A 230,686-nucleotide genomic window follows, 5' to 3' on the forward strand; every position below is an offset into this window, starting at 1 on the left:
GAAAATTTCAATGAAGATTCGAAAGCGCAAATCATAAAAGAAATCGAAGAAGATTTCAAAATCGCTTATCAAGGAATCGTCAAACTCCCAATGGAAGCAAAATTTGGCGTTTACACTGCTTATGTTTATTATAAAAAATTACTGAAAAAACTGAAAAATACGCCTTCACATGAAATTAGAAACTCTCGAATTCGGGTTTCTAATTATGCAAAAGCAGGGCTTTTAGCGCAGTCTTTTGTGACTTATAAATTGAAGTTGGTTTAATTTCTTTCAGCTTTATCGTTACAATTAAGCCAACAGTTTGTCATTTCGACTAAGGAGACTCGAGCGATAGCGAACAGGCGAAGCAAATCTTCGCAAGTAGCTCCGTAATCTAAAGTGACAATCTTTGTCGAGTTTCTAGCTAAGATTTCTCCTTCGTCGAAATGACAAGATTGAGAGAAGTGCGGACTTTAAAACAAAAAATATTCTTTAGAGTCAATCTTTTATAATTTAAAGCTAAACTCAAAAAAAATAAATTGATAATTTTAAAACATCAACATTTATAAAATGATTTCTTTTTTAATCTTTTTAAGCGTTTTTCTATGCATGGAATGTGTTACTTGGCTCACGCACAAATATGTAATGCACGGGTTTATGTGGTATTTTCACGCTGATCATCATCAGCCAAAATACGAGCACACTTTTGAGCGCAATGACATTTTCTTTGTGATTTTTGCGATTCCGAGTATTGCCTTGTTTTACTTTGGTGTTCAAGGCGGATTCAATTATCTGTTTTTTGTAGCCTGTGGCATCACGCTTTATGGAGCCTGTTATTTTTTGATTCACGATGTTTTGATTCATCAGCGTTTTAAATGGTTCAAAAACACCAAAAATAAATATTTAATCGGACTCAGAAAGGCACATAAAATACATCATAAACACCTTAATAAGGAAAAAGGAGAATGTTTCGGGATGTTGTTTGTACCATTTAAATATTATAAAATGTAAAATATTTTGGGCGTTCTCCGCCGTGCGGATCGGTTTTTTCGTTCCCGCTTCCCGATGAAAAATCGGGAGAGCTCCACTGCAACCCCTAACGCTCGCGTTTTTTAAGAACAATTGATTCAACGAGAAAATGAAATTATACAAAATAGAAACCGTTCAGTATGTAAATTCAAGCGTTGAGGACTGCTGGGATTTTTTCTCCAGTCCAAAAAACCTGCAAACCATAACGCTTGATAATATGAGTTTTGAAATCCAAGATTTCGATGACAAACGAATGTATCACGGACAAATCATAACCTATACATTAAAACCGCTATTCGGAATCAAAATTTCGTGGGTTACTGAAATTACGGCCTGTAAGGAAAACGAATATTTCATCGACATTCAGCGCTTCGGTCCATATAAATTATGGCATCACAAACATTTTTTTGAACGCACAGAAGATGGCCGAACAAAAATGACCGACATCGTTCATTATGCACTCCCGCTAGGAATTCTAGGCCGATTTATGAATACACTAATTGTAAAAAACAAACTAAAAAACATTTTCGATTATAGACACAACAAAATCGAAGAATTGTTTAATTCGAAACCACAGCCACAAATTGTACAACTTAATGGCAAACAAAAAAGTTTTTAAGATATAAAGCAAAATGTTTTTTTTTATCTCGCAAAGACGCTAAGTCACAAAGCATTTTCTGTCAAGCTTTTCAATAAAACTTTGCGTCTTTGCGTCTTTGCGAGCAATTTTCGGCATGAGAAGAAAAATAACTTAAAAATTCAATTAGCAAAAACAATGACAAAACAAAAAGTTACTCTTTTCTGGTTCAGACGCGATTTACGTTTAGAAGACAATACAGGATTATTTCACGCTTTACAATCAAATTTTCCTGTTGTGCCTCTTTTTATTTTTGATGATGATATTTTAGACCATCTTCCTAAAAACGACGCAAGAGTAACTTTTATATACGATTCGCTTGAAAAAACAAACTCCGAATTAAGTAAATTCAGTGCTTCAATTCTGATCAAAAAAGGAAAAACTAAAAATATTTGGAAATCTCTTATTGAAGAATTTGATGTCCAAAACGCCTTCTTTAACAAAGATTACGAACCATTTGCCATCAAACGCGACAACGCGATTACGGCTTTATTAAAAGAAAACAATATTGAAGTTTTTTCTTTTAAAGATCACGTTATCTTCGAAGAAAAAGAAATCACAAAAGCTGATGAAAGTCCTTATACCGTTTACACACCTTATAAAAACAAATGGCTTGAAAAATATCATTTTTCTGGTTCAGCTCCCGAATATGATTCCATTACATTGTGTTCAAATTTTGCAAAAAGCAATTTCAAATTTCCTGAATTATCCGAAATTGGTTTTGAAAGAAGTGCTATAAAAGTACAACCACATAATTTATCCCAGATTTCAAATTACAAAGAAACTCGAGATTTTCCTGCTTTAGACAGCACCTCGTATCTTTCGCCTCATTTGCGTTTTGGAACTGTGAGCATTCGTAAATTAGTGAATTGGGCAGACCGAAAAAATCAAACTTTTTTAAGCGAATTGATTTGGAGAGAATTCTTCATTCAAATTCTATTTAGTTTCCCAAATTGTGTCAATCATAATTTCAAATCCAATTACGACGGAATCCAGTGGAGAAATAACGAAGAAGATTTCAAACGCTGGTGCTCTGGAACAACTGGCTACCCGATGGTCGATGCAGGAATGCGTCAGCTTAATGAAACGGGTTATATGCACAATCGCGTGCGCATGGTTGTGGCGAGTTTTTTGTGCAAACATTTGCTCATCAACTGGCAATGGGGTGAAGCGTATTTTGCAGAAAAACTTTTGGATTTTGAATTGGCTTCAAATGTAGGAAACTGGCAATGGGCGGCAGGAACGGGTTGCGACGCAGCGCCTTATTTCAGAGTCTTTAATCCTGAAATTCAACAACAAAAATTCGACGGAAAAGGCGAATACATAAGAAAATGGATTCCTGAATTTGATTTTGGTTACAACGAACCTATGATTGATCATGCGTTTGCACGAGATCGCGCGATTGCGACTTATAAGGCTGGAATAATTAAATAAAATTCCAAATATTTAAATTCCAAATTCCAATTATTACCTAAATACCTAAATAAAATTCCAATCTTTTAAATTTCAAATTCCAATTATGGGCAATCTTGTTATCCTGAGGAATGACAAACAAGACGAAAAAAACCTTTGCCAAAATTTTAAACTTTGACAAAGGTTCAAAGTATAATATTGGAATTTGGAATTTAAAAGATTGGAATTTTACCCTCCTAGTATTTCAAATAATTCTCAACAACAATTTTAGCTTTCAAATCGAACATTAAATTGTATAAACCGAAGAACGTGCGATTCATATAAATAAAGTGTTTAGAACCTCTATTTCCATTCATTTTTTTCAAGTTTGTATCTTCTGAAAAACGTTTTCCTAATTCGGCTATGGCGTTAAAGAATGTTTCATCAGCAAAATCGAAAGTTTCGTTTTGAAAAGGTCTTGTGAAAAGCGACAATAAATCATGAAACATTTCCGTAAAATATTCAATTTCTGCTGGCGAATCATCTTCACGAAGAATTTCTAATTCGAATAGTTTTTTATTAAAAAGCTTTTCATCTGTAATCACATTTTTATTGATCAGCTCAAAATATGGTGTGTAAAAATCATCTGGAATTTGTTTCATACAACCAAAATCCAAAGCGATCAACTGGTTTTGATCGTCAACCAAAAAATTTCCAGGATGTGGATCTGCGTGCACTTTTCGCAAAACATGAATTTGGTACATATAAAAATCCCAAAGCGCCTGCCCTATTTTGTCGCCAACTTCTTGATCTGTATTTTTTGCTGTAAACTCAGAAAGATGAATTCCCGTCATCCAATCCATCGTAATAATTTTCTCAGATGAAAACTCTGGGTAATAATTCGGAAAAATGATATTTTCTATTTTATTGCATGCATCTACAACTTCTTGGCTTTGTTTTAATTCCAGCAAATAATTAGTTTCTTCAATCAGTTTGTCTTCGACTTCTTTGAAATATTTATCCGAATCTTTTCCTTGAAGATTAAACATTCTGATGGCAATTGGTTTAACCAAAGCCAAATCTGAAGAAATACTGTTGGCAACGCCAGGATACTGAATTTTAACCGCTAGTTTTTTATCCTTTTTCTTAGCCAAATGTACTTGGCCAATACTCGCTGCATTTACCGAATTTGGATTGAATTCATCAAAAATTTCATAAGGTGTTTTTCCGAAATTGCTTTTAAACGTTTTTAAAACCAAAGGAGCAGAAAGTGGCGGAACAGAAAACTGGGAAAGCGAAAATTTCTCCACATAGGCCTGAGGCAGGAAATTCTTGTCCATGCTAAGCATTTGTGCCACTTTTAACGCGCTTCCCTTTAAACTTTTTAATCCGTCGTAAATATCTTCGGCGTTATTCTCATTTAATTTATCACGGGTCAAATCTGGATTCACTATTTTTTCGGCATAATGTTTTACATAGTTTACTCCAATTTTAGCGCCGGTTTGAACCAGTTTTCCTGCTCTTTCAATTTTTGAGGTTGGAATATAATCGATTGTTTTCATTGTTTGCTGTAGATTTTTTCTTTGAACAGAAATTTCCCGAGATCTATCAAGTGATTCATTGGTGCAACATTCATTAATTCAAATGATGCATTAACTGATTTTTCGATAAAAATATCGGTTTTCTCAAAAGCGGCAGATTCATCATCCATCCAGAATTTAATGGTCAGCATTAATTGCAACCAAGCCGATTCTTGAATGGCGCTTTCTTGAAATTTTTGAAGTTTTTCTTGTTCAAGTCTGTAATCATCGGTCAGAATTTCAGAAACGTAATCTTTAAAACTATTTCTGAGCGAAGTTAATTGTACTAAATTTTTAAGCGGATTTCTGTCTATTTTAAGCGATTGGAGGACATAACTTCTGTTGGCTGTCAAAATCTCGAAGAAAGTATAATAGAAACTCAGCATTTTATTCTTCATATCATATTGCTGATATTCTTCATTTTTGTGCAACAGATTTATAGTGTTTTCAAAAAACAGTCGAAATATTTCTTTTTCTAAACCTTCCAATGTTCCAAAAAAAGCATAAAACTCAGCTTCTGTAAAATCATTTTCTTTTGCAAAATGATAAACTGATTTTGGTTTTTGGCCTTTTTCTAAAACTTCATCCATATATTTTGAAACGATATCATCTTTGGTAATTACCTTTTTTTTAGTCGCCATTTTATTAAAATTTAGAATTTGCTATAAAGGTAAACATTGTTTAAGTACCTTTACTAATCCTTAAACAATAAGTACTGTTAAATATATTATAAACTCTTATGTCTCAAAATATTTTACTTACCGGCGGAAGCGGATTTGTGGGTAAACATCTGACTGATGTTCTTATCGACAACGGCTTTTCGGTGTCTGTTTTGAGCCGAGAAGAACGAAAAGATACGCCATCAATAACGTATTACAAATGGGATTTGAAAAAGAATTTCATTGAAAAAGAAGCCATTTTAAAAGCCGATTATATCGTGCATCTCGCCGGCGAAGGAATTGTGGAGAAAAGATGGACCAAAAAGCGCAAAAAAGCAATTTTAGAAAGCCGGACAAAACCTATTGAGCTTATTTTTTCTATTTTAGAAGAAAATAACAAAACCTTAAATGGCTTTATTTCGGCATCGGCAGTTGGGATTTATGGTGCGATTACGAGCCATAAAATTTGTATTGAAGAAACACCTCCTGCAAACGATTTTTTGGGCAGAACTTGCCAAGAATGGGAAAGCCGGGTGGACAAAATAAATACATTAGGCATTCGGACGGTAAAAGTGAGAACCGGAATTGTATTTGGGAAAGAGGAAGGTTTTCTGAAAAAAGTTGCCCCGAGTTTTAAAGCAGGTTTTGGGGCCGTTTTAGGAACAGGAAAACAATATTTGCCTTGGATTCATATCGATGATTTATCTGAAATTTATCTCAAAGCAATTACAGACGAACACATGCACGGCGCGTACAATGCCTGCATTACAGACAATACAACAAATTCTGGATTTTCAAAAACATTTGCTACGATTTTAGGCTATTCGATCTGGTTGCCAAAAATACCTGCTTTTTTCTTAAAGTTAACGCTCGGAGAAATGAGCAAAGCGGTTTTGAAGGGACAACGCGTTTCGTCTCAAAAAATCCAAAAAGCAGGATTTGAGTTCCAGTTTACTGATTTAGAAAAAACACTTTTAAGTTGTTTGCATTAAAAACGACTCAGATTTTGTATATTCTTGAGGCTAATATGCTGCTACCCATTTATTTTAAAGCCTTACGAATTTGTGAAATCTGAGTCATTTTTTATTTCATGATTCCCGCTAAATCGGTATTGACTGTTTTTGATATTTTGTTGGCCACAACATAAGGGATTTCAATATTAAAATCTTCTACTGAAATTGGAAAACTTGAAACAATCTGAATTCCTTCGGGAACTCTTTTCATGAGCGCTTTTACTGCGATCATTTTTGATTTCCCGTGCAGATATAATTTCCCCTTAATATCATATTCTTTTTCGGTTTCGTCGATATTTTTCAAATCAAATTTTTCGATTTTGCCTTTAAAAACGGCTTTAGGATAGCGATGGCTTTCGATATAATTATCATTAAAATGCTCTTGCATCAAGTCCATTTTAAATCGAAAATCTTTGATAACAACAGTACAAATGAGCGTACTGCTTTCAGGTTCAAGAACAAGCGTTCCGAGCTTATTTACTGCTTTCACTTCTTCAAAAAAAGGAACCGAAGCTTCGAAATTTACAACCGCTGTATTGGTTTTAAATTTTTCTTGAGCAAACAAAGAAAATGCAGTAAAAAGTAAAATTAATAAAGTAGTTCTTTTCATAATCGTCAGCATTAAACAATTATGTCATTCGATTTTTTTATTTTAAGAAGATAAAAATCAGAACTTAAGATAATAGCTTAAAAAATAGAATGGCAGTACTCCGTGAATATTTCATAACCGAATAAATATATATTTAAAGTTACGAAATTCCTCTGTACAAAATTATTGAACTACTGCTAAAAATTTGTGAATATTTTGGGCCTAAAATTGGGTTTTGAATTGTGAATTGTGAAGTCCCTACGGGACAAAACAATTGTGTTTTATTATATTTCTACCAATATATAATCTCTACGAGATATTCCGCTAGGAATCAAATATTGGTAGAAAATAAAATTATCCAACAGAAGAAGTGTCCCGTAGGGACTACACTTTGCATATTCAAAAAATCTAACTAATTTCTAAAAGCACATTATATTTCTCAAGACTTGCTAAATCTTCAATCGAACTTATATTAGCGATTTTCTCGTGTTCTTCGATTTCTTTTTTGATTTCGATGTGCTTGATGGCTTTTCTAAAACGGCGCACCTCTTCAAGATTCGACAAAATAAGTCCGGGAACTTGAACGCTTTTCCCATCTTTATCTTTGGCAACCATTGTAAAATACGATGAATTACAATGTTTTATCACTCCAGTTTGAATATGTTCTGCCTCAACGCGTATGCCAACAACCATCGAGCTTCTTCCCACATAATTTACAGAAGCTTTCATAGTAACCAATTCACCAACTTCAATAGGTTTCAAAAAGTTCACTGTATCTACCGAAGCGGTTACACAATAATTTCCGCAAAATTTTGATGCCGACGCAAAAGCAATCTGATCCAGTAATTGCAAAATATATCCTCCATGAATTTTGCCACTAAAGTTGGTATGCGACGGCAGCATTAATTCTGATATGCTAATTTTTGAGGAAGAAACGGGTTTAAAATTTGTAGTCATGCTTTTTTGTTTTTTGGAATGGTTAGTTTTTTTTAACATATAGAAACACAGCTCATTGGGAACGTAAAAAAAGGCGTTTCACTTCCAAAAATTCACATAGCAAACTATGTGTTAGAAACTAATTTCTTTCTTTATTCTCTTAAAGACAAAGTAAGTCTATGTCCTCTATATGTTTAAATATTTTTAGTTTAATAATTCATTTTCGTCTGAATTTAAAGCCCTTGAAATAATATTCTCGGGAAGTGATTTCTTGGCTTTTGCTCCCATTTTTTTCAGTCTTTCTACGCTAGAAATCAGATTTCCTTTTCCGTCAACTAATTTGTTCATTGCGCTTTCATATTCGGTTTTGGTGTCTTTTATTTTATTCCCAATTCGAACCAAATCGGTCACAAAACCTTCAAATTTATCATAAAGCGCTCCAGCTTGTCTGGCAATTTCAAAAGCGTTTTCCTGTTGTTTTTGGTTGGTCCACATACTGTCGATCGTGCGCAAAGTCGCTAATAAAGTACTTGGCGTAACTATGACAATATTTTTGTCGAAAGCTCTATTATATAAAGTCGAATCTTCGTTTAAAGCAATGGCAAAGGCAGGTTCAATCGGAATAAAAAGCAACACAAAATCTGGGCTTTCCATTTGATACAAATCGTGATAATTTTTATTTCCGAGCTGTTCTACGTGTCTTTTTATAGAACTTACGTGTTCTTTCAGAAAATCGATTTTCAATATTTCAGATTCTTCATTGACCCATTTTTCATAGGCCACAAGCGAAACTTTAGAATCGACAATCATCTTTTTCCCATCCGGAAGATTGATGACAACATCTGGCAAAACTCGAGTTCCTTCGGTATTGGTAAAACTTTGCTGCACTTCATATTCTCGTCCTTTTTCCAAACCCGATTTTTCTAAAACACGTTCTAAAACTAGCTCACCCCAATTTCCTTGCATTTTGGTGTCGCCTTTTAAAGCTTTGGTCAAATTCAGCGTTTCCTTGCTCATTTGCGCATTCATTTCGCTTAAACCTATAATCTGCTGGCGCAAAGCGGCATGATAATCGATACTTTCTTTATGTGTTTGTTCGACCTTTTTCTCAAATCCTTGAATTTTATCTTGGAGCGGCAACAAAATGCTTTTCATGTTTTCGCTATTCTGTTCCGTAAATTTTGCCGATTTTTCTTCGAGAATTTTATTGGCTAGGTTTTCAAATTCTTTAGTGAATTTTTCTTGAAGTTCGGTTATTTCGACTTTTTGCTCTTTATGGCGTTCCCATAAATTTTCAAAATCAACTTCTTTTTTTGAAAGCTGAATTGCCAGACTATCTTTCTCAGTTCTGATACTTTCTTTTTCAGCATTAATTGATAACAACTGTTTTTGAAAATTGCTCCTTTCACTTTCAAATTGTTCCTTTTGCAACTGCAGCTGATTTGCGTTTGCATTTAATTTTTCCTCCAAACTTACTTTTTCAGTTTGCGATTTGGCCGTCATCAACTGTTTTCCTAAGTAAATACCTAAAAACAATGCGATAATAAAAGCCAGTAGAATTGGGAGAAAGTCAAACATAACTAAGTTTTTTTTAAGTAAAAGTACGCAATAATACGTAGTTCTGATTTTTTAAAATTAAAATTTCACTAATTCGTGCGCATTCTAAATTAAACAAACATTTCAAAAAAATTGAAGAAAAAAATATTTTCGACGCAACCATTTTAAACCTCAACCATCTACAATAATATAACCTATTAAAATAATATAATGAAAAAATTAATGTTGAGCTTGTTTATAGCTTTTGGATTGAGCGGATGTTCGCTTGGAAATGATGATATAAATATGGATTGTGGCACAAATACAGACGTACCGTTTGCAGGTTATCCGCTTTTATGCAACTACGCAGTTAAAACATTGCCTAATAATCCTGTTGCTGCTGTGGTGACAAGCGAGGAACAAATGACAACTCTTTTTACAAAACACGAAAATACTTGTCCAGTAGCTACAGATCCTACTATTGATTTCAGTAAAAACATGTTAATTGGTATTTTTGCAGGTGTCAAAGCAACAAGTGGCTATTCTATAAAAATGACATCGGTAGTTCAAAACAACTGCGAAATTGTAATCAATTATTTTGAAAGTGGCCCTCAATCAGGCGAAACAACATCTTCAACTCCAACCTATCCTTCGGATTTTATTTTGATTCCGAAATCATCTAAAACAATCATTTTCAATAAAACTAATGAAAGTCCAGACAATATTATTATTGGAAGTTATTATGGCGAATGTACAGGATCTGACTGTCAAAACTTCTTTCAATTAAATGATTTCAACATTTTGAAATTAGTTAGCACTGCTCCAGGAAATTTCAATTTTGAGCAGTCTGCTTATTTTGCGAAAACAAAAAGAAATGAATATACCACTTTCGGAAAATTAATCCCAGCAGAAATTTATGCCTTAAAAGGACAAACTAAAACGTACGGCTCTCCAGACGCTGCAGATCAAGGTGGTATTTTCTTCCAATTAAAACAAGGCGCTTCAACAACTAAAATCTTTATCGACAACAACGATACGCCAGATCAAAGCGAAGATATTAAGACTTTCAAAAAAGCGATTAAAGATAAAATCACAAGTTTAAAATAATCTGATCATGAAGAAACATTTTTTATTTCTTATTGTCTTTGGACTTTTTTCCAATGCGTATTCGATTGATGCTTCAAAAATAAATTCGGAATCAATTGTAAATACTTGGATTTGGGAAAAATCTGTCGGAGGCGCGAGCAATCCATATACCGCGACACCAAAAACAGCTGGTTTTACCAAAAAAGTAATCTTTACCTCAAACGGAAGAGTTATTACTTATAAAAATGATATAGAAATCAGAAACAGCAGTTATGAAATAGGAAAAGGAATTGGTTTTTCTGATCATCTAGAACATGACCTAATTACCTTTGAAGGTAAAACCTACGTCATAGAAAACCTTGACAATCAAAACCTAACCATTGTAAGCAACAATCAAGATGCGGCGCGAAGCATCTTTAAAAGATAGTTTTTTAAGTTTTTTAAAACTATTTTTGCCAAACCAAACAATACCAATTTTTTGAAAGACGATTTAGAAAAATACATCAAGCAGTGCATGCAGAATAACCGAGAAGGACAGCTGAAAATTTATCAGCTGTTTTCTCCGGTTTTATATGGTATTTGCTTAAAGTATATGAAAAATGAAGATGACGCAAAAGATGTTTTCCAGGAAGCATTTGTGATCGTTTTTCAGAAAATAAGCCAATATAAATTTGAAGGAAGTTTTGAAGGATGGATGAAGCGAATTTTCATCAACAAGCTTATCGAAACTTTAAACAAGAAGAAAAAGGAAAGTTTCTTTTTAGATGTTTTTGATCCTGATACTGATTTTATTGAAGAAGAAGAATTAGAAACGATTCCGATAGAGAAAGAAAAATTATTAGAATACATACGGGATTTGCCCGATCAATACCGGACGGTTTTCAACTTATATGTTTTTGAACACATGAAACATAAAGAAATAGCCGAATTATTGAAGATTTCAGAAGGAACATCAAAATCAAATTTAAATCGAGCCAAGGGCATTTTGCAAAAGAGGATTTTGAGCATAAAAAATTTTAAGATAGCATGAAAAAGCAGAAAATAGAAGATATTTTTTCATCAATGGAAGACTTTTCGAGTGTTCCGCCACCAGAACTTTGGGCTGGTATTGAGGAAAAACTAGATAAACCTAAAAAGAAAAAGCGAGCGATTCTTTGGTGGTCAGCGGCAGCATGCTTGTTATTATGCTTATCGCTTCCTATGGTTTTGTCTAATTCTGGTAATAAAATTGATACCGGCAACGCGGTAGAAAAAAACAATGTAGTTCTTGACGAAAATAAAAATAACAAAAACCATAAAAACGCAACTTCAAAAGAAAATCAAAATTCTGAAACAAATACAAACAGAATCATAAATCCAGATTCTGAAAACATTTCAAATTCTGCTTCTAATTCAGATGCAAATTCTGTTGAAAAAAATGCGGTTGCAAATGTTGATTCTAAAACAGAAAACAGTTCAAAATCAGGAGTTTCAAAATCAAACGTAATAAATAATTCAACCCAAATTGTTGCAGAAGAAACTGCAAAAAATGAAAAGAAAAATCAATTTTCTGTTTCTGGAAATCAAAAACAAAGTCAGGCAGTTGCCGTTAAAAATTATGATTCTGGAACACAGAATGCTTTTAATCCATCTGATAAAAATCAATTCTCTGCTTCTGGAAATCAAAAATCAAATCAAGCTGTTGCCGTTAAAAATTATGATTCTGGAAAACAGAATTCTTTTAATTCATCAAATAAAAATCAGTTTTCTGCTTCTGGAAATCAAAATCTGAATGCCGAAAAGAAAAATTCAAACCAAGCTTTAGCCGAAAAAAATTATTCGGCACAAAAACAGAATGCTTTCAATACTGCAAACAAGAATCAATTTTCTGAAAATGAAAAAAGAAATCTTGACAAAGTCTTGGCAGAAAAAACATTTACAGGCAAAAACGCGAATTCATTTACTACAAATTCAAAAAATCAGCTTCCAAATTCTGTCTTTGAAAACAATGTGAATTCAAACAAAAACAATGTTGCTTTTAATTCGGTAAAAACAACTGAAAGTAATAAACAAAATAGTGTTTCGGCAAATAAAACTGAAACGATTATCAAGGATCAAAAATCAGAAAAAGCAATTGCTACCAATACACAAAAAAGCAATTCAAAATTCAATGATGCTTTAAGCAAAAAAGATTCTGTACAATTGGCAGAACTTCAAAATCTAGAAAAAGGAATTATAACGCCTGAAGTAAAAAACGAAAAAAAGAAAGATCCAAAAACGACAAATGCAGAAAAATGGGCACTTGAAGTTTTTGCAGGAGTTGCGAATTCAGAAAATTATAAAAACGACAAAACACTAGGCAATGTCAACGATTCAAAACAAAGCAATAGTTTTGGGGTAAAAACAAAATATAAGCTCAACAAAAAATGGGCTGTGGGTTCAGGGTTTAAAATAAATGAATTAGGACAAAGTGTTGCAAATGTTTCTTATATTAGCACGAAAAATAATGCATTTTTAGGAACCAGTGATTATTTTATACAAAACGCTACAGTTCCTCAGATTGCAACAAACGATAGTTATGTACTGGTTTCTAATACCACAAAAAATGCAGTGAATAGTAATAATATTCAGAGTGGTAAGTTAGATCAGAGCTTGAAATATATCGAAATGCCGTTAGAGGTTTCGTATGCCGTTTTTTCTAAAAACAAAGCAAGCATCAGTTTAAATACTGGAGGTTTTGTTGGAAAATTAATTGCAAACAACATTGCTCTTGACGGAAATTCAATTGGTGAAAACGTAAACGCAAATGATTTTGTTTACGGTTCCACTTTAAGCAGTACAGTACAATATCGCGTTTATAAAAAAACAAATGTTTTTGTAGAACCAGCAATGAATTATTACATTAATCCTTTGAGCAGTCAGTCTTTCAATCAATTCCAATGGGGATTGAATTTTGGATTGAATGTTTCATTTTAAATAAATTATTAACCATTTAAACCCCAAACCACGTAACCCCCTAAACCTACATAATTTTGAAAACAAGCCTAAAAGCAAGTCTTCTCAAAATGATCGTAAAAAACCATTGGTCTAACCACAAATCTTTCCCCCAGGATTTAATTTTAGCCAAGGAACTGGTTTATGATTGCTTTGATTTTGACTGCACGCAGCCTCAACAGGAAAGCGAAAGCATTGATTATAGTGCGTACCGTTTCCTGATGAATGAAAAACATATTTGTTATCGCGAGGCCAAAATTACCCCAGCAAAAACTGGACAGTTTGTTACTTTGTGGAAACGAAGCAGACTGGGAGTTATTGAACCTTTTGATCATAGTGATGCTATCGATTTTGTGATCGTAAGCGTTCGTAAAGATGATCTTTTGGGACAATTTATCTTTCCAAAAAATGTTTTGCTGGAAAAAGCTGTTTTTTCTTCTAAAACTGAAGAAGGAAAAAGAGCCATCAGAGTTTATCCTCCTTGGGATAAAACTGAAAGCAAACAAGCAAAAAAATCACAACAATGGCAACTAGAATATTTTTATCCGATAGTTCCAGAACCTGATTTTGACGCTTTTAAAAAATTGATTTCCTATTAATACAAAAAAAGGCTCTCTATTTCTTAGAAAGCCTTTTTTCTTTTTATATCTAAAACTTTAAATTGCAGTATAACCGCCATCTGCAATAATATAACTTCCTGTTGTAAACGACGATTTTTCAGAACTTAGAAACACAACCAAATCGGCGACTTCTTGAGCAGTTCCTAATCGATTCATTGGCGCCTTTGCTGCAACGGCATCCATTAAATCCTGAGTCAGGTTGTCTTTTAACAAAGCAGTTTCAATGTAACCCGGCCCAACTGCATTACAGCGAATGTTTTTCAAAGCATATTCGGCCGCGATATTTTTAGTCAAACCAACCACGCCATGTTTTGATGCTGTGTAAGCAGGACTATTTGGCGCCGCCACTTGACCGTGAATCGAAGCGATATTGACTATGCTTCCGCCACCATTTTTTTCCATTTGCTCTAATTGATATCTACAGGCATAAAAAACACCGCTTAAATTAAGCGCAATTACACGATCCCACGCTTCTGGATCATATTCGCCAGTTGGCTTTGCTGGCCCGCCCATTCCGGCATTGTTACAGGCGATATCAAGACGTCCGTATTTTGAAACCACAACCTCAACCATATGTTTGTTGTCAATTGCACTCGACGAATCGCCTTTCACAAAAAAAGCTTCACCTCCGCTGTCTTTAATCATTTTTACGGTTTCTTCACCATGTTCAACATTAATATCTGAAAGGACCACTTTTGCCCCTTCTCGAGCATAGGCTTCTGCAACTGCACGTCCAATTCCGGAACCACCACCAGATACAAAAGCTACTTTGTTTTCTAAAAGTGCCATATTGTAAAATTTTAAATTGCTCCTACAATTTACGAAGATATTACTGGTTTGAAGCCTTAAAAAATGAGTTTAGCATAACATTAACCTGATATGCTAATCAAATGTTATTTGATGATAAATTGATGATTATCTGCAAGAAAATCCGTATTTATTGTTCTTCATCTAATTTCATGTTTCCACGATCTTCATGACTTTCCGGATTTGAATTTGGATACCGATTGGGCGTTATATCAGAATTTCGATCTTTATTTTCTATGGTTTTGCTGGCTTCTTCATCTGTCTCCACGCCACGATTTGCATTTGGATTATCGGGATTTACGCTGTCGGCGACTTTGTCAATTTCTTCGTTTACGTTTCGGGCACGATCCACAATTTCTTTTGCGCCTTTTTCATCCGTTACAATTTCCGGTTCCAGATTTGCTTTATCATATTTCGTATCGTGCGACACGTTTTTACCTTTTGTTTCATCTATATTTTTCTGGACTCCGTTTATTTTTTTTGTCCCTAAATTACTCGTTTCCATACTATTTTCATTTAATATTCTTAGTATAATATTACAAATTCTAGAGTCGAAAAATTTATCGCTTTAAATTGCCTTTTTTCATAATTACCACGTGATAGAATTTTCTTACCTTTATTAAAAATAATTCAATAAACATTATTATTATGAATTTCTTCAAAATCAAAACCAGCTGGTCAAATGCCGAATTTATTCTGATCAAATTATGTATGGCTTCCATTTATATTTTGATTGGAAGCTATTTTCACGAGTTTTTTCAAAACTATTATCCTGTTTTAATTGTCATTTTTGCAATTACTGTAGTCTGGTTTGTGTACCAATGGCTGAAAAAAATTAAAGCATAAAAACTTTGCAAGTTAATTTTGCCAAAGAAACTATCTTTGCAAAAAATTAAAACATGCACCGACATTTCATTCTTTTTAAACCTTATGGCTACTTAAGCCAATTTATTTATGAATTAAAAAGAAAGAAAAAGCTTTTGGGCGAATTGCATAATTTTCCCGAAGGAACAATGGCAATCGGAAGACTCGATGAAGATTCTGAAGGGTTACTGTTGCTGACAACCGACGGAAACATGAGCGAACTCGTTAGAAGCAAAAAGGTTGACAAAGAATATTATGTTCAAGTTGATGGATTAATTACTCCCGAAGCCATAGAGCAATTGCAAAAAGGTGTCGAAATTGGACTTGATGGTGGCAAATACAAAACCAAACCATGTAAAGCTTTTATCGTTACTGAAATTCCTGATTTTGGGCCAAGAGCAAAAAAAATCAGAGACGAACGCCACGGACCAACTTCGTGGGCGTCAATCACGATTCGAGAAGGAAAATTTCGTCAAGTTCGAAAAATGACTGCAGCAGTAGGATTTCCAACATTGAGATTAGTGCGTGTACGAATTGGAAATGTATATTTGCAAAACTTAAAAGCCGGAGAAGTTCTTGAAGTTCACGATTTTCAATTAGATAATTAGAAAATGTGACAATTAGATAATTGTTAAAACTCATAATTTATAACTCAAAAAAATGCTAAACGTTGTTCTTGTTGAACCTGAAATACCTAATAATACTGGAAATATTGGAAGATTGTGCGTTGGTACAGAAAGCCGACTTCATTTAATTCATCCTTTTGGATTCGTAATTAATGACAAAAACCTAAAACGTTCGGGATTGGATTATTGGGTGCATCTTGATGTAACCGAATATCAAAATGTCGAAGAATGGATTGCGCAGATTCCAGATCATTCACGCGTATTTTTGATGAGTTCACATTCTGAAAAATCATATTTAGAAAATGAATTTCAAGATGGCGATTGGTTGGTTTTCGGGAAAGAAAGCGTTGGTTTGAGCAAAGAATTTATGGCTCGATTCGAAAATCATTTAACGATTCCGATGTCTCCGCTGATTCGCAGTTTTAATATTGCAAATTCTGTGGCTTTTGTGGTTGGTGAAGCTAAAAGGCAAATTGGACTAAAAAAATAACTGAAGTGTTACTGCAAGGTTTTCAAAACCTTGCAGGAAATGCATTACGTCACAATAAACTTCCCTTTTTCAGCATCAAAAATTATATGTTCATCTTTGAACAAATTTCCAAAACTTCCGTTTGAAATTAAATTGCATGGTTCATCTTGCACTATGTTTTCGGGCGTCATCATGATCATTTCGTCACTTAACTGAATTGCCAAATCAATATCATGCGTTGAAAACAAAATGCATTTTTCTGTTTCCTGAGTCAGTTTTTTTAATAGTTTGAATAATGAAACTTTATGAAGCAAATCAAGATGTGTAGTAGGTTCATCCAAAATAATCAAAGGCGTATCTTGAGCGAGTGCTCGTGCAATTAAGACTTTCTGCAATTGTCCGTCGCTTATTTCAAAATGTTTTTTATTTGCCAAATGGGTGATTTGAGTCAAGGCTAAAGCTTCATTGACTTTTACAATATCTTCGGGAGTCAAAGTTCCAACCCAATTGGTATAAGGTTGGCGTCCAAGTGCTACCAATTCAAAAACTGAAAGATTGCTTGGTGGCAGTTTTTCTGTTAAAACCAAACTTAAATTTTGGGCTAATTCTAAAGGTTTGTAGTCCGAAATATTTTTTTCATTCAAATAAACATTTCCTGATAAAGGTTTTTGAATTCCGGTGATTGTTCGCAATAACGTAGATTTTCCTATTCCGTTTGCACCAATCAAAGTAATGAGTTTTCCTGATGCTAAGTTTAGATTTAGATGCTCAGCAATGGTTGTAACTCCTTTCTTGGATTTGTATCCAATATTTAAATTTGAAGTTGATAGAATTGTTTTCATTTTTAAGATGCTAAGATTCTAAGTTACTGAGACACTAAGTTTTTTTTAAAACGGTGAAAATCTGTTTAATCCGATTAATCTGTGGCCAAATAAATTATTTAAAATTTCTTTTTCTAACTAAAAGCCAAATTACCACTGGCGCGCCAATTATCGATGTTATGGCATTGATTGGAAGTGTAACATCAAATCCTGGCATTTGTGAAACAATATCACAAAAAAGCATTATTATAGATCCAAAAAACAATGTACTCCAAAACAATATGGTGTGATTGCTTGTTTGAAAAACCAGTTTTGCAATATGTGGCACTGCAAGCCCAATAAAAGCAATTGGCCCGGCAAAAGCCGTAATACTTCCTGATAAAATACTCGTCGCGAATATGATAATCAATCTTGCTTTTTTAAAGTTCAGCCCCATGCTTTTTGCGTAATTTTCGCCCAAAAGCAATGCATTTAACGGTTTTATACTACTTGCACTTAAAATCAAACCAATTCCGACGCAAACTGTCAGAATTACGATAGTTCCCCAAGAAAGATTTCCGAGACTTCCCATTGACCAAAACGTGAATTTTTGAAGTTGTTCTGCAGTACTGAAATAGGTTAAAACACTGACAATTGCAGTTGTAAAACTCCCAAACATCAATCCTACAATCAAAATTGCCATTGTATCGCGCAATCTTTGTGAAACTACTAAAACCAAAAGCAAAACTAGAGTACTTCCAAAAGTAGATGCAATCACAATTCCGTAGGATGACAGCGCAATTACCTGTAAAAAAGAAGGCAAAAATCCTGCTCCCAAAATCACAAAAGCAACGCCTAAACTTGCTCCAGAACTTAATCCTAAAACATACGGCCCAGCCAACGGGTTCCGAAATAATGTCTGCATTAAAAGTCCGCTGATCGAAAGTCCAGTTCCTACTAAAACCGCCGTAATTGCTTTTGGCAAACGATAATTTATTATGATGTATTCCCAAGTCGATTTTGTAGCCTGTCCTCCAGTTAAACTCGAAAAAACTTCTTTCAGCGGAATTGTAACCGAACCCAGACTAATGCTTGCAAAAAACATCAGCCAAAGTCCAAGAGACAAAACGACAAATAAAATGGTATTTCTTTTTTTGTTTGCCAATTTAATTCAGTTTTGATGCAAATGTAAATTCGTAACCTTCCAATAAATCCGGATGGAAAATTTTGATATAATCTTTTAAAACCAAATCCGGACGGCTTGGCGATAATTCATAAAAAATTGTTCCGCCGGTTGCGCCAAATTTACTTTCTAATGAGTAAACCGTCTTATTTTTAAAAGCATCAAATTCAGCATAATGAGGATTTGCTTTTTGTAAATCTTCTAACGTTTTAAAAGAACCAGAAACCACCCAAACATTTGCAGTTTTTGCTTTGTCCAAAACTTTTTCAAAAGACAAGCCCTCGCTTCCAGTTCCTTTCAAATTGCTCCATAAATAATCGGCTTTGGCATCTTTCATAAATTGTGCAACCCAGCTATTTCCTTTTGCCACATACCAAGCATCTTCGTACATTGAACCGTATAAAACTTTTGTTGTTGCTGGTTTATTTTCTACCAATTTTTTAGCTTGATTGTAGCTTTCCACAATTTTATCAAACAATTCTTTGGCTTTGTCTTCTTTTCCAAATAAAGCGCCGTAAAGCTTAATCCATTCGGCTTTTCCAAGTGGAGATTGTTCCATCCAATCACCTTGAATCAAGACATTCAAACCGCTTTTTTTCAAATTATCCAACATCGGATTATTGTTGTCAACTCCAAAAGTCACAATCAAATCAGGAGACAATTCGATAAGTTGTTCTATGTTTAATTTTTCGTTTTGTCCAACATTTTTTACTGAACCTTTATCAATCAATGCTCTTGTTTTTTCAGAAGAAATATAATCGGTATGTGGAAAACCAACCAATTTATCTTCGACTTCCAACATTTCTAAAAACGGAATATTTGTTGTCGAAGTAACCACTACTGATTCTAATGGCACTTTTATTGTTGTATAAGTTTGAAGACTGTCTGGAACCTTAGCATCTTTTTCCTTCAACACATATTTAAAATCCTTATTTGCATTAGGCCAAGGATTTGAGATTGTAACGACAGAATATCCTTCTTGTTTTACGATAGAAAGTCCTGAAGCGAATTCGATGCTGTTTTTTGCAGTTTCTGATTTTATGGTTTCAATATTCTCACTTTTTTTACAACTTGTAAGAATAAAAAAAGAAAGAAAAAATACTAACTTAGGTAAATAAAATTTCATATTTAACGTTTTGGATAGGGACAAAGGTAAATCATTTTCTGCTTTTTTTTGTTTACTTTTATTCTTACAAAATTCAACAAATTGTATCTTTACATTATGAATACCACAAAAACAAAAATTTGCTCAAGCTGTGAAACTTCTTTCAGCTGTGGAGATATTTCAGTTGAAAACAAATGCTGGTGCAATGAATATCCACCTATTTTTAATCTTTCAGAAGGAGGAGACTGTTTGTGTCCGGTTTGTTTCAAAGAAGCCTGCGAAGATAAAATTGATGCCTATATAGAAACCATAACTCCTGAAAAAGCTTTAAAAAACAAAGCTGCATTGTTGCCCAAAACAGAAAAACTTATCGAAGGAATTGATTACTACATGGAAAATGGTAATATGGTTTTTAAAACTTGGTACCACCTCAAAAGAGGTAAATGTTGTGGAAACGGATGCAGGCATTGCCCTTACTAAATTATTAATTATAAATTGTTAGTTGTTAATTATGAAAAACAATGTGGTTAAAAATAAAAGCTTTGATTTTGCAATTCGTATTATCAAATTAAATCAACATCTAAACAACAACAAAAAAGAGTTTACACTTTCTAAACAACTTTTAAGATCTGGAACAAGTATTGGCGCCATGATTCGGGAAGCTGAGCATGCAGAAAGTAAAAGCGATTTATTCATAAATTTGCAATAGCGCAAAAAGAAGCTAATGAAACTGTTTATTGGTTGGAGTTATTAAAAGCGACAGATTATCTTAGCGAAAAAGAATTTGACAACATTCATCACGATGCGATTACAATTTTAAAATTAATAACAAGCATCTTGAAGACTTCAAAAAATCAATTAGTTGGTAAACAAACCTCAGCAAAAAATTAACCATTAACAATTAATAATTAACCATTATTACATGATCTACTTAATTACCGGCGGCGAGCGTTCTGGAAAAAGCCATTATGCCCAAAACTTAGCGTTGCAACTTTCTGATTTACCCCTTTATATTGCAACAGCCAGAAAATGGGACTCTGATTTTCAGAACCGAATCGATCGTCATCAGCAAGAACGCGATGGACGCTGGACCAATATTGAAAAAGAAAAACATTTAAGCGAAATTGATTTTTCGGGAAAAGTAGCCTTAATTGATTGCGTCACTTTATGGCTGACTAATTTTTTTGTTGATACTAAAAACGATGTTGCCGCATCTTTAGAAGAAGCCAAAAAAGAATTTCTTGCAATCGCAAATCAAGAAAATGCAACTTTAATAATTGTTACCAACGAAATTGGAATGGGCGTTCACGCAGATACGCATATTGGCAGAAAGTTTACCGAATTACAAGGCTGGATGAATCAATTTTTAGCTTCAAATGCTGATGAAGTTGTTTTAATGGTTTCAGGAATTCCAGTCAAAATCAAAGGTAAAAATTCCAAATTTTAAATTCCAAATTCCAATAAATTAGAAGCAAATTATAAATTCAAATTCCAAAGCTATGCTTTACCTTTACAGGAATTTTTCTTTTTCAGATTTAGAATTTGAAATTTAAATATTGGAATTTATGACTAGTTTAGATGATATTTTAAAATCACGCCGTGATACTCGACATTTTACCACCGATGAAGTTCCTGATGAAGTGATTCAAAAAGCTTTGCGGGCCGGACATTGGGCACCTTCTGTCGGGCTTACAGATGCTACGCGATATTATCTCATAAAAACTCCTCAAGTCAAAACGGCTATTAAAAATCTGTTTTTAGACTATAATAGAAAAGCCGAAGAACTTACTGATAATCCGCAACAAAAAGAACTTTACAGATCATTAAAATTAGAAGCAATTGAAGAAGCTCCAATTGGTCTTATAATTGCTTATGACCGATCTGTGCTAAATCAATTTACAATTGGAACTGTTGGAAGCAATGAAGCCGTAAAATTCAGTTCGGTTTGTGCGGCACAGAATATCTGGCTTTCACTTACAGAGCAAGGCTACGGAATGGGCTGGGTTTCGATTTTAAATTATTATCAGTTTAAAAAGATTCTCGATTTACCCGAAAATATTGAGCCGCTCGGCTATTTTTGTATTGGAAAACCGGCAACAAATTATAACAATCAGCCAATGTTGCAACAATTGCATTGGAAACAAAAATCAGAAGCACCAATTTGTACCGAAATTCAAAATGTAAACGAAAGTTCTATTTCCGAAATCACAACTAACTTCACATCACAAAATAAAACTGCAACCGATTTTGAGAAACTTTTGCAGGAAAAAATAGATTCGAAAACAAAACCAATTGGCGCTTTAGGAACTTTAGAAACACTCGCTTTTCAAATCGCGACGGTTTTTGAAACTTTAACTCCGAAACTCACAAATCCAAATATGATTGTTTTTGCCGCTGATCACGGAATTGCAAATCATGGCGTCAGTGCTTATCCGCAAGATGTAACACGTCAAATGGTGACTAATTTTCTAGACGGAGGCGCTGCGATAAATGTTTTTTGCAGGCAAAACAATATTCAATTGTCAATTGTCGATGCTGGCGTCAATTATGATTTTCCAACAAATGCAAAACTAATTGATGCTAAAGTCGCTAAAGGAACACAATCTTTTTTGCACGTGCCAGCTATGAGCGAAACCGAACTTCAATTGTGCTTTGAAAAAGGAAAGTCAATCGTTGAGAACATTGCTCAAACAGGCTCAAACTGCATTGGTTTTGGTGAAATGGGAATTGGAAACACTTCAACAGCTTCGGTTTTAATGAGTCTATTGACAGATTTTCCGATTGAAGAATGTGTCGGAAAAGGCACAGGAGTTGACGATGAAAAACTGAATAAAAAGCAAAATCTCTTAAAAAAAGCAATCGAAAATTATTCCGGTCAAGCCGAATTAATGTCACAACTGGCTTATTTTGGAGGTTTTGAAATTCTGCAAATGGCTGGTGGAATGCTAGCTGCCTTTGAAAATAAAATGCTGATTCTAGTTGACGGGTTTATTTGCAGTACTGCATTTTTAATTGCAACCAAAATTAACCCTGAAATTATAAAAAATGCCGTTTTTTGTCATTGCTCTGCTGAAAATGCACATCAAAAGCTGCTTCAATATTTGAATGCAAAACCTATTTTGAATTTGGATTTGCGCTTGGGCGAAGGAACGGGTTGCGCAATTGCTTTCCCAATTTTAAAATCGGCGGAAGCTTTTTTGAATGAAATGGCAAGTTTTGAAAGCGCTGGAATTAGCAAGAAATAACTTTCTTTTTTATTTTAAAGTTTATAATTTTGAATACGAATCGAAATTATTAAACTCTTATACATGCCATTTACCAAAGTCTATATTCATTGCGTTTGGAGTACAAAAAACAGGTTTCCATTTTTAAATTCTTTTGATTTACGCCAAAAACTTTGGCATCATATCAAAGAAAATGCCTTAAAAAAGGAAATATTTATTGAATTTGTTAGTGGATATTCTGATCATTGTCATTGCCTGATTTCGCTCGGAAACGACCAAACTATCCAGAAAACAATGCAATTATTAAAAGGAGAATCTTCGTATTGGATTAACAAAAATCAATTAACTGAACAGAAATTTGAATGGCAAGATGAATATTTTGCCGTGTCAGTTTCAGAATCTATTGTTGATAAGGTAAGAGACTATATTAAAAATCAAGAAGAACATCATAAAAAGAAAACTTTTCAAGAAGAGTATGATGAGTTTATGATTAAATTTAAGTTCAAGCACTCATAAAAAATTTGGCTAAAGCCTTTCTTAGTAACTATAAACAAACCAACATCTAAAGATGTTGGCAATTCATTTAAACCAATTATTAAAATTTTGTTTTTGAATTGCCTCCAGATAAATCTGGAGGTTATAAATTTGCTCCTAAAAAGGCTTTAGCCAAATAACCATAATATAAATGAAAAAAGAACTCCACATTTTCTTCACCTGTTTAATGTTTTACACCCGAATCCCATGTCCAAAAAACATTACACATCATCCTGATTATTTAAACAAAGCAACACGCTATTTTCCTTTTATTGGTTGGATTGTTGGAAGTATTTCTTTTTTGGCTTTTTATATTTTCTCATCTTTTCTTTCAGTAGAAACGGCTGTTGTTTTGGCAATAATTGCTTCGATTTTAACAACAGGCGCCTTTCATGAAGATGGTTTTGCAGATGTTTGCGATGGTTTTGGCGGAGGCTGGACCAAAGAGAAAATCCTCTTGATTATGAAAGACAGTGCCATTGGTGCTTACGGTGCAATCGGATTGGTTTTATTGTTTTTAGCCAAATTCAAACTGCTTTCAGAATCTGTTCTGATTTTTAAAAATGATGACAATTACTTTTTAATATACCTGTTTTTCATTTCAGCTCACTCTTTAAGCCGACTTAGCGCAATCAGCATTATTTTCACACATGAATATTCCAGAGATGATGCAACAAGCAAAAGCAAACCCATCGCAAAACAGCACACTTGGAAAGAAATTTTCGGATCTTTTTTCTTCGGATTACTTCCGTTATTGGCACTCTCCTATTTCTCTTTTGAGATCAAAACAATTTTGATTCTGATTCCAGTTTTTTTGACCAGATATTTTTTAGCAAGATATTTCCAAAAATGGATTGACGGTTATACGGGCGATTGTCTTGGCGCCACACAACAAGTCTGCGAAGTTATTTTTTACCTAAGTCTTCTTTTTATATGGAAATTTATCTAGTTCGCCACACCGAAACAGTTTGCGAAAAAGGAATTTGCTATGGCCAATCTGATGTTGATATTGCTGTTCCTTTTGATCGTATCTTTGATGAAATTGTTTCGCAATTGCCTTCTGAAGCAATCATCTTCTCAAGTCCGTTGAAGCGTTGTGTGACTTTGGCAAAACACATTCAAAACAATCTTGAAACCGTTTCTTATTACGAAGATGAACGTCTAAAAGAAATGAATTTTGGCGATTGGGAACTCAAAATCTGGAATGAAATTTCGCCAGAACAACTCAATCCATGGATGGAAGATTTTGTGAACATTCAGGCTACAAATGGAGAATCTTTTGTAGAGTTACATGATCGTGTTGGTAATTTTTTGTTTAACACTATTTCTAAAAATATACAACATCCTATTATTATTGTAGCGCATGCCGGAATCATCAGAAGTATCTTATGTCATCAAACCGCATTGCCTTTAAAAGAGGCTTTTCAAAATAAAGTTGATTTTGGCCAAGTCATTAAAATTGAGCTCTGACAAAGCTTTTGTTCAGAATTTATCCGAAAAAGTAAAACAAATTTGAAAATTCAATAATTTTAACTTTATCTTTGCGCAAAATTAAGGTTGTGTTTTAATAAAAACACATTAAAAGGGAATCAAGCAAAATCTTGAGCTGTACCCGCAACTGTAAGCTTAGTTCTGAAAAGAATGCTTGTTGTTATCTACAAACCACTGTCACGCCTTGCGTGATGGGAAGGCAAACAACAAGACGCAAGCCAGGAGACCTGCCTTTGAAACAAAGATCGAACTCTCGGGAAAAAGAGTGTAGAAATTATGACTTTAAAAAAATATTTCGCTTTTAGTTTAGTATTGTTGTGCCAATTGATTTGGGCGCAGAAAGATTCTATTACCAGTTTAAAAGAAGTTTTGGTTTCTGATTCCAATCTTAAAAAATACTCTACTTCACAATCGGTTTTAAAACTTAACGATTCAGTGATCAATAAAAATGAAGCTTTGTTGACCGATTTATTGAATTTCAATTCTACCATTTATTTTAAAGAATACGGTCGTGGCATGCTTTCGACGGTTGCATTTCGAGGAACAACTTCTTCTCAGACAGCAGTTATTTGGAACGGAATCAATATAAACTCTCAAATGAACGGAAGCACCGATTTCAACACCATTTCGGGAGCAGATTACAATTCGATCAGCGTAAAAGCTGGAGGAGGAAGTATTATTTACGGAAGCGGTGCTGTGGGCGGAACGGTGCATTTAAACAACGATTTGGCATTTTACAATCGTTTTGAGAATAATTTAAAACTTGATTACGGAAGTTTCAATACCATTGGAATCAACTATAAAACTAATATTTCAAATCAAAAATGGAGTGCGCAAATTGGTTTTTCAAAAAACAGTTCTACAAACGATTATAAATATTTGAACCGATATACTTGGAAAGGTGAACAACGCTGGAACCAAAACGGGCAATATGACGTCATTACCATGAGCGCAAATTTGGGCTATAAATTTAATGCGAAGAACAGTTTAAAATTATACACGCAAACTTCAAATACAGACCGAAATACTTCTTTAATAACGGAAACTGAAACTCCAAGCAAATATGTAAACGGTTTCAATAGAAATTTACTGGAATATGATGGGGATTTTGGCAAGTTTAAAGCCAATTTCAAAACGGCATACATCTTTGAAAATTACCAATATTACTCTAATAATTCTCTAAATCAATACACTTTTGGGAAAACAGAAAGTTTAATTACTAAGGCTGATTTAGGATATACCATTTTCAAATCGACGCAGATAAACGGGATTTTAGATTACAATCGAACAAAAGGCTTCGGAAGCGGTTTTGGAGATAATACGCGAGAAATCAGTTCTGCTGCATTGTTAGTGAAACAAGATTTTTCAAAAGATTGGAAAAATGAATTTGGCATTCGAAAAGAATTTACAGACAATTATAAATCACCTGTTTTATTCAATTTTGGTTCGTCCTATCAATTTGGAAAACTATATAATTTGAAAGTGAATTTGTCCCGAAACTTCAGAATTCCAACATTCAATGATTTGTATTGGGAAGAAGGCGGAAATCCTAATTTAAAACCAGAAAGTTCGTATCAGGCGGAAATTGGAAATGTTTTTACTTTTGAAAACATTTCGCTTACACAAACATTTTACTACATCAAAATTACCGATTTATTACGATGGGTTCCAGGAAGCGGGGGCATCTGGAGACCCGAAAATACAGACAAGGTAAACAGTTATGGCGCTGAAACTTTAATTAGCTGGAAAAAACAATATGGCAAAAATTATTTTGGAGCCAATGCCACTTACGCATACACGGTATCAGAAAACACAGAAACCAACAAACAGTTGTTTTTTGTTCCGTTTAATAAAGTAACAGCTGCCGTTTCGTATTCAAGAAGCCGAATTTCAGCTTATTATCAATTCCTGTATAATGGCTTTGTTTACACACAGGCTGATAATGATCCGAATGAAATTGTTGATGCTTATATGGTTTCAAATATTGGAATAGATTATGATTTTAAATTTCTCAGTTCGTTCAAAATTGGATTTCAAGTATTAAATCTTTGGAACGAAAATTACGAAAGTCTTGAAAACAGACCAATGCCTGGAAGAAATTTTAATATGTACTTAAACCTTAAATTTTAAATATAATGAAATTAACTAGATTATTTTTATTAGCAATCAGCGTTTCGCTTTTTGTTTCTTGTTCTAACGATGACGATAATGACCCGAAAGGAGCTTATGATAAAGGATTTTTCATCTTAAACGAAGGAAATTCTGGCGGTGGATCAGTTTCTTTTGCTAGTGATGATTTGTCAAATTTTACTGCTGATGTTTACAAAACTGCAAATGCTGGAGATTTTGCGGGAGTATATCTTCAAAACATTTTTTTTGACGGAGATAAAGCGTATATCATTGCTGGCGGATCAAACGTAATAAATGTTGTGAACAGATATTCTTTCAAATTAGTTGCAAAAATTGACAGCGGATTAGCAAATCCAAGATACGGTGTTGTAAAAGACGGAAAAGCATATGTAACTAACGCAAATACGTATTCGTACAGCAATCCAGCAACTGGAGACACTGATGACTACATTGCTGTAATTGATTTGGCAAGCAACAAAGTAGAATCTAAAATTCAATTGAATGCTACTGCAAACCGAATTTTATTGGAAAATGGCAAACTATATATTACAGAGCCTTATTCAAGTGATAAATTATTAGTTGTAAATCCAGCGACAAAAGCATTGGAGACACCTCTAACTATTGGATACAATGCTGACACTATGGAAGCAAAAGATGGCATTCTGTACATTCTAAGAGGTCTTTCAGGAACTAACAGCGAAATTGTAAAAGTAAAACTTTCTGACAAAACCGCTTCAAAAATTACAATTCCACAAGCGCAAGGACGTGCAGGATATTTGGATATTTACAATGATAAGATTTATTACACTGCAGGCAAAGCTGTATACGCTATTAACACAACAGCAACTGACGCTACAACTGCTCCAATCTTTACAGCAAGGCTTTCAACTGGCGGTTCTATCTACGGTTTTGCTGTAGAAAACAATAAAATTTATATTGCTGATGCAGGAGATTATGCTTCAAACAGCAAAGCTTACATCTATAATTTAAGCGGTGTATCACAAAAAGAATTAACGGTTGGAATTGGACCAAATGGTTTTTACTTCAACAATTAATACCTTTATTTTTAAATTAGTTTTTGGATTTTTTTTAAAAAAAAGGCTTTCATTTCTGAAAGCCTTTTTTTTATTTTAATGATCTCGTAAACCCTTTTGGAGCATTCTCTAAGTACATTTCATTTCGTAATCCGTTGATTTTTTTAGAATCGTCTATATAAGGTAAAACCGAAGATTTGTCGGTTTGGATTTTTTTAGCTGTAGCTCCCGTAATTTTAGAAATTGCCAAATTCAACAATGGCTCAGCTGGATCTCCCAAAACACCATAATTATTGATATATTCTAACTGAACATACGTAGGAGTTAATCCAGAGGTATAATCTCCAAAATCTTGCGCATTCGTGATTTTGAAAACTAATGGCTGCATCGCATATTTATGATTTGGATTTACTTTCTCTTTTGTAAAAGTCGGCGAATCATAAACCGTAAAAGATCCTACATTTTTGCCAATTGTTGTTTCACCGATTTGAATAACATTGATATATGGTTTTAATCCATTTATCACCAATTCACTTGCTGAAGCAGTATTCGAAGTTGTCAAAATATAAACTGTTGACAAATTCAAACTGTTCAAAGCCGTACCATCGATATTATTTACAAATCTCTGATTCAAAGTTTCCAGATCGGCAGTATTTAATGAAGCCATCAATTTTAGATTGTATTGCTGTTTCGAAAATACTTTTCCGTCAAACTGTCCCGTAATCATACTTGCCAAACGAGTTGATGAACGTACGGAACCTCCTCCATTGTATCTTAAATCTAAAACTAAGTCTGTCACTCCTTGAGCTTTTAACTCTCCAAAAGCTTGATTCAGCTTCGAATCATAATCAGAATAAAATCCGTTATACATCAAATAACCGATTTTATGACCTCCAGATCCAATTACTTTATTGATCAAAATAGGATTTTCTTCTAAAACCGTTTTGGTCAAAGTAACCGATTTTCCGTTCAAAACAAATGCTGATCCGTTATAATCTGCAAAATCCAAAGTATAAGTATCTGGAGCAATCAACAAAGATTGATAATTTGAAACCGTAAGTTTTGTACCATTTACAGACGTAAATAAGTCTCCTCTTTTTATAGCCTTGCCTGAAGCATCAGAATTTGGGATAATATAACGTACATAACCTACCACATCATTAGATCCAGATGAAACTCGGGTCAATTTAAAATCGACACCATTATTTTTTGTGATTCCGTTAAGTTCTTGTTCCAAAACTGTATAATCATCAACAATCCAGCTAAAACGGTCAATTGCTGTTGCAGGATACTTACTGATAGGCTTATTTAACAAATCCTGAAATAATTCTTCAGGTTTTGAATATCCAGATAAATAAGAGTTTAATTCTGCTTGACTGCTAAATCTATCATCTGCTAAATTTGGCACATCAGCCTGCCACAAATAAACGGTATTTAATCCTTTCCAGATGAAATCATTTACTTGCAAAGTCGCTGGAGCCTCCACATCATCCTGGTCTTCACAGGATTGCAAAGCAAACGCCAACAAAAAAATCAGCAATAAACTCCTTAAAATTGTTTTCATAATTAAGCTTTTGGTAATCTATTAACGTAAAAATACTACCTTTAGTTTTAACAGGAGCAAGTTTATTTCATTTTTTCTGTAATTTTTTTTCAAAGTTGATGTAACAAAAATAATCGTGCCTCGTCTTGACTATATAAGCTAACGAATAACCAACCAATTTTATGAATCAGAATGTGTTTATAGAATTAATTAATCCTTTTAAAGACAAAGTTTTTCGTCTGGCAAAAAGATTGCTCACAAGCACCGAAGAGGCTGAAGATGCCACTCAGGAAGTGATGGTGAAATTATGGAACAAAAAAGATAATTTGGATTCCTATAACAACATCGAAGCTGTAGCCATGACCATGACCAAAAATTATTGTCTGGATCAATTAAAATCTAAAAGAGCCGGAAACTTAAAAATTGTACACAATAATTTTACAGACCGCGAACCTCAATTAGACAGAAAACTGGAAGATTCTGACAGCTTGGAATGGGTAGAAAAAATTATAAATCAGCTGCCTGAGCAGCTCCAAATATTAATTCAGCTTCGCGATGTTGAACAATATGAATTTGATGAAATTGCGAAAATTGTCAACATGAATGAAACGGCTATAAGAGTAGCGCTTTCAAGAGCGAGAAAAAAAATTAGAGAATCAATGGTTAACACACACAGTTATGGAATTAGATAGAATAGAAAATATATTAGAAAAATACTTTCAGGGAGAAACCACGATTGCTGAAGAAAAAGAACTTAAAGAGTACTTTTCGTCTCCAAATGTTGCGCAGCATTTAGAGCAATATCAGCCAATGTTTGGTTATTTCTCTCAAGCAAAACAACAAAAAACGACGCAAGAGATTCCACTACAAACTAAGAAACGAAATGTGGCGTGGCTATCGATTGCAGCTTCAGCAGTTGTTTTGTTGGGGATTGGTACTTATTTCCTTGTAAATGAAAAAACTACAACTCAGGCTGTAGCGCAATCAGAATTAGGAACCTACGACAATCCTGAAGAAGCGTTGAAAGCTACGCAAAAAGCTTTGGCATTATTATCAACACATGTTAATGTAGGCATTGAAAGTGTGCAATACATTAACGAATATGAACAATCAAAAAACAAAATCTTTAAACAGTAATTAAATTCAATCAAAAATGAAAAATCTTATTATAACCTTAGTTTTCGCCTTTTTCACACATTCTTTCTACGCACAAGGCGCTTTTGACAAATTTGACGGTCAAGACGACGTAACATCGGTAATTGTAAACAAAAAAATGTTCGATTTAATGAGCAAAGTAAAAGTTGATGCTTCTGACAAAGAAACACAACAATACATCAATCTGATTAAAAAATTAGATTACCTAAAAGTGTTTACAACTAAAAACCCTAAAATTGAAGCCGATATGAAAGCTTCTGCTGACAAGTATATCAAAACTGCTGGTCTTGAAGAATTAATGCGAGTAAACGACAGTGGAAAAAATGTTCGAATAATGGTAAAATCAGGCGCTAGCGATTCTCAAATCAAAGAATTGCTGATGTTTGTTGACGGAGCAAAAACAGATGAAACGGTTTTATTATCCTTGACTGGTAATTTTGACTTGAACGAAATTTCAGTATTGACAGACAAAATGCAACTTCCTGGCGGAAGCGACTTAAAAAAGGCCTCTAAAGGCAAAAAATAATCATGAAAGTTCGTGTTTTCACCTCAGTCCTAATTGTATTGCTGACTTTAGTAAGCTGCAATTCTGAACCATCGTTGCAAAAATATTTTGTTGAACACAACGAAAAGAAAGATTTTATCGCAATTGATGTTTCGTCTAACATTTTGAATTTAGACAAAACAAATTTAACCGCCGAGCAAAACGAAGCTATCAAATCATTTGACAAGATGAATATTTTAGCTTTTAAAGCGACAGATAAAAATCAAGCCGAATTTGAAACAGAACGCACAAAAGTAAATGCCATTTTAAAAAATCCGAAATATCAGCAATTGATGAAAGTGGGTTCTGGCAAAGACGGCGCTTCAGTAAGTTATGTTGGAACTGATGAAAATATCGAAGAATTCGTGATTTTTGCCAACAGAAAAGAAAATGGTTTTGCTGTGGTTCGGGTACTTGGAAAAAACATGAATCCGAATAACATTATGACATTGATGTCGGTTTTACAAAAATCAAATATCAATATGGATCAGCTGAAACCTTTACAGCAATTGATAAAATAATCATCAATCTTACTTTATAAATCAGAAGAAGCTTCAAAATTATTTGAAGCTTTTTTTATGTCTATTACGTTTTACCGTAAAATAGATTACAATCACTCATATATTTTTGGACTTTAATCCAAAATCAACCCTATGAAAACACCAAAAATCCTATTTCTTGCTCTAATTCTTGCTTTAAACAGCTGTTCAAGCGATAGCGAAACTCCAGACGAAACTACACCAACATCAAAATTTGCAATGACCGCAAAAGTCGATGGAACTTTATGGGAAATGCAAAATCCATTTTCTTCAGATTATTCAACCAAACCTTTATTTGATTATTATCCTCAAACAGAGTTTATCCAATTACAAGGAAGAAAAACTTTAATTGACGAAATTAGGATCTACATTAAAAGAAGCAATCTTAAAGTTGGGACATATCCTATTACAGCGGCTTCTTACGACGCTTCAAAAACTCAAATAGAAATGTCATATAACAGTAAAGGCACCAACATTCAATATCCAATTGAAGGGAGTATAATCATAACAGCTGTTGATACAAATGCAAAAACTGTAAAAGGAACATTCTCTTTTAATTGTGTTGAAAATTCTTCAAAACCTATCAGCGCATCTAACCCTATCACAACAAAAGTTACTGATGGCACTTTTAGTTATAGATATGATGTTTCAAACTAAGAAACTTCTGCCATAATACAAAAAAGCTCCAATTTTCATTGGAGCTTTTCTTTTATAATAGAATCTGAGATTATTTACTCAAATACATTTTTCTTCTAGAGTACAATTCATAGAATTGATCGTCTTTCAAGTCATCAATAAACAAGATACTTTCTCCTGTTGATTTCATTTCTGGTCCTAACGCTTTGTTTACATTCGGGAATTTACTGAAAGAGAAAACTGGTTGTTTGATTGCAAAACCGTTTAATTGCGGGTTGAAATCAAAATCTGTTACTTTATTGTGGCCTAACATTACTTTTGTAGCGTAATTTACATATGGTTCTCCGTAAGCTTTTGCAATGAACGGAACCGTTCTAGAAGCTCTTGGATTTGCCTCGATAATATAAACTGTATCATCTTTAATTGCAAACTGGATGTTGATCAATCCAACTGTTTTTAAAGCTCTAGCAATTTTATGCGTGTGATCTTTAATCTGCTGCATTACAAATTCTCCTAAGTTGAAAGGAGGCAATGTTGCATTACTATCTCCAGAGTGAACTCCGCAAGGCTCGATGTGCTCCATAATTCCGATGATGTAAACATTTCCATCAGCATCACAAATTGCATCAGCTTCAGCTTCGATTGCTCCGGCTAAGTAGTGATCTAGTAATAATTTGTTTCCTGGAATTGCTTTCAACAAATCGATAACGTGTTCTTCAAGCTCTTTTTTGTTGATTACAATTTTCATTCCTTGACCTCCTAATACATAAGAAGGACGAATTAAAAGTGGGAAATCTAAAGTATCTGCTAATTTTGAAGCTTCATCAGCCGTTTCAGCGATTCCAAATCTTGGGAAAGGAATGTTTAACTCTGTTAATAAGTCAGAGAAACGTCCTCTGTCTTCTGCTAAGTCAAGTGCGTCGAAACTAGTTCCGATAATTTTTACACCGTATTTAGATAATTTGTCTGCTAATTTAAGCGCTGTCTGACCTCCCAACTGAACGATTACACCTTCTGGTTTTTCATGCTGAATGATATCATAAATATGCTCCCAGAAAACTGGTTCGAAGTATAATTTATCAGCCGTATCAAAGTCTGTAGAAACTGTTTCAGGATTACAGTTAATCATGATCGTTTCATAACCACATTCTTTAGCTGCCAAAACTCCGTGTACACAAGAGTAATCAAACTCGATTCCTTGTCCAATTCGGTTTGGTCCAGAACCTAAAACAATGACTTTCTTTCTATCTGTTACGATACTTTCGTTATCTACAAAACGCTCGCCATTTGCTTTTTCGATTTCTGCCTCAAATGTTGAGTAGTAATAAGGTGTCTTAGCTTTAAACTCAGCCGCACAAGTATCTACCAATTTGAACACACGGTTGATGTTCATGTCCATACGCAAAGCGTGAACTTCACTTTCTAAACAACTCATCATGTGCGCTAATTGTCTATCTGCAAAACCTTTTTGTTTCGCCTCAAGCAATAATTCTTTCGGAAGATTTGAAACTTTGTAGTTTGAAATTTCTTTTTCTAAAATATAAAGCTCTTCGTATTGTTTCAAGAACCACATATCGATTCTTGTAATTTCGTGAATCGTGCTCAACGGAATTCCCATTGCGATTGCATCATAAATTACAAAAACACGATCCCAGCTTGCATAAGTTAGTTTCTCGATAATTTGCTCGTAATTTTTATATCCTTTTCCGTCTGCTCCTAAACCATTTCTTTTAATCTCTAAAGATTGGGTTGCTTTGTGAAGCGCTTCTTGGAATGAGCGTCCAATTCCCATAACCTCACCTACAGATTTCATCTGAAGACCTAAAGTTCTGTCTGAACCTTCAAATTTATCGAAGTTCCAACGTGGTATTTTTACGATTACATAATCTAAAGTTGGTTCAAAAAGAGCCGAAGTAGATTTTGTAATTTGGTTTTGCAATTCATCTAAGTTGTATCCTAAAGCCAGTTTAGAAGCGATTTTTGCAATTGGATATCCAGTTGCTTTTGATGCCAAAGCAGAAGAACGAGACACACGAGGGTTAATCTCGATTGCCACGATATCTTCTTTTTCGTCTGGAGAAACTGCGAATTGTACGTTACATCCTCCGGCAAAATTTCCGATACTTCTCATCATTAAGATAGCGTAGTCACGTAATTTTTGGAAAGTGGTATCCGATAATGTCATCGCTGGTGCTACTGTAATCGAATCTCCAGTATGGATTCCCATTGGATCCATATTTTCGATAGAACAGATAATTACAACGTTGTCATTTTTATCTCTTAAAAGCTCCAACTCGTATTCTTTCCATCCCATCAAAGCTTTGTCGATCAAAACTTCATGAATTGGAGAAGCTTCAAGCCCGCGAGTTAAAAGCTCATCAAAATCTTCTTTTTTATAAACCACAGCTGCTCCAGTCCCTCCAAGTGTAAACGAAGGACGAATTACAAGTGGGAAACCAAATTCCTGAGCAATTTCTTTACCTTCTAAGTAAGAAGTAGCTGTTTTTGCCGGTGCAGTTGGCACCTTAATTTTTTCTAAAAGCTGTTTAAACTGCTCTCTGTCTTCGGTAATATTGATTGCGTTAACATCAACTCCAATTAATCTTACTCCGAAATCCTGCCAGATTCCTTTTTCTTCAGCTTCCAAACACAAGTTAAGAGCTGTTTGTCCTCCCATTGTTGGCAAAACAGCGTCAATTTGTGGATGTTCCTTCAGAATTTCAATAATCGATTTTGTAGTTAAAGGTTTCAAATAAATATGATCGGCCATAGATGGGTCGGTCATAATTGTTGCTGGGTTCGAGTTAATCAAGATAACCTCAATTCCTTCTTCACGAATCGAACGCGCAGATTGAGATCCCGCATAATCGAATTCGCAAGCTTGACCAATAACAATAGGTCCTGAACCTATTATTAAAACTGATTTTATTGATGTGTCTTTAGGCATTTTGTATGTATTGTGTAGTTATTTACGATTTTAAAAAACATTTCTAGTGCACTATAAACTAGAAAGTTGAGAAAATTTTACCGACAAGGTATAAAAAAAGGCGATACTAAAAAAGTAATCGCCTTATGTATGTTTATACAAACATTATTTTTTGTGTCTAGGCTCGCTAGAAACAGTTAATTTATGTCTTCCTTTTGCTCTTCTACGCGCTAGAACTTTTCTTCCATTCGCAGAAGCCATTCTGTCCATAAATCCGTGCTTATTTCTTCTTTTTCTTTTCGATGGTTGAAATGTTCTTTTGCTCATTGCTTTGTATCTTTAAAAATGGTATCTATTAACTCGTTTATTTGGTTTTGGATATCGTTGTTCAAAAACCGAGTGCAAATATACAAAGACTTTTTTTTCTGGCAAGTACTTTTATAAAAATATTTTTAATTCCTTTTACTATATTTGCAATCACAAATTTACATTAATTATGTTTCACAAAAATATTAAACTTATTTTGGCCGCACTTCTAGTGGTGGCGGGCATTTGGCAATTTTCAGAAAGTAACATCGGAAATGGTATATTCTTGATTTTAGTGACTGCAATTCCAATTTTTCTTTATTTCAAAAACGAATTCATCCTTTTAGCTTTCCTTAAATTAAGAAAACAAGACTTTCCTGGCGCTCAAAAATGGCTTGCATACATCAAAAATCCTGAAGCGGCTTTGGTAAGAAAACAACAAGGATACTTTAACTATCTTCACGGAATCATGCTTTCTCAAACCAATATCAATCAAGCTGAGAAACATTTCAAAAAAGCAATTGAGCTTGGATTATCAATGGATATGGATTTGGCTGTAGCCAAATTAAATCTTGCCGGAGTTGCAATGTCACGCCGTAGAAAGCTTGAAGCAACTAATTTATTGAACGAAGCTAAGAAATTAGACAAACAAGGAATGCTGAAAGAGCAAATCTCGATGATGAAAGAACAAATGAAGAAAATCTAAATTCTTCGAATTAATTTCAAAATATTATAAATCCCAAATTCCAAAAAGGAGTTTGGGATTTTTTATTTTAGATTTTCTTTATAACGCAAGATCAACACTTAGTTTGTCATTTCTGACAAGATTACTGAGAAACAGCATCGTTTTATAAAAAAGAGACCCGACAGGTTTTAAAAACCTGTCGGGTCTCTTTTTTATAACGGATTTACTAACGCATCCTTCGACTTCGCTCAGGAGGACAAGCTTTATGATTACTTTGCATAAATCTTTCTCAAAGCCCTAAACTTTGACAAAGGTTTGGAAATTGGAATTTAATCCCGATAGCTATCGGGATGGAATTTTACTCAAGGATTATAGAAGGCAGATTCTCATTCAGCCATTTATACTTATTGAGAATCATAATATGAGTTCCCCCTTTCACTAAAATGCATTTATCTATATACTTAATCGGAAAAACATCATCCTTATCACCGTGAATGTGAATTACGTTTTCATCAACTGTTTTTCTATCCCATAAAATCACTGACTCTACCGCCCATTGCAGATAATTCAAATCTCGGACTGCTAAAAACTTTTCATATAGTTTTATTCTTTTTTTCACTTTTTCTCCGAACGAATATTTCGCCAGATTTTCAATATTCAAAATCAGCTTCATCGGAATGAGTTTATATGCTTTTGTCTTTTTCCCAATTTTCATTCTTCTTGGGAACTCAGCATTACTTCTTACACTAGAAATAATGATTACTTTACGAGCTTTTATATGTTTCGAAATTTCTTGCACCAAAATTCCTCCAAAAGAAACCCCAATTAAAACCGGATTATCATGTTTGATTTTTTGAGCAATACGAAATGCATAATCAGACAAAGATTCTTTTTGTTTTGGAATTTCCCATTCAAGCAAATGAGTTTCAAAAACAGATTCATCTAATTTAATTCTTTCAAAAATAGCCGGACTAGCCGCAAGGCCAGGCATAAAATACACTGGAATTTTACTCATTTGTCTAAAAAACGTATTTTGATTACAAATCTAATTTCAAGATAAATTTACTTTTTTAAACAATATGCACAGCAAATCTTACACCATAATTATATTAAAACAAATTAAATTACAAAATATGCAAAAAACCAAGTCTGCAAAAAATAATTTTATATTGAAAATCAAATGATTAACTTTGCAGTCCAAATCGTTCACGTTTAACATTCTTACTTAAGTGTTTAAACTGAGCACTGCCTAAATCGTTTTATATTTTAACCTACTAAAAAAATGACAAATTATGGAATCAACTGAAATTACTGCCCCAGTCAAAGACAATGCTTTTGCAAGACAATTTGAAACTATCGCGCCAGAAGGCATGCTTTCTGTCGAATATTCATTTCAGGAAAAGAAAATCTTTCTAACCAAAATCAACACACCAGAAGGTTTTGACAATCAAGCTGCAATTGACAACATGCTGAAAAGCATCATGGAACTCAATACCGAAAAGAAATTCAGAGTTGTACCGATTCACCCAAAAATTGTAACTTTTTTCAAAAAAAATCCGAAATACAAGGAATTGCTTCCTCCAGGAATCAGAATTTAAAAATCACCTATTAATCGGAGCCACAAACCTCCTATTACCATATAGATAAAAAGCATAACTAATCCAGTTATCAAGCCTTTGACCCACCAGCTTTTTAGGTCGACATAACCGCTTCCGAAGAAAACTGGTGCTGGTCCATGTCCGTAATGCGTTAAAGTTCCGTACAGCGAACCAACGAAACCAAGCATAAAAGCCAAAAGCAAACCCGGAATTCCAAGTGAAACTCCCACACCTAACAAAGCCGCATACATGGCGGCCACGTGTGCCGTTGCACTTGCAAAAAGATAATGGCTAAAAAAGTAAACCAATATAATTATAGGAAAAGCCATTTGCCAACTTAGTCCGCCTATTTCAGCTTTGATTAAATCGCTGAACCATGCAATAAAACCAAGTTCATTTAGCGAACTCGCCATCATTACTAAAACTGAAAACCAAACAATGGTGTCCCAAGCACCTTTTTCGGCTTTTACGTCGTCCCAAGTTAAAACTGAAGTCAAAAGCAGAATAACCAAACCGATAAACGCCGTTGTTGTTGCATCTATAGAAAACAAATCGCCGGTCATCCATAAAAACAACAAAATAAAGAATGTTAGCAACATCATCCATTCGTTTCGGGTAATTGGCCCCATTTCTTTTAACTTTTGAGCGGCAAGCTGTGGCGCATCTCCCGTTTTTTTCAATTCTGGCGGATATATTTTATACAACACAAACGGAATTACAAAAAAAGCGACAAGTCCCGGAACAATTCCCGCAATAGCCCAAGAAATCCAGCTTATTTTTATTCCTAAGTTAGCCGCAAACTTTTGACACATTGGGTTACTTGCTGTACCCGTCAAAAACATTGATGAAGCGATCAAATTTGCATTATAACTACTCAATGTAAGATAGGCTCCTAATTTTCGATGTGTTTCTGGCTGATCTGGCATTGAGCCAAAGCTCATCGACATTGATTTCATGATAGGATAAACGATCCCACCTCCCCTAGCTGTATTACTTGGCACCGCTGGAGCTAAAACCAAATCAGCAAATCCTAAACCATACGCAAGCCCGAGGGAGCTTTTTCCAAAAATTCGGATAAACAAAAAGGCAATTCGGTTTCCTAAACCCGTTTTAATAAATCCTCGCGCAATAAAAAATGAAATTCCGATAAGCCAAATTACCTTATCTCCAAAACCTTTCAAAGCCAATGTTATAGATTTTCCGGCATCACCAGGCGCTAAAACCTGCGAAAAAGCAGTTAATGCAATAGCAATCATACACATGGTTCCCATTGGCGCCGCTTTCAGAATAATTCCTAAAATGGTCGCGACAAAAATGGCAAACAAGTGCCATGCTTCAGCAACAACACCTTCTGGAGCTGGAATTAACCAAATTGCAATTCCCACAGCAAGTGTGATTATGGTTTGTGGTATTTGTACTTCTTTCATAAAAACAAGATTTAAATTAATTAAAGTCTAAGCTGGAGCTGTATTAAAAACAAATCATTATCATATGTCGTTGAATCAGGAATATTATGATCAAATCTATCAATTTGAAATCCTGCTTCAATTCGGCCTCTATATGCTTTTCCAAATTCGAGACTTACCATCGGAGTATAAGTCTGTCTAAGATTAGAGTCAATTTTATAACTTGGATCAAATCTTTCATAACGGCAAGAAATCTCTAAAGCTGTCAATTTATTATAATCTACCACATATCTTAAATTAGGCAAAAAATAAATTCCTCGCATTTGATAATCAGAAACATCTGGAGTTCTTGATGTTGCTGGCAAAGAAAAATATAAATTATGATTTGTTCCTTGTTTGTATTCGATCTGTAAATCAAAACTAAATTTATCGGTAATTTTAAAATCACTTGTAATATCGGCACCGATTGCAAAAACATCTTCTTTGAAAACTTTTCCAAAACCACCGTTTAAACCCAGATTTATACCATGCTTTTTCGATAACTCCAAAACCCATCTTGTCGAAAATTGCTTTCCGTTATCTTTATCCATTTCGGCATTTTTTCCGTTTCCATTCAAAACAGAAAAAGCATAATTTACAGGTATTTTTCCAACATCAAAAGCACCAGTTGCTGAAGCTCCAATTTGAAAACTTGTCCAGCCATTTTTTCCGAATTCATAATACTGATTTGAAAAATCAAAAGACTTTATAATATCTACAGGAACCAATTCTTCGATACCGAATGCGGGGCGAAACTGCCCTCCAATTAAAGCGATATATTTATTAAAAGTATATTTTCCGTAAGCGTTTTCAAGCACTTTCCCTTTTGTATCCGACTTAAAATCGGCCAAGTTTACTAAAATTACAACTTCAGTTTCTTTACTAAGCTTTGTATTAAGCCCTACACGCATTCTTTTAATATCAAATGAACTTTGAGTAACATTTCCTGCTGAATGATGAGCTCCTAAAACATCAACGTTATCTTCAAAACTTTCTAAATATCTAGCTTGCAAAAGCCCTTTAAACTGATAGGTTGGATATTTTATCGCGTCATCAGAATCAGTCGTTGGCTGAGTTTGGGTAGTTTGCGCATTCGAAAACAATGGCATCAAAAATAAAATAAGAATAATTTGAAGAAGTAAAGTCTTTTTCATAGGCATATAAATTAAACTTTTATAAAAGGTTCAGAATTCTTTTTTCATATTTGGGGCATATAAAAAAACACAAACACTTATGAATCAACACTAAAGGAATTATAAATATAATAAAAAAACAGCAACTTGTAAAAATAGTTGCATTAAAATATAGTTACCAATTTTAACAGAACAAAAAAGGCGCAAGAATCAACTTGCGCCTTTTTACTGTTTTAGAATATTTTTATTTTTCGATTTCTCTCATTGAGTCCATTTTTTTGTGTGCCAAGAAACCAGCAACATCTTCAAAATGCTCTTTTACTCTTTTGTTTCCAAATTCAAAAACCTTTGTTGCCAAACCATCAAGGAAATCACGATCGTGAGAAACCAAGATCAAAGTTCCGTCGAAATCTCTCAACGCATCTTTAATAATATCCTTTGTTTTCATATCCAAGTGATTTGAAGGCTCATCCAGAATCAGCAAGTTAACAGGCTCCAACAATAATTTAATCATTGCCAAACGCGTTTTTTCTCCTCCAGAAAGCACTTTTACTTTTTTAGTAATATCATCACCTTGGAACATGAAAGCTCCTAAGATATTTTTGATTTGTGTTCTGATATCTCCAACTGCAATACTGTCGATTGTTTCAAAAATCGTTGCATTTTCATCCAACAAAGCGGCTTGATTTTGAGCAAAATATCCAATTTGAGCATTATGACCAATTTCAACACTTCCAGAATCAACACCAATTTCTTTCATAATCGCCTTGATCATGGTTGATTTTCCTTCACCATTTTTTCCAACAAAAGCCACTTTCTGTCCGCGCTCGATTACAATATTTGCATCTTTAAAAACAACATGATCTCCGTAAGCTTTAGACATTTCTTTTACAATAACAGGATATTGCCCAGAACGCGCTGCAGGTGGGAATTTCAATCGCAATGCAGAAGTATCGACTTCATCGACCTGAACAATTTCTAATTTTTCAAGCATTTTTACACGTGACTGCACAGCATCAGTTTTAGAGAATGTTCCTTTGAAACGCTCAATAAAAGCACGATTTTCAGCAATCATCTTTTGTTGCTCGTCGTATGCTTTTTGTTGGTGAATTCTACGATCTTTTCTTAATTCTAAGTAATGTGTATATTTTGCTTTGTAATCGTAGATTCTTCCCATTGTAACTTCGATAGTTCTGTTTGTAATATTATCTACAAACGCTCTATCGTGGGAAATTACCACAACCGCTTTAGCTTGATTCAACAAGAACTCTTCTAACCACTGAATACTTTCAATATCCATGTGATTCGTTGGCTCATCTAGCAAAATCAAATCTGGTTTTCTCAATAAAATTTTAGCCAATTCGATACGCATTCTCCATCCTCCCGAAAATTCAGAAGTCTGGCGAGCGAAATCTTCACGTTCAAAACCTAAACCAACTAGAATTTTCTCAACTTCAGCTTCGTAATTTACCTCTTCGATTGCATAAAATTTCTCGCTTAAGTCAGAAACCCTTTCGATCAATTTCATGTATTCGTCACTTTCATAATCGGTACGAACAGTTAATTGTTCATTGATATCGTCGATTTCAGCTTTCATTGTAAAAATCTCGCTGAAAGCTTTTGATGCTTCTTCCATTACCGTAGCACCATCTTCTGTCAATAAATGCTGAGGAAGATACGCAATCACAGCTTCTTTTGGAGCTGAAATATTTCCTGTAGAAGGTTTATTCACCCCTGCAATTATTTTTAAAAGTGTCGATTTTCCTGCACCATTTTTACCCATAAGGGCAATTTTATCATTTTCATTAATAGCAAAAGAAACATCGCTAAAAAGTGTAGTTCCGCCAAACTGAACCGAAATATCGTTAACTGTAATCATTTGTTCTTGTTAATTTGTTTAATCGGTGAATCGTTTATTTGACTACCCATTTTTTTCGTGCTGCAAAGATAGATTTAATTAGATAATGTGCCAATTTGAAAATTAGATAATTTTGAAAATGTGTCAATTAGGCAATCTCTAAATCTCAACACATTTTTTTTTACATTCTATTCCTAAACTGGACTGAAGTCCAGCCCTACAATATAATAGGTTCCTGCGGAACAATAAGAAAGCCTTTGGCTTGGTAGCTATATTCTAGAGCTAGATTTCAGTATACGAAACCTTAATTGTCTTTTTTCTATTTCAAATTTTTAATCTTACCTTGTATAAGAATTTAAAAATCAGCGAAATATAAAAACGAAATTAAAACTGACTGTTTATCTAATTGCAGGATTACTATTTGGTTTTTCTGCAATTGCACAAAAAACTGTAATTAAAAAAGAAGCTTTGCCAGCAAACGCACAAACATTTTTAAAGACCCATTTTGGTTCTAAAAAACCGAGTTATATTTTACAAGACAAAGAAATCCTTTCTACAGAATACAAAGTTCAATATGACAACCTGATTGAAATTGAATTTGACAAGAAAGGAAATTGGAAAGAAGTTGACGGAAAAAATGATAAAATTCCAAAATCTATTATTCCTAAAAAGATTGCTTCTTACTTAAAAGCAAATTTTCCAAAAGAAAAAGTAACCAAAATAGAAATTGGCAGTTCAGGTTATGAAACAAAATTAAGCAACGGATTAGAATTAAAATTCAATTTAAAAGAAGACTTCGTCAAGATTGAGAAATAAATTAAAATTGAAAATATACCATTTGATAATTAGATAATTTCGAAAATGCGCCAATTAAATAATACCTAAATCTCAAAACATTTTTTTTCATTCTATTCCTAAACTGGACTGAAGTCCAGCCCTACAATATGGTTCGAGCCTTTGGCTCTCATTCAAAGTTCCGCAGGAACGATTTATATTGTAGAGCTGGACTTCAGTCCAGTTTAAAGACATATAAAAAACAAAACCCGACAGGTGTTAAAAACCTGTCGGGTTTGAAAAATTATCTAATTGACTAATTATCTAATTTAGTCTTTTCTCCATTTTTTAGTTTCTTCAAAAATGTGCTCCATAATTGCCGCTTCGGTTGCATCAAATTCAATATTTCTTCTGCTCATTACCAACCTTGCTGTTTCAAAAGCTTTTTTGGTTACATAGGTTGTAAATCCTGCAGCACCGCCCCAAGAAAAACTCGGAACAAAATTTCTCGGAAAACCAGATCCGAAAATATTAGCGCTTACGCCAACTACAGTTCCGGTGTTAAACATTGTATTGATACCGCATTTACTATGATCTCCCATCATTAACCCACAAAACTGAAGCCCGGTTTTTGCAAAACCCTCCGTTTCATAGCTCCATAATTTCACTTCTTCATAATTATTTTTTAGGTTTGAATTATTTGAATCGGCACCAATGTTGCACCATTCGCCCAAAACAGAATCACCTAAAAACCCTTCGTGACCTTTATTTGAATTGGCAAAAAGAACTGAATTTTTAACCTCACCACCTATTCTGGATCCAGGTCCAACAGTAGTTGCGCCATAAACTTTAGCCGACATTTTCACCATTGCATTTTCACATAAAGCAAATGGCCCACGAATCACGGTTCCTTCCATAATTTCGGTGTTCTTTCCTATATATATTGGACCGTTTGAAGCATTCAAAGTTACAAACTCCAATTTTGCGCCTTCTTCAATAAAAATATTCTCAGGCGCAATAACATTTACGCTTTTCGGAATTGGCTGTGATTTTCTGTCTTCAGTCAAAAAAGCAAAATCGGCACGGATTGCAGCATCGTTTTTAGAAAAAATATCCCAAGTATGCTCAACAGTCAAACAATCGTCGTTATACTGAATAATTTCGTAAGAGTCAAAATCAACTTCTTCTTGATTTTCAGATGCAAAAAAAGCAATCACATCATCACCTTTAAAAATCGCCTGATTTGCAGTTAATTCAGAAACCATATCGGCAAGCTTGTCATTTGGCAAATAAGCTGCGTTGATCATTACGTTTTCCTCCATTTCCACCATCGGAAATTTTTCAGACAAATATTCCTCAGTAATTGTTGTTATTGTTGAACCCAGGCGCATTTCCCATTTTTGGCGAATGGTCATAATTCCGATTAAGATATCGGCCACGGGCCTCGTAAAAGTAAAAGGTAATAAAGCATTCCGAACGGGACCGTCAAAAAGAATATAATTCATAATTAGTTTTTGTACTTGTTAAAATCTTGATTTGGTTATCGAGGTCAAAGTTACAAATATTTATGTTTTCACTAAACTTGTTTTAGTAGTTCAAAATGATTTCACTAATAATTCTATTTCTCTTAGTTATAATAGAAAAAAAACATAGCTCGGCAATATTTTAAAATCCAGCTTTTGTTCTTTTATTAATCTTAGAGTAAAATAATTCTTGAATTTGTGGCTAATAAATTATCGCATAAAAAAAAAGCCTTCCAAATTGGAAGGCTTTTGTATAATTTAAAACAGCTATTATTTTTTAGCGTGTTTAGCATATTTAGTTTTGAATTTATCAATACGTCCTGCAGTATCGATAAGTTTAGATTTACCAGTATAAAAAGGGTGAGATGTTCTAGAAATCTCCATTTTTACAACTGGATACTCAACTCCGTCAACTTCAATTGTTTCTTTTGTATCTGCAGTAGATTTAGTGATAAAAACTTCGTCATTTGACATGTCTTTAAATGCAACTAATCTGTAATTTTCTGGGTGAATTCCTTTTTTCATCTTTTCTTTTATTTATTGTTTAGAGCATTTTTATTTTGAAGCTTTTTCTCGATTAGAAAAAGGTATAAACAAACAATACTCTTTTTTGTTTAAAAATTTAATTATTTTTGAGTGTGCAAATTTACAATTCTTTTTTAATAAACAAATACTTAGCGCACTTTTTTTTCCTTAAATTCAAAAAGCTTTTTTTATCTGCGATTATAGTGGGAATTGCTATATTTGTGGATTAATTTTAAAACATATAGAAATATGATTAATGAAGTTATTAAAAAGAACGGTATTACTTACGGAATCGTCTTAGGAGTTGTTCTAGCATTAATTACAGCTACTATCTATTCAATAGATCTTAAATTATTTGTTTCTGGATGGATTGGCGCATTAAGTTTTGTTATTTATTTGGTAATTGGAATCCTTTTACTAACAAAGACCAAAAAAGAAATCAATGGTTTATTCACTTTCAAAGATGCATTTACAACCTATTTTATTACCACGCTTATTGCTCTATTAATTTCAACATTTTTCAGTATTTTATTATTTAACGTTATTGATCCGGCTGCAAAAGAAACCATAGGAGAATATCTTATAAAATATATGGCAGAAACGTTGCAAAAATTCGGAACACCTGCTTCTGCTATAAATGAAGCATTAGATAAAATGAGAAAAAGTAGCCCATTTTCAACTCTAGAACAACTTAAAGGATTAGCTTTCAGCCTTGCTCTTTACTCTATTTTAGGATTAATTTTGGCTGCATTTTTCAAAAGCAAAACTACTCAAGAATAAAAATATAAATGAATTTATCTATACTTATACCGCTTCTAAACGAAGAGGAATCACTTAAAGAACTCTATGCATGGATCATTAAAGTGATGCAATCTAACAATTACTCTTATGAAATCATTTTTGTAGATGATGGTAGTACAGATGATTCTTGGAATATTATAGAAAGTTTTTCTAACGAAAATCCTAATGTAAAAGGAATTCGTTTTATGAAAAACTTTGGAAAATCTCAGGCTTTGCATGCTGGTTTTGCAAAAGCAAAAGGTGACGTTATTATAACAATGGATGCCGATTTGCAAGACAGCCCTGACGAAATTCCAGGTTTATACGAAATGATCACCGCTCAGAAATACGATTTGGTTTCTGGCTGGAAAAAGAAACGCTACGACTCGGTTGTAGCAAAAAATCTGCCTTCAAAATTATTCAATTGGGCCGCTAGAAAAACTTCTGGTGTTGAACTGAATGATTTTAACTGCGGATTAAAAGCATACAAAAATACCGTTGTAAAAAACATTGAAGTATCTGGCGAAATGCACCGATATATTCCTGTTTTGGCAAAAAATGCAGGTTTCAACAAAATTGGCGAAAAAGTGGTAATCCACCAAGCTCGAAAATATGGGGAAACAAAATTTGGAATGGAACGTTTCATAAACGGATTTCTTGATTTGATCACGATTTGGTTTCTATCCAGATTCGGAAAAAGGCCAATGCACTTATTTGGCGCAATTGGTTCTTTGATGTTTATCATCGGATTTTTATCTGCAGGTTATATTGGTATTTCTAAGTTGTATCATATGTACATGGGGATGAAATATACGCTTGTTACAAACAATCCGTGGTTTTATATTGCTTTAACAACTATGGTTTTAGGAACTCAATTGTTTCTGGCAGGATTTCTTGGTGAAATCATTTTAAGAACCAAAAGCAATGAGGCAAGATACAAAGTAGCCCGAGAGGTTAATTTTTAACGTAAAGCCCTAGCCCTGATGGGAATATAGTGAACAGCAGTCCCGAAGCCTCGGGATAGCTCCTGAAAATTAGTATTACTTTAATTAAACACAAAATATACGAATGATGAATATAGCACCTAATATTTTGAATGCTGTAAACGAATGGTTAACACCAACATTTGACAAAGAAACACAAGCTGCCGTTAAAGAATTAATGACAACTTCGCCAAAAGAACTTGAGGAAAGCTTTTATAAAAACCTTGAATTTGGAACAGGTGGAATGCGTGGCGTTATGGGTATTGGAAACAACAGAATCAATAAATATACGCTTGGAAAAAACACTCAAGGCTTATCAGATTATTTACATGAAGTTTTTCCAAATGAACCTTTGAAAGTAGTTATTGCTTATGACTGTCGTCATAACAGCAACACTTTGGCAAAAGTGGTTGCCGATGTTTTCTCTGCAAACGGAATTCAGGTTTATTTGTTTTCAGATTTGAGGCCAACTCCAGAATTGTCTTTTGCACTTAAATATTTAGGATGCCAATGCGGAATCGTTTTAACGGCTTCTCACAATCCGCCAGAATACAATGGCTACAAAGTTTATTGGCAAGATGGTGGTCAAATCGTTCCTCCACAAGACAAAGCGATTATCAATGTAATTGAAAATTTAGGTTACGACAAAATCAAATTTGATGCAAATGAAAGCTTAATCAAATATATCGACACTGATATCGACAAGGCTTTTGTGAAATCATCTATTGAAAATGCTAGTTTCAATACTCCGGCCGAAGCCAAAGACAACTTACATGTTGTTTTCACTTCATTGCACGGGACTTCTATAAAATCTATTCCAGATACTTTATCACAGGCAGGTTACAAAAATGTGCATATTGTTCCTGAACAAGCTATTCCTGACGGAGATTTCCCAACTGTAAAATCTCCAAATCCAGAAGAGCCAGAAGCTCTGACTATGGCATTGGCGTTGGCAGACAAAACAAACTCTGATATTGTTGTAGGTACAGATCCTGATTGCGACCGTTTAGGCGTTGCCGTTCGTAATAATGATGGCAAAATGATTTTACTAAACGGAAATCAAACCATGATCTTGATGACTTCTTTCTTGCTGAAGCAATGGCAGAAAGCTGGAAAACTAAACGGAAAACAATTTGTAGGATCAACAATTGTTTCGACTCCAATGATGATGGAATTAGCATCGAGCTACGGAGTTGAATGCAAAGTTGGATTGACTGGATTCAAATGGATTGCAAAAATGATCAAAGATTTTCCTGAACTTCAATTTATTGGAGGTGGAGAAGAAAGCTTTGGTTTTATGGTTGGCGATGCTGTGAGAGACAAGGATGCCGTTGCTGCTACTTTATTAATCTGCGAAGTCGCTGCACAAGCAAAAGCGGCTGGAAGTTCTGTTTACAAAGAGCTTCTACAACTTTATGTTGAAAACGGTTTCTACAAAGAATACTTAGTTTCTTTAACTAAAAAAGGAATGGAAGGTTTAGAAGAAATCAACCAAATGATGATCAACTTGCGTCAAAATCCTTTGAAAGAAATCAACGGACAAAGAGTGGTTATGGTAGAGGATTACGATTCTTCAATCGCTTTAAATTTATTGACTGGAGAAGAATCTACAATGGATATTCCAAAATCTAACGTATTGATTTATTATACAGAAGACGGTTCTAAAATTTGCGCAAGACCAAGTGGAACTGAACCAAAAATCAAATTCTATATCAGTGTAAATGCTGCAATCGAATCGGTTTCAGAATTTGATGAAGCAGAAAAATTCTTAGACCAAAAAATACAGAATATTATTGCTGATATGCAATTGAAATAATTAAAATACAAATACATTTTTTTAAAAACCCGATAACTTTTAAGCTATCGGGTTTTAATGGTAAAAAACACCTAAATGAGTACTTTCAAAAAAATAGTTCCTTTTATATATCCGTATAAAAAATACGCATTCTTAAATATCTTTTTCAATATTTTGTATGCGCTTTTTAGTACACTTTCATTCATGGGTTTAATTCCTATGTTACAGGTTTTATTCGGTGAAACCAAACAACTTACTGTCAAGCCTACTTTTGAAGGAATTGAACACATTAGAGTTTATGGAGAAAATTATGTGAATTATTATATCACAAAAAATAACGACCCAAATAATCCGGGTTTTATTCTTTCTGTAATGGTTGGCGTAATAATCTCTATTTTCCTCTTGAAAAATTTAGCTGATTATCTAGCAATGTTTTTTATTAACTTTTTGCGAAATGGTGTTTTAAGAGATATGCGAAATGCATTGTACAAAAAAACATTAGAATTGCCTTTGGCTTTTTATTCTGAAAAAAGGAAAGGTGATGTAATTTCTCGAATTTCAGCTGATGTAAATGAGGTTCAGACTTCATTTTTAGCCATTTTAGAGCTTATTGTAAAAGAACCTTTAACAATTCTTTTCACAATAATTGCAATGTTAATAATTAGCACCAAATTGACACTCTTTGTCTTCATTTTCATTCCCGTTTCAGGATATCTGATTTCATTAATTGGAAAACAATTAAAAAAACAATCATCAAAAGCACAACAAGAACAAGGGACTTTTTTATCTACGATTGAAGAAACCATTGGCGGACTAAAAGTTGTCAAAGGATACAATTCTGAAAACTATTTTAATACTGTTTTTCAAAATTCTACTGAACGTTTCTTTACATTATCAAACAGCATTGGAAACCGTCAAAACTTAGCTTCTCCTGCAAGTGAGTTTATGGGAATTACTGTAATTGCCATTTTATTATGGTATGGAGGTCAAATGGTTTTGATCGAGAAAACCTTAAGTGGCGCTTCATTTATTGCTTACATGGGATTAGCATACAACATCTTAACTCCTGCAAAAGCAATTTCTAAAGCTTCGTATGGTGTAAAAAGAGGAAATGCAGCAGCAGAACGCGTCCTTGAAATTTTAGAACAAGAAAACCCAATTACATCTAAAGAAAATGCAATCGAAAAAACTACTTTCGACAACAACATCAACATACAACATGTTAATTTTAAATACGAAGAAGAAACAGTTTTAAAAGACTTTTCTCTTCAAATTAAAAAAGGTCAAACTGTCGCTCTTGTTGGTCAGTCTGGAAGCGGAAAAAGTACCATTGCAAATCTATTAACCCGTTTTTATGATGTTAACGACGGAACAATTTCAATTGACAATATTAACATCAAAGACATGAACTTGCAATCGCTTCGCAGTTTAATGGGATTAGTTACTCAAGACAGTATTTTATTCAACGATACAATTAAAGCTAATATTTCGTTAGGAAAACTTGACGCGACAGATGATGAAATTCTCGAAGCTTTAAAAATCGCTAATGCTTATGAATTTGTAAAAGATCTTCCTCAAGGAATCTACACTAACATTGGCGACAGCGGAAACAAACTTTCAGGCGGACAAAAACAACGTTTGTCAATTGCACGTGCCGTATTGAAAAATCCTCCGATTATGATTCTAGATGAAGCTACATCGGCTTTGGATACTGAAAGTGAAAAATTTGTTCAAGTTGCACTTGAAAACATGATGCAAAACAGAACTTCAATCGTAATTGCGCATCGTCTTTCGACGATTCAAAAAGCAGATGTTATTGTTGTAATGCAAAAAGGACAAATTGTAGAGCAAGGAACTCATGAAGAATTAATTGCCTTAAACGGAACTTACAATAAACTGGTTACCATGCAGTCTTTCGAATCTTAAAAATTCGCAAAAAAGAAATAAATCACAGATTAAGGAAATATTAAAACATCATTTAATATTCTTTAATCTGTTTTTATTTTTATAACTTTAGGTATCTATTGATAATTATTCAAAAAATGTACATCAATAACCCGAATATAAAATTGCCCGAAGATCCAGATACCATCGTTTGGAAGTATCTTGACTTATCTAAATTTCTTGATTTATTGCTTTCGAAAAAATTATTTATGTCACGTTCCGACAAATTTGAAGATCAATACGAAGGCACTTTCAGCGAACCGACTTATGAAGAAATCAAAAAACTGGCCGTCGATAATCCTGACTTTTTAAATTATTACAAAACGCATCGGGAAAAAGTTGCAATAAGCAGTTGGCATATCAACGAATATGAATCCTTTGCCATGTGGCAGATTTTTACACAAAATAGTGAAGGACTCGCCATTCAATCCACAATTGGAAGATTGCAAAAGGCGCTAAAACCAGAAAATAATTTTGACCAATACATCGGCGAAGTAAATTACATCGACTACAAAAAAGAATATATTCCGTTTGATGATTTGTTTTTCCCTTTTTTGTTTAAACGAAAAAGTTTCCAATACGAGCGCGAAGTTCGTATTATTACCGACACTTCTAAAAGCACTTTAAAGCTAAATGATGGATTAAAAATCAATGTTGACATCAATCAACTGATTGAAAAGATTTACATTCATCCAAAATCTGAAAACTGGTATAAAAAACTAGTAATCGAATTGGTAGAACGATTGGATTTTGGCTTTGAAATAGAAAAATCTGATTTGGAAAGTGATATATTGATTTAAAAGTTGCTAAGATGCTAAGATACTGAGATGTTATATTTTCTTTTAGCCACAGATTGCACAGATTAAAAGGATTCTTATTCTAAAAACAATAAAGCCGTTTAAAAATATTTTTAAACGGCTTTTAAAATCTTAGCACCTTAGAGTCTTAGTATCTTAGAACCTTAAATCGGCTTATAGGACTTAACTTCCCATTTTTTAGAAGCCAAATCTATGTAGTTGTAATGCAAAACATCATTTTTGTCAAACTGGCCGTTTTGGTTGGTATCTTCAATTGTTCTAAAATACAAACGGTTTTTAGATTCGATTAAACTCCAATCTACTAATTCCTGAAGATCTGGCGAAATCTTAGTAAAATTTTCACCACTGATATTACTCAAATATAAAGTTTTGATATCTCCCGTATCAATTTTGCCGTCTTTGTTAGTGTCAGAATCTGTCAGTGTATAAACCATTACTTTATTTTGTGTTTTATCTGCAACTGTTTTCAAATATGTTGCGGTTAAAATCAAAACAGGTTTATCTGATAATGGATGAATAGAATCTGAATCGACTTTTTGAAATTTCAAATTCTGCAAATAGCCCGTAATTTCATATTCTCCTAAATTCGAAATCGTAAAACTCACATCATTTACACTAGACGAACCATAACGTGCTTTTGAACCTTTTTCATACACTCTCAAATCGCCCACTGGATGAATCAAATAATTTGTTCCTTCCATTTGAATAGGCAAATCTGCAATCTCAATTTGGGTCGAATCGGTTTTAGCCACAACACTAGCTTTGTTTGAAGCATCATAAATCACTTTCGGCTTCTGCACTTCGTCCTTACAACTTATTGCAGTTCCGATAATTACTAAGGCGATATATTTTATATAGTTTTTCATTTGTGGCAATTATATTAGAATATCAAATATACTATTTTTGATTGTATTTTTTGATATTATTGCGTTTTACCAAAATCCCAATTTTACAACCTCGCATTCAATTTCACATTAAAAACTCTGGAAGTCATGTAATTTGGAATCGCATATTCATTTTTAGAATACACATCACGAACCCAAGTATTGGTAATTGCATTTTGATTATTGAAAAGATTAAAAATTTCCAATCCAACTGATAATTCTTTAAAATCCTTCAGCCATTTTGCTTTAGCCACTTTTGTACTGCCATCCACAAAAACTTTTGCAAAACCAACATCAGCCCTTCTATAGTCATTCAATCTGTTTTGGTACAAATACGGATCAGAATAAGCCGGCGCTCCGCCTGGCAAACCTGTATTGTAAACTAAATTCAGATACAATTTTACACTCGGAATATTTGGCATATAATCCTGAAACAGCATCGCAAATTTCAAACGTTGATCTGTTGGTCTGGCAATATATCCTTTGTTTTCATAATTTTCTTCGGTCTTCAAATATCCAAAACTCACCCAAGATTCTGTTCCTGGAACAAATTCTCCATTCAATCTAAAATCAAGACCTTGCGCGTAAGCTTTTGCATTATTATTGGCAATATATCGAATTCGCACATTATCTATTGAATATACATTTACGTCTGAAAGCGATTTATAATATACTTCGGTCACCCATTTAAAAGGGCGATCCCACATTTTAAAATTGTAATCATTCCCTAAAACAATGTGAACTGATTCCTGCGCTTTTACATTTGGATGAACAGCGCCATCTAAATCACGAAGTTCCCTATAAAACGGCGGCTGATGATACAATCCTCCCGAAACTCTAAAAACCATATCCATATCCCAATCAGGTTTTATGGCAAATTGCGCACGCGGACTTAAAACAAACTGGTTTTTACCTTCTTCTAAAGCGCCCGAGACATTCCAACTCTGAAAACGCGCACCAACATGATACCAAACCTGACTAGAGCCAATTGCCGTTTTTTTATTGAACTGCATATAACCGGAAAGTCTATTTATGGTATTAAAATTTGTCGCTCTAACATCTTGGTAAGGCAACAACGGCCCTGTATAAGGCTGATACGGCTGATTGTTTTTAGGCAAAATTACCAATGGTGGATTAATTGAAAATCCAGCCGAATCGATTACCTCCCACTCGACCACCCGATCACGAATAGATTCGCGCGTATATTTTAAGCCAAATTCCAATTCGCTGTCATTCATCCATTCTTTAAAACCTTTTATTTCGGCATTAGCAATCAAAGCATCTAGATCATTTCGGGCATGATTTAATTGAGAACCTATTCCGCGCGTAAAATCAATATTTTCAATATTTCCATTCTCATCAACATTTCCTAAACGATATTGTGCCAAAATATCAAAATGTTCCTGCTCTGTAGTGTGAAAAAGAGAACCAATCAATTTTAAAGTAAAACTTGGAGAAGCTTTGTACGTCGTTTTTAAAGCTCCAAAATAGGTTTCATATTTATCTTTTTCCTGACCGTCATAATAAACCGTCAAAGCCATTGGCTGATCAATTGTTCCAAAATTCGTCTGACGAGATAATGGCTGATAAGAATATTTATTCTGAGAAATATTTCCTAAAAAGCTCATTTGCCATTTTTGCGAAATATCATAATTAACATTCGTTTGAATATCCACAAAAACCGGAGTGTAATTTGTCTCGGTGTCTTGGCTGTTTACCAAAAGGCTATTATTTCGATAACGGATGCCTGTTACCGCCGACCATTTTTTATTTTTAGAAACCAAATCGACCGCGGCGCTCGCACCCAAGAAACTAGCTTCAAAAGCAGCGCCAAACTGAGTTGGTTTTCGATACGTAATATCTAAAACAGAAGATAATTTGTCTCCAAATTTAGCCTGAAATCCTCCAGCTGAAAAATCGATATTTTGAACCAAATCAGTATTGGTAAAACTCAACCCTTCTTGCTGACCCGAGCGAATCAAAAAAGGGCGATAAACCTCGACCTCATTTACATACACTAAATTTTCATCGTAATTTCCACCGCGGACGGCATATTGCGTACTCAATTCATTATTTGAGTTTACTCCTGGCAAAGTTTTTAAAATATTTTCTATTCCTGCATTTGCGCCTGGAATTTTCTTGATTGTTTCGGGCTCTACGGTTACAATGCCTTGAACACGTTTCTTATTTTTAGAAGAAACAAAAACTTCGCCCATTTGCTCAGCAGAATTGCTCATTACGGGATTGAAAAGAAAAACCTCATTCGGTTTCAAACTTACCGCAAGGCTCATCATTTTTAAAGAAACATGGGTAAAAATCAAAGACACTTTTTTATTTGCCGGCACTTCAATGTCAAAAACTCCGTTTTGATCTGATTGAACAACATTTCCTAAATACGAAATATTAACATCGGCAACTGGATGATTTTCTGTATCTAAAATAACACCTTTAACATGAGCATTTTGAGCAAATGCAATAGGTCCGATGCATAAAAAAAAGAAAACAAGTATTAGCTTAAAATTATTCAAACGTTTAGGTTTTATTTTTGTTGACTCCTAAAAAAATTAGTTTCAAAGAAACCGACATTTCCAACATTATCGGTCACTTCAATTTTTAAATTATTTTCACCTTCAAGCAATAATGCATCCTCAAAAGTATGTGTAATTTTTCTAGTTTTATTATCATATTCAAATAAAATCCAATTTCCGTTTAAGTAACCATTATACGATTTAATACCTGACCCCGCATCACTTATTGTAAATTGTATTTTCTTCACCTCGCTAATCCATTTGCCTTGAATTGGTTTTGCAATTGAAATTTTAGGTGCAATAGTGTCCAAAACCAATCCAAATTGGCCTAAAGTTTTTGATTTTGCTGTAAAAACATCTCCTTTTCGGGAAGTTGCATTATAACTGCCACTTCTTCCTATAAAGAGTTTATCTCTTAAAGCTTCATCATAAGTATCATCTTTAATTGTAATTGTAAAATTTGAATGCACTGGAATAACATCGTCATGAATGTATATTTTGTTGTTTTTCACATCAAAATTCAAATTAAAATCTTCGTAAAAAGTACCTGCAGGAAAAAATACAGACATATTATCTTTTTCAAAATTGGCGTCTTTATTATATCGCACAAAATATTTTGACGTAATTGGCTCTGCTGGAATAAGCGGTGTTTCGGCATCGTATTCAACTGGAACAGTGATTGAATTCATATTGCCGCTATAATCTGAAACTTCAATTCTGTATGTCGAAGCTAAATTTGGTTGCGCCGAAATTATCCCTCTAACCGAATCCGTTTTAATAATACTCAACGCATAAGGCGTTTTCATGAAAAGTTTCTGAACGCGTTGGCTAGTCTTTTTATATCTCGGATAATCAATAAAGGCATTGATGAATCTCATTTCATCAAATGAATACGTATTAAACTGATAATTGTAATTCTGATTTCCGTTTAAAAAAGTCGAAACATTAAAAACGCCATTTTTATTAAAAGAAACATCATCAGTATCGACAGCATTAATTCCGAAACCAATTTTTCCATTTGTTTTAACCTTTCCTGCCAGATAAGTTCCATCTTTTTGCAAAGCCAAATTTAGCATTACAGGCTGTTTTGACTGATTGACAACAGAATTATATAACGGATAAACATACAAACTAGACAAAGTAGGCTTTTTAGTGTCTTTTATATTTTGGTCAAAGCCAAAAAACATTGGGTTAATCACGAATTCTGACTTTGTATCACGAATCTCAAAATGCAAATGCGGCCCTTCAGACGATCCCGTATTTCCAGAAAGTGCAATCAATTGGCCTTTGGTCACAGGCAATTCATTAGGTTTTGGAAACATTTCGATTTCAAAAGCCTTTTCTTTATAGTGTGTTTTTTGAATATAATCCTGAACAGCCCCAACTGCAATTTGCAAATGTCCATAAACAGAAGTATAACCATTTGGGTGCGTAATATAAATGCATTTTCCATTGCCAAAAGTCGAAATCTTGATTCTTGAAATATATCCATCGGCCACAGCATAGACATTCAAACCTTCTCTTTGATTTGTTTTTAAATCAAAACCAGCGTGAAAATGATTTGGTCTCAATTCTCCAAAATTCCCAGAAAGTTGCATTGGAATATCAAGTGGAGCGCGAAAATAATCTTTAGGATACTGGCTTTGAGCAAAAATAAAATGACTAAATAGTAAGGTGAATAGCGTAAATTTCATAAACAACATTTTTGCTAAGATAAAAAATAATGAGGCTAAAACCGAGTATTTAGCTACAAAAATACAATTCACTGAATTTCATTCATTTGACTATTTTAACTACAAAAAAATCGATAAAAAATTGCATTAATAAAAAGGAATACTAACTTTGTATGATTAAGTAATGAATAGGATTTATAATGAGTGTAATTGCCGAAATAATTGATACTCTTGAATATAAAGTCGAGAAGCTTTTTGAAAAGTCAAAAGGTTTGGAGAAAAACAATCAGGATTTACAATTAGAATTAGCCAAAGCTGTGCAAATTATCCAGAAACAATCTGAAGAAATTGAAGCTTTGAAAAAGCAATATGAAACACTTAAAATAGCCAATTCGTTGCTCGGCAGCGACAATAACAAGAGAGAGACAAAGCTTAAAATAAATTCATTAATTCGCGAAATTGATTACTGTATAGCGCAACTATCAGATTAGTAAAAACATGGACGGAAAGCTTAGAATCAAAATATCAATTGCAGACCGCGTTTACCCATTAACGGTTGAACCAGCTCAAGAAGAAGGACTTAGAAGTGCTTCTAAAAAAATTGATACGATGATCAAGCAATTCGAAGAAAATTACGCAGTTCGTGACAAACAAGATGTATTAGCTATGTGTGCATTACAATTTGCATCACAAGTTGAACAAAAACAAATTGATAACGCAATCGATGGAGAAGAAACCATTGAACGAATTAAAAAATTAAATTCGCTATTAGATCAATATCTCGAAAAATAAACGTTCTTTACAGAAACTAAGATACTGCCTACATTAGTTCACAATTGGTAAACTCAACACTAACAATTTAGAATGAGCAAATCGTCGCTACTATAGTATGCCCTCCTTTTGGCTGGGAAACTTGAACAGTGAGTTAGCTCAAAACTTGTCTTTACGAGTTTATACAAGCAATTAATGTAGGCTTTTTTTATATATAAACCCTAACAAACATGAACATCATAACGATCATTATTGGTATTGTAGGAATTGCAGCTGGTTTTGCAATTGCTAAAATCATCGAGAAAAGCAATATTTCTAATCTAATCAAAAACGCTAAAAAAGAAGCTGCTTCCATTTTGAAAGACGCTAATTTAGAAGCTGAAAATATTAAAAAAGATAAAATTCTTCAAGCAAAAGAACGTTTTATCGAATTAAAATCAGAACACGAACAAGTTATTTTAGCACGCGATAAAAAAGTTGCTGAAGTAGAGAAACGTGTACGCGATAAAGAATCTCAAGTTTCGAATGAACTTTCGAAAGCTAAAAAAGTAAATGATGATTTTGAGGCTAAAACTGCTGAATATCAAAACAAAATTGAGCTTTTGGACAAAAAACAAGCTGAAGTTGACAAACTTCACAAAAGCCAATTACAACAACTTGAGGTAATTTCTGGACTTTCTGCAGAAGAAGCAAAAGAGCAATTAGTTGAAGGCTTAAAAGCCGAAGCTAAAAGCAAAGCAATGTCACACATTCAAGAAACTATTGAGGAAGCTAAACTTACTGCACAGCAGGAGGCAAAAAAAATCATCATCAACACCATTCAAAGAGTTGGAACTGAAGAAGCAGTTGAAAATTGCGTTTCTGTATTCAATATCGAATCTGATGATGTAAAAGGTAGAATTATTGGACGTGAAGGACGAAACATTAGAGCTTTAGAATCGGCTACAGGTGTAGAAATTATTGTTGACGATACTCCAGAGGCTATCATCTTATCTTGTTTTGATCCAGTTAGAAGAGAAATTGCTCGCTTGTCATTGCATAAATTAGTAACTGACGGACGTATTCACCCGGCAAGAATTGAGGAAGTTGTTGCTAAAACAGCAAAACAAATCGATGACGAAATTATTGAAGTTGGAAAACGTACTGTAATCGACTTAGGAATTCACGGATTACATCCTGAATTGATTAAAGTGGTGGGTAGAATGAAATACCGCTCATCTTACGGACAAAACTTATTACAGCACTCAAGAGAAGTTTCTAAGCTTTGTGGTATCATGGCAGCTGAATTAGGATTGAATGTAAAACTGGCAAAAAGAGCTGGTTTATTACACGATATCGGAAAAGTGCCAGATACAGAAAGTGATTTGCCACACGCACTTTTAGGGATGCAATGGGCTGAAAAATATGGTGAGAAAGAAGAAGTATGTAATGCAATTGGAGCGCACCACGACGAGATTGAGATGAAATCATTATTATCACCAATTATCCAGGTTTGTGATGCGATTTCTGGAGCTCGTCCGGGAGCAAGACGCCAAGTTCTTGATTCATACATTCAGCGTTTGAAAGATCTTGAAGATGTTGCTTACGGATTCAGTGGCGTGAAAAATGCTTATGCAATTCAAGCTGGTAGAGAACTTCGTGTAATTGTAGAAAGCGAAAAAGTTTCTGATGACAATGCTGCAAACTTGTCATTTGAAATTTCTCAAAAAATTCAAACTGAAATGACTTATCCAGGTCAAGTAAAAGTAACTGTAATTAGAGAAACAAGAGCAGTAAACATTGCAAAGTAATTTTCTTTTTAAATAAACAACAAAGGCTATCTTTACAGATAGCCTTTGTTGTTTTATAATTATTTCAAAAAACGAAATTATTGATCGCCAAATATAATCTTAAAACTCGTTCCCACTCCTACCTCGCTTTCAACATTAATACTTCCTTTCATTGCTTCGATTTGATTTCGCGTGATATACAAGCCTATTCCGCGCGCATCTTCGTGTTTATGAAACGTTTTATACATTCCGAACAAAAGATCGCCATGAACCGCCAAATCAATTCCTAGGCCGTTATCTGTAATTTTTAATGATTTATAACCTTCGGGCTCAATTGCAAAATCAAAAACAATCAAAGGATCACGATCAGGATGTGCATATTTTATTGCATTTGTGGTGAAATTCAGCAAAACACTTTCCAAATAAGCCGGATTAAAATTGATCGTCAAATAATTCGGAACATTATTGATGATCGTAACATTTTTTCGTTTATCATAACCTTTAATTGCCGCAATTGTTTTTTCAATATATTCACAAAGCTTCAAAGGAACAACCGCAATATTGATGTTGCTCTGCGTTTTTACAATTTGGGTTAAATTCGAAATCGTATCGTTCAAATCATTCGAAACGGTGCGCAAATGTATCAGCATTTCGCTGACAGTTTGTTTATCGACATCGGCATCAATAAAATCCAAAATCGACTTTATATTGCCCGCCTGCGTATTCAAATTATGCGAAACGATATGTGAAAAATTCAACAATCGGCTGTTTTGGTCGCTGTACAATTTCATTGTTTTTAGCAACTCAAGCTCTTTTTCTTTTTGCTGAGATATATCAGTATGAGTTCCTATAACACGCAAAGGCTTGCCATTTTCGTCCCGCTTTATAACTTTTCCACGATCAAGAATCCATTTATAATTACCGCTTGATGTCATTACACGATGGTAATTTTCATAATACGGAATCTTGTTGTCAAAATGCTCGTGAATATCTGAATAATATTTAGGAAGATCATCTGGATGCACAATTTTGTCCCAACGTTCTGGATCATCAAAAATATCTGTTGATTCTAATTCGAGAATTTTAAGTGAAAGCGAGGAATAAAAAACCTGATTGGTCACCATGTCCCAATCCCAAATTCCAACGGTAGAAGCGTCTAAAGCAAATTGAAATCTTTCTTCAGAAATACGAAGCCTTTCTTCTTTATCTTTTAAATCGGTAATATCAGAAACGTGGCCAAAAAAACTCACACTACCATTTGATGACAATTCGGTTTTAGAAGACACTTTAAACCAACGAAGTCCTTTTTTTGGCAAAACAGCCCGAAACTCAACTTTCCATGGCTTGATTTCTTTTCGGGCTTTAACTAATGATTGAAAGAACAAATCTCTGTCCTGCGGAAAAATCCTATCGTAAACAATCAACTTGATGTCATTCGTAAATTCTTTTGCCGAAATTTCAAAAATATCATCAGCCGATTTACTGACCAGAGGGAAGGAATAATTGTTATTGTTATCGATTACAAATTGAAAAAGCAAATCGGGCATTTCAGCCAATAATTTTTTGTAAAAATTATTTACTTCCAAGCAATCTTCATTTCCATATAAATCAAAAATCATATAACAACTTTTACACAAATTAGGTTTTTATTTCCTTTAAAATCTAAAAACGTGCAGTTCGTCGATTTTATTTGCTTTTAACAGAAACTATCGTACAATATATTAATTTTTGAAATAAAAATTAACTTTTAGAATGAAAAAATTACTTTCGCGGATGGAACGTATGCATAACTTCTTTCAAAAAACTGCGATCTAAATGAACATAAATTTCGGTTGTAGTAATCGATTCATGCCCCAACATTAATTGAATAGATCTTAGGTCGGCGCCATTTTCTAAAAGATGCGTTGCAAAAGAATGACGCAAAGTATGCGGACTGATATTTTTATGCAAACCAACTTTTATTGCCAAGTCTTTTATGATTGTAAAAATCATCGCACGCGTAAGCTGATTTCCTCTTCGGTTTAAAAATAATGTATCTTCGTGACCTTTTTTAATATTCAAATCAGGACGCACTTCATCTTTATAAATCTCGATATATTTTTTGGTGAGTTTCCCAATCGGGACAAAACGTTCTTTATTTCCTTTTCCTGTAATTTTTATAAACCCTTCATCAAAATACAGATCCGATATTTTAAGCGTTACCAATTCTGAAACCCGAAGCCCACATCCGTATAAAGTCTCCAAAATTGCTCTGTTGCGTTCTCCTTCATTAGAACTCAAATCAATTGCCGCAATTAAAGCGTCAATTTCTTCAACAGCTAAAGTATCTGGCAATTTTCTTCCCGTTTTGGGACTTTCGATTAATTCTAAAGGATTATCATTTCTATAATCTTCGAAAATCAAATAATTAAAAAAACTTTTTAGTCCAGAAATGATTCTAGCCTGTGAACGCGGATTTACTTCTTTTGCGACCGAATAAATAAACTGTTGCAATGTTTCATCTGAAATTTTCACCGGCGAAACCTCAATTTTATTTTGTTCCAAAAAAAGGCACAATCGTTCTATGTCAAAGCCATAATTTTCGATTGTATTTTTAGACAAGCCTCTCTCAATTCGCAAATACGATTGATAATCTTTGATATATCGGTTCCAATTCATAATTACAAAGTAAATACTTTTTGGATATAAAAAAACCTTCCAGTTTGGAAGGTTTTAAGCATTATAGCTTTTTTGATAAATTTAAAATTTATAGTTGAATCCTAAGTTTAGTGAAGAAAAAGTTCCGTCATTAGAAATCCCTTTATATGCTGCATATAATTCTATTTTTTCGTTTTGGTAGCCAAATTTTGGCTGATACAAAAACCCTCCATCTACTCCGTCACCACTACCAACATAAATAGCATATCCTAAATCTCCACCAACAAATAAATTATCTGTAATTGAATATTGTGCTGTACCGGCAACTGGTATAAAGCCAGCATCGTCTGCTTTTAATTTAACTTCTCCCATGCCAAAATTATAAGTCTGACTTTTAGCCAAATACCTTGTATAACCAGTTGTTACACCAGCAGTAAACTTATCGGCTATGTTCCAAAGGTAAGCCACATCAACACCCAAATTCACAGAAGCGGCATCCTTAATATCGCCCAATGGCAAACCAACATGCGCTCCAACTTTAAAGTGACCATCTTGAGCATTAGCAAATCCAAATGCCATAACGGCAAATACAGATAAAATAATTTTTTTTGTTTGATTAAATTAATTAGTCAAATATAGGAGCGCTACATTGAAAAAACTTACGGAAAAACGTAATTACGAGATTACTTTATGAAATTTTTAAAAACTCGATTAAAATTCAAACCTCCTTTTACTATAAATTTAACTTCTTAAAGATTCAAAAATTCAAATGTTACAACTGCAAAATCAGAAAAAAATAATACTAATACAAAAAAAGCCTCCCTATATTAGGAGGCTTAAAACACATTCTTTTATATATTATTTATTGAATTTATATGCTAAAGTCAATGCAAAAACACTGTTTTTTGGGCTATCGTAATAGTCATCAATATTATCAACATTATAATCAGCAATATTTGATAAACCAACAGTATAACGAATTCCGACTGAGAAATTATCCGTAAAATTATATCCAGCTCCAAAGTTAAAACCAGTATCAACAGATTTGAAATCATTTTTCGCGTCATGTCCATCATTCTTGGCTGACACTAAAAAACCTAATTGAGGACCTCCTTCAACGGTAAATTGCTTTGTAATATAGAATTTAGCTAAAACAGGAACATTAATATAATCCAATTTACTGTCAAAATGCAAATTATCAAGTCTTGCTCCTTGAGTAGAAAACAGAACCTCTGGTTGAATAGATAATCTATCAATAATCTTAATTTCAGCAAAGCCTCCTAATTGAAAACCTACTAAAGAACTGGTATCCCAATAACCTCCACCAGTGAAACTTGTAATGTTTAAACCTCCTTTTATTCCAAATCTTGTATCCTGAGCATTACTAAATGCAAAAGCCATTATTGCAATAGCTGATAAAATTATTTTTTTCATTCTAATTTGTTTTGGGTTAAAATTTTAATTAATCAAATATAAAATTATCCTTACTAAAAACAAATTAGGATTTTAACAAATATATTAGTACTGAAACAAAAAAAGCCTTCCATAAAATTTAGGAAGGCTTTAAAAATTTAAATACAAAAATTAGAATTTATAATTGAACCCCAAATTCAATGAAGAAAAAGTTCCAACGCTTTCAATTCCTTTATACCCGGCATACAATTCAATTTTTTCATTTTGATAACCAAATTTTGGCTGATACAAGAACCCTCCATCAGTATGACCGCTTCCTGCATAAATAGCATAACCTAAGTCAAGGCCCACAAAAAAGTTATCAGTCAGAGAATATTGCCCAGTTGCCGCAATCGGAATAAACCCTGCGTTTTCTGTCTTAATAGTACCTGAAACACCCAATATTTCATATTTTTTATCTTTTCCAAGATAAGTACTATATCCTGTTGTAGCACCAGCACTAAACTTATCTGTTATTTTTAAAAGATAAGCCACATCTACACCAAGATTTACAGAATAAAAATCTTTAATATCTCCCATCGGCAAACCCACGTGCACACCAACTTTAAAATGTCCGTCTTGTGCATTTGCAAAACCAAATGTGAAAACCGCAATAGCAACCAAAATAACTTTTTTCATAATATTTTTTTTTATTGACTAAACAAAAGTAAAAATTTACCTACTAAAAAGAATCCCCAATAAGTTCAAAAAACAACAATGAAAGACAGAATTTGATCATAAAAGTCAAGTAGATAGCCAAACTTAAAAAAGAACATTATTGAAAAGTGATAATTTTAATAATTTTTTAAAATAAGATGTAAAAGCAATAAAACATAAATAATGTAGTTTTGAATGGTAGATAATATATAAATACCAATTTTTAAAGACATTTTTATGAAGAAATTATTTTTAGCAGCCGTAATGTTCATGATGGCATCGACTGCAGTACACGCACAATTATTAAAAATCGGGGTAAAAGCTGGGGTAAACTTTGCAAGTCAGCCTGGCGATGCGACATTAAATGGTGTAGCATTTGATAAAGATGGAATTACTAGTTTCCATGCCGGTTTAGTTGCCGAAGTGAAATTATTAGAAAAATTCGCTATTCAGCCAGAGCTTTTATATTCTACACAAGGCGCAACTTATAAATTTGCCGATGCACAAGAAGACTTCAAAAATGAATTAGCTTATTTATCAATACCGGTAATGGCAAAAATCTATATGACAAAATCCTTAAGCTTAGAAGTGGGACCACAAGCGTCATTTTTATTAAGTCAAAAAAATGATGTAAGATTTGACGATGCTAACACATTTGATTTTGCTATTAATGCAGGTTTAGGATTAAAACTTACCGAAAGTATTTTTCTTCAAGGTCGTTATAGTCTAGGACTAACAGATGCTTCACCAAATGCAGATATCAGAAACTCTGTTGTACAGCTTTCTGCAGGATTCATGTTTTAAAAATAATATCACATACTTTTATAAAAACCGCTCTATTAATTAGTGCGGTTTTTTTATTTTTACAAAGTACAATGACAATTGCAAAAATCAATTGCAATTTTAAAATCTCAATTCAAACAACATTCTATAAATATGAAAATCTGCATTATCAACGGACCCAATTTAAATCTTTTAGGAAAGAGAGAACCCGAAGTTTATGGAAGCCAAACTTTTGAAGATTATTTTGAAACGTTGAAATCAAAATTCCCAAATATTGAACTTTCTTATTATCAAAGCAATATTGAAGGAGAATTGATTGGCAAAATTCAGGAAGTTGGGTTTTCATTTGATGGAATTATCTTAAACGCCGGTGCGTACACGCATACTTCTATAGGTTTGGGTGATGCAATGAAAGCAGTTACAACTCCTGTAATCGAAGTTCATATTTCGAATACTTATGCTAGAGAAAGTTTCAGACATCAGTCCTATTTATCTGGAAATGCAAAAGGCGTTATTTTAGGTTTTGGATTAAAAAGCTACGAATTGGCTATTCAGTCTTTTCTTTAATATACGGTCAGCCTGAGCGTAGTCATCTGCACAAAATAGGCTTCGACTTCGCTCAGCCTGACAAACGAATTAATTTGTTTTTTACAGTTTAGAATTTAACATATTATTAATATCCTCAGATTCAAGTTATTCTATTTTTGTAAGATAAACCACTTACATGAAAAACTTTATTTTATCTGCCCTTTTATTTTTTTCACTTTCGGCTTTTGCCCAAATCAAAGGAACCATAACCGATGAAAAAGGAAATCCATTGCCATTTGTATCCGTTTTTGAAGAAAACACGTATTCCGGAACCACTTCGAACGAACAGGGAAAATATCAGTTAAATGTAAAAGAGCCCGGTAAAAACAAAATCATTTTTCAATATTTGGGTTTTAAAACGCAAAAACTTGCAGTTGCCTCAGACTCAAAAACAATCATTCTTGATGTCAAAATGTTTGAGGAAAGTTTTGCATTAAATGAAGTTGTCATTGATCCTAAAAGCAATCCCGCAGACGCCATCATAAAAAATGCGATTGCAAACAAAAAGGATAATTCAGATAAAACAGGACGCTATACAGCCGATTTTTATTCGAAAGGAATGTTCAAAATCAAAGATTTGCCAAAAAAAATCTTAGGACAAAAAGTGGATCTTGGCGATGATATGGCTTCTAATTTAGATTCAACAGGAACAGGAATTTTATATTTATCTGAAACCGTTTCGAAAATCTCTTTTGAGAAGCCTAATAAATTAAAAGAAAATATTATCGCTTCAAAAATCTCAGGAAACAATAGAGGTTACAGCTACAACACAGCTGAATTATCAACTTATGATTTTTATGAAAATACTTTGGATTTTGACATCAAGCTCATCTCTCCCATTGCTGATAACGCTTTCAGTTATTACAAATACAAACTTGAAGGAAGCTTTTTTGACGACAATAAACATCAAATCTTTAAAATCAAAGTCATCCCAAAACGAGACAAAGAACCTGTTTTTGAAGGTTATATCTATATTATTGATGACAGTTTTGCCATTTATGCGATTGATCTGAATATTAAAGGTTATCGCATGAAGAATGAATTTACCGAAATAATGAACTTAAAACAAAGCTTCAGTTATAATTCGGCTAATAAAATATGGACAAAAAATGCGCAATCGCTTTCTTTTAACGCAGGCGTTTTCAAAATCAAATTTTCAGGAACATTCAATTATGTCTATTCAAATTATGAATTCCCAGCTTCTTTCGCAAAGAAAACGTTCGGAAATGAAATTGTTGCATTTGAACCAAACGCAAATAAAAAAGATGACGCTTTCTGGAATTCGATTCGCCCAATTCCTTTAACCCTTGAAGAAAGCAACGATTATACTAAAAAAGATAGTCTATTAACTATAAGAAAATCTCAAAAATATACCGATTCCATCGACGCAAAAAACAACAAATTCAAGGTTTTGGATATTTTAATGGGCTATGATTATAAGAATACATTTAAAAGTTATTCTTTTAATTACAAAGGATTATTAAACATCAGTTCTTTAAGTTTCAATACGGTTCAAGGCTTCAATTTAGATTCTGGTTTTTCATTTAAAAAATGGAATGAAGAAAAAGGAAAAAGCACTTCTATAAGCAGCACTTTAAATTACGGTTTTTCAGACGATCGTTTGCGCGTAATAGGCGAATTTAGTCACCAATTCAACACTATAAATTATGCTTCGATTTATGTTTCGGGAGGAACAAAAACGGCACAATTTAATAGCGCAGAACCTATTACAAAATTTGTCAATTCGATAAGTTCTTTATTTTTCAAAGACAATTATATGAAGCTGTATAATTTGGAATTTGCTCAAATAAACTATGCTCAAGATGTGGTAAACGGAATAAACCTCAACGCCAAAATTGCCTACGAACAACGAAAACCGCTGTTTAATACAACTGATTATTCTTTCTTTAAGCAGGATGATATTTATTCGTCTAATAATCCGCTGGCACCAAATGATTACACAACACCAGCTTTTGATCAACATCATCTATTCAAAACTGCTTTGAGTGCGAGAATTAATTTTGGAAACAAATACATTTCGAGACCCAACGAAAGATTTAATGTCAAAAACGAAAAATATCCAACCATATATTTAATTTTTGAAAAAGCCTTTGCTGCCAGCGAGAAAAAATATGAATTTGAGCGAATTGGCGCTTCTGTTCAATATGATTTGTCGTTAGGAAACAAAGGAATATTGGGAACAAATTTCAGAGCTGGAAAATTCTATAATGCCGAAAATATTGCTTTTATGGATTACAGACATTTTAACGGAAACCAGACACATATTGGCACAACAGACCGTTATTTGAATGTTTTCAATTTGATGCCGTATTATACAAATTCAACAAATGACAGCTATTTCGAAATGCATTTGGAGCACAACGATATGGGATTTGTAACCAATAAAATTCCTCTGATCAATCTTTTAAAATCAACAATGAATATTGGATTTCACGCCTTGGCAATTCCAGACCGAAAACCATATTCTGAATTCACCGTTGGTTTAGATAATCTGGGATTTGGTAAATTCAAATTATTCCGGATTGATTATGTACATTCTTATCAAGGCGGCGTACAACAGAATGGTGTTGTATTTGGATTGAAGATTTTGAATGTGTTGGATTAAAAAAAGATTCTAAGATACTAAGATTCTAAGTTTTTATCCATTATTGCTTTGGTAAAAAGCTAAAGAAATAGGTTTACAAATAAAAATCCGCTTAAATCTTTATGTCTGGTTTCGCACAGATTTTAGAGATTTAAGCGGATTTTTTTTTTATTCTCTTTGCGTAGGCTTCGACTTCGCTCGGCCCGACAGATGAATAAACTTAGAAGCTCAGCATCTTTAACTATAATCATCTGGTTCAACATGTATTAAGACATGTCCCAATTCCGGAATTTCTTTTCTCAAAGTGTCTTTTAATAAGTGTGCCAAATCGTGCCCTTCTTTTACTGAAATTTTTGCCGAAACAATAGCATGAAGATCTACATGATATTTCATTCCTGCTTTACGAATAAAACATTTTTCTGTTCCAAGAATTCCTGGAACCAATAAAGCTTTTACGCGAATTTCTTCAACTAAATCTTCGTGAAGGTTTTCATCCATGATTTCACCGAGCGCAGGTCTGAAAATTTTATAGCTATTGTACAAAATAAAAAAGGCGGCAAAAAGTGCAGCCCAATCATCGGCAGATTCGTAGCCTTTACCCATAATTAAGGCAATTGTAATTCCGATAAAAGCAGCAACCGAAGTTATTGCATCGCTACGATGGTGCCAAGCATCTGCGGCAAGAGAGGTACTATTGGTTTGTTTGCTTCGTTTCATTACCAAACGAAAAGAATATTCTTTCCAAATAATAATTGCCCCGAGCACAGATAATGTCCAAGACTTAGGCAAATCGTGCGAAGTTCCAATATTGGAAATGCTTTCATAGCCAATAATAGTTGCTGAAGTAATTAAAAATCCAACAACCAAAAAAGTGATCAAAGGCTCTGCGCGCCCATGCCCATAAGGATGGTTTTCATCGGCTGGCTTATTCGAATATTTGATTCCGAATAAAACCAAAAATGACGCAAATATATCCGTCGTTGATTCAATTGCATCTGCAATTAAGGCATAAGAATTGCCAAAAAAACCTGCAAAACCTTTTATAAGGGCCAAGCAGGTATTTCCTATTATACTAAAAATAGTAGCCTTTACAGCTTTTTGTTCGTTTGTCATTTAGACTTATTTTTTCGCCACGAATTACACAAATTACACGAAGATTAGCTTTGTGTTTTATTTCACTAATTTTTTAAAATTAAATTCGTGTAATTGAATTTCAAAAAACAAAAATTAGTGCAATTTGTGTAATTCGTGGCTAACTTTTTTTTTAAGCTCTTACGATTTTTGCGCCGATTGCTCTCAAACGCTCATCGATACGCTCATATCCACGGTCGATTTGTTCGATATTCTGAATTGTACTTGTTCCTTTTGCAGAAAGTGCCGCAATCAATAATGAGATTCCTGCACGAATATCAGGAGAAGACATTGTTGTTGCTTTCAATTGAGATTCGAAATTATGTCCCATAACCACAGCTCTGTGCGGATCGCATAACATAATTTTTGCTCCCATATCGATTAATTTATCCACGAAAAACAAACGGCTTTCAAACATTTTTTGGTGAATCAAAACATCTCCTTTTGCTTGTGTTGCTACAACTAAAACAATACTTAACAAGTCAGGTGTAAATCCAGGCCAAGGTGCATCGGCAATAGTTAGAATAGAACCATCGATGTCTGTTTTTACTTCATATCCATCTTTGTGAGCAGGAATGTAAATATCATCATTACGTTTCTCAACTGTAATTCCAAGTTTTCTAAACGTATTCGGAATCAAACCTAAGTTTTCCCAGCTTACATTTTTGATCGTGATTTCGCTTTTTGTCATAGCCGCAAGACCAATCCAAGAACCAATTTCAATCATATCAGGAAGAATTCTGTGCTCGCAACCACCAAGGCTTTCAACACCTTCGATAGTCAATAAGTTAGATCCAACTCCAGTGATTTTAGCTCCCATAGAGTTAAGCATTTTGCACAATTGTTGTAAGTAAGGCTCACAAGCAGCGTTGTAAACTGTAGTGGTTCCTTTTGCTAAAACAGCAGCCATTACAATGTTTGCAGTTCCAGTTACAGAAGCTTCGTCAAGAAGCATATCTGTTCCTTTAAGACCTTCTTCAGGTGTTTCTACTCCATAAAAGTGATCTTCTCTGTTGTATCTAAATTTTGCTCCAAGGTTAATAAAACCTTCAAAGTGTGTGTCTAATCTACGGCGACCGATTTTATCTCCACCTGGTTTTGGAATATATCCTTTTCCGAAACGAGCCAAAAGCGGTCCAACAATCATAATAGAACCACGAAGCGCTCCACCTTCTTTCTTGAAAGCTTCAGTTTCTAAATATCCAACATTAACTTCATCAGCTTGAAAAGTAATCGAACCTGGCTCGTTACGTTGAATTTTCACCCCTAAATTCCCCAACAAAGCGATTAATTTATTGATGTCTATAATATCAGGAATATTATTAATTTTTACTTTCTCTCCTGTTAGAAGCACGGCACATAAAATTTGTAATGCCTCATTTTTTGCTCCTTGCGGAGTGATTTCTCCTTTTAAAGGAGTTCCTCCTTCGATTTTAAAAATTCCCATAGATTCTTTTTAGGTTCTTCAAAGTTTCTAAGTTTCTGAGATTCTAAGATTCTAAGTAAAAAAACTTAGTGTCTTAGTAGCTTAGCATCTTAGTAGCTTTTCTATTTTTGTTTTTGTTTATTTTAAAGTTTCTGAGTCGCTGAAACACTAAGATTCTAAGTAAAACTTAGCAACTTAGTCTCTTAGAAGCTTAGTATCTTATTTCTGATTATTGTTTTTTTGAAAGTTTTTCTGTTTGCTTCCTTTATTGTTTTTATTGTTTTGTGTTTTTGCCTGTCCACCAGAAGCTGTTTTGTTTGACACACGTTTGTTGGTACGCATCAAATCTGTTGTATTCAAAAGTTCTTCCGTGCTGTGCAACAAATTTATTTTTCCACCTGATAGCTCGTACAAATGTTCAAAAATTACATCGTCTTTTACAGTGTCCTTATTCCAACTCAAGAAAGATTTTTTCATATGGTTTGCAATAACCATCACAAGCGCGTTTTTCATTTCGCCTTCCTCCCATTTATTGGCAACATCAATCATGTATTTGATATTGTTTCCATAGAATCTGTATTTTGGAAAATTCTGTGGATACTGCAAAGCATCTGGTTTTAATTCCAAAACTTCTCTTGACGGAATAGGATATGGCGACTCAACATTCAGTTTAAAATCAGACATGATAAAAAGCTGATCCCACAATTTATGTTGAAAATCTGGCACATCTCGCAAGTGCGGGTTTAAGCTTCCCATAACTTGAATGATATATTTCGCCGCTTTATTGCGCGTTTCATCATCTTCAATAGCAGTAGCCTGATCAATCAGTTTTTGCAAATGACGACCATATTCGGGAATTATTAATCGCTGTCTTTCAGAATTGTATTCTAAATTATAGACAACATCGCTTGCGGCTTCTCTTTTATATTTTTCGATCATAAGTTTATAATGAAACTATACCTTCTATTGTAGAAACTTCCTTGTATTTGCTGATGACATCATCTGAGCTGTGCATAGTAACATCTACAGAAACGCTGGTAAACTTACCTGTTTTTGATTTTGTTGTTTTAATAACCGCTCCCATTCTGTCAAAAGCTTTTTCGACACGCTCCACATTATCTGCAACAGAAGGCACAATGAATTTGTACAAATATTCTGCTGGCCAAGTATTTGCGTTGTCAAGCTCCAATTTTAATCTTTCATAAAATTCGGCTGTATTTTTTTCGTTATCGTTCTCCATTCCTAATTAAAAATAAACGCAAATATACGTTTTTGATTTTAGACTTTTGAGTTTAGATTTTAGATTTTTTTTGGGCTTAAAACTTTGTTTTAAAGGGACAAAGTTACAAAGACCCAAAGGTGCAGAGAAAAAAGCAATCGAAGATTATTTCTTTGTAAAATTTACTGTTATATTTGAGAAAAACAATACTTAAAATATTTCTCGAAAGTTTCCCAGAAGGAAGCATACAACGTACTGTTTGTCATTTCGACGAAGGAGACTCGAGCGATAGCGAATAGGCGAAGCAAATCTCCACGAGAAGCTCGACAAAGATTGGCGAAATTCTGTGAGGAGTTACTTGCGAAGATTTCTCCTTCGTCGAAATGACAATATTGCGAAAAAACTTTGCGACTTCGCGTCTTTGCGAGATTAAAACACAATGCAATGAAAAAAATACTTTTACTTTTTATCGCTCTTACGCTAAATTCAATTCAAGCACAAGAAATCAAAACCTTAACTTATTTTCAAAACGACACTTTAAAATTGGATTTGGACTTATACCTGCCAAAGAAAAAATCGAACGAAAAAATTCCGTTGATTATGTTTGCTTTTGGCGGCGGATTTTCTGGAGGAGAACGTACCAGCGAAAAAGAATTCGCTATGTTCATGGCACAAAACGGTTATGCGGTTGCAAGCATTTCGTATAGTTTGTATATGAAAGGAAAAGATTTTGGTTGCAAAGGAACTTTGACCGAAAAAATAAAGGCAATTCAGATTGGCGTAAACGATATGTGGCAAGCGACTGGTTTTTTAATTGAAAATGCCGACAAATACAATCTTGATACTTCAAAAATCTTTATTTCAGGAATTAGCGCTGGTGCCGAAATTAGTTACCATGCTACTTTTTGGGATTATAAATTGATGAATTTATACAAAAGCAATCTTCCGGAAAACTTCAAATATAAAGGTCTAATTGGAGGTTCGGGAGCGATTCAGGATATTAATTTGATTACGAAAGAAAAAGCGATTCCGATGTTATTGGCACATGGAAATAGTGACGAAACAGTTCCATACAGTGCAGGTTCACATCGTTCTTGCCCGACAAATGCTTCGGGTTGGTTGATTCTTTTTGGATCTTATGCCGTTTACAATCAAATGAATGATTTGCATAAAGATGTTGAACTGATTACTTTTTGTGGAGGCGGGCATGAATTTTCCGGCTATCTTTTCCATCAAGGACAACAATATGTTTTGGATTTTGTGAATGATGTTTTGAAAGGAAAAAGATTTCAATCGCATTTGATTATTCCTTCTAATAAAAAAGGGAAGGATTCTGGGAAGTATTTGTTTTGTGAGTAATTAATTTTCAGAAAAAAAATGCTTACTTCAAATGAAATTAAAGAATTCAACAAAAGAAAAAGATTAGAACAAGTAATATCTTTATCGAAAGAACACCATGAAATCGAAAATGGAGATTGTATTTTCTATTTAAAAACATTGAAAGAAACGAGAAAAAAACATGTTTTATCATATCTAAAATCAATTATCGATTCGCAAAAAAATATAGCTTTAGCCTTAAAAAGAAATCAAGAACCATATGATTTTTCCAGACTTGATTCAGAAAAAATCATCAAAACCTGCTACATCTTTTATGATCTCTATTTGATAATTGACAAGAAAAACAGATTCTATTATTTAATTATTCAGGAAAACACCTTTTTTGAAAATGGAAAAAACTGTGAGATCGCATATTTTAAAGAAGTAAAACCATTTATGCATAAAATCCTATTTTTCAATAATTTGAAACTACTTTAAAAAACTAAACAATTCAAAACTTCAAACACGCATCTCTGAACTGGACTGAAGTCCAGCCCTACAATATTCGCCGAGCCTTTGGCTCTTTTTTGCAATTTAATTTCGCAGGAATGAACCATATTGTAGAGCTGGACTTCAGTCCAGTTGAACTTAATATTTTTCAACCCCGCAAAAAAAGTTTTTTTCTAAAAATACCAAATTTCTCGCTTCTGATAAATATTCTTTTTAATTATGAATAAGTTTAGGTAAATTTGCCCTTTATTTTTAGAATAGTGCAAAAAGAAATCATAGTTCTCCTTGGCGGTCCTGGTACAGGAAAATCTACGCTGATAAACGAATTAGTAGCTCGTGGCTACTGTTGTTACCCTGAAATTTCTAGAGAAGTTACTCTCGAAGCCCAAAAAAGAGGCATCGAGCAATTGTTTTTGGAACAACCTTTATTGTTTAGCGAAATGTTATTGGAAGGTCGTATTCAGCAGTTTAAAAATGCCAAAGAAGAACCAGACAATGTAGTTTTTATTGATCGCGGAATTCCTGATGTGGTTGCTTATATGGATTATATTGGCGACGAATATCCTGAGAGTTTTGTAAAAGCATGCGAAGATTTCAAATATTCTAAAACTTTTATTTTACCGCCTTGGGAAGAAATTTATCAGAGCGATACAGAACGTTATGAAAATTTTGAGCAGGCAGTGGAAATTCAAAATCACCTTATTGAAACCTATAAAAAATACGGTTACAATTTGATTGAAGTTCCAAAAGATACGGTTGAAAACAGAATTCTTTATATCTTAGATAAAATTTAGTGGCGGGTTTTAAAGTTGCAAAACTAGAAACTGATTTCTAAATTTTTAACTTTAACACATTGGCCATGCAGGAAGCACAAGAAATTCTTTTAAAATACTGGAAACATCAAAGTTTCCGACCTTTGCAGAAAGAAATTATCGATTCGGTTTTAGAGGGTCAAGATACTTTTGCGCTTTTGCCAACAGGCGGTGGAAAATCAATTTGTTTTCAGGTTCCGGCCATGATGCGCGAAGGAATCTGCCTAGTAATTTCGCCTTTGATCGCTTTGATGAAAGATCAAGTGGCGAATTTGCAAAAAAGAGACATCAAAGCCATTGCGCTTACTGGAGGAATTCATACCGAAGAAATTATTGACCTTTTAGATAATTGCCAATTCGGGAATTATAAATTCTTATACCTTTCGCCAGAGCGTTTACAATCAGATTGGATTTTAGAACGCATCAAAAATCTTCCTATCAATTTAATTGCTATTGACGAAGCGCATTGTGTTTCGCAGTGGGGACACGATTTTAGGCCAGCTTATTTAAAAATCTCCGAACTAAAAAAATTCTTTCCTAAAATTCCGTTTCTGGCTTTAACGGCAACTGCAACTCCAAGAGTGGTAGAAGATATCAAAACCGAATTGGGATTAAAAGATACACGGCTTTTTCAAAAATCTTTTGAAAGAAAAAACATCGCCTACATGGTTTTTGAAGTCGAAGACAAATTGTATCGCGTCGAGCAGATTTTGAAGAAAAATCCGCAACCTTCTATTATATATGTACGCAATAGAAAATCGTGCTTGAATATTTCGACACAATTGCAATCTTTAGGTTTTCGTGCAACGTATTATCACGGCGGACTTTCGGCTCAGGAAAAAGACAAAAACATGCAATTGTGGATGTCTGAACAGGCGCAGGTTATTGTGGCTACAAATGCATTTGGAATGGGAATCGACAAAGACAATGTAAAAACGGTTATTCATACGCAATTGCCGGAAAATCTAGAAAACTATTATCAAGAATCTGGAAGAGCGGGACGAAATGGTGAAAAAGCATTTTCGGTTTTACTTTATAATAATTCGGACGCGACACAAACTGAGCAACAATTTATCAGCATTTTACCCGATAAGAAATTCTTGAAAACCATGTACATCAAATTGTGCAATTATTTTCAGATTGCTTATGGTGAAGGTTTAGATGATTCGTATTCTTTTAAAATGAACCATTTTTGCAACAAATACGACTTCCCTACTTTAAAAACGTATAATGCTTTGCAGTTTTTGAATCAGCAGGGAATTATTACGATGTCTCAGGAATTTTCAGAAAAAGTAACCATGCAGTTTTTGATTGAATCAAAAGAAGTCATTCGATATATTAGTCTAAATCCGAATGACGAGGAAATCATTCTGGCAATTTTAAGGACCTATCCAGGAATTCATGAAATGAAAACGCCACTGAATCTTTCGCTAATTGCAAAAAAATCAAATCATACCGAAGAGCAGGTTACAGCACTTTTAGAGAAACTAAAAGAAAAGGAAATCATCGAATATAAATCAAAAAATAACGATGCGACAATTCTATTTAATGAAGTCAGAGAAGATGATTTAACGATAAACCGAGTTTCAAAATATCTTGAAAAGCAAAACAAACTGAAACGCGATCAGCTTTCATCTGTACTCTATTATATTAAGGAAGACAAAACATGCAAAAACAGATTGGTTTTGGATTATTTTGGAGAAGAAACAAACGAAAATTGCGGAGTTTGTTCGTATTGCATTACTCAAAAAGGAAAAATCACAGAAGCCGATTCGATTGCTGATAAAATTCTTCACTTATTAAAAGCAACTGCCTTAACTTCGCGCGAAATTCAAAATCAGATTAAGCTAGATGCAAATGATGTTATAGAAGTCATTCAAGAACTTTTAGAAAACAACCACATCGTTATTTTGGCAAACAATAAATACACTTTAAAAACATAATGGAAAAATTACGAATTATATTTATGGGAACTCCAGAGTTTGCCGTTGGCATTTTGGACACCATTATCAAAAACAATTATGAAGTGGTTGGTGTCATTACCGCGGCAGATAAACCAGCGGGACGCGGACAAAAAATAAAATATTCTGCTGTAAAAGAATATGCATTAGAGAACAATCTAACCTTATTACAGCCAACTAATTTAAAAGATGAAAATTTCTTATCCGAATTAAAAGCTTTAAATGCAAATCTTCAAATTGTAGTTGCTTTTAGAATGTTGCCAAAAGTAGTTTGGGAAATGCCAAGTTTAGGAACTTTTAATCTTCATGCTTCTTTATTGCCAAATTATCGCGGTGCAGCGCCAATTAACTGGGCGATTATTAATGGAGAAACCAAAACCGGCGTTACAACATTTTTTATCGATGATAAAATCGATACGGGCGCGATGATTTTAAATTCGGAAATCGCAATTGAACCGACAGAAAATGCGGGACAGCTTCACGACCGATTAATGCATCTTGGAAGTACAACTGTAATTGACACTTTAAAAGTCATTGAAAACGGAAATGTAACTACTACAATTCAGGAAGATAACGACGACATCAAAACAGCTTACAAACTAAATAAAGAAAATTGCAAAATCGATTGGACAAAATCAGGCCAAGAAATCAATGATTTGATTCGCGGTCTAAGTCCTTATCCTTCAGCTTGGTGTTTTCTGAAAGACAAAAATGAAGAATTAAACATTAAAATATACGAAGCGAAACTTATAGCAGAAGCGCATTCGTACGAGTCTGGAAAACTGGTTAGCAGCAAAAAAGAAATAAAAATTGCAGTCAAAGATGGCTTTATTCAACTTTTAAGTTTGCAATTTCCAGGAAAAAAGAGAATGCAAGCAGTAGAAATCTTAAACGGCATCACTTTTTCTGATGATGCAAAGATGTATTAAACTCAGTAAAACAGGGGTTTCTACCTGATTTTGGTCGATGAACAACCTGCTTTATGAACAAAAAAAGCAAGTTATTAACAATTATTGCTAAAATTAAAGAAAACACTTGCACGCAACGGATTTCCTACTAAATTTGTGTATTAACAATTTTTTTTAACCAACAATTAATAACTAATTATTATGAACAAATCAGAATTAATCGATGCTATCGCTGCTGATGCAGGAATTACAAAAGCTGCGGCAAAATTAGCTTTAGAGTCATTTTTAGGAAATGTAGGTGCTACTTTGAAAAAAGGTGGAAGAATTTCTTTAGTAGGTTTCGGATCTTGGTCAGTATCATCTAGAGCTGCTAGAGATGGTAGAAATCCTCAAACAGGAAAAACTATCAAAATTGCTGCTAAAAATGTAGTAAAATTCAAAGCTGGTGCTGAATTAGAAGGTGCAGTGAACTAAGTAAGAAAGTTCTCTAAACTTATAATATAATCAAAACCCTCCCCATGGAGGGTTTTTTTGTGCGGTTTAACGATTTTATTTGGGATTTTAATTTTTTTATGATTAAATTTAATAAAAATTGTAGCCGTATGATTTCAGAAAAATTAAAAAAAGGACACCTGCTTATTGCCGAGCCTTCAATAATTGGAGATTTATCTTTTAACAGATCGGTAATTTTATTAGCAGACCATAACAAAGAAGGATCAATAGGATTCATCATTAATAAGCCTTTGAAATATACTATTAATGATCTGATACCTGAAATTGATGCCAACTTTAAAATATACAATGGAGGCCCTGTAGAACAGGACAATCTATATTTCATTCACAATATTCCTGAACTGATCCCGAATAGTGTCGAGATTTCTAATGGAATTTATTGGGGAGGTGATTTTGAATCCACAAAAGACTTGATAAACGACGGATCTATTAGCAAAAATAACATCCGCTTTTTCTTAGGTTATACCGGCTGGGATGAAAATCAGCTTGAAAATGAAATGCAGGGAAACTCCTGGATCATCGCCGATAATAATTACAAAAACAAAATTATCGGGAAATCCACCACTCATTTTTGGAAAGAACAAATAATTGAGCTGGGAGGTGATTATCTTATTTGGTCAAATGCACCTGAAAATCCGTATCTGAATTAATTTTCAGATATGGATTCATTTAGCTTCTGCACTAATAAATGAGCTAGACTGCTTGTAAACTCTTTTTTTCGATACTTAGTAATCGGCTGTATTCCTGTGATTACATTTGTCAAGAATAATTCATCTGCTTTTTGAAGATCAAACGGTGAAATTATTTCTTCAGACACTTCTATGCCTTCAACTTTTTTGGCTAAAGCCAAAACCTGTTTACGCATTATACCATTCAAACAACCTTCAGAAACAGGAGGCGTTACTAATTTCTTGCCCGTAAGCATAAATAAATTGCCTTGTAAGCCTTCAATCACATTTTTAGTGTCATTTATCAGCAAACAGTTAGCAAGGCCATTTTCGTGCGCAAAAATGCTTCCAGTAACATTTATCATCTTATTGGTCGTTTTAATCGACGATAATAATTGTTTGGCCACATAGAAGTCTTTATACAAATCAACCTCGTATTCATTCGTGTTTAAAACGTAAGAGCTGCTTTCAAGTGGTGTCGCATTAATTAAGTACGAAACATTGTTCGTTTGAGGCAAATATAATCCGCCATCGTTTCTAAAAACTGTAATTCTCGCTCTCGCTGATGCTGAAATATTTTTTTGTTGCGCTAATTTCAAAACTTGCTCTTCAAAATATTCCATTGTAAAATTCATAGGAATTTCCATTCTGACCACACGCATTGAAGCCATTAATCTAAAATAATGATCTTCCAGAAATAAAATTTTATTGTTTAAGATTTTTACTGTTTCAAAAACACCATCTCCATATAAAAAGGCACGGTTTTGAGTTAGTATATTTTCTTCCTGCGCTATGTTTCCGTTAAAATTGATCATAAAAAAACCCTGAATTTTGTTCAGGGCAAATATAAGGGATAAAATAATTTTATACTAAACAGATCCTATAAGATGTTTTAGATCTGAGATTTGATTCTCCCACAGTTGTTTAGCTTCGCCTACTTCTTCTTTATCAGCAAAATCAACAACCATTAACGACACATCTTTAGTCAATTCATCAACTAAAATATGCAGCTCAAAAAAGTATTCAGTGTCTTTACTGCTTTCGTCAACCCACTTAAATTTCACTTTTTCTCCTGTTTTTTTAGATGCCAAACGCGCTTTTTCCTGTGAGTCGTTCCATATGAAAGTAAAAAATTCGCCTCTTGAATTTACATTGTCTGCAAACCACTCTGACAAACCTGACGGCGTTGATATATATTGATACAATAATTGCGGCGAAGAATTGATCGGGAACTCGATTTCGTAACGTATTTTTGAATCCATGTGCTGCGTTTAATTTTTTCGAAATATAAGAATATATGTCCAAAAACAATGCGTTTTTAAAAATATTTTTTTTTCTTCATTTTATGCTTGTATGCTTTAATATTATTTCTATCTTTGCACCCGCAATCAGGAATTACTCCTAATAGCAGTCCAGGCGAGGTAGCTCAGTTGGTTAGAGCGCAGGATTCATAACCCTGAGGTCACGGGTTCAACTCCCGTCCTCGCTACAGGTAAAAACACCACTTTTAGTGGTGTTTTTTTTTGCACTTAATCATCATTCTCATTTTCTGTTGTTTACATACTCTATTCTAAAAAATCAATGAGAATTATATCGAATTCATAAGAAAAACAACAGACACATTACAATTCCTTCTTTGTTATAAAAGGCAAAGCCCTTATACCAAAATACATGATCAATACCACACACATCCCCCTTAAAAAAGAGAGATAAATACTATTTTTTATGTATTTTTAAAAAAACATTCACTTCACACGCAACCAAAAAACATAATAACCATCTTATTAACAATAACCATTTTGTTAAAGAAAAGAACTATGAACAAATATTCTATTATTTTTTTGATAATTTCATTTTTCACATTTACAAGTTGTGATAATAGCTCGGAAAATAATGAAATTAAGAATACTACAATTCTAAAGAATTGGGAGATCACTAAAACACCGCTTGGTTTTGATATAAATCCTCGTGATTTGTTTTTTATAAATCCTCAAATTGGATTTGTAGTTGGTTTCAATGGCACTATTTACAAAACCAACAATTCAGGCGTAACTTGGGAAAAACAAGACTCAGGAACAGACTTGCATTTATATTCGGTACATTTTATAAATTCAAACGAAGGATTTATTTCTGGGCAAGCAATGACTAATTGTCTTGGCAAAGATTGCGATAAAGGAAGTGTATTCTTAAAAACTACCGATGGTGGCAAGACTTGGACAAAAAAACTTTTTGCAGATTATATTGGGATAAAATCGTTACTTTTTTTCAATGAAAACAAAGGTTTAGCCTTGATATATACTCCTGATCTTCCTAATTCTAGAAATTATCATATTGCTAAAACTGAAAACGGTGGTGATAGTTGGGAATTTATAGATCTAGCGATCAAGCCAGTATATGATAAATTTTACTGCATTGACAATGTCGTATTTATAGGTGGTGAAAATCAGAAAATTTACAAAAGCATAGATTATGGCAAGACTTGGCAAACAATAAATACACCTGTATCAGCTTCTAATTTTATACGAAATTTATACTTCTACAATAAAACAGTTGGATTTATGGATGGTGTAACAGAAATATATAAAACGACTGATGGTGGGTTAAATTGGCAAATTGTAAAGTTTCCTTTTTCATCATTTGGCACCTTGCATTTCAATAGTGAGTCGGAGGGTTTTAATATCGAAACCGTTTCAGCTTATAAAGGTGGAGATTTCCCAACCTTCCAAGGAAGTCAAAGCTTCCAAACTTTTAATAGCGGAGATTCTTGGACAAAATCAGAATTAAATAATTCAATCTATTTGGGATTAACTTCTTTCCCTGAGAGTGATTTGGGGTATGGAATAAACAATTCTGAATTTTATACAATAAAGAAGAAATAACTAAACCCTAAATTGTCTTTTTTTTTAAGCTTTTCCGCTAAGATTAAAGTTTAATTTTTAATGCGATTTCGCTTTTTCAAATAAAATAAAAAAAAGACAGCTCACTTTGAACTGTCTTTTTTATTTTTATTACTGTCTTGTCCTGAAATAGCGATACACAAAAAGTATCATTATGGAAAAAGATCAAGAATTACGCTATGTAAAGCGCACCCAAAAAGATTACAGCATGTCTTTTAAGCTTCAAATTGTTCAGGAAATAGAACAAGGAAGAATTTCAATTTCCCAGGTTAAAAAAGATTATGCCATTCAGTCCCGTTCTACAATCGTTCAATGGCTTCGAAAATTTGGTAACTTTGATTGGGACAATCAAACACCTTCTGCTATGCCAAAATCTCCTGAACAAAAAATAATGGAACTTGAAGCCAAAGTGAAATTATTAGAAAAACAAAAATCATTTTTAGAACAGCAGGCTTACGTTGCCGATAAAAAAGCTATTATTTTCGATATGATGATTGATATAGCAGAAAAAGAATATCAAATTGACATTCGAAAAAACTCACCACCCGAACAATCGAACATTTTAAAGAAGAACATCAACAAACAATAATGTTTGCCTGTACTTTGTTCGGGATAGACAGACAGGTTTATTATCGAAGAATAAAAAGAACCAGTTCCAGAAAGCTTATTGCCTCAGAAGTTATTAGTCTGGTTTTGAAAATTAGAAATACAATGCCCCGAATAGGGGCAAAAAAACTGTATTATCTTTTAAAAATCCAATTGAATCAACTCAAAATCGGCAGGGATAAATTTATAGATATACTTAGAGCTAATCATTTATTAATAACACCTAGGCGTTCTTATCATATAACAACAAACTCTCATCATAGATTTAGAAAGCATGAGAATCTAATATTGGATTTAAAAATCTGCAGACCAGAACAAGTCTGGGTATCAGACATAACTTATGTCGGAAAAAGAGAGAATCCATGTTATTTAAGTCTTATAACAGATGCTTACTCTAAAAAAATAATGGGTTTTTATGTGGCAGATAATATGAATACTAAAAGCAGTTTAACAGCTTTAAAAAATGCAATAAAACAGCGCCGAGACAAAGGAAAAACATTAATCCACCATTCAGATAGAGGACTTCAGTATTGTTCTGATCAATATCAAAAACTATTATATAAAAACAATATAAGATGCAGTATGACACAAAACTCTGATCCTTATGAAAATGCAGTGGCGGAGAGAATAAATGGAATTTTAAAACAAGAATTTAATATTGATAAATTTAATCAGCAACTTGCTGTGATGAAGATTTTAATAAAAGATGCAATTGAGGTTTATAATAATGAAAGACCCCATTATTCTAATTATATGCTAACACCCAATCAAATGCACAAACAAAACATAGTAGAAATGAGAACTTATAAAACAAAAACACCTGCAAAAAAAGTTCTTACAGGTGTTTAATTAAATATATTTGTCTAATAATCTGTATCGATTATTTAGGACTAGTCATACTCTTTAAAATAATTTGCTCCCCAAATAGTATAACGTTTTTTCATGGTTTCAATTTTCGTTTGAAATTGAGTCCAATCTTTATTTTCTTTTGGAGACCATAATACTTCGCTTAAAGCGCTCAAACGCGGAAATATCATATATTCGACTTTAGCTGGATTTGCCATATATTCTGTCCAAACATTCCCTTGAGCACCTAAAACGTATTTTGCTTGTTGCTCATTCAATTCTTTTGGAATTGGCTCATAGCTGTAAACTTTTTCTAATGGCAAAAATCCCCCAATAGTTACTTCTTTATCGTTTTTAGTTTGAGAATGATCCAGATAAACGTGGCTTCCCGGCGTCATAATGACTTGGTGACTTTCTTTTGCTGCCGCAATTCCGCCTTCTTCGCCTCTCCAGCTCATAACAACTGCGTTTGGCGCAAGACCTCCTTCTAAAATTTCATCCCAACCAATAAGCGTTTTTCCTTTCTTATTGATGTACTTTTCCATGCGCTGAATGAAATAACTTTGCAAACCATGCTCGTCTTTTAGATTTTTTTCTTTGATCAATTGCTGGCAAAACTCGCTTTTTTTCCACGCATCTTTAGGCGCTTCGTCACCTCCAATGTGAATATATTTTGACGGAAATAAAGCCACAACCTCATCGATAACATCTTCTAAAAATTTAAACGTGTTTTCACTCGGAACAAAAATATCGGCATGAACTCCCCATGTTTCCTGAACAATTTTATTTCTGCCGTTTGCCATTTCTTTTTTGCTTTGGTCAGAAATCATATTATCAGGAAGATTTGTTTTCTCGTTTGGAAAACAGCTTAATTCTGGATAAGCGGCAATTGCTGCACTTCCATGTCCTGGCATTTCAATTTCTGGAATAACTGTTATAAATCGGTCTGAAGCATATTTCACAATTTCCTTAACTTCTTCCTGCGTATAAAATCCTTGTTCTACAGTATTGTCACTTCCTTTGCCAGGATATCTCCCAATGATGCTTCCGTTTCTTTTTGAACCGATTTCTGTAAGTTTTGGATATTTTTTGATTTCGATTCTCCAACCTTGATCTTCAGTCAAGTGCCAATGAAAATAATTCAGTTTATGCAAAGCCAAATAATCAATGTACTTTTTCACAAATGAAACCGGAAAAAAATGACGCCCAACATCCAACATTGCTCCTCTGTAAACAAAACGAGGTTCATCATTAACCTCAACAGCTGCAATGGCAAGACTGTTGCTTTTTTCCGTCGGCAACAACTGTATAAGTGTTTGCATTCCGTAAAAAGTACCTTTAGCCGAATTTCCTGTTATTACTACACCATTTTTATCTGATTTCAAAGCATAACCTTCGGCTTTAAGTCCGTCGATATTTTTTTTACTAACCAGCTTAATTGAATTTTTGCTGGCTTTTTTTGTTATCGGCAAAGCAAAACCATAATAATCGGTCAAATATTTATTAAAGAAAGTTGCAGTCGCTTTATCTTCTGAATTAGCAACAACCAAATTGGTTTGTGAATTAATGACAAAACTTCCTGTATTTTTAACCACTTTTACCGGTTGTGGAATGATATTTACTTCTTGAGCAAACGACATCGCACTGCATAAAAGAAGCGAAAAGAAAAATGACTTTACCATGTTTATGTTTTATTAATTAGTTTTAAAAAATCAAAAAAAAGCTGTGTGTACGATAACATTTTACACTTGAAACAATAGAAAATTTACAAACATATAGAAGCTTAAAACTTAGCTTCTATATGTTTTTATTAGTCAAACCTGAAAGGTAAATTAATTTATTTTGCATAAGCTACAGCAACTTGTTTACTGCTGCCTAAACCGTCCATTCCAAGTTCAACAACATCTCCTGCTTTCAGATAAATAGGATCTGGTTTGATCCCTAAACCAACCCCTGGAGGTGTTCCTGTACTAATAATGTCACCTGGAAGCAATGTCATAAACTGGCTCAGATAATGCACTAAAAATGGAATTTTAAACACCAAATTAGAAGTATTGCTGTTTTGGAATGTTTTTCCGTTTACTGTTAACCACATTGGAATATTGTTAACATCTTCTATCTCATCTTGAGTTGCCAAGAATGGTCCAAGAGGTGCAAAAGTATCACATCCTTTTCCTTTAGCCCATTGTCCGCCACGCTCTATTTGAAAAGCTCTTTCGCTGTAATCATTTAGCAAAGCATAACCCGCAACATAATCTAAAGCATCGGCTTCTTCTACATAACTTGCTTTTTTGCCTACTACAAAAGCCAATTCAATTTCCCAGTCTGTTTTTTCACTGTTTTTCGGAATAATCAAGTTGTCATTTGGCCCGCATAAAGAGGTACTCGATTTAAAGAAAATAACGGGCTCAGTCGGAATTGGAGCATTCGTTTCAAGGCAATGATCTACATAATTTAATCCAATACAAATTATTTTTGAAGGTCGTGCAACCGGAGAGCCCAATCGAACCGAAGCATCAACTTCTGGCAAAACAGGATTGCTCTCCAAAGCCTTTTTCAATTTTTTTAATCCATTTTCTTCAAAAAAAGCTTCGTTATAATCTGTTACTAAAGAGGATACATCAAATCTTTTTTCATCTATTAAAATACCTGGTTTTTCTTTGCCAGCTTCACCAAATCGTATTAGTTTCATTTTATTACTTTATTATATTATACTTCTTTTATTCAATTACATAAATTTTGGCACTTCTTGCGCCATGAGCTCCTATAACCAGAGATTGTTCAATATCGGCTGTTTTTGAAGGGCCAGCAATGAAAACCCCAAATCCTTCTTTTGACACGTCGATTTTTTCATATGCCTGATGCATCGTATCTACAATATCTTTTTTATTAATTACCAAAACCAAATGCTGACAAATAAAAGGAACAAGTCTATTTATCATTTGACTTTCAAAAACCCAAACAGCGCCATTTTCTGCTACTCCAAGCGTCCCCTTTACATAAGCTTTTTCGATTTTTTCCAATTCAAAAGCAGGAAATTCAGCAATATGATTGTCGATGTCGCCAAGCTCGGCAATTGCATTCACAACAAAATTCCCACTTTGTTTGTCTGCAATTAATTGCTCTTTAAGCATTACCAAATTAGAAATCAATTCTGTTTGACCGCCAATACTTTCTAATACTGTTTTAAACTGTACATATCGATCTTCATAACGAATAACCGCATTATGATCGACAACAGGAACTTCAATCAATTCTGGTTGATTTCTGGCTATCGCATTCAATATATTTTCTCTCGCATTCATCAACTTTTATTTTTCTTGTTTTTCAAATACCAATCACGGAATGATTCTTTTGGAGCTTCGGGCATTTCTCTTTGTTTGAACCAAGGATTCACTTTATTATTTACTAATAGTGGAAAAGCACGCATACTCCATCTTCCAACTTTTCCAATCAAACGATATATTTTAGGATTCGAGAATAAAAAATTCATTCCCTGCATACTAACCTTTTTGCTTGTTGCAACGTAGCCTTCAGAAACGATTACTTGCCTCCATTTCCATAATTGCTCGTGAATATTGATTTTTACGGGACATACATTACTGCAACTACCGCATAAAGTTGAAGCAAAAGGCAAATCGGCATTGGCTTTCATATCCAAATTCGGATTTAAGACGGAGCCAATTGGGCCTGCAACTGCGGTATGATAACTATGACCTCCACTTCTGCGATACACCGGACAAGTATTAAAACAAGCCGCACAGCGAATGCATTTGAGTGAATTTCTAAAATCTTCTCTTCCTAATTGCTTGCTGCGTCCGTTATCGACAATCACAATATGCATTTCTTGATTGGGCCTTGGTTTATGAAAATGACTGGAATAAGTGGTAATCGGCTGTCCTGTGGCGCTTCTTGCCAACAATCGCAAAAACACGGATAAATGTGCCGCTTTCGGAATCAATTTTTCAAATCCCATGCAAGCAATATGAACTGCTGCGGTATGTGCGCCCATATCGGCATTTCCTTCATTGGTACAAACTACAAAACCGCCTGTTTCGGCAATCGCGAAATTAACTCCCGTAATTGCTAAATCTGACTCTACAAATTTATTACGCAAATGTTGTCGTGCCGCCTCAGTTAAATATTGAGGATCGTTATTTCCTTTTTCTGTTTGCAAATGCTCATGAAAAGTCGCACTTACATCTTCTTTTTTCAAATGAATAGCAGGCAAAACAATATGACTTGGCGGCTCTTTTCTAAACTGGACAATTCGCTCTCCCAAATCTGTGTCGACAACTTCTATTCCTTGATTATGCAAATATTCGTTCAAATGACACTCTTCCGTAAGCATGCTTTTGCTCTTGACAATTTTCTGGATTTTGTGCTTTTTGATAATTTCATGCACAATTTCGTTATGCTCTTTAGCATCTGAAGCCCAATGTACTTTTATACCGTTTGCAAGCGCATTTTTTTCAAATTCTATTAAATAATTGGACAAATTAGAAAGTGTCTGATTCTTGATTTGCGAACCCCATTCTCTTAATTGTTCCCATTCCGGCAAACCATGCGCGGCCTTATCCCGCTTTGCACGAACAAACCATAAAGTTTCATCGTGCCAATCGGTTCTTGGCTCATCAGCTATAAATTTTTCCGCTAAATCAGCGTGTTTTACCGTCATTTTCTTTGTATTGAGTTTACTCTTTTAAAGACTAATCACTTTATTTTTAAATCAAACTATTCAGAATTTCAGCAATATGGATTGTTTGCACTTTGCTGCCTTTTCGTTTTAATATTCCTTCGAGATGCATCAAACAACTTGTGTCTCCGCCCGTAATAAAATCAACATCATTGGCTTCATGTTCCTGAATTCGGTCTTTTCCCATTTTAACGCTTACGGCTTCTTCAAAAACACAAAAAGTTCCACCAAAACCACAACATTCATCATTACGTTTTGGTTTTCTGAGTTCAATACCTTCGACCATTTTGAGCAATTGTTCTGGTTTTGAAAATTCTGGCAACATTCTTTCTGTCATAGACGAAAGATGCAATCCTCGTTGTCCATGACAACTATTATGCAATCCTACTTTATAAGGAAATTTGGCCTTCAGGCTTTTGACTTTTAAAACATCCGTTAGAAATTCTGTCAACTCATACACATTGTTACGAATACGTTCAGCTTGAATAGGATTTTCACCATCTTTCAAATGTTCTTTGACATGCAAAACACAACTTCCTGAAGGCGCTACGATATAATCAAATCTTGAAAAATTTTTAACGAAATTCACATCGCAGCCTTTGCTCAAACTTGCAAATCCACTATTTGCCATTGGCTGGCCACAACAAGTTTGCTCCAAAGGAAATTCAACATCACACCCTAACTTTTCCAGCAATTGCAAAGTGGCAATACCCACTTTAGGATAAAGCTGGTCAATATAACAAGGTATGAATAAAGCAATTTTCATTTTATTTTAATTGTTCAATTTAATAAAACCACCATCAAGGGGATAATCGCAACCGGTTACAAAACCCGATTCGTCACTGCATAAAAACAAAGCTAAAGCTGCCACTTCATCGGGTTTTGCCATACGGCCGATTGGTTGTGTTTTTGACAATTTTTCGAACATTTCAGCTTCTTTCCCTGGGTAATTTTTAGCAATGAATCCATCTACAAAAGGCGTGTGAACTCTTGCTGGCGAAATAGAATTACAACGAATATTTTCTGCCATATAATCTTTTGCTACCGATAATGTCATTGCCATTACAGCTCCTTTTGCTGTTGAATAAGCAAAACGATCCGGAATTCCGACCCAAGCCGCAATCGAAGCCATGTTCAAAATAACACCGCCACCAGAAGCTCTCAAATACGGAATCGCGCCATGCAAACAATTATAAACCCCTTTTACATTCACGTTCATAATTCTGTCAAAATCTTCTTCAGCAGTATTATCTACTTTTCCAACATGGGCAATACCGGCATTGTTTACCAAAATTTGAATATTTCCAATTTTCTCAAATGTTGCTATTATTTCTTTTTGATTTGCCACATTACATGCATGAGAAAATACTTTTCCACCTGCTGCTGTAATTTCTGCAACAGCGGTTTTTGCGCTTTCTTCTGTTAATTCAATAATATGAACTTCGGCTCCCTGTTTTGCAAATAAGGCCGAAATCGCTTTTCCGATTCCGCTTCCTCCACCTGTAACTACCGCTTTTTTATTTTGTAATGAAAACATATTTTTTATTTTTAAATATTTGAAAATCAGAATTTACTCTTTTCAAATCTGCATTTTTAGACATTCAATTTTTCTTTAAAAGAAATTCATTTTTACAAAGATACACCACGTTTCCACGGAATAAAGTCATCCTGATTTAAGGAAACTGCTTTTGGTATAATTTCGCCGCTTGCCGCTTTGATGCAATATTCCAAAATATCTTCTCCCATTTCTTCGATTGATTTCTCTCCGCTAATAATTGGACCACAATCAATATCAATGATATCGCTCATTTTTTTGGCCAAAACCGAATTTGTCGCCACTTTAATAACCGGACAAATCGGGTTTCCTGTTGGAGTTCCCAATCCTGTAGTAAACAATATTAATGTCGCTCCAGATGCCGCTTTACCTGTTGTTGCTTCCACATCATTTCCTGGCGTGCAAACCAAACTTAAACCTGCTTTTGTTGCCGGTTCTGTATAATCCAATACATCTACAACTGGCGCGGTTCCTCCTTTTTTGGCAGCTCCTGCACTTTTTATCGCATCGGTAATTAATCCGTCTTTAATATTTCCTGGCGACGGATTCATATGGAAACCTGATCCAACTTTATGCGCCAAGGCATCGTAAGATTGCATTAAATCAATAAATTTTGTCGCTACCGCCTCGTTTGTACAACGATCAATCAAATTTTGCTCTACACCGCATAATTCAGGGAATTCAGCCAAAAGCACTTTTCCTCCTAAAGCCACCAGCAAATCAGAAGTATAACCAACAGCTGGATTTGCAGAAACACCACTAAAACCGTCACTTCCGCCACATTTTACTCCCAAACACAATTCGCTTAAAGGAGCTGGAGTTCTTTCGAATTTGTTTATTTCAACTAATCCTTCAAATGTTTTTTTGATTGCATCAGCAACCAATTGTTCCTCACTTTTTGCCTGTTGTTGTTCAAAAACCAATAATGGTTTATCGAAAGTCGGATTCTGATTTTTAACATCATTTACAAAATCCTGAATTTGCAAATGCTGACAACCCAAACTTAATAATGTAATTCCGGCAACGTTTGGATGATTGGCGTAAGAAGCTAATAAAGCGCTCAAAGTAGCTGCATCCTGACGCGTACCGCCACAACCACCTTGATGATTTAGGAATTTGATTCCGTCAACATTTTTAAATATTCTGTTTGTATTTGCTGTTGGAGTCATTTGAACATCAATTGAATCCAAATCTTCTCCGTTTTTATAAGCTTCCAGCAAATAATGCGTGTATTGCGTGTATTTATCACTAACAGAATATCCTAATTCATTGTGAAGTGCTTCGCGAATGACATCAAGATTTCGGTTTTCACAAAATACTGTTGGAATAAACAACCAGTAATTTGCTGTTCCAACACGGCCATCACTTCTTTTGTATCCATTAAAAGTTCTGTTTTGATATTTCGAAACATCCGGCGCTTGCCATTCGAAATCTACATCGCGATATTGATAGGGCTCAGCTGCATGTTTAAGGTTTTCGGTAGTCATAAGACTTCCTTTTGCAACATCACTTTGAACCTTTCCTACCAAAACTCCATACATCGTGATTTCAGAACCTTGCTTTAAATCTGTTGTATAAAATTTATGTTTTGCTTTTATAGTATCCGTCAGAACATAATCCTGTCCTTCAAAAGTTACTGTTTCTCCTTTTGCTAAATCAGTCAAGGCAACCAAAACATTATCTGCTGGATGCATTTTTATAACCAATCTTTTAACTCCGTTTTCTAACATATTATATAAATAGAATTTATGCTTTATTTGTTTTATGTCCGTTAAATGCAAACAATAATATTACTGAAAAACAAGTTAGTGGTACCACATAACCGTATTGAATGCTTCCAGTAATATCTGAAATCAATCCTAAAACCGGAGGAAGTAAAGCTCCTCCAACAATAGCCATTACAATCAATGAAGATCCGATTTTTGTATTATGCCCAAGTCCGTCAATTCCCATCGAAAAGATGGTTGGAAACATAATACTCATAAAAAAGGCGATTGCTATTAAAGTGTAAACCACAATCATTCCCGAACCAAAAATGGCCACTAAGGATAAGAAAATATTAATGATGGCGTAAATGATCAATAGTTTTCTTGGTTTAATATATTGCATGAAAAATGTTCCGGCAAAACGTCCTAACATAAAAGCCAGACCAAAGAAACCTAAATATTTAGCCGCTACATCTTCGCCAAGACCTGCAGAAGTGGTCGCCATTTTTATAAAAAAACTACCTACGCAAACTTGCGCTCCCACATAAAAAAACTGTGCTAAAATTCCCCAACGCAAGCGTATAGATTTCAAAGCTCCTGAAAAACTAGCTCCTTCTGCCCCTTGTTTATCTTCATCTTTTACATCAGGCATATTGGTGAAATAGAAAACCAATGCTACTGAAAGAATAATTAATCCTAAAATTAAATAGGGCATTTTCACACTCGCCGCTTCTTCTAAAATATACGCATGCAAATCTGCTGGTGCCATTGCATCCATTTCTGCCTTTGTCAAATTCTTTCCAGATAAAATTAGTGGTCCAACATAAGCGGGTGCAATAAATGCCGCAAGTCCGTTAAACGACTGCGAAAAATTTAATCTTTTGGTTGCTGTTTCTGATGGCCCCAAAATGGTCACATAAGGATTTGCCGCTGTTTCTAAAAAAGTAAGTCCACAGGCAATAACAAACAAGGCACCTAAAAAGTAAATATATTGCAACGAATTGGCCGCAGGCACAAACAAAATTGAGCCAATACCAAACAAAATCAACCCTATCATGATTCCAGATTTATAACCGTATTTTCTCATAATATAGCCCGCCGGCAATGCCATAAAAAAATAAGCCACAAATACAGACGAGTCAATCAATGAAGATTCTAAATCGGTAAGATTGAATGCTTTTCTTAAATGCGGAATAAGTATTGGGTCTAGGTTGTGCACAAAACCCCAGAAAAAGAAAAGACTGGTAACCAATATAAAAGGAAATAACCATTTCTTATTCTCTTGGGGAGATACCTTTTTTTGCACATCCAATTCAGTTAGTAAAGCCATATGTTTTTTATTAAAATTTGTGGTTATTGGAAATATAAAAATACTATATCTGAGGTATATGAATTAATTCAATATTGTCCTTGTTTAATCAGTAATTGTCAATTCTGAAAAAAATATGATAAAAAAATAATGCTTTCTGAAAAGAATACAGGCAATAAAAAAAATCCCAAATCCAAAGCGTTAAATTTGGAATTTGGAATTTTTTTATTGTTTATTTCTGAAAGTAATTTACTGTGTAGAATATGGTCTGTCTTTTGCAGCAACTCCCCAAGATTTTGAAGGTTTGTCTCCCATTGTAAAAATTAATTCGCCACCATTCATAACATCAGCATGCAGGATATAACTTTTTGTATATGCTTTTCCGTTTAATGTCGCTTTTTGAATGTAGATATTTTTTGGACTGTTGTTTAAAGCTTTTACTGTAAAGCTTTTTCCATCAGCCAAATTCAAAACTGTTTCATCCATTGAAGGACTGCCGATGCAATAAACACCATTGTAAGGATTTGCAGAATACATTCCCATAGCATTCCAAACATACCAAGCTGACATTTGTCCTACATCTTCATTTCCGCATAATCCATCTGGTTTCTCTGTATATAAATTATCAACTATATAACGCACTTTTTCAGCAGTTTTCCAAGGTTGCCCTACAAAATTGTACAAGTACGTAATATGGTGACTTGGCTCATTTCCGTGTGCATACTGCCCAATTAATCCTGTGATATCACTTGACGCTTCTTTACCCATATCACCAGAAATCGTAAACAAAGTATCCAGCTTTTTCGCAAATGGTTTTTCACCGCCCAATAAGGCAATAAGTCCTTCAACATCTTGAGGCACTAACCAAGTATATTGCCATGCGTTTCCTTCTGAAAAATCACCTTTTTCATGTATTGATTTAAAAGGATCAAAAGGAGTTCGCCATGTTGTTTCGCTTAATCTTGCGCGTACAAAACCAACTGAAGGATCGAAATATTTTTTATAGGTTTTTGAACGGTTAAAGAAGTAATTATAGTCTTCAGTTTTTCCCATTTTTTTTGCCATCATTGCGATAGCGCCATCAGAAATTGCATACTCCAAACCATAAGAAACCGATTCTCTCAAACTATCTCCAGGAATATATCCTAGCTTTTTTACAAAATTTACGCCACGATCGTCCTGCATTGCGGTTGCTTTTACTGCTTCAAAAGCCAAATTGCCGTCAATTCCTTTTATTTCTTTTAAATACGCATCAGCCACAATTTGAATAGCACTGTTTCCAGGCATACAATAGGTTTCGTTGCCCATTAAATGCCAAACCGGAAGATGCCCAGATTCCTTGTAAATTGCCAACATCGAATTGATCATGTCTGAAACTTTTTCTGGCTGTGTCAGCGTAAATAAAGGATTTGCTCCTCTGTACGTATCCCATAAAGAGAAAGTAGTCAAATTAGTAAATCCTGCCGCTCTGTGAACTTGTTTGTCTGTGCCATAATAATCACCATTGCTATCATTAAAAATAGAAGGCGCAATCATAGTGTGGTACAAAGCTGTGTAAAAGATTTTCATTTTAGCAGGATCAGCTGATTTTACGGCAATTTTCCCTAACTCTTTATTCCATTTTTCATCTGCTTGATTGGCAACTTTTTCGAAGTCCCAACCTGCAATCTCCTTTTTGATATTCATTAAAGCATTTTCGGCACTTACTGGCGAAATTCCCACTTTTATCTTAATCACCTCATCTTTTGAAGTTGCGAAATGAATAACTGCTTTTGAACTGTCTCCTACCACTACTTTATTAATCATTTCTCTTGTATTGTCATACAATTGGATTTTTTTTGCTGGTTTCGACAAAATTGCAGCGAAATAAATTCGTTGATCATTTGCCCATCCTTTTGAAAAACGATATCCTTCAATCAAAGTATCATTTTTTACACGGATATACGTATCAACCGCTCTGTCCCAGCCAATTCCTTCTACTAAATCTAAAACAATATGCGATTGATCTGAAGCTGGAAAAGTATATTTTTGAAAACCTACTCGTTCCGTAGCAGTCATTTCAGCTTTGATTTTATTTTTCTTCAAAATAACCGAATAATACCCCGGTTTTGCTATTTCATCTTTATGATCAAAATCTGAAATATAGCCGTTTGCCATATCTTTTGCAGTTCCTTTTTTCAGATTCACTTTTCCAATTGCAGGCATAAAAAGGAAATCTCCAAGATCGCCAATTCCAGTTCCGCTCAAATGCGTATGCGAAAACCCAATAATGGTTTGGTCAGAATAATGATAACCGGAACACCAATCCCAACCTTGCGAAATATTTACGGGTCCTAGTTGAACGCCTCCAAAAGGAACATTGGCTCCCATAAATACGTGACCATGAAATCCTGTCCCAATAAATGGATCTACATATTGCGTTAAATTTTGTTTTGTCTGACTGTACATTTGCAGACAGCAAAGTCCTAAAAGTGTAAAGAATGCTGCTTTAATATTTTTATTCATTTTTGGTTTTTTGTTTTTGCGAAAAGAAGAATCAAGTCGCTGTTTTTTGCTTTTGTTTTTTGTGTTTTTATCTTATTTTGAAATTTCGAAACTACCTTCCAACACTGTATCTCTTGAATTCGATCCGATTTTCAAGGTGTAGTTTCCTTCATAGATTTTAAATTGTTTTGTAGCATCGTCCCATTTTTGAAGTTCTTCTAATGGAATTTCCAAAGTGATTGTTTTTGATTTTCCTTTAGCTAAAGAAACACGTTTAAAAGCTTTCAGTTCTTTTAATGGCTTTCTATCAAAATTTGGATATTCAATATAAACCTGAGCTACTTCATCTGCATCATATTGACCTGTATTAAAGATTTCGATTTGCATTGAAATTTTATCTGAACTCAATTTGACTGCCTTAGGTTGTTGAACCCAATTGTATCCAAAAGAAGAATAACTTAATCCGAAACCAAAAGGATATTGAACCTCTTTGTCAAAATAGCGATACGTTCTGCCCTTCATTGCATAACTATTATAATCTGGCAAATCACTAAAAGATTTGTAAAAAGTAACAGGCAAATGTCCTGAAGGAGAAGCTTTTCCAAAAAGAAGATTCGCCAAAGCTGTTCCGCCTTGCTCGCCCGGATACCAAGCAAAAACAATAGCATCAACATAAGGTTCAATTGCTGAAATATCGACAGCACTTCCTCCAGTTACTACTGCTATAAGAGGTGTTTTTGTGCCTTTTCGTAGCGCTTTTATATAAGCGATATGTGAAGCTGGAAGATCCATATTTTTTCTGTCTCCTTTTCCATCAGCTAAAAATGCGTCGCCTTCTTCACCTTCATAAACAGGCGTAAAACCAATAACGGCGATCGTAACATTTGCCATAGACGCCGCCCAAACTCCACCAAAATCAGTGGTATTGGTAAAATCGCAGCCCATATCATATTCCACGCGCGTGTCTGGATCTACTGCGCCGGCAATTCCTTCCACAAAGTTCACGGCTTTATCGCTAATTCCGTGGTAGTTTCCTAACAAAGCATCTAGTGAAGCTGCATTTGGACCAACAATCATAATTGATTTATAATCTTCTTTTTTAAGAGGCAACACTTTTGTTTTGTTGTCACCAAATTGTCCGTTTTTCAGCAAAACCATACTTTGTTCTGCCATTTTCAAACTTAGATTTCTATGATACGTATTAGCAATACTGTCAATACCATATTTTCGATACGGATTATCTTCGGCTTTGTCATAAAATCCTAATTTGAATTGTGTTCTCAAAGTTGGAGCCAATGCATTATCAATATCTTGCGTTGTAATCAGTTTTTGATTTAATGCATTTATGGCATCTTTTTGCAATAATCCGCTGCAATCCATATTTACGCCACGTTTGATTGCCTCAGCAGCAACTGCTACACTGTTTGGCAACGTTTTGTGACCTTCATAAATATCCTGCAACGCCCAACAATCGGTTACTACATGTCCTCCAAATTTCCATTCTTTTCTTAAAATATCCTGCAAAAGTGTTTTTCCTGTGCAACAAGGTTCTGAATTCACTCTGTTATAAGCGCACATAACCGTTTCTACTTTAGCATCTACCAGTTTTTTAAAAGCATACAAATAGGTTTCTCTCAAATCTTTTTCATCAACAATTACATCAATCGAATGTCTTGTTTTTTCTGGTCCGCTGTGTACGGCGAAATGTTTCGCACAAGCCGCTGTTTTCATGTATTTAGGATCAGTTCCTTGCAATCCTTTAACATAAGCTGTTCCCATTTTTCCGGTAAGAAAAGGATCTTCTCCGTACGTTTCTTGGCCTCTTCCCCAACGTGGATCTCTGAAAATATTAATATTTGGGGACCAAAAATTCAATCCCATATATTGCAAGCGACGGTCTTTGGCTACAGCCATATTATTTTTTGCTCTGGCTTCGGTAGAAATTGCGTTTGCAACTTCGTTAAGCAAAGGATCATTAAAAGTAGCAGCCATTCCTAAAGCTTGAGGAAAAACAGTTGCTTTTCCGGCTCTTGCCACACCATGAAGCGATTCGTTCCACCAATTATATTGTGGAATATCCAGTCTTTTAACCGCTTTGCTTTCAAAACCTAATAAAGAAATTTTCTCTTCTGTAGTTAATTGTTTCAGTAAATCATCTACCCTTTTTTCTATTGACAAACTTTGGTTTTTATAAGCTGGTGTTTTTTGTGCATTTGCAAAAACAATGCAAAAACAAAAAAACAAGACAAATCGGTAAGTTTTGGAACAATTCATTATTGTTGTTTTTAAAATTTCATAATTAATTTCTTTTCTTCTAAAACGTTTTACCAATTCAAACGAAAAAGAAAAGGCAAAAGCCATCCTAAAGCATTTTTTAAAATCATAACTATCTTTAATGGAGGCAGAAAGTTTTTAAAACAGTTTATTTAGCTGCGTACTTTCGGAAATTTAAAGATATAATATCTTTTCTTTAAATAATAATTCGATTTTATCTAAATTTAAGTAACAATTGCCTTTTTAAGATGACCAATAAAAGACAAAAACTATTTTTTTAACATAAAAAGACACTATTAAATTCCGATCGCAACTGAAAATTTTCTACTTTAGCTTTTGCGAAATTCGTACTGAGATTCGAACATAAATCCCATTTTTAACTTATAAAACACACCATGAAAAACATTTTCTGATTGTTTCATCCCTTTTTGATCTTATTTTATTAAATCGATTTAGTAAAATAATCAAACTTAGAAATTCTTATTAACTAATTATATATGAATTGTTTCTGTTTTCTCTGAAACAATCATAAAACCAAACCACATATGAAAAAGATTTCGTTTACATTACTTGCCATTTTTGTCATTGCATTGTCATTTGGGCAAAAAAATCCAAAAGCCATTAAAGTCACTTATCAAAGAAGCTATAACGGAAAAATTGCCGAAAACCAAGATCCATTATTTTTGTTTGCTTCAAAAGAATTGAGCTTTACCACTACCAATAAAATTTTGGAACAGAAAGCAGCACTTCCGTACGAGCAGACTTTTATTAATTTTAGCACCAAAACCATTTCGCAATGGGCGCAACTAAAAAACAAATCGATTCTTAACAATGACACTGAAGCTTTAGGAAAACAAAAATTTGAGTTCAGCAATGAAACCAAAAAAATCCTGAGTTATACCTGCAAAAAAGCAACAACTTCTGTAAATTCCAATAAAATTGAAATTTGGTACACCACTGAATTAGGTTTAAAAGGTGGTCCATCTGTTTTAGGACAGGATTTGGGTTTGGTTTTAGAAACAATCCGAAATGGAAATAGTGTTGTAACGGCATCCAAAATTGAACTCTTAAAAACTGCTCCGTCTTTTTTAAAAATTCCGGCTGTACAAGCTGTCGATCAATTAACTTATAAAGATTTATTGTGGAAAAGCCGTTTTATCAATATTCCAGTTTTCAATAAGGAACAAATTCATTTTGTACCTGATGCAAAGTCTAATGACAGTATTTTGCGATTTGCCAGCAGCACCGTCATTGTCCGCAAAGTAAAACTTCCAGAAATCAAAAAAGGAAGTGCCATTTTTGTAGATGTAACGCAGCAATCAAATGGCGATGCTTACGACAGAACTGGATCGGTTTTTATGATTCCAACAGATAAAAAAACTTCTTTTCTTGACGGATTAAAAAATGGAGTTAAATCACTACCCGAATACGACAATGGAAACGGGAAAAAATATCAAGGAGTTGCCGCAACAGACGACTTTACTCCTTTATTAGAATTGATGCGATTTTTCACTCCTTTTGGCGTAAAACATTTCAACTATCTGCAATTAAAAGATAAAGTTTGGCAAGATAGTGTTTCGTATCGTCAGGATATTTCGCTGTTGCAACCAAGATTGAGCAATCAAGAAGTTTATATCGGAATGTTTATTGGAAACTATGATGCTGGCGGACACAAGGCGAGCTTAAACATTACTATTCACGAAGGCGAAGACAACAATACAAAAGCCGATTATATTTTGCCACTTTTCAACACATTGAACGTAATGGAAATGGCAGGACAAGAATACGGAACTATGTTTGACAACGAAAAAGGACTTGAACTAGCTTTTGAAGTTCCTCAAGGATACAAAAATTTTAAATTGAGTTATACTACAACTGGTCACGGTGGCTGGGAAAACGGCGATGAGTTTCTGCAAAAGAAAAACACCATCTTTATTGACGGAAAAGAAGTTTTTGGATTTACACCTTGGCGCACCGACTGTGGTTCTTACCGATTGAGCAATCCGGCTTCGGGGAATTTTGGCAATGGTTTATCATCATCTGACTTAAGCCGTTCAAACTGGTGTCCGGGAACGACCACCAATCCAAATTTAATTGACTTAGGAAATTTAACTCCGGGAAAACATACCATTCGCGTTATGATTCCGCTTGGAAAACCGGAAGGAACCAGTAGCAGTGCTTGGAATGTTTCGGGATTTTTAATCGGAGAAAGGTAATTGATAATTAAATTTAGATAATATCGACTTATTTATTAAACGTAAGTCTTTCTATTTTTAAGCTTCAGAAAAAGACGTAACCAAATCAAGTACAATGGATTATGTTTTTACCAAATATACTTATTTGATTACATCTTTTTTCTGAAATCTAACTATCAAACCACTTAACTCAAAAACATGAAAAAAATCACATTTTGCCTGCTGTTTTTCTCGCTGAGCTTAACGGCAATAATTGCTCAAAATTATACTCCAACGGAAGGAAATTTAAAAAACCGAAAAGAATTTCAAGATGATAAATTTGGAATGTTTATTCATTTTGGGCCTTACAGTGTTCTTGGTAATGGCGAATGGATTATGAACAACCAAAACATCAAAGTAACAGAGTATGGCAGATTGATTAATGTATTCAACCCGCAAGATTTTGATGCAAAAAAATGGGTTGGCATTGCCAAAGCTGCAGGCATGAAATACATTACTTTTACTACCCGACACCACGACGGCTTCAGCAATTTTGACACCAAATTATCAGATTGGAAAATCACAAATACACATTTTAAAAGAGACCTGCTGAAAGAATTAGCAGATGAATGTCATAAAGAAAATATTAAATTATTTTGTTACTATTCGCTTTTAGACTGGACGAGAACGGATTATCAGTACGAAACTGGAAAAACTGGAAAAGGAACTGGCAGAACGCAAAAAAGCGACTGGAACAGCTACATCCGTTTTATGAAAGGACAATTGACCGAAATACTTTCAAACTATGGAAAAATCGGCGGTATTTGGTTTGATGGCCATTGGGATCAACTGGATAATGATACCGATAAAACATTAACTTCAAAAGTCAATTGGCATTATGATGAAATTTATTCCTTGATTCACTCGCTTCAACCTGACTGTTTGATTTCAAACAATCACCATTTATTGCCAATTCAAGGAGAAGATTTCCAAGCATTTGAAAAAGATTTGCCAGGTGGAAATACTACAGGATTTGGAGGCCAATCTGTTTCTCAGTTGCCTTTGGAAACTTGTGAAACCATGAATAATTCTTGGGGATTCAATATCAATGACAGAAAATACAAATCGACAAAAGACTTATTGCATTATATGATAAATGCTGCAAGTCTGAATGCGAATTTCTTGCTGAATGTTGGTCCAATGGCCGATGGAACAATTCAGCCCGAATTTGTTGAAACGTTGAAGGAAATAGGAATCTGGATGAACAAAAACGGAAACAGCATTTACGGAACAAGAGGCAATATTATCAAATCACAGGATTGGGGCGTATTTACGGCAAAAGACAAAACTCTGTTTGCCCACATCATCAATACTCCAAAACAAGCAGATTATATTTTCATTCCAGAAATGAAGCAAAAAATCAAAAAATGCTACTTGATGGACGGCAAGAAAGAAATCAAATTCAAACAACAGCCAGAAGGGACTTTTGTTTATTTGAACGGCATCAAAATGGACACAATGGATACGATAATAGAAATGCAAATACAATAAATTAATTTTCAAATGTTTAAAAAAATTATTCTCTTTTCTGCTGTTGCTTTTATTACTGCTGAAAGAGGAAACGCACAATCAACATTTTCAGCTGAAAAATTTCTGAAACATGATACTTATCTTGCGTCAGATAAATTAGAAGGCCGCTTGGCCGGAACGAAAGGCAATAATGAAGCGGCTGTGTATATCAAAAAATATTTCAAAAAATTCGGGCTAAAAGAATTCAACAACAACTATTACCAGCCTTTCAAAATTTTCATGAAACCGGATATCAATAAGATGAAATCAGATAGTGTTTCGACCCAAAATGTTGTAGGTTATTTGGAAGGTTCTGATGAAAATCTGAAAAAAGAATTCATTGTCATTGGTGCGCATTACGACCATTGGGGATGGGGCGGAAAAGGCTCGGGAAGCAAGAAAAAAGACACGCTTGCGATTCATAATGGAGCTGATGACAATGCTTCTGGTGTTTCGGCTTTATTATCTATTTTAGAAGAATTACATCATGCTAAAACCGCTCCGAAAAGAAGCATCATTTTCATTTCTTTCAGTGCTGAAGAAGAAGGTTTATTAGGTTCTAAATATTTTGTCAACCATTTGCCGGTAGATAAAAATGCTGTAAAAGTGATGATCAATATGGATATGGTTGGAAGATTAAACGATAAAAAAGAACTTTATATGGGAGGCGCTGGCACTTTTCCAGATGGTGTAGAATTGATGAAAAAATTAGGCGAAGGCAGTGGGCTGAATCCGATTGTATTTGCTGGTGATGTTGGTGGCTCAGATCATGTTACTTTTTATAAAAATAATATTTCTGTTATAGGATTACATACAGGCGGGCATCCACAATATCATACACCAGAAGATGACACTGCTTTAATTAATAGCGAAGGCGCTATTTTGGTTTCAAAATACATTTATAATGCCCTGACGGCTATTGCCAATTATGAACAGACGCTGACTTTTATAAAGCAGAATTAAAAAAATGAAAATGTAAATTTGACCACAAATTTTATAAATTATACAGATTAAAAAAAGGCGAATCAAAATAGATTCGTCTTTTTTTATGCATAACTGTTCCTTTATTCCTCTTAAAAATCAACCTTTTACAACAAAATTTATTTAAATAAATTTCACAAACAGTGTAACAGTTGAAAAAAAACAAAGTCTCTAAAAGTATCGAGTCTTTCTCAACTCGATCAATATTAGTTTGGTTAAGTTTCAACAACCGTCACATTGTTGAAATTAGGTTTTCACAAACAAAAAACCCCAGAATCAGGTTGTCCTGAATCTGGGGCTTACCAAGTACTAACCAAACATTAAAAATGAAATTATTTTACGTCCCAGAAAATTTTGGTACTTAAATTATCATTTGCTTTTACAGTATTGTAATTTGCAGTGTTGTAAACACTTTCAGAAGTTGGGTATGTCCAACGTGTTGGAGGTGTTTTTCTAACAGAACTTGTTTCATCTTCCATGAAAGTTAATGCAGGAAGTTTCAATCTTCTTTGTTCAGCCCAAGCTTCATCAGCTTGCATGATGTTGAAGTGAATGTACTTTTGGAAAGCAATTAACTGCAACTGCGCTGCTGCTGTAGTAGCTCCTGCAAAGTTGATTTTAAGAATATAAGCATCAATTTCAGCTGCAGTTGGCTCTGAAGTTGGCTTCCAAGTTAAATCATCTGCTTTATCTCCTAATCTTACATAGTATTCGATAGATTGTCTGATCGCTTTTTCGAAATGTATTTTTGCAGTAGTTGCATTACCATTTCTTGAATAGTACTCCGCAAGAAGCAAGTTCATTTCTGCAGCATTCACTAATGTACCAGGCAACCAGTCATTTCTACTGATTACAGATCTGTTGTAGATTGCAATTTTACCATCAGTAAGCAATTGATCTTGCGCTCCTGAAGTCAATGATGGATCAAGTCCTACATAAGTTGTTGCATTTACTCCTTTTTCAAACAACCACTTCTCACGAGGATCTAGATTAGCATTCATGTGGTCAATCATAGGTTTTGGGGCAACGTTATTGTTAGATGTTTCTAAAGCATCAAAGAAGCCCGAAGTATCTAAATCTGTATCCTGAGTATATACTTTGAAAGCAACGTTTTCTGAATTCTCATCCACGATTTTTCCTTCTGCAATAATTTCAGCGATTTCAGTATTTGCTCTTGAAGCTAAAGATGAAACTCCAGATACTCTGTTTAAGATTCTTAAACGCAATGAGTTACAATAGTTTTTCCACATTACCAAGTTTCCTTTGTTGATCAAATCCTGGTTTTTGAATTCTACACCTACTTTTGTAGATAACGTAATTGTGTTCAACTCCGTAGAAAAAGCTTTCAAATCATCTAGCATCTTAGCATAAATCTCAGTTTGGCTATCATACTTCGCTGCTGCTTTAGTATAATCACCACCTGTCATACTAATTTTACCTGCCTCAGAGAAAGGAATATCACCATAGTTGTCGATCATTTTTTGTGTATGATCATACAAATAGATTGTTGAAGCAATAGTGTAGATTCTGCTATCTTTTTTCTCTGCATCTGGAAGAGCTGCAAATGCTTTTTCCAACTCTCTAAATTGCGTAATAAAGTTGTAATATCTATCCCATCTGTAAACTGTAGCTGCACCAGGAATATATCGTCCTGTTGTATTTGTAAATCCGTGTGCTTGAGTGTACGTAAGAGAAGTTGATCTAAGAACTGTAAAATAATTCCAATATGAAGGAATAACATCTTCAAAATTAACTTTTAAGAATCCCGCAAACTGTTTAGGCACAGTTGTAGTTTCAATCTTAGATGGATCTCTATATGCATCTGCGAAATCATCCTGCGAACAAGAACCTAGAAAAAGTCCTGCTGAAGCTAATGATATATATAATAATTTTCTCATGTTGTATTTTTTTAAATTAGAATTTATCAAATTAGAATGATGCTCTTAACGATACTCCATAACTTCTAGTTGCTGGAGATAAACCTGCGTTGTTTACGTTTTGAGCCCATCTTGTTCCTGCAGTAGTTCCTTCAGGGTCCATATCCTTAATTGTTCTATAGATAAAAAACAAGTTACGTCCGAAGAAAGAAGCAGTTAATCTAGTAGCTCCAATTTTTGCTGCCCAAGCAGACGGAACATTATAAGCTAATGATAATTCTCTCAATTTAACATAGTCATTCTTTTGAATATACAATTCATAACGAGAGCTGCTGTATTGTGGTCCACCCCAGTTGTAAGTCATGTTGTAGTAACCTGCCTGAGAGATAACATTTGTATTTTTTGTACCATCAGGAGCTACACCGTCCATTAACATACCATCACGGAATAATTGCTGACCAGCTGGTCCTGCAGTTGCACTGTTAGGCACTTGAACTCCTTTACCATTACTGTCCATGTAATATGTTAAACCACCACGCTCATTAGTACTAAAGTTCAAACTTTCTTCTGTCAAACCTCTAGAAGTCATCCAGTTGATACCAGTTGGCATTAAATAACCTCCGTAAGAGTAATCAATGTTTACATCTAATGTGAAGTTTTTGTAAGTAAATGTATTGATCAAACCTCCAACACCTTTAGGCATTGCCGATCCATATTTCTCCCATTTATCACCATCGATCATATAGAATCCATCAGAATCTACCATTTTGTTACCGCTAGCGTCTGTTTTAATAGGGTGTGCATAAATACCTCCCATTGGCTCACCAACAACTGATTTCAATTGAGCTGCTGATCCATCATAATCTTGATGTAAAAATTCTTTTGAACCATCAGATAACGACACTAATTTGTTTACGTTTTTTGCCCAGTTTAAAGTAACATCCCAAGAGAAGCTTTCTGTTCTAAAAGGAGAACCTGTTAATGAAACCTCGAATCCGTGGTTAGCCAATTCTCCAACGTTAGCCAAGATAGATTTCGCTCCTGTAGTTGGCGCTAATGTCAAAGGAAGAATTTGGTCTTTAATTTTTGCATTATAGTATGAAAAATCTAAACCAAGTCTTCTGTCAAAGAATTTAGTTTCAAAACCAAGCTCATACTCGTTTTTCATTTCAGGCTTAATTCCTTCATTACCATATGATGCATTAGATGTTGTGATCAAAACAGGAGTTGTAGTTCCTTGAGTTCCCAATGAAGTCTGGTTGAATGCAACGTTTGCTAAATAAGACTCTGGATAACTACCCACAATTCCCCAAGAAGCACGCAATTTTGCATAACTAACAACTTCTGGTAATTTAACTGCTTCAGACAACACGAAACTTGAGTTAACAGAAGGATATGTAAATGAGTTGTTGTTTGGATTCATTGTAGAAGTACGGTCTCTTCTGATTGTACCTTCAAGGAATAAATAGTTTTTATAACTACCATTAATTGTTCCGAATGCAGCATCCTTCAAAATTTCGTATCTTCTAGAAGTACTGTTTGCAATATTGATAGAAGCATTCATATCGTACCATCCTTCAACACTCAATCCTCCATTTGTAGAACGAGTTAAAAATTTACCAGTTTCTTGAGAACCGTTAAAACCAGCTTGCGCTCCAACAGTAAAATCATCGTTAAGTTTTTTGTTATATGTTAACAATACCTCACCGTAAAGAATGTTGTAATCTTGAGATTCCATTCCAAATCCTCCAGATCTGTCACCTCCAAATTGATAAATCAAAGGTACTTCTACAGGATCTCTATTTTCGATGTTTACTGAAGATAAATCTGTCGAAACACGACCACGTAATGAAAAATCTCCAAACGTAAGTGTTTCTGTAACACTAGCAATCAAACGGTTTGTAATCTCGTCTTGTTGCTTAGCATTTGTATTCCAAAAATAATCTCCGATATCAGCTTTGAATCCATTACGAATAATGTTTTCGCTTGGAGTCAAACTCTGACCATTTACTCCTGTAACATATTTATAACCTAAACTAGTTTGGTATTTAGCTCTATACCAATCTCCATTATCAAATGGGCTAAGCATACCTGTAAAGTTATTCACCAAACGGTCCATCGCATAAGAACGATTGTTAACTTTTTGGTTCATATAGTTTACAATAACATCAGTTTTTAAGAATTTACCTGTTTTAAACGATGCATTTAAGCTTAAGTTGTTTTTCTTATTGCTGTTACCCATAGACAATCCGTCTGATTCAATATGTGTATAAGAAAAACGGATATTGCTGTTGTCAGTAGTATTTGTAAGTGCAACGTTTGTTGTAGCATCCCAAGCATTTTGGAACATGTTTTTGTAACCGTCTTTTTGTGGAGAATATGGACGAACCACACCATCCCAAGACATAATTGGCTGACCATCAAACCAAGGACCGAAGTTGTTACTACTAGCTGAAACTCCTCTCATATCAGCAACACCGTCACCGTTGGTGTCATAATGTGCAAAACCATCTGGTGCTAAAAATCCTGAAGAGTAGTTAGCATTTGTCCAACCTGGACCTCTTTCATATTGAAATCTCGGCAAGTAAGCGATTTGATTTCCAGAGTAACTTGTACTGAAATCAATACCTAATCCTTTTTTCCCTTTACCTGATTTTGTAGTAATCAAAACAACTCCATTTACAGCTTCAGAACCGTATAATGCAGCAGCAGAAGCTCCTTTAAGAATCGAGATATTCTCAATATCTTCAGGGTTAATATCTGCTAAACCATTGCTTTTCATACGTGGTTGGTTCCAATAATCACCATTGTTAACATCACCGTCACGAATTGGAATACCATCCATAACGATAAGCGGTTGGTTTTTACCAGAAACACTATTCAATCCACGAATTTGGATATTGATAGGCCCAGATCCACCTGGAGCAGATGTAACACGTACACCTGGCGCTTTACCATATAAAGAGTTCGCAATTGTTGGCGATGCCGTTTTTGTAATCGCATCTGCTTTAATTATACTTGTAGCATATCCAATAGCTTTATTCTTTTTAGTTTGCCCCAATGCAGTAACCGTGATACCATCAAGTTCATTAGTAGCAGTAGATAATCTAACGTCCATTCCGTCTGTAGCTCTTAATTCTACTGTTTTAAATCCTACTGCACTAATAATAAGTGTAGCGCCTTCTTTTACTGAAATTTTAAATCCTCCATTTTCATCAGTAATTGTCTCCTGCTTTGTTCCTTTCTCTTTCACGTTTGCATAAGGAACCGGCAAATTCGTATTATCTGTAATTACACCGGAGATTGTCTTGTTTTGTGCATTTACTCCTTGGTAACACAACATCATTAGAAAAACTAACAATGATTTGTATAACAGTTTTCTCATAATTAATATTAGTTTGGTTTGGTTTAAATTTTATTTTTAAATTAAAAGGTTCTGATTATTTAAAAAAATATTGGATACTAAAACCTTTAATTTTCATATTACCAGTTTCTCAACCTGGCAATAACTGAGTTTCTTGTTTGTCACATCTCTATTTTTTTCTTTTATATCATACGCGTTTTTTTTTGTTTAATAATTGGTTTGAGTTTTCTGTATTATTTATTTTTTTTACTACTATAACGTTTTAGCAAATAGCCTTTAAAAAAAGGAACATTATTCTATACCGACTCTCTTATAGTTAAACTTCCTTTCTTCTTTTCTTTTATAATCTCGTAATTACTTCCATCTGTCATTTGCTGCATTAAAAGTTTTACTGTTTTTTTTCCCATTTCTTCAATTGGTTGCGCTAGCACCGTAATCGCGGGAGAATTGAGCCTGAAACTGTCATGATCATCAAAACTAATCACTGCTTTATCTACCGGTATTTTCAATCCGAGTTTCCTTAAAGATTGTAATCCTGCCAAAAGCAAATAATTGGCTCCAAATAATATGGCATCGATATCAGTATTAGCATTCAAAAATTCAGAAATTCTTTCAATTCGATTAGCTTCTGTTATTTGATAATCCATATCCAGAATTCTTGATTCATCATATAAACCGACTTCTTTCAATGCATGAACATAACCTTGTTTCCTCAGATTCATTTGAATCAGCTGTGAGTAAGTCGTAACAAAAGCAATTTTTTTAAATCCTTTTTCCAAAAGAAATTGTGTCGCTTTTTCTGCTCCTTCAAAATTATCAAGTACAACATGGCTAACTTCTTGTTCTTCAAAGTAGCGATCGACTAACACAACTGGACATTGAAGTCCCAATAATCGATCTATCGTACCTTTCATGTTTTCGGTTGGCGTTATGATAAATCCATCTACATTTGCTTGCAACAAACTATCCACCAACTCCACCGCTCGTTCATCGCTTCCTCCGGTACTGCAATAAAACACTCTGTAATTAGAGTCTATCGCTTCTCTCTCGATCACTTTTGCCAAATCAGAAAAAAAGTGATTTGATATGTCTTCTACAATAAGCCCAATTGATCTTGTTTTGCCGGTTCTCAAACTGCTGGCGATCATATTGAGTTTGAATTTCATTTCTTCACTAACCTTAAGAACCTTCTTAATTACTTCTTTGCTTATCCCCATCTTTTCGCCTTTGTTGTTTAAAACAAATGAAACAGTTGTGACTGATACATTTGCTGCTTTGGCGATATCTTTAATGGTGATGTTTTTTTTCATGAAACGTTAAGCTTATCTTAAACTTTAGTTAATATGTTTAAACAAATATATATTTAATAAAACGATTTACAAAAACGTTTTAGTATTTTTTTTATCCTAATATATTTTTTTTTAACATTTAAAAAACCAAAAACAAAATTTTAAGCGTAACCACCTGAGAATAAAACACTCTACAATATAAATTGAGATATTATTTTTCTCACAAAACCCAAAAAAAGCACAAAAATTCAATAAAAATCAATATTGCAAAAAATGATACTTTAAAATCGCTAAAAATGCGACATTTTTAACATAAATATATGTTAACTAATATTCATTTAACAATTACTTAGTTGCACATTCCATTTTTTCACTTCGAAATAATTACTTTTTTATTTTCTTTTATTTTTTATCAAAAGCAAAAATTTCTTTTCCGCTAATTATGTCTTCTTTTTTATTGATTTTCAAAGTTGTAAGCTTTTTATTTCATTTGTTTTTATTTGAGCGCTAAAACTCACAAATTCATTCGGCTTATTTAACTTTTAATGTTCAATTTTTTCTTTTTTTGAACTCATTTTGCTATTCCAAAACCGTAATTACCTCTCTCAATCGAATATCTCTTGAAGATGCCCCAATCATAATTCTAAAATCGCCAGGTTCTACGACCCAATTCATTTCTCCATTTAACATTTTAAGCGTTTCTTTATTGATCTCAAATGAGATTTCTTTTGATTCTCCCGCTTTAAGCGAAATTCTCTGAAAGCCTTTTAATTGTTTTATAGGCTGAGCTACAGATGCCAAAACATCACGCACATACAACTGAACAACCTCATCGCCATCGACATTGCTTGTATTTTTTATGGTGCAATACGCTTTTGTCGATTCTGATTTTCCAATTTGTTTTTTGTCAAAACGAAGATTGCTATACTCAAATGTTGAATAGCTCAACCCGAAGCCAAAAGGGAATAATGGGGCGCCATTTAAATTGGTATAATCATCAGAACGCCCGGTTGGCTTATGGTTGTAAACCAATGGCAATTGTCCTTCAAAAACTGGAAAAGTGATCGGCAAACGACCTGCAGGATTTCGATCTCCAAACAAAATATTTGCAACAGCATGACCTCCATCTTCACCCGGATACCAAACATCCAAAATTGATGGCACATTATTAATCCATTTATCCATCGTGATAGCACTTCCGCCTACCAAAACTACCACAACCGGTTTCCCCGTAGCGGCAACAGCATTTATTAATTCTTCCTGATGCCCAAGCAAACCAAGATAAGCCCTGTCATTAAATTCTCCTTCTTCAATTCCTGCTGCAATCACCGCAACATCTGATTTTTTAGCCACGGCTACAGCTTCATCAATTTTGCTTTGCCAATTATTATTTACGCCAACATTCCAAACCAATTTGAATTTTGCATATCCTTGCGATTCAAAAAACTCAATTTTAATATCATACTCTTTGTCTTTTTCAAAATTGAAATCAACAAGTTTTGTCGAATAGGTCTGACTTTTCCAATTGTCAATAACTAATTTTCCGTTTAGATATAAGCGAAAACCATCATTTCCTTCAAAACCAATTTTATATGTTCCCGTTTCTGGAGATTTTATTTTTCCGCTCCATCTGGCAGAATAAAAATCGTAATTGATTTTCTCCTGATCTGGAGAATAAAGTGTCCAATCAAAATTAATTCCTTGATCTACTCTTGTCAAAACAGGGCTTCCGCTTAATTGTACATTATTGAAATATTCCCCCACCAAGCCATTTTTGGTTTTACCATTTTCAATACTTGTCAATCGAATAGACGGAACCGGAACATATTCTTTACTTCTTCTTGCAACTCCTGCTGCAAAATTTACTTGAGCTGACGCTTCTAACTTTGCTTTTATTCCGTCAAGCATATTTACCTTTCCATTTCCCGGTCCGCTGTAACCTCCCAAACGTGCTTCGATAATATCATTTCCAATTAACGCAATGGATTTGATTGATTTTTTAAGAGGCAAAACATTGTTTTCGTTTTTCAGCAAAACCATTCCTTTTTCGGCAGCTTCTCTTGACAACAATTTGTGGGCTGGGTTTCCATTCCATTTGTTGGTTTCTTTTTCATCTGCATACGGATTTTCGAATAATCCTAATTCAAATTTCAATCGTAAAACTCGAGCTACGGCTTCGTCTATATTCTTCATATCGATTCTGCCGTCAAGGAAAGGCGGTTGAAACAATTTGTAATGATCATAAGCCGTCTGAAAAATAACATCCAGTCCGTTATTGATGGCATTTGCTCCAGATTCCGAATAATCTTTTGCGGTGTAATGCAACACATTTCCGCCGCCCACAGCATTTGCATCCGAAATAATGAATCCTTTAAAATTCATTTCACCTTTTAATTTTTTATTCAGCAACCAATCATTTGCCGTACACGGACTTCCGTTTATGGTATTGTATGAAGTCATCACACTTCGGCTTCCTCCTTCTGTAAAGCACGCGCGAAAAGGTGGCAATTGATATTCTTCCAAATAACGTTCGCTATAATCAATTGGGTAACTGTCACGGCCTCCGTCGCCACTATTGGCAAGAAAATGTTTTGGTGTTGTAATTACGCCTCTTTCTTCAAATGATGATACATACGCTACTCCCATTTTTGAAGAAAGAAAAGGATCTTCACCGTAAGTTTCCTCAACTCTCCCCCAACGCACATCTGAAGCCAGATTGACAACTGGCGATAAAATTTGGCGAATTCCACGACTTTTTGATTCTAATGCAATGGCTGTTGAAACTCTTTTCACTAATCCGGGATCGAAAGTTGCTGCCAATGAAATAGATTGAGGAAACGCTGTTGCTCCATCTCTTACTAATCCGTGCAAAGCCTCATCAAAAGCAATAATCGGAATTCCGAGACGCGTTTTCTCAACAAAATATTTTTGTATTTTGTTGATGAGTTTTACGGTTTCCTTTGCATTACTTGCGGCGCTGTAATCTAAAATTTGATTGCTGGCATCGGTACTTCCTTTAGCACTAACCTGAAAACCAAAAATTCCATTTTTATAATTTGCTTCACCATCAGACAAATCACCCGGAATCATGAACATTTGCCAAAATTTCTCCTCCGTCGTCATTCTCGATAATAAATCCTGAACGCGTTCTTCAACCGGGAATTTTGGGTTTTTATATTTTGGCGTATTTTGAGAAAACAATGATTGAAATCCCAGAAACAGACCTAGTAAAAATATTTTTTTGTTCATGTTTAAATTATTGAAACGCCTATAAGGCATTAGTTTTATTGGCTTTTATATGAAATCAATTCAAAAATTAGATGAAAAAATGCCATCCCCATCTAGGAAATGACATTTTAAAATTATTAGTTTGTCAGAAATCCTCCGTGACCTCTGTATAATTTAATCGGCGCATCCAAAGTAACTTTGATACAAGTCACATATTTATCGATTGCACTTTCTGGAAGATCGATATAAACCAAACCAGGAACTGCGCTCCATGAAATTTTTCCAACCACTTTATGCGTCAATTTTACATTTGAGCCTAAAACCGTAATATCTTGAATTTTATTATCAAGACCTTTCAACATTAATTGGCCTGAAGTTTTTCCGTGAACAAATAAATAAAGCGTTTTTGAATCTTTAGAAAGTGTTGTTGGCCCATAAAAATGTCCTTGCGGAATTCCAGGAATAGTTCCGAAAATTCCTTCTCCGTTTCTTCTGTTCCAATCTCCCAATTCTTTTAGAGTTGTTACTACTGTTTCTGGATACGTTCCGTCAGGCTTTGGCCCAATGTCAAGTAATAAATTCCCGCCATTTGAAACGGCATCTACAAAAATCGTTACAATTTCGTAAGGTGTTTTCCAATTGTTGTCACTCACGCGGTAACCCCAGTTTTCGTTCATCGTCATGCACAATTCCCACCATTTGAAGGCTGGTCGTACTACAGGGAAATTTTGTTCTGGCGTATCATAATCTCCATAACCTTGCAAACGTCCGTTGATAATCGTATTCGGATTTCTGTCCAGCATCATTTTACGAGTTTTTTCAGCTTGCCATTCTTCTGCACTATGTTCCCAGTCGCCATCAAACCACCATAAATCTGGATTATACCAATCTGAAATTTCTTTGATTTGACCTTGGTAGAATTTTTGAAAACGTTCCCAACGTGCTGGCTCTTTCTTAATATCGTAACGTGCTTTATCTTTCAAAAAACCAGGATAATCATTATGCGTCCAATCGATTAATGAAAAATAAGCCCCGCACTTTACATCTCTTTTGCGCAATTCTTCAAAAAATGGCTTAATCATATCTTTTTTTGCTGCACAAGTTTTTACTGAACTCAATTTTCCCAATTTAGTATCATACATCGCAACTCCATCGTGATGTTTGGTCGTGATTACAGCATATTTTGCACCAGAATCTTTGATCATATCTGCCCAGGCTGCAGGATCATATTTACTTAAAGTGTAACTTTTTTGTTGTTTCATATAATCTTCAACCGAGATTTTTCCGTTGTGAAAACTCCACGATTCAGAAACATCCGCAACTGAATAAATTCCAGCGTGAATGAAGATTCCTAGTTTCGCATCCTCAAACCATTTCATTTTTTCAGCAATATCTTTTGCTTCAATTTTGTTTTGCGAATAGCCTGCGATCGTAGTTCCAATTACTAAAATCGCTAAGATTATCTTTTTGGTCATTTTTTTGTTTTTATGTAGTTATTATTTAATCCAGATTGTTGTTGCAGTTGCTTGCAAACCTTCACTTTCTGCTTTTACGGTAAATTGTCCTTTTTGATCTTTTTTGGCTTTGACAATTACTAAAACTTTTCCGTTGTAAGCTGGTCTTTCTTTACTTTGAAAAGGCACAAAACTTGTTGCGTCTCCGTTATCAGTTGCCACAATTTCGCCTGCTCCTTCTATTGAAAATTTGACTAACGGGTTTGAACGAGGAACAACTAAACCATTTTTATCAGTAACATCAACCGTTACAAAAACCAAATCAACATCATCTGCATATACCGCTTTTCGATCAGCTGATATATCTAGCTTTGTGGGAGTTCCTGTTGTTTTTACAATATCTGTTGCCCAAATTTTTCCATTTTTATAGCAAATAACTTTTAGTTCGCCTGGTTTATAAATAACATCGTCCCATGTTAAACGGAAATCCACACCTTTAGTCATTTTCTTTCTTCCAAGACTTTTTCCATTTAGGAACAATTCACCTTCATCTCCCGAAGTATAAACATGAACAGGAACTACTTGACCTGTACGTTCGCTCCAATTCCAATGTGGTAAAATATGAGCAGTTGGCACGTCAGGCCTCCAATGTGATTTGTAGCTGTAATATCTATCTTTTGGAAAACCGGCTAAATCAATAATGCCAAAATAACTGCTTCTTGATGGCGGATTGTTTTTTTGCAATTCTGCCAATTTTGCCTCTAATTCTTTCTGTTTAGATGGATCTGTTCTAAAATTCAGCAAATTCGTTTCATCTGAATTATATGGTGTTGGCTCTCCCAAATAATCAAAACCGGTCCAAACATATTCTCCCAATAAATGAGGATATTTTGCATTGGTACGGAACTGCATATCTGGCGAACAACCCCAACCCGGAAAAGCATCATCATAAGATGAAATCTGCCAAGTGGTTTTATTGTATTTATCATCAAAGAAATATTCATCACGAGAACTTACCGTTGAAGCGGTTTCACTTCCAATCGTTGGTTTTTTAGCATATCTCGGATCGATATCCCATTTTGGTTGTTGATCAAAAAAGTAATTCACTCCCATTATATCCAATGCTATAGCCGCACCCGAACTTCTTCCGCCATCTGGATCGTTATATCCATTTGAAACTGGACGCGTTGGGTCTTCTCTGCGCATAATATCGGCAAGTTCTTTTGTCAACTTAACATTTTGCTGATCCGGAACTTCATTTCCAATTGACCAAATAAATACCGAAGGATTATTTCTGTCTCTGTGAACCAAAGCCATCAAATCCTTTTCATGCCATTGATCAAAAATCACATTATAATCCAATTTCTTTTTTCCGATTTTCCAGGCGTCAAAAGCTTCATCCCAAACTAAAAATCCCATTTTATCTGCCAATTCCAATAATTCTGGAGCTGGAGGATTGTGAGACGTACGCAACGAATTGCATCCCATTTCTTTCAGCATCAACAATTGTCTTTTCAATGCCGAAGTATTAATTGCGGCACCCAAAGCACCTAAATCATGATGATTGCAGGTACCGAAAATCTCAACTCTTTTCCCGTTTAAAAGAAATCCGTTTCGCGGTGTAAATTCAATTGTTCGAATACCAAAAGGCGTATTGTAAGTATCAACTACTTTTCCGTCAACGCTTACTTTAGTTTGGGCAACATAACGATTTGGTGTTTTCAAATCCCATAATTTAGGATTGTTCAAAATCGAATGTGCTTCTGATTCTTCCGTTGAATTTGGCTTGATTTCCAAAGTAGAAACAATTAACGAACCCGCTTTTATTGTAGGTTTATTATCAATATCCAACTCATACAAATCGGTAGTAACAACTGCTTTAACGGTTTTATTTGTTGCATTGTCCACTTTAACCAATACTTTGATTGCCGCTTCTTCTTTTGTGATATTTGGTGTGGTGATATAAGTTCCCCAATGACCAACATAAACCGGATTTGTTTTTACCAACCAAACATGACGATAAATCCCAGCTCCCGGATACCAACGAGAATCCCAGTTTTCAGTGTCCAGACGAACCGCCAAAACATTTTCTTCTCCAAATTTTAAAAATGGAGTCAAATTCATTCGGAAAGAATTATATCCGTACGGCCATGTCCCTACATAATTTCCATTCAAATAAATTTTGGCATTTGCCATAGCGCCATCAAAATCAACAAAAATCTGTTTTCCAGAATCTGAAGCCGGAACAGTAAAATGTTTTCTATACCAGCCAATTCCTTTCCATGGCAATTTTCCTGTTTCACCTCTAAGCTCAATTCTAAAAGGTCCTTTGATCGCCCAATCATGTGGCAGATTCAATTTTTCCCAATTGGATTCATTAGTTGAAATGGCTTCTAAATTCTTGGGCTCTTCTTTAATCAATCCGTCAGCTTGAAGTCCGAAACGCGAAAAAACCCAATTGTCATCAAAAGATTCAGTATCAACAGAACCCATTCTTTTAATTGCTTTTTGTTGCGAAAAACCAGAAAAACCAATCGTTAAACAGAAAATTAACGCGAAATAATTACGTAATGAAAACATCATTTTGCTCCTAATTTTTGATTAATTAAAGCGAACGATCCAAATGTGTATAACCCCCATCTACGTGAATCAGCTGTCCTGTAGTGTGGCTTGATCTATTAGACAATAAGAATACTGTCATATTAGCGATTTCTTCGGCAGTTGTCATTCGGTTTTCAAACGGAATTTTCGCTGTAATTTCTTTTAATTTTTGCTCCGGATTCTCAAGCGTATTAATCCATGCCTCATATAATGGCGTATAGCATTCGGCTACAATTACGGCATTTACACGTATTCCGTATTTTAGCAATTCAACAGACCACTCGCGAGTCAATGCGTTGCGTCCTCCGTTTGAAGCAGCATAGGCCGATGTATTTCCTTGTCCGGTATCAGCCGTTTTTGAACCAATATTTACAATCGCCCCTTTTGTTTTTTTCAACTCAGGCAATGCATATTGCGCCATCAAATAATAATGCACGAGATTTTTATGAATTGAAGCCATGAATTTTTCATAATCGCCGCTTTCCAAACCAACGCCGTCATTTACTCCGGCATTATTAACCAATCCGTCGATTCTTCCGCATAATGCAACAACTTGATCGACTGCATCTTTACAAGCTTCAGGGTTTGTAAGCTCCGCAGAAACCGCTAATGCTCTTCCTCCTTCAGATTCGATTTCTCTGATTGCCTTTTCATTATCAGCATTACTTCTTCCCACAATTACCGGAATTGCACCTTCTCCTGCTAAGACTTTGCAGATTCCAAGTCCAATTCCTTTTGCTCCGCCGGTTACAATAATTATTTTATCAGTAAGGTTAAGATTCATTTTGTATGCTATTTTAGTTAGATAGTTTTTTGATTGCAAATACATTTGAACTCACAATCACGGTCGTTTTTTTTTATAAATGATAAAAATTGATGGCGTTTTTGCTCCAAAATTTATCTTGATCTATTTTTGAAAATTTCGAAAAATAGTCTTCTACAATTTCACACGATTCAGCATATGAAGCGGCCAGCAAACTCACTGGCCAATCGCTGCCAAACATTAAACGGTCAATTCCAAAAACCTCAGTAACCACATCTAAACAATGTGTAAAGTCTGTTTTGGTCCAGTTGTTCCAATCGGCTTCTGTTACCAAGCCTGATATCTTGCACATTACGTTTGGAAATTTTGCAATTGCTCGAATTCCGTTTTCCCAATCGGTGAATTCTTTGTTTTTAAAATCTGGTTTTGCCAAATGATCCATAACAAATTTTTGCTCCGGAAAATTTGACACAAGTTTTGCGGCATTTTCCAAATGTTTCGGAAAAATCACAATATCATAGGTGAAATTATGTTTTGCTAATTGCGAAATTCCATTTTGGAATTTTGGTTGCAACATAAAATCAAGATCTGCCTCAGCCTGGATAATATGCCTGAAGCCTTTCAACTTTTCGAATTTAACACAATATTCCAAACGCTCCGCAATAGTATCGGAACACAAATCTATCCAGCCTACAACTCCCTTTATGAAAGGATTTTCTTTTGCTAAATCCAGCAAAAAAAGTGTTTCTTCCTCACTTTGATCAGCCTGAACGGCTACACAACCTCCAAACTGATTTTCAAATAATATGGGTTCCAAATCAGCAGGCAAAAAATCGCGCTTGATTACCTTCATTTCATCAGTAATCCAAGCGTCCTTTACTGGCTCATATTTCCAGAAATGTTGGTGACTATCGATTTTCATGTAGATCAAATATTTTTTCCATCATCACCCATTTTTCGCCTTCTTTTGCCCATGGCAAAGCTTTTTGGTATTTCCACATCAATTCTTCCCATTTTTGAACAACAGGATTATTGGCATCCATTTCACCTTTTCTTTCAAAAGTAAAAGTCTCATTGGCTTCGATAATCATAAACATTCGGTTTCCAACACAATAAATCTCAAGATTCTCAATTCCCGAATTGGTAATGCTTTCTGTTATTTCTGGCCAGATTTTTTCATGATATTTCTTGTACTCCGCCATCAAAACCGGATCTTCATGTAAATCTAATGCCAGACAATATTTTTGAGTTACCATAGTATTATAAAATTTTAAGGTTGAAACCTAAAATTACTGATTATCGTTTCTTTATTTATGTACAAGTTATTAACTAAATCGTTTTATAATTTGAACAGCCATTTATTGTAATCTTAAAAAAATAAAATTATTGCATTACAATCTTTTATTTTAGCTCAAAATTATCATTAATTAAGCATTTATTATCTTTTTAATAAATCCTACAAAAAGACCAGTTTTCGTCGCGCTTTTTTGTAATAAATTACGAGATAAAAAAAAATACTCCTTTATAAAAGGAAATCCTCAAAATGCAGATTTTAATTTTAGACAAAATCTAATGCTAGTTTTTTAATAAAATTGCAATATAGAAGCTGTAGCTTATACCAAAGCATTTTTGCGATACTCTTTGGGAGTAGTACCTATTAATTTCTTGAAAAGTTTATTGAAGTTTGATGCCGTTTTGTAGCCGCATTCATAAGCGATTTCAGAAATACCCAAATCGGTTTCAATCAAATATTTGCAGGCATTTGAAACTCTAATTTCATTTAAATATTCTACAAAAGGCTTTTTAGTTTTAGCTTTGAACATTCTGCAGAAAGAAGTTGGTGTCAAATTAGCGATTTTTGAAATTTCATCAAGTGAGATTTCTTCTTTGTAATTTGATTTTACATATTTAAAGACTTCAGCAAGACGATCACTTTTATTATCCTCGTTAACTGGCACATATGAATTATCATTAATATATCTCAAATCTTTGCTTTTTGACAAAAGAAATAAAATTTCAAGAAGTCCCATTACGACTTCAAAACCTTTCTTTTTGAGTAGTTTACTCATTTTTTTTGCGATCAAAGCGTTGGTTTCTCCTGTAATAGCAACTCCTTTTATTGCTTGGGCGAAAAACTTTTTGACTTCCTGCGCTTCTGGCAATTCATAAAAAGAGTTCCCAAAAAGATCTCGGCTAAAATAAATTACAATCGCTTTTGCTTTAAGGCTATTAATTCCTTTATAAAAAATTTCATCGTTGAGCCAAACATGCGGTATATCATCTCCAAGGAAAACCATATCGCCAGGCTGAAAAGATTCTACCGAATTTCCAATAATTCTTTTGCCGTGGCTTTCTAATATATAAACCAATTCAAATTCTGGATGTGAATGAAAAGGCGATTGGAAAAACGACTCTTCACGAGAGAATACAGATAACGATGTATTTGTATAAGAAGCGATAGTAGTTTTAACGATTTTCATTTTCCGAATAATAATGATAATTAATAATTAAATAATGATAAAATTGAATTAATTAATAAATTGATTTAGATATAATTTTAATTTACCCTAAAAACAAAAATAATATAAAAATACATTCCACAATACTAAATCGTTTTAATAAGATAAAAAAATCAAAAAAAAGTTGTTTTTGCCCCTTGTTTTAATTTAAAAAATCATCTTATTTCTTGTATCTAAAACCCCAAAAACAAAGGAAATAAGGTCTAAATTAAAATAAAAATTGAATCGTTTTTTTGAAAAAAATTACAGAATTGAATTAATAAGTGATTTCTCGATAAATACAGATCTCGATTAATAAACCAATCTTATAAATAACGTTTTTAACAAAAATTAAAGGCGTTTTTAAAAACCTACAATCGTTCCTTTTTTATTCTAAAACTTAAAAATTATTTAACGATAGTTTAATTGGAAAAACAGGGACATAAAAACTAAAACTAAAAAAACAAATGAAAAAAGAACTCTTAATTTTCCTGATTGCTCTCAGTACAAATTTGACTGCACAAACTAAAACTACGGGAAATGTTGTGGAATATTTTGGTAAAGAAAAAATAGAAACAACTGCCGAAGGAAGTGTTTTGCATCAATTCACCGAAGGTTATTTTCTACCGGCCGACAAAAAAAGCGGTACACTTTTCAACGGACAAGATCCGGTGGCTTGGCAATATGCAACGGGAAAATTTGTTAATCCAAACAAGCAAAAAGGAGATTGGCAAACTATTAAAGTAGATTCAGTTGGCGTTTTCAGTGGCAAAGATTTGAGATCTGCTTTTCTTTTTACAGAATACAATTCGCCTAAAGAGCAAATCGTGCTTCTGGAAACTACAGGCGGAACGCGCACTTACATAAATGGAATGCCTCATGAAGGAGATCATTATGATTTTGGATATACTTTGATTCCGTTTAAACTTCGAAAAGGAACAAACGAATTTGTATATACAAAAGGACGTTTTGGGCGTGTAAAATCAAAAATTATTGTTCTTTCAAAAAATATTCAGTTCACTAAACGCGACTTGACGCTTCCGGATGTCATCAATGGAGAAAAAGACGAAAAATGGGCTTCAGCTCGTGTCATCAATGCAACTGAAAAGGATTTAAAAGATCTTAAAATTACGGCAAAATTATCTAGCGGAGAAACCGCATCATACAATACTGACGCCATTATGCCGATGTTTGTGAGAAAAGTAAAATTCAAAGTTCCAGCCGCAAAAAAAGAATTTAGTGGCGAGCTAAAATTAGAACTTACGCTAATTGACAAAAGCGGAAAAATATTGGACAAAACAGAATTTCCTATTCAGCAGCGCTCTGCTACAGTTCATCACGAACGTACTTTTCTAAGCAAAGTTGACAACAGCGTACAATATTATAGCATTGCTCCTGCTTTAGGAACCGGACCAAAAGCCTTGGTTTTATCGGTTCACGGCGCTTCTGTAGAAGCCAGAAATCAGTCGCGTGCTTATAAACAAAAAGATTGGGCAACTATCGTTGCGGCAACAAACCGTCGCCCTTTTGGATTCAACTGGGAAGACTGGGGAAGAATCGACGCTTTGGAAGTTTTGGAAGAAGCCAAAAAAGTATTCCAAACAATTCCCGAACAAACCTATTTAACAGGTCATTCTATGGGTGGCCACGGAACTTGGTTTTTAGGAACTACATATCCTGGAAAATTTGCTGCAATTGCGCCATGTGCTTCTTATCCTGATATTTCGACTTACGGATTTGACAAAGGAGATGAAATGCATGACATGTTCAAAGCTTATGAACCTATCAAACGTTCTGCAAATTCGGGACGTGTAAAAAGTCTTGTCCAAAATTTAAAACAAGACGGAGTGTATATTCTTCATGGCGACGCCGATTCGACTGTTCCGATTTCACAAGTGCGCGAAATGCGTCAGATTTTGGGAACTTTTCATCCAAATTTTTGCTATTACGAATATCCTGGTGGCGAACATTGGTACGGCGATCATTCTGTAGATTGGTTCCCGATTTTTGAATTTTTCAAACGCCAAACCATTCCAGCAAATAAAAATGTGAAAGAAATTGATTTCTATACGGCAACTCCAGCAGTTTCTTCAACAGATTATTGGATCAAATTGCAACAACAAATTCGTGCCTTTGATTTTTCAAATATTAATGCCAAAATTGACAAAGAAACAATTACTGTTAAAACTAAAAATGCTTCAATACTAGAATTGGATTTGCCTTCATTGGAAATAAACAAAGAAATCACAATCAACATTGACGATCAAATTCTGAAAACTGCTTCAGACAAAAAAGCCATTTTAGCTTTAAAAAATAGCAAATGGGCATTAATCAACGAAATTAATACTGTCGAAAAATATGCTGCACGTCAAGGCGGTTTTAAATTTGCTTTTGACAATAATGTTGTTTTTGTTTATGCGACAGGCGGTTCTGCTTTGGAAAAAGAATGGTACCAAAACAGAGCGCGATTTGATGCAGAAACTTTTTATTACAGAGGAAACGGAAGCATCGATGTTATTACAGATAAAGAATTTTCATTGGAAAAATACAAAGACAGAAATGTGATTATCTACGGAAATGCTTCGAACAATACCGCATGGAAATTGTTGCTGAAAAATTCTCCAATCCAAATTGACAATCAGCAAGTAAAAATTGACAACAAAATATTAAAAGGAGATGATTTGGCCGCATATTTTGTTGTACCAAGATCCGACAGCAAAACCGCAATGGTTGGCGTTGTTTCTGGAACTTCTGAAAAAGGAATGAAAGCGACTTGGGCTAACAATTACATTTCAGGAATTACAGGCTTTCCTGACGTAATGATTTTCAAAACCGACTTGCTCTTAAATGGTTTGCCAGATATGAAAGTAACCGGTTTCTTTGATAACGATTGGTCTGCCAAAACTTTAGAGTTTTTCTAATTAGAATAAAAAAATAAATTTAGAATAAGCAGTTGCGTTAATTTTACTAATACGATTTAGTATTTCAATAAAAACACTTATTTTTAGCAAAAAAAGGCAGAGAATCAAACTGATAGCGGTATTCTCACAGAAAAAGCAATCTTTTTGAAATTGTGCTATTTACAACCAAAAAACAAACTACTTTCTGATTGAATTCAGTCAGATTAAATAAACAAAGACATGACAAATCGTAGAAATTTTTTAAAAACAACTGCAATCGCATCGGCTGCTGTTGTATTGAATTCTTTCACCGGAAATGCGGAAGAACTTAAAGAGGAACAAAATGAACTTCCAGAAGGAAAAGTTAGAAAACCAATAGTACTTTCAACTTGGCGTTTTGGCCTTCAGGCAAATGAAGCGGCATGGGAAATATTAAAAAACGGCGGTCGAGCTTTAGATGCCGTAGAAGCTGGCGTAAAAGTTCCAGAAGCTGATCCAAAAGAAAGAAGCGTTGGTTACGGCGGAAGACCAGATCGTGACGGACGCGTGACTTTAGATGCCTGCATCATGGACGAAATGTCTAATATTGGTTCTGTAGGTTGTCTTGAACATATTAAACATCCAATATCTGTAGCTCGTGCCGTAATGGAAAAAACGCCTCACGTGATGCTGGTTGGCGATGGAGCGCTTCAATTTGCTTTGTCGCAAGGTTTTCAAAAAGAAAATTTATTAGTTCCCGATTCTGAAAGAGAATGGAAAGAATGGCTAAAAACTTCAGAATATAAGCCAATTGCCAATATCGAAAATCATGATACGATTGGAATGATCGCTTTGGATGCAGCCGGAAATCTTTCGGGTGCATGTACAACAAGCGGAATGGCTTTCAAAATGCACGGCCGTCTTGGAGATTCTCCTATTATTGGTGCCGGTTTATATGTAGATAACGAAATTGGTGCAGCAACGGCAACCGGACATGGAGAAGAAGTAATTCGAATTGCGGGATGCCATTTGGTTGTAGAATTGATGCGTCAGGGAAGATCTCCTCAAAAAGCTTGTGAAGAAGCCGTTCAACGCGTAGTAAAACTGATGAAAAACAGAAACAAAAATCTAAAAGATATTCAGGTAGGCTTTATTGCTTTGAACAAAAAAGGAGATTACGGTTCGTATTGCGTACAGAGTGGTTTTAACTATGCTGTTTATGACGAAACTGGAAACCGATTAATTGATCCTGATTTTTACATTAAGTAATCAAATCGGCAACATCAATAAAGACTTAACCAAAAACAAAATGAAAAATAAATTCAAATTATTATATACTGCATTTGTCTTGGCGGGTTCACTTTCTGTTCACGCGCAAGGCGATTTCAGTATGGAAGCAAATAAATCAGAAGAAGCTGGTTATGTATGGACAAAAGACCCGCAAGTAAAAGCCAATCTTGACAAATGGCAAGGCTATAAATTTGGAGTTCTAATCCACATGGGACTTTACACGCAATTGGGAACGGTTGAATCTTGGGGATTAGCTCCTGAAGATTGGGTAACTAGAGATGGTTACGATGATTACTTCAAATATGCTACTGATTACAGAAATACAAAATTCAAATTAAATCCAACTAATTTGAATTCTGAAAAATGGGCTAAAATGTTCAAAAATGCAGGAGCAAAATACATGATTTTTACTTCGAAGCATCATGACGGATTTTGTATGTACGATTCAAAATTTACCGATTTTAAAATCACAAATCCAGAATTGCCTTATGCGAAAAATCCAAAAGCTGATGTATTAAAAGATGTTTTAGATGCTTCAAGAAAAGAAGGACTGGCTGTTGGTGTTTATTTCTCAAAACCAGACTGGACTACTGAAAATTTCTGGTGGTCGTATTATCCGCCAAAAGATAGAAATCCGACGTATGATATCAAAAAATTTCCAGATCGGTGGAAAAGCTATGTTCAGTACACTCAAAATCAGTTGAATGAATTAACTACCAATTACGGAAAAGTAGATATTCTTTGGCTTGATGGATGCTGGGTTCGACCACTTTCAACAATAAATAAAAAGGTTGAAGAATTTTGCAAATATCCATACGATATGGATATCGACATGAAACATATTGCCGAAACTGCCCGTAAAAAACAACCGGGAATGCTTGTTGTAGATCGTTGGGTTCCGAGCGAATATGAGAATTATTTGACTCCAGAACAAAAAACTCCAGAAAAACCATTGACAGTGCCTTGGGAAAGTTGTATTACGCTGGGTGGTGCTTGGGGCTGGGTGCCAAATGATCATTACAAATCATCAAAAGAAGTTATTCAGCTGATGACTAATATTGTGGTAAAAGGCGGCAATTTATTATTAGGAGTTGGACCCGATGCTAAAGGAGAATTTGACCCAAAAATCGAAACTACTTTGGCTAATGTCGGAAAATGGCTTTCTGCAAATGGAGAAGCGATTTATGATACCAAACCTGCCGCTCCTTATTTAGACGGAAAAGTGGGTTATACACAAAAAGGAAATGCGATTTACGGAATTTATATGCCGGCGAAAGATGAAAAAGAATTGCCAGCAGAAATTACCATCAAAACGAATTTAAAAAATCCGAAAGTTGTTTTATTGGCTAGCAAACAAAAATTGAGCAGCAAAAAAACTACTGACGGAATTATTATCAGTATTCCGCAAAAACTTAGAACTTCTTTGGTAAATTCGGAGGCGGTTGTCTTTAAAGTAAATTAAAGAAACTCTAAAAAAACGACACAACATTACTGACCAATAAACCACAATTAAAAAATGGAAAAACAGTTATTAACGCTTTTTGGTTGTTTTGCTTTTGTATCGATGACGGCTCAAAAGGTAAGCGCTCCCGCTCCTTATGGAGCTTTGCCGACCGAAGCACATTTGCAGTGGCAGGAATTAGAACAATATGTTTTGGTTCATTTTACGCCAACCACTTTTCAAAATAAAGAATGGGGTTACGGAGATGCCGACCCTAAAATCTTCAATCCCTCGAAATTTGATGCGAATCAAATTGTGAATGCAGCCAAAGCAGGTGGTTTCAAAGGCGTAATCCTGGTAGCCAAACACCATGACGGATTCTGTTTATGGCCTACAAAAACTACAGATTATAATATCAGTAAAAGCCCTTTTCGAAATGGCAAAGGCGATATGGTTAAAGAGTTTCAAGTTGCTGCAAATAGTGCTGGAATGAAATTTGGCCTTTATTGCTCGCCTTGGGACCGAAACAATGAGTATTATGGAACGCCAGAATATGTAACAAAATTCCGTGAACAATTAACCGAATTGTATTCGAATTATGGAAAATTATTCATCACTTGGTTTGATGGAGCCAATGGTGGAGACGGGTATTATGGAGGAAAAAGAGAAAAACGAAATATTGATCGCACAACCTACTACGGCTGGGACACTACCTGGGGAATTTCAAAAAAACTACAACCGGGTGCTGTGATTTTTGCCGACAATGGCGATGTACGCTGGGTAGGAAATGAACAAGGTTTTGCAGCTGAAACGTCTTGGGCAACCTTTACACCAGAACCAAATGCAGGAAAATTAGTTGCTGCTCCGGGCGAAACCAATTCCGATAAAGCTCCAGAAGGAACGCGAAACGGAAAATTCTGGAAGCCCGCTGAATGTGATGTTCCGCTAAGAAATGGCTGGTTTTATCACACTACCGATGACAATCATGTAAAATCGGTTTCTGAGTTATTTGAGATTTATTTGAAATCTGTTGGAAGAGGCGCTTGTCTGGATTTGGGAATTTCACCTACTACAGAAGGTTTATTGCATCCAAATGACGTTAAGGCATTGAAAGATTTTGGAGATTTTCTAAGAAAATTGTTTGCCGATAATCTTGCCCAATCAGCTGTGATCAAAGCTTCGGAAATTAGAGGTGAAAATGAAATATTCTTCGGAATCAAAAATCTTACCGACAATGATCGTTACACGTATTGGGCAACCAATGACGAAGTAAAAAAAGCATGGCTAACTTTAGAATGGAGCAAAGAACAAACTTTTAATATCATCCGTCTAAGAGAAAACATCAAACTAGGCCAACGTATTGAAAAAGTCGAATTTGATGCTTTCTTTAATGGAAAATGGAAAAAAGTCGGAGAAGCAACTAGTATTGGCGCAAATCGTTTGGTTCGTTTACCGAATTACATTTCAACTTCAAAATTGAGAATTCGTATTGAAGAATCTCCAGTTTGTATCACTTTAAGCGACATTGGGGTCTTTAGAGAACCGGAACAATTGGCACTTCCAAAAATTAAAAGAGACAAAGACGGAAACGTTTCTATAACCACAGACACTCCTGTACATCAAATTCATTACACAATTGATGGAACTGAGCCTACGCTGCAATCTCCATTGTACGATAGTGCATTTTCATTTTTATCATCCGGCGATATCAAAGCCAAATCTTTTGGAACAGATTTGAAATCAGGCGAAACAGCAATTCAATCCTTCAATGTCTGCAAAAAAGACTGGAAAATAGTTAGCGTTACTTTTGAAAATGAGCAAAAGGAAAAAGCAGCAAATGCTATTGATGATAATGCCACAACTTTCTGGAGTACAACGGAAAATACATCCTTAACACCTTTCCCACAATCCATTGGAATAGATATGGGACAAGAAATGGAAATTTCATCTTTATCGTATTTGCCTCGTCAGAATGGTACAGGCGGTATTGTAAAAAATTACCAGTGGGTAGTAAGTACGGATGGCACAAGCTGGAAAACAGTTGCTGAGGGCGAATTTTCGAATATCAAAAGCAATCCTGTCGAGCAGATTATTACTTTAAAAACTTCGGCGAAAGCGAGATTTATTAAATTTATTGGCAAGAGCAGTGAAGATGGAAATTATATTTCAGTTGCTGAATTGGGAGTAAAAACCGTGAAATAAATATTCCTTTTAAGCTATAAAAAAGAGATTGTCTCAATTCAAGCTTCAGCGAAGCGAAATATTTATAGCAAAGGAATATTGCTTACAACGTAAAGCTCCGGAGGAGCGACATATTTAAGACTGTAGAAAAAATATGTCGCTCCTCCGGAGCTTTTTTCATTTGTCTCATTGTATTCTACAAATATTTCACCCCACTGGGGTTTATACTAAATTTCATCAATATTCCATCCAACAAAAAAAGCGTCTGAAATTAATCAGACGCTTTTTTCTTTATTCCTGAATCACTCTTAATGTTGTTCCGTTTACAAAATCATCATGCGACATAAAGAAACTGTTCAAACTTTTTCCATTTAACTGAATTTCCTTAATTTTTCCATCTTCATTCATTTCGCGCTCAATTACAATCTTTTCTCGCTTGTAATATTTTGGATCCAACTGAATCGTTATTTTATCAAACATAGGCGTTGTAATGGTATAAATTGGATCTCCAGGCGTTATCGGATAAAATCCCATCATTGAATAGACCAGCCAAGCCGACATTGTTCCTGTATCATCATTTCCTGGAAGTCCATTTGGTAAATTTTTAAAATGTTCTCTCACTAATTTCCGCACCAGTTCTTGGCTCTTATATTCCTCTCCTTTTATGTAATTAAACAAATAGGGATAAGCAATGTCTGGCTCGTTTGCCATATCAAATTGTTTGGTATCAAAAACTTTTTGCAATTGTTCAGAAAAAGGTTTGTCACCGCCCATTAATTTAATATATCCCCTAATATCATGTTGCACCATAAAGGCATATTGCCAAGCATTGCCCTCAACAAAGCCAACATTTGCCTGAAAATTGGCACCTGCCTCAGGATCAAAAGGTTCATACCATTTTCCGTTAGCTAATCTTGGTCGAAGCAATTTCAAATCTTTGTCAAATAATTTTTGGTACGATAATGAACGTTTTGCAAAACGCTTATAATCTTCTTTTTCACCTAAAGCTTTTGCTAAAAGTGAAATTGCATAATCTGACATATTATATTCTTGTGTTGTAGAAACTGGACCTGAATAATTAGTTGACAAATATCCTTTTTCCAAATATTCCTTAAGTCCAGGACGCAACGGATTATTTTCAACTTGATCTGCACCTTTTAACATGGCATAGTAAGCCTTATAAATGTCAAAATCCTGAATTCCTTTTAAGCAAGCATCAACTATAACAATACTTGCCGGATCTCCTACCATGGTAAATGTTTCTGTCGAATTCAATTCCCATTTTGGCAACCAGCCGTTTTCATCATACATTTCCAGCATGCTTTTTATCATATCCGATTGTTGCTTGGGATAAACCAAAGACATTAATGGATGCATGTTTCTGTAGGTATCCCATAAAGAAAACACTGTATAACGTGTTCCTTCCGTTTTACCAATCTCACTTCTTTTTATTTCTGGATATTGACCATTACTATCGTTTAAAATATTCGGATGAATTAAAGTATGATATAATGCGGTGTAAAAAATAACTTTGTCTTGATAGGAACCTCCTTCGACCAAAATTTTTGAAAGCTCCTTGTTCCACTCCTCGTAAGTTTCTTTGTAAATAGAATCAAATGACTTATTTCCAGTTTCTTTTTCTAAATTTTCGCGCGCATTTTCGATACTTACATACGAAACTCCAATTTTAACCTCAACGGTTTCTTTTTTATCAAACTGATAAGAAAAATACGTTCCAATACTGTCTCCAACAACCGTTTTGATGGTGTTTTTCATTATTCGAGTTTTGCCGTTGTAACCCATCCATTGTGCTTCTACGCCCTCATATTTTCGTGTTTTTTTCCAAACGCCGTAATTATTAGCAGGTTTTGAAAATTTTGCTACAAAATATACCGGATAAGCATCTTCAGGACTGTTGTAGCAAAATGAGCCCACAGAACGCATTCCTTCAATTTCTGTTGAAGAAACCACTTTTATCATCGCGCCTTCTTCATTTGTTAATCCCAAACCGAGATTCAGCAAAATATTAGATTGCCCTTTAGGGAAAGTAAATTTGCTTACGCCTACCCTTTTTGATGCTGTAAATTCGCCTTTGACTTTATATTTGTCAATATCTACACCATAATAAGCTGTTTTGGCTACTTCATTGGAATAAGTTGATCCATATTTTAAATGATTAGTCTCTACAGCTCCAGTTGTTGGCATCAACAAAATCACACCCAAATCTGGACAGCCTACACCGCTCAAATTGACTTGGCTAAATCCTGTCAGAAATGTATTTTCATTTACATACGGATTAGACAGCCACTGACTATCTTTTTCCAAAGGTTTGTTTTTAGTCCCTGCAACGTTAAACGGACTTATACTGGCCATGCCACGTGGCGCAATAGGCCCTGGGAAAGTAGCTCCATAATTTGAAGTCCCAATTAATGGATTCACAAATTCTGCTGGTTGTTGCGCAGAAACTGTAATACCAAAAAGCAGTATGTTGATAAAACATACTGCTCGTAAAATTCGCTTTTTTCTTAATATCATATTATTTGTTAATCGCTTCAATTTTTAAAGTCCATGCTTCTTTTGAAGGAAGGTTCTTTCTGAGACTTTCCGGAATCACAACTTTAAAGCCCTTAGCTTCTTTAGTCCATTTTAAAGAAGTTTTTGAACCCAACATCGTAATTTTGGTTCCTTCTTTAGGACTAATAGATTTTACAGTCACTACTGAAGGAATTTTGTCCTCTCCATCTTTGGCCAAATAAAACAAAAATACATTTCCTGCTTTATTTTGCGTCATGCAAATATTTTCTTCCTTGTAAGGAGCAATTGGTTTTGTATCATAAATTGCTGTACTGTTTACATTCATCCAATCTGCATAAGCAGCCAACAAATCATAAGCCCCTTGTTGCCATTCGCCTTCTGGGCTTGGCGCAATATTCAGCAATAAATTACCGCCTTTTGCTACCACATCAATCAACATATGAATTCCTTGTCTTCCTGTCATGTATTTCGCGTCAGGAGTATATGACCAGCCACCGCCTGAGGTAATACAAGATTCCCAAGGATAAGGCAACGTTTTTTCAGGAACTCTGTTTTCAGGAGTTAAATAATTTTGATTTTTGCCATGAACAGCTCTATCAACAACAATCAACCCAGGCTGTTTCTGACGTGCTTTTACCACCAATTCATCCATTTTAGGATCCTGATCGACAACTCTATGTTTGATAAAGCCGTTTTTAGATTCGTTTTCTTCAAATTTCGATGCATAGTTTTCTTTGATGTTCTGCAAATCTCTCTTTTTTACCCAGCCACCATCTAGCCACAAAATATCTACTTTGCCATAATTGGTCAGAATCTCTAAAATTTGATTGTGTGTAAAATTAACATATTTCTGCCATTTTTCAGGATATAATGATGGATCATAATTAACATTTCTGTCAAAAGGTGGAAAATAAGGATCCCAATAGTTTTCATTATGCCAATCTGGTTTAGAAAAATAAGCGCCAGTCGAAATATTTTCGCTTCTAAAAGCATTAAAAACTTCTTTTAAAATATCCGCTTTCGGATTGGTGCTAAAAGGACAAGCTGCATCAGTTACTTTATAATCCGTGTATTTTGAATCGAACATTGTAAATCCGTCATGGTGTTTTGTGGTAAAGACCATGTATTTCATTCCGGCCGCTTTTGCTGCTTTTGCCCATTTCGTCGGATCGAATTTTGTTGGGTTGAATGTTTTTTTCAGTCCTTCGTATTCTTTTACATATTCAGTATAATTGTTCGGATTGCTTCCTTTTTTTCTTTCACACCAGCCGTAATCTTCAGGACAAATCGACCAAGATTCTACAATTCCCCATTGACTATAAGTTCCCCAGTGCATTAAAAGACCAAACTTTTTTCCTTGCCATTCTTCTAAATTTTTTAATACTGCAGGATCGGTTTCTGGTACATAACGTTCATCTTCATAAATTGCCTGCGAAAACAATTGCGCAGAAAAAAATAATGCTAAAATGAATATACTTTTTTTCATACTATATTTTATTATTTTTTTAATTCACTAAAATTTCATCTACAAACAGCCATGAGCTCTCGCCTCTTGGACTTTTTTTCAAATTCATTCCAATAATTTTTACATATCTGGCATTTTGTTGTTGAAAACTGATTTTAAAATCTTTCAATTCAGAAATTGGATTTGCTGCATAAGGACGCGAAACTTTTCCAACTTCTTTGTAATTAATGCCATCATTAGAGAGCAAAACTTTTATTTGTATTGGAAAAAATACGCCCGCACCTTGACTCTCTAATGTTCCAACTGTAACTTGTTGAATACTTTCTGCTTTTTCAAAATCGATTACCAATTCCATATCATTTACAAGCCAAGCCTGCCATTGTCCATCGTGGAAATTTTTAGAACCGCGAATCGTATTTACCATCGTAAAAGGTCCGTCTCCTGTATAATTTTTATTATATGGTGTTAAATAATTTACTTTATGCGCAACCGCTTTATGAAATACAATAGTATCTGTAAATGTTTTCCCAATTGGTTTATCATCTTGAAAAAGAGAAGCTTTTAAAACTGTAGTTTCTTTAAACTGAATTGGAGTCGTGTATTTTATTGCATTCTGACCAATATTATTATGGCCGAAAACATAGCGGATATCCGGATTTGGAAATTCATTTTTTAGTGTCACATTCACTTGTTTTTTCTCTAAATCGGCGCTTGAAGAAGCGGTAACCAAATAAGCACTTTTTGCATAATTTATTCCCAAATAATCATAACGTTTGAATAATGAAGTCAATCGCGTCGTAAAATCATTCCAATTGCGGTTTTCTTTTGTGCTCCATAAAACTTCCGAAAGCGCTGCCAATCTTGGGAAAATCATATACTCAGAATCTTTTGGTCCCGGAAGAAATTCAGCCCATAAATTTGCTTGTCCGCCCAAAACATGTTTTGCTTCTGTTGCCGACATAGTCGAAACAACCGGATCAAATTCGTAAACTTTATTCAAAGGATTATAAGCGTCAAAAGCTAATGGTTCTTCATTTTGAGGCCCTTGGTAAAAGTTAAAATAACATGGTGATTCTGGCGTCATGATCACATCATGCCCTTGTGCTGCAGCTTCAGTTCCACCTTTTGTTCCTCTCCAACTCATTACAGTTGCTTCTGGTGCAAGACCTCCTTCTAAAATTTCATCCCAACCAATCAGTTTTTTGCCTTTAGAATTGATGTATTTTTCCATTCTTTTTACAAAATAACTTTGCAGTTCATGAACATTTTTCAAGCCATGCTCTTTCATTCTTTTTTGGCAATTCGGACATTTTTCCCAATTGGTTTTTGTCGCTTCATCACCTCCAATGTGAATGTATTTTGAAGGGAAAATAGTAATTACCTCATCAATTACATTCTGAAGAAACTCAAATGTTGTTTCTTTCCCAGCACAATAAATATCTGTAATTGGCCATAAACCGCCTGACGGAACTCCGATTTTCTGATCAAAACAAGCCAATTCAGGATAAGCTGCAATAGCACTGCTTACGTGCGCCGGCATTTCAATTTCCGGAATTATCTCCACATTCTTTGTTGCAGCATATTTTACGATTTCTTTTAATTCTTCCTGCGTTAAAAAGCCACCATAAGTTCCTTTTTCATCTGGATTTGTAACCAATCTCGCATTCCATGCTAAATTTTCCTGATCAACTCTCCATGCGCCGACTTCGGTTAATTTTGGGTATTTTTTGATTTCAATTCTCCAGCCTTGATCATCCACTAAATGCAAATGCAAAACATTCATTTTATGCATTACCAAACGATCAATAGTCGCTAAAATATAATTTTTATCGAAGAAATGACGCGACAAATCCAACATCAAACCTCTGTATTGAAAACGAGGCTCATCTGTAATCGTCACATTCGGAATCTGCCATTTTGCTGATGTGATAGCATATTTGCTTTCGATAGCTGTTGGAAGCAATTGTCTAACAGTTTCTAAGCCATAGATGAATCCCGCATTTCCGTTTGCTGTAATCGTAATGCTATTGTTGTTTACCTCAAGTTTGTAAGCTTCTTTATGAAAAGCCGGATCGACTTTAAATTGAATGTAATTACTCTTTGGTGCTTTTGCTCCCAAAACAGGATGCCAGCCAGCTGCAGTTCCAAATTTGTTTATCAACGCATTTGAAATATCCTTTTGAAAATCGGTATTGGCAACAAAAACAGTATTTTTTGAAAACTCAAAAGATCCAGCCTGCAGCACCAACTGATTTGGTTTAGGCACAATCTGAATATCTTTTTCAGTAAAAACTTTCTGGCTATAACCCGAACTTAAAACCGCTAAGAAGATTAAGATGAATATTGATTTTAATTTTCTCATAATTATTATTTTAAAGATGGTGTTATTTTAAATTGATACTGATAATTTTTGTCTTGCAAAAGATATTGTTTCATCGGCCATGCTTGCCAGCTGTCAATACCTCCAACGCCCATTTGTTTATAATCGATTTTCAAGCTTGTTAAATCTCTTTCTTTCAATTCGGCCGCGTGTCTTTGATCTTTTTCTAAACCATCATCCAAATCTTCGTTTAGATAATGAAGCGCTGTAATCGATAATAAAATATCTGATGTAACAGTCAATTTTAATTGATCTCCTGATAATTCCAAAAATCTAATATCGGTTTTATTTCCCGTTTCCTGTGGACGAATGTATGGATAATATTGCTCAGAAACCGTTTGATTGTAAAGCCCAACTTGCGAACTGTAATTTCTGTCGATATAATTTTCGTGCGGACCTTTTCCGTAATACGTCATCGCATTGAAATCTTTCGGAACAATTATTTCCATTCCAAATCTTGGCAAAAGTGGCTGTTCTTTAGTTTTGTCAATATTTAATTCCTCTTTAACGCTTAATTCTCCGTTGCTGTTCAGCTCGTAATTGAGTTCTAAAGTAGAAGAAACCTGAGGCAAATTATATGTCGCTTTTACTAAAATCTTATTGTCTTTTGTTGCAGAAAATATCCAATTTACTAAAGTTGGATTTTCCGTCGCTTCTTTCCAAGCTACTAGATTTTTCTGGAAATTTGCTCCGAAATCATTATCATTTGGTGCTCTCCATAAATTTGGACGCAATTGATATCGCTCTTTGATAATTGGCAAATTGTGGAAAGAATATCCATTTATGAAACCTGTTTTTTTGTCGAAAGCAATTTCGGCATTTTCACTTTTAAAAACAGTACTATTTGCTTTTTTATCAATAATAATTTTTCCTTCGCCAGCAATTTTAATATCGTTTTTCCATTCGCCTTTATAGGCCAATTGCTCCGTTGCGATTTCGAAGCCTTTCGGCAAAAGAGGTTCAGCATCTTTTAATGTATAACTAATATTTACAAATGCTTCCTGAAACTTTTTGTCTTCCAATTTGATTGGCAAAGCATAGGTTTTAGATTGATTTGGAAGAATATCTAAATTATCGATATGGCCCGTTGCTTCAGTTTTTCCGTCTAAAATCAATTTCCATTGCAGTTTTACATTGCTTAAATCTTTAAATGAAAATTCATTATAAACTTTGATTGTCGCTGTTTCTTTATTTTCCCATGAAGTCAAAATATTTTGCAACACATTTCGCATTTCAAGCGCATGCGGATTGGGTTTTCTATCTACGGTAAATACACCATTGTTTACAAAGTTGTTGTCGCTTTTGACATCTTTTGGTCCGAAATCTCCTCCATACGCCAAAACTGTAATTCCGTTTGGCAATTTTTTATAAACCGATTGATCGATCATATCCCAAATAAAACCTCCCTGAAAGTTTGGATATTTTCGGATTACGTCCCAATAATCTTTGAAATTTCCCATTGAATTTCCCATTGCATGCGCATATTCGCACTGAATGTAAGGTCTTGATGGATTTGGATTTGCCAGAATATACTCTTCCATTTTATCCGGAGAACTGTACATCGGATCAATAATATCTGAATCCCATTCAAATTTCAACCCTTTTCCGTCCCAAGCTCCCGCGGTTGCTCTTTCGTATTGAATTGGTCTTGATTTGTCACGGTTTTTAATCCACAAATAACCACGATAAAAATTGTAGCCGTTTCCAGCTTCGTTACCCATACTCCAAATAATAATCGAAGTATGATTTTTATCTCTTTCGACCATACGTTGCATACGCTGTATATGCGCCAGTTCCCAATCTGGTTTATTGCCTAACGTTTTAGTAATATCATAACCCATTCCGTGCGATTCTATATTAGCTTCATCGACAACATAAATTCCGTATTTATCGCATAATTCGTAGAAATATTCATCGTTTGGATAATGCGACATTCGCACTGCGTTGATATTAAATTCTTTCATCAATTTAATATCCTGCTCCATTCGTTCTCTTGAAATCGTTTGTCCAGTTACAGGATCCGTTTCATGACGATTTACTCCTTTTATGTAAATCGCTTTTCCGTTTACTAAAAGTTGACCGTTTTTGATCTCGACTTTTCTAAATCCAATATTGTGATTGATTACTTCAATCAGATTGCCTTTTTTATCTTTAAGAAGAAAACTAACCTGATATAAATTAGGAATTTCAGCACTCCATTTTTTCGGGTTATTTACTACGAAATCAAAATTAAGTTTTTTTGAATCGCTCGAAAGAATTGCTTTTTTTGAGTCGACAACTTGACCGTTATCTTTCAGCTGTACTTCGAAATTATAACTTTCTTTTTTGTCTAAATCGGAGAAATCAGTTGTGATTTTTAAAGTTCCGTTGACGTAGTTTGCATCTAAATCCGGAATGATTTCAAAATCATTTAAGTGTGCTTTATTTCTGGCAACCAAATAAGAATCTCTTGTGATTCCGCTCATACGCCACATATCCTGACATTCCAAGTAAGAACCGTCATTCCATTTCATGACTTTTAGAACGATTGAGTTTTTACCCGTTTTTACATATTTGTTCAACTTAAATTCCGAAGGCAGTTTTCCGTCTTCGCCATAACCAACATAAACGCCATTTACCCAAACCGTAAGATTTGATTTTGCAGTTCCAATATGAAGAAAAATATCTTTTCCTTCCCAAGATTTATCAATTGTGATTTCTTTTCTGTAAACTCCAGTCGGATTGTATTTTGTTGGAACAAATGGCGGATTTGGCGCCATTAAATAATCAAAATCATAGGTGGTGTTTACATAAACCGGAAAACCATATCCGTTTACATCCCAGCTTGCAGGAATTTTAAAATTATCCCAAGAATTGTCATTAAAATCTGTTTTTTCAAAATCCTTTGGAAGATCATTTGGGCTGTCAACATATTTAAATTTCCAATCACCATTGATATCAATGTAATTTTTAGATTCTCTCCAATTGTTTTTATTTGCTAAAGCTTCATTTTCAAATACAAAATAGGAAGCATGCATAGGTTCACGATTCTCTTCGTTGATTTTTTCATTCTGCCAAAACGGAACTTTTTCCTGAGCATTTATCGTTAAAACTGAAGAAAATAATAGGGATAATATGGATATTGTTTTTTTCATTCTTTGTTTTTATTCTCTACTGCTTTCGGCACAAAAAACATAATTTTTAAAATTAAGCAAAAGCTTTAAACGATGTTTCTTTTAAGCCAAATAAACAGTCACGGTATTAATTTGCAAAGAAAAAACCGCATTAAAGCAATACGGTTTTTCTTTTGCATCTGCATATTACTTCAGACTTGCTTTTGTTTCTTTTATAGTTTTGAAATTACTTTCAGACAGAGCATTTCCATCAAAAAAGGAAACCCCAATCGCACCATTTTCTTTGGCTAGTAAAATGGCTTCTTTTAATTCTTTGTCATTCTTTACTCCCGGAACATAAATTCCTGTATTGATTTTTGTTTTTTTATCTTTTAGATCGGCAACACCTTGTTTTGTCGCGTAACCAACCCAATCAATTTCTTCATCATAAAAGCTGTGGTAAATCATTGGATATACTTCGTCGATATCCCATTTATCCCAACGCTGACGAACCATGTGATCAGCCATTTCTGGATAAGGAAAAACCGCAGCTGTTAATTGTTTATTGTGTTTGTGCGCAATTGCATAAGCATCATTAACTACAGCTTGAATGGCATTTAATCTAAAGTTTTTCCACTCCATATCGATTGAAGTATTGTGGCTTTGTTTTGGGTTTTTATGATGTATTTTTTCAAATGCTTTTATGCATTCATCGCAATAGCAAAAATCAAATTGTGGCAATTCTACATCTTGAACCAAATTGTATTTTGGCAACAAACTAATCGGCAAAAAGATATCTGGGAAACGAATATAATCTAAATGAACACTTTCGATTCCGTCCACTTTTGCCAGCTCTTCAACCAAATGCAAGACGTGTTCTCTAGATTCTTTTCTTGTTGGACACAGCCATTGATAGTAATCAACATACGGACGATTGTCAAAACATGATTTTCCTTCTTTGCTTACCTGATACCAGTCTGGATGTTGTAAGGCAATCGAATCGCCTGGCCTGTTCATGGCCATAATCCAGGCATGTACTTTTAAACCTTCTTTTGTAGCCAGAGGAACTAATCTTTTTAAAAGTTTTGGATCTGTAGCAGTATTGATCAAAACCTCATCGATGCCGCCGTCTTTGTATTTTTTAAATTCTTTTGTATAATCAGCATCCGATTTTTTAGCATCGGCGGTTGTCCAGACAGCAAATTTAAAAGTGGTTGGTTCTTCTTTTTTAGCACATGAAAAAATACTAAAGGCTAATAAAAAAAGTAATAGTTTTGGTAGTTTCATAGGTGGTTTATTTTGAGATTATTTTGCCGTCCTGCCTTATAATATAAATTTGGTTTGAAAAAGGACTTTTTACTGAAATATTATATCCCGAAGAATGGTTTTCTACCGTTCGTAATAGGGGTGTGGACGGCTACGTAATTGTTCTTTCGTAGATCTGTGATTGTATGGTGAATTGGGGGGAGGGAGTGTGGGGTGGGGGGGTGGGGGGGTGGGGGAGGGGGTGGGGGTTGGGGGGTTGGTGGGGGTGGGGGTGTGGGGGGTGTGTAGAGGGTAGGTAGTAGGGTGGGGGGGGTGAGTTTGATGAGGTTTTTGTTTTTGTGAAGAGGGGGGGGGGATATGATGGGGGGAGACAGAGAGGATATATGATGTTTGGGAATGGTGGGTAGGGGGAATGAAGATTTGGGGGGTTTTGAAGAGGAATGGTGTAGGGAGGGTATTATTTTGTGTATGAGAAACATGGGGGCATGGGTTGTGGGTGGTGTGGGTTGGGGGGGGTTGTAGATTGGGGTGGGATTGTTGTGGTGTGGGTGGTGGGTGGGGATTGTTGAGGTGGGTTGTGTGTGGTGGGTAGTGTGGTTTTGGTGATTTGGGTGAGTGTGGTTATGTAGTGAGATGTTGTTGGTGGTGTTTGAGTGTGGGATGGGAGTTGTTGAGGGTGTGGTGGGTGGTTGGGTGGGGGTGGTGGGGTAGGTTGTGTTGGGTGTGTGGGTTGGGGTTTGTGGTGGGAGGGTGGGGGTGTGGGTTTTTTGAGTTGTGGGGTGATTGTTGGAGTTGGGGTTGTGTGGTGGGTGATTGTGAGGTGTTGTGTTTGGAGTTTGATGGGTGTTGTTGGGGTGAGGAGGGGGATTTGGTGTTTATGGTGTGGGATGTTGGGGGATGTTGTGGTGTTGTTGGAGTGGGTGGAGTTTATGGGGGTGGGGGGGATGTGGGGGGTGGGGTTGGGGGATTGTGAGGTTTGTTGTATGGGTGGTGGTGGGGATGGGGTGAAGGGTGAGGGTTGATTGGTGGTGTTGGTATGGTTGGGTGGGTGTATGTGGGTGTGATTTTGGGATGGGGTGGAGTTTTAAGTGGTAGGTTTTGTTTGAGTGTGGTGGTGATGGGGTTTGTGGGGTGTGGTTGGGAGTGGGTGTGTGAGGGGTGGGGAGTGTTGGGTTGGTGGGGAGGTGTGGGGGGAGTGTTTGTGAATTGGGAGGAGTGGTTTGTGTTGGGGTGGGGGGGGTGTGTGTTTGGTGGAGTTTTTATTATGTGGGTTGGGGGAGTGGGTGGGTTGGGGTGGTTGTTTGTTGGTGGGGGTGGTGGTAGGGGTGTGTTGGTTTGGGGGTGTGATGGTGGTGTTGTTTTGATGGGGTTGTGTATTGTGTTTTGGTGTTGTGAGGGATGGGTGTTGGGTGGAAGGGTGAGAATTATGGTTGTGAGGATGGGAGTGGAGGTAGAGTTGTTATTATTATTTGGTATTGGTTTATATATAGGATGGTGTGTATGGATTGAATTTGGAGGTAGGGTTGGGGGTGGGGTTGGGGATGGGGGTGATGGTAGGATTGGGGGATAGGTGGGATGTGTTGAGTTAGTTTGAGGGTGTTGTTGGGTGTGAATGTGATTTGGTTTTGTTGGTTTATTAGTGGTGGTGATATTTAGGGTAGTGTGGTTGGTGGGATTTGGGGGGTGAGGGGGATGTGTAGGTTTTTGTTTGTAAGGTGGTGGGGGAATAAATTATAGGGGGGAGTATGGATTGGAGGTTTTTGGGTGAGTTGTGGATTGGTATTTGGTTGTTGGTGTTTTTTGTGTGATTGTTTGGAGTGAGATGGTGTGTGGTGGGAGGATTGGTGGGAGGTGTTGAGTTTTTTATTGGGATTTGGTTTAATTGGAGGTTAATTTTATGTTAGAGTGAGTTGGGTGTTGTGTAGGTGAAATGGTATTTGAATTGGTAGGTGAGGGGGGTTTGTGGGTTTTAGATGTTTTAATTTGTGGAATAATTTGGTTTTTGAGGGGGTGGTTTAATTGGGAGTGTGGGATTTTGGGTTGTTAAGATGGGGGGAATTGGGTTTATGAGAGTGTAATGATGGGGTGTTGTTATGGGGGTGGGGGGTGGTGAAGTGTGTGTAGTATTGGTGGTATTGTTTTGTTTGAGGTTTATAGATGTGGGGGGGGGGTATTTTAATGTATTTTAAGTATGAGTGTAGTTTGAGTGTGGAAGTAGTTTGAGATGTTTTGATTGGTTATTGATTGTTGAATTGTGTAGTATTGAGGGGGGTTTGATTGGAAGGATGAGTGTTTTAGAGTGGGGGGTTTTGGGGGAAGTGTTGTTTGGAGTTGATTGGGGATGTGTTTGGATTATGGAGTGGTTTTTGGTAGGTGTAGTTTTTTTGTGAAGTTGTTTGGAGGAAAGTTGTATTGGGGGGGGAGAATTGGAGGATGATTATGATAGTTAATGTTTTTGTGTGTGTGGGGGAGGAGTTTGTTTGTTTGTAGGGGTATTGAAAATTGTTTTTGTTTTGTTAGGTGAGGGGGTATTATTTTATTGTGAGTTTTTTGTTTAAGATTTTGATTGATATGTGAGGTAGTTTGTTAATTGAGGTGGGTGTAGTGTTTTGGGGGTTTAAGGGTGTTTTTAATGGAGGAGGTGTGTTGTTGTGATGGTTTTTGAATGGTGGATTTAATTTTGGGTGTGTGTTGGATGTAGATTTTGTGTAGATTTGTTTAATAAGTGGTTTAGTAATTTTAGTGGTAGGGGGGTGTGGAAGGGTGTGGGGGGATGGAGTTTTTTGTTGTTAATTAATAGGTGTTTGGTGAGGAGGGTATTAAGGAAGTGGAGTTTTTTTGGGTGGAGGTTGTGGTATTTTGTTGGGTTTTTTGTATTGTAGGAGGATGTAGTTGTGGGGTGGGATTGTAGGAGATGTAATTTTATGGTGTTTTTGTGTGAAGAGGAGTATTTTGTTGGTGTGTGTGGTTTTGGTAATAAGGTGGTGGGAATGGTATGAATGAGTGGAGTGGTGAAGTGTATTATGAATGTAGGGTTGATGGTTTATTTGTTGTTTTGTATGGGGGGTATATGAGGAAGTTGGGGTTGTAGTGAATGGAGGGTAATTATTGTTTTTTGATGTGTTATAGTATGGATGGGGGGGGTTGTGAGTGATTTTGGGTAGGTAGTTATGTGGGTATGGGTGTGTGTGTAGGGGAAATGTGTGAGGGGGAAGTTGTGGTGGGGGGAATTTGTATTGTGGGGTATGTGGTGGGTTTGGGAATATTGGGGTTGTGGGGTAGTGGGAGTGGTTGGATTTTTATGGTTGTTTTTTTTATATGTAATTTTATTAAATTTAAATTGAATCATTTATGGATTGCGGTGTTGGGTGGTGGGAATTTTAGGGTGTCTGGTTTGGATTGATGATTGAGGTGTGGTTGTTGTGGAGGATGTGATTGTGAGATAATTAACATTTTTATTTGGTAATGAGGAGGGGGGAGGTGACTGTTTAGGGGAGGTGATATGTGGGGAGGATGAGGGGTGTTTTGGGGGTTTAAGTAGTTGGGGTGTGAATAGGTGGGTAATTCTGAGGGTGTGGTGTTGTATGGGTGGGGGGGGTGAGGAGTATTTTATTGGGTGGAAAGTTGATGTTTTTGTATTTTATTATTTTTGATTGTATGTTGGTGGGGGGAGAGTGAGTTTGTATGGTAATTGATGTTGTATTGTTGAATGTGGTAGTGAATATGTTTTGGGGGGGAGTGGGGGGGGTGGAACTTGGGGGGGGGTGGGTTAGGAGAGGGAGGTTTGTGTTGGGGTATTTTAAGTGTTTTTTTTTATTTTGAATTGAAGGTTGTGTTGAGGATGGGGTGGATTTTGGTTTTTAAGTTGTGGGAGGGTTTGGGGAGGTGGGGAGGGGGATTTGTGGCGTAAGGGGGTAGGGGGGGGGTGTGGGAGGTTTCTTTGTTTATGAGGGGGGTTTAGGGGGGGAGGTGGGTATTTTGGTGGGGGGGGGGAAGGGGTATGATGTGTTGTTGTTTTAATTGTTGGGTATTTTTATTGTGTAATGTGGTGAAAGTGGTGGGGAGGATGGTGGTTAGGTGTTTGGGAGATGTTTTTTGGGAAGGGGGGGATGTTGGTATTATTTGAGATTAGGGTTGTGTTGAGGGTTAAGTGGATGAGTGAAGTGGGGGGTGGGGGGGGGGTTTTGGTTAGGGTGATTTGTTTTTATTGGTGGTGTTTGATGTTTTGGTATGGTGTTTGATTGGTGTGTGGGTTGGGGTGTTTTGTGTGGGTATGAAATTTGGTTAGTAATTGGTGGGTGGTTTATTTTATGTGGGGTTGGTATTGGAGGTGTTGGGTTTTTGGAAGGATTGAGGGGTGTGTTTAGGTGTGGGGTGAAGGGGTGGTTTATAATAAGTGGTGGTGGTGTGTGGGTTTGGAGAATTTGAAGAATGGGGGAATTATTTTGTATTGAAGTAGGGTGGGTATTTTTGTTTGATATTGGGTGTTTGAGGGTGTTGGTTTTGTGTGTGGGGGATGATGTTGGGTTAGATTTTGATTTGAGGTAGTGGGGGGGGTTTGGGAGGGTGGGGGGGTGGATTGTAGTTTTAGGAAGGATGGTTGGGTTGGTGGTTATTTGTGGTTTTTTAGGGTATTTAGATTGAGGAGTTTTGGATGTTTGGGTTGGTAGTGGAGTGTAGGTTGGATTGTGGGAGGTGGTGAGGTTGATATTGGTGTGGATGTTGGTGGGGGGGAATGTATTGGTTTGATATTATGTTTGGTGGGGGGTGTTTGGGATGGAAGTGGGGTGTGGATTTAGTAGGATTATGGTTAGTGGTTTTGATATTAGGTGGAGGATAGTGGGTGTATTTTTTGTTTGGTGTTGGGAGTTGTGATGAGGTTTGTGTTAGGATTGGGGGAGGTATATTTTTTTGATTGGAGGTGAGTGAGTGGATTTTTTAGGTTGGGTTGGTGGGAGGTGTTTGTTAAATTTTTTGGGGGTGTGAGGTTTTGGAAGTTTGTGTGATGGGTTGGGGGTTAGTTGAGTTTTGTTATTTTGATTGATGTTTGTGTTGTTGATTGATATTGTTGGGTGGTGTTTTGGAGTGTGATTTTTAGTATTGATGGTTGTGGTTAGTTTTGGAGTGGGTATAGTTTTGGAGTTGTTTGATTTGGAAGGATATAGGTTAGGGTTTAGGTAATTGTAGAGGTAGTGTGATGTTGATGTGATGGTATGTATGGTTTGGTGGTGTGGGGTGTGTGTGATGAGTGAGGATGGGGAGTAGGAATGTATGTTTTTGAGGGTATAGGGGTAGTGGATAGGGGGAGTTTTTATGATTGTTGTTTGTTGGGAATGGTTGTTTAGTGATTGTGTGAATGATTTTGAGGAGGTTGGGGAGTGGTTGGGATTTTAGTTGTTGGTTTTGTGTTTGTGATATTAGATTGAGTATGGTTGTGTTTGTGTTTTTTAGTGTGGTGAGATTGTGTGGTTGTTGGGGTTTAGTGAGAGGGGTTATAGGGATGGTTTGGGGGAGGTTTTGGATGGGTGGTATTTAAGTTGTTTGATTTGTTTGATTGGGGTTTGGGGGGGGTGTTTTAGGGTTGGGGGTTTGAGGTTTTGTTTGGATAGAGATTTTGTGTTTGTTTTTTGGGTATTATTTGTGGGTAGGGGGTGAATGAAGGTATTGTTGGGTTGTTTTTTTGAGGGTTGTGTGTGGAGGTAAGATTGTGGTGTATTATAGGAGGTAGTAAGGTATTTATTGATATTGGTTGTAATTGTTTAGTAGGGGGGGATGTTTGTGGGGGAAGATTTTAATAATGTTGGGATTTGGTGGGTGGGGGTTGGGTGTTGGTTGTGTTGAATTGTTTTTAGGGGTTGTATTTGGGGATGGTTTTAGGGGTTGAGGGTGGTGGGTGTTTGTGATGGAGTTATTATTTGGTTGGTTTGAGGTTGAGAGGGGTTAGGGGGGAGAGGAGGATGGAGAAATTGATAGGGTGGAGTTTGATTTGGGGGGAATGGTTGGGGTTGGTATGGGGTTATGTGTTTGAGGTATTGAGTTGGGGGTTGGTGGGGTGGTTTTGGGGGTTGGATTGGTTTTTAGGTTGGGGTTTGGTTGGGTGTGTTTTGGTATGAAGTTGGTGTTGGGGGGTGTTGAGGTTTTGGTTGGTTGTTGTGTGGGGGGTAATTGGTTTGGGGTGTGTTTTTGGGATGTTGATGGGGTTTGTGGTGTGGGTGTTGTTTTTGGGGTGGGGGGTTTGGGGGGGGGTTTGGTTAGGTTATTGGGAAGGGTTTTGGGGGTTAGTGTGTTTTGGGGAGGGAGTGGGTTTTTGGTGGTGGGTGTTTTTTATTGTGTGTATGGGGGGGTTTTGGTTTGTGAAGTTTGTGGAGGGGATTATGTTTTTTGGGGTTGTTTGGTGGTGTGGGGGATTATATTGGGGGAATTGGTGATTGGTGATGTGATTGAGGATTTGGTGGTTATATTTGTTTGGTGGGTGATTTGGTGATGTGTTTTGAGTGGTGGGGGTTTTGGGGTTTTGTTAGGGTGGTGTGGGGTGTGGGTTTTTTGTTTTTTGTTGTGGGTTTTTGGTATGTGTTGGGGATGATTGGGGGGTGTGGGTTTGTTGGTTTGGTTATGTTAGTTTGGTGGTTGGGTTTGGTTGTGGTATTTTAGTTTGTTATATGGGGGTTTGGGGTTGTTGTTGGGGTAAGTTTTGGTTGGATGTGTGTGGGTAGGTTTTGTTGATTTTGGGGTGAGGGTTTGGTTTATGGGTAGATTTGGGTGGTTATTGATTTAGGGTAGTGATTGTGGTATGTATGGAGGATATGTTTTAGGGTTTGTTTTGAGGTGTGTGGGGGGGTTGGTGATGTTGATTGGTTTTGGGTGGGTATGATTGGGGGTTGGTGAGTGGTTGGAGGATGTGAGTTTTGGTGGTGGGGGGGTGTTTTTGTGATTGGTTATATGGGGTTTTGTTTGTTGTGGTTATTTAGGGTTGAGGTGTGTTTTTTGGAGGTGGGGTGTGGATTGGTTGGTGGTTTATGTGAGGGGATTGTATTTTTGGTGTGGTTGGGTGTTGTTTATGAGGTTTGTTTGTGTGGGGTTTTGGTTTTTGATTGTGTTGTTGGAGGTGAGGGTTGGAGGGTGTGTTTGGGGGATGGTTTTTTGTGGTTGGGGGTGTTAATTTGATGGGAGGATGGGGTGATGGTGGTGATTTTTGTAGGGGGTGGGGATTGTAGTGGGGATATTGTGTGGGATTTGGAGGGGGTTTATTTGGGTTGATTGAGGATGAAGGGGGATTGTGATTTTGATATTTTGTTGGTATGGATTGGTTTGATGAAGGGGGATGTTTGGTGAGGTATTAGGTGGTTTATTATGTGGTGATGGTATGATAGTTTGAGGGTGGTGAGTGGTGTTTAGTGTGTATTGGGAGGATTATGATTGGTTTATTTGTGAGTGTATGATGTTTTGATGTGGAAGTTGGGGTAGTGGTATGTGTAGGGATGTATTGGGGGTGGGTGGGTGGGGGAGGTATGGGTGGAGTATGTTTGTTGTGTGGGTGGATTGTGGTGAGGGGGTTATGTTTGGGTTGGGGGGGTGTGGGATGTGGTGTGTGATTGAGTGGGGTTTGTTTTTGTAATTTTGTTGAGGTTTGGAGTGGGTGTGGGGGTTGTTGGGTATGGTGGGTGTGGGGTATTTGATTTGGTTTTGTGAGGTGTGGGGGGTTTGGGGTGGTGTTTGTTTGAGGTGTTGTGAGTTATTGTTGGGTGGTTGGAGTTTGGTTTGTAGAGTGTGGGTGTGGGATGGGTGTGATGGTTGGGTAGTGGGGATGTTGTTATTGTGGATGGTGAGGTTGAAGGGTGGGGTGAATTGGTATTGTGGGTGGGAGTTTGTTAATTATGTGTGTGGAGTTTGAGTTGGGTGTTGTAGTGGGGAGAGTATTTGTATGGATATGGGTGTGGTTGAGTATTGTTGATTGGGGGGGGTTTTGGGTTGGGGGATTAATTGGTTGTTTTTATGAGGTTGTGTTTGGGATGGTAGGATTTGGTGAGGGTTTTGGGAGGGTTTGTGTATGATTGGAGTTGATTTTTAGTGGGGGGGGGGTTATGAGGAGGGGGGAGTGAGAGAGATTAATTATTATTTTAGGTGGGTGTTTTGTGTGTGGTGATAGTATAGTAGTGGGAATTAATATGGGTGGGGGAAGGGTTGGTGAAGGTGGGGGTATGGAGGGGTATTTGTAGGGGAGGGATGGTATGGGGATTAGTAGAGTGAAGTAGGGGGGGCAGGAGGGGATTGGAGGGGTATGGGGGAAATTGGGGGGGGGGGGGGGGGGGAGGAGGATGATAAGAATTGGTTGGGGGTGGGGGGGGGGTAATTTGTGGTATGGTAAGATGATGGTATGGAGGTGTTTAGATGTGGGGGGGGGAGGAAATATTAGTTGTTTGGGGGTATGTTGTTGAATTTGTTTGAGAATGGTGTTGAGAAGGGGGGGGTGATTTTATTGAATTGGATTGTTAGGATTGTGATAGGAGGAGAAGAAGGGGGTGGATAGGATTGGTGATGAATTAGGGAGGGGGGATGATGTGGGTAGTGGGAGGGGTTGGAGGTAGGTGGTTTTGAATTATGTGGAGGTGGGGGTGGGGGTTTAATTGAGAGTGGATTGGAGTTTGGGGGAGTGATTAGATTGGAAGTAGGAGGGTTGGGGGGTGGGGGGGTGGATTGAGAATGGTGATGATAGTTGGATTTGGATTTTATGGATTGGGTGATGGTAATTTAGTGTTGTGAGGTTTTGGGTGTGGGGGTGAGTTGGTTTGGAGAGTTTTGAATTATGTTTAGGAGGGTGGGGTTTTGGTGGTGAGGTTGTGATATGGAGTTGGATGGGGGGGGTGGGTTGGTGATTGTGGGGTGTGTAGGGTGGTTTGATTGGGAGTTGATGGGGGAGTTGAATGTGTGTTGAAATTGGGGGGTGGGGTTGAGTTTGTAGTGGGGTGGGGTGAAGGATTGGGGGTTATGGTGTGTTTTAGGTGAGGTAGGGTTTTGGGTTGGTTGGTTTATGGGGGAGGGGGGAGAAATTTATTGTGAATAATGAGAAGGGAATTTGGGTGGGTGATTAGATTGGTTTGTGAAGGGGTTTTGATGGTGGGATTATTTTTATGGTGGGGGGTTTTAGATTTTGTGAATAAGGATGATAATTGTGGGGTGGGGGGTGTGATATTGAGTTGTGAGGGGGATGTTTTTAGGAGGGATGTTCGAATTATGGGTTAAGAGGAGTTGTGGTTTTGTTTGTGGGTGTGTGGTTGGGGTAGATGTTGGTGGTGGGGTTTGTGGGGTGGGTTGTTTGGGTGTAGGTTTTGTCTTGCAAAAGATATTGTTTCATCGGCCATGCTTGCCAGCTGTCAATACCTCCAACGCCCATTTGTTTATAATCGATTTTCAAGCTTGTTAAATCTCTTTCTTTCAATTCGGCCGCGTGTCTTTGATCTTTTTCTAAACCATCATCCAAATCTTCGTTTAGATAATGAAGCGCTGTAATCGATAATAAAATATCTGATGTAACAGTCAATTTTAATTGATCTCCTGATAATTCCAAAAATCTAATATCGGTTTTATTTCCCGTTTCCTGTGGACGAATGTATGGATAATATTGCTCAGAAACCGTTTGATTGTAAAGCCCAACTTGCGAACTGTAATTTCTGTCGATATAATTTTCGTGCGGACCTTTTCCGTAATACGTCATCGCATTGAAATCTTTCGGAACAATTATTTCCATTCCAAATCTTGGCAAAAGTGGCTGTTCTTTAGTTTTGTCAATATTTAATTCCTCTTTAACGCTTAATTCTCCGTTGCTGTTCAGCTCGTAATTGAGTTCTAAAGTAGAAGAAACCTGAGGCAAATTATATGTCGCTTTTACTAAAATCTTATTGTCTTTTGTTGCAGAAAATATCCAATTTACTAAAGTTGGATTTTCCGTCGCTTCTTTCCAAGCTACTAGATTTTTCTGGAAATTTGCTCCGAAATCATTATCATTTGGTGCTCTCCATAAATTTGGACGCAATTGATATCGCTCTTTGATAATTGGCAAATTGTGGAAAGAATATCCATTTATGAAACCTGTTTTTTTGTCGAAAGCAATTTCGGCATTTTCACTTTTAAAAACAGTACTATTTGCTTTTTTATCAATAATAATTTTTCCTTCGCCAGCAATTTTAATATCGTTTTTCCATTCGCCTTTATAGGCCAATTGCTCCGTTGCGATTTCGAAGCCTTTCGGCAAAAGAGGTTCAGCATCTTTTAATGTATAACTAATATTTACAAATGCTTCCTGAAACTTTTTGTCTTCCAATTTGATTGGCAAAGCATAGGTTTTAGATTGATTTGGAAGAATATCTAAATTATCGATATGGCCCGTTGCTTCAGTTTTTCCGTCTAAAATCAATTTCCATTGCAGTTTTACATTGCTTAAATCTTTAAATGAAAATTCATTATAAACTTTGATTGTCGCTGTTTCTTTATTTTCCCATGAAGTCAAAATATTTTGCAACACATTTCGCATTTCAAGCGCATGCGGATTGGGTTTTCTATCTACGGTAAATACACCATTGTTTACAAAGTTGTTGTCGCTTTTGACATCTTTTGGTCCGAAATCTCCTCCATACGCCAAAACTGTAATTCCGTTTGGCAATTTTTTATAAACCGATTGATCGATCATATCCCAAATAAAACCTCCCTGAAAGTTTGGATATTTTCGGATTACGTCCCAATAATCTTTGAAATTTCCCATTGAATTTCCCATTGCATGCGCATATTCGCACTGAATGTAAGGTCTTGATGGATTTGGATTTGCCAGAATATACTCTTCCATTTTATCCGGAGAACTGTACATCGGATCAATAATATCTGAATCCCATTCAAATTTCAACCCTTTTCCGTCCCAAGCTCCCGCGGTTGCTCTTTCGTATTGAATTGGTCTTGATTTGTCACGGTTTTTAATCCACAAATAACCACGATAAAAATTGTAGCCGTTTCCAGCTTCGTTACCCATACTCCAAATAATAATCGAAGTATGATTTTTATCTCTTTCGACCATACGTTGCATACGCTGTATATGCGCCAGTTCCCAATCTGGTTTATTGCCTAACGTTTTAGTAATATCATAACCCATTCCGTGCGATTCTATATTAGCTTCATCGACAACATAAATTCCGTATTTATCGCATAATTCGTAGAAATATTCATCGTTTGGATAATGCGACATTCGCACTGCGTTGATATTAAATTCTTTCATCAATTTAATATCCTGCTCCATTCGTTCTCTTGAAATCGTTTGTCCAGTTACAGGATCCGTTTCATGACGATTTACTCCTTTTATGTAAATCGCTTTTCCGTTTACTAAAAGTTGACCGTTTTTGATCTCGACTTTTCTAAATCCAATATTGTGATTGATTACTTCAATCAGATTGCCTTTTTTATCTTTAAGAAGAAAACTAACCTGATATAAATTAGGAATTTCAGCACTCCATTTTTTCGGGTTATTTACTACGAAATCAAAATTAAGTTTTTTTGAATCGCTCGAAAGAATTGCTTTTTTTGAGTCGACAACTTGACCGTTATCTTTCAGCTGTACTTCGAAATTATAACTTTCTTTTTTGTCTAAATCGGAGAAATCAGTTGTGATTTTTAAAGTTCCGTTGACGTAGTTTGCATCTAAATCCGGAATGATTTCAAAATCATTTAAGTGTGCTTTATTTCTGGCAACCAAATAAGAATCTCTTGTGATTCCGCTCATACGCCACATATCCTGACATTCCAAGTAAGAACCGTCATTCCATTTCATGACTTTTAGAACGATTGAGTTTTTACCCGTTTTTACATATTTGTTCAACTTAAATTCCGAAGGCAGTTTTCCGTCTTCGCCATAACCAACATAAACGCCATTTACCCAAACCGTAAGATTTGATTTTGCAGTTCCAATATGAAGAAAAATATCTTTTCCTTCCCAAGATTTATCAATTGTGATTTCTTTTCTGTAAACTCCAGTCGGATTGTATTTTGTTGGAACAAATGGCGGATTTGGCGCCATTAAATAATCAAAATCATAGGTGGTGTTTACATAAACCGGAAAACCATATCCGTTTACATCCCAGCTTGCAGGAATTTTAAAATTATCCCAAGAATTGTCATTAAAATCTGTTTTTTCAAAATCCTTTGGAAGATCATTTGGGCTGTCAACATATTTAAATTTCCAATCACCATTGATATCAATGTAATTTTTAGATTCTCTCCAATTGTTTTTATTTGCTAAAGCTTCATTTTCAAATACAAAATAGGAAGCATGCATAGGTTCACGATTCTCTTCGTTGATTTTTTCATTCTGCCAAAACGGAACTTTTTCCTGAGCATTTATCGTTAAAACTGAAGAAAATAATAGGGATAATATGGATATTGTTTTTTTCATTCTTTGTTTTTATTCTCTACTGCTTTCGGCACAAAAAACATAATTTTTAAAATTAAGCAAAAGCTTTAAACGATGTTTCTTTTAAGCCAAATAAACAGTCACGGTATTAATTTGCAAAGAAAAAACCGCATTAAAGCAATACGGTTTTTCTTTTGCATCTGCATATTACTTCAGACTTGCTTTTGTTTCTTTTATAGTTTTGAAATTACTTTCAGACAGAGCATTTCCATCAAAAAAGGAAACCCCAATCGCACCATTTTCTTTGGCTAGTAAAATGGCTTCTTTTAATTCTTTGTCATTCTTTACTCCCGGAACATAAATTCCTGTATTGATTTTTGTTTTTTTATCTTTTAGATCGGCAACACCTTGTTTTGTCGCGTAACCAACCCAATCAATTTCTTCATCATAAAAGCTGTGGTAAATCATTGGATATACTTCGTCGATATCCCATTTATCCCAACGCTGACGAACCATGTGATCAGCCATTTCTGGATAAGGAAAAACCGCAGCTGTTAATTGTTTATTGTGTTTGTGCGCAATTGCATAAGCATCATTAACTACAGCTTGAATGGCATTTAATCTAAAGTTTTTCCACTCCATATCGATTGAAGTATTGTGGCTTTGTTTTGGGTTTTTATGATGTATTTTTTCAAATGCTTTTATGCATTCATCGCAATAGCAAAAATCAAATTGTGGCAATTCTACATCTTGAACCAAATTGTATTTTGGCAACAAACTAATCGGCAAAAAGATATCTGGGAAACGAATATAATCTAAATGAACACTTTCGATTCCGTCCACTTTTGCCAGCTCTTCAACCAAATGCAAGACGTGTTCTCTAGATTCTTTTCTTGTTGGACACAGCCATTGATAGTAATCAACATACGGACGATTGTCAAAACATGATTTTCCTTCTTTGCTTACCTGATACCAGTCTGGATGTTGTAAGGCAATCGAATCGCCTGGCCTGTTCATGGCCATAATCCAGGCATGTACTTTTAAACCTTCTTTTGTAGCCAGAGGAACTAATCTTTTTAAAAGTTTTGGATCTGTAGCAGTATTGATCAAAACCTCATCGATGCCGCCGTCTTTGTATTTTTTAAATTCTTTTGTATAATCAGCATCCGATTTTTTAGCATCGGCGGTTGTCCAGACAGCAAATTTAAAAGTGGTTGGTTCTTCTTTTTTAGCACATGAAAAAATACTAAAGGCTAATAAAAAAAGTAATAGTTTTGGTAGTTTCATAGGTGGTTTATTTTGAGATTATTTTGCCGTCCTGCCTTATAATATAAATTTGGTTTGAAAAAGGACTTTTTACTGAAATATTATATCCCGAAGAATGGTTTTCTACTACCGGTTTCAAAATTTTATTATCAACTACGATTGGTTCTTTCGTAAGATCTGTGATTGATTTTGCCCAGGTCTTATTTTTTTCAGCATATTGTTTCTCCGCTCTGTACAAAGCATAAAGTTCCCATTTTACTTTTTCATCCTGCGGAATTGTAAAAGCCTCTTTCCCTTCTTTCGAAGAAAAATATACATATCCCCATTTTTCTGGTTCGTGCATGTTGATGACGCCCATTGGCGACCAAACCCAATTGTATTCGGGCAAGAACTTTCCTTCGGCATCTTTTTTTCGCTCATAAGCTCCATTTTTAATAGAATGTTGCCAATTTACTCTCGAAAAATTGACTCTCCAGAATTTATCTATCGGAACAACTTTCTCAAAATAAGACGTTTTATAAGATGCCCACGGAATTGCCATTTCCAAAACCCAGCCTTCGTCAGTATCATTCGGATTATTGATTGTTCCATTGATTTTCACTGCCGATTTAAGTCCCGGAATATCCCAGCCATTCGCTACTACGATGTCCGGTTCTCTGTATGGTTTTGTCAAAAACAAATCCCATGCAGTGTTTAACGCATTTATTTCTAATTCGTAATAATTGTACGTATCATTATCAGGATCAATAAAAACCTCAAAATCGTTATTATAAAAAATGATGGTATCGCGCTGTTTCAAATTGGCCCAAACATGAGGTTCTTCCATTTTTGCCAAAATATAGAAATTGGTTTCATCCCAAAGCATTTTTACTTTGGTGGCATATTTTGGTTTTATGCCGTTTTCAATATCTTCAAAAAGATCAGTCCATTCGGCTTTGCTCCATGCGGCATCCGTATCTTCCCCATCAATTACGATAGGAGTTGCTGTTTTGGTTGCGACATAGGTTTTAGGCACAATTGTCTTTTTCGATTGCGAAAACGCCATGACCGAAATAAATCCTAACGCGACGGGTAACCATTTAAATTTGAGACTCATCTTTTTATAAACTGTTATCTTTCGTAAACTGAACTACTTCGCTTAATTTTCCAAAAGCAATAGCCACAACCGTGTCGGCTGCGCCATAATAAACGGCTAATTTATCTTCTTCAGTATCATGCAAAGCGGCGCATGGAAAAACAACATTTGGCACATCGCCTACCATTTCGTAAAGTTCTGCCGGCCCTAATAAATAAGGTTGTGTTCTGTATTTTACTTTGTCTGGCGAATCAACTTCTAAAAGTGCAGATCCCATTGCATAACGGAAACCATTGCAAGTATTGATCACACCATGATAAATCATCAACCAGCCTTCGTCAGTAAGAATTGGGATTGGCCCTGCTCCAACTTTTGTACATTGCCAAGCACTGTCTTCAAAAGGAGTTGGTTTCATCACCAAACGGTGTTCTCCCCAATATTTCATATCGGGGCTATAGCTGATCCAAATATCTCCAAAAGGTGTATGCCCGTTATCACTCGGACGGCTCAACATAGCATATTTTCCGTTGATTTTTTGCGGAAACAAAACACCGTTTCTGTTAAAAGGCAAATACGCATTTTCACATTGGAAGAATTCTTTAAAATCAAAAGTATATCCAATTCCGATTGTTGGTCCGTTGTATCCGTTGCACCAAGTAATCCAGTAACGATCTTCGATAAAAACCACTCGCGGATCGTATTTGTAAGCAGACTCGATCATGTCTGTATTTCCGGCTTTCATTTCGATTGGTTCGTGGTTGATTTCCCAATCGATTCCATTTTTACTAAAACCAGCAAAAATATTCATTTGAACTGCTTTATTGTCACATCTAAAAACACCCGCAAAGCCATCTCCAAAAGGAACAACCGCGCTATTAAAAACGCTGTTTGATGAAGGAATCGCGTATCTTTCTATAATAGGATTTTCGGTATATCTCCACATTATATCATTACTGTTTTCGGGTCTGTCTTGCCAAGGAATACTGCTCATTTTCTTAGTTTTTCGTTTATTATTTTATTCTTCAAACACTTAAAAAGACATTTTCATTTCTTTAAATAGCGTCGAAATTGTTTCTTATTTTCTTTTTTTATTGAAACACTTAGAAACATAGTTTTTAAAATTAAAAAAATTGGTTTTGGTTTAGTCCAAAAGATATATATATGTGTGTGTGTGGAATTTTCTTTTGTACTCTTCTTTTCTAAAAATAAAAATCTATGTTTCTATGTATTCCATAATTTATTAATCGGCTATTTTTCGAACTCTATCCAGCCATGTAAATTTCAAGATGGTAGTCGTGATCAGAAAGACGATTAATGCTACTATTGCTTTTGGATAATCTTTGATGATAAAGAATATCGGAAGCAAAATCATGCTCGATTGCCATACAATCCCGATTGCACAATTCAGCATATCTCTGCCAAAATCATTATTTTTTTCGAAAGTATCATCTTCTGCTTTTAATACTTTATAAACCGGATTCCAAAAACCCCAAGGTCTCACATTCGAATAAAACGATTTTAGCACTTCCATTTCTGTTGGTTCGCTTAAAAAAGTTCCTAAAACGCAACCCAAAATCGAGAAGCCAAAAATTAACGGAAAGAGATAAATGGCTTGTACATGTGATAAGTTATATAAAAATGAACCTTCCGTTAAATTGGCTTGATTCTGTCCTAAAATAAATTGTAATGAAGCGATAATTAATCCGGCGAACATTCCCCAGAAATAACCCCAGCCATTAAAACGCCACCAAATCCATTTTAGGAAATTGGCTGCGACATAACCGCCATAAAGTGCGCTGGTAATCCATAAAGTCAAGGAGTTGATTGAATCAGCAAAAAAGCCCATAAAAACCCCTAAGCCAACAACCAAAAACGAAGAAATCTGACTCACTTTAATATAATGAGCATTTGTTGCAACTGGCTTGAAATACTTTTTATAAATATCATTTACAATATAAGCTGGCCCAGCATTCACAAAAGCGGAAAATCCAGACATGAACGCCGCCAATAAACCCGCCAGCAAAAGCCCTTTTATTCCAACAGGAATATATAAATTAACCACTTTTGGCATTAGCAATTCTAGATCAGCTCCAGTTAAACCTGTGTTTCCATTTAATTCTGGCGCTAGATTTACCAATGCAATTACCACGATTCCAGTAATCAATAAATATCTTGGAATGAATAAAATCAAGTTTGTAAAACCACTCATATAAGCCGCTTCTTTAACCGATTTTGTCGAAAGAATTCTTTGCAAATCATAACTTGGAGTTGGTCCGGCAACACTGGCGAAAAATCCTTTGAACAATGTCATTCCGATGAAAGCGCCAAACATTTTATAGCCTTCAGAATCAATTAAATTATTGAATGTCTGAAATTTATCACTCCACTGTGTTTCAAACTGCCAACCGAAGAAAACATTTTTCCATTCTTCTGTAATAACCGAATTGATTTGAATATCAGTATAATTTACAAAAGCATAACCTGCAATTAGCGTTCCTGCCGTAATCATGATAAGATACTGAACCACTTCAGTCGCCACTACAGAAAACATGCCGCCTTTAACAGTATAAATTGTCGTTAAAAATATAATTAGCAATGCGTAAGAACGCTCTGATGTCAGAAGAACTAAATCACCATAATGAAGCGTTAAATCCCACGGAAGAATAATGGTCACAAACTTCCCGATTCCTTCAAAAAAGTAAGCAATAAAACCAATTGTAGAAATAATAGCAAAAATTGCCACGATAATATGAGATGCTTTTCCGGCTCTGTCGCTTCCAAAACGAGTTAAAATCCATTCGGAACCCGTCATTACTTTTGATTTTCTAATCCAAACGGCGAGAAACATCATTACGAAAATCTGATTCCAAATGGGCCAAAGCCACATAAACATAAAACTTTTGACACCATATAAAAACAAAACTCCAATCATCCATGAAGTTCCTGAAACGTCAAACATTCCAGATCCGTTGCTTAATCCTAAAAAATACCATTTGATTGTTTTTCCACCGAGAAAATAATCATCCAAGCCTTTTGACGCTTTTCTTGAAATCCAAATTCCTATTCCTACAGAAAGCACGATGTAGGCAATGATGATCGCTATGTCAATGATATTCATTAAATTTTATGGTATTAGTTGGTTAGTTGATTTTTGGTTGGAGCAATTTAAATTCTGATTAAGAAGAAATTCTACATTGATCTTAGAATTCTTAAGAAGAATCTGTTAATGATGCGGTATTGACTTTTGGTAAGCATAATCTACATTTTAAAAAAGGATTTTATTACTGTTTGCAATAAATAAGCCGTTAGACAAAAAAACTTGATGACAATTATTTTTGTATCTCTTTATTTCACAACTTGCAGTCGAAAGCGCAATTAAGACAGCAAGGCAAAACGCTATAAACAATAATAATTTAACTTTAAATTTATATAAAATTGATTTTTGCTTAAAGTAATTTAGACAAACGACATCTAAACGAAGACAAACACCAAAAAAAGTCACAAAACGTAGTATTATTATGAATTTCAGTTTCAGCAGATTTTATTCAATTCCTTGGCGTTACCACGTATTTTTCTGGCTGACGTATTTTTTGTTCAATACTTTTCGCTGGGGAATTTACTTCAACGATTATGTTTATTCGTTCAAGAGTAATTTATTGGGTTTTCCTATTCATATGACTTTATGCTATTTGAATATTTTGCTCTTTATGCCGTATTTGGTTTACCGAAAAAAATATGTTTTGTATATACTCGCTGTTTTGATTTCGATATTTTTAATGGTGATTTTGAAATTCAACCTTACTTATCTGCTTATTAATCATGACGTTTGGCCAGAAGGACCAACTAAAATCGATAAACTGACACTGACCTACACAATTGACATGATGATTGGCGAATTGTACGTGATCACATTTGTAACGGCAATCAAGATTACATTGGATTTTATGAAAGAGCAAAAAAGAGTTGTCGATCTCGAAAAATCACAATTGGAAACCGAATTGCTTTTCCTAAAATCTCAAATTTCTCCTCATTTTCTTTTTAATACGCTTAATAATATCTACTCTTTATCTGTAGAAAAATCCAACAAAACGCCGAGAATAGTAACAAAGCTTTCTGAATTAATGCGTTATATGTTGTATGAAACAAAAAACAGAAGACAAAGCTTAGAAAATGAAATACTTTGTATTCAAAATTACCTTGATTTGGAGCGAATTCGAAATGACGACAGATTAGAAATAAACATGTCTATTTCGGGTGATATTCACGATAAAGAAATTGCGCCGATTATTCTTTTGACTTTTATTGAAAATGCATTTAAACATGGCGTAAACAAGAATACTGGAAAAGTTGTTATTGACATCAATTTTAAAATAAAAGATGATTTTCTGCATTTCAGCGTTTCAAATCCGCAACCGGAATTTACTTTGCATGAAGATAATTTCAATAGTTCAAGTGGCATCGGAATCGAAAATGTAAAGAAAAGACTGGAATTAGGTTACAATAAAAATGAGTATAATCTTTCTTTTAAAAAGAAAAAGAATATTTTTGTTGTAAAGCTTAAAATTAAAGTCACTTAGCACGACTTTTGCTGTGTAAAAACAGTGCCTGCTAAATTATTTTGCGCAAAAAATAATAATAAAAAAATGAAAGTAAATTGTTTGATTATTGATGATGAGCCTTTGGCAATCAATGTTATTAAAAATTATTTGGAACCCCTTGAAGATTTTGAGGTTCTAAATACTTTTAGCAACCCGATTGAAGGCTTGAATTATTTAAAAAACAATAAAGTCGACGTCATTTTTTTAGATATTAATATGCCGGTTTTAGATGGTATAAATTTCATAAAAAGTCTTGAAAACCCTCCGTTAGTCATTATTACAAGTGCTTACAGCCAATTTGCTATTGAAACTTACGAACTTGATGTTGTGGATTTTTTAGTAAAACCAATTGAATTTCCAAGACTAATGAAAGCCCTTAACAAAGTAAGCAAACGTCTTGAAACTATAAACAACATTACACCCGAGAATACAGCAGACAATCCATTCATTTTTGTCAAAATTGATAAAAAACGAATGAAGAAGATTTTCCTGAATGAGATTTTGGTAATCGAAAGCTTGAAAGATTATTTAAAAATCAGTACGCTTACCAACAAATACATCATTCACAGCACGATGTCAGACTTCACCGATTTGTTGCCCGAAAGAAATTTTTTAAGAATTCATCGTTCATTTACAGTAGCCATTGACAAAATTGATGCTGTTGAAGGAAACAGCATCGAAATTGAAGGTCTTAGATATGTTATCGGAAGATCGTATATGGAGCACGTTAAGCAAAGAATTTTAAATTCTTCGACTTAATTAAAACCAGAAATTGAGTAACAAAAAACACCATTAAATACTAAAAAGTACAGAATGGTGTTTTTTTTATATGCATTAAAGTTTACTTACAATTTATGAAGCATGCTGGCCGCTCCCAACAAAGCCGCTCCTTCATTATCAGTAGAAACAACTACACTAACCTCTAAGCCGTTTTCTTTAATTTTTTTATCGAAAGTTGAAAGAAAGAATTTGCTCGCATTGGCAATTTTTCCTCCAATAATAAAATGGTTTGCACCAAATTTAGTTATCCAAGGGATTGCTACCTCAGCCAAATCCTCACCCATTTGTTCAAAAACCTTAATTGCAATTTCATCGCCGCCAAGTGCCAGATTGTAGAGCTCCAAACCATTGCTAAGCATTTTTCCAGACAAGGTTTTATAGCCTCCTAATAGTCCGCGCGCCGAAACATAATCTTCTGCCATACCGTCTTTGAATGGCAAATTATAAATTTCTCCATCAGTTGGGACTGATTCTCCAGTTGAAACAGAAACGCCTTTATCAATAAAACATGCTCCAAGTCCTGTTCCTAATGTAACTGCCATTACTTTTTTAGAAAGATTAGCAGCATCTTTAAAAACTTCGCCTTTTCCAAAGCAAACGGCATCATTTTCAAAAAGAATCGGAAAATCGCTAGACAAGTTAAGCGTTCCTTGAAACAGATAACGAACATTCAGACCGTAAAAATGCTCATATTTAGATTGATCTTTTATCCAGCAAAGTCCATTGGCATAATCAAACGGACCAGGCATGCATACGGCAAGACCTTTTACTTCTTCAACTTTTGAATTTTCAATTGAAATCCGAATCACTTTTTCCCAAATAGTCATAACCTGATCGACTGGCAAATTAGAATCAAACGATTCTTTATGTACCGAAAAGTCAATCATTTTCATATTCGCAATATCTATAATTGCTGCGGTAATATGTGTTCCTCCAATGTCAACTCCAACGGCATATTCTTTATTCATTGTTATTTTTACTGTTTATTGTTTGTCGTTTATAGTTTGTTGTTTTTAGTAGCAGAGATTCACTTTTCACTAATCACTTTTCACTAATCACTTTTTACTAATCACTTTTTACTAATCACTTTTTACTAATTACTTTTTACTAATTACTAATTACTAATTACTATCTGACCAACTGTTTAAATATTTTTATCTTTTAAAATTTGTGGGTATTTGATGCTGGTATGTACAATCATTTCTCCAAAAAGTGTATTAGCCCACGCAAACCATTTTCGCGTAAACTTGGCTACATCATCTTTATGAAACGATTCATGCATGAAACCGGTATCAGCATTTGTTTTAATCAAATTGCTGATGCAGGCTTTGATTTCTTTTTCATCGACACTTGTAATGGCTCTCAAGACAATACTCATTGGCCAAATGGTATCAGCTCCTGTATGCGGACCGCCAATTCCTTCACCTGCTTTTCCTTTGTAGAAAAACGGATTGTTTTCTGAAAGCACCACTTTTCTGGTATTCAAATACAACGGACTGTCTGGTTCAATTGCTCCTAAATACGGAAGGGACAATAACGAAGGAACATTGGCATCATCCATCATATGAAAACTACCGTATCCGTTTACTTCAAAAGCAATAATTTTTCCGAATTTTGGATGTTCGATAATTCCGTTTTCTTCTAATCCTTTTTGAACTTGATTTCTTAATTCTGTGGCTTTGGCAACCAAATCTTTGTCCAACATGGCTGGCAAAGAGAAAATTTCGATCAAGTAACCCAAAACTTCAATAGCAAACATATTGCTCGGAATCAAGTATCCAAATAAAGTACTGTCGTCACTTGGCCTAAAAGTAGAAACAATCAAACCACAAGGTTTTACAGGATATCCGTAACCGCTCAAAGGTACGCCATCAGTCGCCCAAGCTGTTTCTCTTTGGAAAGTGTAAGGCCCTTTATCTGTCCATCTTTGCTGTTCTTTAAAAGTTTGCAATACTAAAAGCATAGCTTCTTTCCATTGTTTGTCAAACAAACTTAGGTCGCCTGTTTCTTTCCAATATCCATGCGCCAAACGAATAGGATAACACAAACTGTCAATTTCCCATTTGCGTTCGTGAATTCCCGGTTTCATTTTGGTCAAATCATTTTTCCATTCGCTTATCTTAGAAAAATCTTTATAAAAAGCATTTGCATAAGGATCCAACAAAATGCATTTTGTCTGGCGATTGATTACGCCTTTTACCAATTCGGCCAGTTTTTTATCTTCTTTCACAAATGGAATGTAAGGCCAAATTTGAGCCGTACTATCGCGAAGCCACATTGCGTCGATATCTCCCGTAATTACATACGTATCCGGTTTTCCGTCGATAACTTCAAAATCAACTGTGGTATCTAATGTATTTGGAAAACAGTTTTCAAATAGCCAAGCCAATTCTGGATTTGCAATTTGTTTTTTGATGCGCGTAATTGCTGCTTCAATTGCAGGGCTTGTGAATTTTCGTTCTGCCAAAGGAGGTCTTTTGCTGATAAAATCTTTTAGTGCAAAATCAAACGCATTTGACTGTGAAGCAAAAACATCCGTTTGAATCGCCAATAGTCCAGCTGAAAAAATTCCAGCATTTTTTATAAATTTTCTACGTGACTGCATAGTATTATTTTGAATTTGAGTAAGAATATGGGAAGGCACTTGATGAAGTCCCTCTTTGTAAATTTGGTTCGGCTGACATCTCAAAATTCAATTCTCCGCCTTTTAAGACATCTGAATGATTAATGAAATTTTTAGCATAACTCGTATTGTTCCATTTTAAATCCTGAACATATTTGTTTGTTTCCGAATTTTTAGGAGCATTTATAATAAGTTTTTTGCCGTTCTCTAATTCCAAAGTCAGTTTTTTGAATAATGGTGCACCCAAAACATATTCTTCTGTTGCTGGGCACACAGGATAAAATCCCATTGCCGAGAAAATATACCAAGCCGAAGTCTGCCCGTTATCTTCATCTCCGCAATAACCATCTGGAGTTGGCTTGTACAAACGATTGATTACTTCTCTTGACCAATATTGTGTTTTCCAAGGTTCGCCTGCATAATTGTACAAATAAATCATGTGCTGAATTGGCTGGTTTCCGTGCGCATATTGTCCCATATTCATAATCTGCATTTCGCGAATTTCATGAATAACCGATCCGTAATAACTGTCGTCAAAAACTGGAGGTGTTGTAAAAACGGCGTCTAATTTTTCTACAAATTTTTTCTGTCCGCCCATCAAATTAATCAATCCTTGAATATCATGAAAAACGCTCCAGCTGTAATGCATTGCATTTCCTTCTGTAAAAGCATCTCCCCATTTTAGCGGATTGAAATTTTTCGGAAAACTACCATCTTTATTTCTGCCGCTCATCCATCCCATTTCAGGATTAAATACGTTTTTATAATTCATCATTCGTTTCTCGAACAAACTGATTTCTTTTTTTGGGCGATTTAAGGCTTTCGCCAATTTCCAAATTGCAAAATCATCGTAAGCATATTCCAGCGTTCTCGCCGCATTTTCGTTAATTTTCACATCATAAGGAACATATCCCAAGGTATTGTAATACGAAACTCCTTTTCTTCCAACGGCATCCATCGGGCCTTCATTATTTGCTCCATGAACTAAAGCTTCAAATAAAGTATTGATGTCATATCCTCGCAAACCTTTGATGTAAGCATCAGAAACCACTGAAGCCGAATTGTTTCCAACCATTACATTTCTGAAACCAGGACTTGACCATTCTGGCAAAAAGCCGCCTTCTTTATAATCGTTGATCAAACCTTCCTGCATTTCTCTGTTTACAGAAGGATAAACTAAATTCAACAAAGGATATAAAGCACGAAAAGTGTCCCAAAATCCTGTTCCTGCGTACATATAACCCGGCAAAACATTTCCGTTATACGGACTATAATGTATCGTTTCGCCTTTAGCATTTATTTCATATTGTTTTTGCGGAAAGCAAGTTGCACGGTACAAGCATGAATAAAAAGTTTTTAATTGATCTGCGTCGTTGCTTTCGGCTGAAATTTTCCCTAAAACCTTATTCCATTCATTTTTAGAAGCTGCAACAGTTTCATTGAAAGAAGCATTACCTAATTCATTTTTTAGATTTAATTCGGCTTGCTCTCGACTTATAAATGACGAAGCGGTTTTTACATTTACAATTTCTCCTTTTTTAGTTTTGAAACTTACGACTGCACCAGCGTGATTGTCCTGCAATTCTAATTTATCTTTTTCTATACCTTTTTCATTCCAAGTACTGCTTGTTGCAAATGGTTTGTCAAAAACGAGTACAAAATAATTTTTGAAATTCGCTGGAACTCCTCCACTATTGCGCGTTGTATAACCAATGATTTTATTTTCTGATGGAATAATTTTGATATACGATCCTTTGTCAAATGCATCAACAACAATTGAAGATTGCTCATTTTCAGGAAAAGTAATCTGAAAATGTGCAGCTCTTTCAGTCGCAGTAATTTCAGTCGTAACATCATAATCTGCAAGATAAACGCTGTAATAATACGGTTTTGAAACCTCTGCTTTATGACTGAACCAGCTAGCTCGATCGGCTTCTGCAACAACTATTTTCCCCGTAACAGGCATAATCGAAAACTGACCGTAATCGTTCATCCAAGGTGATGGCTGATGTGTTTGTTTGAATCCTCTAATTTTTTCTGCCGTGTAAGTGTATGCCCATCCGTCACCCATTTTTCCTGTTTGCGGTGTCCAGAAATTCATTCCCCATGGCCTGCAAATTGCTGGATAGGTATTTCCGTTTGACAAACTATGCACAGATTGCGTACCCATTAATGGGTTTACATATTCTGCCGGATCTAAAGGTTTTACTTGTGCTGTAGCAATACCGCACTGTATTAATCCTAAAAAAATTAAGCTCTTTATTTTCATAGTCTTTTTATGCTTTAAGCTATAAGCTGTTAGCTATCCGCTTTAAATTAATATCTATAAATTTTTAATACTTTGAGGAAATCTAAAATCTAAAATTTACTTAGGTCTATCTTCTTTTTTTACTCCAAAAGTTGTTGAAGGTTTACTTCCCATATACAATTTCAATTCACCGCCTTTTACAATCATATCTTGTGTAATATAGGATTTTGTATAGGGTTTTCCGTTGAATTCTGCTTTTTGAATGTAAATATTTGTGGCGCTGTTATTGACTGCATTTATCGTGAATAAAATTCCTTTTTTATAATGAATTGTTGCCGTATTTACTAATGGACTTCCTAAAACGTAAACTCCATTTGCTGGATTAACTGAATAAAATCCCATTGAAGATAAAACATACCAAGCCGACATTTGTCCTAAATCTTCATTGCCGCACAATCCGTCTGGTTTTGTAGAATAGAATTTATCGTCGATTTCTCGAATTAATTTTGCCGTTTTCCAAGGTTGTCCTGCAAAAGCATACAAATATGGAATATGATGATTTGGCTCATTTCCTTGTGCATATTGCCCAATCAAACCGCTGATGTCTGGTGAAACTTCTTCTCCTTCTACTTTATCTGTTATTTGAAAAAGCGAATCTAATTTAGCCACAAATTTGCTTTCGCTTCCAAACAAATCAATCAAACCATACGGATCTTGAGGAACCAACCAAGTATACTGCCACGCATTTCCCTCAACATAATCGTCTTTTCGATGCGCCGATGAAAGCGGATTAAATGGCGTTCTCCAATTTCCATCGGTCAATTTTCCGCGCATGAAAGTTGTTTCTTTGTCAAAATAAAGTTTATATAAATTCGCTCTTTTTGAGAAATAATCATAATCTTCGGTTTTGTTTAAAGCTTTTGCTACTTGTGCAATACAATAATCATCAATTGCATATTCTAAAGCATTCCCAACACTTTCCAACATTTTGTCTGCCGGAATATATTGCAGTTTTTGTACATAATCCATTCCGTCGCGAGTTTGCATTCCCGTTTTTTTCATGGCTTCATAAGCCAAATTCACATCATAATCGCGATATCCTTTCAAATAAGCATCTGCAATTACTGCAATTGAGTGATTTCCATTCATGGTATTAGTTTCATTTCCCATCAAATGCCAAACTGGCAACCTTCCTTGCTGTTCGTAAATCGCCAAAAATGATTTTACAATGTCGTTGATTTTATCGGGTTGCGTGATGGTGTATAATGGATGAAGTCCGCGATAGGTATCCCAAAGTGAAAAAGTAGTGTAGTTTGTAAAATTTGCTTTTTCGTAAACCTTTTTATCAGTTCCTCTGTAGTCTCCGTTGGCATCATTAAAAATGGAAGGCGCAAAAATCGTGTGATACAATGAAGTATAAAAAACTTTCATTGTTTTGTCGTTTCCTGTGATCTGAATTTTATTTAATTCTTTATTCCATTTTGAAGAAGCCATTTTGACGGTTTGATCAAAATCCCAATTCGGGATTTCAGCTTTTATATTCGCTGAAGCATTTTCAGAACTTACTGGAGAAATTCCGACTTTAACTAAAACTTGTTTGTTTTTTAAAGTTGCGAAATCTACAACTGCCTTCATTTTCAAACCTTCGCCTTCATTTCCTGAAACTAATGTTTTATCATCGTACAATGCTAAATTAGAAATTGGTTCAGAAAATTCCATTGTAAAATAAACACGCTGATCTGTCGCCCATCCTGCCGAAAAACGATAGCCTGCCAGCGTAGTTGCATTTATTTTTTTGATGAAAGTTTTTACCGGTTTGTCCCATCCAACTCCATCCGTAAGGTCTAATAAAACATGAGTATCTGATGCCGAATTAAAAGTATATTTATGAAAACCAACTCTTTCGGTAGCGGTTAATTCGGCTTTGATTTTGTATTTATCCAAAATGACACTGTAATAGCCTGGTTTGCTCACTTCGCTTGCATGCGAGAAATACGAACCGTAACCATTTGTCATATCTTCTTTTGTACCTTTAAAAAGAGGAACTTTTCCTGTAACTGGAAGCAATAGAATATCGTTCAAATCTCCAATTCCGGTGCCGCTTAAATGCGTATGTGTAAATCCTAAAACAGTATTGCTTGCATAATTATAGCCGCTGCACCAATCCCAGCCTTCAAAAATATTTACCGGCCCAAGTTGCACTGCCCCAAAAGGAACATTCGCTCCCACAAATACATGTCCATGCCCTGCCGATCCGATAAGCGGATTTACATATTTTGTATAATCGATATTATTTTGATTTGCGCTTTTTTTCTGTGCATCAACAGAATTTGCAAAAAACAAGTTTAAAGCGAAAATACCGCTAAAAGCTATTTTGGTGTATTTTGTAAACATATATTCTTTAGCTTCTAAGATACTGAGATGCTAAGGTTCTAAGTTTTTTCTCTAATCTTTCTTAGAGTCTTAGCAACTAAACAGCTCAATATTTATTAATTAATATTTATTCAAAACGTCATAAAGCGAATAAACCTTAAAAAGTGGTTTCTCAATTTTACCTTCAAACGTGATCGTTTTTTCTTCTCCTTCTTTCAAATCAAAATAATTGTCGCTCCATTTTCCGGTATAGCCTTTTATGGAAATATATACGTATTTTGCTGCCTTTGATGCTTTTATAGCGACTTTATTTCCTGTAATTTTATAGGTGATTTTTGGATCTTCTAATTTCAAATTAATGGGGCGCGTCAAATCGATTTCCGGTTTTTTATCATCCCTGTATGCTTCTTTCATGGCATACCAGGCAGCTTTTGGCTGGCGATCATAATAATCAGTTACGCTCCAACTTGCTACTGGCCAGCAATCGTTGAGTTGCCAAACCAAAGTTCCCATATTGTAAGGCGCTTTTGAACGATGAATACCGATAATATTTTTTAAAGAATAATACTGAAGACATTGCGTAAGATAGGTATAATCCTCAACACTCATTTTCTTAATTTTAGCCTCCTCAATAAAATAGCGATTCAAATAAGAATCTAATTTCATAAAACCTTTTCCAGCTTTTTGATGCGCTTCTAAAATATCAGAATACAAATAGCGATCTTCTGGCAAAGTAAAAGCTTCTATAGACGAATAATTTGGCATGGCTTGCATACCATATTCGCTTACAAAACGGCCGGTTTTAGAGTTAGTTATTTCTATATCATCTAAACCCCACCATGTACCCCAATAATGACTGTCTCCTTGAGTAATACTTTCCTTCTTTCCCCAACCAAATAAAGGTGAAGAACTTACATAAGGACGTTTATTATCGACCTGCTTTACCCATTTTGGAATACTGTCTTGAAACAAACGAACATAATCCTGCCACAAACGTGTTGAATCTTGTTTCGACATATTCATGCTCTTTTGCCAGCCCCAATTTTTAAAGGCTTCATCAATCTCATTATTTCCGCACCACAAAACAATACTTGGATGATGGCGAAGACGTTTTACCTGATATTGGACTTCGGCTTTTACATTATCAAAAAAAGCTTTGTCGCCAGGAATCATGGTGCCAGCAAACATAAAATCCTGCCAGACATAAATTCCGTTTTTATCACATAAGTCATAAAAATAATCATCCTCATAAATACCGCCGCCCCAGACACGCAACATATTCATATTGGCATCTTTCGCCATTGAAATTACTTTTTCGTATTCTTTTTTCGTCACTCGCGAAAGAAAAGCATCTGATGGAATGTAATTGGCGCCTTTCATATAAACTGGCTTTCCATCAATTTTGAAATAAAATGATTTGCCAACGCTGTCCGGCTCTTGAACCAATTCTATTTTGCGATTCAGCACATAAGGTTTCTCAGGTGTTTTTTTATCATAAACTTCTAAGCGCGGTGTTTTCCAAATACCGCAAGTGGTGAATTTTGGCCCCCAATCCCATCCAAAATGGTATTGTGCTTTTCGAACATAGGCACGCGGGTTGTCGGGAATTACAAAAGGCAAATCTTTTTTAGCCAATGAATCTGCTACATTTTGTGCCGATTTAAATACGATTACCAAATCATTGTTTCCAGATTTCAGCAGATTTTTAACTTCAACGCGCCATTGACGAAACATATTGTCGGCTTTCAAAACCTGTTTATTATTCAAATAAACGGTAGCGTAAGTATCTAATCCGTCAAAAACCAATTCAGCATTTTTCTTTTTTAATAAAGCTGGTGTTACTTGAAAAGTGGTTTTATATTCCCAGTCTTTCTTTTCAATCCATTGCAGTTTTTTTTCGTTGTCTCTGTAAAATGGATCCGGAATTGTTTTATTATTCAACAAATCAGTATGCACTTCACCTGGAACTGTTGCAGGAAGCCATTTTGCAGTTTTCGTTTCTCGAAATTGCCAGCCTTCTTTTATATTTATATTTTGGGCATTGGCAACAAATGAAAAAATTGTTGCACAAATGCCCAAAAACCAATAAACTCTTTTTTTATAATTCATTTCAACTAAATGCTAACTTAATTTAATCGCAAAAGGCCCGCTGGCAGTTAGAGAAGGAGAATTGATTAAACAACTACTTCCTTCTCTTAGATATGTATCAGAATAATAGTAACTAACAAAATATCACTGAAATCATTTCCTTTTTTACGGCTGCCAAGCTTAACTTATATGCTAATTGTTTATTGCCAAAGCAATTATTCTTATTTCTTTTCTGATTTTTTACTAATACTAAAATCAGTAAACCAATTTAAAACAAGCCGGAAACCGCAGGAATACTTCCCGGCTTAATTCAATTTAACTAACCAAAATTCAACCATTTAAAAACTATTAAAGTCCCGCTCTGAATTAACTTTTTATTTATTTTATTCCTAATATTTCCTTTGTTTACGGGCTTTTATCTTTTCTAAGGCTTTATTTTTACCCTAAAACGATTTAGTAAAATCTCAAAAAAAAACGAACCGTTTTTTTTTCCTTTTTTCTTGAATTTTATGAATTAGACCGACTCCCGAATAATTAAATCACCTTTCTTTAAACTTTTTTCAACTTCAAATGATTCCATGTTTGTCATTTGGCTCATCAACAATTCTATTGCCTTCACTCCAATGTCAACTATAGGTTGCGCTATTACGCTAATTGTTGGAGTATGCAATTTAAAACTGTCATGATCATCAAAACTAATAATCGAAATATCTTCCGGAATACTAATTCCCATTCCTCTTAAAGCCTGAAGTCCAGAAAGCCCCATATAATTTGTCAAAAACAAAACAGCATCAATTTCTGTATTTTTCTTGAAAAATTTCACAAGACTCTCTATTCTTGTTTCTTCATTGCTATGATAATCCAAATGCAGTACAAGTTTTTCCTTGTACATTCCTTCTTCTTTCAAAGCATCTTTGTAGCCATCTTCCCTTAACTTCATCTGAATCATTTCAGAAGTATTGTTAACCACGGCAATATTTTTACGATTCTTTTTAATCAAAAATTTGGTAGCCGAATGTGCCGCTTCATAATTATCCATTACAACATGGCTCACATTTTGTCCCGGAAAATACCTGTCGATCAACACCATCGGCTTTTTAAGCTTTAGAAGAAGATCGATTTTCTCTTCCAGATTTTTGGTCGGTGTGATAATAAATCCGTCAACATTTGCCTGCAAAAGACTATGTATCAATTCCTCAGAACGCTCATCATCATCACCTGTACTGCAATAAAAAACCCTGTAATCGATATTTTTTGCTTCATCTTCGATCACACGCGCAAGATCAGAAAAGAATTGATTTGAAATATCCTCAACAATAAGCCCAATCGATCTTGTTTTTCCAGTTCGCAAACTGGTCGCTATCATACTCGGTCTATAATTAAGCTTTTCTGCTACATCTTGCACTTTTTTAATCACAGCTGCGCTAATCCCCATTTTTTCACCTTTACCATTAATAACAAAAGATACTGTAGATACTGAAACCTGAGCTTCTGTCGCAATATCTTTTATTGTAATTTTTTTCATGTAATGGTTAATTTATTGGGTTCTCTTTTATCGCAATCACAAATATAAACAAAAATAGCAACTAAAACGATTTTGTAAAAATTATATTTAAACAAATCATTTTTTTATCATTAATATTAAATGAAATTATCTACAATTATAAGAATTTTACATTTATAAGTAATGAAAATAAAGACTTATTTTTAAAAACAAATTTTAAGCAATTCAATCTTCTTAAATTTTTTTAATTAATATTTGGTATATCGACGCAGAGCGGATAAGAAATATTTCAAATAAATTCGTATTTTTAGTACTATTAATTTATAAGATTAAAAAAACATAAAAAATTGCACCACTAATTGGCGCTAAAATCTCATTTTTGCAACCAAATTAATTTAAACAGAAAAATGGATATAGTTAAGTTTAAAATCACATCAAAAACGATAAAAGTTGAAGTACGTAATTCTAATAATTACGTTTTTAATTTTAACACTGCCTTAGAAATCGAAAAAGCAGACCGCGATGTTTTATTAAAACTATATAACGCATTAGATCTTCTTTTCAAAAAAGAAAATGCTCCTGAAATAAAAAACTATATTTCGCCTAACCAAACTAATATTTTGGATCAAATTTCTGCAGCTACAAGTTTAGAAAACGAGAATAAAGAATAATTGCCATCAAAGCAATACAAATTTAATATCTGAATATTCAAAAACGAGCCCTTAAGCAATTTACTTAAGGGCTTTTTTGTTGCAACTACATTATCTAATACTATTTTAAAAAGCAAAAAAAAACACGTAATCAAACAATTACAAAATCAAAACTTAAAATATTTTCATAACTTAGTAAAAAAATCCCATAAATAATTAGCCTTTTTATTTCTCATCAAAACTTAAGTCTTATGAAAATCAAACAGAAATTATCAGCAGGAATATTTTTATTAGTTATATCATTTTTGGCTTTTGCCTGCAAAAAAAATTCAACAACAGATTCTGAATCAACAAAAAAAGATTCAATACAAACAACAACAGATTCTCTGGCTTCAAAAAAAGGCGATCTTGTTACAGCTGCCAATTTTAATCGAGCAGAAACCGATTTGTATTTTAACACTTCAGTTAAACAATCTAATGGTATCGGTGCTATTTTTCATTATAGAACTTTAATGCCTATAGATAATCAATCTGTTATTCGAGCCAATCGCGATGTTTTATATTCATCAGGTGTTTTTGATCTTGATGCTGGACCAATAACCGTAACATTGCCTAATCCAGGGAAACGATTCATGTCGATGCAAACAATTGATCAAGATCAATATTCTGAAACCTATTATGCGCCGGGAACTTTTACTTTTACCAAAGAAAAAGTCGGCACACGCTACTTAATGCTGGGAATTAGAACCTTTATCAATCCAAATGATCCCAAAGATTTGCCAATTGTAACGGCTTTACAAAATGCAATTAAAGTTGATCAAAAAGAAAAAGGAACTTTTGAAATTCCGAATTGGGATAAAGCAAGCCAAAAGAAAGTTAGGGATTCACTTATTGAAGTATCCAAAAAATTAGCCGATACAAAAGGAATGTTTGGTCCAAGAGGAAAAGTAGACGAAACGCTTCATTTGATAGGAAGTGCTACCGGATGGGGCGGAAATCCTGAAAAAGATGCTTTTTATCTTTCAGTCAATCCTCCTAAAAATGACGGAAAAACGATTTATAAATTAAAAGTAAAAAATGTACCTGTAGATGGTTTTTGGTCTGTGAGTGTTTATAATAAAGAAGGCTATTTTGAGAAAAATGATCTTAATATCTATTCATTGAATAATATTACCGCAAAGAAAGATGCTGACGGGTCTGTAACCATTCAATTTGGAGGCTGTGATGGTAAAACGCCAAATTGCATCCCAACTGTTGCTGGCTGGAATTATTGGGTAAGACTTTATCGTCCGCACAAAGAAGTTTTAAATGGTACTTGGAAATTTCCTGAAGCTCAAATTATCAAATAACTCTTATGCAAATTTTAGGTACACTTTTTGGAAGCATTAAGTAATAATCATTTAAAAATTAAATATTATGAAATCATTTAAATTTTTAACAGCAGGAATTTTATTCTTCACCGTTTACTTTTCAAATGCACAAGTAAATGTGAATGTAAATATTGGAACGCCACCCGCTTGGGGGCCCGTAGGATATACAGATGTGCGTTATTACTATTTGCCAGATCTTGAAACCTATTATGATATAAATACCGCGAATTACATTTATAGCAATAATGGAAAATGGATCAGAGCAAAATCATTGCCTACCGTTTATAGAAACTATGATCTTTACAATGAATACAAAGTTGTATTGACGGATTACAGAGGAAATTCGCCTTATGACAATTTCAAAACGCATAAAGTAAAATATGCAAAAGGTTATAAAGGAAAACCGCAACAAACCATTGGTCCTAAACCTGGAAAAGGAAACAACAAACAAGGAAAAGATAATGGAAACCATGGACATGGAAATAATGGAAATGGGCATGGAAATGGGAAACATTAAATTTCACTCTTAATTCAATAATTTATTTATAGAATTTCACAAAAACCGCTACTAATTTTAGCGGTTTTTTTATGCTTATTTTTCGCCAAAACCACCAAACTATGAACAAACACAAAACGTCTTTCTTAAAAAAACAATTCCGTTTTGTAACATTTATCCAATAACGACGACAAATCTTCAATTAAATTACGGTTCTTTGCAACTTGTTACATTCTTAATTGAAATTGATCAATTCTTGAATACAATAATATTGACTCCAATGAGTTTTCACTAGGTAAAAGCTAGTCGCGATATTTTTCTTTATGGACAATAAAAAATTTATTTTAAGTTTAAAAAAAGGTAATGAAGAAGCTTTTAAAGAAGTTTACTTCAAATACTACGACAAACTGAAAAATATTGCCAAACGATTCAATTCTTCAGTATTAACTCCAGAAGATTTTGTTCAGGAAACTTTCATAAGACTTTACAATAAAAAGGAATTGCTCAACGAAGATGTTTTGCTAGACAAACAATTGTTTGTCATTTGCAAAAATATCATCATCAATCACATTAATAGAGAAAACAAAATAATGCAACTTGACACTTTTCAAGTTGAAGTCGCACAAGAAGAAATCGATACTTCAGTTTTTGATGAAAGAAGTGAAAAACTGCATAATTTCATCAATCAGCTTCCGGAACAACAACAAAAAATATTTACTTTACACAAACTGGAAAACCTTAGCTATAAGGAAATTGCAGAGCTTACAGATCTTTCTGAAAAGACAATTGCCAATCATATTTATCTCGCCAGTAAATTTATTCGAAAAAAAATCGAAAACCATTAGGAACTTTTTTGTTCTCGTTTGTTATATCTAAAAACAAGGACAAAAAAATGCATATCGAAGCGTATAAAACTAATGTCAGAACCAAGAAAGAAGCCCATTTGCTTGTGGCGCTTTTACAATTTGTCATTTCTGACTGTATCATAAATTTTGATCAAAAAGGTCAGGAAAACATTCTCAAAATCGAAACCAATCGTGACATCAAAGAAATGGTCTACGGTGTTTTTAGCAAACAAGGTTTTCAATGTCAAATCATTTAACATTAAAAAATGGATAAAGAAAAATTTGACGAAGAGTTCAAAAAACTATGGAATGAATCTCCACTTTCTCATTCAGATAATGAAAAGGAAGCTTCGTGGGAACAATTTCATTCCAAAACTTTCGCCACGAAAAAACGAAAAATAAGACCGTGGCGTTATTATTCGGCGGCAGCGGTTTTGCTTTTTGTTCTTATCGGAACTGGAATTTATTTCAACAACAAACCGCAACAGGAAAATGTTGTTCTTGCCGAAAATGTCATTGAGAATACTACTTCTAAAGTAAAATATGTCATTTTACCGGATAATTCAAAGGTCGAATTAAGTCCGAATTCTAAAATTACATACGGCGCCAATTTCGTGTCAAATAGAAAAATCGAAATTGATGGTGAAGTTTATTTCAAAGTCAAAAAAGACAAACAACATCCTTTTCAGGTTTTTTGCAATGAAACGACAACTACAGTTTTAGGAACTTCTTTTACCGTTAATGAAACAGAAGACGAAAAAGTAACTGTTGAACTTTATGAAGGAAGCGTTCAAATGAATGTAAAAGGCCAAGACCAAAAATGGATCTTGAAACCCGGCGAAAAATTCACTTACGGAAATCAAACGGCTTCTGTTGAAGAATTCAACCGATTTATCGATTTTGACAATGAAAAGCTTTCTGCTTTAAGCCAATATATTGAGAAAAATTATGGCTATAAAGTCATTCTTCTATCAGAAAATCTAGATCAGAAAATCACAATCCGAATCAATAAAAAAGAAGATTTAAAAACAATTGTACAATTAATATCAGAAATGTATAACCTAAACTTTGAAATAAATGAAGATTTAAAACAAATTACTTTTCAATAGAAAAGAAAAAAAGGATGCAAGCCGCGAAACTACACATCCTCCTTATATAGTCAGAATAACACGAAGTTATTCCATTCAATAATATTCAAAAATACAAAAATTCATGAAGCATATAATTTCAGCATGCTTTTTTTTACTCAGCTTAAGTATGTCTGCACAAAAGGTAAATGTTACTGTAGATCATAATATGACCTTAAAAGAATTTTTCAAACAAATTGAAAACCAAACCGATTTCAAGTTTGCTTTTACCGATCAAATTGATACCAATAAAAAATATTTTACCAAAAAAAGTACGTATAAGCAAATCGAAATTGGTACGCTCATTTCAGAATTAAACAAAACGGCAACAATCCAATTTTCTGTTGTTGGTAATAATATTTTTGTGAAACAGAAATCTCAACCTCAAAAAGCAACCAAAAAAAAAAGCAAGCTGAAAGGCCAGATTATTGATGATGAAAAACAGCCCGTTATTGGCGCTAATATTTTCATTAAAGAATTGGAAACTGGCACCGTAACGGATTATAATGGAAAATTCAGCATCGAAGTTCCAAATGGCACTTACACTTTTGTGATTAGTTATGTGGGGTTTAAAAATCAGGAAAAACAAATTACGATTTCTGATGATGCGAATATCAATTTCAATATCGAATCAGACAGTCAGCAATTGGGCGAAGTTATTGTAACTGCCAACAAAGCCACTGATATCAAAAATACTCAAATGAGCGTCAACAAGCTTTCGATGCAGGAAATCAAAAGAATTCCGGTTGCAATGGGCGAACCAGATCCTTTAAAATCAATTTTGACTTTGCCCGGAGTTACCAATGCCGGAGAAGCTTCCTCAGGATTTAACGTTCGCGGAGGCGCGGCTGACCAGAATTTGATTCTTTTAGATGGCGCTCCCGTTTATGCCGATTCACACATGTTTGGATTTTTCTCCATTTTTAATGCCGATGCCATTAGTGGTTTAGAATTGTATAAAGGCGGAATTCCTTCAAAATATGGAGGACGTGTTTCTTCTGTTTTGGATGTTACGCAACAAACCGGAGATTTTCAAAACTATAAAGTAAATGGAGGAATTGGATTAATTTCGAGCCGTCTTTTGGTTCAAGGACCAATTCAAAAAGACAAAGGTTCATTTATTGTTTCGGGCCGAACTTCGTATGCACATTTATTTTTGAAATTGGCTGACAACAAAAACTCAGCAATGTTTTATGATTTAAATGCGAAATTCAATTATCGTTTTAATGCTAGTAATAGTTTGGCTTTCTCTGGCTATTTCGGAAATGATGTTTTTGACATCAATGATCGTTTTTCGAGCAAATATGGAAATACAATGGGGATTTTAAGTTGGAAACATAAATTTTCAGATCGTTTAAACACTAATCTTTCTACATTTTACAGTGATTATAAATTCAACTTAGGACTTTCTTCAGAAAATTTTGAATGGGACAGCAATATCAAAAGCTACGGATTGAAGTACAATTGGTTTTATCAGAAATCCGACAAATTCAAAATAAACTACGGAATTGATGGTTTGTACTATAATTTCAATCCGGGAGTTGTACAGCCAACAAGCTCTGATTCGCAGTTTAATTATCAGCAATTGGACAAAAAATATGCTTTAGAAACTTCAGCATTTATCGATTTTGAAAATCAAATTACAGAGAAACTGAATTTCCGTTATGGACTTCGTTACAGTATATTTTATCGTTTAGGTTCAGAAGAAATCAGTACTTATGAAAACGATCAGGCTGTGGTTTTTAATCCGCTTTATAATATTTATCAGGAAGGAACTCCAACTGGTTCTGTATATTATGGAAAAGGAAAAAAGATTAGCAGTTTCAACAATTTTGAGCCTAGAGCAGCTTTGTCTTATGCGTTCAACGAAAATACTTCGGTAAAAGCAAGCTACAACAGAATGGCGCAATACATTCATATTTTGTCGAATACGCAGTCGCCTCTGCCAATGAGTATTTGGACGCCAAGCGGGCCTTTTACCAAACCACAAATGCTGGATCAATATGCGATGGGTTATTTCAAAAATTTCAAAGACGGAGATTATTCTTTTGAGGGAGAATTATTTTATAAAAACGTTCAAAACCGAATTGATTACATTGATGGAGCTGATGTTTTGGCCAACAACAATATTGAACAAGTTATCCTAAACGGAAAAGCCAGATCGTACGGAATGGAGTTATTACTTCGAAAAAACACAGGAAATTTCACCGGATGGATTTCCTACACGCTATCGCGCGCCGAACAAAAAACACCGGGAAGAACTCCAGATGAACCAGGAATTGCAAACGGCGACTGGTATTTATCTGGGTATGACAAAATGCATAATTTGAGCGTTGTTGGTAGTTATGAATTTAGTCCAAAATGGTCTTTTAATGGAAATTTCACCTTGCAGTCAGGTCAACCGGTAACGTATGCAAACGGTTATTATGAATTTGGTGGTATTCACGTTCCTAATTATTCTTTGAGAAACGAGAACAGATTACCGCTTTTTCACCATTTAGATGTTGCCGCAACTTATACGCCAAGACCAGAGAAAAAGAAAGGCTGGCAAAGCTATTGGGTATTCAGCATTTACAATATTTATAATCGAAAAAATGCAGCTTCAATGAATTTTACAACCAATGAAGATACGGGAATGAATGAAACCAGAAGGCTTTCAATCTTCGGAATTGTACCTGGGGTTTCTTATAATTTTAAATTTTAATGCTATGAAAAAATTAAAAAAATACAGCATCATGAATAAAGCATTGGCATTATTGAGTCTTTTTTCGGTTTTGTTTTTCAGTTCGTGCGAAGAAGTCGTAAATCTCGATTTGGAAACTGGCGAAACTAAACTTGTAATTGATGCCGAAATTGTATGGAAAAAAGGAACTTCAGGAAATGAACAAACCATTAAAATCAGCAAAACAGCTCCATATTATAATGGCTCCACGCCAAAAGTCTCAGGTGCACAGGTTAGAGTTGAAAACAGCAATGGCGATGTCTTTACTTTTACCGAATCTGAAGCAGGAATTTACAAATGCACCAATTTTGTTCCTGTAATCAACATGGATTACAAATTGTTTGTTCAGGCCGAAGGACAAAGTTATACAGCTGTCGAAAAACTGACTTCGGCAACTCCAATTGATAAAATAGAACAAAAAATCGTTCCTGATTTTGGCGGAAAAGATGCAATTGAAGTCACATTTTATTATAAAGATCCAGCAGATCAAGTCAATTTTTATTTGACCGATTATCAAAGTGAATTTTTAATTTTTCCGGAATATGAAATCACAAACGATGATTTTTATAACGGAAACGAAATCAGTACAAGATATTCCAATGAAGACATGAAGCCAGGAAATACTTTAAAGATTTTGCATCGCGGTATTTCTAAAAACTTTTTCAATTATATGAAATTGATTTTAGAAGCTTCAAACTCAAATCCTTTTCAGGTTCCTCCAGGAAATATTAGAGGAAACATTGTAAATACAAACAATGTCAATAATTATGCATTAGGTTATTTTAGATTATGCGAAGCTGATCAGGTTTCATATTTAGTAAAATAGATTTTTCCTAAAAACACAAAAGGCTGTTTCAAAAGAATAGCTCCTTTTTTACAAGCTTCAGAGAAGCTAAATATCTATAGTAAAGAATATACGTTTTACAATATAAAGCTCCATCGGAGCGACATACTTTTAGATTATGAAAAAAGATGTCGCTCCGATGGAGCTTTTTTATCTATCTTATTAAAATGCTATAAATATTTTACCCCGCTGGGTTTTTTATCTGCAAAATATTTTTATAAATATTCTGGCAAACCAAAAGAATTGCCCTTTTGAGACCGCACTTTATATTTAAATCAATCCTAAAATTTTGCCATAAGAAATCGCTGCTTTATGAACTTGAACGGTCCAATCTTCGGCGGCATTATCATCAGCTCCATCAGAAATATATTTTAGGCATAAAAATGGAATTTTTTCTTTCATTGCAATCATTGCTAAAGCATAAGCTTCCATATCAACAACATTATAGGCATCAGAAGAATGTTCCATTTCGAAATTATCTCCCGTTCCGCAAATTCCTTCTTTCCTATCATCCATCAGCAAACCATATTCTAAAACTGGAGGCAAACCAGATAATGGCGTTTCATATAATGCAAAACCCAAACCACGAACATCCATGTCTCGTTGTACGAATTTGGTACAGCAAATTACTTCGCCTTTTTGAAAACTGCTGCTTCCCGCAGATCCAAGATTTATGATTATAGAAGGCTTTTTGTTTTGAATTGCTTTCGTCAATTCGTAAGCTGCATTTACTTTTCCAATTCCGGTAAATAAAGTGTTGTTTTCTTTAAAAACTTCTGCTGCTTCAGATTCAAGAGCAAAACAGAATAGTATATCTTCAACGGCAAAAGATTCCGTTTGATTAATTTTTATCATGATTGATTTTGATTTTCAGTTGGCAAAAATACGTTAAAATTCAATGAGAGAATAATTCTTTTTGCTTCCTAAACCAATCTGAAATCACAAAATCAATTCTTCAAAAATTGGATCTTGCATAAGTGCTGCAGATAATAATTCCATTGATTTTTTGGAAGCATGTACCTGCCATTCCAAAGTAACATGATCTTGATTGCAACGCTGAATAATCAATTTTGATTTTATATCATATTGAGAAAAAAGTTCTTTACATTTTTTATGACCGTCTTCGCCACGCTTAAATGTGATACGAAGTATTTTATGTTCATTGCTAATATCAATCTTATCTTGCAAAACGGTAAGCATTGTCAAAATCAGAAGAATCATTAATGCCGCACAAGCCGAAGCAAAATAATAACCTGCTCCTACGCCCATGCTCACCGCCGCAACTGACCAAATTGTCGCAGCAGTTGTAATACCGCTAACATGGCTGTCTGATCTAAAAATTACTCCTGCACAAAGAAAACCTAAACCTGTTACAATGTTCGAAGCAATTCGGTCCGGATTTCCGGCTCCGCCAATCCAAACTGACATGAATGTAAAGAAACAAGCTCCCACAGAAATCATTATTGTAGTCCGAAGACCTGCCGCTTTTCCTCTATATTCTCTTTCAGCTCCAATTAAAGCTCCCCAAAATGCCGCTAAAAGCAATCTAATGACGATTTCTATTTCCATTTAAGTCTTTTATTTTTCAAGTTAAAATTACGGAAAAAACACAAAACCTTCAAAATCAAAAATGATTCTGAAGGTTTTGAACTTTATTTTAAATTGTCATTTAGCGTAAATGTAATCTTTAGTTTTTTCAACACATAGAAACATAGATTTTATTTAATAAATAATAGGGATTGGAAAGAAACTAGTTTCTAACACATAGCCACTATGTTTATTTTAAACAAGTAAAACGCCTTTCTAACCATCCTAAATCTATGTTTCTATGTGTTAGAATAAATAAGTGTTTTTAATTGTCCTTATATTCTTTTTCTTTTTGCGCATACCAATCTTTCATGACATAAAAAGCTTTCTTTTTAATTCCGCCGCTTGAAATCAAACCTTTTCTGTTAAAGAAATCTTGAATATCTGGCAATTGTCTTCTTGGTGATCTAAAATCAACTAAAATCCAAGGTGAAACTCCGGCCAAACCTTCAATTCGATTGAACATTTGCGTATTCTGAATATACAACTCTTCTTGATATTCCTCGTTCCAACGTTCTTTCTTGTCGCCGTGCAAACCTTGCAAAGCCTCGCCTCCAAATTCGCTTATAATTACGGGTTTGTTGTACGGAATTACCCATTGCATGTCCTTGCAAGATTCATTTGTTCCTCGATACCAACCAAGATATTGATTGAAACTCACAATATCAACATATTCGTTCATATTGTCTTGCAATGTATTGATGTTGTTTGGGCTTTTTGTCACTTCCATCGCCATGCTTATTAAGCGGGAATTGTCTTGCGTACGAGCATATTTCGCCAATTTGCTTAAAAAAGCATCTCGGTCGTCACCATGTGGCGTTTCATTTGCAATTGACCAAATTACGATACCACAACGATTTTTATCTCGGTATATCATGTCGTGCAATTGATGCTCTGCATTGGCATAAGTATCTGGATTTGTCCATGAAATAGTCCAATAAACTGGAACTTCTGACCAAATCATTAATCCCATTTTTTCTGCTTCTTTCACCATATTTTCATTGTGCGGATAATGCGCTAAACGAACATAATTGCAACCCAATTCTTTTGCCCAAGTCAGCAAAGTATGAGCATCTTCTGTTGACCAAGCTCTTCCCGATCTAAAAGGCGCTTCTTCGTGAATACTTATGCCTCGCAAAAAGACTTTTTTTCCGTTTAACAGAATTTCTTTTCCTTTTGTTTCAATCGTTCTGAAGCCAATTTGGTCCACTAAATTTTCATCTGCCTTGCTAATTTTTACTTCATATAATTTTGGAATTTCTGGTGTCCACAAAACTGGATTGGCTTTGATTTCAAAATAAGCCATTCCTTTCGCATCAGTCTTGATCTCTTTTTTGATTTTTAATTCTGGAATTGAAACCGAAACCGATTCGTTTGCTGTTTCATTATTTAATTTTATCCAACCCGAAATTTTTTCGTTTTTGTTCAATTGAACCAAATAATCTTCAATATAGGTATTCGGAACTTGCGCTAAATTTACATCTCTTGTAATTCCGCCATAATTCCACCAATCCATATTTACGGTCGGAACATTGTCTTTATGACGTTTGTTATCTGCTTTTACTACTACAAAATTATTTCCGTCAACAAGCAAATTGGTTACATCAAAATTAAAAGGCGTATAACCGCCAATATGAGTTCCTGCCAGTTTTCCGTTTACATATACTTTTGCATCATAATTTACAGCTCCAAAATGAAGAATGCCTTTGGTTTTGGCATCTTTTTTATAATTAAAGTCTTTTTCAAACCAAACTGTTCCTTCATAAAAAAACAATCTTTCATCTTTTGAATTCCAATCTGACGGAATCTGCATGACTGCCGAGGTTGCAAAATTATATTCTGAAAGTTCTGTCGTATTGAATTTTTTGTTTTCGAAAAATCCATTGCTTTTTAAAGGCATCAAACGATAATCATAATATCCGTTTTCGAGCGGATCAACAATATAACGCCATTGTCCGTTTAAGTTAATATTGTTTCTTGCCGAAATATTTGACAAAAGTGGCACTTCCTGCGCTATTGTTTTTCCGATAAACAAAAAAGCAAAGCACAGCATTATAATTTTTCTCATAACTAAAATCATTTATTTTTTTTTTCGAAATTCTTAACCGCTAAAGTTAAATTTTTATCCTAAAAATTAGGGATACAAAAGTTCAGATTTTATTGAAAACACCCCATCAAATACTTATCAGTTAAAGGCTAAAAACCATCTTTTTCTAGGTTTTACAACCGAAATTATTAATTTTAACAAAAAACTGATCATTCTAAAAAATTACTTCTTCCGATAAAGAATCAATTTCACATTTTCTTCATTTTTAGAGTTTGTTTTTTTATCCGTATTTACCTTAAGCATTTATGCCTAAATGCAAAATTTTTAATAATAATGTTTTTTTTCGTTAACAAAATCACTAACTTGTTTATGCTTAAGAATTTGGTATAATAATTTTCTTATTTGCACGCTTTAATTCTATATTTTCTGAAGCAAATTTAAATTCCCCGAAATAAATTTTACTAAAGGCCCTTATTTTATTACAATTAAAAAAAATAAAACTATGCGAGTATCAGTTATCCGAAAAAACATAAAATTTACCCCAGATTCCAGAAGAGTTGTTGCCCGATATTTTATGAATGGCGACGAACGAACCCAGCAGATGGTAGCACGGATAATGATGCTAGATGAAAAACAAGTTTATGACACTTTAGAACAAACCCTTCGTGAATTTGCCAGAAGACACCGAAATATTTCAGCTATATTTTTCAAGCACTGCGAGAAAATAAGACCTCTAATTGAAGCCATGCAAATTGACTATGAAGCACTTTCTATAAATCGAAAAATGCTAATAGGTTCATACTGCACAATGGAATACGCAATTGAATCGGCGGCAATATTCAATCCTTCAATTATCGAAGATTTTGATCAATCTGGGCTTGAAGTGGGAGAAAAACGTGTGATTATTTCATTTAGAGCAACAGGCGAAGGACATATTTCGTCTATTGTCTTTAGAAGAGGAATTCTCGATAAAGACAATAATTTACAAATAATGAAGATTGGCAATCAAATTGACAAAGCCGAAATTGAACATAAAACGTTGTTAAATAAAGAACGATTTCTAACGAAGTTGTCTGAAATGCACACCACAAACAAATACATTGACCAAATTATGCAGGATTTGCCTGATGCGTTTGAATTTGTTGTTTTAAAAAATATGGTTAATACTGCTTTAAGTGATCCTTCCATTCGTCAGGAACGACGAACTGCGCTTGAAGAAATAATTTGGCTCGCCAATTCATTTTATGATGTTCAGTTCAGCCATGATTCGGATATAACTGAACGTGTCATTTTTCCGATTTCCGAATCAGAAAGCCGCGGTATTGAAGATGCACGTTTTGTTCGCTTTACAGATGATGACGGTTCTTCTCGCGTTATGGCAACCTATACCGCATACAACGGACATGCGATCTTACCAAAACTAATTTTGACCGAGGACTTTTATAGTTTTAGAGTATTGCCTTTGCACGGCGATGGCGCTCAGAATAAAAATTTGGCATTGTTTCCTAAAAAAATCAATGGAAAATATGCTATGCTTGCCCGAATTGACGGCGTCAACAATTATATTATGTACTCCGAGCGAGCAACACAATGGAACAATCCCATTCTTTTGCAAGAACCACGTTATAGTTGGGAATTGACGCAAATAGGAAACTGCGGTTCGCCATTATGGACAGAAGAAGGCTGGCTTGTTATCACTCACGGTGTGGGCACAATGCGACGTTATTGCATAGGTGCATCACTTTTTGATCTCGATGACCCTTCAAAAGAAATTGGAAGACTTCAAGAACCGTTGCTTGCGCCACTGGAAGATGAACGCGAAGGTTATGTACCAAACGTAGTATATTCTTGTGGTGCGATTATTCATAATAACAGTTTAATTTTGCCTTATGCCGTTTCTGATTATTCTTCGACTTATGCGACTGTCAATCTAACCGAATTGTTAATTGCTTTGAAAAATAGCAGGTATTAAACTTATCTCAAACTTTAATCAAATCTAAAATCCACGTTAAAATCAGTGTTGAATAGCTGTTTTTCCGCATAAAAAAATACTTTTGTCTAAAACCACATTTCTGCTTTGAAAGCGAAATCAAAAAGACATTTGTATGGATAATGAAAAATTTATTTTCTGCCTTGAAGGCGTTCCTGATGTAGATGATTTTACTACAACCGATGTGGTCAAAAATCTTGAAGAAATTGCAATTAACCAAGGTATTTCCAGCATTCATAAAACCTGCGACACTATTGAAGGTCTTGAGGAAAGTTTAAACACCTTATTGTATGATGATCACAACTTTAAAGATTATGAGATCATTTATTTGGTGATGCCAGGACAAGAAAACAACATTTGCCTTCATGATTATTATTACAGCATTGAGGAAATAGCAGAACTTTTTGAAGGAAAAATGAAAGGAAAGATTATTCATTTTGCCAATAAAAAAAGACTCGACCTTAACGACGAAGAAGCACAATATTTTCTAGACATAACTGGTGCGCGCGCCATTTCGGGTTACGGATCTACTTATAACAAAATTGCAAGTTGCAGTACAATTGACAAGGCATTTTTTAGCTTGTATCAAGAAAATGATGACCTTACTGAAATGGTCGAAGAGTTGTACCAAAAACATTATGCACTCTGTAAATTGCTTGATTTCAGATTATATTATTAGATATGAAATCAAAGCCGATTGAAAAAATAAAAACCTATAGCCCAAAAGGATTTCGAGAGAAGTTTTTAGGAGAAGACAATCCTATTCATTTACTTTTCAAATCGAATTCTGATCATTTTTTCTGTCTTGAAATTGAAGAAATGATGCACATGCAGCACCCCGTTCCTCCTTCTAAACATTCTTGCCATACTTTGATTTTTATTTCATCTGGTCAGCACGTTATGAAATTAGGTTATCAGGAATATACAACCACGAATAATGAAATAATTGTGGTGCCGGCAGGACAAATTTTCTCGCTTGATAATGTCAACAATATACACAATGGCTATGTTTGTCAATTTCATCCAGAAATTATGGTTGGAAAGCATGGTAGCCGCGAACTTCTTAACGATTTTGATTTCTTAAAAATTTCAGGAAATCCAAAAATACTTTTGCCATCAGAAGATGTTCCGTTGATTACCACTATTTTCAAGAGACTGCAAAAAGAGTATTCAGATAATGATAATGCAAATTTAAATATTGTTCAAACGTATTTATTTGCTTTGTTTTATGAAATGAACAAGAATGCCGTTCAGTCGCCTAAGAGTCTTTCGGCTTCAGAAATTATTACAAGCAAATTCAAAGAATTGATTCATGTTCACATCAAAACACATCATCAAGTCAATCATTATGCTTCTTTGCTAAGTGTCACGCCTAATCATTTAAACAAATGTGTGAAAACGGTAACCGGCAAATCGGCAGTAAAATGGATTGACGAGAACATATTATTGGAAGCCAAATATTTGCTCTTTCAAACTACGCTTTCAATCAATGAAATTGCAGCGCAGGTAGGTCATGAAGACCAATCTTATTTCAGTCGTTTTTTCAAAAAACACGAAGGAGTTTCTCCTATTCAATATCGAAAAATGATTGATAAATCCTAATTTTAGATTATAGAATCCTATTTCATCGAAATACATTTTCAGAAATTTGCCCATCAAATACTGCTAATTATGATTTATGTTTTCAAAACTACTGTTGATAGTCAAACAAAATTAGAACAAGCTTCTGCCCTTCTTGACGAACTACTGCCAAAAACTTCATGGAATTTTGACCTCGAAGATTGTGATAATATCCTACGAATTGACAGCGAACACGAAATAACCGATTTAGTTTTAAACAATGGCCTTTTTGAATGTGTTGAATTAGAGTAATTCTTCAAAAATAAAAAAGGGATGCAGTTTAATTGCTGCATCCCTTTTCAAACTAACTATAAAAATATTTATTTAAGCCATTGTGGATCTCCGATTTTTTTATCTTTTATCGATTGATTTCCAACTGTAAAATTCCCTCCCGCTGCATTTGTAAATTGCGGATCTAAGGTTGTTGCAGAAGCATCAGGTCTGTTATTGCTTCCTACTAGCGCCAAATTAGGAGAATTGAAATTATTATTATTCAAAAATGTCGGTGCTGCAGTTGCAGTTGAGTTTGTATAAACTGCAGATCCAACCGCAAACAATGTGTTACGCACTATTGATGCATTTGAAACAAAACGTAAATACAAGATTCTACTTGCAAGTGGTAATGTAGGTGTATATATTGTACATTGATCAATTAACACATTACTTGTTAAACCTGTTCCAGAAAAACCTCCATTAGCAGGAAGAACAGCATCTAGCCTAACAAAATCACGTGATGAACAGGTATCGAATGTACTTTTTGTTAAAGAAACATTTGCAACAAAAGTAGCTCTAAAGTCAACAAAATCAGCCGAACCGGCAGTATTTACATTTTTAATAGTACTGCCATCAACAGTAAATGATTTTAATTTAGCTGTAGCATTTCCATACATTAATTGAGAAGGAAAATCGTGAACATTAGAATTACTTATTAAAACATCTCCTAATTGTGTTGGAGCAGCAGTGCTTATTGCTATTGCAGCACCTGTTAAACCGCTTCCGCTCATATCTACATCAATCAAAGAGAAATTTACCACTTCACTTGCATTTGCAGGATTATTAGCTAGAGTGAAATTAAGTTTTAATTTTGGTTTATTTTCTGTTCTAAGACCTCTAATGGTTATTGTCTTATTTATAGCTACTAATCCCGTCTGAGTTGTATAGTCTCCAGGCATTAGAACAAGAACAGAACCAGTTGGAGAATCAGTAATTTTTTGAATTAAATTATTGTCTTCTGCTTTAACCAAAATGCCAGTTCCGATATCAATTCCAGTTGTAAAAGTTGCTGTACCACGTTTCTTTGTTCCGTTTAACAAAGTTGCAGTATATTTAGTTTCTCCTGTTAAACCTTTAATAACAGCAACTCCGGCCGTTTTTTCAGCTGCCGTAATTGTATGAGAAATTCCGCCTGGCTCAACAGTAATTTGAGTTACATTACTATTTGGAACCCATCTTAAAGTTACTTGCGTTGCTTCAATATCTGATGCCGGTACTGGCGAAACAAAAAGCTGCTCAGACAAAGTTGTAGCTGTAGTAACCGACCATTTAGAATCTTCTAAACCAGTTGCACTTACTGCTTTTACTCGAATCGAATAAACTGTTTCTCCTTCAAGCTGCACTTTTACAGGCAATTCAGATGGCGCAACATTTACTGTTTTAAAAATAGTTTTAAAGTCAGGATCATCTGCACTGAATTGCACTACATAATGATCTGCATCTGGTTTTACAGTCCAATTCAACTCTACTGAAGTCTCATTTCTAACCGTCGCTTTAAGTTCTATTGGAGAAAACGCTCTGTTTACATCCAAAGTGTCAATTACTCCTTCATTAAAAGTGTCACAACTTGAAAAGGCAGTCATGAACAATAATGCCGCAATTGCTCCTTTCATAATATATTTTGTTTTCATACTCTTACTTTATTAATTCACAAAAGGTTAATACCCATAATCATTAGTCAATTTCCCGTTACTTCCATCTAGGAATACTTGCCAAATTGGCCAAAATTGTCTGTTATCAGGATTAACTCCTGGTTTGTACAAAGTATTGATTTTAGTATCTGCTGCAGCGCCTGTCCATGTCCATGCGAAGCTGGTATAACCTGTTCCTGGATTTGTAGTTTCTCCACGATTTAAACCATAAATATCAAGACTTACGTTATCTGCTTTAAATTTATAATATAAAGTAGATGGAACATCAGCATACTTTCCTGAACGAGTCGACAAATCTTTCATATTTGCCTTAGCTTCGTCCATTTTTGCTTTAAGTAAATTCCAACGAATAAGATTTTGCTTACGCTCCATTTCACCTGTAAACTCATATTTGTTTTCATCAACAAGCGCTTTAAACATAGCATCTTTTGTTGTAAAAGCATTTACATAAGCCTCAACTTTAGCAGGTTGGTCCGCAGCAGCAAATGCTCTTGCTCTTACTGCTTTTAAATATGGCGCTGCCGCCGCTGGTCCTTCTATTTCGTTTGCAGCTTCTGCAGCAATTAATAAAACTTCAGCATAACGCATGTAAATTTTATTCACACCATCATCATTTGTTGAAGTCACAAAACGCGTCATCCACTCGTAACGGTATTTCCCAAAATACCATGTATTTAATGCTCCTAATTCTTGTTTCGCTATGTTGTTTACAGCAGTTCCATATTTATAAGGAACACAAGTAACATCTCTTCTTGTATCTTTTTGATCATAGTCATAGAAAACAGTTGGAAGCGGTCCTGCTGTTCCTCCACGGTTTGCTCCATTTGCATGAAACTGGTCGTTTGTAGTATGGCGCACTGCAAAAGTGAACAACATACGTCCTCTACCATCTGAGAAAGGAAGTTCCCATAATGATTCTCCTCCCGCTGTCAAATATTCTTGATTGTATTTTCTCCAAAATGTCTCAAATGAAGATTCCAAATGCGCTGATCCACTTGCAATAACCGAACGCGATTCAGCTAATGCCAATGCATACATATTTGCCACTGATAATTCAGGATCTGTACTTCTTCTGATTCCGTCAGGATATTGCTGATACCCACTTGCATCCATCGCTAAACGTGCGCGGAAACCTTTTACGAAAGCTTTATTAATTCTTTCTACACTAGTAGTCTCTTTAGTTTCACCTGGCCAAGGAACTAATGTTGCCGCTTCAGCCAAATCAGCCAAAAGTTGTTTGTAAATCACATCACGGCTTGTTTTTCCAACATAAATAGTTGCATTATTTAATGGCTCAAACCTTCCTGGAACATCTCCCCAAGCTTTCACCAAATCAGCATAATAAATTGCTCTCAAAGTCAAAGCTTCTCCTAATAAATATCCTAATTGAGATCCAGGAGTTGGATTACCATAAGTACGCAAACCACGAATACAAATGTTAGCACGCTCAATACCTGAATAACTCATTGCCCACGAATTATTTGCCGTATTCATTTGTGAATTATTTGGTTTTGCATCATAGGTACACAAATCTGAAGCATCACTTACAGTTTGCGAAGAGTTGTACCATTCTGTATCTGTATTCAATCCGTAAAAAGGAAGAAAACGTCCTCTGTAAGAGTTGGTTTCAGCAAATGGAATTTTGATTCCATCAATTGCTGCTGATGCCAAATCTGGGCTAGAAAAAATAACTGATTCGTCTAAGGTTGATTTTGCCGGAGCATCTAAATAATCGTCTGAGCAAGAAGCAAAAAGGCTTGCAATAAATATTCCTGCTATTAATATTTTATGTTTCATCTTGTGAAAGTTTTACTGAATTAAAAATTAAGGTTTAGACCAAAGATCAACTGTCTGCTTCTCGGATAAGCTGAATAATCAACTCCCGGTGTATAAGGCGTGCTTCTTCTAGTTGAAGATTCTGGATCTGGACCTGAATAGTTCGTCCAAACAAAAACATTACTTGCTGTAAAATAAAATCTCAACTTAGAAACTCCTAAAGCAGAAGTCAAAGCATTTGGAGTTGTATAACCCAAACTCAAAGTATTAAGTCTTAAGAAAGATCCGTCTTCAACTGCCCAATCACTAAATACATAGCGAGGCATATAAGGCGACCACATTGTAGTGTTTGCATTTAAAGCAGTCAATGCTGTAGGATCTGTTACTAATTGTCCTGTGTTTGGATCAAGATTTGTCCATCTTTTTCCATCAGCCATTTCTGTGCTTAAATTTCTATATTGTCCATTCGGAATTGAAGAAGCAAATTCAATTTTATTTGCGTTGTACACATCGTTTCCAATACTCCAGTTGAAAGCAGCAGAAAGATCGAATCCGTAAGCATTTGCATTTAACACCATACCACCTGTGCTTTTTGGATTTGCATTTCCAATAACAGTCAAATCATTTGCATTTACTTTTCCGTCACCATCAATATCTTTTAATTTCATAGCACCTGGCTGCATTTTACCAACTACTGTTGAACCGTCTGGCACTCCACTTTTTAAAGTATAAGCTCCTGCAGCGTAATCAAAGTCGCTTACTTCATAACGTCCATCGCTCTTATATCCGTACATGATACCTAATGGCTGTCCTACGTTAACTAAATAATCTCCTGTAATTGATGACGAAGCCCATCCAGATGACGCAGTAAAGTTATTCATTACTCCAAGTGAGTTGATTTTATTAGTATTAAATGCAGCGTTGAAAGATACACTTACACCGTACTTTTCTCTTTCAATAAGGTTAAGATTCAAAGTTGCCTCAACTCCACTGTTTTGAATTTCACCCATATTTCTGTATTGGTTGTCATAACCTCCAGAGATTGGGAAAAGCATTAATAAATCTTTTGTTTTATTTTTATAAACCTCTACCGATCCTGTTACTTTGTTTTTGAACAAGTCAAAATCTAAACCGATATTTTGTGTAACTGTAGTTTCCCATTTTAAATCTGGATTTGCCATTGTTTTAGAAGCTGCCCAGAAATTATCAACACCATTAATCCAAGTAGATGTAGAAGAAATGAAACTTTGAACCATTTGTCCAGTTGGAATATTATTGTTTCCAGCCTCACCATAACTCACTCTTAATTTAAGCAAATTGATCCATGAAGCATCTTTCATAAACTCTTCTCCTGAAATTTTCCAAGCTGCTGCTGCTGCAGGGAAGAATCCCCATTTATTGCTGCCTAAGAATTTACTAGATCCATCGGCACGGTACGTTGCTGTAAGAAGATATTTGTCTTTATAGTCATAATTTGCACGTCCGAAGAAAGAAAGCAGTTTGTCATCTGGATAATAAAAATTATCAACTGAAATTGGCGTACCCTGAGAAGTTAATTTTTTTGCTTCATCTAGTTCAAAAGATAATGGATAACCTTGAATTGTACTTGTAAGGTCATTTCTTTGATAGTTAATACTTTCTTCTCCAAAAAGGAATTTCAAATTATGATTTTCACCAACTAATTTTTTCAAATCATAATTTAAAGTATTCGCATTTCTAAAACGAGTATCTTTTCTGTCCACCATAATCATCGCAGGCATATTTTGTCTTTCTGCTGCTGGATTATTTTTTACATAATACGTTGTACGTCCGTAGAAACGGTAATCTTGGTAGTTATAGTTGTCTAAACCTAACTCTGATTTAAAAACTAAATCTTGAGTCAATTTCCAAGAAAAACTTCCTAATGTATTAAAGTTTTTTCTGAACTGTTGACGGTTATTATCTGTAATAGCTACGAAAGGGTGCGTTAAATTTGCGGCAACAGCTTCATCTGTATCATCAGTAGTCAAACCTGGGACTGGAATTGGAGCATATCCAACAATATTTTTCAAACGAGAATCTGCTGATGAAACCTCATTTTGCTCGTTCATACCAGCACCATTAATTTCTGTATCTGAGTAACGAACTGTAAAACTTAAATCAATTTTATCAGAAGCTTTGCTGTTTAAGGCAAGAGATAAATTGTTTCTGTTGAAATCAGATCCCAACATAATTGCTTTTTCGTCATAATGAGCATAGTTGAAATTATAGTTTATTTTATCAGATCCACCACGAATAGACAAGTCACGGCTTTGAACTTCACCTGTACGTCCAAAAACTTGTTTTTGCCAGTCGTTTCCTTTCATGCCTTTGTATTGGTCATAATCTTGCCAGTTACCAAAATATTTTGTGTAAGAACTTGGGTTACTCAAAATAGTTTTGTCTGTTTGATCAAGCAATGCATACTCATATTGCCATTTCACATAATCTTCAGGAGATGTAACAGGAATCGTATTTGTCATCTGTTTCATTCCGTAGAACATATTGAAGTTTACTGCAATTTTACCATCTTTACCTTTTTTCGTAGTAACAATAATAACTCCATAAGCTCCTCTAGAACCATAGATTGCTGTAGATGATGCATCTTTCAAGACTGTCATAGTTTCAATATCAGAAGCAGAAATATCATTAAGACTGTTTACCGGAAATCCATCAACGATATATAATGGAGATGCATCTTGGCTTAAAGAACCGTTTCCACGAATTCTAACTTGAATATTCGAATCTGGCGAACCTTCAGAAGAAGTTACCGATACTCCGGCAATACGCCCAGTTAAAGCTTCTGCAACGTTAGGAACCGGAATTTTGCGCACCTCATTTCCAGAGAATGTCGCAACTGCTCCAGTCAAATCAGATTTCTTTGAAGTTCCATATCCAATTACAACAACCTCATTCAAGTTATTAGAATCTTCGGTCAGAACTACATCAACTTTCGTTTTTCCTGCTGCAGGAATTTCTTTGGTTCCAAATCCGATAAATGAAAAAGTCAAAACAGCTTTAGGATTAGTCAATTTGATCTTATAACGTCCGTCAAAATCTGTAGAAACACCGTTTTTAGTTCCTTTTTCAAGCACATTAACTCCCGGCAAAGTAAGTCCGGCAGCGTCCTTAACTGTTCCTTCTATAGTTGTAGTCTGTGCATTTACCTGACTACTCATAAGCAAGCACAATAAGAAAACAAGTACAGAGCAATAGTTTGCTCCTTTGTTTAATAATTCTTTAAAGTTCATGGTTTATTGTTTAAGTTATTAAATGGTTAATCGTAATTTATGTGGTTTTGAAATTTTAATTTTTGATGTTTTTACTGTCTTAATTTTAAAAAAACTCAATAACAGCAAGGTTTTTCAATCGATTTCGCTTTTGAAAAATAAGTTGCAATCAACAAAAATCAAATCATGTAATCGATTACACAAACATAGATATTTTTTTCATATAAAAAATTAATTTTCATAAAAATTTGCTAAAAAAAATTACATATCAAAAATAAAAGCACTTTTTTATACCACAAATGCAATTTATATTATGAATAAATAGTAATTATATTATTGTCAAATATTAATTTCTTTCGTTTTTATCAAAAAAACAATCGATTACATGAAAAAAAAATATTCAATCAATTTTTATAGAAGAAGAAAAACAAAACACATTGCGAAGCCCTAAAAATCCAATTAATTCCTACAATATCATCCAAAGCCATTGCCTAAATTTAAAATTGAATTCAAAAAAAAAGCCCTTAAACAATTAAGTTTAAGGACATTTGAATAATGGATTCGTTTTTTTTTTAAGCGCGCTGCAGTTGTAAATTTGCTTTGTGTTTTTGCATTAAAGTAAAAGTAATTATCATTCCGGTGATAGCCATTGCAATACCTATAAGATTGGGTGAAGCAAAGTTATAACCTGCTGCCAAAGGAAGTCCGCCAAGAAAAGCTCCCAAAGCATTTCCAATATTAAAACTTCCTTGAAGCGCTGCCGAAGCAATCATTTCAGCATCTTTAGCTGTTTTGATCATTAGCATTTGAATTGGTGCGATAACTGAAAAAGAAATTGCTCCCGTCAAAAATGTTAGAAATAACGAAATATATTGATTGAAAGAGAAAAAGTAAACCATCAACAAATCAAGAACCATTACGAACAATAATGCAAGTACGGTTGGAGCTGGTGAATATTTATCAGCTAATTTCCCTCCCAGAAAATTCCCGACAACCATTCCTAATCCCGCCAAGATTAAGATTGAAGAAACATCTTCTGGCGAAAATTTAGAAATATTAATTAATAGCGGCGCAATATAACTGATCCAGGCAAACAATCCTCCAAAACCAATTGCAGTAATTCCGATGATTAACCAAGCTTCAGTTTTTTTGAAAAATTGTAATTGCGTTTTCATATTTACATCACCGGCTTTCTCCAATTTTGGCATCCATAAAGAAATAAACAAAAATGTCAATAAACCAACAATTGCAATTAATATAAAGGTATAACGCCAAATAAAATGATGCCCAATATAGGTACCAATTGGCACACCAATTAGGTTAGCAATTGTCAAACCAGCAAACATAATGGAGATGGCCTGTGCTTCTTTTCCTTTATCAGCCAAGCGACTGGCAACAACCGCTCCAACTCCAAAAAAGGCTCCGTGTGGCAATCCAGAAAGAAATCTCGAAGCAAACAAGAAATTATAATTTGGCGCAATTATCGAAAGTGCATTAAAAACGGTCAGCATTAGCGCCAAAATCAAAAGCATTTTTTTTGGCGGAAAATTGCGTCCTAAGATTACTAATAAAGGCGCTCCAATAACAACTCCAAGTGCATAAGACGAAATTAAATATCCAGCAACCGGAATTGAAACTTTCATATCTGAAGCAATATCTGGGAGTAATCCCATCATTACAAATTCTGTAATTCCAATAGTTAACCCTCCTAAAGAGAGTGCAATAAGACTTTTTTTCATTTTGATTCAATGTAGAAAGGAATAGATTTCTACGACGCAAAATTAACACCGTTAAGCGAATTAAAAATTGTATATTTGTGATATAAAATTGTATAATTAAGTTATGCCGAAATTAAATCAGTTTAAAACGCTTGTCCTTGACGAATTTGAAGAAGAAAAATTTCACCTTCCTCCACATACACATACGTATTACGAAATCATATACATTAAGAAAGGGAGCGGGATTCATCATCTAAATAATAATCTTCTGCCTTACAAAGCGGGCGACTTATTTGTGATTTCGCCAGACGATGAACATTATTTTGACATAAAGAAAAGCACTCGATTCATCTTTATCAAATTCACTGACAATTATTTCAATTCTAAACAGAATTTAACTTGCGATGAATTTTTATTGAATACTCCCGAAAGTTTCATGCGCGATAAAATCTTAAAAGAAACGGTTTTGAAATTTGATGAACCTTGCAGAACAATTTTAAAAAATACTGTCGAAAATATTGTAACCTATGATAAGTATATCGATGTTACCTCTTCTCCGATTGTATTTTATCAGATTCTTTCGATTTTTGGTTTAATCAAAGAAACTATCCGCTGCATGAACCTTCAGATGAAATCGGCTCATTTTGATAGTGAACAAATTGCCAATTATATTCATCAGAATATTTATCAGCCCAAATTGGTTCAGGTAAAAGTTATTGCAGAACATTTTAATATTGCGCAAACCTATTTTAGCGCTTATTTCAAAAGGACTTTTGGTGTCAGTTATCGAGAATATATTCATAATTTAAGATTGGCTTTAATCGAAAAAAGATTTCACAACAATAAATTGCCGATTAAACAGATTGCGCATGAATTTGGCTTTACAGACGAAAGTCATTTGACCAATTATTTCAAAAAACGTAAAAACATGAAACCGACAGATTTCAAAAAACTCTAGTTAGCAAAATCTTAAAAAGTAATTTCCTCGAACATTTTTAGCTAAATTTGTGCTACTAAAAACAATTTCTTTGGAAAAGAAAATCCATATAATGATGCTTTTTATAATACTCAGTTTCTTTTGGAACCCGAGTTATACTTACGCATGCCATTCTGGACACTCTAAAGAAATTGTTGCCAAAGAAGAAAACAGCTGTTCTAAAAAATGCTGTGAAAAGAAAACTTCAAAACAAGAAAAACACAATTGTGACGGAAAATGCCGTCATAGCAGCTGTACAACTTCGGCGTTGCAATTCGTTATTTTAAACTCAAATGATTTTGATTTACAAAACGATGTTTTTAATTTTTCTTTAAAAAACACCATTTCATCTTATAGCAATTCTACTATTTCTTCTGGATTTACATCGATTTGGCTGAAGCCGAAAATATAATTATTGTATTTGTGACAGCCCATGTTGGGTCTTTTTGAAATCAAATTTTTTAATTAATTTTAAAGGAAATTAAATCCTTTACCAAATATCATATACAATGAAAAAATCAATTATAGCTTTAGCAACAGCACTTACGGTAGTATTTAGTGCAAATACAATTCAGGCAAAAACAAATAACGCCGAATCAACAGCAATCGAAATGGCAGATTCTCAATTACAATCTGTTTACGATGCATATTTTTCAGTAAAAGATGCACTTATTAAAAGTGACAGCAAACTGACTTCGGCGAAAGCGACAACTTTATTAACTGCTATTACTGCAGTAAAAATGGACAAACTTAAAAGCAATGAGCATACCGTTTGGATGAAAGTGGTTAAAAAACTAACTGCCGACGCCAAAAGTATTTCAACCACAACAGATCTTAAAAAACAGCGCGAGACTTTTAAATCTTTATCTAAAAGTACTTACGACTTAATAAAAGTTTCAAGTCCAACAGAACCAATCTACAAACAATATTGCCCAATGGCAGACGCTGATTGGTTAAGTAAAGAAAAAGCAGTTAAGAATCCGTACTACGGTTCTTCTATGCTAACTTGCGGAAATGTGGTAGAAACAATCAAATAAATATGAAGCTCTACATCAAAAATATGGTGTGCAGCCGATGCAAAATGGTAGTGAAGTCTGAGTTCGAAAAACTCGGACTTCAACCTACTGCTGTAGAATTGGGAGAAGTTGAGCTACAAGAAGAAATCAGCGATAAGCAAAAAGAAGTTTTATTAGAAAATCTTCAAGCTTTAGGTTTTGATTTAATTGATGATAAAAAAACAAAAACCGTCGAAAGAATAAAAAACCTGATTGTCGATTTGGTTCATCATAAAAATAATGATTTAAAAATAAACCTATCAGAATATCTGGCAGAAAACCTCAATCAAGATTATAATTCGTTAAGCAATTTATTTTCTGAAATTGAAAACACCACTATCGAAAAGTATTTCATCAGTCAGAAAATCGAAAAAGTAAAGGAATTATTGGTTTATAATGAGCTTTCGTTAAGCGAAATTGCCGATATGCTTAACTACAGTAATGTAGCGCATTTAAGCAATCAATTCAAAAAAATTACAGGCTTTACTCCTACTTCTTTCAAACAGTCAAAAGATAAAATGCGCATACAGATCGAGAATATTTAATCTCTCGCAAAGTCGCACAGGCGCAAAGTTTTTTTACTCTCCCGCAGATTCAGCAGATTTAACAGATTTAAATTTTAATGCTTACAATTAATTTATCTGCCAAATCTGCTGAATCTGCGGGAGATTATTTTTAATTATCTTATTAAATACAAAACTTCGCGCCTGTGCGACTTTGCGAGATTAATGCCAACGTTTTAAAAAAAATCTGCTTAAATCTGCCATCCCGATAGCTATCGGGAGCGTGAAACAAAAATCATTTAGTAAATCTTACAAATCATTCCCAAAATTCTACAAACCGAACTCACAGATACTTAGGAAATTTGCATTGTAATACTTAAAAACCAATACAATGACTCATCAATATATAATTTCAGGAATGTCGTGCAACGGATGCCGAACCAAAGTCGAGAAAACTCTAAACGAAGTTGAAGGCGTTCATGCAGAAGTTAGTTTGAATCCGCCAACAGCAACCATAACAATGGATAAGCACGTCCCGACAGAAAAATTTCAGGAAGTTTTATCGGATGCGGGGAATTATACTATTGAAATGGATTCTCCTAAAAATCATGGGGAACCTGCCGTTAAATCTTGCTGTGCAAGTCATAAAAAAGAGAATCACGATCATAGTCATCATAAAACAGAAACAAAAAAAGTACACCAGCATAGTGCAAATGGCGTTTATTATTGTCCAATGCATTGCGAAGGCGATAAAACATACAACAAACCCGGAGATTGTGCGGTCTGCGGAATGGACTTAGTTCCGCAAGTTGCCGTAACTGCAACACAATTTACGTGTCCAATGCATCCTGAAATCGTTTCAAACGAACCAGGCGATTGTCCAATTTGCGGAATGGATTTAGTTCCGATGCAGGCTTCAGAAAGTGAAGAAAACAAAACCTACACTAATTTATTGAAGAAGATGAAAATCGCGATTTTGTTTACGCTTCCTATTTTCATTATTTCCATGTCAGAAATGATTCCGAATAATCCATTATATAATGTAATTTCGATTGAAAAGTGGAATTGGGTTCAGCTTTTATTTTCGATTCCTGTTTTGTTTTATGCAGGATGGATGTTTTTCGTTCGCGCATACAAATCAATAGTAACTTGGAATTTAAACATGTTTACTTTAATCGGAATCGGAACCAGCGTTGCTTTTCTATTTAGTATTGTCGGAATGTTTTTTCCAGATATTTTTCCTTCGGAATTCAAATCACATCACGGAACGATTCATTTGTATTTTGAAGCTGCGACCGTAATTATCACTTTGGTTTTATTAGGACAATTATTGGAAGCCAAAGCGCACGGACAAACAAATGGTGCGATAAAAGAACTATTGAAATTAGCTCCAACGGAAGCAACTTTGGTTGAAAACGGAATTGACAAAGTAATTTCAATCCATAATATCAAAAAAGGCGATTTACTTCGTGTAAAACCGGGAGAAAAAATTCCAGTTGATGGAAAAATAACAACTGGCGAAAGTAGCATCGACGAATCTATGATTACAGGAGAGCCAATTCCGGTAGATAAAAAAACAGGCGATGCCGTGATTTCCGGAACTATAAACGGAACAAAATCGTTTGTAATGATTGCTGAAAAAGTAGGATCAGAAACCATGTTGTCGCAAATTATTCAAATGGTAAATGATGCCAGCAAATCTCGCGCTCCAATTCAGAAATTAGCCGATCGCGTTTCTAAATATTTTGTGCCGACAGTTGTGATCATTTCAATTTTAACATTCTTTCTTTGGGCAAAATTTGGTCCAGAACCCGCTTACGTTTACGGATTAATTAATGCGATTGCCGTTTTAATTATTGCTTGCCCTTGCGCACTCGGATTAGCAACGCCAATGTCTGTAATGGTTGGGGTGGGAAAAGGCGCTCAAAACGGAATCCTGATTAAAAATGCCGAAGCATTGGAAAACATGAATAAAATTGATGTTTTGATAACCGATAAAACAGGAACAATTACCGAAGGAAAACCATCTGTAGAAAAAATATACGCGGTTAACAATGACGAAGATTTTCTGCTTCAAAACATTGCTTCGTTAAATCAGCACAGTGAACATCCTTTGGCGCAAGCCGTTGTCAATTTCGCTAAAGCAAAAAATAGTTCATTCAAAGAAGTTCAAGGTTTCGAAACTATTGCAGGAAAAGGTGTTTTAGGAACTATAGAAAACATAAGTGTCGCTTTAGGAAACAAAAAATTAATGGCTGAAATTGGTGCATCTGTTTCTAATGATTTAGAACAAAAAGTAATTTCTGAACAGAATTTAGGAAAAACTATTTCGTACATCGCCATTGAAAAAAGCGTTTTAGGTTTCGTTGCCATTACCGATGCCATTAAAGAAAACAGTGCAAAAGCTATTAAAGAATTAATTGCTCAAGGCGTTGAGGTTATTATGATGACAGGGGATAATCATAATACTGCAAAAGCCGTTGCTGAACATTTGCATTTGAGTTCTTTTAAAGCAGATTGTCTTCCGCAAGATAAATTGAAAGAAATTGAACGTCTTCAAGCACAAGGAAAAATCGTTGCCATGGCGGGTGACGGAATCAACGATGCGCCTGCTCTGGCTCAATCCAACATCGGAATTGCAATGGGAACAGGAACTGATGTCGCAATCGAAAGCGCTAAAATTACTTTAGTAAAAGGAGACTTAAACGGAATCGTAAAAGCTAAAAATCTAAGCCATGCTGTGATGTCAAATATCAAGCAAAATTTATTCTTTGCTTTTATTTATAACACTTTAGGCGTTCCAATTGCGGCTGGAATTTTATATCCTTTTTTAGGAATCTTGCTTTCGCCGATGCTAGCTGCGGTGGCAATGAGTTTGAGTTCTGTCTCAGTAATCGTAAATGCTTTGCGATTGAGAAATTTAAAATTATAATATATGATTAAGATCAAATATATACTTATACTATTTTTAATTGCTTTTCAGTTAAAGGCACAAAAAATCGTGCGTTACGATTTGCATGTTCGCGATACGATTGTCAATTTTTCGGGTAAAGAAAAACGCGCGATTGCAGTAAATGGACAAATTCCGATGCCGACGCTAACTTTTACAGAAGGTGATATTGCAGAAATTTATGTGCATAACGAATTAAAAAAGGAAAGTACTTCGATGCACTGGCACGGATTGTTTCTGCCTAATAAAGAAGATGGCGTTCCGTATTTAACTCAAATGCCAATTGAACCCAGAACAACTCACAAATATACTTTCCCAATTATTCAAAACGGAACGTATTGGTATCACAGCCATTCGGGTTTGCAGGAACAAATTGGTTTGTACGGACTTTTTATCATCAATAAGAAAAAAGACGATTCGACAATTCGAAAAGGCATCGACGATTTGCCAACGATTCCAGTCATTTTAAGCGAATGGTCAGATCTTAAACCAGAGAATATTCAGCGAATGCTGCACAATGCCAATGACTGGTTTGCGATTAAAAAAGGAACGACTCAAAGTTATGCCGAAGCTATCAAACAAGGGCATTTTTCGACCAAAGTGACCAACGAATGGAAACGAATGAATGCAATGGATGTCAGCGATGTTTATTACGAAAAGTTTCTAATTAACGGAAAAAATGAACAGCAGTTTTCAGATCTTAAACCAGGTTCAAAAGTCCGCTTACGAATTGCCAATGGAGGTGCTTCCAGTTATTTTTGGCTGACTTATGGTGGAGGAAAAATCACCGTTGTAGCAAGTGATGGAAACGATGTCGAACCAGTAGAAGTAGATCGTTTGATTATTGCGGTTTCTGAAACTTACGATATTGTCGTTACGATTCCAGAAGACCATAAATCTTTTGCTTTTTTGGCTACAGCCGAAGATAGAACAGGATCTGCGTCTTTGTTTTTAGGAAGTGGAGAAAAACAGCCTGTTCATCATCTTTCGAAATTAAAATATTTTGAAGGCATGAAAATGATGAACGATATGATGAAAATGAACGGCGACATGAACGATATGGGCATGAATATGTCTTTAAATAAAATGGACATGAATGCTGTAATGTATCCTGAAATTTCGGGCGAAGATGAAAATGCGAAACCTAAAATGGATCATTCTAATCATAATATGGCCGACATGAAAATGGAAAGTGACAGTACTGAAACTTCAGAAATTGTGACTTTGAATTACGGAATGCTGAAATCTCCGTTTAAAACCAATCTCCCAAAAGATGCGCCTGTTAAAGAATTACGTTTCACTTTATCTGGAAATATGAATCGTTATGTTTGGAGTTTAGATAATAAAGTAGTTTCTGAAACCGATAAAATCTTAATCAAAAAAGGAGAAAATGTTCGCATCGTTTTATACAACGGTTCGATGATGCGTCACCCAATGCATTTACACGGACATGATTTTAGAATTCTAAACGAACACGGCGATTATGCTCCGCTAAAAAATGTGATTGATATTATGCCAATGGAAACCGATACGATCGAATTCCAAGCAAATGCAGATGGCGACTGGTTTTTTCACTGTCATATTTTGTATCACATGATGGCTGGGATGGGAAGGATTTTTAGTTATGAAAATTCAGCGCCAAACCCGCTGATCCATCATCCGGAAATGGCTTTTAAAATGCTGAAAATGGATGATCGTATGTTTCATTTTATGGGAGAAAATGATTTTGCTACAAATGGAAATGATGGTGAAGCAATGTTCAGCAACACACGTTGGAGTATTGGAACGGAATGGAGACTAGGTTACAACGACAAACACGGTTATGAAACTGAAACTCACATTGGTCGTTATATTGGAAAAAATCAATGGTTAATGCCATTTATTGGTTTTGACTGGCGCTACCGAAAAATGGGAATGGACGAACAGGAACAAAATCTTTGGGGACAAAAAAATACCAAAGACAATCGTTCGGTTTTCAGCATCGGAGCCGAATATACTTTACCAATGCTGGTAAAAGCACAACTGGAAGTTTTTACAGATGGAAATGTGAGAGTACAATTTGAACGAAAAGATATTCCGCTTTCACAGCGTCTTCGAATGAATTTAATGTGGAATACCGATAAAGAATATATGGCGGGATTGAAATATATTGTTGCCAGAAACTTTGGAATCACAACGCATTATGATAGCGATATGGGAATTGGTTTTGGGGTTAGTGTGAATTATTAATTTGTTTTTTCACCATATAAGTGATTTAAGTTCATTTAGAAAAGCATTCTTAACAATGAAATAAATTAATATCTTAGTTTTCTAGAAACCAATAATCTGGACATAAAGTATGAGAAAACTATATTTTGCATTGCTCCTTTTTTGTGGAATAATTTTAATAAGCTGTAACAACAAAAAAGCTGATTTACAATTTGAAAAAAATGTGATGTATGAAGTTTATCCTGCATTAATTGATTCTGTTTGGGTAAATGCTGTGCTAACTTATGTCCCGCCTCCACCGCCAGGAATAGATCCTTCAGAATATAAATTGAATCGACGAAATGAATCGAACAAAAGATTCAATAAAGAACTAGCAGAATTTAAAAAAAAGAAATTCCCTGTTGATCTTGTTTTTTTGGATAAAACAGTTGTAAGGGACAATTCTAAAGAACTTCAAGAACACTTTAAAGATGCTGTACTATCAGAAAACAATATTTTAGATACACTTGATTATAAGTTTGACAGAAAAAAACTGGATTCATATCAAGCTTTTCATCTTCATTATGTTCCTAGAATACCACGTGGAAATGACAGAAAATTTTATAACGAATGTTGTTATTCTGTACGAGGAGTAATTAGTTTAAGCAGAATTCAATTTGATAATGAAAAAAAATATGGCATTCTCACTGCAGGAATTGAATGTGGAGATATGTGCAGTTACGGTTATCGTGTTTATATTAAAAAAGTAAAAAATAAATGGGTTATTGATAAAATAGAAGACGCGTGGATTGCATAATGGCATCAATTTTGGAATGACAAAAAACATCAAAAAAACCAATTGAATTAACCTTTATGAACCAAACTCTTTTCCTTTTATTACTGGCTTTGCCAATGATTTTTCAAATTATATTTGGAAGAAAAGCGATCGGCGAAAGCATAAAACTAACTTTTTTTAAAATCTGTTTAATTACGATTCTTTCTCAATTTATATCCTTCATCATTGCATTTAAAATACTTTCAAACAAATTGCGAGCGGAATCAAACGGACAAATTCACTGCGGAATGCCATTTGTTGGATTAATAGGTTTAGAAATCTTGATCACCATTATTATAGTGGTTATTATTCTTGTTCAATATTTAATTAAGAGATCGTATAATCGTAATTATGAATAAAAAATGAAAGTAATTTCTATTCTCCTAGTTTTCTTTTTTAATAATGCCTTTGCCCAATTTGCAGTCATCAAAGATAATGATGAATATGTAAACATCAGAACTGAAGCTTCAATAGAAAACAACGTTTCAGATAAATTGAACAACGGTTTTGTGGTGTATTGTTTCGAACCAAAAAATAACTGGATCAACATTGATTATTCTAAAAACAACAAAGACAGAAATGGTTATTTATACAAAAATCGGGTTCAATATTTATCTGAATTTACAACTATTCCGTTAATTAAGAAAACTCAAACTCAAGTGATTTTTGAGAAAAATGGTCTTAATATTAGTATTGAAAGCAAAAATTTTGAATCAAATTCAGCAAAATTAACCTTTCTTGAGAAGGACAAATCAATCCTTAAAAAGATTAACGGAAAAGATTTTTGGGGAACTGACGGAGGAATTCCAAAAAGCACTTATAAAAGCATAGCCGTTGTGATAGACAACAATACTATTGAGCTTCCTAAAAATGCTTTTGACGATTTGTTCGAACCTAATCTTTACAACACTAAAATTAATTTCGACAAAAAGAACAACATCTTATATATCGCTTCCAGCAATAGCGATGGCGCAGGCGGATATGAAATTGTCTGGGTTATAGAAAAAGGGAAGTATAAAGAGCGAAAAATTGTTTATGGTTTTTAAATAATGTTGCTTTTTGTTAAATCATTATTGACAAAACATTAACAAAATTGTAAGAATCAACCTTAAGAAATGTCGCTATATTTGATTACCAATTACAATTCTCTAACAAAAATAAATTAAATCAAAATGACAAAAGTAGTTACAATCCTTACTGTTGCTTTATTTACAATTGGCCTAAGTGCTCAAGAAACAAAACCAGCAACAAAAGATAAAACGAAAAAAGAATCATGTTGTAAAAAAACAACAGACAAAAAAGACACAAAATCTTGTTGCGTTAAAAAGTAACGATAAATTATAAAGTAAAAGGCTTCGAATTGTTCTAAGCCTTTTTTTATGTTTTTTCGCCACGAATTTCACTAATTTACACTAATTACTTTCCATTTAAAATTTGTGCTAATCCGTGAAATTCGTGGCAAACAAAATTCTATTTCAATCTAACGCTCCATTCAAAATCCATTTCAGAAACCTGAACTCCTTCTTCATTTGTTCCAATAGATTTCATCCAGAACGTCTGCCCTTCTCCGGTTTCAATTGTTTTTTGAATCGCTTCAGCAATTAAATGACCATCGTTGCATACAAATGTTATTCTGCCCGTTGCTTTTTTAGTGAAGTTTCCTTTATTATTAGCAACTAACATTGAAATTTTTCGGCCACTTTCCTGAATCTGAGAAATCACCAAAGCTCCTGTTGTTAACTCTGCCGCCATTGCCTGAACTGCAAAATACATAGAATTAAAAGGGTTTTGATTGATCCAACGGTGTTTGACACTAACAATACAACTGTCTTTATCGATAGCTTTTACACGTACACCGCAAAAGTATGCCGATGGTAATTTGAACAATACAAATTTGTTGAGTTTGGAAACTGAAACTGCCATAGATTTATTTTTTTATGTAAAAATACAAAAAAACTATGCGCGCACAATAAATTCAATACTCTTTTGAAAGACACCAATAAAATCAAGCATTCCGAATGATTTTCAGCAAATTATCTTAGTATTACAAATTTTAAACTTGTTAAAATTTTGTTAATATTAGGTACTATGTAAAACAAGATACTGTTTTTTAGCCATATATTTGCATAAGAAATTACTATATACTTTTAATCATGGAAACAACACCACCACTCATCATGGAAACAACATCAGAAAGAAACACTGCGGCATTTACGCATTTAAGCACATTAAGTCAGTACATTATTCCATTTGGGAATTATATTTTCCCAATCATTTTTTGGTCAAGCTACAAAGACAAATCAGAATTTGTAAATCACCACGGAAAACAAACATTGAATTTTCAATTGAGTTTATTGCTTTACACTTTGATTTTGGCTTTAATCGCAATTCCGATTTTCGTATCAGTAGTATTACAAAACATTCCGATGGAAGCTGTTTTTAATGACGAAAATTTCGTAATCAGAAATTTCAACTTTCAAGGAAATATTGCCTTATTAAGTATTGGAGCAACTGCGGTTTTACTTTTTGGATTGCTAAAATTTGTTGAATTCTTTTTAGTGATATATGCTTCAATAAAGGCTTCAAATGGAGAATTATACAATTATCCGCTTACGATTCCTTTTATAAAGTAATCTAAAAAGGTTAAAAGTTATAAGTTATTCGAGATCATTCTAAAAGAATAAATTCGAAATCAATCATCAATCATCATCATCAATCAAAAAACGAATTGTTCAATCAAAAAAAAACAAAATGAAATTATGAACATTGAAAACACAAAAGCACAGATGCGCAAAGGTGTTCTTGAGTTTTGCATCTTATCAGTACTAAAAGAAAAAGATGCCTATACCTCTGAAATATTAGACACTTTAAAAAACGCAAAATTACTAGTTGTAGAAGGAACCGTTTACCCGTTGTTAACTAGATTGAAAAATGACGGTTTACTAAATTATCGCTGGGAAGAATCGACCTCAGGGCCGCCACGAAAATATTATGGATTAACCGAGATAGGACAAACTTTTTTAAACGAACTTAGCGGCACTTGGACAGAATTATCTGACGCCGTAAAACTAATCACCAATCAAAATCAATAAGTCATGAACAAAACAGTAAATATTAACTTAGGCGGTATGTTTTTTCACATCGATGAAGATGCATATTTAAAATTGACACGCTATTTTGACGCTATAAAACGATCACTTAACAACTCATCTGGTCAAGATGAAATTATTAAAGATATCGAAATGCGCGTTTCTGAATTATTAACAGAAAAACAAAAAAGCGAAAAACATGTTGTTGGCTTAAAAGACGTTGACGAAGTGATTGCGGTGATGGGCCAACCTGAAGACTATAGAATTGAAGACGAAGAAAACCAAAATCAATCGTTCAATAATTACGGCGCTAGACAACACAAAAAATTATACCGTGATAAAGAAAAAGGTATGATTGGTGGAGTTGCAACAGGTTTAGGACACTATTTTGGAGTAGATGCAGTTTGGATCAAAATCCTTTTCTTAATCTTTGTTTTCGCAGGTTTTGGAACTGGAATCTTAGCTTACTTCGTGCTTTGGATTGTTACTCCTGAGGCGGTAACAACTTCAGAGAAACTAGAAATGACTGGAGAGCCGGTTACGATTTCGAACATCGAAAAAAAAGTTCGTGAAGAAATTGACTCATTATCTGAAAAATTCAAAAATGCAGATTATGACAAAATGGGAAACCAAGTAAAGTCGGGAGCTGAGAGAATAAGTAGTTCATTTGGAGACTTTATCATGACGGTTTTTAAAATCTTTGCTAAGTTTTTGGGCGTAATTTTAATCATGTCTGGAATTAGTGTTTTGATCATGTTATTAATCGGAATTTTTACTTTGGGAACTAATATTTTTGTTGATTTCCCTTGGCAGAATTTCGTTGACGCTGGAAACTTTACAGATTATCCTCTTTGGTCATTTGGCTTGCTAATGTTCTTTGCGGTTGGAATTCCATTTTTCTTCTTGACTCTGTTAGGATTTAAATTGTTATCTCCGAATTTAAAATCAATCGGAAATATTACAAAATACACTTTGCTTGCCATTTGGATTATTGCTGTTGCAATTGCAATCAGCATCGGAATCAAACAAGCTACTGAAATATCTTATGACAATAAATCGGTTGAGAAAAAGACACTTAACATTTTGCCAAAGGATACACTTTATGTAAAATTCAGATACAACGATTATTATGCAAAAGATTTAGGTCATCATCATGAATTCACTTTTGTACAAGATTCAGCAAACAATAACTTGATTTATTCAAATGATGTTCGTTTGCATGTTTTGCACACTGACAACGCAACGGCATACTTGCAAATCGAGAAAAGTGCAAGAGGAAATTCGTTTTCAAGTGCAAAACAAAGAGCAGAAAAAATTACTTACAATTTACAGATTAAAGGAAATCATTTAATTTTGGATAATTATTTTCTGACAGATGTAAAAAATAAGTTCAGAGGACAAGAAGTTGATGTATATTTGTACTTGCCAGAAGGGCAGTTGTTTAAGCCAGATGCATCAGTACAAGATTATGATCATTCTGAAAATGATTTTTTCAACCTGCACTTTAGCGGCGATTACAATTACAAAGTTGAAGGTTCAAAAATAAAATGCTTAAACTGCCCTGCAGAAGAAAACGAGTATAATGATGGAGATTATGATAGTGACGAAAACACTATTGAAAATGACACTGTAAAGGAAGTTTCGATTAAAGTTAACGGAAAAGAAATTTTAAACGGAAAAAAAACCAAAGGAAAGTTAACCACTGATAAAAATGGAGTTATAATTAAAATCAACTAATAATACCACAAGCCATGATCAAAATAATCATTCATATTACAAAATTTATTATTGCAGCTGTTACCGCATTATTGTTTGCCTCTTGCAACTTTAATTTGAATGCAGTTGAAGGAAGCGGAAATGTAACTACTGAGAAAAGAATTGTTCAGGGAGATTTCAAAAAAGTATCGGTAAGCAATGCGATTGATTTAGTAATCGTACAGTCTGATTCAACTGAAATTTTAGTGGAAGCTGATGATAATCTGCAAAAAGACATCATCACAAAAGTAGAAAATGGAACATTGATAATCAAATGCAAATTCAGCTCATTCAGAAATATTACTGCTAAAAAAGTAACAGTAAAAATGCCTGTTATTGATAAACTTGAAGCTTCTAGCGCATCATCTGTTCAAAGCAAAAATACAATTCAAGCAGAAAACATTGATTTGGAAACTTCAAGCGCAGCCTCAATGAATGTTAATGTAGAATCTGATAATATTTCGGCTGATTCTGGAAGTGGCAGCACAATTTCACTTGAAGGAAAAGCATTGAAAATTAAAACTTCGGCATCAAGTGGTTCTAACATCAATGCTAAAAAGATGTTGGCGAACGAAGTTCAAGCAGAAGCATCAAGCGGCGGAAGCGTAAATGTACACCCGATTGTAAGCTTAAAAGCAGAAGCATCAAGTGGCGGAAGCATCAACTACGATTCAAATCCGAAAACGGTTGAAAAATCTTCACATTCTGGAGGAAGCATCAGCCAGGGATAAACGAATTTATCTGTTAAATATAAAAGAAATCATTCATCAAAAGTGGATGATTTTTTTATATTTGTCAAAATCAAATCTCGAATAATGAAAAAAAATACTGCCCTGATTTTGTTCTTATTAGTTACAACATTAACTTTTGCACAACGAAGAGAAAAAATTAAAGGAACTAAAATAGTGACGACATCTGTAAAAGAAGTCGGAAGTTTTGACGGACTTGAAGTCGATGACAATTTAGAAGTTTATTTAGAAAGAGGAGAAAAAAACGAAATCAAGATTGAGGCCGACGACAACCTGCATGAAATTGTTGCAATGGATTTAAGAGAAAGAACGCTTCGTTTATACACTTCAAAAGAAAGCACCATTTTCAAAAAACTTGCAGTACGTGTTACTTATACTGGAACACTAAATAAAGTAATCGCAAAAAATGAAGCAGTAATCTACGCTATTCAAGAACTTAAACTAGACGATATTACTTTTAATAGTGTTGATTACTCAAAGCTATATTTAAATGTAAATGCAAAAAAATTCAGTTTAATTTCCGATGACAAATCAAAATCAGAAATAAACCTGAAAGCAGATGAGGCAAATATTCAGTTGAGTAAAAATTCGGCATTGAAATCATTAGTTTCTGCAATTAAATTTAAATGTGATTTATACCAAAAAGGAACTGCAACTATTGAAGGAATTGCTGAAAAAGCAACTATTCGCTTAGATAACAATTCAGTTTTCACCGGAACAAAATTTACTTTGAAAGATGCTAACGTTACTGCAGAAAGCTATTCTACTGGAACTATCTTGGCAGAAACAGCTATTTCAATCGCCGTTGGAGACAAAGCAGAACTTTCATTATTTGGAAACCCAACCATTCAATTGACACGTTTTTCTGAAGAAGCTAAATTGTTTAAGAAAATGAAATAAAAAGTCTCAGTGTTCAGTCACAGTGTTCAGTCTGAAACTTCTTTTAAAAAAAAAGTCCCAATCTTAGAGATTGGGACTTTTTTTATAGTGTCGCCCATTTTCCAATAAAAAACTGAAAACTGTGACTGAATACTGCGACTAATTTACTCTTTTGAAGCCAAATATCTTTCAGCATCAAGCGCAGCCATACATCCTGTACCTGCGGCAGTAATTGCCTGACGATAAACATGATCTGCAGCATCTCCTGCTACGAATACACCAGCAACATTTGTATTTGATGTTCCAGGAGTATTTACGATATAACCTGTTTCATCAAGAGTAATATAATCTTTAAAAATATCAGTATTTGGTTTGTGTCCAATTGCTACAAAGAATCCAGTTGCTGGAATTTCGATTGTTTCGCCAGTTGTTTTGTTCAAAGCTTTAATAGCGTGAACTACATTATTATCTCCTAAAACTTCAACTGTATCGTGATTCATTAAAATCTCGATATTTTCTGTTTTGCGAACGCGCTCTTCCATAATTTTTGAAGCTCTGAATTTTTCGCTTCTCACCAACATTGTTACTTTTTTACAAAGTTTAGATAAGTAATGCGCTTCTTCACAAGCAGAATCTCCTGCTCCAACAATTACAACTTCTTGATTTCTATAGAAAAATCCGTCACAAACAGCACAAGCAGAAACTCCTCCACCCATATTTAAATAATGTTGTTCTGATGGCAATCCTAAATATTTAGCCGAAGCACCTGTAGAAATAATTACAGTTTCACAGTGCAATTCGATTGAATCGTTAATCCAAACTTTATGAATATCTCCAGAAAAATCAACTTTTGTTGCCCATCCATCACGAATATCTGCACCAAAACGTCTTGCTTGCTCTTGCAATTGAATCATCATTTCTGGCCCAGTAACTCCATCAACATAACCTGGAAAGTTTTCAACCTCATTAGTTGTAGTCAATTGACCACCAGGTTGCATTCCTTGATATAACACTGGATTCATGTTAGCTCTAGCCGCATAAATAGCTGCAGTATAACCTGCAGGGCCAGAACCTATAATAAGGCATTTAATTTTTTCGATTGTATTTGACATAGTAATAGTATTTTTGAGTTGCAAATGTAAACTTTATTATAAAAAATACAGACGAAAATAAATCCTAAATAACTATCACAAAATAAGTTTTATTTATTTTCACTTTTTCCTTTTGTAAACGAAATTTATTTATATCTTTGCATCCGCTTTCGGGCAGTACAACAATACATCATCGGGGTGTAGCGTAGCCCGGTTATCGTGTCCCGCTCTAAGGCGGGAAGACCACAGTAACGAACAATGAGCAAATGCTACGGGGTGTAGCGTAGCCCGGTTATCGCGCCTGCTTTGGGAGCAGGAGGCCGCAGGTTCGAATCCTGCCACCCCGACAAAAGCCGAACAGAAATGTTCGGCTTTTTTCATTTCTTTAAATTTGCACGTTTATGTTTTTAGTTTACATTCTTTACAGCACTACAAAAGAAAAATTTTACATCGGTCAAACAAATAATATTGAAGATAGACTTAGACGACACAATAGTGGACAATCTTTATCTACAAAAAATGGTGCACCATGGAAAGTTATTTATACAATTCAACTAAATTCAAGATCTGAAGCAGTAGCTTTAGAAACTAAAATAAAAAAACGAGGTGCAAAAAGATATCTTCAAGACATAGATTTTGAGTTTCAATTGTAGATAGCACGGTTATTGCGTCCCGCCTTAAGGCGGGAAGGCCGCAGGTTCGAATCCTGCCACCCCGACAAAAAAGTCTTTTCAATTTTGGAAAGACTTTTTTTTGCTTTAAACTCAAATAAAAAATTTTGCACCTTTGCTAGCTATTTCCTAAACATACTAGAAATGAAACAAATAGCATTCGCCACAAATTCACGAATTTTCTTTTTAAATACTTTATCTAATATTATTCGAATTAATTCGAATAAATAATCGCGAAGATTTGAAAAATAATTCGTGAATTCGTGGCGAAAAAAAATGTTCTTATTATTTTTCCATACTTATATAAGAAGGACAAGACTCCTTATTAGGCAAAATAAACTCTTCATCAAAAGGCTGAGCGCCTTCACCATTATTATACAATGCCACACGTTTTGCGCCAGTTGCAGTGCTTCCGCCAGTTCCGTTAACAACGTTTTGGATATTTCCTGGACCCGCAAAACGAGTAATACACATTTTCTCCAATTTCACATTTGAGCTATTCGGAATTTCGAAACCATTTTTTTTGTTTACATTTCCATCAGTTCCAGTAAAAACAGCATAAGAACCCATCCCAATACTTTGATGTACTTTTACTGTATTTGCAACTTTGAATGCCGCATAACCGTCAACTTTTCCTCCTTGACTACTCCAAGTTGCTTGATTTGGCGCATCGTATGGAGGTTCATTTTGAAAGAAATACGTTCTGCCACGCTCTCCCAACCATAACACTTCATATTCTTGAAAGTGCTCTACAAACAAACCATAAAGCGTCACATCATCACCCGTAACTATTAGTCCGTTTTTGCATCGGTCCCTTACCCAGCGAAGGTCACCGCCTTTTTGTGAACCATGATCAGCACGCCACAACCAAAAGTGATCTCCCACAACATTGTCGCTATTAATTTGCATTGCAGCCTGAATCTGAATATTTTTTGACTGAACGCCACCTACCCTACAAGTAATGTCCGTAAGGAGAATAGGATCTATTGCATGATCAGCATTTGCACCTTCTGCTCCAATTCTAACCTGATAAGTTGTACTATTAAATGAATCCATTAAAAGTCCCGCGATAATAATTCCGTCCTTATCATCTGCATAAATGCAACCCCAAGTATTTTTTTCAGTTGGCTCCAGCGTTACCGAAGCAATACCAGCGCCTAAAAGTATGGCATCTTTCCTGTTCACTTGAATAGGAGCATTTAATGAATAATGTCCAGGCGTAAAAAATATATTCTTGCCCGCTTTTAAAGCATTATTGATTTCGACATCAGTATCACCTTCTTTAGCAACGTACCATTCCGCGATCAAATCTTGGATTTTTCCTTTACCCATATCTGTTGCCGACCACGAAACTCCTACTCTATCTTTTTGCCAAGCAGGAATAAATACTTTGTATTCTCCATCTTTATCAATAAACAAAAAAGGTTTTTCTCTAATTATTGGCGTCGTCGCAACTGGTGAGTTTATCTCATCTGCCTGTGGCGGATTCACGCAACCTTGCCAAACCATATTATAAGATCCTCCCATAGCGCCAGAACCCGAAGGAAAAACACTATTTCTAGTGTACCATTGTTGCTGTCCTTTCCAATTTGGTCGATCCGTTGTGTAATGAGTATCGGCAATAAAACCTCCACTTCCCCAAAAATTTGTATTTCCAATATCTGAAATATATTTCGATGTACTTTCAATCAATAATCGTCGTGCACTAGTAGACTGAGAAACGGTCCAAGAAAAATCACGCATTACTTCTACATTTTCTACTGAACGCCAAAAAGTACAAGTTGCATTTGCTCCACCTGAAAGATGAGGTCTTGTAAATATTGAACCCAATTTAACATCTGAAGGCACTCTTCCTAAACCTCCAATATGAGAATAAAATCCCAATTCGATTGAATTGGCTTCCGCCGAAGATGCAGAGCCTGATCCGCCAACATCATACGTTTCGCCGTTAACATTTGCTTTAAAATAATAAGCCTGACGTTTTGTTGTCCATTCACCATTTGGCCCACCTAAACCAATTTTACTAAAATGTGAATTAATTTCATTTTTTGCAGTTTCAGCTTTTTCATATTTTCTATCATAGAAATACATATTATCACCGAAAATCTGGTTTTCAAGCGAAATCACTACAGTTATATCATCACGAGTAACTTTGTAGTAGTTCTCGTATTTATTTGCATTCGGCTTATTATCAGTAAAGGTCAATTTAGAAGTCGTACCAACTGCAACAAAATCAGATGCCAAATGACTTCCTCCTCTTGTTATTGTATAATTTCCAGACGAACCAAATGCTGGCCATGACAATGTGATGCTGTGTTTTTTCTTGTTGTAAACAATCTTGCCTTCTATCTTGTTTTCTGTTTTTTCACCAGACAGACAAGGTCTCGCGAAGCTGCATAAAACCCATGTAAATGCAAATACGAAACATAAAGAGATTACCTTTTTAATCATAAAAATTCTTTTTTGGTTTTAATAGTAATAATAGTTTTTCGAGATTTGAAAAATAACGATAATCTTTAACCTAAAAGTCCGTTTTTGGTTTCAATTTTCTTATCAAAAACTATACAAAATCCCAATTTACAAGGCTTATAGAGGTTTTTCCTTAGTGAACGAGAAATTAAACCAACCTAAAAAATCAATTCTGATCAAAAAACAACCAATCTATATTTTTGCTTTGAATTTGTGAAAAGGACTTTTTTTCAAGAAAAACCAGATCCGAGTATTTTTTTAGCATGAATACGAATTCAACCAATCAAAATTCTTTTGATAATCTTATTTATAACTAAAATTATTTTCTGCCGAACACCCACTATACAACGATTACACAAAGTTTCTTAAATGTTAACAAAATAGATTTTCAAAAACCATAAATAATTGTATTTTTACGGTTCAAAATTCAGAAAATAAATGGGCAAAATCATTGCTATTGCTAATCAAAAAGGAGGCGTTGGAAAGACTACTACATCAGTAAATCTTGCGGCCTCATTAGGTGTTTTAGAGAAAAAAGTATTATTGATCGACGCTGATCCTCAGGCCAATGCAACATCTGGCCTTGGAATTGATGTAGAATCTGTTGAAGTTGGAACATACCAAATTCTTGAGCACACTGTAACACCAAAAGAAGCCATTTTAAAATGCACATCGCCAAATGTTGACGTGATTCCAGCTCACATTGACCTTGTTGCGATCGAAATTGAATTGGTTGACAAAGAAAACCGTGAATATATGCTTAAAAAAGCATTAGAAGAGGCAAAACAAGAATATGACTATATCATTATTGATTGTGCGCCATCTTTAGGTTTGTTAACCTTGAATGCTTTAACAGCTGCAGATTCAGTAGTTATTCCGATTCAATGCGAGTATTTTGCTCTTGAAGGATTAGGAAAATTATTGAATACTATTAAAAGTATTCAAAAAATACACAATCCAGATCTTGACATCGAAGGTTTGTTATTAACGATGTATGATTCAAGATTGCGTTTATCTAATCAAGTTGTTGAAGAGGTTCAAAAACACTTTAACGACATGGTTTTTGAAACTGTGATTCAGCGAAATGTTAAATTAAGTGAAGCTCCAAGTTTTGGTGAAAGCATCATCAATTATGACGCAACAAGCAAAGGTGCAGTAAACTACATTCATTTAGCTCAAGAAATTATAAAGAAAAACAGCAAATAGTTTTTATGACAAAAGCAATTAAAAAACAAGCCTTAGGAAGAGGATTATCAGCATTATTAAAAGATCCGGAAAACGACATAAAATCAGTTGACGATAAAAATGCTGACAAAGTTGTTGGAAACATCATTGAGCTTGAAATAAGTGCTATCGAAATAAATCCGTTTCAGCCTAGAAGCAATTTTAATGAAGAATCATTACGTGAATTAGCCACTTCCATCAAGGAACTTGGTGTAATTCAACCTATTACTGTTCGAAAATTAGATTTCAACAAATACCAGCTAATTTCTGGAGAGCGTCGTTTGCGTGCTTCAACTTTAGTGGGGCTAACTCACGTTCCTGCATATATTCGTATTGCTAATGACAATGAATCATTAGTAATGGCGTTAGTAGAGAATATCCAGCGTCATGATTTAGATCCTATTGAGATCGCTCTTTCTTACCAACGTTTGATGGACGAAATTCAATTGACACAGGAGCAAATGAGTGAACGCGTTGGAAAAAAACGCTCTACGATTGCCAATTATCTACGTCTTTTAAAATTAGATCCGATTATTCAAACCGGTATTCGTGATGGTTTTATCAGCATGGGACATGGTAGAGCGATTATCAACATTGAAGATTTAGACGTTCAGACTGATATTTACCAAAAAATCGTAAGTCAGAATTTATCTGTTCGTGAAACTGAAGCTTTAGTTAAAAATTACCACGAAGGACAACAGCCAAAAGCGGAAGGAAAACCAAAGCCAGAATCTTCTTTTGTAGTTAGAGAAACGCAAAAAAATACTTTCAACGACTATTTTGGTTCGAAAGTTGATATTAAAGTGGCTGGCAACGGAAAAGGAAAAATCACAATTCCTTTCAATTCTGAGGCCGACTTTAATAGGATTATAAAATTAATTAATGGATAGTGAATAAGATTGTCCCCATAAGTTTATTGTTCTTTCTCATAGGAACCGCTTCTATTTTTGCTCAAGCAAAATCAGATGCGGTTTTAGTCGCTAAAGACACTACCAAGTTAGAAGAAATAGACCCGCTAACACCAGCAAAAGCTGCTTTTTATTCTGCAATTTTACCTGGTTTAGGCCAAGCATACAACAAAAAATATTGGAAAATTCCGCTCGTTTACGGAGCAATTGGTACCAGCCTTTATTTCTACATTGACAACAACAAAAAATACCACGATTATCGCGACGCCTACAAACGAAGACTTGAAGGCTACAACGATGACAACTATCAGTTTTTGGACGACAGCAGACTTATAGCTGGACAAAAATTTTATCAACGAAACCGAGATTTATCTGCTCTATTTGTTGTCGGTTTTTATGTGCTTAACATTATAGATGCCAACGTTGATGCCGCTTTGATCCAATTTAACGTAAACGAAAGATTATCAATGCGTCCAGAGATTTATCCCAACGATGCAACATTTAGACCCAACGTTGGACTAACTTTTAATTACACTTTTAAATAGCAATTAACGCTTTTTAAAAACTCAAAAAAACACACAAAAATGAAAATTGCGCTTTTAGGATATGGCAAAATGGGTAAAGTAATTGAAAGAATTGCTTTAGAAAGAGGTCATGAAATTATTTTAAAGAAAGACGAATTCAACACCTACGAAGGACTTTCAGATGCTGATGTTGCAATTGACTTCAGTGTTCCTACTGCAGCTGTTGACAATATTTCAAACTGCTTTCATGCAAATGTTCCTGTAGTTTCTGGAACTACTGGATGGCTAGAGCATTATGACGAAATGATTACCCTTTGCAACGAGAAAAAAGGAGGCTTTATCTCAAGTTCAAATTTCAGTTTAGGCGTAAATATTTTCTTTGGATTAAATGAATATTTAGCCAAAATCATGAATCAATTTGATTCGTACAAAGTCACAATGGAAGAAATTCACCATATCCACAAGCTTGATGCGCCAAGTGGAACTGCTATTTCATTGGCGCAAGGTGTTATTCAAAACAGCAATTACGAGAAATGGACTTTAGACGAAGCAAAATCAAACGAAATTCGTATTGAGGCAAAAAGAATTGGAGAAGTTCCAGGAACGCATACCGTAAATTACGACTCTGCGATTGACAGCATCGAAATAAAACATACTGCACACAATCGCGAAGGTTTTGCTTTAGGTGCCGTTATTGCTGCTGAATGGCTAGCAGGAAAAACGGGAATTTACACGATGAAAGACGTATTGAATCTATAATAAATCTGAATTTAAGTTTAAGATTTTAAATCACAAACAGTCTTAAGCTTCAAACTTTAAACAAAAACATTATGACACTATATTTTTGGTTTGTCTTTTTCCTTGCAGTTCAAGTGATTCATTTTATTGGAACATGGAAATTGTACCAAACGGCAGGAAGAAAAAGCTGGGAAGCTGCTATTCCGATTTACAACTCCATAGTTTTAATGAAAATAATTAGCCGTCCAACTTGGTGGACCTTGTTGCTTTTTATTCCAATTATCAACTTGATTATGTTTCCTGTTATTTGGGTTGAAACTTTGAGAACGTTCGGAAAAAAATCAACTTTAGATACTTTTCTTGGAATTTTCACTTTAGGATTCTATATCTATTACGTGAATTACACTCAAAAATTAGAATATCAAGCCGATAGAGATTTAACGCCAAAAAGCAAAACTGCAGACACCGTAAGTTCATTGCTTTTTGCAATAATCGTTGCTACATTGGTACACACTTATGTGGTACAGCCTTACACAATCCCGACATCTTCTCTAGAAAAATCCTTACTTGTAGGAGACTTTTTGTTTGTAAGCAAGTTAAATTATGGACCAAGAGTTCCAATGACGACTGTTGCACTGCCAATGGTTCACGATTCTATTCCATTTACCAAAAGCAAATCGTATTTAAAATGGCCACAATTGCCTTACTTCAGACTTCCTGCTTTTGAAACTATAAAACGAAATGATATTGTTGTTTTTAACTGGCCAGTAGATACTGTACGTTATTTTCATGAACCAACAGGAAGACCAGGCGTTATCAAACCAATTGACAAAAAATCAAATTACGTAAAAAGATGTGTAGGTATTCCTGGAGATAGCTTATCTATAAAAGACGGATTTGTATTCATAAACGGAACAAAATTAATTTTACCGGAACGTGCAAAACCACAATACTCTTATACCATTGCTTTTGACGGAAAAACACCAGTTGACTTACAATCTTTAGTTCAAGAGTTAGACATCACTGATGGAGGTTATTTCAAAAACGACAAAACCAAAGATACTCTTGTTTTAGGAGCTTTAACAGAAGCAAGTGCCGAACGTTTCAGAAGCACGCCAGGAGTTCTTTCGGTTACTAGAATAATCGACAATACAAGCGACAACAGAATATTTCCTCATGTTGAGAAATGGAGTCAAGACAATTTTGGCCCTATTTATATTCCACAAGCAGGAAAAACAGTTGCTTTGACTAATACTTCTTTGCCATTTTACAAAGAAATCATTACGAATTATGAAGGAAACACTTTAGAATTACAAGGTTCTAAATTCATCATAAACGGCAAAGAAACCAACAGCTATACCTTCAAACAAAATTATTACTGGATGATGGGAGACAACCGCCATAACTCTGAAGACAGCCGTTATTGGGGTTATGTTCCAGAAAATCACATTGTTGGAAAACCTGTTTTCATTTGGTTAAGCTGGGACACAAACGGAAAAGGAATTAACAAAATTCGTTGGAGCAGAGTTTTCACAACTGTTGACGGTGAAGGACAACCGCAATCGTATTTCAAATACTTCTTAATCCTTCTTGCTCTTTATTTCGTCGGAGAATTCTTCTGGAGAAAAAGAAAAGAAAACAAAGCATAATAAAAATTGTTATTTTTGTTTCAGGTTTCAAGTTTCAGGGTCATATAAAACCTGAAACTTGAAACCTGAAACTTTATAAATATAATACAATCATGAATTCGTTACTACTTCCTACCTATTTTCCTTCAATAAGCCACTTTGCAGTTATGGCGCAATCTGAGACTATTACTTTTGAAATGGAGGATAATTTCCAGAAGCAGACCAATAGAAACAGAACTTATATCTATAGCCCAAACGGAATTCAGCTATTAAATATTCCTGTGAAGCATTCAAAAGCAACGCATCAAAAAACAAAAGACATTTTGATCGAAAATGAATTTGACTGGCAGAAACAGCATTTTAAATCGCTTGAAGCCGCATACAGGAGTTCGCCTTTCTTTGAGTACTTCGAAGATGATATCGTGCCGATTTTCGAGAAAAAACACACTTTTTTAATGGATCTTAACTTCGAAGTTTTAGACATTGTGACGAAATGCCTTAGAATGAAATTAGAATTCGGAAAAACGGCAGAATATTTTCACGAAACACCAGATTTCGCTGATTTCAGATATTTGGCAAATGGCAAAAAAGATCAGAATTCATTTGAAAAATACACCCAAGTTTTTGATGATAAACACGGTTTTATAAACAACTTAAGTGTTTTGGATTTGCTTTTCAACGAAGGTAAGTTTGCAATGGATTATTTAAAAACCCAGAAATTAATAAAAGTTTAGACTAAGGAGTTATAAGTTTTGTTTCACTTAACTTCTAACATTCTTGTGCCACCGTGGGTTAGAGATTAAATTAAGCCCATTATTCGGATTTGCTAAATGATATCAAATACAAAACCAACTTTCCAATAATTCAATTGCCAAATCTGTTATAGCGGTTGTTGGCAATAGTTTTTTATTTACAATATTTTTCTATAGTGTCCCGACACCTTTGTCCATTTATAAGCCATAGCTCGTCAGCTTTATTTAAGTCAAAACAAGCCCCATCTCTATCTCCTATCCTTAATTTAGCTATTCCCCTATTATAATAAGCTTCTGAAGCCATACCGCTATGTATTTCTATTGCTTTTGTGCAATCGCTGATTGCACCTTTGTAATTTTTTAAATAATATTTAGCCAATCCTCTATCAGAATAAGCCACCCATGAAGTTGGCTGAAACCCAATAGTTTTTGTAAAATCATCTATTGCTCCTTGATAATTAGCTAAATCAATTTTTACAAGCCCTCGATGGTAATAAGAGTAGCAACTATGAGAATCTATTTCTATTGCTTTAGAAAAATCTATCATTGCTCCATTATAATCTCCTAAAATATGTTTTTCAATTCCTCTACGACGATAAGCCTCTACAAAAGTCTTGTCTAATTCTATTGCTTTAGAAAAATCTGAAAGAGCTCCTTCATGGTTTTCCAACTCACTTTTTTCTATTCCCCTGTTATAATAATTAGACTCATCCATACAAGAAACAGTGGCAATAAAAAGAAAAATAATTAGAACCCTTATTAACTTCATTATGTAGTCGTTTTGTTTTTAGTATTGTCCATTTTTCACTTTCTTCATTAGCTTTAGCTCACGGCAATTTGGCGAATTAGCACCCACATTCCACTAAAACTGATCTATCGAAAGCCTTGTCATGATTGGATAATGATCCGAATTTTCAAAATCAGAGAAACTTTCAAATTGTTTTACTTTCATCTTGGTATCGGTAAAAATATAATCAATTCTTGCTGGATAGTATTTGAATTTATAAGTTGCTCCAAAGCCTTCTCCAGCCTCTTCAAAAGCGTCTTTAAGTTTCCCTTTAATATTTCGGTAAACGTACGAAAATGGACTGTTATTCATGTCGCCACAAATAATAATTGGGTATTTACATTTTTTGATGTGCTCTTTAAAAATTTCAGCTTGTTCTTGCTGTTGTGTAAATCCTTTGCTTATTCTGGAATAAATACGTTGTGATTTCTTCTGATTTACATTATCAATATCATCTGAAATCTCGCTTACGTCTGGAGATATTTTGATCGATTGCAAGTGCATATTATAAACGCGAATAATATCTTTTCCGCGTTTTATATCAGCATATACGACGTTATTGTCTGATTTAGGAAAAACGATATTTCCTTCATCAATAATTGGGAATTTTGAAAAAATAGCCTGACCCGTCTTTATCTGATTCCCATCAATAAAAATATATCGGTGTGGGTAAACTTTCAAATCCAAATGAGCAGAGTTAGAATATTCCTGAATACATAAAATATCAGGATCTTTTTCATCTATAAAAGCTTTGATGTTTTCCGGAATATCATCACGGTCCAGCCATTTAAAAACATTAAAAAGACGGACGTTATAACTCATTATAGAGAAATCTCTTTCATCTTTCACATATTCCTTTGCCGAAAATTTATAGAACTTGCTAATAAAAGTAATCCCCATTAATAAAACCAAGCCTGATAAAATAAGGCGCTTTTTAAACTGAATTGCCCAATAGACAAAAAACAATCCATTTGCAACAAAAAAAGCAGGCATAAACAGCGTGAGCACCGATAAAAGCGGAAAGCTCTTAGGTGCTAAAAATGGCAAAATATAGACGCTAAATGTAAGCACAGTCAGCACTATATTCAAAAAGAACATTATTTTGTTAAACCACGAAAGGTTTTTCATATTATTTGCTAAAAGGATTATTTTCCAGCTCTAAATAGAAACTCTTTTTCTTCTTTTGTGAGACAATCATAACCAGATTGGCTAATCTTATCCAAAATCTCATCAATTTGCTGTTGCGTTTTGTCTTTCGTAACAATTCTTGACGAAGTTTTTTCCGTAGGTTTTTTGTAATTTTTATGAACTTTTGTGAATGGGGTCGTTGGGGATTTTCTAAAAAGATTAGCAAAAAAATCTAATACTTTAGAAACTATGATACTCAAATCGGTACCATTTTGAAGCAATTTTATATAAACAAATCCGAAAAATGCTCCAGCAAGATGCGAAATATGTCCGCCGGTATTCTCTAAACGAAACTGCAGTAAATCTAAAAGCAGAATTACACCAGTAATGTGCCAAAGCTTAACATTGCCAAAAAACAACAGTCGAACATTCATCAATGGCGAATAGGTAGTTGCCGCAACTAAAATGGCCATAATTGCCGCAGAAGCACCAACTATTAAAGCAGAGTTTCCTAAAATGTAATAGCTAAGTACAAATATAATTCCTGAAAAGATTGCTCCTAAAATATAAAGTCCTAGATATTGTTTCTGAGTAAAAAACGTCAAAAATAAATTACTCGCAAAATTCAAAACCAGCATATTAAACAACAGATGCATAGGTCCGTAATGAAAAAAAGCATAAGTTAAAAATGTCCAAGGCTTGAACATAAAAACCTGAGGATCTGATGACAATGCAAGCCAATTTGGAAAATTAAATTGACCATTTGAAAACTGATAGAAAAATATCAAAGAAATAAGAAAACAAGCAATATTCCAATAAATCACACGCATTGCGATGCCTCCCAATTTATATTGCAATTTTAAATCGTCAAGAATATTCATAAAGTCTTCGTTTCGTTTTTTAAAGTTAATAAATTAAAGTTAAAAATTAATTCCAACGATTGTTATTAAACTGATTTTTTTTCCAGTACAACATCATTAAAAAACCAGCAATTGCTCCACCAATATGTGCAAAATGTGCAATTCCAGTTCCACCACTTCCAAATAAAGAACTTCCTTTAAACCCTAAAAACAAATCTACTGCCAAAATTCCAGGAACAAAATATTTTGCTTTTATTGGAACCGGAATAAATAATAATCCCAATTGTGCGTTAGGAAACATAAAAGCAAAAGCTGTTAACAAACCATAAATTGCTCCAGAAGCTCCCAAAACAGGAGACTGAACAATTCCTGCTGCCTGTCCTAAAACATTAAATTGTTCCTGAGTACAATGTGCATTTTTTAAAATTGTAGCAACTTCACCTTGTATGATTTCGCCAGATTCATATCTCATATTCAAAATCAAATGAAGATCTGCTTTAGATAAATTTAAACCAGATACAGAATCCAGAAGTGAATGCAATTGTAAATAATTTACTCCTGTATGAAGCAATGCCGCTCCAAGTCCGCAAGAAATGTAAAAAAACAAGAATTTTTTTCCACCCCAAAAATGCTCTAATGCAGATCCAAAGCTATATAATGCAAACATATTGAATAAAATATGCGCAAAATTTGGCCATGGCGCATGCATAAACATATGCGTAAAAATCTGCCATATTCTGAAATCATTGCTTTCCGGATAAAACAATGAAAAATATTCGTAGGAAATCGGTACCATTTGAGCACCAATAAAAAATATAATATTAATAATAAGCAGTTGTTTGACAACTGGAGTGATATTCATCATAAGGCAAACTTTTTATCTATATCTTCAACACGCATGGTGATAAAGGTAGGTTTTTGAAAAGGTGAAATATTCGGATCTTTGCAGGCAAATAATCCGTTTACGATATTATCCTGCTCTTTTTCGGTTAAATATGATCCTGTTTTAACCGCTAAACTTTTGGCCATTGACTTGGCAATTGTATCATTTTGACTGTAACTGCTCGCTGGAATTCCGTCCTGCAAATCGCTCAACAATTGATCAATTACAATTGAAACTTCACTCTCTGTAATATTTACAGGAATTCCTGAAATCACAATATGATCTGTTTTGGCATCTTCAAAAATAAATCCTGTTGTTTCTAATGAAGGTTTTAATTCCTCAATCAATTTCATTTCAACAGTAGAATAAAATAAATCCAATGGAAAAAGCAATTGCTGGCTTGATGCCTGATTAACGGTCATGTTCAGTAAAAATTGTTCGTACAAAATACGCTGATGTGCGCGTTGCTGATCCACAATAATCATTCCTGATTTAATTGGCGAAACAATGTATTTTTTATGAATTTGATAGGTTTTCTGACTCGCTTGCTCGATTTCGTCATCGTTAAATAACGACGAAGTTACTTCTTCATTTTCGAATGTAAAAGGCGAACTTTCAATTGTTTCTGGATTATCGGTATCTAAACCTACATATAAACTTTCCCAGCTTACTGTCGGCTCCACTCTTTTCGAATAACTCGAATACGATGATCCTGAATAGGAAGAGCCAGAAGAAGATGAAGAACCTAAACTATAGCCAGATCCTGAACTTCCTTTTGTATAATGCTGATTCGTTTTATCGTCTGTAAACGGATTGAAATTCCCATCAACTTGAATTGTTGGAGTTTCGGCTTCTAAATCTTTATAATGATACGGCGTATCTAAGTTGGCATCTCTCTCAAAATCCAAAACTGGAGCCACATTAAACTGCCCTAAACTATGCTTGATTGATGCTCTTAAAATCGCATACAAAGCTTGTTCATCGTCAAACTTAATCTCCGTTTTTGTCGGATGAATATTGATATCAATAGTATTTGGCGGTACTTGCAAGTATAAAAAATAGCTTGGTTGCATTCCGTCTTTTAACAAACCATCATAAGCGGCCATAACAGCATGATGCAAATAACCACTTTTTATGAAACGATCGTTTACAAAAAAGAACTGCTCACCTCTGCTCTTTTTGGCAAATTCTGGCTTGCACACAAATCCCTGAATATTGATAATCTCAGTATCTTCATTTACAGGAACCAGTTTTTCATTGGTTTTGCCCGACATAATTCCGACAATCCTTTGACGATATCCTGCTGATGGAAGATTATACAATTCGCTTCCGTTGTGATAAAAACTAAAATGAATATTCGGATGCGCCAAAGCCACACGCTGAAATTCATCCATAACATGACGAAACTCAACCGTATCTGACTTCAAGAAATTACGACGCGCCGGAATATTAAAAAACAAATTTTTAACTGCAAATGACGTTCCTTTTGGCAAAACCGCCACTTCCTGCGAAACAAATTTACTTCCTTCGATTACAATATGTGTTCCAAGTTCGTCTTGATCTTGTTTGGTTTTCATTTCCATGTGCGCGATTGCGGCAATCGACGCTAAAGCTTCACCACGAAACCCCTTTGTACCAAGCGAGAATAAATCTTCGGCTTGGCGAATTTTTGAAGTCGCGTGACGCGCGAAGCACAAACGAGCATCTGTAACGGTCATTCCAACGCCATTATCAATAACCTGAACCAATGATTTGCCGGCATCTTTTATGATCAATTTGATATCCGTTGCTTTTGCATCAACAGCATTTTCTAACAATTCTTTTACCACAGAAGCTGGTCTTTGAACCACTTCTCCAGCAGCAATTTGGTTAGCAACGTGATCAGGAAGTAATTGAATAATACTCGACATTAAAAAATTTGGGTTAAAGGTTTCTCCTTGATTTTATAGTCAAAAATCTTAGATTGAAATTGTTAGTTATCTTTTGATTCTAAAAAACCAAGGTGTACAAATTTAATGAATTTTGGTTGTGATTTGGAATAGCGGCAGTCATAAAAAAAACAAAAAACCTATACTATTTTACACAGTATAGGTTTTAGTATTTTTAAAACAATTGTGTTTTATTCGTTCTCAATTTTTCTTGGCGAATCTTCGATTTGAAGCGCACCAGAAGTCAATAAAGGCTGATTGAAAGCATGAGCTATTGAAGCCTGCTGACGAATATATGCCATTTTGATCGCTGCAATTGCGGCTTCAGTTCCTTTGTTTCCGTGAACACCACCGCTTCGGTCGATTGACTGTTGCATGTTATTGTCTGTCAAAACGCAGAAAATAACCGGAATATCGGTTTGAACATTCAAATCTTTAATTCCTTGTGTCACGCCTTCACACACAAAATCAAAATGTTTTGTTTCGCCTTGAATTACACATCCAATTACAATTACTGCATCAACATTTTGTGTCTGCAACATTTTTTTTGCGCCATAAATAAGCTCAAAACTTCCAGGAACATTCCATCTGATAATTTGTTGTGCAGGAACATCACAATCGACTAATGCATCAAAAGCGCCGTTATAAAGTCCTTCTGTTATAGTGTCGTTCCACTCAGAAACAACAATCCCAAATCGAAAATCTTTCGCATTTGGGATCGTGTTTTTATCGTATTCTGATAAATTTTTATTTTCAGTAGCCATTTGTACTATTTTAGATTTTAGTTCCGATCCCGAAACATCGGGACGGGATAGATTTCAGATTGCTAAAATACGAATCTAAAATCAAAAATCTGAACTCAAAAAGTATAATTATTGCGCTAATCCGATCAATACATCAACAGAAGCTGCTTCTGGAGTCGCATCAAAATTATCTTTAATATCGTTTAAGTATTTCAGCGCCTCTTCTTTTTGACCTAAAGCAATTGCTGTTTTAGCCGCTTTTAACAAGAAACGAGGTGTAGTGAAATCATTTTTGTTAGTCTCAGCCGCTTTTACATAATAGCTCAAAGCTTCTTTTTGATTGTTTTTTTGCGAGTAAGCATCTCCAATTGCACCAGTTGCCAAAGCACCTAAAATTGCATCTTGAGATTTAAATTCTCCAAGATATTTGATCGCATCGTCAAATTTTCCTGTATTCAAATATGCCATACCAGCATAGTAGTTTGCTAAATTTCCAGCATCAGTTCCAGAATATTCGTCAGCAATTTTAACAAATCCGAATTTACCTTCAGAACCATTTAATGCTAATTTATACAATGAATCACTTGCAACACCATCAACTGCTTTTTGAAAGTTTTGTTGAGCAACAAACATTTCATTTGCAGCTTCATCTTGTTTTGGAGTTTCGATGAATTTTTGGTAAGCCAAATATCCAATTGTAGCTACTGCAATACCAGCAACTAAACCAATAATGATTTTTTGATTTTTAGCCACCCAATCCTCAGTTCTTGAAGCTGTTTCATCTAATTTTGAGAAAACTCCAGCTGTAGTGCTGTCTTTTTCGTCAATAACTACTTGTTGTTCTTCAGTAACTTCTTTAACTTCCTTCTCTTTTGGTGTCTTATATCCTCTTTTATTGTAAGTTGCCATTTAAAAATAATTTAGTGAACGGCAAAAATAAAATTTTTCTTGAAACTGAGGCAAAAAAAATGAATTTTATCACTATTTTAAAAAAAATATTTTTCTCGTTCGCTTGTACTTTCTCAAAAGCATTAAAATAAATCAGTTCGAAACTTCTCTGAAGCCAATTATATCGATAATTTTCGGTAATTTGCACCCACAATTCAAATCAATTTTCTGAAAGCTAAAGAATTTATTTTTTAGCCACAGATTTCACAGATTATCACTGATTATTTTTTAAAAAAAAATCCTTTTAATCCTTTTAATCTGTGGCTGAGCAAAAAATAATTGACACAAAATTTCAAACTTTATCTATATAGAGTCTTTTAAAAAATGCATCTTAACAAAATCTCTTTATTCAATTATAAGAACTTTTCAGAAGCAAGTTTTGATTTCGACATCAAAATCAACTGTTTTGTGGGGAAAAACGGCATTGGAAAAACCAATGTACTCGACGCAATTTATCATTTGGCTTATGGAAAAAGCTATTTTAACCCGCTTGCAGTACAAAATATCAAACATGGCGAAGAGTTTTTTGTGATTGATGCCGAGTTAGACAAAAACGAGAGAACTGAGCAAATTGTCTGTAGTTTAAAAAAAGGACAGAAAAAGGTTTTAAAACGAAATGGAAAAGCTTACGACAAATTTTCAGATCATATAGGATTTATTCCGTTAGTAATTATCTCACCGGCCGATCGTGATTTGATTGTGGAAGGGAGCGAAACACGCCGTAAATTTATGGATAGTGTGATTTCACAACTTGATTCGGCTTATCTGCACGAATTAATCAACTACCAAAAAGTAATTACACAGCGAAATGCACTTTTAAAATATTTTGCGCTCAATCATACTTTTGACAATGATACCTTATCTATATATAATGAGCAACTAAACGAGTACGGAAAATCGATTTTTGAAAAGCGAAAAAATTTCCTCGAGCAGTTTATACCTATATTTAATAGACATCATCAAGCTATAACAGGATCTGAAGAAAGCGTTCAATTAGTCTATGAAAGTCATTTGTTTGAAAAAGAACTTTTGACTCTTTTACAAGAAAACATCAACAAAGATCGCGCACTGCAATATACAAATGTCGGAATCCACAAAGACGATTTGTCTTTTGAAATTGATTCTCATCCAATAAAAAAATTCGGATCGCAAGGACAGCAAAAGTCTTTTTTGATTGCCTTAAAACTGGCTCAATTTGAATTTCTGAAAAAACAAAGCGGCGTAAAACCAATTCTTTTGTTTGATGATATTTTTGACAAACTAGACGAAACGCGTGTTGCCAAAATTGTCGAAATGGTAAATAGCGAAACGTTTGGACAGCTTTTTATTTCGGACACGCATCCAGAAAGAACCGAAGCGATTGTAAAATCGACGCACCAAACGTATAAGATATTTAATTTGTAAAGGTGTTTTTTGCCACGAATTGCACAAATTTCCACGAATTAAAACTTTGACAAAGTTGATTGATATGTAATAAAAAAATTAGTGTAAATTCGTGCAATTAGTGGCAACCTTAAAAATAACTGCAATCAAAAAACACAGCATATGTTAGCGAAAGAATCATTGCAATTTTTAGACGATTTAAAAAAGAACAATAACCGAGAATGGTTTCAAGAGAACAAAAAGCGTTATGAAGTTTTCAAGAAAGACTATCACCAATTGGTAAGTGATTTTCTTGACGCCATGAAGCCGCTTGATCCTTCATTAGAATTGTTGGAAGTAAAAAACTGCACTTTCAGAATTAATCGTGATATTCGTTTTTCTAAAGACAAATCACCTTATAAAGCGCATTTGGGAATCTGGATGTCTGGCGGAACAAAAGGCTTAAACCGTGCTGGATATTATGTTCATATTGAAAAAGGCGCAAGTTTTATTGCCGGCGGATTTTATTCTCCCGAGTCGGAAGATTTAAAGAAAGTTCGTAAAGAAATTGGATTTTTCTATGATGATTTACAAGAAATCTTAAACAACAAGAACTTCAAAAAAGAGTTTGGAAGTTTAGATTTCAACGAAAATAATTCTTTAAAAAGCATGCCTCGTGGTTACGAAAAAGACCATCCTGCAGCCGAGTTTTTAAAATTGAAAAGTTTCACAGCGACTCAGGTTTACAATGTTTCTGAAGTGATGGAAAAAGATTTCGTAAAAAAGATAAGTCAAAAGCTTATTGCTCTAAAGCCACTTAACGAATTTATAAATCGAGCTTTAGATACTGAAGAATTCTAAAAAAGATTAGATCGCCACGAATTTCACGAATTTACACAAATTTATTAGTAGAAATTCGTGAAATTCGTGGCGGAAAAACTTTTATAAATGAATAGGAAAATACTTTTTCTTGGAGAATCTTATCGTGCCGATGCCATCACTTGGATGAAAGGCCTGAAGGAATTTGGCGATTTTGAAATCATTACCTGGGAACTTCAAACTTCAAACAATCAGCGATTCAAACGTATTTTAGAATATTTCTTCGCTCCTATTTCCATTCGAAAAATCATCAAAAAAGAAAAACCAGACATGGTGATTGCTGAACGAACTACCAGTTATGGCTTTCTTGCTGCAATCTCTGGATCTAAAGCCATCGCAATCGCACAGCAAGGCCGAACTGATTTATGGCCAGAAGAGTCTAAATTATATCCTTTTAAAAAATTCATCCAGAAATATGCTTTCAAAAAAGCGCATTTAATTCATGCTTGGGGACCTGTAATGGCAATTCACATGAAAGCATCTGGCGTTGATATGAACAAAGTTTTAGTTCTTCCGAAAGGAATTGATTTATCGCTTTTTACGCCATCAACCAATAATTCAAACAAAATTGAAGCCATTGTAACGCGTTCGTTGCAACCGGAATATCGTCATGATTATATTTTAAAAGCTTTCGGAATTTTGAATCAAAAAGGAATTGATTTTTCTTTGACAATTGTTGGCGACGGAAACAGATTGCAATTTTTAAAAGATTTAGCTACAGCACTTCAAATCGAAAACAAAGTCATTTTTACAGGTAGAATTCCAAATACCGAACTTCCTAAATTATTGCAGCAATCCAACATTTACATCAGTATGCCAATTACTGAAGGTGTTTCGGCATCTTTGTTTGAAGCAATGGCTTGTAATTGCTACCCTATAGTTTCTGATATTCCAGGAAACCAAAGCTGGATCAAACATCGCGAAAACGGACAATTAATTAAAATTGACAATATCGAAATGCTAGCTGAAGAATTAATATGGTCTTTTCAAAATGCTGAATCTCGAAACGAAGCAATTATTCGAAACAGAAAATTTGTAGAGGAAAATGCGAATTATGATAGTAATATGAAGGTTATTTCAGAGAAATATCATGAGTTGTTAGATTCTCGAAAGTGATCAAAAAAAAGTTAGCCACAGATTATTTCAATTAACACAGATTTTCAAAAATCTTTTCAATCTGTGTTAATCTGTGGCAAAAAATCTTAGTGAACTTTACGCAAAACTTTGTGTCTTTGCGGTTAAACCAAAAATTATAATCCTTACTTTTGAACTCAGATTAAAAAGCCTTTTATATATGGAAATCCAATCCAATTTTTCTTTAAAAAAATACAACACTTTTGGCATTGAAGCAAGTGCTAAACAATTCGTTGCCGTTCATTCTATTGCCGAATTGAAAACCATTTTAGAAGAAAACAAAAACGAAAAAAAGTTTATTCTTGGTGGCGGAAGCAATATGCTTTTAACGCAAGACATTGACGCTTTGGTGATTCATATTGATTTAAAAGGAAAAGAAATAATTAAAGAAGATGATGATTTTGTTTGGGTTAAAAGTCAGGCGGGCGAAACTTGGCATGATTTCGTTCTTTGGACGATCGATAACAATTTCGGCGGATTAGAGAATATGTCTTTGATTCCTGGAAATGTTGGCACAACTCCAGTTCAAAATATTGGCGCATACGGAACCGAAATTAAAGACACGTTTGTTTCTTGTGAAGCAATGAATATTGCCACTCAAGAAATGAAAACTTTCAATAACGCAGAATGCAATTTTGGCTATCGCGAAAGCATCTTCAAACACGAAGTAAAAGACCAATATATTATTACTTCGGTTATTTTTAAATTGACGAAACGCAATCATAAAATCAATACTTCTTACGGAGATATTTTGGCAGAATTGGCTAAAAACAATATTTCTGAACCAACATTAAAAGATGTCAGCAATGCGGTAATCGCCATTAGACAAAGCAAATTGCCAGATCCGAAAGAATTAGGAAATAGCGGAAGTTTCTTCAAAAATCCTATTTTACTCAAATCTGATTTTGAGAAAATCCATCAAAAATTCCCAGAAATGAAATTCTACGAAGTTTCAGAAACGGAAGTAAAAGTTCCTGCAGGTTGGCTGATCGAACAAGCTGGTTTTAAAGGAAAACGTTTTGGCGATGCCGGAGTTCATAAAAATCAAGCTTTGGTTTTAGTGAATTACGGAAATGCGACAGGACAAGAAATTTTAGCCGTTTCAAAAGAAGTACAAAAAACTGTTTTCGAAAAATTCGGAATTCAGATTGAAGCAGAAGTCAATGTGATTTAAAACACAAATTTCACAAATTAACACGAATTTTATTGGTGAAAATTCGTGAAATTAGTGGCAAAAAAAAACACAGATGTACACTCCAGACTTATACAAAAACGAGAATCAGGAAGAAATCAGAGCTTTTCTAAAAGAAAACAGCTTCGGAATCTTGATTAATCAAACTAACGGAAAATTATGCGCAACTCATATTCCGATAGAACTGGAATTGAACTCTGAGGGAAAAGAAATTTTGCAGGGACATATTTCAAAACTGAATCCGCAAGCAGAAGGTTTTAAAGAAAATGATCAGGTTTTAGCCGTTTTTACAGGTCCGCATAGTTATATTTCTTCATCATGGTACGATCATGAGAATGTGCCAACTTGGAATTATATAGCCGTACATGTTTATGGCAAAATCAAGATTGTAGATTATGAAACTTCGGTAGAACAATTAAAGAAATTGGTTGACAAATACGAAGCAAATTCTGAAAAGCCAATCCGAGTTGAAGATTTATCAGAAAAAACAATGCGTGAAGCTCGAGGAATCTATGGTTTTGAGATTGAAATAAGTGAAATTCAAGCCACTAAAAAACTATCTCAAAATCGAGATGATTTTAATTATAAAAACATAATTTCGGAATTAGAAAAAACCGAAAACCCTCAGGCTATTGCTGTTGCGAAAGAAATGTCAAAATGCCGAAAGTAAATTGGTTTTAGACATTGAAAATTAGGAATTCATAAGTACATTTGCACTCGCAAGATTCAGAAATTAAAAGATATTAAAATCAGATGCTTACAATTTTATTTTACGTTTTTATTGCTATCGTTGTCGTACAACTTTTTTATTACTTAGGTGTTTTTGGAAAGTTTGCTTTCGCTAAACAACAAGAAGTTACACCCAAAAAACTTCCAGTTTCAGTAATTGTCTGTGCTAAAAACGAAGAAGAAAACGTAAAAAAATTTATACCGCTATTAGCCGAACAAGATTATCCAGATTTTGAAATTGTTTTAATTGATGATGCTTCAAGAGATGAAACCTTAGAAGTTTTTGAAGAATTTGAACAGCAATATTCAAATATCCGATTAGTGAAAGTTGAAAACAACGAAGCTTTCTGGGGAAACAAAAAATACGCACTGACACTAGGAATCAAAGCTTCTAAAAAAGAATACCTATTATTTACAGACGCTGATTGTTATCCAACATCAAAAAACTGGATTACATCAATGACTTCACAATTTACCATGAACAAAACTATTGTTTTGGGTTATGGAGGTTACGAAAAAATCGAACGTTCGTTATTAAACAAAATCATTCGTTTTGAAACGGTTTTAACAGCAGTTCAATATTTGTCTTGGGCAAAAATTGGTTTGCCTTATATGGGAGTTGGACGAAATTTAGCTTATAAAAAAGAAGAATTCTTTAAGGTAAATGGTTTTATTGATCATATTCAGGTGCGTTCTGGCGACGACGACTTGTTTATCAACCAAGCAGCGAGTAAAGAAAACACAACAATTTCATACAATCCTGAAAGTTTTACTTATTCGAAACCAAAGGAATCTTATAAAGAATGGTTCAGCCAAAAAAGAAGACATGTTTCGACAGCGGAATATTATAAGTTTTTTGACAAAATGCAATTAGGCATTTTTTACACCTCACAATTATTCTTCT

At 34.7% G+C, this 230,686-nt stretch carries 185 protein-coding genes, 2 tRNA genes, 1 pseudogene and 1 riboswitch (2 of these 189 cut by a window edge); of the genes and pseudogenes, 102 read left to right on the plus strand and 86 right to left on the minus strand.

What is annotated here, in order from left to right:
- From SCB73_RS02335 to SCB73_RS02350, 4 genes are all read left to right on the plus strand, one after another.
- Window positions 1-264, plus strand: the 3' portion of a protein-coding gene (locus tag SCB73_RS02335) for a phytoene/squalene synthase family protein (RefSeq protein ID WP_320568559.1). 576 nt of this gene lie to the left of the window's left edge; only the last 264 of its 840 coding nucleotides appear in the window; the start codon falls outside the window, past its left edge; the stop codon is at window positions 262-264.
- A gap of 285 nt (window positions 265-549) precedes the next feature.
- A complete protein-coding gene (locus SCB73_RS02340; RefSeq protein WP_320568560.1) occupies window positions 550-990 on the plus strand; it encodes a sterol desaturase family protein in 441 nt (146 codons plus the stop codon).
- Between the two features lie 127 nt (window positions 991-1,117).
- A complete protein-coding gene (locus SCB73_RS02345) occupies window positions 1,118-1,627 on the plus strand; it encodes an SRPBCC family protein (RefSeq protein WP_320568561.1) in 510 nt (169 codons plus the stop codon).
- Between the two features lie 156 nt (window positions 1,628-1,783).
- The gene (locus SCB73_RS02350; RefSeq protein ID WP_320568562.1) at window positions 1,784-3,079 is read left to right on the plus strand and encodes a cryptochrome/photolyase family protein; all 1,296 of its coding nucleotides are present in this window, start codon (window positions 1,784-1,786) and stop codon (window positions 3,077-3,079) included.
- Window positions 3,080-3,294: 215 nt separating this feature from the next.
- Here the strand turns inward: SCB73_RS02350 and SCB73_RS02355 are convergent, their stop codons facing one another.
- Window positions 3,295-4,599 (minus strand): ABC1 kinase family protein, encoded by a 1,305-nt coding sequence (locus SCB73_RS02355; RefSeq protein ID WP_320568563.1) that lies wholly within the window; start codon window positions 4,597-4,599, stop codon window positions 3,295-3,297.
- Window positions 4,596-5,258 carry a TetR family transcriptional regulator C-terminal domain-containing protein gene (locus SCB73_RS02360; RefSeq protein WP_320568564.1) on the minus strand — a complete coding sequence of 221 codons (663 nt, stop codon included), beginning with the start codon at window positions 5,256-5,258 and terminating at the stop codon, window positions 4,596-4,598. Before SCB73_RS02360 ends, SCB73_RS02355 begins: the two co-directional genes overlap by 4 nt.
- Before the next feature lie 98 nt (window positions 5,259-5,356).
- On the opposite strand from SCB73_RS02360, the gene SCB73_RS02365 reads away from it, so the two are divergent.
- Window positions 5,357-6,268: a TIGR01777 family oxidoreductase gene (locus SCB73_RS02365; RefSeq protein ID WP_320568565.1), complete on the plus strand. Its 912-nt coding sequence runs from the start codon at window positions 5,357-5,359 to the stop codon at window positions 6,266-6,268.
- A gap of 91 nt (window positions 6,269-6,359) precedes the next feature.
- Here SCB73_RS02365 and SCB73_RS02370 read toward each other — a convergent pair whose 3' ends face one another.
- The 3 genes from SCB73_RS02370 to SCB73_RS02380 all read right to left on the minus strand — a co-directional run bounded on the left by SCB73_RS02370 (window position 6,360) and on the right by SCB73_RS02380 (window position 9,392).
- Entirely contained in the window at window positions 6,360-6,899 is a 540-nt protein-coding gene (locus SCB73_RS02370) for a YceI family protein (protein WP_320568566.1), read from the minus strand.
- A gap of 387 nt (window positions 6,900-7,286) precedes the next feature.
- The gene (locus SCB73_RS02375) at window positions 7,287-7,835 is read right to left on the minus strand and encodes an acyl-CoA thioesterase (protein WP_320568567.1); all 549 of its coding nucleotides are present in this window, start codon (window positions 7,833-7,835) and stop codon (window positions 7,287-7,289) included.
- Between the two features lie 183 nt (window positions 7,836-8,018).
- Window positions 8,019-9,392 carry a DNA recombination protein RmuC gene (locus SCB73_RS02380; protein ID WP_320568568.1) on the minus strand — a complete coding sequence of 458 codons (1,374 nt, stop codon included), beginning with the start codon at window positions 9,390-9,392 and terminating at the stop codon, window positions 8,019-8,021.
- A 189-nt stretch (window positions 9,393-9,581) separates the two neighbouring features.
- Between SCB73_RS02380 and SCB73_RS02385 the strand changes: the two genes are divergently transcribed.
- From SCB73_RS02385 to SCB73_RS02405, 5 genes are read left to right on the plus strand one after another with little or no spacing between them, the layout of a single operon-like run.
- Window positions 9,582-10,457, plus strand: a complete 876-nt coding sequence (locus SCB73_RS02385) for a protease complex subunit PrcB family protein (protein ID WP_320568569.1) — start codon at window positions 9,582-9,584, stop codon at window positions 10,455-10,457.
- 7 nt (window positions 10,458-10,464) lie between these two features.
- Window positions 10,465-10,863, plus strand: a complete 399-nt coding sequence (locus SCB73_RS02390; protein WP_320568570.1) for a hypothetical protein — start codon at window positions 10,465-10,467, stop codon at window positions 10,861-10,863.
- A 51-nt stretch (window positions 10,864-10,914) separates the two neighbouring features.
- Window positions 10,915-11,466: an RNA polymerase sigma factor gene (locus SCB73_RS02395; protein ID WP_320568571.1), complete on the plus strand. Its 552-nt coding sequence runs from the start codon at window positions 10,915-10,917 to the stop codon at window positions 11,464-11,466.
- On the plus strand, window positions 11,463-13,391 hold the full coding sequence (locus SCB73_RS02400) for a hypothetical protein (RefSeq protein ID WP_320568572.1): 1,929 nt from the start codon (window positions 11,463-11,465) through the stop codon (window positions 13,389-13,391). The genes SCB73_RS02395 and SCB73_RS02400 overlap by 4 nt, the downstream gene beginning before the upstream one ends.
- Window positions 13,392-13,447: 56 nt before the next feature.
- Window positions 13,448-14,008 (plus strand): MepB family protein, encoded by a 561-nt coding sequence (locus SCB73_RS02405; protein ID WP_320568573.1) that lies wholly within the window; start codon window positions 13,448-13,450, stop codon window positions 14,006-14,008.
- A gap of 57 nt (window positions 14,009-14,065) precedes the next feature.
- Here the strand turns inward: SCB73_RS02405 and SCB73_RS02410 are convergent, their stop codons facing one another.
- Together SCB73_RS02410 and SCB73_RS02415 are read right to left on the minus strand one after the other, a co-directional pair.
- Entirely contained in the window at window positions 14,066-14,818 is a 753-nt protein-coding gene (locus tag SCB73_RS02410; RefSeq protein WP_320568574.1) for an SDR family NAD(P)-dependent oxidoreductase, read from the minus strand.
- A 148-nt stretch (window positions 14,819-14,966) separates the two neighbouring features.
- Complete coding sequence (locus SCB73_RS02415) at window positions 14,967-15,341, minus strand: hypothetical protein (protein WP_320568575.1); 375 nt, start codon at window positions 15,339-15,341, stop codon at window positions 14,967-14,969.
- Between the two features lie 143 nt (window positions 15,342-15,484).
- Between SCB73_RS02415 and SCB73_RS02420 the strand changes: the two genes are divergently transcribed.
- The 3 genes from SCB73_RS02420 to SCB73_RS02430 are packed head-to-tail and all read left to right on the plus strand — an operon-like array spanning window position 15,485 to window position 16,816.
- A complete protein-coding gene (locus SCB73_RS02420; protein WP_320568576.1) occupies window positions 15,485-15,682 on the plus strand; it encodes a hypothetical protein in 198 nt (65 codons plus the stop codon).
- 53 nt (window positions 15,683-15,735) lie between these two features.
- Window positions 15,736-16,308, plus strand: a complete 573-nt coding sequence (locus SCB73_RS02425; protein ID WP_320568577.1) for a pseudouridine synthase — start codon at window positions 15,736-15,738, stop codon at window positions 16,306-16,308.
- Window positions 16,309-16,360: 52 nt separating this feature from the next.
- Window positions 16,361-16,816 carry a tRNA (cytidine(34)-2'-O)-methyltransferase gene (locus tag SCB73_RS02430; RefSeq protein WP_320568578.1) on the plus strand — a complete coding sequence of 152 codons (456 nt, stop codon included), beginning with the start codon at window positions 16,361-16,363 and terminating at the stop codon, window positions 16,814-16,816.
- 44 nt (window positions 16,817-16,860) lie between these two features.
- Here the strand turns inward: SCB73_RS02430 and SCB73_RS02435 are convergent, their stop codons facing one another.
- The 3 genes from SCB73_RS02435 to SCB73_RS02445 form a co-directional block, all read right to left on the minus strand.
- On the minus strand, window positions 16,861-17,637 hold the full coding sequence (locus tag SCB73_RS02435; RefSeq protein ID WP_320568579.1) for an ABC transporter ATP-binding protein: 777 nt from the start codon (window positions 17,635-17,637) through the stop codon (window positions 16,861-16,863).
- 94 nt (window positions 17,638-17,731) lie between these two features.
- Entirely contained in the window at window positions 17,732-18,760 is a 1,029-nt protein-coding gene (locus SCB73_RS02440; protein WP_413927822.1) for a FecCD family ABC transporter permease, read from the minus strand.
- A gap of 1 nt (window position 18,761) precedes the next feature.
- Window positions 18,762-19,904: an ABC transporter substrate-binding protein gene (locus SCB73_RS02445; RefSeq protein ID WP_320568580.1), complete on the minus strand. Its 1,143-nt coding sequence runs from the start codon at window positions 19,902-19,904 to the stop codon at window positions 18,762-18,764.
- A 96-nt stretch (window positions 19,905-20,000) separates the two neighbouring features.
- Here SCB73_RS02445 and SCB73_RS02450 point away from each other — a divergent pair, with 96 nt between their 5' ends.
- The 9 genes and pseudogenes from SCB73_RS02450 (at window position 20,001) to SCB73_RS02490 (ending at window position 28,317) form a co-directional block, all read left to right on the plus strand.
- A complete protein-coding gene (locus SCB73_RS02450) occupies window positions 20,001-20,363 on the plus strand; it encodes a DUF5522 domain-containing protein (protein ID WP_320568581.1) in 363 nt (120 codons plus the stop codon).
- 31 nt (window positions 20,364-20,394) lie between these two features.
- Window positions 20,395-20,774 (plus strand): annotated as a pseudogene (locus SCB73_RS02455) (four helix bundle protein).
- Between the two features lie 31 nt (window positions 20,775-20,805).
- Window positions 20,806-21,330: a bifunctional adenosylcobinamide kinase/adenosylcobinamide-phosphate guanylyltransferase gene (cobU, locus tag SCB73_RS02460; RefSeq protein WP_320568582.1), complete on the plus strand. Its 525-nt coding sequence runs from the start codon at window positions 20,806-20,808 to the stop codon at window positions 21,328-21,330.
- 118 nt (window positions 21,331-21,448) lie between these two features.
- Window positions 21,449-23,128, plus strand: a complete 1,680-nt coding sequence (gene cobT / locus SCB73_RS02465) for a nicotinate-nucleotide--dimethylbenzimidazole phosphoribosyltransferase (RefSeq protein WP_320568583.1) — start codon at window positions 21,449-21,451, stop codon at window positions 23,126-23,128.
- A gap of 63 nt (window positions 23,129-23,191) precedes the next feature.
- The gene (tnpA, locus tag SCB73_RS02470) at window positions 23,192-23,623 is read left to right on the plus strand and encodes an IS200/IS605 family transposase (protein ID WP_320568584.1); all 432 of its coding nucleotides are present in this window, start codon (window positions 23,192-23,194) and stop codon (window positions 23,621-23,623) included.
- 169 nt (window positions 23,624-23,792) lie between these two features.
- Window positions 23,793-24,590, plus strand: a complete 798-nt coding sequence (locus tag SCB73_RS02475; RefSeq protein ID WP_320568585.1) for an adenosylcobinamide-GDP ribazoletransferase — start codon at window positions 23,793-23,795, stop codon at window positions 24,588-24,590.
- Window positions 24,575-25,111 carry an alpha-ribazole phosphatase gene (gene cobC / locus SCB73_RS02480; RefSeq protein WP_320568586.1) on the plus strand — a complete coding sequence of 179 codons (537 nt, stop codon included), beginning with the start codon at window positions 24,575-24,577 and terminating at the stop codon, window positions 25,109-25,111. Before SCB73_RS02475 ends, cobC begins: the two co-directional genes overlap by 16 nt.
- Window positions 25,112-25,178: 67 nt before the next feature.
- Window positions 25,179-25,381: riboswitch (cobalamin riboswitch) on the plus strand.
- A 27-nt stretch (window positions 25,382-25,408) separates the two neighbouring features.
- Window positions 25,409-27,262, plus strand: coding sequence for a TonB-dependent receptor plug domain-containing protein (locus SCB73_RS02485; RefSeq protein ID WP_320568587.1), 1,854 nt, complete (start codon window positions 25,409-25,411; stop codon window positions 27,260-27,262).
- A gap of 5 nt (window positions 27,263-27,267) precedes the next feature.
- Window positions 27,268-28,317 (plus strand): YncE family protein, encoded by a 1,050-nt coding sequence (locus SCB73_RS02490; protein ID WP_320568588.1) that lies wholly within the window; start codon window positions 27,268-27,270, stop codon window positions 28,315-28,317.
- Window positions 28,318-28,387: 70 nt separating this feature from the next.
- Here SCB73_RS02490 and SCB73_RS02495 read toward each other — a convergent pair whose 3' ends face one another.
- Window positions 28,388-29,860: a S41 family peptidase gene (locus SCB73_RS02495; RefSeq protein ID WP_320568589.1), complete on the minus strand. Its 1,473-nt coding sequence runs from the start codon at window positions 29,858-29,860 to the stop codon at window positions 28,388-28,390.
- 161 nt (window positions 29,861-30,021) lie between these two features.
- Here SCB73_RS02495 and SCB73_RS02500 point away from each other — a divergent pair, with 161 nt between their 5' ends.
- The 5 genes from SCB73_RS02500 to SCB73_RS02520 all read left to right on the plus strand — a co-directional run bounded on the left by SCB73_RS02500 (window position 30,022) and on the right by SCB73_RS02520 (window position 32,734).
- Window positions 30,022-30,531 (plus strand): RNA polymerase sigma factor, encoded by a 510-nt coding sequence (locus SCB73_RS02500; protein WP_320568590.1) that lies wholly within the window; start codon window positions 30,022-30,024, stop codon window positions 30,529-30,531.
- On the plus strand, window positions 30,518-30,976 hold the full coding sequence (locus SCB73_RS02505; RefSeq protein WP_320568591.1) for a hypothetical protein: 459 nt from the start codon (window positions 30,518-30,520) through the stop codon (window positions 30,974-30,976). Before SCB73_RS02500 ends, SCB73_RS02505 begins: the two co-directional genes overlap by 14 nt.
- Window positions 30,977-30,992: 16 nt before the next feature.
- Window positions 30,993-31,520, plus strand: coding sequence for a DUF4252 domain-containing protein (locus tag SCB73_RS02510; protein WP_320568592.1), 528 nt, complete (start codon window positions 30,993-30,995; stop codon window positions 31,518-31,520).
- 2 nt (window positions 31,521-31,522) lie between these two features.
- Window positions 31,523-32,059, plus strand: coding sequence for a DUF4252 domain-containing protein (locus SCB73_RS02515; RefSeq protein WP_320568593.1), 537 nt, complete (start codon window positions 31,523-31,525; stop codon window positions 32,057-32,059).
- A 132-nt stretch (window positions 32,060-32,191) separates the two neighbouring features.
- Window positions 32,192-32,734 (plus strand): Riean_0653 family protein, encoded by a 543-nt coding sequence (locus SCB73_RS02520; protein WP_320568594.1) that lies wholly within the window; start codon window positions 32,192-32,194, stop codon window positions 32,732-32,734.
- Window positions 32,735-32,804: 70 nt separating this feature from the next.
- Here SCB73_RS02520 and carB read toward each other — a convergent pair whose 3' ends face one another.
- Together carB and rpmH are read right to left on the minus strand one after the other, a co-directional pair.
- Window positions 32,805-35,660, minus strand: a complete 2,856-nt coding sequence (carB, locus tag SCB73_RS02525) for a carbamoyl-phosphate synthase large subunit (protein ID WP_320568595.1) — start codon at window positions 35,658-35,660, stop codon at window positions 32,805-32,807.
- A gap of 144 nt (window positions 35,661-35,804) precedes the next feature.
- Window positions 35,805-35,966 (minus strand): 50S ribosomal protein L34, encoded by a 162-nt coding sequence (rpmH, locus tag SCB73_RS02530; RefSeq protein ID WP_008464848.1) that lies wholly within the window; start codon window positions 35,964-35,966, stop codon window positions 35,805-35,807.
- 169 nt (window positions 35,967-36,135) lie between these two features.
- On the opposite strand from rpmH, the gene SCB73_RS02535 reads away from it, so the two are divergent.
- A complete protein-coding gene (locus SCB73_RS02535; RefSeq protein ID WP_320568596.1) occupies window positions 36,136-36,651 on the plus strand; it encodes a DUF2892 domain-containing protein in 516 nt (171 codons plus the stop codon).
- A 337-nt stretch (window positions 36,652-36,988) separates the two neighbouring features.
- On the opposite strand, the gene SCB73_RS02540 is transcribed toward SCB73_RS02535, so the two are convergent.
- The gene (locus SCB73_RS02540; protein WP_320568597.1) at window positions 36,989-37,645 is read right to left on the minus strand and encodes an alpha/beta hydrolase; all 657 of its coding nucleotides are present in this window, start codon (window positions 37,643-37,645) and stop codon (window positions 36,989-36,991) included.
- A 277-nt stretch (window positions 37,646-37,922) separates the two neighbouring features.
- Between SCB73_RS02540 and SCB73_RS02545 the strand changes: the two genes are divergently transcribed.
- Complete coding sequence (locus tag SCB73_RS02545; protein ID WP_320568598.1) at window positions 37,923-38,228, plus strand: N-acetyltransferase; 306 nt, start codon at window positions 37,923-37,925, stop codon at window positions 38,226-38,228.
- On the opposite strand, the gene SCB73_RS02550 is transcribed toward SCB73_RS02545, so the two are convergent.
- The 3 genes from SCB73_RS02550 to SCB73_RS02560 form a co-directional block, all read right to left on the minus strand.
- Window positions 38,225-39,655: an anion permease gene (locus SCB73_RS02550; protein ID WP_320568599.1), complete on the minus strand. Its 1,431-nt coding sequence runs from the start codon at window positions 39,653-39,655 to the stop codon at window positions 38,225-38,227. The two genes, SCB73_RS02545 and SCB73_RS02550, sit on opposite strands and share 4 nt — an antisense overlap.
- A 20-nt stretch (window positions 39,656-39,675) precedes the next feature.
- Window positions 39,676-40,827, minus strand: a complete 1,152-nt coding sequence (locus SCB73_RS02555) for a porin (protein ID WP_320568600.1) — start codon at window positions 40,825-40,827, stop codon at window positions 39,676-39,678.
- A 223-nt stretch (window positions 40,828-41,050) separates the two neighbouring features.
- Complete coding sequence (locus SCB73_RS02560; protein WP_320568601.1) at window positions 41,051-42,685, minus strand: ABC-F family ATP-binding cassette domain-containing protein; 1,635 nt, start codon at window positions 42,683-42,685, stop codon at window positions 41,051-41,053.
- Window positions 42,686-43,132: 447 nt separating this feature from the next.
- Here SCB73_RS02560 and SCB73_RS02565 point away from each other — a divergent pair, with 447 nt between their 5' ends.
- A complete protein-coding gene (locus SCB73_RS02565) occupies window positions 43,133-43,480 on the plus strand; it encodes a PepSY-like domain-containing protein (RefSeq protein WP_320568602.1) in 348 nt (115 codons plus the stop codon).
- A gap of 287 nt (window positions 43,481-43,767) precedes the next feature.
- Here SCB73_RS02565 and SCB73_RS02570 read toward each other — a convergent pair whose 3' ends face one another.
- Complete coding sequence (locus SCB73_RS02570; protein WP_320568603.1) at window positions 43,768-44,943, minus strand: GlmU family protein; 1,176 nt, start codon at window positions 44,941-44,943, stop codon at window positions 43,768-43,770.
- Between the two features lie 288 nt (window positions 44,944-45,231).
- Complete coding sequence (locus tag SCB73_RS02575) at window positions 45,232-45,486, minus strand: type B 50S ribosomal protein L31 (RefSeq protein ID WP_008464817.1); 255 nt, start codon at window positions 45,484-45,486, stop codon at window positions 45,232-45,234.
- Between the two features lie 249 nt (window positions 45,487-45,735).
- On the opposite strand from SCB73_RS02575, the gene SCB73_RS02580 reads away from it, so the two are divergent.
- From SCB73_RS02580 to SCB73_RS02600, 5 genes are all read left to right on the plus strand, one after another.
- The gene (locus tag SCB73_RS02580; protein WP_320568604.1) at window positions 45,736-46,266 is read left to right on the plus strand and encodes a DUF4199 domain-containing protein; all 531 of its coding nucleotides are present in this window, start codon (window positions 45,736-45,738) and stop codon (window positions 46,264-46,266) included.
- A gap of 8 nt (window positions 46,267-46,274) precedes the next feature.
- Window positions 46,275-47,231, plus strand: a complete 957-nt coding sequence (locus SCB73_RS02585) for a glycosyltransferase family 2 protein (RefSeq protein WP_320568605.1) — start codon at window positions 46,275-46,277, stop codon at window positions 47,229-47,231.
- A gap of 106 nt (window positions 47,232-47,337) precedes the next feature.
- On the plus strand, window positions 47,338-49,065 hold the full coding sequence (locus SCB73_RS02590; RefSeq protein WP_320570069.1) for a phospho-sugar mutase: 1,728 nt from the start codon (window positions 47,338-47,340) through the stop codon (window positions 49,063-49,065).
- A gap of 75 nt (window positions 49,066-49,140) precedes the next feature.
- Window positions 49,141-50,970 carry an ABC transporter ATP-binding protein gene (locus SCB73_RS02595; protein ID WP_320568606.1) on the plus strand — a complete coding sequence of 610 codons (1,830 nt, stop codon included), beginning with the start codon at window positions 49,141-49,143 and terminating at the stop codon, window positions 50,968-50,970.
- 116 nt (window positions 50,971-51,086) lie between these two features.
- Window positions 51,087-51,788 carry a DUF2971 domain-containing protein gene (locus tag SCB73_RS02600; protein ID WP_320568607.1) on the plus strand — a complete coding sequence of 234 codons (702 nt, stop codon included), beginning with the start codon at window positions 51,087-51,089 and terminating at the stop codon, window positions 51,786-51,788.
- Between the two features lie 161 nt (window positions 51,789-51,949).
- Here the strand turns inward: SCB73_RS02600 and SCB73_RS02605 are convergent, their stop codons facing one another.
- The 3 genes from SCB73_RS02605 to SCB73_RS02615 all read right to left on the minus strand — a co-directional run bounded on the left by SCB73_RS02605 (window position 51,950) and on the right by SCB73_RS02615 (window position 56,912).
- A complete protein-coding gene (locus tag SCB73_RS02605) occupies window positions 51,950-52,672 on the minus strand; it encodes a CREC-EF hand family protein (RefSeq protein WP_320568608.1) in 723 nt (240 codons plus the stop codon).
- An 83-nt stretch (window positions 52,673-52,755) separates the two neighbouring features.
- On the minus strand, window positions 52,756-55,218 hold the full coding sequence (locus SCB73_RS02610) for a TonB-dependent receptor plug domain-containing protein (RefSeq protein WP_320568609.1): 2,463 nt from the start codon (window positions 55,216-55,218) through the stop codon (window positions 52,756-52,758).
- Window positions 55,219-55,229: 11 nt separating this feature from the next.
- Complete coding sequence (locus SCB73_RS02615) at window positions 55,230-56,912, minus strand: M23 family metallopeptidase (RefSeq protein ID WP_320568610.1); 1,683 nt, start codon at window positions 56,910-56,912, stop codon at window positions 55,230-55,232.
- Between the two features lie 179 nt (window positions 56,913-57,091).
- Here SCB73_RS02615 and SCB73_RS02620 point away from each other — a divergent pair, with 179 nt between their 5' ends.
- From SCB73_RS02620 to rny, 3 genes are all read left to right on the plus strand, one after another.
- Window positions 57,092-57,382: a hypothetical protein gene (locus SCB73_RS02620; protein ID WP_026727596.1), complete on the plus strand. Its 291-nt coding sequence runs from the start codon at window positions 57,092-57,094 to the stop codon at window positions 57,380-57,382.
- Window positions 57,383-57,389: 7 nt separating this feature from the next.
- Window positions 57,390-57,683, plus strand: a complete 294-nt coding sequence (locus SCB73_RS02625) for a cell division protein ZapA (protein ID WP_132988385.1) — start codon at window positions 57,390-57,392, stop codon at window positions 57,681-57,683.
- Between the two features lie 209 nt (window positions 57,684-57,892).
- Complete coding sequence (gene rny / locus SCB73_RS02630; RefSeq protein WP_320568611.1) at window positions 57,893-59,452, plus strand: ribonuclease Y; 1,560 nt, start codon at window positions 57,893-57,895, stop codon at window positions 59,450-59,452.
- Between the two features lie 77 nt (window positions 59,453-59,529).
- Here rny and SCB73_RS02635 read toward each other — a convergent pair whose 3' ends face one another.
- The 5 genes from SCB73_RS02635 to SCB73_RS02655 form a co-directional block, all read right to left on the minus strand.
- Complete coding sequence (locus tag SCB73_RS02635; RefSeq protein ID WP_320568612.1) at window positions 59,530-61,050, minus strand: PAS domain-containing sensor histidine kinase; 1,521 nt, start codon at window positions 61,048-61,050, stop codon at window positions 59,530-59,532.
- Window positions 61,051-61,192: 142 nt separating this feature from the next.
- On the minus strand, window positions 61,193-62,089 hold the full coding sequence (gene xerD / locus SCB73_RS02640; protein WP_320568613.1) for a site-specific tyrosine recombinase XerD: 897 nt from the start codon (window positions 62,087-62,089) through the stop codon (window positions 61,193-61,195).
- Between the two features lie 81 nt (window positions 62,090-62,170).
- Window positions 62,171-62,647: a hypothetical protein gene (locus tag SCB73_RS02645; protein WP_320568614.1), complete on the minus strand. Its 477-nt coding sequence runs from the start codon at window positions 62,645-62,647 to the stop codon at window positions 62,171-62,173.
- A gap of 279 nt (window positions 62,648-62,926) precedes the next feature.
- Window positions 62,927-63,502, minus strand: a complete 576-nt coding sequence (locus SCB73_RS02650; protein ID WP_320568615.1) for a porin family protein — start codon at window positions 63,500-63,502, stop codon at window positions 62,927-62,929.
- 150 nt (window positions 63,503-63,652) lie between these two features.
- Window positions 63,653-64,159 (minus strand): hypothetical protein, encoded by a 507-nt coding sequence (locus tag SCB73_RS02655; RefSeq protein ID WP_320568616.1) that lies wholly within the window; start codon window positions 64,157-64,159, stop codon window positions 63,653-63,655.
- Window positions 64,160-64,414: 255 nt separating this feature from the next.
- Here SCB73_RS02655 and SCB73_RS02660 point away from each other — a divergent pair, with 255 nt between their 5' ends.
- The 3 genes from SCB73_RS02660 to SCB73_RS02670 all read left to right on the plus strand — a co-directional run bounded on the left by SCB73_RS02660 (window position 64,415) and on the right by SCB73_RS02670 (window position 68,174).
- Window positions 64,415-64,981, plus strand: a complete 567-nt coding sequence (locus tag SCB73_RS02660; protein ID WP_320568617.1) for a porin family protein — start codon at window positions 64,415-64,417, stop codon at window positions 64,979-64,981.
- Between the two features lie 132 nt (window positions 64,982-65,113).
- The gene (gene aroQ, locus SCB73_RS02665) at window positions 65,114-65,527 is read left to right on the plus strand and encodes a type II 3-dehydroquinate dehydratase (RefSeq protein ID WP_320568618.1); all 414 of its coding nucleotides are present in this window, start codon (window positions 65,114-65,116) and stop codon (window positions 65,525-65,527) included.
- Window positions 65,528-65,684: 157 nt separating this feature from the next.
- Window positions 65,685-68,174, plus strand: a complete 2,490-nt coding sequence (locus SCB73_RS02670) for a DUF5686 and carboxypeptidase regulatory-like domain-containing protein (RefSeq protein ID WP_320568619.1) — start codon at window positions 65,685-65,687, stop codon at window positions 68,172-68,174.
- 216 nt (window positions 68,175-68,390) lie between these two features.
- Here the strand turns inward: SCB73_RS02670 and SCB73_RS02675 are convergent, their stop codons facing one another.
- The 4 genes from SCB73_RS02675 to SCB73_RS02690 form a co-directional block, all read right to left on the minus strand.
- The gene (locus SCB73_RS02675; RefSeq protein ID WP_320568620.1) at window positions 68,391-69,266 is read right to left on the minus strand and encodes a cation diffusion facilitator family transporter; all 876 of its coding nucleotides are present in this window, start codon (window positions 69,264-69,266) and stop codon (window positions 68,391-68,393) included.
- Between the two features lie 151 nt (window positions 69,267-69,417).
- Window positions 69,418-70,731 carry a UDP-N-acetylglucosamine 1-carboxyvinyltransferase gene (murA, locus tag SCB73_RS02680; protein WP_320568621.1) on the minus strand — a complete coding sequence of 438 codons (1,314 nt, stop codon included), beginning with the start codon at window positions 70,729-70,731 and terminating at the stop codon, window positions 69,418-69,420.
- Window positions 70,732-70,929: 198 nt separating this feature from the next.
- Entirely contained in the window at window positions 70,930-71,649 is a 720-nt protein-coding gene (locus tag SCB73_RS02685; RefSeq protein WP_320568622.1) for a DUF4290 domain-containing protein, read from the minus strand.
- Window positions 71,650-71,653: 4 nt separating this feature from the next.
- Complete coding sequence (locus tag SCB73_RS02690) at window positions 71,654-71,950, minus strand: DUF493 family protein (RefSeq protein WP_207294875.1); 297 nt, start codon at window positions 71,948-71,950, stop codon at window positions 71,654-71,656.
- A 423-nt stretch (window positions 71,951-72,373) separates the two neighbouring features.
- On the opposite strand from SCB73_RS02690, the gene SCB73_RS02695 reads away from it, so the two are divergent.
- The 7 genes from SCB73_RS02695 (at window position 72,374) to SCB73_RS02725 (ending at window position 78,600) form a co-directional block, all read left to right on the plus strand.
- Window positions 72,374-73,288 carry an alpha/beta hydrolase fold domain-containing protein gene (locus SCB73_RS02695; RefSeq protein WP_320568623.1) on the plus strand — a complete coding sequence of 305 codons (915 nt, stop codon included), beginning with the start codon at window positions 72,374-72,376 and terminating at the stop codon, window positions 73,286-73,288.
- A gap of 18 nt (window positions 73,289-73,306) precedes the next feature.
- Window positions 73,307-73,744, plus strand: a complete 438-nt coding sequence (locus tag SCB73_RS02700) for a hypothetical protein (RefSeq protein WP_320568624.1) — start codon at window positions 73,307-73,309, stop codon at window positions 73,742-73,744.
- A 272-nt stretch (window positions 73,745-74,016) separates the two neighbouring features.
- Window positions 74,017-74,550 carry an AAA family ATPase gene (locus SCB73_RS02705; RefSeq protein WP_320568625.1) on the plus strand — a complete coding sequence of 178 codons (534 nt, stop codon included), beginning with the start codon at window positions 74,017-74,019 and terminating at the stop codon, window positions 74,548-74,550.
- A gap of 65 nt (window positions 74,551-74,615) precedes the next feature.
- Window positions 74,616-76,511, plus strand: coding sequence for a RecQ family ATP-dependent DNA helicase (locus SCB73_RS02710; RefSeq protein ID WP_320568626.1), 1,896 nt, complete (start codon window positions 74,616-74,618; stop codon window positions 76,509-76,511).
- A complete protein-coding gene (fmt, locus tag SCB73_RS02715) occupies window positions 76,511-77,458 on the plus strand; it encodes a methionyl-tRNA formyltransferase (protein WP_320568627.1) in 948 nt (315 codons plus the stop codon). The genes SCB73_RS02710 and fmt overlap by 1 nt, the downstream gene beginning before the upstream one ends.
- Window positions 77,459-77,638: 180 nt before the next feature.
- Window positions 77,639-77,911: an HU family DNA-binding protein gene (locus tag SCB73_RS02720; protein ID WP_132988368.1), complete on the plus strand. Its 273-nt coding sequence runs from the start codon at window positions 77,639-77,641 to the stop codon at window positions 77,909-77,911.
- A gap of 128 nt (window positions 77,912-78,039) precedes the next feature.
- Window positions 78,040-78,600, plus strand: a complete 561-nt coding sequence (locus SCB73_RS02725; protein ID WP_026727618.1) for a YqgE/AlgH family protein — start codon at window positions 78,040-78,042, stop codon at window positions 78,598-78,600.
- Here SCB73_RS02725 and SCB73_RS02730 read toward each other — a convergent pair.
- Window positions 78,597-79,433: an aminotransferase class IV gene (locus SCB73_RS02730; RefSeq protein WP_320568628.1), complete on the minus strand. Its 837-nt coding sequence runs from the start codon at window positions 79,431-79,433 to the stop codon at window positions 78,597-78,599. The two genes, SCB73_RS02725 and SCB73_RS02730, sit on opposite strands and share 4 nt — an antisense overlap.
- A 54-nt stretch (window positions 79,434-79,487) precedes the next feature.
- Window positions 79,488-79,880: an START-like domain-containing protein gene (locus SCB73_RS02735; RefSeq protein ID WP_132988366.1), complete on the minus strand. Its 393-nt coding sequence runs from the start codon at window positions 79,878-79,880 to the stop codon at window positions 79,488-79,490.
- A gap of 153 nt (window positions 79,881-80,033) precedes the next feature.
- Between SCB73_RS02735 and SCB73_RS02740 the strand changes: the two genes are divergently transcribed.
- From SCB73_RS02740 to SCB73_RS02755, 4 genes are all read left to right on the plus strand, one after another.
- Window positions 80,034-80,107, plus strand: a tRNA-Met gene (locus SCB73_RS02740).
- 328 nt (window positions 80,108-80,435) lie between these two features.
- Complete coding sequence (locus tag SCB73_RS02745; protein ID WP_320568629.1) at window positions 80,436-81,497, plus strand: WD40/YVTN/BNR-like repeat-containing protein; 1,062 nt, start codon at window positions 80,436-80,438, stop codon at window positions 81,495-81,497.
- 172 nt (window positions 81,498-81,669) lie between these two features.
- Window positions 81,670-82,104, plus strand: a complete 435-nt coding sequence (locus SCB73_RS02750; protein ID WP_204251647.1) for a hypothetical protein — start codon at window positions 81,670-81,672, stop codon at window positions 82,102-82,104.
- Window positions 82,104-82,970: an IS3 family transposase gene (locus SCB73_RS02755; protein ID WP_204251648.1), complete on the plus strand. Its 867-nt coding sequence runs from the start codon at window positions 82,104-82,106 to the stop codon at window positions 82,968-82,970. Before SCB73_RS02750 ends, SCB73_RS02755 begins: the two co-directional genes overlap by 1 nt.
- Window positions 82,971-83,011: 41 nt before the next feature.
- Here SCB73_RS02755 and SCB73_RS02760 read toward each other — a convergent pair whose 3' ends face one another.
- The 10 genes from SCB73_RS02760 to SCB73_RS02805 form a co-directional block, all read right to left on the minus strand.
- Window positions 83,012-84,649 (minus strand): beta-N-acetylhexosaminidase, encoded by a 1,638-nt coding sequence (locus SCB73_RS02760; RefSeq protein ID WP_320568630.1) that lies wholly within the window; start codon window positions 84,647-84,649, stop codon window positions 83,012-83,014.
- A 155-nt stretch (window positions 84,650-84,804) separates the two neighbouring features.
- Window positions 84,805-85,659, minus strand: coding sequence for a fumarylacetoacetate hydrolase family protein (locus SCB73_RS02765; protein ID WP_320568631.1), 855 nt, complete (start codon window positions 85,657-85,659; stop codon window positions 84,805-84,807).
- A gap of 28 nt (window positions 85,660-85,687) precedes the next feature.
- Window positions 85,688-86,272, minus strand: a complete 585-nt coding sequence (locus SCB73_RS02770; protein ID WP_320568632.1) for a LutC/YkgG family protein — start codon at window positions 86,270-86,272, stop codon at window positions 85,688-85,690.
- Window positions 86,272-87,645 (minus strand): lactate utilization protein B, encoded by a 1,374-nt coding sequence (locus SCB73_RS02775; RefSeq protein ID WP_320568633.1) that lies wholly within the window; start codon window positions 87,643-87,645, stop codon window positions 86,272-86,274. The genes SCB73_RS02770 and SCB73_RS02775 overlap by 1 nt, the downstream gene beginning before the upstream one ends.
- A gap of 46 nt (window positions 87,646-87,691) precedes the next feature.
- Window positions 87,692-88,429: a (Fe-S)-binding protein gene (locus tag SCB73_RS02780; RefSeq protein WP_320568634.1), complete on the minus strand. Its 738-nt coding sequence runs from the start codon at window positions 88,427-88,429 to the stop codon at window positions 87,692-87,694.
- Between the two features lie 6 nt (window positions 88,430-88,435).
- Entirely contained in the window at window positions 88,436-89,200 is a 765-nt protein-coding gene (locus SCB73_RS02785) for an SDR family NAD(P)-dependent oxidoreductase (RefSeq protein ID WP_320568635.1), read from the minus strand.
- Between the two features lie 92 nt (window positions 89,201-89,292).
- Window positions 89,293-90,912, minus strand: coding sequence for a UxaA family hydrolase (locus tag SCB73_RS02790; protein WP_320568636.1), 1,620 nt, complete (start codon window positions 90,910-90,912; stop codon window positions 89,293-89,295).
- A 52-nt stretch (window positions 90,913-90,964) separates the two neighbouring features.
- Entirely contained in the window at window positions 90,965-92,254 is a 1,290-nt protein-coding gene (fucP, locus tag SCB73_RS02795; RefSeq protein WP_320568637.1) for an L-fucose:H+ symporter permease, read from the minus strand.
- Between the two features lie 228 nt (window positions 92,255-92,482).
- A complete protein-coding gene (locus tag SCB73_RS02800) occupies window positions 92,483-94,738 on the minus strand; it encodes a GH92 family glycosyl hydrolase (RefSeq protein WP_320568638.1) in 2,256 nt (751 codons plus the stop codon).
- Window positions 94,739-94,810: 72 nt separating this feature from the next.
- Window positions 94,811-97,078 carry a glycoside hydrolase family 3 N-terminal domain-containing protein gene (locus tag SCB73_RS02805; RefSeq protein WP_320568639.1) on the minus strand — a complete coding sequence of 756 codons (2,268 nt, stop codon included), beginning with the start codon at window positions 97,076-97,078 and terminating at the stop codon, window positions 94,811-94,813.
- Window positions 97,079-97,536: 458 nt separating this feature from the next.
- Between SCB73_RS02805 and SCB73_RS02810 the strand changes: the two genes are divergently transcribed.
- The 3 genes from SCB73_RS02810 to SCB73_RS02820 all read left to right on the plus strand — a co-directional run bounded on the left by SCB73_RS02810 (window position 97,537) and on the right by SCB73_RS02820 (window position 101,697).
- Complete coding sequence (locus tag SCB73_RS02810) at window positions 97,537-99,207, plus strand: GLPGLI family protein (protein WP_320568640.1); 1,671 nt, start codon at window positions 97,537-97,539, stop codon at window positions 99,205-99,207.
- A gap of 177 nt (window positions 99,208-99,384) precedes the next feature.
- Window positions 99,385-100,716, plus strand: a complete 1,332-nt coding sequence (locus tag SCB73_RS02815; protein WP_320568641.1) for an alpha-L-fucosidase — start codon at window positions 99,385-99,387, stop codon at window positions 100,714-100,716.
- Window positions 100,717-100,728: 12 nt separating this feature from the next.
- Window positions 100,729-101,697, plus strand: coding sequence for a M20/M25/M40 family metallo-hydrolase (locus SCB73_RS02820; protein ID WP_320568642.1), 969 nt, complete (start codon window positions 100,729-100,731; stop codon window positions 101,695-101,697).
- A gap of 350 nt (window positions 101,698-102,047) precedes the next feature.
- On the opposite strand, the gene SCB73_RS02825 is transcribed toward SCB73_RS02820, so the two are convergent.
- The 10 genes from SCB73_RS02825 to SCB73_RS02870 form a co-directional block, all read right to left on the minus strand.
- On the minus strand, window positions 102,048-103,613 hold the full coding sequence (locus SCB73_RS02825) for a SusD/RagB family nutrient-binding outer membrane lipoprotein (RefSeq protein ID WP_320568643.1): 1,566 nt from the start codon (window positions 103,611-103,613) through the stop codon (window positions 102,048-102,050).
- Between the two features lie 31 nt (window positions 103,614-103,644).
- Window positions 103,645-106,977: a SusC/RagA family TonB-linked outer membrane protein gene (locus SCB73_RS02830; RefSeq protein WP_320568644.1), complete on the minus strand. Its 3,333-nt coding sequence runs from the start codon at window positions 106,975-106,977 to the stop codon at window positions 103,645-103,647.
- Window positions 106,978-107,252: 275 nt separating this feature from the next.
- A complete protein-coding gene (locus SCB73_RS02835) occupies window positions 107,253-108,266 on the minus strand; it encodes a LacI family DNA-binding transcriptional regulator (RefSeq protein WP_320568645.1) in 1,014 nt (337 codons plus the stop codon).
- Window positions 108,267-108,824: 558 nt separating this feature from the next.
- Window positions 108,825-111,494: a glycoside hydrolase family 3 C-terminal domain-containing protein gene (locus SCB73_RS02840; RefSeq protein WP_320568646.1), complete on the minus strand. Its 2,670-nt coding sequence runs from the start codon at window positions 111,492-111,494 to the stop codon at window positions 108,825-108,827.
- Between the two features lie 116 nt (window positions 111,495-111,610).
- A complete protein-coding gene (locus tag SCB73_RS02845; protein WP_320568647.1) occupies window positions 111,611-112,948 on the minus strand; it encodes an alpha-L-fucosidase in 1,338 nt (445 codons plus the stop codon).
- Between the two features lie 21 nt (window positions 112,949-112,969).
- Window positions 112,970-115,510 (minus strand): beta-galactosidase GalB, encoded by a 2,541-nt coding sequence (galB, locus tag SCB73_RS02850; RefSeq protein ID WP_320568648.1) that lies wholly within the window; start codon window positions 115,508-115,510, stop codon window positions 112,970-112,972.
- Window positions 115,511-115,532: 22 nt separating this feature from the next.
- Window positions 115,533-116,312 (minus strand): L-fucose dehydrogenase, encoded by a 780-nt coding sequence (locus tag SCB73_RS02855; protein WP_320568649.1) that lies wholly within the window; start codon window positions 116,310-116,312, stop codon window positions 115,533-115,535.
- Window positions 116,313-116,385: 73 nt separating this feature from the next.
- Window positions 116,386-117,213 carry an amidohydrolase family protein gene (locus tag SCB73_RS02860; RefSeq protein ID WP_320568650.1) on the minus strand — a complete coding sequence of 276 codons (828 nt, stop codon included), beginning with the start codon at window positions 117,211-117,213 and terminating at the stop codon, window positions 116,386-116,388.
- Window positions 117,200-117,547: an L-rhamnose mutarotase gene (locus SCB73_RS02865; protein ID WP_320568651.1), complete on the minus strand. Its 348-nt coding sequence runs from the start codon at window positions 117,545-117,547 to the stop codon at window positions 117,200-117,202. The genes SCB73_RS02860 and SCB73_RS02865 overlap by 14 nt, the downstream gene beginning before the upstream one ends.
- A 357-nt stretch (window positions 117,548-117,904) precedes the next feature.
- The gene (locus SCB73_RS02870) at window positions 117,905-118,771 is read right to left on the minus strand and encodes an AraC family transcriptional regulator (protein WP_320568652.1); all 867 of its coding nucleotides are present in this window, start codon (window positions 118,769-118,771) and stop codon (window positions 117,905-117,907) included.
- A 485-nt stretch (window positions 118,772-119,256) separates the two neighbouring features.
- Between SCB73_RS02870 and SCB73_RS02875 the strand changes: the two genes are divergently transcribed.
- From SCB73_RS02875 to SCB73_RS02890, 4 genes are all read left to right on the plus strand, one after another.
- Entirely contained in the window at window positions 119,257-121,710 is a 2,454-nt protein-coding gene (locus tag SCB73_RS02875; protein WP_320568653.1) for a prolyl oligopeptidase family serine peptidase, read from the plus strand.
- Window positions 121,711-121,929: 219 nt separating this feature from the next.
- A complete protein-coding gene (locus SCB73_RS02880) occupies window positions 121,930-122,937 on the plus strand; it encodes an isoaspartyl peptidase/L-asparaginase family protein (protein ID WP_320568654.1) in 1,008 nt (335 codons plus the stop codon).
- Window positions 122,938-122,977: 40 nt separating this feature from the next.
- Window positions 122,978-124,420, plus strand: coding sequence for an alpha-L-fucosidase (locus SCB73_RS02885; RefSeq protein ID WP_320568655.1), 1,443 nt, complete (start codon window positions 122,978-122,980; stop codon window positions 124,418-124,420).
- A gap of 54 nt (window positions 124,421-124,474) precedes the next feature.
- Complete coding sequence (locus SCB73_RS02890) at window positions 124,475-126,601, plus strand: alpha-L-fucosidase (RefSeq protein WP_320568656.1); 2,127 nt, start codon at window positions 124,475-124,477, stop codon at window positions 126,599-126,601.
- A gap of 270 nt (window positions 126,602-126,871) precedes the next feature.
- Here SCB73_RS02890 and SCB73_RS02895 read toward each other — a convergent pair whose 3' ends face one another.
- From SCB73_RS02895 to SCB73_RS02940, 10 genes are all read right to left on the minus strand, one after another.
- The gene (locus SCB73_RS02895) at window positions 126,872-129,115 is read right to left on the minus strand and encodes a GH92 family glycosyl hydrolase (protein ID WP_320568657.1); all 2,244 of its coding nucleotides are present in this window, start codon (window positions 129,113-129,115) and stop codon (window positions 126,872-126,874) included.
- Between the two features lies 1 nt (window position 129,116).
- Window positions 129,117-130,601 carry an alpha-L-fucosidase gene (locus SCB73_RS02900; RefSeq protein WP_320568658.1) on the minus strand — a complete coding sequence of 495 codons (1,485 nt, stop codon included), beginning with the start codon at window positions 130,599-130,601 and terminating at the stop codon, window positions 129,117-129,119.
- A gap of 19 nt (window positions 130,602-130,620) precedes the next feature.
- Window positions 130,621-132,942, minus strand: a complete 2,322-nt coding sequence (locus tag SCB73_RS02905; RefSeq protein WP_320568659.1) for a glycoside hydrolase family 20 protein — start codon at window positions 132,940-132,942, stop codon at window positions 130,621-130,623.
- Window positions 132,943-132,947: 5 nt separating this feature from the next.
- The gene (gene lacZ, locus SCB73_RS02910) at window positions 132,948-136,094 is read right to left on the minus strand and encodes a beta-galactosidase, LacZ type (RefSeq protein WP_320568660.1); all 3,147 of its coding nucleotides are present in this window, start codon (window positions 136,092-136,094) and stop codon (window positions 132,948-132,950) included.
- Between the two features lie 165 nt (window positions 136,095-136,259).
- A complete protein-coding gene (locus tag SCB73_RS02915; protein ID WP_320568661.1) occupies window positions 136,260-137,339 on the minus strand; it encodes a putative glycoside hydrolase in 1,080 nt (359 codons plus the stop codon).
- Window positions 137,340-146,547: 9,208 nt separating this feature from the next.
- The gene (lacZ, locus tag SCB73_RS02920) at window positions 146,548-149,748 is read right to left on the minus strand and encodes a beta-galactosidase, LacZ type (RefSeq protein WP_320568662.1); all 3,201 of its coding nucleotides are present in this window, start codon (window positions 149,746-149,748) and stop codon (window positions 146,548-146,550) included.
- A 165-nt stretch (window positions 149,749-149,913) separates the two neighbouring features.
- Window positions 149,914-150,993 carry a putative glycoside hydrolase gene (locus SCB73_RS02925; protein WP_320568661.1) on the minus strand — a complete coding sequence of 360 codons (1,080 nt, stop codon included), beginning with the start codon at window positions 150,991-150,993 and terminating at the stop codon, window positions 149,914-149,916.
- A gap of 7 nt (window positions 150,994-151,000) precedes the next feature.
- A complete protein-coding gene (locus tag SCB73_RS02930; RefSeq protein ID WP_320568663.1) occupies window positions 151,001-152,068 on the minus strand; it encodes a carbohydrate-binding family 9-like protein in 1,068 nt (355 codons plus the stop codon).
- Between the two features lie 4 nt (window positions 152,069-152,072).
- Window positions 152,073-153,038, minus strand: coding sequence for a glycoside hydrolase family 130 protein (locus SCB73_RS02935; protein WP_320568664.1), 966 nt, complete (start codon window positions 153,036-153,038; stop codon window positions 152,073-152,075).
- A gap of 249 nt (window positions 153,039-153,287) precedes the next feature.
- Window positions 153,288-155,165, minus strand: a complete 1,878-nt coding sequence (locus tag SCB73_RS02940) for a sodium:solute symporter family protein (protein ID WP_320568665.1) — start codon at window positions 155,163-155,165, stop codon at window positions 153,288-153,290.
- 400 nt (window positions 155,166-155,565) lie between these two features.
- On the opposite strand from SCB73_RS02940, the gene SCB73_RS02945 reads away from it, so the two are divergent.
- Both SCB73_RS02945 and SCB73_RS02950 read left to right on the plus strand, forming a co-directional pair.
- A complete protein-coding gene (locus SCB73_RS02945; RefSeq protein ID WP_320568666.1) occupies window positions 155,566-156,624 on the plus strand; it encodes a sensor histidine kinase in 1,059 nt (352 codons plus the stop codon).
- Window positions 156,625-156,690: 66 nt separating this feature from the next.
- On the plus strand, window positions 156,691-157,404 hold the full coding sequence (locus tag SCB73_RS02950; protein ID WP_320568667.1) for a LytR/AlgR family response regulator transcription factor: 714 nt from the start codon (window positions 156,691-156,693) through the stop codon (window positions 157,402-157,404).
- Window positions 157,405-157,490: 86 nt separating this feature from the next.
- Here the strand turns inward: SCB73_RS02950 and SCB73_RS02955 are convergent, their stop codons facing one another.
- From SCB73_RS02955 to SCB73_RS02980, 6 genes are all read right to left on the minus strand, one after another.
- On the minus strand, window positions 157,491-158,393 hold the full coding sequence (locus SCB73_RS02955; protein ID WP_320568668.1) for an ROK family protein: 903 nt from the start codon (window positions 158,391-158,393) through the stop codon (window positions 157,491-157,493).
- Between the two features lie 176 nt (window positions 158,394-158,569).
- Window positions 158,570-160,030 (minus strand): glycoside hydrolase family 125 protein, encoded by a 1,461-nt coding sequence (locus SCB73_RS02960; protein ID WP_320568669.1) that lies wholly within the window; start codon window positions 160,028-160,030, stop codon window positions 158,570-158,572.
- Between the two features lie 4 nt (window positions 160,031-160,034).
- Window positions 160,035-162,317 carry a GH92 family glycosyl hydrolase gene (locus SCB73_RS02965; RefSeq protein WP_320568670.1) on the minus strand — a complete coding sequence of 761 codons (2,283 nt, stop codon included), beginning with the start codon at window positions 162,315-162,317 and terminating at the stop codon, window positions 160,035-160,037.
- A 96-nt stretch (window positions 162,318-162,413) separates the two neighbouring features.
- Entirely contained in the window at window positions 162,414-164,690 is a 2,277-nt protein-coding gene (locus tag SCB73_RS02970) for a GH92 family glycosyl hydrolase (protein WP_320568671.1), read from the minus strand.
- Window positions 164,691-164,789: 99 nt separating this feature from the next.
- Window positions 164,790-166,778: a beta-mannosidase gene (locus tag SCB73_RS02975; RefSeq protein WP_320568672.1), complete on the minus strand. Its 1,989-nt coding sequence runs from the start codon at window positions 166,776-166,778 to the stop codon at window positions 164,790-164,792.
- Window positions 166,779-167,271: 493 nt separating this feature from the next.
- Entirely contained in the window at window positions 167,272-168,282 is a 1,011-nt protein-coding gene (locus tag SCB73_RS02980; RefSeq protein ID WP_320568673.1) for a LacI family DNA-binding transcriptional regulator, read from the minus strand.
- A gap of 386 nt (window positions 168,283-168,668) precedes the next feature.
- Between SCB73_RS02980 and SCB73_RS02985 the strand changes: the two genes are divergently transcribed.
- The 8 genes from SCB73_RS02985 (at window position 168,669) to SCB73_RS03020 (ending at window position 176,297) form a co-directional block, all read left to right on the plus strand.
- Complete coding sequence (locus tag SCB73_RS02985; RefSeq protein WP_320568674.1) at window positions 168,669-168,932, plus strand: hypothetical protein; 264 nt, start codon at window positions 168,669-168,671, stop codon at window positions 168,930-168,932.
- A gap of 230 nt (window positions 168,933-169,162) precedes the next feature.
- Window positions 169,163-170,260, plus strand: coding sequence for a DUF1214 domain-containing protein (locus tag SCB73_RS02990; RefSeq protein WP_320568675.1), 1,098 nt, complete (start codon window positions 169,163-169,165; stop codon window positions 170,258-170,260).
- Window positions 170,261-170,327: 67 nt separating this feature from the next.
- Window positions 170,328-170,798 (plus strand): hypothetical protein, encoded by a 471-nt coding sequence (locus tag SCB73_RS02995; protein ID WP_320568676.1) that lies wholly within the window; start codon window positions 170,328-170,330, stop codon window positions 170,796-170,798.
- Between the two features lie 302 nt (window positions 170,799-171,100).
- Window positions 171,101-171,622 (plus strand): RNA polymerase sigma factor, encoded by a 522-nt coding sequence (locus SCB73_RS03000; protein WP_320568677.1) that lies wholly within the window; start codon window positions 171,101-171,103, stop codon window positions 171,620-171,622.
- Window positions 171,623-171,669: 47 nt separating this feature from the next.
- Complete coding sequence (locus tag SCB73_RS03005; protein ID WP_320568678.1) at window positions 171,670-171,879, plus strand: C1 domain-containing protein; 210 nt, start codon at window positions 171,670-171,672, stop codon at window positions 171,877-171,879.
- Window positions 171,880-171,888: 9 nt separating this feature from the next.
- Window positions 171,889-172,731 carry a FecR family protein gene (locus tag SCB73_RS03010; RefSeq protein ID WP_320568679.1) on the plus strand — a complete coding sequence of 281 codons (843 nt, stop codon included), beginning with the start codon at window positions 171,889-171,891 and terminating at the stop codon, window positions 172,729-172,731.
- Window positions 172,732-172,834: 103 nt separating this feature from the next.
- Window positions 172,835-175,453, plus strand: coding sequence for a TonB-dependent receptor (locus SCB73_RS03015; RefSeq protein ID WP_320568680.1), 2,619 nt, complete (start codon window positions 172,835-172,837; stop codon window positions 175,451-175,453).
- A gap of 4 nt (window positions 175,454-175,457) precedes the next feature.
- On the plus strand, window positions 175,458-176,297 hold the full coding sequence (locus SCB73_RS03020) for a DUF4249 domain-containing protein (protein ID WP_320568681.1): 840 nt from the start codon (window positions 175,458-175,460) through the stop codon (window positions 176,295-176,297).
- A gap of 288 nt (window positions 176,298-176,585) precedes the next feature.
- Here SCB73_RS03020 and SCB73_RS03025 read toward each other — a convergent pair whose 3' ends face one another.
- The 3 genes from SCB73_RS03025 to SCB73_RS03035 form a co-directional block, all read right to left on the minus strand.
- On the minus strand, window positions 176,586-177,170 hold the full coding sequence (locus tag SCB73_RS03025; RefSeq protein ID WP_320568682.1) for a 5'-methylthioadenosine/S-adenosylhomocysteine nucleosidase family protein: 585 nt from the start codon (window positions 177,168-177,170) through the stop codon (window positions 176,586-176,588).
- An 84-nt stretch (window positions 177,171-177,254) separates the two neighbouring features.
- Window positions 177,255-177,884 carry an MgtC/SapB family protein gene (locus SCB73_RS03030; protein WP_320568683.1) on the minus strand — a complete coding sequence of 210 codons (630 nt, stop codon included), beginning with the start codon at window positions 177,882-177,884 and terminating at the stop codon, window positions 177,255-177,257.
- 283 nt (window positions 177,885-178,167) lie between these two features.
- Window positions 178,168-179,970, minus strand: coding sequence for a glycoside hydrolase family 2 protein (locus SCB73_RS03035; RefSeq protein WP_320568684.1), 1,803 nt, complete (start codon window positions 179,968-179,970; stop codon window positions 178,168-178,170).
- Window positions 179,971-180,451: 481 nt separating this feature from the next.
- On the opposite strand from SCB73_RS03035, the gene SCB73_RS03040 reads away from it, so the two are divergent.
- From SCB73_RS03040 to SCB73_RS03055, 4 genes are all read left to right on the plus strand, one after another.
- The gene (locus tag SCB73_RS03040; protein WP_320568685.1) at window positions 180,452-181,921 is read left to right on the plus strand and encodes a glycoside hydrolase family 130 protein; all 1,470 of its coding nucleotides are present in this window, start codon (window positions 180,452-180,454) and stop codon (window positions 181,919-181,921) included.
- Between the two features lie 133 nt (window positions 181,922-182,054).
- Window positions 182,055-182,618 carry a DUF6642 family protein gene (locus SCB73_RS03045; protein ID WP_320568686.1) on the plus strand — a complete coding sequence of 188 codons (564 nt, stop codon included), beginning with the start codon at window positions 182,055-182,057 and terminating at the stop codon, window positions 182,616-182,618.
- A 2-nt stretch (window positions 182,619-182,620) separates the two neighbouring features.
- Window positions 182,621-183,541, plus strand: a complete 921-nt coding sequence (locus SCB73_RS03050; protein WP_320568687.1) for a helix-turn-helix domain-containing protein — start codon at window positions 182,621-182,623, stop codon at window positions 183,539-183,541.
- Between the two features lie 69 nt (window positions 183,542-183,610).
- Window positions 183,611-183,811 carry a hypothetical protein gene (locus SCB73_RS03055; protein WP_320568688.1) on the plus strand — a complete coding sequence of 67 codons (201 nt, stop codon included), beginning with the start codon at window positions 183,611-183,613 and terminating at the stop codon, window positions 183,809-183,811.
- A gap of 68 nt (window positions 183,812-183,879) precedes the next feature.
- Here the strand turns inward: SCB73_RS03055 and SCB73_RS03060 are convergent, their stop codons facing one another.
- The 4 genes from SCB73_RS03060 to SCB73_RS03075 all read right to left on the minus strand — a co-directional run bounded on the left by SCB73_RS03060 (window position 183,880) and on the right by SCB73_RS03075 (window position 192,247).
- The gene (locus SCB73_RS03060; protein ID WP_320568689.1) at window positions 183,880-185,463 is read right to left on the minus strand and encodes a DUF5123 domain-containing protein; all 1,584 of its coding nucleotides are present in this window, start codon (window positions 185,461-185,463) and stop codon (window positions 183,880-183,882) included.
- A gap of 27 nt (window positions 185,464-185,490) precedes the next feature.
- Entirely contained in the window at window positions 185,491-187,281 is a 1,791-nt protein-coding gene (locus tag SCB73_RS03065; RefSeq protein ID WP_320568690.1) for a RagB/SusD family nutrient uptake outer membrane protein, read from the minus strand.
- Window positions 187,282-187,301: 20 nt separating this feature from the next.
- Window positions 187,302-190,529, minus strand: a complete 3,228-nt coding sequence (locus tag SCB73_RS03070; RefSeq protein WP_320568691.1) for a SusC/RagA family TonB-linked outer membrane protein — start codon at window positions 190,527-190,529, stop codon at window positions 187,302-187,304.
- A gap of 551 nt (window positions 190,530-191,080) precedes the next feature.
- The gene (locus SCB73_RS03075) at window positions 191,081-192,247 is read right to left on the minus strand and encodes an MFS transporter (RefSeq protein ID WP_320568692.1); all 1,167 of its coding nucleotides are present in this window, start codon (window positions 192,245-192,247) and stop codon (window positions 191,081-191,083) included.
- A gap of 103 nt (window positions 192,248-192,350) precedes the next feature.
- Between SCB73_RS03075 and SCB73_RS03080 the strand changes: the two genes are divergently transcribed.
- The 10 genes from SCB73_RS03080 to SCB73_RS03125 all read left to right on the plus strand — a co-directional run bounded on the left by SCB73_RS03080 (window position 192,351) and on the right by SCB73_RS03125 (window position 202,063).
- Window positions 192,351-193,184: an AraC family transcriptional regulator gene (locus tag SCB73_RS03080; protein ID WP_320568693.1), complete on the plus strand. Its 834-nt coding sequence runs from the start codon at window positions 192,351-192,353 to the stop codon at window positions 193,182-193,184.
- Between the two features lie 70 nt (window positions 193,185-193,254).
- On the plus strand, window positions 193,255-193,614 hold the full coding sequence (locus SCB73_RS03085) for a hypothetical protein (protein WP_320568694.1): 360 nt from the start codon (window positions 193,255-193,257) through the stop codon (window positions 193,612-193,614).
- 97 nt (window positions 193,615-193,711) lie between these two features.
- Window positions 193,712-194,239: a DUF3347 domain-containing protein gene (locus SCB73_RS03090; protein ID WP_320568695.1), complete on the plus strand. Its 528-nt coding sequence runs from the start codon at window positions 193,712-193,714 to the stop codon at window positions 194,237-194,239.
- Window positions 194,240-194,283: 44 nt separating this feature from the next.
- Window positions 194,284-194,802: a helix-turn-helix domain-containing protein gene (locus SCB73_RS03095; RefSeq protein WP_320568696.1), complete on the plus strand. Its 519-nt coding sequence runs from the start codon at window positions 194,284-194,286 to the stop codon at window positions 194,800-194,802.
- 349 nt (window positions 194,803-195,151) lie between these two features.
- Entirely contained in the window at window positions 195,152-197,692 is a 2,541-nt protein-coding gene (locus tag SCB73_RS03100) for a heavy metal translocating P-type ATPase (protein WP_320568697.1), read from the plus strand.
- Between the two features lie 3 nt (window positions 197,693-197,695).
- On the plus strand, window positions 197,696-199,939 hold the full coding sequence (locus SCB73_RS03105; protein ID WP_320568698.1) for a multicopper oxidase family protein: 2,244 nt from the start codon (window positions 197,696-197,698) through the stop codon (window positions 199,937-199,939).
- 109 nt (window positions 199,940-200,048) lie between these two features.
- Entirely contained in the window at window positions 200,049-200,714 is a 666-nt protein-coding gene (locus SCB73_RS03110) for a hypothetical protein (protein ID WP_320568699.1), read from the plus strand.
- A gap of 56 nt (window positions 200,715-200,770) precedes the next feature.
- Window positions 200,771-201,091: a hypothetical protein gene (locus SCB73_RS03115; protein WP_320568700.1), complete on the plus strand. Its 321-nt coding sequence runs from the start codon at window positions 200,771-200,773 to the stop codon at window positions 201,089-201,091.
- A 3-nt stretch (window positions 201,092-201,094) separates the two neighbouring features.
- A complete protein-coding gene (locus SCB73_RS03120; RefSeq protein WP_320568701.1) occupies window positions 201,095-201,778 on the plus strand; it encodes a hypothetical protein in 684 nt (227 codons plus the stop codon).
- Window positions 201,779-201,904: 126 nt separating this feature from the next.
- Window positions 201,905-202,063 carry a hypothetical protein gene (locus SCB73_RS03125; protein ID WP_320568702.1) on the plus strand — a complete coding sequence of 53 codons (159 nt, stop codon included), beginning with the start codon at window positions 201,905-201,907 and terminating at the stop codon, window positions 202,061-202,063.
- Between the two features lie 139 nt (window positions 202,064-202,202).
- Here SCB73_RS03125 and SCB73_RS03130 read toward each other — a convergent pair whose 3' ends face one another.
- Window positions 202,203-202,655, minus strand: coding sequence for a DUF4442 domain-containing protein (locus tag SCB73_RS03130; protein ID WP_008464693.1), 453 nt, complete (start codon window positions 202,653-202,655; stop codon window positions 202,203-202,205).
- A gap of 254 nt (window positions 202,656-202,909) precedes the next feature.
- Here SCB73_RS03130 and SCB73_RS03135 point away from each other — a divergent pair, with 254 nt between their 5' ends.
- The 5 genes from SCB73_RS03135 (at window position 202,910) to SCB73_RS03155 (ending at window position 207,225) form a co-directional block, all read left to right on the plus strand.
- Window positions 202,910-203,365 carry a DUF4870 domain-containing protein gene (locus SCB73_RS03135; RefSeq protein WP_320568703.1) on the plus strand — a complete coding sequence of 152 codons (456 nt, stop codon included), beginning with the start codon at window positions 202,910-202,912 and terminating at the stop codon, window positions 203,363-203,365.
- 126 nt (window positions 203,366-203,491) lie between these two features.
- Window positions 203,492-203,824 (plus strand): PadR family transcriptional regulator, encoded by a 333-nt coding sequence (locus SCB73_RS03140; protein WP_017498072.1) that lies wholly within the window; start codon window positions 203,492-203,494, stop codon window positions 203,822-203,824.
- A 3-nt stretch (window positions 203,825-203,827) separates the two neighbouring features.
- Window positions 203,828-205,558 carry a PspC domain-containing protein gene (locus SCB73_RS03145; protein ID WP_320568704.1) on the plus strand — a complete coding sequence of 577 codons (1,731 nt, stop codon included), beginning with the start codon at window positions 203,828-203,830 and terminating at the stop codon, window positions 205,556-205,558.
- A gap of 14 nt (window positions 205,559-205,572) precedes the next feature.
- Window positions 205,573-206,307 (plus strand): head GIN domain-containing protein, encoded by a 735-nt coding sequence (locus SCB73_RS03150; RefSeq protein WP_320568705.1) that lies wholly within the window; start codon window positions 205,573-205,575, stop codon window positions 206,305-206,307.
- A gap of 84 nt (window positions 206,308-206,391) precedes the next feature.
- Window positions 206,392-207,225 (plus strand): GIN domain-containing protein, encoded by an 834-nt coding sequence (locus SCB73_RS03155; RefSeq protein ID WP_320568706.1) that lies wholly within the window; start codon window positions 206,392-206,394, stop codon window positions 207,223-207,225.
- Between the two features lie 143 nt (window positions 207,226-207,368).
- On the opposite strand, the gene trxB is transcribed toward SCB73_RS03155, so the two are convergent.
- Window positions 207,369-208,316, minus strand: a complete 948-nt coding sequence (gene trxB, locus SCB73_RS03160; protein WP_320568707.1) for a thioredoxin-disulfide reductase — start codon at window positions 208,314-208,316, stop codon at window positions 207,369-207,371.
- Between the two features lie 251 nt (window positions 208,317-208,567).
- Here trxB and SCB73_RS03165 point away from each other — a divergent pair.
- Window positions 208,568-208,642, plus strand: a tRNA-Pro gene (locus SCB73_RS03165).
- Between the two features lie 54 nt (window positions 208,643-208,696).
- The gene (locus tag SCB73_RS03170) at window positions 208,697-208,948 is read left to right on the plus strand and encodes a GIY-YIG nuclease family protein (protein WP_320568708.1); all 252 of its coding nucleotides are present in this window, start codon (window positions 208,697-208,699) and stop codon (window positions 208,946-208,948) included.
- Between the two features lie 303 nt (window positions 208,949-209,251).
- Here SCB73_RS03170 and SCB73_RS03175 read toward each other — a convergent pair whose 3' ends face one another.
- Window positions 209,252-211,417 (minus strand): hypothetical protein, encoded by a 2,166-nt coding sequence (locus tag SCB73_RS03175; protein WP_320568709.1) that lies wholly within the window; start codon window positions 211,415-211,417, stop codon window positions 209,252-209,254.
- Window positions 211,418-211,873: 456 nt separating this feature from the next.
- Here SCB73_RS03175 and SCB73_RS03180 point away from each other — a divergent pair, with 456 nt between their 5' ends.
- The 6 genes from SCB73_RS03180 to SCB73_RS03205 all read left to right on the plus strand — a co-directional run bounded on the left by SCB73_RS03180 (window position 211,874) and on the right by SCB73_RS03205 (window position 217,191).
- Complete coding sequence (locus SCB73_RS03180) at window positions 211,874-212,641, plus strand: ParA family protein (protein WP_320568710.1); 768 nt, start codon at window positions 211,874-211,876, stop codon at window positions 212,639-212,641.
- A gap of 5 nt (window positions 212,642-212,646) precedes the next feature.
- Window positions 212,647-213,549: a ParB/RepB/Spo0J family partition protein gene (locus SCB73_RS03185; RefSeq protein ID WP_320568711.1), complete on the plus strand. Its 903-nt coding sequence runs from the start codon at window positions 212,647-212,649 to the stop codon at window positions 213,547-213,549.
- Window positions 213,549-214,112, plus strand: a complete 564-nt coding sequence (locus SCB73_RS03190) for a DUF5683 domain-containing protein (RefSeq protein ID WP_132989256.1) — start codon at window positions 213,549-213,551, stop codon at window positions 214,110-214,112. Before SCB73_RS03185 ends, SCB73_RS03190 begins: the two co-directional genes overlap by 1 nt.
- A 39-nt stretch (window positions 214,113-214,151) precedes the next feature.
- On the plus strand, window positions 214,152-214,850 hold the full coding sequence (gene dapB / locus SCB73_RS03195; RefSeq protein WP_320568712.1) for a 4-hydroxy-tetrahydrodipicolinate reductase: 699 nt from the start codon (window positions 214,152-214,154) through the stop codon (window positions 214,848-214,850).
- A 71-nt stretch (window positions 214,851-214,921) separates the two neighbouring features.
- Window positions 214,922-216,478 (plus strand): signal peptidase I, encoded by a 1,557-nt coding sequence (gene lepB, locus SCB73_RS03200; protein WP_320568713.1) that lies wholly within the window; start codon window positions 214,922-214,924, stop codon window positions 216,476-216,478.
- A 92-nt stretch (window positions 216,479-216,570) separates the two neighbouring features.
- Window positions 216,571-217,191, plus strand: a complete 621-nt coding sequence (locus tag SCB73_RS03205) for a WbqC family protein (RefSeq protein ID WP_320568714.1) — start codon at window positions 216,571-216,573, stop codon at window positions 217,189-217,191.
- A 172-nt stretch (window positions 217,192-217,363) separates the two neighbouring features.
- Here SCB73_RS03205 and SCB73_RS03210 read toward each other — a convergent pair whose 3' ends face one another.
- The 7 genes from SCB73_RS03210 to SCB73_RS03240 form a co-directional block, all read right to left on the minus strand.
- Window positions 217,364-217,978 (minus strand): tetratricopeptide repeat protein, encoded by a 615-nt coding sequence (locus SCB73_RS03210; RefSeq protein WP_320568715.1) that lies wholly within the window; start codon window positions 217,976-217,978, stop codon window positions 217,364-217,366.
- A gap of 93 nt (window positions 217,979-218,071) precedes the next feature.
- Complete coding sequence (locus SCB73_RS03215; RefSeq protein WP_320568716.1) at window positions 218,072-219,124, minus strand: endonuclease/exonuclease/phosphatase family protein; 1,053 nt, start codon at window positions 219,122-219,124, stop codon at window positions 218,072-218,074.
- 17 nt (window positions 219,125-219,141) lie between these two features.
- Window positions 219,142-220,005 (minus strand): rhomboid family intramembrane serine protease, encoded by an 864-nt coding sequence (locus tag SCB73_RS03220; RefSeq protein ID WP_320568717.1) that lies wholly within the window; start codon window positions 220,003-220,005, stop codon window positions 219,142-219,144.
- 46 nt (window positions 220,006-220,051) lie between these two features.
- Complete coding sequence (locus tag SCB73_RS03225; RefSeq protein ID WP_320568718.1) at window positions 220,052-220,849, minus strand: rhomboid family intramembrane serine protease; 798 nt, start codon at window positions 220,847-220,849, stop codon at window positions 220,052-220,054.
- The gene (gene mutL, locus SCB73_RS03230) at window positions 220,846-222,777 is read right to left on the minus strand and encodes a DNA mismatch repair endonuclease MutL (RefSeq protein WP_320568719.1); all 1,932 of its coding nucleotides are present in this window, start codon (window positions 222,775-222,777) and stop codon (window positions 220,846-220,848) included. Before mutL ends, SCB73_RS03225 begins: the two co-directional genes overlap by 4 nt.
- A gap of 209 nt (window positions 222,778-222,986) precedes the next feature.
- Window positions 222,987-223,559, minus strand: coding sequence for a 6,7-dimethyl-8-ribityllumazine synthase (gene ribH / locus SCB73_RS03235; RefSeq protein ID WP_320568720.1), 573 nt, complete (start codon window positions 223,557-223,559; stop codon window positions 222,987-222,989).
- Window positions 223,560-223,667: 108 nt separating this feature from the next.
- Complete coding sequence (locus SCB73_RS03240) at window positions 223,668-224,447, minus strand: tetratricopeptide repeat protein (RefSeq protein WP_320568721.1); 780 nt, start codon at window positions 224,445-224,447, stop codon at window positions 223,668-223,670.
- Between the two features lie 363 nt (window positions 224,448-224,810).
- On the opposite strand from SCB73_RS03240, the gene recF reads away from it, so the two are divergent.
- The 6 genes from recF to SCB73_RS03270 all read left to right on the plus strand — a co-directional run.
- On the plus strand, window positions 224,811-225,890 hold the full coding sequence (gene recF, locus SCB73_RS03245) for a DNA replication/repair protein RecF (RefSeq protein ID WP_320568722.1): 1,080 nt from the start codon (window positions 224,811-224,813) through the stop codon (window positions 225,888-225,890).
- 141 nt (window positions 225,891-226,031) lie between these two features.
- Complete coding sequence (locus SCB73_RS03250) at window positions 226,032-226,709, plus strand: DUF2461 domain-containing protein (RefSeq protein WP_320568723.1); 678 nt, start codon at window positions 226,032-226,034, stop codon at window positions 226,707-226,709.
- 87 nt (window positions 226,710-226,796) lie between these two features.
- Window positions 226,797-227,843, plus strand: a complete 1,047-nt coding sequence (locus SCB73_RS03255) for a glycosyltransferase (RefSeq protein WP_320568724.1) — start codon at window positions 226,797-226,799, stop codon at window positions 227,841-227,843.
- 178 nt (window positions 227,844-228,021) lie between these two features.
- Window positions 228,022-229,035, plus strand: a complete 1,014-nt coding sequence (gene murB, locus SCB73_RS03260; RefSeq protein ID WP_320568725.1) for a UDP-N-acetylmuramate dehydrogenase — start codon at window positions 228,022-228,024, stop codon at window positions 229,033-229,035.
- Between the two features lie 73 nt (window positions 229,036-229,108).
- Complete coding sequence (locus tag SCB73_RS03265) at window positions 229,109-229,723, plus strand: FMN-binding negative transcriptional regulator (protein WP_320568726.1); 615 nt, start codon at window positions 229,109-229,111, stop codon at window positions 229,721-229,723.
- 83 nt (window positions 229,724-229,806) lie between these two features.
- Window positions 229,807-230,686 carry the 5' portion of a glycosyltransferase gene (locus tag SCB73_RS03270; RefSeq protein WP_320568727.1) on the plus strand. The gene runs 227 nt beyond the window's last position, so only the first 880 of its 1,107 coding nucleotides appear in the window; it begins with the start codon at window positions 229,807-229,809; its stop codon lies off the right edge, out of view.

The sequence above is a fragment of the Flavobacterium sp. KACC 22761 genome (assembly GCF_034058155.1).
Lineage (GTDB): Bacteria > Bacteroidota > Bacteroidia > Flavobacteriales > Flavobacteriaceae > Flavobacterium.

Bases quoted from the DNA above. Each gene is read 5' to 3' on its own strand.
- SCB73_RS02550 (WP_320568599.1), bottom strand. From the start codon at position 39,655: ATGAAAGAAGTACAAATACCACAAACCATAATCACACTTGCTGTGGGA.
- SCB73_RS02435 (WP_320568579.1), bottom strand. From the start codon at position 17,637: ATGAAAACAATTCTATCAACTTCAAATTTAAATATTGGATACAAATCC.
- SCB73_RS02710 (WP_320568626.1), top strand. From the start codon at position 74,616: ATGCAGGAAGCACAAGAAATTCTTTTAAAATACTGGAAACATCAAAGT.
- SCB73_RS02655 (WP_320568616.1), bottom strand. From the start codon at position 64,159: ATGAAAAAAGTTATTTTGGTTGCTATTGCGGTTTTCACATTTGGTTTT.
- SCB73_RS02970 (WP_320568671.1), bottom strand. From the start codon at position 164,690: ATGTTTACAAAATACACCAAAATAGCTTTTAGCGGTATTTTCGCTTTA.
- SCB73_RS03145 (WP_320568704.1), top strand. From the start codon at position 203,828: ATGAACAAAACAGTAAATATTAACTTAGGCGGTATGTTTTTTCACATC.
- fucP (WP_320568637.1), bottom strand. From the start codon at position 92,254: ATGGCTTTACTAACTGAATTGGATGTGCAAAAAAAGGTATCTCCCCAA.
- SCB73_RS02495 (WP_320568589.1), bottom strand. From the start codon at position 29,860: ATGAAAACAATTTTAAGGAGTTTATTGCTGATTTTTTTGTTGGCGTTT.
- SCB73_RS03080 (WP_320568693.1), top strand. From the start codon at position 192,351: ATGCCGAAATTAAATCAGTTTAAAACGCTTGTCCTTGACGAATTTGAA.
- SCB73_RS02690 (WP_207294875.1), bottom strand. From the start codon at position 71,950: ATGGAGAACGATAACGAAAAAAATACAGCCGAATTTTATGAAAGATTA.
- cobC (WP_320568586.1), top strand. From the start codon at position 24,575: ATGGAAATTTATCTAGTTCGCCACACCGAAACAGTTTGCGAAAAAGGA.
- SCB73_RS02420 (WP_320568576.1), top strand. From the start codon at position 15,485: ATGAATTTCTTCAAAATCAAAACCAGCTGGTCAAATGCCGAATTTATT.
- SCB73_RS03140 (WP_017498072.1), top strand. From the start codon at position 203,492: ATGAACATTGAAAACACAAAAGCACAGATGCGCAAAGGTGTTCTTGAG.
- SCB73_RS03035 (WP_320568684.1), bottom strand. From the start codon at position 179,970: ATGAGAAAAATTATAATGCTGTGCTTTGCTTTTTTGTTTATCGGAAAA.
- SCB73_RS03060 (WP_320568689.1), bottom strand. From the start codon at position 185,463: ATGAAAACAAAATATATTATGAAAGGAGCAATTGCGGCATTATTGTTC.
- SCB73_RS02365 (WP_320568565.1), top strand. From the start codon at position 5,357: ATGTCTCAAAATATTTTACTTACCGGCGGAAGCGGATTTGTGGGTAAA.
- mutL (WP_320568719.1), bottom strand. From the start codon at position 222,777: ATGTCGAGTATTATTCAATTACTTCCTGATCACGTTGCTAACCAAATT.
- SCB73_RS02585 (WP_320568605.1), top strand. From the start codon at position 46,275: ATGAATTTATCTATACTTATACCGCTTCTAAACGAAGAGGAATCACTT.
- SCB73_RS02670 (WP_320568619.1), top strand. From the start codon at position 65,685: ATGAAAAACTTTATTTTATCTGCCCTTTTATTTTTTTCACTTTCGGCT.
- SCB73_RS02590 (WP_320570069.1), top strand. From the start codon at position 47,338: ATGAATATAGCACCTAATATTTTGAATGCTGTAAACGAATGGTTAACA.
- SCB73_RS03150 (WP_320568705.1), top strand. From the start codon at position 205,573: ATGATCAAAATAATCATTCATATTACAAAATTTATTATTGCAGCTGTT.
- SCB73_RS02825 (WP_320568643.1), bottom strand. From the start codon at position 103,613: ATGAGAAAATTATTATATATATCATTAGCTTCAGCAGGACTTTTTCTA.
- SCB73_RS02490 (WP_320568588.1), top strand. From the start codon at position 27,268: ATGAAATTAACTAGATTATTTTTATTAGCAATCAGCGTTTCGCTTTTT.
- cobT (WP_320568583.1), top strand. From the start codon at position 21,449: ATGACTAGTTTAGATGATATTTTAAAATCACGCCGTGATACTCGACAT.
- SCB73_RS02620 (WP_026727596.1), top strand. From the start codon at position 57,092: ATGAGTGTAATTGCCGAAATAATTGATACTCTTGAATATAAAGTCGAG.
- SCB73_RS02360 (WP_320568564.1), bottom strand. From the start codon at position 5,258: ATGGCGACTAAAAAAAAGGTAATTACCAAAGATGATATCGTTTCAAAA.
- SCB73_RS03065 (WP_320568690.1), bottom strand. From the start codon at position 187,281: ATGAAACATAAAATATTAATAGCAGGAATATTTATTGCAAGCCTTTTT.
- SCB73_RS02945 (WP_320568666.1), top strand. From the start codon at position 155,566: ATGAATTTCAGTTTCAGCAGATTTTATTCAATTCCTTGGCGTTACCAC.
- SCB73_RS03265 (WP_320568726.1), top strand. From the start codon at position 229,109: ATGTACACTCCAGACTTATACAAAAACGAGAATCAGGAAGAAATCAGA.
- SCB73_RS02950 (WP_320568667.1), top strand. From the start codon at position 156,691: ATGAAAGTAAATTGTTTGATTATTGATGATGAGCCTTTGGCAATCAAT.
- SCB73_RS03090 (WP_320568695.1), top strand. From the start codon at position 193,712: ATGAAAAAATCAATTATAGCTTTAGCAACAGCACTTACGGTAGTATTT.
- xerD (WP_320568613.1), bottom strand. From the start codon at position 62,089: ATGAATTGGAACCGATATATCAAAGATTATCAATCGTATTTGCGAATT.
- SCB73_RS02350 (WP_320568562.1), top strand. From the start codon at position 1,784: ATGACAAAACAAAAAGTTACTCTTTTCTGGTTCAGACGCGATTTACGT.
- SCB73_RS02370 (WP_320568566.1), bottom strand. From the start codon at position 6,899: ATGAAAAGAACTACTTTATTAATTTTACTTTTTACTGCATTTTCTTTG.
- SCB73_RS02855 (WP_320568649.1), bottom strand. From the start codon at position 116,312: ATGAATCTTAACCTTACTGATAAAATAATTATTGTAACCGGCGGAGCA.
- SCB73_RS02765 (WP_320568631.1), bottom strand. From the start codon at position 85,659: ATGAAACTAATACGATTTGGTGAAGCTGGCAAAGAAAAACCAGGTATT.
- SCB73_RS03075 (WP_320568692.1), bottom strand. From the start codon at position 192,247: ATGAAAAAAAGTCTTATTGCACTCTCTTTAGGAGGGTTAACTATTGGA.
- SCB73_RS02770 (WP_320568632.1), bottom strand. From the start codon at position 86,272: ATGAATGCGAGAGAAAATATATTGAATGCGATAGCCAGAAATCAACCA.
- SCB73_RS02720 (WP_132988368.1), top strand. From the start codon at position 77,639: ATGAACAAATCAGAATTAATCGATGCTATCGCTGCTGATGCAGGAATT.
- SCB73_RS03155 (WP_320568706.1), top strand. From the start codon at position 206,392: ATGAAAAAAAATACTGCCCTGATTTTGTTCTTATTAGTTACAACATTA.
- SCB73_RS03070 (WP_320568691.1), bottom strand. From the start codon at position 190,529: ATGAACTTTAAAGAATTATTAAACAAAGGAGCAAACTATTGCTCTGTA.
- SCB73_RS02430 (WP_320568578.1), top strand. From the start codon at position 16,361: ATGCTAAACGTTGTTCTTGTTGAACCTGAAATACCTAATAATACTGGA.
- galB (WP_320568648.1), bottom strand. From the start codon at position 115,510: ATGATGTTTTCATTACGTAATTATTTCGCGTTAATTTTCTGTTTAACG.
- SCB73_RS03240 (WP_320568721.1), bottom strand. From the start codon at position 224,447: ATGGCAACTTACAATAAAAGAGGATATAAGACACCAAAAGAGAAGGAA.
- SCB73_RS03215 (WP_320568716.1), bottom strand. From the start codon at position 219,124: ATGAAAAACCTTTCGTGGTTTAACAAAATAATGTTCTTTTTGAATATA.
- SCB73_RS02810 (WP_320568640.1), top strand. From the start codon at position 97,537: ATGAAAAAGATTTCGTTTACATTACTTGCCATTTTTGTCATTGCATTG.
- SCB73_RS02345 (WP_320568561.1), top strand. From the start codon at position 1,118: ATGAAATTATACAAAATAGAAACCGTTCAGTATGTAAATTCAAGCGTT.
- SCB73_RS02505 (WP_320568591.1), top strand. From the start codon at position 30,518: ATGGAATTAGATAGAATAGAAAATATATTAGAAAAATACTTTCAGGGA.
- SCB73_RS02775 (WP_320568633.1), bottom strand. From the start codon at position 87,645: ATGACGGTAAAACACGCTGATTTAGCGGAAAAATTTATAGCTGATGAG.
- SCB73_RS02800 (WP_320568638.1), bottom strand. From the start codon at position 94,738: ATGAATAAAAATATTAAAGCAGCATTCTTTACACTTTTAGGACTTTGC.
- SCB73_RS02410 (WP_320568574.1), bottom strand. From the start codon at position 14,818: ATGGCACTTTTAGAAAACAAAGTAGCTTTTGTATCTGGTGGTGGTTCC.
- SCB73_RS02415 (WP_320568575.1), bottom strand. From the start codon at position 15,341: ATGGAAACGAGTAATTTAGGGACAAAAAAAATAAACGGAGTCCAGAAA.
- SCB73_RS02380 (WP_320568568.1), bottom strand. From the start codon at position 9,392: ATGTTTGACTTTCTCCCAATTCTACTGGCTTTTATTATCGCATTGTTT.
- SCB73_RS03030 (WP_320568683.1), bottom strand. From the start codon at position 177,884: ATGGAAATAGAAATCGTCATTAGATTGCTTTTAGCGGCATTTTGGGGA.
- SCB73_RS02895 (WP_320568657.1), bottom strand. From the start codon at position 129,115: ATGATATTAAGAAAAAAGCGAATTTTACGAGCAGTATGTTTTATCAAC.
- SCB73_RS02960 (WP_320568669.1), bottom strand. From the start codon at position 160,030: ATGCAGTCACGTAGAAAATTTATAAAAAATGCTGGAATTTTTTCAGCT.
- SCB73_RS02985 (WP_320568674.1), top strand. From the start codon at position 168,669: ATGGATATAGTTAAGTTTAAAATCACATCAAAAACGATAAAAGTTGAA.
- SCB73_RS02645 (WP_320568614.1), bottom strand. From the start codon at position 62,647: ATGGCATTTGGATTTGCTAATGCTCAAGATGGTCACTTTAAAGTTGGA.
- SCB73_RS02955 (WP_320568668.1), bottom strand. From the start codon at position 158,393: ATGAATAAAGAATATGCCGTTGGAGTTGACATTGGAGGAACACATATT.
- SCB73_RS02805 (WP_320568639.1), bottom strand. From the start codon at position 97,078: ATGGCTTTTGCCTTTTCTTTTTCGTTTGAATTGGTAAAACGTTTTAGA.
- SCB73_RS02865 (WP_320568651.1), bottom strand. From the start codon at position 117,547: ATGGTAACTCAAAAATATTGTCTGGCATTAGATTTACATGAAGATCCG.
- dapB (WP_320568712.1), top strand. From the start codon at position 214,152: ATGAAAATTGCGCTTTTAGGATATGGCAAAATGGGTAAAGTAATTGAA.
- SCB73_RS02835 (WP_320568645.1), bottom strand. From the start codon at position 108,266: ATGAAAAAAAACATCACCATTAAAGATATCGCCAAAGCAGCAAATGTA.
- SCB73_RS03250 (WP_320568723.1), top strand. From the start codon at position 226,032: ATGTTAGCGAAAGAATCATTGCAATTTTTAGACGATTTAAAAAAGAAC.
- SCB73_RS03055 (WP_320568688.1), top strand. From the start codon at position 183,611: ATGATTTATGTTTTCAAAACTACTGTTGATAGTCAAACAAAATTAGAA.
- SCB73_RS02355 (WP_320568563.1), bottom strand. From the start codon at position 4,599: ATGAAAACAATCGATTATATTCCAACCTCAAAAATTGAAAGAGCAGGA.
- SCB73_RS02580 (WP_320568604.1), top strand. From the start codon at position 45,736: ATGATTAATGAAGTTATTAAAAAGAACGGTATTACTTACGGAATCGTC.
- SCB73_RS02905 (WP_320568659.1), bottom strand. From the start codon at position 132,942: ATGAGAAAATTAAAATCAATATTCATCTTAATCTTCTTAGCGGTTTTA.
- SCB73_RS02750 (WP_204251647.1), top strand. From the start codon at position 81,670: ATGGAAAAAGATCAAGAATTACGCTATGTAAAGCGCACCCAAAAAGAT.
- SCB73_RS02650 (WP_320568615.1), bottom strand. From the start codon at position 63,502: ATGAAAAAAATAATTTTATCAGCTATTGCAATAATGGCTTTTGCATTT.
- tnpA (WP_320568584.1), top strand. From the start codon at position 23,192: ATGCCATTTACCAAAGTCTATATTCATTGCGTTTGGAGTACAAAAAAC.
- SCB73_RS02600 (WP_320568607.1), top strand. From the start codon at position 51,087: ATGTACATCAATAACCCGAATATAAAATTGCCCGAAGATCCAGATACC.
- SCB73_RS02935 (WP_320568664.1), bottom strand. From the start codon at position 153,038: ATGAGCAGTATTCCTTGGCAAGACAGACCCGAAAACAGTAATGATATA.
- SCB73_RS02730 (WP_320568628.1), bottom strand. From the start codon at position 79,433: ATGATCAATTTTAACGGAAACATAGCGCAGGAAGAAAATATACTAACT.
- SCB73_RS03010 (WP_320568679.1), top strand. From the start codon at position 171,889: ATGGATAAAGAAAAATTTGACGAAGAGTTCAAAAAACTATGGAATGAA.
- aroQ (WP_320568618.1), top strand. From the start codon at position 65,114: ATGAAAATCTGCATTATCAACGGACCCAATTTAAATCTTTTAGGAAAG.
- SCB73_RS02675 (WP_320568620.1), bottom strand. From the start codon at position 69,266: ATGACAAACGAACAAAAAGCTGTAAAGGCTACTATTTTTAGTATAATA.
- SCB73_RS02785 (WP_320568635.1), bottom strand. From the start codon at position 89,200: ATGTTTTCATTACAAAATAAAAAAGCGGTAGTTACAGGTGGAGGAAGC.
- SCB73_RS02515 (WP_320568593.1), top strand. From the start codon at position 31,523: ATGAAAGTTCGTGTTTTCACCTCAGTCCTAATTGTATTGCTGACTTTA.
- SCB73_RS03120 (WP_320568701.1), top strand. From the start codon at position 201,095: ATGAAAGTAATTTCTATTCTCCTAGTTTTCTTTTTTAATAATGCCTTT.
- SCB73_RS03220 (WP_320568717.1), bottom strand. From the start codon at position 220,005: ATGAATATTCTTGACGATTTAAAATTGCAATATAAATTGGGAGGCATC.
- SCB73_RS02830 (WP_320568644.1), bottom strand. From the start codon at position 106,977: ATGAGAAAACTGTTATACAAATCATTGTTAGTTTTTCTAATGATGTTG.
- SCB73_RS03015 (WP_320568680.1), top strand. From the start codon at position 172,835: ATGAAGCATATAATTTCAGCATGCTTTTTTTTACTCAGCTTAAGTATG.
- SCB73_RS03130 (WP_008464693.1), bottom strand. From the start codon at position 202,655: ATGGCAGTTTCAGTTTCCAAACTCAACAAATTTGTATTGTTCAAATTA.
- SCB73_RS02375 (WP_320568567.1), bottom strand. From the start codon at position 7,835: ATGACTACAAATTTTAAACCCGTTTCTTCCTCAAAAATTAGCATATCA.
- cobU (WP_320568582.1), top strand. From the start codon at position 20,806: ATGATCTACTTAATTACCGGCGGCGAGCGTTCTGGAAAAAGCCATTAT.
- SCB73_RS02425 (WP_320568577.1), top strand. From the start codon at position 15,736: ATGCACCGACATTTCATTCTTTTTAAACCTTATGGCTACTTAAGCCAA.
- SCB73_RS03005 (WP_320568678.1), top strand. From the start codon at position 171,670: ATGCATATCGAAGCGTATAAAACTAATGTCAGAACCAAGAAAGAAGCC.
- lepB (WP_320568713.1), top strand. From the start codon at position 214,922: ATGACACTATATTTTTGGTTTGTCTTTTTCCTTGCAGTTCAAGTGATT.
- recF (WP_320568722.1), top strand. From the start codon at position 224,811: ATGCATCTTAACAAAATCTCTTTATTCAATTATAAGAACTTTTCAGAA.
- SCB73_RS02340 (WP_320568560.1), top strand. From the start codon at position 550: ATGATTTCTTTTTTAATCTTTTTAAGCGTTTTTCTATGCATGGAATGT.
- SCB73_RS02500 (WP_320568590.1), top strand. From the start codon at position 30,022: ATGAATCAGAATGTGTTTATAGAATTAATTAATCCTTTTAAAGACAAA.
- SCB73_RS03180 (WP_320568710.1), top strand. From the start codon at position 211,874: ATGGGCAAAATCATTGCTATTGCTAATCAAAAAGGAGGCGTTGGAAAG.
- SCB73_RS03025 (WP_320568682.1), bottom strand. From the start codon at position 177,170: ATGATAAAAATTAATCAAACGGAATCTTTTGCCGTTGAAGATATACTA.
- SCB73_RS02860 (WP_320568650.1), bottom strand. From the start codon at position 117,213: ATGAAAATCGATAGTCACCAACATTTCTGGAAATATGAGCCAGTAAAG.
- murB (WP_320568725.1), top strand. From the start codon at position 228,022: ATGGAAATCCAATCCAATTTTTCTTTAAAAAAATACAACACTTTTGGC.
- SCB73_RS02790 (WP_320568636.1), bottom strand. From the start codon at position 90,912: ATGCATCCAGCAGATAATGTTTTGGTTGCCTTGACTGATTTAGCAAAA.
- SCB73_RS02875 (WP_320568653.1), top strand. From the start codon at position 119,257: ATGAAAAAAGAACTCTTAATTTTCCTGATTGCTCTCAGTACAAATTTG.
- SCB73_RS02965 (WP_320568670.1), bottom strand. From the start codon at position 162,317: ATGAAAATAAAGAGCTTAATTTTTTTAGGATTAATACAGTGCGGTATT.
- SCB73_RS02400 (WP_320568572.1), top strand. From the start codon at position 11,463: ATGAAAAAGCAGAAAATAGAAGATATTTTTTCATCAATGGAAGACTTT.
- SCB73_RS02885 (WP_320568655.1), top strand. From the start codon at position 122,978: ATGAAAAATAAATTCAAATTATTATATACTGCATTTGTCTTGGCGGGT.
- SCB73_RS03135 (WP_320568703.1), top strand. From the start codon at position 202,910: ATGGAAACAACATCAGAAAGAAACACTGCGGCATTTACGCATTTAAGC.
- SCB73_RS02570 (WP_320568603.1), bottom strand. From the start codon at position 44,943: ATGAATTATATTCTTTTTGACGGTCCCGTTCGGAATGCTTTATTACCT.
- SCB73_RS02870 (WP_320568652.1), bottom strand. From the start codon at position 118,771: ATGAAAATCGTTAAAACTACTATCGCTTCTTATACAAATACATCGTTA.
- SCB73_RS02695 (WP_320568623.1), top strand. From the start codon at position 72,374: ATGAAAAAAATACTTTTACTTTTTATCGCTCTTACGCTAAATTCAATT.
- ribH (WP_320568720.1), bottom strand. From the start codon at position 223,559: ATGGCTACTGAAAATAAAAATTTATCAGAATACGATAAAAACACGATC.
- SCB73_RS03110 (WP_320568699.1), top strand. From the start codon at position 200,049: ATGAGAAAACTATATTTTGCATTGCTCCTTTTTTGTGGAATAATTTTA.
- SCB73_RS03205 (WP_320568714.1), top strand. From the start codon at position 216,571: ATGAATTCGTTACTACTTCCTACCTATTTTCCTTCAATAAGCCACTTT.
- SCB73_RS03095 (WP_320568696.1), top strand. From the start codon at position 194,284: ATGGTAGTGAAGTCTGAGTTCGAAAAACTCGGACTTCAACCTACTGCT.
- SCB73_RS02990 (WP_320568675.1), top strand. From the start codon at position 169,163: ATGAAAATCAAACAGAAATTATCAGCAGGAATATTTTTATTAGTTATA.
- SCB73_RS02820 (WP_320568642.1), top strand. From the start codon at position 100,729: ATGTTTAAAAAAATTATTCTCTTTTCTGCTGTTGCTTTTATTACTGCT.
- SCB73_RS02700 (WP_320568624.1), top strand. From the start codon at position 73,307: ATGCTTACTTCAAATGAAATTAAAGAATTCAACAAAAGAAAAAGATTA.
- SCB73_RS03100 (WP_320568697.1), top strand. From the start codon at position 195,152: ATGACTCATCAATATATAATTTCAGGAATGTCGTGCAACGGATGCCGA.
- murA (WP_320568621.1), bottom strand. From the start codon at position 70,731: ATGGGAATTTTTAAAATCGAAGGAGGAACTCCTTTAAAAGGAGAAATC.
- SCB73_RS03170 (WP_320568708.1), top strand. From the start codon at position 208,697: ATGTTTTTAGTTTACATTCTTTACAGCACTACAAAAGAAAAATTTTAC.
- SCB73_RS02685 (WP_320568622.1), bottom strand. From the start codon at position 71,649: ATGATCGAAAAATATAAAAGAGAAGCCGCAAGCGATGTTGTCTATAAT.
- SCB73_RS02660 (WP_320568617.1), top strand. From the start codon at position 64,415: ATGAAGAAATTATTTTTAGCAGCCGTAATGTTCATGATGGCATCGACT.
- SCB73_RS02725 (WP_026727618.1), top strand. From the start codon at position 78,040: ATGATTTCAGAAAAATTAAAAAAAGGACACCTGCTTATTGCCGAGCCT.
- SCB73_RS03225 (WP_320568718.1), bottom strand. From the start codon at position 220,849: ATGATGAATATCACTCCAGTTGTCAAACAACTGCTTATTATTAATATT.
- SCB73_RS02615 (WP_320568610.1), bottom strand. From the start codon at position 56,912: ATGAAATTTACGCTATTCACCTTACTATTTAGTCATTTTATTTTTGCT.
- SCB73_RS02735 (WP_132988366.1), bottom strand. From the start codon at position 79,880: ATGGATTCAAAAATACGTTACGAAATCGAGTTCCCGATCAATTCTTCG.
- rny (WP_320568611.1), top strand. From the start codon at position 57,893: ATGAACATCATAACGATCATTATTGGTATTGTAGGAATTGCAGCTGGT.
- SCB73_RS03115 (WP_320568700.1), top strand. From the start codon at position 200,771: ATGAACCAAACTCTTTTCCTTTTATTACTGGCTTTGCCAATGATTTTT.
- SCB73_RS02975 (WP_320568672.1), bottom strand. From the start codon at position 166,778: ATGAATTATAAAAAAAGAGTTTATTGGTTTTTGGGCATTTGTGCAACA.
- rpmH (WP_008464848.1), bottom strand. From the start codon at position 35,966: ATGAGCAAAAGAACATTTCAACCATCGAAAAGAAAAAGAAGAAATAAG.
- SCB73_RS02540 (WP_320568597.1), bottom strand. From the start codon at position 37,645: ATGAGTAAAATTCCAGTGTATTTTATGCCTGGCCTTGCGGCTAGTCCG.
- lacZ (WP_320568662.1), bottom strand. From the start codon at position 149,748: ATGAAAAAAACAATATCCATATTATCCCTATTATTTTCTTCAGTTTTA.
- SCB73_RS03175 (WP_320568709.1), bottom strand. From the start codon at position 211,417: ATGATTAAAAAGGTAATCTCTTTATGTTTCGTATTTGCATTTACATGG.
- SCB73_RS02535 (WP_320568596.1), top strand. From the start codon at position 36,136: ATGTTTCACAAAAATATTAAACTTATTTTGGCCGCACTTCTAGTGGTG.
- SCB73_RS02880 (WP_320568654.1), top strand. From the start codon at position 121,930: ATGACAAATCGTAGAAATTTTTTAAAAACAACTGCAATCGCATCGGCT.
- SCB73_RS02635 (WP_320568612.1), bottom strand. From the start codon at position 61,050: ATGATTTTTGATTTATATGGAAATGAAGATTGCTTGGAAGTAAATAAT.
- SCB73_RS03105 (WP_320568698.1), top strand. From the start codon at position 197,696: ATGATTAAGATCAAATATATACTTATACTATTTTTAATTGCTTTTCAG.
- SCB73_RS03255 (WP_320568724.1), top strand. From the start codon at position 226,797: ATGAATAGGAAAATACTTTTTCTTGGAGAATCTTATCGTGCCGATGCC.
- SCB73_RS03125 (WP_320568702.1), top strand. From the start codon at position 201,905: ATGACAAAAGTAGTTACAATCCTTACTGTTGCTTTATTTACAATTGGC.
- SCB73_RS02845 (WP_320568647.1), bottom strand. From the start codon at position 112,948: ATGACCAAAAAGATAATCTTAGCGATTTTAGTAATTGGAACTACGATC.
- SCB73_RS02555 (WP_320568600.1), bottom strand. From the start codon at position 40,827: ATGAAAAAGACTTTACTTCTTCAAATTATTCTTATTTTATTTTTGATG.
- SCB73_RS02390 (WP_320568570.1), top strand. From the start codon at position 10,465: ATGAAGAAACATTTTTTATTTCTTATTGTCTTTGGACTTTTTTCCAAT.
- SCB73_RS02595 (WP_320568606.1), top strand. From the start codon at position 49,141: ATGAGTACTTTCAAAAAAATAGTTCCTTTTATATATCCGTATAAAAAA.
- carB (WP_320568595.1), bottom strand. From the start codon at position 35,660: ATGCCTAAAGACACATCAATAAAATCAGTTTTAATAATAGGTTCAGGA.
- lacZ (WP_320568660.1), bottom strand. From the start codon at position 136,094: ATGAAAAAAACAATATCCATATTATCCCTATTATTTTCTTCAGTTTTA.
- SCB73_RS02940 (WP_320568665.1), bottom strand. From the start codon at position 155,165: ATGAATATCATTGACATAGCGATCATCATTGCCTACATCGTGCTTTCT.
- SCB73_RS03045 (WP_320568686.1), top strand. From the start codon at position 182,055: ATGGATAATGAAAAATTTATTTTCTGCCTTGAAGGCGTTCCTGATGTA.
- trxB (WP_320568707.1), bottom strand. From the start codon at position 208,316: ATGTCAAATACAATCGAAAAAATTAAATGCCTTATTATAGGTTCTGGC.
- SCB73_RS02755 (WP_204251648.1), top strand. From the start codon at position 82,104: ATGTTTGCCTGTACTTTGTTCGGGATAGACAGACAGGTTTATTATCGA.
- SCB73_RS03040 (WP_320568685.1), top strand. From the start codon at position 180,452: ATGCGAGTATCAGTTATCCGAAAAAACATAAAATTTACCCCAGATTCC.
- SCB73_RS03185 (WP_320568711.1), top strand. From the start codon at position 212,647: ATGACAAAAGCAATTAAAAAACAAGCCTTAGGAAGAGGATTATCAGCA.
- fmt (WP_320568627.1), top strand. From the start codon at position 76,511: ATGGAAAAATTACGAATTATATTTATGGGAACTCCAGAGTTTGCCGTT.
- SCB73_RS02560 (WP_320568601.1), bottom strand. From the start codon at position 42,685: ATGATTACAGTTAACGATATTTCGGTTCAGTTTGGCGGAACTACACTT.
- SCB73_RS02545 (WP_320568598.1), top strand. From the start codon at position 37,923: ATGGAATCAACTGAAATTACTGCCCCAGTCAAAGACAATGCTTTTGCA.
- SCB73_RS03000 (WP_320568677.1), top strand. From the start codon at position 171,101: ATGGACAATAAAAAATTTATTTTAAGTTTAAAAAAAGGTAATGAAGAA.
- SCB73_RS02815 (WP_320568641.1), top strand. From the start codon at position 99,385: ATGAAAAAAATCACATTTTGCCTGCTGTTTTTCTCGCTGAGCTTAACG.
- SCB73_RS02995 (WP_320568676.1), top strand. From the start codon at position 170,328: ATGAAATCATTTAAATTTTTAACAGCAGGAATTTTATTCTTCACCGTT.
- SCB73_RS02900 (WP_320568658.1), bottom strand. From the start codon at position 130,601: ATGAAAAAAAGTATATTCATTTTAGCATTATTTTTTTCTGCGCAATTG.
- SCB73_RS03210 (WP_320568715.1), bottom strand. From the start codon at position 217,978: ATGAAGTTAATAAGGGTTCTAATTATTTTTCTTTTTATTGCCACTGTT.
- SCB73_RS02840 (WP_320568646.1), bottom strand. From the start codon at position 111,494: ATGAACAAAAAAATATTTTTACTAGGTCTGTTTCTGGGATTTCAATCA.
- SCB73_RS02605 (WP_320568608.1), bottom strand. From the start codon at position 52,672: ATGAAAAACTATATAAAATATATCGCCTTAGTAATTATCGGAACTGCA.
- SCB73_RS03020 (WP_320568681.1), top strand. From the start codon at position 175,458: ATGAAAAAATTAAAAAAATACAGCATCATGAATAAAGCATTGGCATTA.
- SCB73_RS03050 (WP_320568687.1), top strand. From the start codon at position 182,621: ATGAAATCAAAGCCGATTGAAAAAATAAAAACCTATAGCCCAAAAGGA.
- SCB73_RS02625 (WP_132988385.1), top strand. From the start codon at position 57,390: ATGGACGGAAAGCTTAGAATCAAAATATCAATTGCAGACCGCGTTTAC.
- SCB73_RS02575 (WP_008464817.1), bottom strand. From the start codon at position 45,486: ATGAAAAAAGGAATTCACCCAGAAAATTACAGATTAGTTGCATTTAAA.
- SCB73_RS02385 (WP_320568569.1), top strand. From the start codon at position 9,582: ATGAAAAAATTAATGTTGAGCTTGTTTATAGCTTTTGGATTGAGCGGA.
- SCB73_RS02745 (WP_320568629.1), top strand. From the start codon at position 80,436: ATGAACAAATATTCTATTATTTTTTTGATAATTTCATTTTTCACATTT.
- SCB73_RS02930 (WP_320568663.1), bottom strand. From the start codon at position 152,068: ATGAGTCTCAAATTTAAATGGTTACCCGTCGCGTTAGGATTTATTTCG.
- SCB73_RS02475 (WP_320568585.1), top strand. From the start codon at position 23,793: ATGAAAAAAGAACTCCACATTTTCTTCACCTGTTTAATGTTTTACACC.
- SCB73_RS02980 (WP_320568673.1), bottom strand. From the start codon at position 168,282: ATGAAAAAAATTACAATAAAAGATATTGCGACAGAAGCTCAGGTTTCA.
- SCB73_RS02925 (WP_320568661.1), bottom strand. From the start codon at position 150,993: ATGAAACTACCAAAACTATTACTTTTTTTATTAGCCTTTAGTATTTTT.
- SCB73_RS02510 (WP_320568592.1), top strand. From the start codon at position 30,993: ATGAAAAATCTTATTATAACCTTAGTTTTCGCCTTTTTCACACATTCT.
- SCB73_RS02485 (WP_320568587.1), top strand. From the start codon at position 25,409: ATGACTTTAAAAAAATATTTCGCTTTTAGTTTAGTATTGTTGTGCCAA.
- SCB73_RS02520 (WP_320568594.1), top strand. From the start codon at position 32,192: ATGAAAACACCAAAAATCCTATTTCTTGCTCTAATTCTTGCTTTAAAC.
- SCB73_RS02915 (WP_320568661.1), bottom strand. From the start codon at position 137,339: ATGAAACTACCAAAACTATTACTTTTTTTATTAGCCTTTAGTATTTTT.
- SCB73_RS02450 (WP_320568581.1), top strand. From the start codon at position 20,001: ATGAATACCACAAAAACAAAAATTTGCTCAAGCTGTGAAACTTCTTTC.
- SCB73_RS02780 (WP_320568634.1), bottom strand. From the start codon at position 88,429: ATGAAAATTGCTTTATTCATACCTTGTTATATTGACCAGCTTTATCCT.
- SCB73_RS02760 (WP_320568630.1), bottom strand. From the start codon at position 84,649: ATGGTAAAGTCATTTTTCTTTTCGCTTCTTTTATGCAGTGCGATGTCG.
- SCB73_RS02445 (WP_320568580.1), bottom strand. From the start codon at position 19,904: ATGAAATTTTATTTACCTAAGTTAGTATTTTTTCTTTCTTTTTTTATT.
- SCB73_RS02890 (WP_320568656.1), top strand. From the start codon at position 124,475: ATGGAAAAACAGTTATTAACGCTTTTTGGTTGTTTTGCTTTTGTATCG.